Source organism: Streptomyces sp. AP-93 (assembly GCF_022808175.1).
In the GTDB taxonomy this organism is placed as follows: Bacteria; Actinomycetota; Actinomycetes; order Streptomycetales; family Streptomycetaceae; genus Streptomyces.
The window spans coordinates 57,672-247,921 of record NZ_JALGBX010000003.1; the positions used below are offsets into that span (position 1 = coordinate 57,672).

147 protein-coding genes and 3 pseudogenes (1 of these 150 only partly in view) are annotated in these 190,250 nt (G+C 71.8%); 45 read left to right on the forward strand and 105 right to left on the reverse strand.

Going from position 1 to position 190,250, the window contains the following annotated elements:
* Positions 1 to 541, reverse strand: partial view of a hypothetical protein gene (locus MTF69_RS06275; RefSeq protein ID WP_243331459.1) — the start only. Its footprint begins 581 nt before the window's first position; the window shows 541 of its 1,122 coding nt (coding positions 1-541); it begins with the start codon at positions 539 to 541; its stop codon lies off the left edge, out of view.
* Positions 542 to 788: 247 nt separating this feature from the next.
* On the opposite strand from MTF69_RS06275, the gene MTF69_RS06280 reads away from it, so the two are divergent.
* Positions 789 to 1,877 (forward strand): LCP family protein, encoded by a 1,089-nt coding sequence (locus MTF69_RS06280; RefSeq protein ID WP_243331462.1) that lies wholly within the window; start codon positions 789 to 791, stop codon positions 1,875 to 1,877.
* A gap of 179 nt (positions 1,878 to 2,056) precedes the next feature.
* Here the strand turns inward: MTF69_RS06280 and MTF69_RS06285 are convergent, their stop codons facing one another.
* The 6 genes from MTF69_RS06285 to MTF69_RS06310 form a co-directional block, all read right to left on the reverse strand.
* Positions 2,057 to 3,571: an amino acid permease gene (locus tag MTF69_RS06285; RefSeq protein WP_243331464.1), complete on the reverse strand. Its 1,515-nt coding sequence runs from the start codon at positions 3,569 to 3,571 to the stop codon at positions 2,057 to 2,059.
* A 142-nt stretch (positions 3,572 to 3,713) separates the two neighbouring features.
* A complete protein-coding gene (dxs, locus tag MTF69_RS06290; RefSeq protein WP_243331466.1) occupies positions 3,714 to 5,630 on the reverse strand; it encodes a 1-deoxy-D-xylulose-5-phosphate synthase in 1,917 nt (638 codons plus the stop codon).
* Between the two features lie 252 nt (positions 5,631 to 5,882).
* Positions 5,883 to 7,154 (reverse strand): sugar ABC transporter permease, encoded by a 1,272-nt coding sequence (locus tag MTF69_RS06295; protein ID WP_243331468.1) that lies wholly within the window; start codon positions 7,152 to 7,154, stop codon positions 5,883 to 5,885.
* Complete coding sequence (locus MTF69_RS06300; RefSeq protein ID WP_112447331.1) at positions 7,151 to 7,939, reverse strand: ATP-binding cassette domain-containing protein; 789 nt, start codon at positions 7,937 to 7,939, stop codon at positions 7,151 to 7,153. The genes MTF69_RS06295 and MTF69_RS06300 overlap by 4 nt, the downstream gene beginning before the upstream one ends.
* A gap of 191 nt (positions 7,940 to 8,130) precedes the next feature.
* Positions 8,131 to 9,246, reverse strand: a complete 1,116-nt coding sequence (locus MTF69_RS06305) for a substrate-binding domain-containing protein (RefSeq protein WP_243331470.1) — start codon at positions 9,244 to 9,246, stop codon at positions 8,131 to 8,133.
* Positions 9,247 to 9,364: 118 nt separating this feature from the next.
* Positions 9,365 to 10,579: an ROK family transcriptional regulator gene (locus MTF69_RS06310; protein WP_243331471.1), complete on the reverse strand. Its 1,215-nt coding sequence runs from the start codon at positions 10,577 to 10,579 to the stop codon at positions 9,365 to 9,367.
* Between the two features lie 603 nt (positions 10,580 to 11,182).
* Between MTF69_RS06310 and mgtA the strand changes: the two genes are divergently transcribed.
* Together mgtA and MTF69_RS06320 are read left to right on the forward strand one after the other, a co-directional pair.
* Positions 11,183 to 13,903 (forward strand): magnesium-translocating P-type ATPase, encoded by a 2,721-nt coding sequence (gene mgtA / locus MTF69_RS06315; protein WP_243331474.1) that lies wholly within the window; start codon positions 11,183 to 11,185, stop codon positions 13,901 to 13,903.
* Positions 13,904 to 13,934: 31 nt separating this feature from the next.
* Positions 13,935 to 14,753, forward strand: coding sequence for an MgtC/SapB family protein (locus tag MTF69_RS06320; protein ID WP_243331476.1), 819 nt, complete (start codon positions 13,935 to 13,937; stop codon positions 14,751 to 14,753).
* Here the strand turns inward: MTF69_RS06320 and MTF69_RS06325 are convergent.
* From MTF69_RS06325 to MTF69_RS06345, 5 genes are all read right to left on the reverse strand, one after another.
* On the reverse strand, positions 14,696 to 15,622 hold the full coding sequence (locus tag MTF69_RS06325) for a carbohydrate ABC transporter permease (RefSeq protein ID WP_243331478.1): 927 nt from the start codon (positions 15,620 to 15,622) through the stop codon (positions 14,696 to 14,698). The two genes, MTF69_RS06320 and MTF69_RS06325, sit on opposite strands and share 58 nt — an antisense overlap.
* A gap of 12 nt (positions 15,623 to 15,634) precedes the next feature.
* Positions 15,635 to 16,579 (reverse strand): carbohydrate ABC transporter permease, encoded by a 945-nt coding sequence (locus MTF69_RS06330; RefSeq protein ID WP_243331479.1) that lies wholly within the window; start codon positions 16,577 to 16,579, stop codon positions 15,635 to 15,637.
* Positions 16,580 to 16,622: 43 nt separating this feature from the next.
* Entirely contained in the window at positions 16,623 to 18,074 is a 1,452-nt protein-coding gene (gene ngcE / locus MTF69_RS06335) for an N-acetylglucosamine/diacetylchitobiose ABC transporter substrate-binding protein (RefSeq protein ID WP_243331480.1), read from the reverse strand.
* A gap of 305 nt (positions 18,075 to 18,379) precedes the next feature.
* Positions 18,380 to 21,094 (reverse strand): aconitate hydratase AcnA, encoded by a 2,715-nt coding sequence (gene acnA, locus MTF69_RS06340; protein WP_308401369.1) that lies wholly within the window; start codon positions 21,092 to 21,094, stop codon positions 18,380 to 18,382.
* Positions 21,095 to 21,248: 154 nt separating this feature from the next.
* The gene (locus MTF69_RS06345) at positions 21,249 to 22,355 is read right to left on the reverse strand and encodes a LacI family DNA-binding transcriptional regulator (protein ID WP_243331482.1); all 1,107 of its coding nucleotides are present in this window, start codon (positions 22,353 to 22,355) and stop codon (positions 21,249 to 21,251) included.
* A gap of 92 nt (positions 22,356 to 22,447) precedes the next feature.
* On the opposite strand from MTF69_RS06345, the gene MTF69_RS06350 reads away from it, so the two are divergent.
* Positions 22,448 to 24,412 carry an amidohydrolase gene (locus MTF69_RS06350; RefSeq protein WP_243331483.1) on the forward strand — a complete coding sequence of 655 codons (1,965 nt, stop codon included), beginning with the start codon at positions 22,448 to 22,450 and terminating at the stop codon, positions 24,410 to 24,412.
* Between the two features lie 45 nt (positions 24,413 to 24,457).
* Here the strand turns inward: MTF69_RS06350 and MTF69_RS06355 are convergent, their stop codons facing one another.
* Positions 24,458 to 25,327, reverse strand: a complete 870-nt coding sequence (locus tag MTF69_RS06355) for a haloalkane dehalogenase (protein WP_243331484.1) — start codon at positions 25,325 to 25,327, stop codon at positions 24,458 to 24,460.
* A gap of 109 nt (positions 25,328 to 25,436) precedes the next feature.
* Here MTF69_RS06355 and MTF69_RS06360 point away from each other — a divergent pair, with 109 nt between their 5' ends.
* From MTF69_RS06360 to MTF69_RS43670, 3 genes are all read left to right on the forward strand, one after another.
* Positions 25,437 to 25,928: a MarR family winged helix-turn-helix transcriptional regulator gene (locus tag MTF69_RS06360; RefSeq protein WP_243331485.1), complete on the forward strand. Its 492-nt coding sequence runs from the start codon at positions 25,437 to 25,439 to the stop codon at positions 25,926 to 25,928.
* 67 nt (positions 25,929 to 25,995) lie between these two features.
* Positions 25,996 to 27,525: a UDP-N-acetylglucosamine 1-carboxyvinyltransferase gene (locus tag MTF69_RS06365; protein ID WP_243331486.1), complete on the forward strand. Its 1,530-nt coding sequence runs from the start codon at positions 25,996 to 25,998 to the stop codon at positions 27,523 to 27,525.
* A 227-nt stretch (positions 27,526 to 27,752) separates the two neighbouring features.
* On the forward strand, positions 27,753 to 28,076 hold the full coding sequence (locus tag MTF69_RS43670) for a transposase (RefSeq protein ID WP_374322258.1): 324 nt from the start codon (positions 27,753 to 27,755) through the stop codon (positions 28,074 to 28,076).
* Here MTF69_RS43670 and MTF69_RS06375 read toward each other — a convergent pair.
* The 4 genes and pseudogenes from MTF69_RS06375 to MTF69_RS06390 all read right to left on the reverse strand — a co-directional run.
* Positions 27,991 to 28,570 (reverse strand): annotated as a pseudogene (locus tag MTF69_RS06375) (IS5 family transposase); the annotation flags it as partial. The gene MTF69_RS43670 and the pseudogene MTF69_RS06375 sit on opposite strands and share 86 nt — an antisense overlap.
* 99 nt (positions 28,571 to 28,669) lie before the next feature.
* Positions 28,670 to 29,890 (reverse strand): hypothetical protein, encoded by a 1,221-nt coding sequence (locus tag MTF69_RS06380; RefSeq protein WP_243331487.1) that lies wholly within the window; start codon positions 29,888 to 29,890, stop codon positions 28,670 to 28,672.
* 237 nt (positions 29,891 to 30,127) lie between these two features.
* Complete coding sequence (locus MTF69_RS06385) at positions 30,128 to 30,304, reverse strand: hypothetical protein (RefSeq protein WP_243331488.1); 177 nt, start codon at positions 30,302 to 30,304, stop codon at positions 30,128 to 30,130.
* Positions 30,305 to 30,493: 189 nt separating this feature from the next.
* Complete coding sequence (locus MTF69_RS06390; RefSeq protein WP_243331489.1) at positions 30,494 to 31,390, reverse strand: transposase family protein; 897 nt, start codon at positions 31,388 to 31,390, stop codon at positions 30,494 to 30,496.
* Between the two features lie 287 nt (positions 31,391 to 31,677).
* Between MTF69_RS06390 and MTF69_RS06395 the strand changes: the two genes are divergently transcribed.
* Positions 31,678 to 32,328, forward strand: coding sequence for a hypothetical protein (locus MTF69_RS06395; RefSeq protein WP_243331490.1), 651 nt, complete (start codon positions 31,678 to 31,680; stop codon positions 32,326 to 32,328).
* Positions 32,329 to 32,528: 200 nt separating this feature from the next.
* Here the strand turns inward: MTF69_RS06395 and MTF69_RS06400 are convergent, their stop codons facing one another.
* Positions 32,529 to 33,170 (reverse strand): ADP-ribosyltransferase, encoded by a 642-nt coding sequence (locus MTF69_RS06400; protein ID WP_243331491.1) that lies wholly within the window; start codon positions 33,168 to 33,170, stop codon positions 32,529 to 32,531.
* Between the two features lie 320 nt (positions 33,171 to 33,490).
* Between MTF69_RS06400 and MTF69_RS06405 the strand changes: the two genes are divergently transcribed.
* The gene (locus MTF69_RS06405) at positions 33,491 to 34,069 is read left to right on the forward strand and encodes an excalibur calcium-binding domain-containing protein (protein WP_243331492.1); all 579 of its coding nucleotides are present in this window, start codon (positions 33,491 to 33,493) and stop codon (positions 34,067 to 34,069) included.
* Between the two features lie 124 nt (positions 34,070 to 34,193).
* Positions 34,194 to 35,582, forward strand: coding sequence for a cytochrome P450 (locus tag MTF69_RS06410; protein WP_243331494.1), 1,389 nt, complete (start codon positions 34,194 to 34,196; stop codon positions 35,580 to 35,582).
* Between the two features lie 59 nt (positions 35,583 to 35,641).
* Here the strand turns inward: MTF69_RS06410 and MTF69_RS06415 are convergent, their stop codons facing one another.
* Positions 35,642 to 37,216, reverse strand: coding sequence for an MFS transporter (locus MTF69_RS06415; protein WP_243331496.1), 1,575 nt, complete (start codon positions 37,214 to 37,216; stop codon positions 35,642 to 35,644).
* A gap of 84 nt (positions 37,217 to 37,300) precedes the next feature.
* Between MTF69_RS06415 and MTF69_RS06420 the strand changes: the two genes are divergently transcribed.
* Positions 37,301 to 39,409: a prolyl oligopeptidase family serine peptidase gene (locus tag MTF69_RS06420; protein ID WP_243331498.1), complete on the forward strand. Its 2,109-nt coding sequence runs from the start codon at positions 37,301 to 37,303 to the stop codon at positions 39,407 to 39,409.
* 129 nt (positions 39,410 to 39,538) lie between these two features.
* On the opposite strand, the gene MTF69_RS06425 is transcribed toward MTF69_RS06420, so the two are convergent.
* From MTF69_RS06425 to MTF69_RS06490, 14 genes are all read right to left on the reverse strand, one after another.
* Positions 39,539 to 40,564, reverse strand: coding sequence for a dipeptide ABC transporter ATP-binding protein (locus tag MTF69_RS06425; protein ID WP_279345457.1), 1,026 nt, complete (start codon positions 40,562 to 40,564; stop codon positions 39,539 to 39,541).
* Positions 40,561 to 41,595: an ABC transporter ATP-binding protein gene (locus MTF69_RS06430; protein ID WP_243331500.1), complete on the reverse strand. Its 1,035-nt coding sequence runs from the start codon at positions 41,593 to 41,595 to the stop codon at positions 40,561 to 40,563. The genes MTF69_RS06425 and MTF69_RS06430 overlap by 4 nt, the downstream gene beginning before the upstream one ends.
* Positions 41,595 to 42,581: an ABC transporter permease gene (locus tag MTF69_RS06435; RefSeq protein WP_243331502.1), complete on the reverse strand. Its 987-nt coding sequence runs from the start codon at positions 42,579 to 42,581 to the stop codon at positions 41,595 to 41,597. The genes MTF69_RS06430 and MTF69_RS06435 overlap by 1 nt, the downstream gene beginning before the upstream one ends.
* Positions 42,578 to 43,549 (reverse strand): ABC transporter permease, encoded by a 972-nt coding sequence (locus MTF69_RS06440; protein WP_374322267.1) that lies wholly within the window; start codon positions 43,547 to 43,549, stop codon positions 42,578 to 42,580. Before MTF69_RS06440 ends, MTF69_RS06435 begins: the two co-directional genes overlap by 4 nt.
* Before the next feature lie 2 nt (positions 43,550 to 43,551).
* The gene (locus MTF69_RS06445) at positions 43,552 to 45,303 is read right to left on the reverse strand and encodes an ABC transporter substrate-binding protein (protein ID WP_243331504.1); all 1,752 of its coding nucleotides are present in this window, start codon (positions 45,301 to 45,303) and stop codon (positions 43,552 to 43,554) included.
* Between the two features lie 204 nt (positions 45,304 to 45,507).
* Positions 45,508 to 46,218 carry a GntR family transcriptional regulator gene (locus MTF69_RS06450; protein WP_243331505.1) on the reverse strand — a complete coding sequence of 237 codons (711 nt, stop codon included), beginning with the start codon at positions 46,216 to 46,218 and terminating at the stop codon, positions 45,508 to 45,510.
* 74 nt (positions 46,219 to 46,292) lie between these two features.
* The gene (locus MTF69_RS06455) at positions 46,293 to 47,225 is read right to left on the reverse strand and encodes an ornithine cyclodeaminase family protein (RefSeq protein ID WP_243331899.1); all 933 of its coding nucleotides are present in this window, start codon (positions 47,223 to 47,225) and stop codon (positions 46,293 to 46,295) included.
* Between the two features lie 23 nt (positions 47,226 to 47,248).
* Positions 47,249 to 48,280 carry a proline racemase family protein gene (locus tag MTF69_RS06460; protein WP_243331507.1) on the reverse strand — a complete coding sequence of 344 codons (1,032 nt, stop codon included), beginning with the start codon at positions 48,278 to 48,280 and terminating at the stop codon, positions 47,249 to 47,251.
* Positions 48,277 to 49,281, reverse strand: coding sequence for a proline racemase family protein (locus MTF69_RS06465; protein WP_243331508.1), 1,005 nt, complete (start codon positions 49,279 to 49,281; stop codon positions 48,277 to 48,279). Before MTF69_RS06465 ends, MTF69_RS06460 begins: the two co-directional genes overlap by 4 nt.
* Before the next feature lie 20 nt (positions 49,282 to 49,301).
* On the reverse strand, positions 49,302 to 50,231 hold the full coding sequence (locus MTF69_RS06470) for a dihydrodipicolinate synthase family protein (protein WP_243331510.1): 930 nt from the start codon (positions 50,229 to 50,231) through the stop codon (positions 49,302 to 49,304).
* 112 nt (positions 50,232 to 50,343) lie between these two features.
* Entirely contained in the window at positions 50,344 to 51,753 is a 1,410-nt protein-coding gene (locus MTF69_RS06475) for an NAD(P)/FAD-dependent oxidoreductase (protein ID WP_243331512.1), read from the reverse strand.
* The gene (locus MTF69_RS06480) at positions 51,734 to 52,069 is read right to left on the reverse strand and encodes a (2Fe-2S)-binding protein (protein ID WP_243331513.1); all 336 of its coding nucleotides are present in this window, start codon (positions 52,067 to 52,069) and stop codon (positions 51,734 to 51,736) included. Before MTF69_RS06480 ends, MTF69_RS06475 begins: the two co-directional genes overlap by 20 nt.
* A gap of 573 nt (positions 52,070 to 52,642) precedes the next feature.
* Positions 52,643 to 53,797 (reverse strand): FAD-binding oxidoreductase, encoded by a 1,155-nt coding sequence (locus MTF69_RS06485; protein WP_243331515.1) that lies wholly within the window; start codon positions 53,795 to 53,797, stop codon positions 52,643 to 52,645.
* A gap of 48 nt (positions 53,798 to 53,845) precedes the next feature.
* A complete protein-coding gene (locus MTF69_RS06490) occupies positions 53,846 to 56,311 on the reverse strand; it encodes a collagenase (RefSeq protein WP_243331517.1) in 2,466 nt (821 codons plus the stop codon).
* A gap of 169 nt (positions 56,312 to 56,480) precedes the next feature.
* Between MTF69_RS06490 and MTF69_RS06495 the strand changes: the two genes are divergently transcribed.
* Complete coding sequence (locus MTF69_RS06495; RefSeq protein ID WP_243331518.1) at positions 56,481 to 57,872, forward strand: aminopeptidase P family protein; 1,392 nt, start codon at positions 56,481 to 56,483, stop codon at positions 57,870 to 57,872.
* Positions 57,873 to 57,908: 36 nt separating this feature from the next.
* On the opposite strand, the gene MTF69_RS06500 is transcribed toward MTF69_RS06495, so the two are convergent.
* The 3 genes from MTF69_RS06500 to MTF69_RS06510 all read right to left on the reverse strand — a co-directional run bounded on the left by MTF69_RS06500 (position 57,909) and on the right by MTF69_RS06510 (position 60,076).
* The gene (locus MTF69_RS06500; protein ID WP_243331520.1) at positions 57,909 to 58,355 is read right to left on the reverse strand and encodes a hypothetical protein; all 447 of its coding nucleotides are present in this window, start codon (positions 58,353 to 58,355) and stop codon (positions 57,909 to 57,911) included.
* A 111-nt stretch (positions 58,356 to 58,466) separates the two neighbouring features.
* Positions 58,467 to 58,865, reverse strand: coding sequence for a RidA family protein (locus MTF69_RS06505; protein WP_243331522.1), 399 nt, complete (start codon positions 58,863 to 58,865; stop codon positions 58,467 to 58,469).
* A complete protein-coding gene (locus tag MTF69_RS06510; protein WP_243331525.1) occupies positions 58,862 to 60,076 on the reverse strand; it encodes an acyl-CoA dehydrogenase family protein in 1,215 nt (404 codons plus the stop codon). Before MTF69_RS06510 ends, MTF69_RS06505 begins: the two co-directional genes overlap by 4 nt.
* A 162-nt stretch (positions 60,077 to 60,238) precedes the next feature.
* Here MTF69_RS06510 and MTF69_RS06515 point away from each other — a divergent pair, with 162 nt between their 5' ends.
* The 4 genes from MTF69_RS06515 to MTF69_RS06530 are packed head-to-tail and all read left to right on the forward strand — an operon-like array spanning position 60,239 to position 64,048.
* Positions 60,239 to 61,891 (forward strand): AMP-binding protein, encoded by a 1,653-nt coding sequence (locus MTF69_RS06515; RefSeq protein WP_243331527.1) that lies wholly within the window; start codon positions 60,239 to 60,241, stop codon positions 61,889 to 61,891.
* 4 nt (positions 61,892 to 61,895) lie between these two features.
* Positions 61,896 to 62,705 carry a PaaX family transcriptional regulator C-terminal domain-containing protein gene (locus tag MTF69_RS06520; RefSeq protein WP_243331529.1) on the forward strand — a complete coding sequence of 270 codons (810 nt, stop codon included), beginning with the start codon at positions 61,896 to 61,898 and terminating at the stop codon, positions 62,703 to 62,705.
* A 57-nt stretch (positions 62,706 to 62,762) separates the two neighbouring features.
* Positions 62,763 to 63,602, forward strand: coding sequence for a GNAT family N-acetyltransferase (locus MTF69_RS06525; RefSeq protein ID WP_243331530.1), 840 nt, complete (start codon positions 62,763 to 62,765; stop codon positions 63,600 to 63,602).
* Positions 63,599 to 64,048 (forward strand): hypothetical protein, encoded by a 450-nt coding sequence (locus tag MTF69_RS06530; RefSeq protein WP_243331532.1) that lies wholly within the window; start codon positions 63,599 to 63,601, stop codon positions 64,046 to 64,048. Before MTF69_RS06525 ends, MTF69_RS06530 begins: the two co-directional genes overlap by 4 nt.
* A gap of 9 nt (positions 64,049 to 64,057) precedes the next feature.
* Here the strand turns inward: MTF69_RS06530 and MTF69_RS06535 are convergent, their stop codons facing one another.
* On the reverse strand, positions 64,058 to 66,388 hold the full coding sequence (locus MTF69_RS06535) for a bifunctional salicylyl-CoA 5-hydroxylase/oxidoreductase (RefSeq protein WP_243331534.1): 2,331 nt from the start codon (positions 66,386 to 66,388) through the stop codon (positions 64,058 to 64,060).
* A gap of 4 nt (positions 66,389 to 66,392) precedes the next feature.
* Positions 66,393 to 67,220, reverse strand: a complete 828-nt coding sequence (locus MTF69_RS06540) for an enoyl-CoA hydratase family protein (RefSeq protein ID WP_243331536.1) — start codon at positions 67,218 to 67,220, stop codon at positions 66,393 to 66,395.
* 262 nt (positions 67,221 to 67,482) lie between these two features.
* On the opposite strand from MTF69_RS06540, the gene MTF69_RS06545 reads away from it, so the two are divergent.
* A complete protein-coding gene (locus MTF69_RS06545) occupies positions 67,483 to 67,878 on the forward strand; it encodes an ATP-binding protein (protein WP_243331901.1) in 396 nt (131 codons plus the stop codon).
* Between the two features lie 36 nt (positions 67,879 to 67,914).
* Here the strand turns inward: MTF69_RS06545 and argF are convergent, their stop codons facing one another.
* Entirely contained in the window at positions 67,915 to 68,925 is a 1,011-nt protein-coding gene (gene argF / locus MTF69_RS06550; RefSeq protein ID WP_243331537.1) for an ornithine carbamoyltransferase, read from the reverse strand.
* A 450-nt stretch (positions 68,926 to 69,375) separates the two neighbouring features.
* Here argF and MTF69_RS06555 point away from each other — a divergent pair, with 450 nt between their 5' ends.
* Positions 69,376 to 71,391 (forward strand): transposase, encoded by a 2,016-nt coding sequence (locus MTF69_RS06555; RefSeq protein WP_243331538.1) that lies wholly within the window; start codon positions 69,376 to 69,378, stop codon positions 71,389 to 71,391.
* Positions 71,392 to 71,406: 15 nt separating this feature from the next.
* Here the strand turns inward: MTF69_RS06555 and MTF69_RS06560 are convergent, their stop codons facing one another.
* From MTF69_RS06560 to MTF69_RS06605, 10 genes are all read right to left on the reverse strand, one after another.
* Positions 71,407 to 72,636 (reverse strand): arginine deiminase, encoded by a 1,230-nt coding sequence (locus tag MTF69_RS06560; RefSeq protein ID WP_243331539.1) that lies wholly within the window; start codon positions 72,634 to 72,636, stop codon positions 71,407 to 71,409.
* Positions 72,637 to 72,742: 106 nt separating this feature from the next.
* Positions 72,743 to 73,201 carry a hypothetical protein gene (locus MTF69_RS06565; protein WP_243331540.1) on the reverse strand — a complete coding sequence of 153 codons (459 nt, stop codon included), beginning with the start codon at positions 73,199 to 73,201 and terminating at the stop codon, positions 72,743 to 72,745.
* 230 nt (positions 73,202 to 73,431) lie between these two features.
* Positions 73,432 to 76,041: a polynucleotide kinase-phosphatase gene (locus MTF69_RS06570; protein ID WP_243331541.1), complete on the reverse strand. Its 2,610-nt coding sequence runs from the start codon at positions 76,039 to 76,041 to the stop codon at positions 73,432 to 73,434.
* Positions 76,038 to 77,558, reverse strand: coding sequence for a 3' terminal RNA ribose 2'-O-methyltransferase Hen1 (locus MTF69_RS06575; RefSeq protein ID WP_243331542.1), 1,521 nt, complete (start codon positions 77,556 to 77,558; stop codon positions 76,038 to 76,040). The genes MTF69_RS06570 and MTF69_RS06575 overlap by 4 nt, the downstream gene beginning before the upstream one ends.
* 57 nt (positions 77,559 to 77,615) lie before the next feature.
* Positions 77,616 to 79,418 carry a hypothetical protein gene (locus MTF69_RS06580; protein WP_243331543.1) on the reverse strand — a complete coding sequence of 601 codons (1,803 nt, stop codon included), beginning with the start codon at positions 79,416 to 79,418 and terminating at the stop codon, positions 77,616 to 77,618.
* Positions 79,415 to 81,628 carry a zeta toxin family protein gene (locus MTF69_RS06585; protein WP_243331544.1) on the reverse strand — a complete coding sequence of 738 codons (2,214 nt, stop codon included), beginning with the start codon at positions 81,626 to 81,628 and terminating at the stop codon, positions 79,415 to 79,417. The genes MTF69_RS06580 and MTF69_RS06585 overlap by 4 nt, the downstream gene beginning before the upstream one ends.
* Positions 81,625 to 84,639: an ATP-binding protein gene (locus MTF69_RS06590; protein WP_243331545.1), complete on the reverse strand. Its 3,015-nt coding sequence runs from the start codon at positions 84,637 to 84,639 to the stop codon at positions 81,625 to 81,627. The genes MTF69_RS06585 and MTF69_RS06590 overlap by 4 nt, the downstream gene beginning before the upstream one ends.
* On the reverse strand, positions 84,636 to 86,591 hold the full coding sequence (locus MTF69_RS06595; protein ID WP_243331547.1) for a hypothetical protein: 1,956 nt from the start codon (positions 86,589 to 86,591) through the stop codon (positions 84,636 to 84,638). Before MTF69_RS06595 ends, MTF69_RS06590 begins: the two co-directional genes overlap by 4 nt.
* 124 nt (positions 86,592 to 86,715) lie before the next feature.
* The gene (mmuM, locus tag MTF69_RS06600; RefSeq protein ID WP_243331549.1) at positions 86,716 to 87,639 is read right to left on the reverse strand and encodes a homocysteine S-methyltransferase; all 924 of its coding nucleotides are present in this window, start codon (positions 87,637 to 87,639) and stop codon (positions 86,716 to 86,718) included.
* Between the two features lie 14 nt (positions 87,640 to 87,653).
* Positions 87,654 to 88,577 (reverse strand): LLM class F420-dependent oxidoreductase, encoded by a 924-nt coding sequence (locus MTF69_RS06605; RefSeq protein ID WP_243331551.1) that lies wholly within the window; start codon positions 88,575 to 88,577, stop codon positions 87,654 to 87,656.
* A gap of 202 nt (positions 88,578 to 88,779) precedes the next feature.
* Here MTF69_RS06605 and MTF69_RS06610 point away from each other — a divergent pair, with 202 nt between their 5' ends.
* A complete protein-coding gene (locus MTF69_RS06610) occupies positions 88,780 to 89,067 on the forward strand; it encodes a hypothetical protein (RefSeq protein WP_243331939.1) in 288 nt (95 codons plus the stop codon).
* Between the two features lie 101 nt (positions 89,068 to 89,168).
* Here the strand turns inward: MTF69_RS06610 and MTF69_RS06615 are convergent, their stop codons facing one another.
* The 4 genes from MTF69_RS06615 to MTF69_RS06630 form a co-directional block, all read right to left on the reverse strand.
* Complete coding sequence (locus MTF69_RS06615; protein WP_243331552.1) at positions 89,169 to 89,654, reverse strand: DUF6099 family protein; 486 nt, start codon at positions 89,652 to 89,654, stop codon at positions 89,169 to 89,171.
* Positions 89,655 to 89,778: 124 nt separating this feature from the next.
* A complete protein-coding gene (locus MTF69_RS06620; protein ID WP_374322392.1) occupies positions 89,779 to 90,120 on the reverse strand; it encodes a nucleotide pyrophosphohydrolase in 342 nt (113 codons plus the stop codon).
* 65 nt (positions 90,121 to 90,185) lie between these two features.
* Complete coding sequence (locus MTF69_RS06625) at positions 90,186 to 91,454, reverse strand: AAA family ATPase (protein ID WP_374322287.1); 1,269 nt, start codon at positions 91,452 to 91,454, stop codon at positions 90,186 to 90,188.
* A gap of 814 nt (positions 91,455 to 92,268) precedes the next feature.
* Positions 92,269 to 92,664, reverse strand: a complete 396-nt coding sequence (locus MTF69_RS06630; RefSeq protein ID WP_215026310.1) for a cell division protein SepF — start codon at positions 92,662 to 92,664, stop codon at positions 92,269 to 92,271.
* A 218-nt stretch (positions 92,665 to 92,882) separates the two neighbouring features.
* Between MTF69_RS06630 and MTF69_RS06635 the strand changes: the two genes are divergently transcribed.
* Entirely contained in the window at positions 92,883 to 93,602 is a 720-nt protein-coding gene (locus MTF69_RS06635) for a DUF2470 domain-containing protein (RefSeq protein WP_243331905.1), read from the forward strand.
* Between the two features lie 84 nt (positions 93,603 to 93,686).
* Positions 93,687 to 94,607: an NADP-dependent oxidoreductase gene (locus MTF69_RS06640; protein ID WP_243331555.1), complete on the forward strand. Its 921-nt coding sequence runs from the start codon at positions 93,687 to 93,689 to the stop codon at positions 94,605 to 94,607.
* A gap of 342 nt (positions 94,608 to 94,949) precedes the next feature.
* Here the strand turns inward: MTF69_RS06640 and MTF69_RS06645 are convergent, their stop codons facing one another.
* The 6 genes from MTF69_RS06645 to MTF69_RS06670 form a co-directional block, all read right to left on the reverse strand.
* Positions 94,950 to 96,302 (reverse strand): LLM class flavin-dependent oxidoreductase, encoded by a 1,353-nt coding sequence (locus tag MTF69_RS06645; protein ID WP_243331557.1) that lies wholly within the window; start codon positions 96,300 to 96,302, stop codon positions 94,950 to 94,952.
* A 444-nt stretch (positions 96,303 to 96,746) separates the two neighbouring features.
* Positions 96,747 to 97,682, reverse strand: coding sequence for an ABC transporter permease (locus tag MTF69_RS06650; RefSeq protein ID WP_374322396.1), 936 nt, complete (start codon positions 97,680 to 97,682; stop codon positions 96,747 to 96,749).
* A 5-nt stretch (positions 97,683 to 97,687) separates the two neighbouring features.
* Entirely contained in the window at positions 97,688 to 98,518 is an 831-nt protein-coding gene (locus MTF69_RS06655) for an ABC transporter ATP-binding protein (protein ID WP_243331560.1), read from the reverse strand.
* 9 nt (positions 98,519 to 98,527) lie between these two features.
* Positions 98,528 to 99,562, reverse strand: coding sequence for an ABC transporter substrate-binding protein (locus MTF69_RS06660; RefSeq protein ID WP_243331562.1), 1,035 nt, complete (start codon positions 99,560 to 99,562; stop codon positions 98,528 to 98,530).
* Between the two features lie 53 nt (positions 99,563 to 99,615).
* Positions 99,616 to 100,182 carry an NADPH-dependent FMN reductase gene (gene ssuE, locus MTF69_RS06665; RefSeq protein WP_243331563.1) on the reverse strand — a complete coding sequence of 189 codons (567 nt, stop codon included), beginning with the start codon at positions 100,180 to 100,182 and terminating at the stop codon, positions 99,616 to 99,618.
* Between the two features lie 67 nt (positions 100,183 to 100,249).
* Positions 100,250 to 101,188 carry a TauD/TfdA family dioxygenase gene (locus MTF69_RS06670; protein WP_243331565.1) on the reverse strand — a complete coding sequence of 313 codons (939 nt, stop codon included), beginning with the start codon at positions 101,186 to 101,188 and terminating at the stop codon, positions 100,250 to 100,252.
* 1,123 nt (positions 101,189 to 102,311) lie between these two features.
* On the opposite strand from MTF69_RS06670, the gene MTF69_RS06680 reads away from it, so the two are divergent.
* The 4 genes from MTF69_RS06680 (at position 102,312) to meaB (ending at position 107,713) form a co-directional block, all read left to right on the forward strand.
* Positions 102,312 to 102,578, forward strand: a complete 267-nt coding sequence (locus MTF69_RS06680; RefSeq protein WP_243331940.1) for a hypothetical protein — start codon at positions 102,312 to 102,314, stop codon at positions 102,576 to 102,578.
* A gap of 62 nt (positions 102,579 to 102,640) precedes the next feature.
* Positions 102,641 to 104,506 (forward strand): methylmalonyl-CoA mutase family protein, encoded by a 1,866-nt coding sequence (locus tag MTF69_RS06685; RefSeq protein WP_243331567.1) that lies wholly within the window; start codon positions 102,641 to 102,643, stop codon positions 104,504 to 104,506.
* A 20-nt stretch (positions 104,507 to 104,526) separates the two neighbouring features.
* Positions 104,527 to 106,716 (forward strand): methylmalonyl-CoA mutase, encoded by a 2,190-nt coding sequence (gene scpA / locus MTF69_RS06690; RefSeq protein WP_374322398.1) that lies wholly within the window; start codon positions 104,527 to 104,529, stop codon positions 106,714 to 106,716.
* Positions 106,717 to 106,726: 10 nt separating this feature from the next.
* Positions 106,727 to 107,713 (forward strand): methylmalonyl Co-A mutase-associated GTPase MeaB, encoded by a 987-nt coding sequence (meaB, locus tag MTF69_RS06695; RefSeq protein WP_243331571.1) that lies wholly within the window; start codon positions 106,727 to 106,729, stop codon positions 107,711 to 107,713.
* 198 nt (positions 107,714 to 107,911) lie between these two features.
* On the opposite strand, the gene MTF69_RS06700 is transcribed toward meaB, so the two are convergent.
* A complete protein-coding gene (locus MTF69_RS06700) occupies positions 107,912 to 108,922 on the reverse strand; it encodes an asparaginase (RefSeq protein ID WP_243331572.1) in 1,011 nt (336 codons plus the stop codon).
* A gap of 126 nt (positions 108,923 to 109,048) precedes the next feature.
* Here MTF69_RS06700 and MTF69_RS06705 point away from each other — a divergent pair, with 126 nt between their 5' ends.
* Positions 109,049 to 109,498 (forward strand): Lrp/AsnC family transcriptional regulator, encoded by a 450-nt coding sequence (locus MTF69_RS06705; protein ID WP_243331573.1) that lies wholly within the window; start codon positions 109,049 to 109,051, stop codon positions 109,496 to 109,498.
* Between the two features lie 31 nt (positions 109,499 to 109,529).
* Here the strand turns inward: MTF69_RS06705 and MTF69_RS06710 are convergent, their stop codons facing one another.
* Complete coding sequence (locus MTF69_RS06710; RefSeq protein ID WP_243331574.1) at positions 109,530 to 111,125, reverse strand: NnrS multi-domain protein; 1,596 nt, start codon at positions 111,123 to 111,125, stop codon at positions 109,530 to 109,532.
* 216 nt (positions 111,126 to 111,341) lie between these two features.
* On the opposite strand from MTF69_RS06710, the gene MTF69_RS06715 reads away from it, so the two are divergent.
* The 4 genes from MTF69_RS06715 to MTF69_RS06730 all read left to right on the forward strand — a co-directional run bounded on the left by MTF69_RS06715 (position 111,342) and on the right by MTF69_RS06730 (position 114,515).
* Positions 111,342 to 112,925, forward strand: a complete 1,584-nt coding sequence (locus tag MTF69_RS06715) for an amidohydrolase (protein WP_243331575.1) — start codon at positions 111,342 to 111,344, stop codon at positions 112,923 to 112,925.
* Positions 112,922 to 113,152 (forward strand): hypothetical protein, encoded by a 231-nt coding sequence (locus tag MTF69_RS06720; RefSeq protein WP_243331576.1) that lies wholly within the window; start codon positions 112,922 to 112,924, stop codon positions 113,150 to 113,152. The genes MTF69_RS06715 and MTF69_RS06720 overlap by 4 nt, the downstream gene beginning before the upstream one ends.
* Positions 113,149 to 113,871, forward strand: a complete 723-nt coding sequence (locus MTF69_RS06725) for a 4'-phosphopantetheinyl transferase superfamily protein (RefSeq protein WP_243331906.1) — start codon at positions 113,149 to 113,151, stop codon at positions 113,869 to 113,871. The genes MTF69_RS06720 and MTF69_RS06725 overlap by 4 nt, the downstream gene beginning before the upstream one ends.
* Positions 113,872 to 113,960: 89 nt before the next feature.
* Positions 113,961 to 114,515, forward strand: a complete 555-nt coding sequence (locus tag MTF69_RS06730; protein ID WP_279345459.1) for a GNAT family N-acetyltransferase — start codon at positions 113,961 to 113,963, stop codon at positions 114,513 to 114,515.
* A 52-nt stretch (positions 114,516 to 114,567) separates the two neighbouring features.
* On the opposite strand, the gene MTF69_RS06735 is transcribed toward MTF69_RS06730, so the two are convergent.
* The 6 genes from MTF69_RS06735 to MTF69_RS06760 all read right to left on the reverse strand — a co-directional run bounded on the left by MTF69_RS06735 (position 114,568) and on the right by MTF69_RS06760 (position 120,088).
* Positions 114,568 to 115,701 (reverse strand): acetylornithine transaminase, encoded by a 1,134-nt coding sequence (locus MTF69_RS06735; protein ID WP_374322401.1) that lies wholly within the window; start codon positions 115,699 to 115,701, stop codon positions 114,568 to 114,570.
* Positions 115,702 to 115,820: 119 nt separating this feature from the next.
* Positions 115,821 to 116,786 (reverse strand): acetylglutamate kinase, encoded by a 966-nt coding sequence (gene argB / locus MTF69_RS06740; RefSeq protein ID WP_279345460.1) that lies wholly within the window; start codon positions 116,784 to 116,786, stop codon positions 115,821 to 115,823.
* Positions 116,787 to 116,797: 11 nt separating this feature from the next.
* Positions 116,798 to 117,949 carry a bifunctional glutamate N-acetyltransferase/amino-acid acetyltransferase ArgJ gene (gene argJ, locus MTF69_RS06745; RefSeq protein WP_243331577.1) on the reverse strand — a complete coding sequence of 384 codons (1,152 nt, stop codon included), beginning with the start codon at positions 117,947 to 117,949 and terminating at the stop codon, positions 116,798 to 116,800.
* The gene (gene argC, locus MTF69_RS06750) at positions 117,946 to 118,992 is read right to left on the reverse strand and encodes an N-acetyl-gamma-glutamyl-phosphate reductase (protein ID WP_243331578.1); all 1,047 of its coding nucleotides are present in this window, start codon (positions 118,990 to 118,992) and stop codon (positions 117,946 to 117,948) included. The genes argJ and argC overlap by 4 nt, the downstream gene beginning before the upstream one ends.
* A 96-nt stretch (positions 118,993 to 119,088) precedes the next feature.
* Entirely contained in the window at positions 119,089 to 119,757 is a 669-nt protein-coding gene (locus MTF69_RS06755) for an isochorismatase family protein (protein WP_243331580.1), read from the reverse strand.
* A gap of 118 nt (positions 119,758 to 119,875) precedes the next feature.
* A complete protein-coding gene (locus MTF69_RS06760; protein WP_243331582.1) occupies positions 119,876 to 120,088 on the reverse strand; it encodes an MbtH family protein in 213 nt (70 codons plus the stop codon).
* A gap of 199 nt (positions 120,089 to 120,287) precedes the next feature.
* On the opposite strand from MTF69_RS06760, the gene MTF69_RS06765 reads away from it, so the two are divergent.
* The gene (locus MTF69_RS06765; protein ID WP_243331584.1) at positions 120,288 to 121,403 is read left to right on the forward strand and encodes an alpha/beta hydrolase-fold protein; all 1,116 of its coding nucleotides are present in this window, start codon (positions 120,288 to 120,290) and stop codon (positions 121,401 to 121,403) included.
* 97 nt (positions 121,404 to 121,500) lie between these two features.
* Here MTF69_RS06765 and MTF69_RS06770 read toward each other — a convergent pair whose 3' ends face one another.
* From MTF69_RS06770 to MTF69_RS06805, 8 genes are all read right to left on the reverse strand, one after another.
* Positions 121,501 to 123,207, reverse strand: coding sequence for an ABC transporter ATP-binding protein (locus MTF69_RS06770; protein ID WP_243331586.1), 1,707 nt, complete (start codon positions 123,205 to 123,207; stop codon positions 121,501 to 121,503).
* On the reverse strand, positions 123,194 to 134,149 hold the full coding sequence (locus MTF69_RS06775; protein WP_243331587.1) for a non-ribosomal peptide synthetase: 10,956 nt from the start codon (positions 134,147 to 134,149) through the stop codon (positions 123,194 to 123,196). The genes MTF69_RS06770 and MTF69_RS06775 overlap by 14 nt, the downstream gene beginning before the upstream one ends.
* A 58-nt stretch (positions 134,150 to 134,207) precedes the next feature.
* Positions 134,208 to 135,995, reverse strand: a complete 1,788-nt coding sequence (locus MTF69_RS06780; protein WP_243331590.1) for an ABC transporter ATP-binding protein — start codon at positions 135,993 to 135,995, stop codon at positions 134,208 to 134,210.
* A 2-nt stretch (positions 135,996 to 135,997) separates the two neighbouring features.
* Positions 135,998 to 137,059, reverse strand: a complete 1,062-nt coding sequence (locus MTF69_RS06785; protein ID WP_243331592.1) for an iron-siderophore ABC transporter substrate-binding protein — start codon at positions 137,057 to 137,059, stop codon at positions 135,998 to 136,000.
* Positions 137,060 to 137,163: 104 nt separating this feature from the next.
* Complete coding sequence (locus MTF69_RS06790; RefSeq protein ID WP_243331594.1) at positions 137,164 to 138,009, reverse strand: ABC transporter ATP-binding protein; 846 nt, start codon at positions 138,007 to 138,009, stop codon at positions 137,164 to 137,166.
* A gap of 40 nt (positions 138,010 to 138,049) precedes the next feature.
* Positions 138,050 to 139,123, reverse strand: a complete 1,074-nt coding sequence (locus MTF69_RS06795; protein ID WP_243331596.1) for an iron chelate uptake ABC transporter family permease subunit — start codon at positions 139,121 to 139,123, stop codon at positions 138,050 to 138,052.
* Complete coding sequence (locus MTF69_RS06800; protein ID WP_374322302.1) at positions 139,120 to 140,208, reverse strand: FecCD family ABC transporter permease; 1,089 nt, start codon at positions 140,206 to 140,208, stop codon at positions 139,120 to 139,122. Before MTF69_RS06800 ends, MTF69_RS06795 begins: the two co-directional genes overlap by 4 nt.
* 130 nt (positions 140,209 to 140,338) lie before the next feature.
* Positions 140,339 to 141,706, reverse strand: coding sequence for a lysine N(6)-hydroxylase/L-ornithine N(5)-oxygenase family protein (locus MTF69_RS06805; RefSeq protein WP_243331599.1), 1,368 nt, complete (start codon positions 141,704 to 141,706; stop codon positions 140,339 to 140,341).
* Between the two features lie 263 nt (positions 141,707 to 141,969).
* On the opposite strand from MTF69_RS06805, the gene MTF69_RS06810 reads away from it, so the two are divergent.
* Positions 141,970 to 142,917, forward strand: coding sequence for a methionyl-tRNA formyltransferase (locus tag MTF69_RS06810; RefSeq protein ID WP_243331601.1), 948 nt, complete (start codon positions 141,970 to 141,972; stop codon positions 142,915 to 142,917).
* Between the two features lie 139 nt (positions 142,918 to 143,056).
* Here the strand turns inward: MTF69_RS06810 and MTF69_RS06815 are convergent, their stop codons facing one another.
* Positions 143,057 to 144,391, reverse strand: a complete 1,335-nt coding sequence (locus tag MTF69_RS06815) for a class I SAM-dependent RNA methyltransferase (RefSeq protein WP_243331604.1) — start codon at positions 144,389 to 144,391, stop codon at positions 143,057 to 143,059.
* 128 nt (positions 144,392 to 144,519) lie between these two features.
* On the reverse strand, positions 144,520 to 146,574 hold the full coding sequence (locus MTF69_RS06820; protein ID WP_243331606.1) for an APC family permease: 2,055 nt from the start codon (positions 146,572 to 146,574) through the stop codon (positions 144,520 to 144,522).
* A gap of 219 nt (positions 146,575 to 146,793) precedes the next feature.
* Between MTF69_RS06820 and MTF69_RS06825 the strand changes: the two genes are divergently transcribed.
* Both MTF69_RS06825 and MTF69_RS06830 read left to right on the forward strand, forming a co-directional pair.
* Positions 146,794 to 147,462, forward strand: coding sequence for a TrkA family potassium uptake protein (locus tag MTF69_RS06825; protein ID WP_243331609.1), 669 nt, complete (start codon positions 146,794 to 146,796; stop codon positions 147,460 to 147,462).
* Positions 147,459 to 148,121, forward strand: a complete 663-nt coding sequence (locus tag MTF69_RS06830; RefSeq protein ID WP_214953432.1) for a TrkA family potassium uptake protein — start codon at positions 147,459 to 147,461, stop codon at positions 148,119 to 148,121. Before MTF69_RS06825 ends, MTF69_RS06830 begins: the two co-directional genes overlap by 4 nt.
* Positions 148,122 to 148,328: 207 nt before the next feature.
* Here MTF69_RS06830 and MTF69_RS06835 read toward each other — a convergent pair whose 3' ends face one another.
* The 7 genes from MTF69_RS06835 to MTF69_RS06865 all read right to left on the reverse strand — a co-directional run bounded on the left by MTF69_RS06835 (position 148,329) and on the right by MTF69_RS06865 (position 155,020).
* Entirely contained in the window at positions 148,329 to 149,066 is a 738-nt protein-coding gene (locus tag MTF69_RS06835) for a DUF3159 domain-containing protein (protein ID WP_243331611.1), read from the reverse strand.
* A gap of 2 nt (positions 149,067 to 149,068) precedes the next feature.
* Complete coding sequence (locus MTF69_RS06840) at positions 149,069 to 149,497, reverse strand: OB-fold nucleic acid binding domain-containing protein (protein WP_243331612.1); 429 nt, start codon at positions 149,495 to 149,497, stop codon at positions 149,069 to 149,071.
* 24 nt (positions 149,498 to 149,521) lie between these two features.
* On the reverse strand, positions 149,522 to 150,208 hold the full coding sequence (locus MTF69_RS06845; RefSeq protein WP_243331614.1) for a response regulator: 687 nt from the start codon (positions 150,206 to 150,208) through the stop codon (positions 149,522 to 149,524).
* Entirely contained in the window at positions 150,205 to 152,877 is a 2,673-nt protein-coding gene (locus MTF69_RS06850) for a sensor histidine kinase KdpD (protein ID WP_243331616.1), read from the reverse strand. The genes MTF69_RS06845 and MTF69_RS06850 overlap by 4 nt, the downstream gene beginning before the upstream one ends.
* Positions 152,878 to 153,109: 232 nt before the next feature.
* Positions 153,110 to 153,901 carry a DUF3710 domain-containing protein gene (locus tag MTF69_RS06855; protein WP_243331618.1) on the reverse strand — a complete coding sequence of 264 codons (792 nt, stop codon included), beginning with the start codon at positions 153,899 to 153,901 and terminating at the stop codon, positions 153,110 to 153,112.
* Position 153,902: 1 nt separating this feature from the next.
* On the reverse strand, positions 153,903 to 154,436 hold the full coding sequence (dut, locus tag MTF69_RS06860; RefSeq protein WP_243331620.1) for a dUTP diphosphatase: 534 nt from the start codon (positions 154,434 to 154,436) through the stop codon (positions 153,903 to 153,905).
* Complete coding sequence (locus MTF69_RS06865; protein WP_243331622.1) at positions 154,436 to 155,020, reverse strand: PaaI family thioesterase; 585 nt, start codon at positions 155,018 to 155,020, stop codon at positions 154,436 to 154,438. The genes dut and MTF69_RS06865 overlap by 1 nt, the downstream gene beginning before the upstream one ends.
* A 58-nt stretch (positions 155,021 to 155,078) precedes the next feature.
* Between MTF69_RS06865 and MTF69_RS06870 the strand changes: the two genes are divergently transcribed.
* Entirely contained in the window at positions 155,079 to 155,540 is a 462-nt protein-coding gene (locus tag MTF69_RS06870) for a DUF3093 domain-containing protein (RefSeq protein WP_243331623.1), read from the forward strand.
* Positions 155,541 to 155,552: 12 nt separating this feature from the next.
* Here the strand turns inward: MTF69_RS06870 and MTF69_RS06875 are convergent, their stop codons facing one another.
* The 4 genes from MTF69_RS06875 to MTF69_RS06890 form a co-directional block, all read right to left on the reverse strand.
* Positions 155,553 to 156,500 carry a hypothetical protein gene (locus tag MTF69_RS06875; protein ID WP_243331625.1) on the reverse strand — a complete coding sequence of 316 codons (948 nt, stop codon included), beginning with the start codon at positions 156,498 to 156,500 and terminating at the stop codon, positions 155,553 to 155,555.
* Positions 156,501 to 156,512: 12 nt separating this feature from the next.
* The gene (locus MTF69_RS06880) at positions 156,513 to 156,809 is read right to left on the reverse strand and encodes a DUF4193 domain-containing protein (RefSeq protein ID WP_112451146.1); all 297 of its coding nucleotides are present in this window, start codon (positions 156,807 to 156,809) and stop codon (positions 156,513 to 156,515) included.
* A 405-nt stretch (positions 156,810 to 157,214) separates the two neighbouring features.
* The gene (locus MTF69_RS06885) at positions 157,215 to 158,459 is read right to left on the reverse strand and encodes a HAMP domain-containing sensor histidine kinase (protein ID WP_243331627.1); all 1,245 of its coding nucleotides are present in this window, start codon (positions 158,457 to 158,459) and stop codon (positions 157,215 to 157,217) included.
* Between the two features lie 5 nt (positions 158,460 to 158,464).
* Complete coding sequence (locus MTF69_RS06890; protein ID WP_112451148.1) at positions 158,465 to 159,118, reverse strand: response regulator transcription factor; 654 nt, start codon at positions 159,116 to 159,118, stop codon at positions 158,465 to 158,467.
* 259 nt (positions 159,119 to 159,377) lie between these two features.
* Between MTF69_RS06890 and MTF69_RS06895 the strand changes: the two genes are divergently transcribed.
* Complete coding sequence (locus MTF69_RS06895) at positions 159,378 to 159,551, forward strand: hypothetical protein (RefSeq protein ID WP_204357838.1); 174 nt, start codon at positions 159,378 to 159,380, stop codon at positions 159,549 to 159,551.
* Positions 159,552 to 159,667: 116 nt separating this feature from the next.
* Here the strand turns inward: MTF69_RS06895 and MTF69_RS06900 are convergent, their stop codons facing one another.
* Both MTF69_RS06900 and MTF69_RS06905 read right to left on the reverse strand, forming a co-directional pair.
* Positions 159,668 to 160,483, reverse strand: a complete 816-nt coding sequence (locus MTF69_RS06900; protein WP_279345500.1) for an inositol monophosphatase family protein — start codon at positions 160,481 to 160,483, stop codon at positions 159,668 to 159,670.
* A 54-nt stretch (positions 160,484 to 160,537) separates the two neighbouring features.
* A complete protein-coding gene (locus tag MTF69_RS06905) occupies positions 160,538 to 161,713 on the reverse strand; it encodes a ferrochelatase (protein ID WP_243331629.1) in 1,176 nt (391 codons plus the stop codon).
* A gap of 169 nt (positions 161,714 to 161,882) precedes the next feature.
* Here MTF69_RS06905 and MTF69_RS06910 point away from each other — a divergent pair, with 169 nt between their 5' ends.
* Positions 161,883 to 163,145 (forward strand): MFS transporter, encoded by a 1,263-nt coding sequence (locus tag MTF69_RS06910; RefSeq protein WP_243331631.1) that lies wholly within the window; start codon positions 161,883 to 161,885, stop codon positions 163,143 to 163,145.
* Entirely contained in the window at positions 163,090 to 164,430 is a 1,341-nt protein-coding gene (locus MTF69_RS06915; RefSeq protein WP_243331633.1) for a D-arabinono-1,4-lactone oxidase, read from the forward strand. Before MTF69_RS06910 ends, MTF69_RS06915 begins: the two co-directional genes overlap by 56 nt.
* 30 nt (positions 164,431 to 164,460) lie before the next feature.
* Here the strand turns inward: MTF69_RS06915 and MTF69_RS06920 are convergent, their stop codons facing one another.
* On the reverse strand, positions 164,461 to 165,369 hold the full coding sequence (locus MTF69_RS06920) for a hypothetical protein (RefSeq protein WP_243331634.1): 909 nt from the start codon (positions 165,367 to 165,369) through the stop codon (positions 164,461 to 164,463).
* Between the two features lie 537 nt (positions 165,370 to 165,906).
* Between MTF69_RS06920 and sepH the strand changes: the two genes are divergently transcribed.
* Positions 165,907 to 166,923 carry a septation protein SepH gene (gene sepH / locus MTF69_RS06925; RefSeq protein WP_243331636.1) on the forward strand — a complete coding sequence of 339 codons (1,017 nt, stop codon included), beginning with the start codon at positions 165,907 to 165,909 and terminating at the stop codon, positions 166,921 to 166,923.
* An 85-nt stretch (positions 166,924 to 167,008) separates the two neighbouring features.
* On the opposite strand, the gene MTF69_RS06930 is transcribed toward sepH, so the two are convergent.
* The gene (locus MTF69_RS06930) at positions 167,009 to 167,869 is read right to left on the reverse strand and encodes a sulfurtransferase (protein WP_243331637.1); all 861 of its coding nucleotides are present in this window, start codon (positions 167,867 to 167,869) and stop codon (positions 167,009 to 167,011) included.
* A 194-nt stretch (positions 167,870 to 168,063) separates the two neighbouring features.
* Here MTF69_RS06930 and MTF69_RS06935 point away from each other — a divergent pair, with 194 nt between their 5' ends.
* Positions 168,064 to 168,858 (forward strand): VOC family protein, encoded by a 795-nt coding sequence (locus tag MTF69_RS06935; RefSeq protein WP_243331639.1) that lies wholly within the window; start codon positions 168,064 to 168,066, stop codon positions 168,856 to 168,858.
* A 16-nt stretch (positions 168,859 to 168,874) separates the two neighbouring features.
* On the opposite strand, the gene MTF69_RS06940 is transcribed toward MTF69_RS06935, so the two are convergent.
* Together MTF69_RS06940 and MTF69_RS06945 are read right to left on the reverse strand one after the other, a co-directional pair.
* Complete coding sequence (locus MTF69_RS06940) at positions 168,875 to 170,236, reverse strand: MFS transporter (protein ID WP_243331640.1); 1,362 nt, start codon at positions 170,234 to 170,236, stop codon at positions 168,875 to 168,877.
* Entirely contained in the window at positions 170,224 to 171,369 is a 1,146-nt protein-coding gene (locus MTF69_RS06945) for a serine/threonine-protein kinase (RefSeq protein WP_374322316.1), read from the reverse strand. The genes MTF69_RS06940 and MTF69_RS06945 overlap by 13 nt, the downstream gene beginning before the upstream one ends.
* A 147-nt stretch (positions 171,370 to 171,516) precedes the next feature.
* On the opposite strand from MTF69_RS06945, the gene MTF69_RS06950 reads away from it, so the two are divergent.
* Positions 171,517 to 172,536 (forward strand): DUF389 domain-containing protein, encoded by a 1,020-nt coding sequence (locus tag MTF69_RS06950; RefSeq protein WP_243331641.1) that lies wholly within the window; start codon positions 171,517 to 171,519, stop codon positions 172,534 to 172,536.
* 37 nt (positions 172,537 to 172,573) lie between these two features.
* Here MTF69_RS06950 and MTF69_RS06955 read toward each other — a convergent pair whose 3' ends face one another.
* On the reverse strand, positions 172,574 to 172,933 hold the full coding sequence (locus MTF69_RS06955; protein ID WP_243331642.1) for a metalloregulator ArsR/SmtB family transcription factor: 360 nt from the start codon (positions 172,931 to 172,933) through the stop codon (positions 172,574 to 172,576).
* Between the two features lie 133 nt (positions 172,934 to 173,066).
* Between MTF69_RS06955 and MTF69_RS06960 the strand changes: the two genes are divergently transcribed.
* From MTF69_RS06960 to MTF69_RS06975, 4 genes are all read left to right on the forward strand, one after another.
* A complete protein-coding gene (locus tag MTF69_RS06960) occupies positions 173,067 to 174,446 on the forward strand; it encodes an MFS transporter (RefSeq protein ID WP_243331643.1) in 1,380 nt (459 codons plus the stop codon).
* Between the two features lie 550 nt (positions 174,447 to 174,996).
* Positions 174,997 to 175,440 (forward strand): hypothetical protein, encoded by a 444-nt coding sequence (locus tag MTF69_RS06965; protein ID WP_243331644.1) that lies wholly within the window; start codon positions 174,997 to 174,999, stop codon positions 175,438 to 175,440.
* A gap of 33 nt (positions 175,441 to 175,473) precedes the next feature.
* Entirely contained in the window at positions 175,474 to 175,827 is a 354-nt protein-coding gene (locus MTF69_RS06970; protein ID WP_243331645.1) for a hypothetical protein, read from the forward strand.
* 133 nt (positions 175,828 to 175,960) lie between these two features.
* A complete protein-coding gene (locus MTF69_RS06975) occupies positions 175,961 to 177,916 on the forward strand; it encodes an NAD-binding lipoprotein (RefSeq protein WP_243331646.1) in 1,956 nt (651 codons plus the stop codon).
* A gap of 61 nt (positions 177,917 to 177,977) precedes the next feature.
* On the opposite strand, the gene MTF69_RS06980 is transcribed toward MTF69_RS06975, so the two are convergent.
* The 10 genes and pseudogenes from MTF69_RS06980 to MTF69_RS07025 form a co-directional block, all read right to left on the reverse strand.
* Complete coding sequence (locus MTF69_RS06980) at positions 177,978 to 179,963, reverse strand: NAD(P)/FAD-dependent oxidoreductase (protein ID WP_243331648.1); 1,986 nt, start codon at positions 179,961 to 179,963, stop codon at positions 177,978 to 177,980.
* Between the two features lie 237 nt (positions 179,964 to 180,200).
* A complete protein-coding gene (locus MTF69_RS06985; RefSeq protein WP_243331919.1) occupies positions 180,201 to 181,370 on the reverse strand; it encodes a sensor histidine kinase in 1,170 nt (389 codons plus the stop codon).
* Positions 181,371 to 181,910: 540 nt separating this feature from the next.
* A complete protein-coding gene (locus tag MTF69_RS06990) occupies positions 181,911 to 182,393 on the reverse strand; it encodes a hypothetical protein (protein WP_243331649.1) in 483 nt (160 codons plus the stop codon).
* Between the two features lie 311 nt (positions 182,394 to 182,704).
* Positions 182,705 to 182,925 (reverse strand): annotated as a pseudogene (locus MTF69_RS06995) (thymidine kinase); the annotation flags it as partial.
* Between the two features lie 126 nt (positions 182,926 to 183,051).
* Complete coding sequence (locus tag MTF69_RS07000) at positions 183,052 to 183,453, reverse strand: Imm50 family immunity protein (RefSeq protein WP_243331652.1); 402 nt, start codon at positions 183,451 to 183,453, stop codon at positions 183,052 to 183,054.
* 9 nt (positions 183,454 to 183,462) lie between these two features.
* Positions 183,463 to 183,957, reverse strand: coding sequence for a hypothetical protein (locus tag MTF69_RS07005; RefSeq protein ID WP_243331653.1), 495 nt, complete (start codon positions 183,955 to 183,957; stop codon positions 183,463 to 183,465).
* Positions 183,944 to 188,617: a putative T7SS-secreted protein gene (locus MTF69_RS07010; RefSeq protein WP_243331655.1), complete on the reverse strand. Its 4,674-nt coding sequence runs from the start codon at positions 188,615 to 188,617 to the stop codon at positions 183,944 to 183,946. Before MTF69_RS07010 ends, MTF69_RS07005 begins: the two co-directional genes overlap by 14 nt.
* A complete protein-coding gene (locus tag MTF69_RS07015) occupies positions 188,617 to 189,180 on the reverse strand; it encodes a hypothetical protein (RefSeq protein WP_243331657.1) in 564 nt (187 codons plus the stop codon). Before MTF69_RS07015 ends, MTF69_RS07010 begins: the two co-directional genes overlap by 1 nt.
* Positions 189,180 to 189,584, reverse strand: coding sequence for an SseB family protein (locus MTF69_RS07020; protein WP_243331659.1), 405 nt, complete (start codon positions 189,582 to 189,584; stop codon positions 189,180 to 189,182). The genes MTF69_RS07015 and MTF69_RS07020 overlap by 1 nt, the downstream gene beginning before the upstream one ends.
* A gap of 142 nt (positions 189,585 to 189,726) precedes the next feature.
* Positions 189,727 to 189,954: pseudogene (locus MTF69_RS07025) on the reverse strand (hypothetical protein); the annotation flags it as partial.
* Between the last annotated feature and the right edge of the window lie 296 nt (positions 189,955 to 190,250).

Here is a 190,250-nt window from a genome sequence, read left to right on the forward strand (position 1 = left end):
GCCAGGGAAGCCATTTGCCGGTCTCCGACTCGCGGCGCACCGCGAGGGCGCCGGAGGCGTTGGCGAGGAAGACGTACGTCGACCCGTTCGCGGCGACCGAGACGACCGGGTTGCCGATGTACGGGGCCCGGGCCGGATCGCGGTGCGGGTTGCCCAGGGAGGTCCACTCGCCGAGGGGCCGGCCGGTCTGGTACTGGATCGCGTGTGCCAGCTCGACGCTGTCGCCGCCCTTGCCGCGCACGGTGCGCCGGCCCACGAAGTGGACGAAGCCGTTGGGCCCCTGGGCCACCGACAGCGCGGCCATGCCGGGGGCGGCGAAGTAGTCCGGCCCCTTCCAGCGCGGCCCGCCGGGGATGGTCTCGGTCCAGCGCAGCAGCCCGTCCGGGGTGCGCGCGTACGCCGACAGCAGGCCCTCGGGGCCCCGCACCAGCCAGCGGCCGTCGAGCACGGAGCGGGGGCCGTCCGGTCCGGTTCCGGCGCCCCGTCGGGCAGTTGCCCCCGCGCCGTCCCGCTGCACGCCGGCTCCCGATCTCGACCGCATGACGTTGCCCCTCCAGCGTTTCGCGCGGCCCGGCAGCGGCCACATCGTGCGGATTCTAGTTCGAGAGACGGATCCGACGGTCCCGGACCCGGGGCGCACGCCAGTCGCAATATCTGTCTATAGTGCACGGTCAGCGTGGCATAAGCGGGCGTCGGCCGAGGTGCCCCGGATCCCGCCGCTCCAGCGCCCCGCTCCAGCACCCCGCTCCACCGCCCACGCCGGCCCGACGATTGAGGACTGAAGCAGGATGAGCCAGGACGTCCAGACACCGGACCGTCGCCCAGCCCCCGGCACGTCGACGGGAAGAGGACGCAAGCGCGTCCGCACCCGCGGGCAGCGCATCAGGCGGGGCGTCCTGCTGACGCTCCTGGTCCTGGTCCTCGCCGCGGGGGGCACGGGCTGGTGGGCGTACAGCCACCTGAACGGCAACATCGACAGCGTCGACCTCGACCAGGCGATCGGTGTCGACAACCGGCCGGCGAAGGTCCCGGACAGCGGGCAGAACATCCTGGTGCTCGGCTCGGACTCGCGCGCCGGCGCCAACGGTGAACTCGATCACGGCGATGTCAGCGGTACCCGCTCGGACACCAACATGCTGGTGCACATACCTGAGGGCCGTAAGAAGGCCACCGCGATCAGCATCCCCCGCGACACCCTGGTGACCCGGCCGGAGTGCAAGGACAAGAACGGCAAGACGGTTGCCGGCGCGAACCGCGTCATGATCAACAGTGTCATCGGCACTGGCGGCCCGGCCTGTGTCGTCAAGACCATCGAGCAGATGTCCGACATCCGCGTCGACCACCTCGTGAAGGTGGAGTTCGCCGGCTTCAAGGAGCTGGTGGACGCGCTCGGCGGCGTGACCGTCACCCTCGACAAGCCCATCAAGGGCGGTCTGAACCTCGACGCGGGCCCGCACCGCCTGAACGGCACGGACTCGCTGAAGTTCGTTCGCACCCGCCACGGTTACGGGGACGGCAGCGACCTCGGACGCATAGACCTGCAGCAGAAGTTCATGATCGCGATGCTGTCCGAGATCAAGAAGCAGGACGTCCTCAGCAGCCCGGCCCGCCTGTACAAGCTCGCCGACGCCGGCACCAAGGCGCTCACCACCGACGCCGAACTCGACTCCCTCAAGGGCCTGTCGGACTTCGCCCAGAGCATGAAGGGCGTGGATCCGGAGACCATGGAGACGATCATGCTGCCGGTCGCCTACGACAAGATCAACAGGAACCGCGTCGTCGCCTCGGAGCCGCAGGCCGGCCAGCTGTGGGAGGCCCTGCGCAACGACCGGACCATCCCGGCCGCGGCCAAGAAGTCCCCCGCCACCGGCGGCTGACCGACACCGCCTGCGACGCGTAGCCCCGGCCCCGATGCGGCGCCGGGGCTACGCGCCGTCCCCGCCCGGCACGACGCGCCAGTCGCCGCTCGCGTGCCACTGCCCCGGCGGGTACTCGAACTGAGCGCCCGGGCCGCGCGGGCCGCGAGCCCCCGGCCCTGGAACTCGGGGAGGCGTGCTCAGCGGCCCTCGCGCGCCGGGTTCGGGGTCATGCCCTCGCCCTTGCCCAGCCGGCTGTGCTGCTTGCCGTAGAGGAAGTAGACGGCGATGCCGATCGCCATCCAGATCCCGAAGCGCAGCCAGGTCTCGGCCGGCAGGTTCAGCATCAGCCAGACCGACGCGGCGATCGACAGGATGGGCACGAGCGGCACCCACGGGGTGCGGAAGGCCCGGTGCAGGTCGGGCCGGGTGCGGCGCAGGACCATCACGCCGAGCGCGACGACGACGAAGGCGAAGAGGGTGCCGATGTTCACCAGGGTCGCCAGCTCGTTGATGCTGGTGAATCCGGCGACGATCGCGATGACCACGCCGAGCAGGATCGTCGGCCGGTAGGGCGTACGGAACTTCGGGTGGGTCCGCGAGAAGAACCGCGGCAGCAGTCCGTCGCGGCTCATCGCGAAGAACACCCGGGTCTGGCCGAGCAGCAGGATCATGCAGACCGTGGTCAGGCCCACCGCCGCGCCGAAGCTGATGATGCCTCCGTAGATCGGATGGCCCGCGGACTTGAAGGCGTCGGCCAGCGGGGCGCTCACCGACAGCTCCGAGTAGTGCTGCATGCCGGTGACCACGAGCGAGACGGCCACGTACAGCACCGTGCAGATCAGCAGCGAGCCGAGGATGCCGCGCGGCATGTCCCTCTGGGGCAGCTTGGTCTCTTCGGCGGCGGTGGCGACGACGTCGAAGCCGATGAAGGCGAAGAAGACGACGGAGGCCGCGGTGAAGATGCCCATGATGCCGAAGTTGGTCGGCTCGTAGCCGAAGATCAGCTGGACCAGGGGGGCGTCCAGGCCCGCGCCGCCCTCCTGCTTGACCGCCTTCGGGATGAAGGGCTCGTAGTTGCTGCCCTTGATGAAGAAGAGGCCGGCGAAGATCACGATGAGCACCACCGTGACCTTGATCGCGACCACGATCGCGGTGATCCGCGCGGACAGCTTCACGCCGACGACGAGGATCGCGGTCAGCACCAGGACGAGTACGAAGGCCAGCAGGTCGAAGCTGCCGCCCGGCACGTCGGGTCCCTGGAGCGAGACCGGCAGATGGAGCCCGGCGTTGTCCATGAGCGAGCGGACGTACCCGGACCAGCCGACCGCCACGACGGCCGTGCCGAGGGCGAATTCCAGCACCAGGTCCCAGCCGATGATCCAGGCCGGCAGCTCGCCGATCGAGGCGTAGGAGAAGGTGTACGCGGAACCGGCGACCGGCACCGTCGAGGCGAACTCGGCGTAGCAGAGCGCGGCGAGCGCGCACACGACGCCGGCCGCGACGAACGCGAGCGCCGTGGCGGGGCCCGCTGTCTCCTTGGCGACCTTGCCGGTCAGGACGAAGATGCCGGTACCGATGATGACGCCGACGCCGAAGACCATCAGGTCCCAGGCGGAGAGCGACTTCTTGAGCTGGTGTTCCGGCTCCTGCGTGTCGAGGATGGACTGCTCCACCGACTTCGTGCGGAAGGGGCTGTTCAGATCCGAACTCACCGACGCACCTCCGAGCGGGGCGTACCTACGCGAGCGGGCCGGGAGGCCCACCCCTTCAAGGGTGATCTCCCGGCCCGTGGCGTGCAACCGCTCGGCGATCTAGGTCGCCCGTACGGGTCCGTACGTGTCCGTACGGGTCCGTCTAGTCGACGGCGGCGGCCGGCTCGTTGTCGTAGCGCCCGTCCAGCTTGGCCACCAGGCCGGTGACCTGCCGCGCGATGTCCGGGGCGGTCAGGCCGATCTCGGCCATGACCTCCTTGCGCGTGGCGTGGTCGAGGAAGCGCTGCGGAATGCCGAAGTCGCGCAGCGGTACGTCGACCCCCGCGTCCCGCAGTGCCTGCGCGACGGCGGAACCCACGCCGCCGCTCCGGCTGTTGTCCTCCACGGTCACGACCACGCGGTGGCCGTCGGCGAGCGGGGCCAGGGCCTCGTCCACCGGCTTGACCCAACGGGGGTCGACCACGGTCGTGGAGATCCCCTGCTTGTCCAGGAGGTCGGCGATCTCCAGGCACATCGGGGCGAGCGCGCCGACCGAGACGAGCAGTACGTCCGGCCGGGTGACCTCGTCGGCCGGACGGCGCAGCACGTCCATGCCGCCGATCCTCCCGATGGCCGGGACGGCCGGGCCGACGACGCCCTTGGAGAAGCGCACGACGGTCGGCGCGTCCTTCACCAGGACGGCCTCGTTCAGCTGGGCGCGCAGCTGCTCGGCGTCGCGCGGGGCGGCCAGGCGCAGGCCGGGGACCACCTGGAGGATGGACATGTCCCACATGCCGTTGTGGGAGGCGCCGTCGGTGCCGGTGACCCCGGCGCGGTCCAGGACGAAGGTGACCCCGCACTTGTGCAGGGCGACGTCCATCAGGACCTGGTCGAAGGCGCGGTTGAGGAAGGTCGCGTACACCGCGAAGACCGGGTGGGCGCCGCCGGAGGCCAGGCCGGCCGCCGAGGTGGCGCCGTGCTGTTCGGCGATGCCGACGTCGAAGATCCGGTCCGGGTAGGCGTCGGCGAACTTCTTCAGGCCGACCGGCTGGAGCATGGCCGCGGTGATCGCGACGATGTCCTTGCGCGCCTTGCCGAGCTTGACCATCTCGTCGGCGAAGACCGAGGTCCAGCTGGCGGCGTCGGTGGAGACCGGCAGGCCGGTGTCCGGGTGGATCACGCCGACCGCGTGGAAGCGGTCCGCCTCGTCCTGGACGGCCGGCTCGTAGCCCCGGCCCTTCTGGGTGAGGCAGTGCACGATGACCGGTCCGCTGAAGCGCTTGGCGCGCTGCAGGGCCGATTCCAGGGCCTCGATGTCGTGGCCGTCGATGGGCCCGATGTACTTCAGGCCCAGGTCCTCGAACATGCCCTGCGGGGCGATGAAGTCCTTGAGGCCCTTCTTGGCGCCGTGCAGGGTCTCGTAGAGGGGCTTCCCGACGACCGGGGTGCGCTCCAGGAGGTCCTTGCCGCGGGCCAGGAAGCGCTCGTAGCCGTCCGTGGTGCGCAGGGTGGCCAGGTGGTTCGCGAGGCCGCCGATGGTGGGGCCGTACGAGCGCTCGTTGTCGTTGACGACGATCACCAGGGGGCGGTCCTTGGCGGCGGCGATGTTGTTCAGCGCCTCCCAGGCCATGCCGCCGGTGAGGGCTCCGTCGCCGATGACCGCCGCGACGTGGTGGTCTTCCTTGCCGAGCACCTCATTGGCCTTGGCGAAGCCGTCGGCCCAGCCCAGCACGGTGGACGCGTGCGAGTTCTCGATCACGTCGTGCTCGGACTCGGCGCGCGAGGGGTAGCCCGACAGGCCGCCCTTCGTGCGCAGGCCGCCGAAGTCCTGGCGGCCGGTGAGCAGCTTGTGCACGTAGGCCTGGTGGCCGGTGTCGAAGAGGACCTTGTCCTTGGGCGAGTGGAAGACCCTGTGCAGAGCGATCGTCAACTCGACGACACCGAGGTTGGGGCCGAGGTGCCCGCCGGTCTTGGAGACGGCGTCGACGAGGAAGGTCCTGATCTCTGCGGCGAGCCGGTCGAGCTCCTCCTGGCTGAGCCGGTCCAGATCGCGCGGTCCCTTGATGCGGGTCAGCAGCACCCGTGCCTCCTTGCAGTCGCTTGCTGGTCTGCCGAGTCTAATGTTCGCCAGTTGGGGGTAAGTGAAGCGCGGTCCCGGTCAGGTCACACCTTTGTCATACCTGTACACATCAGTACGGAGTCACACCCCCCAAAAGGGGGTATTCCCGCACATCCGTACGTACACGCATACGCACAGGTGCCCGGTGCCACACCAAGTGGCACCGGGCACTGTGACGGTTCTTACCGCCGCATCACGCTCCGCGCACGCCGGTCAGGCGCGCCCGGCCGTCTTCTGCGTCTTGCGGGTGATCGAGTCGATCACCACGGTGGCGAGGAGGACCGCGCCGGTGATCATGTACTGGATCGGCGTCGCGATTCCCTCCAGGGCCAGACCGTACTGGATGGAGGTGATGACCATGACGCCGAGGAGGGCGTTCCAGGTCCGGCCGCGGCCGCCGAAGAGGCTGGTGCCGCCGATGACGGCCGCCGCGATCACGTTCATCAGCAGGTCGCCGGCGCCGGCGCTCTGGTTGGCCGCCGCGATCTTGGAGGCCCAGAAGAGCCCGCCGATGGCCGCGAAGGTGCCGGCGATCGCGAAGACCGTGATCCGGACCCGGTTGACGTTGATGCCGGCGCGCCGGGAGGCCTCGACGCTGCCGCCGAGGGCGAAGACCTGGCGGCCGAAGGTGGTGCGCCGCAGGAGGAAGTCCGTGGCGACCAGGGCCAGCAGGAAGAGCACGATCGCCAGCGGCAGGCCCTTGTACTGGTTGAACACCATGGCCGGGCCGAAGGTGAACACCGCGAGGAGCCCGGTGCGCAGCAGGATCTCGCCGAGGGGCCGGGAGGGGACCCCTGCGGCAGAGCGGCGCCGGTTGTCGGAGAACGTGGCGAGGAAGTAGGCCACCACGGCGAGGGCGGCGAGCCCGTAGCCGACGGCCACGTCCGAGAAGAAGTACGTGGTCAGCTGCCCGACCACGCCCTCGGAGTCGAGGTTGATCGTGCCGTTGCTGCCGAGGATCTGCAGCATGGCGCCGGACCAGAAGAGCAGGCCCGAAAGGGTGACGGCGAAGGCCGGCGCGCCGATCTTGGCGAAGAAGAAGCCGTGGAGGGAGCCGATCAGGGCGCCTCCGGCGATCGCCGCGAGGATGGCCAGCCATTCGTTGACGCCGTTGGTGACCGAGAGGACGGCCACGATCGCGCCCGAGACGCCGCTGACCGAGCCGACCGAGAGGTCGATCTCGCCGAGCAGCAGGACGAAGATGATGCCGACCGCCATCATGCCGGTGGCCGTCATCGTGATCGCGATGTTGGTGAGGTTCTCGGCGCCGAGGAAGTTCGAGTTCAGGCCCTGGAAGATGCTCCAGATGATGATCAGGCCGAGGACGACGGGCACCGAGCCCAGGTCGCCGGCCTTGAGCTTGCGGCCGAACTCGTTCACGTACCCGGCGAGGCCCTGCTCGCGGACGAGCAGGCGGGGGTCCACGGCCGGGATGGCGTCGTGCGCGGCGGCCGGGTTGACGGGGTCTATGTGCTGGGTGCTCACTTGCGGGCCTCCCCTGTGCGGGCCGCCCGGCGGGTCACGGCGTTGTCCGTGGCCCCGGTGATGGCGGAGATGATCTCTTCCTGCGACGTGTCCTTCACGGAGAAGACGCCGTTGTTGCGCCCCAGCCGCAGGACGGCCACCTTGTCGGCCACGGCCTTCACGTCGGCCATGTTGTGGCTGATGAGGATGACGGCGTGACCGCGCTCGCGCAGCCGCTCGACCAGGTCGAGCACCTGTGCGGTCTGCTCGACGCCGAGGGCGGCGGTGGGCTCGTCGAGGATCACGAGCTGGGGCTCGCCCAGCATGGAGCGGGCGATGGCCACGGTCTGGCGCTGCCCGCCGGAGAGCGAGGCGATGGGGATGCGGACGCTGGGGATGCGGATGGACAGGGTGGTCAGGAGCTCGCGTGCGCGCCGCTCCATCTCCACCTCGTCGAGGATGCCGCGCCGCTTGAGCTCGCGTCCCAGGAAGAGGTTGCCGACGACGTCGATGTTGTCGCACAGCGCGAGGTCCTGGTAGACCGTCGCGATGCCCAGGTTCTGGGCGTCGTGGGGCTTGGTGATCGAGACCGGGCGGCCCTCCCACTCGATGACGCCGTCATCGATGGGGTGCACGCCGGCGATCGTCTTGACCAGCGTGGACTTGCCGGCGCCGTTGTCGCCGACGAGGGCGACCACCTCGCCGGAGTGGATCTCGAGTTCTACGTCGGTGAGGGCCTGAACGGCGCCGAACCGCTTCGAGACCCCTCGCAACGCCAGTACGGGCGCAGCGGACACATGAACCATCTCCTTGCCGCCTGACCGGCGGGGATGTCGTGCAAAAGAGCAGGACCACGGGGGATTTGAGAGAAACGAATCTGCTGGAACGAATCCGCTTGAGAGAAACGTTTCTGTCCGGCGCCCCGCCAGTGGCGGGATGGAGGCGGGAACGCCGGACAGGCATGGGGGCCGCTCGGCGGACCGAGCGGCGGGGGGCCTTACTTCAGGCCGATGGCGGCGCAGGCGGCCGCGTACTTCTCGGTGCAGATCTCGTCGACCGTGTAGACGTTGTCGCGGATGACGGTGTCCTTGACGTTCGCCTTGGTCAGCGAGACGACCGGGATCAGCAGGGCCGGGACGCCCTTGGTGGTGGGGCTGTCGACCTTGTCAGTGGCGGTCGTCGCGATCGACTCGCCCTTGGCGAGGGCCACGGCCATCTTCGCGGCGGCCTCGGCCTCGGGGGCGTACGGCTTGTAGACGCTCATGAACTGCTCGCCCGCCACGATCCGCTGCACACCGGCGAGTTCGGCGTCCTGGCCCGTGACCGGGGGCAGGGGGGACACGCCGGCGGCCTTGAGGGCGGTGATGATGCCGCCGGCCATGCCGTCATTGGCGGAGTAGACGCCGATGACCTTGTCCTTGCCGAGCGCCGAGAGCGCGGCCGCCATGTTGGTGTTGGCGTTCTCCGGCTTCCACTCGACGGTGTCGTACTCCTTGCCGACGTTCACGTTGCCGTCGAGGACGGAGTGCGCGCCCTTCTTGAACAGCGCGGCGTTCGGGTCGGTGACGGAGCCGTTCATCATGACGATCTGGCCGTCCTTGGCCTTGGCGCCCAGGGCCTCCAGGAGCGCCTTGCCCTGGACCTTGCCGACCTCTTCGTTGTCGAAGGAGGTGTAGGCGTCGATCGGGCCCTCGGCCAGGCGGTCGTAGGCCACGACCGGGATGCCGGCCTCCTTGGCCTTCTTGACCGAGCCGGCGATGGCCTTGGAGTCCACCGCGTCGATGATCAGGACGTTCACCTTGTTGGTGATCATCGTGTCGACCTGGGAGTTCTGCGTGGTCGCGTCCTGCTTGGCGTTGGCGTAGACGACCTCGCCCTTGCCCGCGGTCAGGTCCTTGACCGCCTTCTCGATCAGCGGCTTGTCGAACTTCTCGTAACGCGCGGTCTGGTTCTCCGGCAGGAGCAGGCCGACCTTGATCGCGCCGCCCTTGACGGCTCCGGTGGCGTTGTCCTTCTTGTCCCCGGACTCCTTCGCGCTGCCGCAAGCGGCGAGCGAGACGGCCATGGTGCCGGCAGCAACGGCGACGGCGACTCTGCGCATACGCGTGTTCATTACTTGAACCTCCCTGACGAGGCCGCAGCACTGCGGCCGAGGTGGATGTGAGTCAACCCCGGCCGCGAGTTTGTCGTCAAGGAGTGAATGCTTAACGAGATGACAACGACGCCATTCGTTATCTAACTGAAGACAAGACGGCTGGTGCTCGCACTCCACTGCCATTTTCCGCCAAAAGCGTCGAATCGCCCATCTCACTCAGTACGAGGGCCAGCGCGCCCAGCACCTCGGCGCGCCCGCCCAACGAGCCCGTGAGCACCGACAACTGGCGGGCCGCGCTGGGGATCGCGTACCTCCCCACGGATTCACGGATGGGGGCCAGCACCAGTTCACCCGCGTCCGCGAGCGAGCCGCCCAGGACCACCCGGCTCGGGTTCAGGAGATTGCACAGACTGGCCACTCCGCTGCCGATGTGGCGGCCCACGTCCGTGATGACCCGACGGCAGCCGGGGTCCCCGTCCCGGGCCAGTTCCACCACCCGTTCCATCGTCAACTCCGGTCCGTGGCTGCTCTGCAGGAGCGGCAGCACGTACCGGGCGGCGGCGAAGGTCTCCAGGCAGCCGCGGTTGCCGCAGCGGCAGACCGGACCCGATTCGTCCAGCGTGATGTGCCCGATCTCGCCGGCGGTTCCGCCCGGTCCCCGGTAGATCTGCCCGTTGATCACGAGCCCCGCGCCGACGCCGCTGGCCACCTTGATGTAGGCCAGGTCCTTTACTCCCCGGCCGCTCCCCCAGACGAGTTCCCCCAGCGCCCCGAGGTTCGCGTCGTTGTCCACGTACACCGGTACGCCCAGCCGCTGCGAGAGCTCGCGCCGCGGGTTGATCCCGGCCCAGCCCGGCAGGATCGCGGTGGACCCGAGGGTGCCGGACTCCAGGTCGATGGGGCCCGGTACGCCCAGCCCGACGCCGATGACCTTGTCGCGGCCGATCCCGATGCCCTCGACGAGCCGTCCCACCAGGGCTTCCGCCCGGTCGAAGCCGTCGACCCAGGAGGCGTCCACGTCCAGCGGCTCGGACTCCTCGGCCAGCACCTGGTGGGCCAGGTTCCCCACGGCCACCCGCAGGTGGGTGTGGCCGAAGTCGACGCCGATCACGATGCCGGCGTCACCGCTGAGCGAGACGCTGCGCGCCCGCCTGCCCCCGGCGGAGGTGTCCGTGACCTCGACGGTCCCGGCCTCCTTGAGCTCCCGGACGATATTGGAGACCGTGGCCGCCGACAGTCCGGTGCTCCGGGCGATCTCCGCCTGGGTCAGCGAACCGGCGAGCCGTACCGCCCGTACGACGCGCTCCAGATTGGCGCGATGCAGCGAAGACTGCGATCCGGGAGTCTGCACGACTCATCCACTCCTGCCCATAAGCAACGGCAAGCCGTCGCCCCCCGGCCGGGGCCGTCAGCGGCTGCATGCTCCGGCTGACACGAGACCCCGGCGTCTCTCCAACTTGTGAAGCTTAAGTCGAGCCTTTGCGCCTCGCGACGTCAAGAGGCCGCCGCAGTACGAATCGGCCACTACCGGTCATAAGTATGAGAGAACCTCCATCCTGATCGTGCTACGGTCGCTGTGGCGCTTGTCCTTCACGGTCTTCACGGCCGGACAGGCTGCCCCCTGTAAGTGAAGCGCGACGCGAGGAGGTGTTCGGGATGAGTCCCGATCGAAGTCCTTGCAGCGCTCTCTTCGGCTGACCGTCGACTCCGACCTCTCCGAGCGGCCGGTCTCTCTTCGAGTGTGCACGCCCGCGGCCCGGCGCCGCCTCCGTGCGTTTCTGCATTCATCTTCGTAACCCCTTCCGCACGCCCTGACGCTTCCGTCAGGCGCGCGTCATCCATGCCCATCGGCGTGCCCCCGTGGCCGTACGTGCCACCGTGCGCCGACCCATGATCACTCCACGTGACCGCGCGGCTTCGCGCTGCCCGGACACCGTGGAGGGAGGTTTTTGCCATGACCATGCTCACCCCTCGTACCCCCACGAAGCTCGCACCCCCGGGCCGGGCCCGCCGCGAACGCAAGACCGCCGAGCTGGAGGCCCGTACCCGGGTCGTCGGCGAGCGGCTCGCCGGGATCAGCGCCCGCCCGGGCGTCCGGGTCCTCCAGGAGGTGGACGCTTCCCTGGGCGGGCTCACCCACGCCGAGGCCGCGCTGCGCCTGGAGCGCCACGGCTCCAACGTCATCGCCCAGGAACGCGCCCCGCGCTGGTACGTCCAGCTGGCGAAGGCGTACGCGAACCCCTTCATCGCCGTCCTGGTCTTCCTGGCCGCCGTCATGTACTGGCAGGAGCCCGGCGACCCGGGCGCCGTCATCCTCTCGGTGATGGTCGGGATCAGCGGCCTGCTGCGCTTCTGGCAGGAGTACCGCTCGGGCCGCGCGGCCGACGCCCTCAAGCAGCTCGTCACCACCACCTGCGCGGTGCAGCGCCGGGCCGGCAGCGGCGCGGCCCCCACCACCTTCGAGGTCCCGATGGACCGGGTGGTCCCCGGTGACGTGGTCAAGCTGGCCGCCGGCGACCTGATCCCGGCCGACCTGCGGCTGATCACCGCCAAGGACCTGATGGTCAGCCAGGCCGCCCTGTCCGGGGAGTCCCTGCCGGTCGCCAAGGCCGACACCCGCACGGACGACCTCGGCCAGAGCGGGACCACCGACCCCGTCGAGGCCGACAACCTCTGCCTGATGGGGACTTCGGTGACCTCCGGCACCGCCACCGGACTCGTCGTCGCCACGGGCTCCGACACCTACTTCGGCTCGATGGCCGGCTCCCTGGTCGGCGAACGCCCGGAGACCAACTTCGACACCGGGGTGCGCAAGGTCAGCTTCCTGCTGATCCGCTTCATGCTGGTGATGGTCCCCGTCGTCTTCATGATCAACGGCTTCACCAAGGGCGACTGGGAGGCCGCCTTCCTCCTCGGCATCGCCGTGGCGGTCGGCCTGACCCCCGAGATGCTGCCGATGGTCGTCTCCGCCAACCTGGCGCGCGGCGCGGTGGCCATGTCCAAGCGCAAGGTGGTCGTCAAGCGGCTCAACGCCATCCAGAACCTGGGTGCGATGGACGTGCTCTGCACGGACAAGACCGGCACCCTCACCGAGGACCGGATCGTCCTGGACCGCTACCTCGACGTGCACGGCGACGAGGACAACGAGGTCCTGGAGTACGGCTACCTCAACGCACACTTCCAGACGGGCCTGAAGAACCTGATGGACCAGGCGGTCATCGACCGCGTGGGCGAGGCCGAGGAGGTTGTCGTCGATGCCCGTTTCTCGATGGTCGACGAGATCCCCTTCGACTTCGCCCGGCGCCGGATGTCCGTGGTCCTGAACCGCAACAGCATCGTGGGCGGCTCCGGCCGGCCCGAGCACGTCATGATCACCAAGGGCGCCGTCGAGGAAGTCCTCGCCCTGTGCACCCACATGACGGACCGCGGGCAGCAGGTCGAACTGACCGAACAGCTCCGGTGGCACGTCACCCGCATCGCCGAGGACAACAACCGTCAGGGCCTGCGCGTCCTCGCCGTCGCGACCCGCACGATGGACGCGCCGCGCGACACCTATGCGGTGGCGGACGAGGAGCAGCTGACCCTGGTCGGCTTCCTCGCCTTCCTCGACCCGCCGAAGGCCGACGCCGCCCGCGCCCTGCAGGGCCTGGCCGACAAGGGCGTCGCGGTCAAGGTCGTGACCGGCGACAACGAGCTCGTCGCCGCCCGGGTCTGCGCCGATGTCGGCCTCACGGTCGGCCACGTGGTGGGCGGCACCGAGATCGACGCCCTCGACGACACCGGACTGCGCGAGCTGGCCGCCCGTACGACGGTCTTCGCCAAGGTCAACCCGGTCCAGAAGGCCCGGATCGTCCGGGCCCTGCAGGCCGACGGCCACACGGTCGGCTTCCTCGGGGACGGCATCAACGACGCGGCCGCGCTGCGCGACGCGGACGTCGGCATCTCGGTGGACACCGCCGTGGACATCGCCAAGGAGTCCGCCGACATCATCCTGCTGGAGAAGGACCTGACCGTCCTGGAGCAGGGCGTGATCCAGGGCCGGACCACCTTCGGCAACACGATCAAGTACATCAAGATGACGGCCAGTTCCAACTTCGGCAACGTCTTCTCGGTGCTGGTGGCGAGCGCCTTCATCCCCTTCCAGCCGATGCTGGCGATCATGCTGCTGGTCCAGAACCTGGTCTACGACATCGCCCAGCTGGCCACCCCGTGGGACCGGATGGACGAGGAGTACCTCCGCAAGCCCCGCAACTGGGACGCCAAGGGCATCGGCCGCTTCATGGTCTGCATCGGCCCGATCAGCTCGATCTTCGACATCGCGATGTTCGTCATCATGTGGAACGTGTTCGCCGCCAACAGCATCGAGCACCAGGCGCTCTTCCAGTCCGGCTGGTTCATCGAGGGCCTGCTCTCGCAGACCCTGGTCGTCCACATGATCCGTACCCGCAAGATCCCCTTCATCCAGTCGCGGGCGTCCTGGCCGGTGATGGTGATGACCGTCCTCGCGGTGCTGACCGGGCTCTTCCTGCCCTTCTCGCCGCTGGCCTCCTCGCTGGGCTTCGTACCCCTGCCGGCGAGCTACTTCCCCTGGCTGATCGGCGTCCTGCTGGCGTACTGCACGCTCACGCAGCTGCTGAAGACCGTGTACATCCGCAAGTTCGGCACCTGGCTCTGAGAGCCCCCGCACGAAGGAAAGGAGAGGGCCGATGATGCCCACCGAATGGGAGATGGCCGGGCACCTGGTCGCGGCGCTCGGATTCGGGGCGGCGATCGGCCTGGAACGGCAGTGGCGGGCCAGGATGGCGGGCCTGCGGACCAACGCCCTGGTGGCGGGCGGGGCCGCGCTGTTCGTACTGCTCTCGCAGTACGGGTTCATGAGCGAGGTCTCGGAGGTCCAGTACGACGGCTCGCGGGTCGCCGCCCAGATCGTCTCGGGGATCGGCTTCCTGGGCGCCGGCGTGATCATGCGCGACGGGCTGAGCGTCCGGGGCCTGAACACGGCCGCCACCCTGTGGTGTTCGGCGGCGGTGGGCTGCCTCGCGGGCACCGGGATGTTCGTCCTGGCGGCCTGCGGCACGGTGGGCGTGGTGGGGGCGAACCTGCTGCTGCGCCCGCTGGGCCGGCGGATGGACCGCGAGCCGGGGGGCGGGGCCGAGGTGGCCACCGACTTCCATTTCGAGGCCGTCTGCCTGGAGGCGGAGGAGGCCCACATCCGCCACCGGCTGGTCGACGCGCTGGGCCGGCCGGGCTACCAGCTGCGCTCGATCCGCAGCCAGGACGGCCCGGAGGCCGGCCTGGTGACGGTGTCCGCGCTGCTGACCGCCGAGGGGGAAGGGGGCCGGATGCTCGAGGAAGCCGTCAGCAACCTCTCTCTCGACCCACCCCCAGCCTTCGGCCGGGGGGACCCCCGGTCTCGGCGGTCAGCTGGTCGGTCGTGCCCGACCCGTCCGCTGCGTGAGCGGCCGCGCTACTTGAGCGTGGCGGAGGTCAGGCCCGCCTGGATCTGCCGCTGGAAGGACAGGTAGACCACCAGCATCGGGATCATCGCGATGGTCACGCCGGCGAACAGCACCGGCAGGTCCGTCTCGTAGCCCATCTGGTACTGCAGCTGGATCAGGCCCTGGGTGAGCATGTAGCGCTCGGGGTCCGATCCGGTCTGCGGCTGCATCAGGACGGAGGGCAGGATGTACTGGTTCCACTGCCCCAGGATGTTGAAAATCCCGACGCTGATCAGGCCGGGCTTGGCCATCGGGAGCATCACCTGGAAGAAGATCCGGGTGTGCGAGGCCCCGTCGATCACCGCCGCCTCGTGCACGGCCGTCGGCAGCGTCCGGAAGAACGAGTGCATGAAGAAGACGGTGAACGGCATCGAGTACGCCACGTACACCAGGATCAGACCCTGGTAGGAGTTGAGCATGTCCAGCCGCTTCACCATGAAGAACAGCGGGACGAGCGCCAGGAAGACCGGGAACATGGCCCCGCTGACGAAGAAGTAGTAGATCGGCCGGTTGCCCGTGAAGGGGTAGCGGGCCAGGACGTACGCGGCCATCGAGCCGAGCAGCATCGTCATCGGGACCGAGAACACCATCACGATCAGCGTGTTGGCGAAGTAGTCCCCGATGCCCTTGTTCCAGGCGCGCCCGAAGGCGTCGAACTCCCAGTGGGACGGCCAGCTCAGGGCCGAGCTGCCGATCTGCACGTCGGTCTTGAAGGAGCCGAGCACGAGCCAGATCAGTGGCAGGACGATCAGTATCCCCCACACGGCGAGGAAGCCGTGCGAGAAGACGTTGAGGACCATGCCGTCGGAACCGCTCTTGCTCCCGCGGGGCTGCCCGGTGGCGGCGGAGCGCTTCTCGGCAGCCGCCTCGCCCGGTGCTTTGATCACAGTGGTCATCGTGGTCTCCCGCTAGAACTCGACGTGCTCGCGGCGAGTGGCCCGCAGCGTGATGGCGGAGAGGATCAGGGTGAGGACGAGCATCACGACCCCCATGGCGCAGGCGTAGCCCGCATTGCCGAAGTAGAGGAAGTTACGCATCAGCACCGTCGCCATGACCTCGCTGTGGTGGTCCGGTCCGCCGCCGAACTGGCCCGAGGTCATGGTCGACACGAGGACGAACATGTCCATCGCGGCGATGCCCAGATAGACCGCGGAGGTCTGCACAGAATCCCACAGCAGGGGCAGCGTGACCTTGAAGAAGGTCTGGGCGCGCCCCGCGCCGTCGAGCAGTGCGGCTTCGTAGATGTCCTTGGGTACCGACTGCATGGCGGCCGAGAACAGGACGAGGTAGAAGCCGACCCCGTGCCAGACGACGACGAGCAGCAGGCACCACAGGACGAAGTTGGGCTCGTTCAGCCATTCGATGGGGTGGGACGGGTCGACCAGGCCCAGTTTGACGAGGAATCCATTCAGCAGGCCTCCCTGGTCACTGCGGTACACGGCTCCGAAGAGCACCGCGAGGATGGCGAGGGAGAGCACCTGCGGAAAGAAGTAGATCACTTTGTAGAGGGCGGAGCCCGCCACTCCCTGGACGCCGCCGGCTCCGCTGCGCCCGCCGGCGTTCAGCATGAAGGCGAAGAACAGGGCGATGAGGATGGTGATCGCCGGGACGAACACCAGGAGCAGCAGATTGTTCAGCAGCGCGCCGCCGAAGACCTCGTCCTTCAGCAAGGCCGAGTAGTTGTCCAGCCCGACGAAGTCGAAAGTCGGTGACTGACCCGTCCAGTTGGTGAAGGAGTAGCCGAACGTCTGAATGTACGGCCAGATGACAAAGGTCAGGTACAGCGCAAGGGGCAGGATGAGGAAGCCGGCGATGAAGCCGCCCCGCCCCTTGCTGTTCGCTACATGGCTCATGGTGTCCGTCCCTGGTGTTTCCGGGTGCCCGGTGGACGCGGTGTCAGCTGCGCTTGTTGTTCTTGGCGTTCGGGTCCTGGGTCGCCTTGTTTACCGCAGCCTGGGCCCGCTTGATCCATTCCTTGGGCTGGATCCGCTTGGCCATCAGCTCATTGGACGCGTTCTGGATCTCGGTGTCCATCGCGCTGTACCAGTCGGCGTAGCGGTAGTTGAACGTGTTGTCCCCGGCCGACTTGAGGGCGGCGACGGCCGACTGGGTACCCGGGCGGAGCTTGACCCCCGCGTCCACGCCGTCCTTGAGGACGGTGAGGGAGTTGGCCTGCTGGGCGAAGAGGGTCGACCACTCGCGGGACAGCATCGAGCGGAGGAACTCCAGGCCACCGGCCTTGTTGGCGGCCTTCTCCGGGACGATGAAGGGCTCGCCGGCGCCGGCGCGGATGGCCTCGAAGGGCAGCTTGGAGCCGGCCAGCACCGGCATCGGCAGGAACTGCATGTCGAAGTCTTCCGGGGTCTGCTTGAGCTGCTCGTTCTCCAGCCAGGAGCCGGAGGTGATGAAGGCGGCCTTGTACTGGTTCCACTGGGTCTGGGACTCGGTGTGGGTCAGGCCGTTGGTGCCCGGCATCAGCAGGTCCTTCTCGACCAGCTCGTAGACCGCCTCGACGGCCTCCAGCGCGACCGGGTTGTCCGCGAAGGCGTTCGGCTCCAGGTTGTCGATCGCCTTCATGGCATCAAGGCCGCCCTTCTTGGCGATCAGGTCCATGATGGCGACGTTGATGTAGTACGGGTGCTTGCCCTGGTGTGCCAGGCCGCCGATGCCGGCCGCCTTCGCCTTCTGGCAGATGTCCATGAACTCGGGCCAGGTCTTCGGCGCGGTCCAGCCCTTCTCCTTGAAGAGCTTGCCCGAGTACCACAGGCCCCAGACGGTGTAGACGTACTGCAGCGCGACGAACTTGCCGCCGACCATGCCGGCTTCGATGGCCGCGGGGATCAGGGTGTCCCGGACCTTCTTGCTCGGGTCGTCGAGCGACGGGGCGTCGAGCACCACGGTGAGGTCGGCGAGCTGGTTGCCCTTCACGAGCACGTCCAGCTTGATCTGCTGGGCGCCGGAGTCGTCGACGACGTCCGGCGGGTTGCCGCCGTTGAAGCGGGGCTGCAGCTTGGAGGTGATCTCCTGGGTGGCGAGGTGCGAGGAAGTGGTGCCCCACTTCTTGTCGAACGCCGCTTCCCAGGCCTTGGCGTAGTCGTCGCCGTAGCCGCCCTTGAAGACGACCACGTCGAGCTTGCCGCCCTTCGCGACGCCGAACGGGTTCTCCTTGGTGACGGCCACCTTGGACTCGTTGCCCTTGGCCGTCTCTTCGGAGCCGGAGGCGCACGCGGACAGGAAGCCCATCGTCGGTACGGCGATCAGTCCGAGTGCCGCGGAGCGCTTGATCAGGTCCCGGCGGCCGAAGCCCTCACCGTTGCTGTTCTCGCCGTGGGCGGAGGTGGATCCCATGCTCAAGTCCTCGCCTTCGTCAGGAGTGTGAAGGAGGAAGGAAAGTGCGACTGCTGCCGCCCAGCGGACATCACCGCAGGTCCCCGCCGTCCCCCCGTCCGAGGCCGCTCGTTTCGCGGTGACCCGGACGGGCACAGGTATAGTCCACTTCCGCTCCTGTGAGCAAGATCATGTACCGGTATGGGCCCCTACTTTTCCGAGTTGAGACCTCACCGTCACCTGAGCCGGACCGTCGGAGCCGCCCGCAGAAACGGAAGGGCCGTACCCCCTTAACGGAGGTACGGCCCTTTGGTGCCGGTATGTGCTTAGCCGCGGATGAGGTTGCGGAGCACGTACTGCATGATGCCGCCGTTGCGGTAGTAGTCGGCCTCACCCGGGGTGTCGATGCGGACGACCGCGTCGAACTCCACGCCCGTGTCGGTGGCGACCTTGACCGTGCGCGGGGTGGTGCCGTTGTTCAGCTCCTCCACACCGGTGAAGGAGAAGGTCTCCTCGCCGGTGAGGCCCAGGGAGGCCGCCGTGGCGCCCTCGGGGAACTGCAGGGGCAGGACGCCCATGCCGATCAGGTTGGAGCGGTGGATGCGCTCGTAGGACTCCGCGATGACGGCCTTGACGCCGAGCAGCGCGGTGCCCTTGGCGGCCCAGTCGCGCGACGAGCCCGAGCCGTACTCCTTGCCCGCCAGGATGACCAGCGGGATGCCGGCGGCCTGGTAGTTCTGCGAGGCGTCGTAGATGAAGGAGACCGGGGCGCCCTCGACGGTGAAGTCGCGGGTGAAGCCGCCCTCGGTGCCCGCTGCGATCTGGTTGCGGAGGCGAATGTTGGCGAACGTACCGCGGATCATGACCTCGTGGTTTCCGCGACGGGAACCGTACGAGTTGAAGTCGCGGCGCTCGACGCCGTGCTCCGTGAGGTACTTGCCGGCCGGGGTGTCGGCCTTGATGGCACCGGCCGGGGAGATGTGGTCGGTGGTGACCGAGTCGCCCAGCTTCGCCAGTACACGGGCGCCCGAGATGTCGGAGACCGGGGTGGTCTCCATCGTCATGCCCTCGAAGTAAGGGGGCTTGCGCACGTAGGTGGACTGCGGGTCCCACTCGAAGGTGTTGCCGGTCGGGATCGACAGCGCCTGCCACTGGGCGTCGCCCGCGAAGACGTCCTGGTAGGACTTTCTGAACATGTCTTCGCCGATCGCGTTCGCGACGACGTCGTTGACCTCGGCCTCGGAGGGCCAGATGTCCTTCAGGAAGACCGGGTTGCCCTCGGTGTCGATGCCGATGGCGTCCTTGGTGACGTCCACCTTCATGGAGCCCGCGATGGCGTACGCGACGACCAGCGGCGGGGAGGCCAGGTAGTTCATCTTGACGTCGGGGTTGATGCGGCCCTCGAAGTTGCGGTTGCCCGAGAGGACCGAGGTGACCGCGAGGTCGTGCTCGTTGATCGCCTTCGAGATCTCCTCGTCCAGCGGACCGGAGTTGCCGATGCAGGTGGTGCAGCCGTACCCGACGAGGTTGAAGCCCATCTTGTCGAGGTACGGGGTGAGGCCGGCCTTGTCGAAGTAGTCGGTGACGACCTTCGAGCCCGGGGCCAGGGTGGTCTTGACCCACGGCTTGCGGGCGAGGCCCTTCTCGACGGCCTTCTTCGCCACGAGCGCCGCGGCGACCATGACGTAGGGGTTCGAGGTGTTGGTGCAGGACGTGATCGCGGCGACGGTGACGGCGCCGTGGTCGATCTCGAAGGACGTGCCGTCGGCCAGGGTGACCAGCGTCGGGCGGGTCGGGACGCCGTCGACGGTGGCCGGGGAGTCGGAGGCCGGGAAGGACTCCTTGCCCGCCTCGTCGTCGTCCTCGACGTAGTTGCGCACGTCCAGGGCGAACTGCTGGGAGGCGTTCGCCAGGACGATGCGGTCCTGCGGGCGCTTCGGGCCGGCGATGGAGGGGACGACCGTGGAGAGGTCGAGCTCCAGCTTCTCGGAGAAGTCCGGCTCGGCGGCCGGGTCCAGCCAGAGGCCCTGCTCCTTGGCGTACGCCTCGACGAGCGCGACCTGCTGGGCGTCGCGGCCGGTCAGGCGCAGGTACTTCAGCGTCTCCTCGTCGATCGGGAAGATCGCGGCGGTGGAGCCGAACTCCGGCGACATGTTGCCGATGGTGGCGCGGTTCGCGAGGGAGGTGGCGGCGACGCCCTCACCGTAGAACTCGACGAACTTGCCGACGACGCCGTGCTTGCGCAGCATCTCGGTGATCGTGAGCACCAGGTCGGTGGCGGTGGTGCCGGTCGGCAGCTCGCCGGTCAGCTTGAAGCCCACGACGCGCGGGATCAGCATGGAGACCGGCTGGCCGAGCATCGCGGCCTCGGCCTCGATGCCGCCGACGCCCCAGCCGAGCACACCGAGGCCGTTGACCATGGTGGTGTGCGAGTCGGTGCCGACGAGGGTGTCGGGGTACGCCTGGCCGTTACGGACCATGACCGTGCGGGCCAGGTGCTCGATGTTGACCTGGTGGACGATGCCGGTGCCCGGGGGGACGACCTTGAAGTCGTCGAAGGCGGTCTGGCCCCAGCGCAGGAACTGGTAGCGCTCCTTGTTGCGGCCGTACTCCAGCTCGACGTTCTGCGCGAAGGCGTCCTTCGTGCCGAACTTGTCGGCGATGACCGAGTGGTCGATGACCATCTCGGCGGGCGAGAGCGGGTTGATCTTCGCCGGGTCGCCGCCGAGGGCCTTCACGGCCTCGCGCATGGTGGCGAGGTCCACGACGCAGGGGACGCCGGTGAAGTCCTGCATGATCACGCGGGCCGGCGTGAACTGGATCTCCTCGCTGGGCTGGGCCTGCGAGTCCCAGTTTCCGAGCGACCGGATGTGGTCGGCGGTGATGTTCGCGCCGTCCTCGGTACGGAGCAGGTTCTCCAGCAGGACCTTCAGGCTGTAGGGAAGGCGGGCGGAGCCCTCGACCTTGTCCAGCTTGAAGATCTCGTACGACTCGTCGCCCACCTGCAGCGTGCTGCGGGCGTCGAAGCTGTTCGCCGACACGACAGTCTCCTTCATGCATGAATTCGCGCGTATTGCCGCAATCCTGCCGCGAGGCACTCTGGCCTTTCCGCTAAGGTGAGGCTAAGTTAGGTAACCCTTACCAGCGGGGCGGCTGCGGCACGTCCGGGGCAGATATCTCGATGTCGAGATAACTCTAGTACATGCCAGGGGGGCGGGACGAGGCACGCACCCTCAGCCCCGCCGGTACCGTCAGCCGCCCAGTGGATTCCGCATGTCCGGATTCGATGAGCTTGACCAGGGACGAAACCGCCGTTTCGGCGATCCGCTCCGGATCGAAGGTGACGGTGGTCACGGCGGGTTCGTTCTCGGCGTACGCCGGGTCCTCGCTGGCGCAGACCAGCAGCAGGCCCTTCTCCCCCTTCTCCACCCGTCCTGTGCCCGCTGCGGCGCCGGGTATGCCGATGCCGTGGCGCGCGGCGGCGGCCAGCACCTGTCGGCCCCCCGGGTCGTACACGCAGTAGACGGCGTCGGGCCGGTCCCGCCGGTCCGCCCGGTCCGGCCCCGCGAAGGCGGAGTCGAAGGCGTGCCCGGCGTCGTCATTGGGGTCGAAGGGGATGACGAGCGGGGCCCGGCGCCGCTCGGCGCACCAGTGTTCATAGGCTGAGGTGACGGCCCCGGTGTAGAACTCCCGGCCGTAGCCCGCGTGCAGCGCGATCCGCCGGGCCCCGGAAGCCGCCAGGTGGTCCAGTACCTCGCGGGTGGTGGCGGTGTGGTCGTTGTCCACCCATACGTCGCCCGGCCTCGGATCGGCCGGAGGCCCGTCGAAGACCACCGGCACCCCCCGCGCCCGCAGGGCGCGCAGCACCGGGTCGTCGGCCGGACTGTCGAGCAGCAGCATCCCGTCCACCGCCAGCGTGTGCCACAGCGGCTCGGCGCCGCGGTCGGCCGGCAGCGTGGTCAGGGCGTAGCCGTGGGCGTGCGCCGCCGAGGTGGCGGCGATGAGCAGCCGGGCGTAGTAGGCGATCCGGGCGAAGTCCCAGGCGAAGCCCGCGTACGTGGTCACCGCGATGCCCAGGCTGCGGTTGTGCGGGCCGCGCCGGGCTCCGTAACCGAGGGCCCCGGCCACCTCGCGCACCCGGCGGCGGGTGGACTCGCCGAGGCGGCCGGTGCCGTTGAGCGCGTGCGAGACGGTCGCGGTGGAGACCTCGGCGGCGCGGGCGATGTCGGCGAGGGTCGGGCCGGGCACCGGCGCGGGCGGCGGCATCGGGACGGGGCCGGAGGCGTGAAGGGGGGCGGGCACGGCGCCATCGTACGGATTTCGTCGCCGGAGGCGGCTTCTGGTTAAGCCCTTAATCAAACAGCGTCCTGGTCACACCAACGTTTGGAGTGTGCATGCAGTCTTCTCCCTCCCCCCGGTCCCCGCTGTCCTCCACCTCCCCCCTGTCCCGCCGGGGGCTCCTCGCGGCCGCCGGAGCCGCGGGCGCGGCGGGTCTGCTGGGCGCGGGCGCGGGGTCCGCCGCGGCCGCCTCCGCCCCGACCGCCGGCGGGCAGCGGAAATCGGCCGCGCTGGTGGTCCGCAACGCCTCGGTGTTCACCGGGACCGGACGCCGGGGTCCCGTGCAGGCCGTCGCGGTCGGCCGCGACGGGAAGATCCTGGCCACCGGGACGGACGCTGCGCTGCGCCGGTACGTGGGCCGGGACACCGAGGTGGTCGACGCCCGCGGCAACACCGTGATGAGCGGGATCCACGACGGCCACGTCCACCCGCTCGGAGCCGGCGAACGCTCTCTGTCCCCCTCGCTGGAGAGCGCGGAGACCACCCCGGCCGAGCTCCTGGAGATCCTGGCCGGCTTCCTCGCCGACACCGGCGGCGCGGGCGCCGAGCCCGACGGCTGGCTGGTGGTGGAGGACTGGAACCCGGTCGGGCTGCTCCCCACGGGCACCGCTCCGCACCACTCGATGCTGGACGCGCTCCCGACCCGGCGGCCGATCGTCCTGATCGGCGGCGACGGGCACAACTGCTGGGCCAACCAGCGGGCCCTGGACATCGCCGGGATCACGGCGGCCACGCCCGACCCGGTCGGCGGCAAGGTGGTCAAGGGTGCGGACGGGAAGCCGACGGGCGTCCTCAAGGACGACGCCCAGGGGCTGGTGCGGCACCTGATACCCGAGCACACCCGCGCCGAGCTGGTCGCGGCGTGCGCCGAGGTGCTGGGGCTGGCGGCCGCGTCCGGGATCACCACGATGATGGACGCCCTGGTGGGACGGCACGAACTGGAGCTGTACCAGGCGCTCTCCGCGGCGGGCCGGCTGCCGCAGCGGATCGTCCCCGCGATCCGGCTGGACGCGGACCAGGCCAGGGACCCGGCGGGCTCGCTGGCGTACGCGCGGGGCCTGCGGCGGGAGTTCGGGGGCGTGCGGGGCCTCCGGTTCGGGATGATCAAGGTGTTCCTGGACGGGGTCATCGAGTACCCGGCGCAGACCGCCGCCCTGCTGGAGCCGTACCTCGACGGGAACGGCAAGCCGACCACGAACCGGGGCGAGCTCTACACCTCGGCGGCGGACTACGGCCGGCTCAGCGCCGCCTTCAACCGGGCGGGCTGGCAGATGCACGCCCACGGGCTCGGAGACCGGGCGGTACGTACCGCTCTGGACGGATACGAGTACGCCCGGCGGGTCACGGGACGGCGCGACGCCCGCAACGCGGTGGCGCACCTGCAGATCGTGAACCCCGCGGACCTGCGGCGTTTCGCGCGGCTCGGGGTCGCGGCGTGCATGCAGCTCCAGTGGGCCGCGCGGGACACCTGGACGGTGGAGGCGCTGCTCCCCTACATCGGGCCCGAGCGGCACCGGTGGCTGTACCCGGCGCGGAGCCTGGAGAAGGCGGGCGCACGGCTGGCGGGCGGCTCGGACTGGCCGGTGGACGCCCTCCAGGTATGGAACCAGCTCCGGACGGCGATCGACCGCCAGGGCGCGGAGGGGGCCGGTGAGCTGTACCGGAAGCAGGAGGCGCTGAGCCGGGACACCACCTTGCGGATGCACACCTCGGGGACGGCGTGGCAGCTCCGCCAGGAGGAGCTGACCGGCACGCTGGAGCCGGGCAAGGCGGCGGACCTGGTGGTCCTGGACCGGGACGTGACGCGCTGTCCGGTGGCCGACATCAGCGGGACGGGCGTACGGATGACCCTGGTCGGCGGCCGTGTGGTGCACGACGCGGATTCGGCGTCGGGCCGGGCGTCTTCGGCCCGGCTGGCCCGCGCCGCGGCGGCGGGCGCGCGCCCGGCTTCGTACGCGTCGGTCCACGGCGGTGGCGGTGGCGGTGGCGGCAAGGGCCGGCACCACGCCTGCGGGCACTGACGCTCCGGGGCGGGGGCCCTCAGGAGGAGCCCCCGCCCCGGCCGCTCAGCCCGCAAGTCCGTGGCGCGCGGCCCAGGCCGTGACGGCCGCGGCGATCTCCTCGGGCCGGTCCTCCGGGCAGAGGTGAGCGGCGGCGCCGCAGTACTCGCTCTCCAGGGCGGAGATGTTCTCCTCGCTCCACGCGACCAGCTCGGGGCCGACCATCAGGGCGGGCGAGCCGTCGAAGTGGAGCAGGAGCTTGGGCACCTGCGGGCTGGCGGCCAGCCAGGCGTCGTACGCCTCGACGCGGGCGACCACGTCCGCCGGTTCGCCGCCGATCGGCAGGGAGCGGGCCCACCGGAGCAGGGGGAGCCGGGTCTCGGGGGTCGGGTAGGGGGCGGCGTAGACGGCGTGGTCGGCCTCGCTCATCGGGCTCAGCACGGTCTTGCCGATGCTGTCCTCGATGAAGAGGTTCCGCTCCAGGATCATCTCCTCCCCCACCCCGGGGGTACGGATCGCCTCGAACCGGGCGCGGGCAGCGGGCGGGTACTCCTCCCAGGTCATCGGCCGCAGGATCGTCTCCATGAAGGCGAGTCCGCGGACCCGCTCCGGGTGGCGGGCGGCCCGGTCGAAGGCGAGCGCGCCGCCCCAGTCCTGGCCCACGAGGACGGCCTCCTCGATTCCCAGGGCGTCGAACCAGGCGTCGAGGTAGCGGGCGTGGTCGGCGAAGCGGTACTCGCCGCCGGGCTTCCCCGAGCGGCCCATCCCGATGAGGTCGGGGGCGAGGGTCCGGACCCGGCCCCCGATCCGGGGCAGTACGCCCCGCCACAGGTGGGAGGAGGTCGGGTTGCCGTGCAGGAAGACGAAGGGGACGCCGTCGGGGGAGCCGAGCTCCTCGTAGTACATGGCCGAGTCGAGTACGTCGATGACGGGCATGGGGAACCATCCGTTTCATTTCAGCTTCGGTTCGTTGGTGCCACTAACGTTTGTGACACCAACGAATCTAAATCGTTAGTGCTCCGAACGCAAGGGGTACGATCCCGGCATGACCACGGAAGAGGACCGGGGCGCCTCCGCCCTCCCGGCGCGACTGCGCGAACTGCCCAGCCGCCTGCTCTCGCAGGCCTCGGCGCACGCCACACGGCTCGTCACCGAGGGACTGAGCGGGGCAGATGCGCACAAATGGCATTACGCCGCCCTGGTGGCCCTGGACGAGTTCGGGCCCGCGAGCCAGGCGGCCCTGAGCGGCCGCACCGACATCCACCGCAGCGACCTGGTCGCCGTCATCAACGAACTCGCCGCGCGCGAGCTGGTCGAGCGGGCACCCGACCCCGCCGACCGGCGGCGCAACGTCATCACCCTCACGGCCGCCGGCCGGCGCCGCCTGCGCAAGCTGGAGCAACTGCTCGCCACGGCCCAGGAGGAGCTTCTGTCCCCTTTGTCCGCACCGGAGCGCGAGCAGCTCGCCGGACTGCTCTCCCGCCTCGTCGAGCACCACGCCCACTCCGGCCCCACGATGGGAACTGACGACCGGTAACACCCGGCGCCACTCGTCTGCCACACCCATCGCGGGCAACATCTCATATCTGAGATACGGTGCATCCATGGCAGACGACTACCTCGTACGCATCGGCAAGCTCATCCGTGACGCCCGGCAGCACCGGGGCTGGACACAGAGTCAGCTCGCGGACGCTCTCGGCACCAGCCAGAGCGCCGTGAACCGGATCGAGCGCGGCAACCAGAACATCAGCCTTGAGATGATCGCCCGCATCGGGGAAGCCCTCGACAGCGAAATCGTCTCCCTGGGCTACGCCGGTCCGATGCACCTGCGCGTGGTCGGCGGCCGCCGTCTGTCCGGCGCCATCGACGTCAAGACGAGCAAGAACGCGTGCGTGGCCCTGCTGTGCGCCTCGCTGCTCAACAAGGGCCGTACGGTCCTTCGCCGGGTCGCCCGCATCGAGGAGGTCTACCGCCTCCTGGAGGTCCTGAACTCCATCGGCGTCCGCACCCGCTGGATCAACGACGGCGTCGACCTGGAACTCGTACCGCCGGCCCGCCTCGACATGGACGCCATGGACGCGGACGCGGCCCGCCGCACCCGCAGCATCATCATGTTCCTCGGTCCCCTCCTCCACCGGATGGACCACTTCAAGCTGCCCTACGCGGGCGGCTGCGACCTCGGCACCCGCACCATCGAGCCGCACATGATCGCCCTGCGCCGCTTCGGCCTGGACATCACCGCGACCGAGGGCATCTACCACGCCCAGGTCGAGGCCGGTATCTCCCCGGACCGCCCGATCGTGCTGACCGAGCGCGGGGACACCGTCACCGAGAACGCGCTGCTGGCCGCCGCCCGGCACGACGGCACCACCGTCATCCGCAACGCCTCGTCCAACTACATGGTCCAGGACCTGTGCTTCTTCCTGGAGGCGCTCGGCGTCCGGGTCGACGGCGTCGGCACCACGACCCTGACGGTCCACGGCGTCCCGAACATCGACGTGGACGTGGACTACTCCCCCTCCGAGGACCCGGTCGAGGCGATGAGCCTGCTGGCCGCGGCAGTCGTCACGGAATCCGAACTCACCATCCGCCGGGTCCCGATCGAGTTCATGGAGATCGAGCTCGCGGTCCTGGAGGAGATGGGCCTCGACCACGACCGCTCCCCCGAGTACACCGCGGACAACGGCCGCACCCGCCTGGTGGACCTCACCGTCCGCCCGTCGAAGCTCGAAGCGCCGATCGACAAGATCCACCCGATGCCCTTCCCCGGGCTCAACATCGACAACGTCCCCTTCTTCGCCGCCATCGCGGCCGTGGCCCAGGGCCAGACCCTGATCCACGACTGGGTGTACGACAACCGCGCCATCTACCTCACGGACCTCAACCGCCTCGGCGGCCGCCTCCAACTCCTGGACCCCCACCGCGTCCTGGTCGAGGGCCCCACCCGCTGGCGCGCGGCGGAGATGATGTGCCCGCCGGCCCTGCGCCCGGCGGTGGTCGTCCTCCTGGCGATGATGGCGGCGGAGGGCACCTCGGTCCTGCGCAACGTCTACGTCATCAACCGCGGCTACGAGGAACTGGCGGAGCGCCTCAACTCGGTGGGCGCGCAGATCGAGATCTTCCGGGACATCTAAGTCCGCTGCAGGTCAGGACGCCTTCCCATCCACCTGGGCCGTCTCTGGGCCGTCGCCGGTGTCTCCGCCCTCGCGGAGACCCCGTCGACGGCCCTTCGCGCTCGCGCCTGACTGTTCGGCATGAGGTGCTCACAGGTCCGCAACGTGATCCCCGGATCGCCGTGCCCGAGGTACTCCGACAGGGCCTTGATGTTGTCCCCCGCGTCCAGCAGTACGGACGCACAGAAGTGGCTCAGGGCATCCTGCGCCTCCTCCGCAACGACATCGCCTGGCAACTCCTGCCCCCTGAGCTGGGTTTCTGCTCCGGACAGATCTGCTGGCGAAGGCTGAAGCGGTGGCAGCAGGCCGGAGTCTTCGACCAGCTGCACCGGATTCTGCTCGCCGAGCGGAACGCGGCCAGCCAGCTCGCCTGGTCCAGGGCATGGGCAAGCTCCGCTAGGGCGTGTCCACAATGGCATTTCGGAACGAGTAGCCCTGGTCGCCGACCACCCGGACGGATCGGGTCCGGGGCCGACCGGGCTCGCACCGGGCGATGCGGATGCGGGCCATGACCGGCTCGAACTGGGTGCACCCGCCGCTGATCGTGAACGCGAGCGGCCGGCCCCGTCCGTCGTATGCGAGGTGGATTTTGGTGCTCAGTCCGCCGCGGGGAGCGGCCGAGCGCCTCGCCAGTCCAGGGCCGCCCTTTTCGGGCCCCGGCGGCGTGCTGGTGGGCCCGCACGATCGTCGATTCGACGTACACGATCGACCAGTCGACCTCGCCGATCGCGTCTGCGTGCTCCTGGACATGGACCAGCAGCCGGTCCCAGGTTCCATCCGCTGACCAGCGGCGGAACCGTTCGCAGACCGTCTTCCACGGCCCATACCGCTCAGGCAGGTCCCGCCAGGCAGCCCCGGAGGACAACTTCCACAAGAACCCGCTCAGGACCTGTCGCCGGTCCCGCCCCGGACGACCCATCCTCGGCGGAGCCAGCAACGGCCCGATGACATCCCAGGCCTGATCAGTCAGTTCATGACGACGCACCACGAACGGGCCAACGACCAACCGACATTGCGGACACGCCTAGGACGTCGAGCAGCCCTTCCCCCTGCTCCACCAGTTCAAACGACTCGCCGTCCGCTGGGAACTGCGCCGCCGAGCGAGTCACGTGGCAGCGCTCGGTTCCAACCCCTGGCGCTGCAGCTCATCCACAGCCTCGAACAGCACGTGCAGCTCCTCGATGTCGCAGTTGCCCACAGCAGTCCGCAGGTATGAACGCGCTATGGTTGGCGGCACGGCGATGAGCCCACTGGGTGAGGCTGCTCTGAGCCTAGCCCCGAGCTGACTGTAGGGGCCGGGAGGGGACTCAAGCTTCAGCGCCATCGGATCCGCGCAGTCGTGCTGTGGCCCCGCCGCCTTCGCGTAGACAGTAACCCCTCGGCTGACAACCTTGGTGACACCGTTCTCCTCGCTGACCATTCTGGTCGGCGGTCCGGAATGGCCAGTTATCTTGCGGTCAACGTGAACAAACATAGCAATTGGAATGGCCCGAACGAGCCTGGCGGCCATGATTGCGGCGACCCGGAGTTCGAATTCCCGGTCAGCGGCCACCTCAGGGGGAAGATCAAAGAGAGCGTCGGAAATCTGCGAGACGTACAGCGCCTCGTCCATGGCGCTGGTAATGCCGAGGACAAGCGACTGCGTCTTGTCAACATTGGCCCTCATGTCCTTCGCGAAGAATGCATCGAGACCCATCACCTTTACGTCACCGTGCAGCGTCAGAAGAATCATGTTGTCGCTGCCATAGGGCCATCGGACGACCGCCCCGTACTGACGGAGATGGGCAAGCGTCCGTGTGATGTCGGAGTTCCCGATCTCCAGCGGAATACCGCGATCACCCTCGACGTGCGGGGTGAACTCGACGCCATCCATGGAAAAATGAGAGGTCCCTCGGTGCGTGTCCTTGAAGGTGAGCCGCTCACACATCCCGGCAGCCTTGATGCGGACCCAGCCGTCGCACGGCGCGCCGCTCTGCTGCTGATCGACGACGGCGGTAACCCCTCGCAGCTGTGCCTGGTCCAGGATTTCTTGGTTGCGCCGCCGTTCTTTGTCCCCGAGCGGCGTGGCCCCGACCGGGATATGAGCCATGACAAGGTTGCCGGTGATGTACAACCGAAGTAGATACCACAGCACTGCGTCGCTCTCCGTGTCCCACCGTCCGCTATGCGGTTTGCCCATGGCGGGTATCAGGTGCTTGTCGTGGCAGAGCACGCCGGTCTTTTTCCGCCACTTCATCGCGATATCGGTTCCACAGCTGTCGACGAGTCTGGCGATCGCCCGGCCCAAGGTGCTGTGCTCGGCGTCGGGCGACTCCGCGTTGACCACGTGCTGCTCCAGTCTGTCCGGTGTGGGTAGTCCGCTCCAGCGTAGATCCCGACACTGACAGCCATCGCCGAACTCGTTTCCACAGTTCAGATCCGTCTATGAGCCCATAACGATGACGCCGTCGGCTTGTTGAGTCTTCGCCAGCAGATGAGGGCGCACGCGAGCGAGATGAGTGAGTCTTCGAGGCGGCGTTCCGCAGGTGGCGAGGCGTTTGAACTGGTGGAGCAGGGCAGAGGTTTACTCGATGACGTAGCAGCGCTTGCCCAGGCCGAGGATGTCGGGCTCGCCACGCCGGGAGATGGCGGGGATGATCCGACGGCCGATCAGTTCGGTGCGTACGTGACGGCTGCCGTAACCCTTGTCTCCCAGCAGGGACTTGGACCGTCTGCCTGGTCGGCCCGGTGTGAGACCCACGGGGTCTCCGGAGCCGTGTGTCCGCCCTGGGCCAGCGACGACTACTCCCGCGCTGGTCAGGATCGGCGCTTGGAGTATCTCCTCAAGTCGCGGCGCCGTGCTGTAAGTTCCGCAAGTTCCGCAACATCTCTTGCAAGCTCGTGCATGGTTGGCGATGACGCGTCGAAGGTGCAGGTCTCGGCCCGGTGGTCACTGTGGCTGACGGGCCCCGCGGGTGGCGGTCTGCTGGTGTGAGAGCAGTCCGGCGATGGCTTGGATCGTGTCGCTCATGTGCTCGCGGCGGCCGTGGTGGCGGGCCAGGGCTCGCCAGTTCTTGAGGTGTGCGATGCCGTGCTCGACCCGGATCCGGCGTGAGGAGTGCGCCTTGCGCTGACGCTCGTAGATCTCCTCGTACCACTCCGGCGGGTTCTTCTTGAACTTGCGGTGCGGTGGTGTCACCACGCGGCCGCCGGTCTGGGCGCCCAGGCCCTGGTAGCCGGCGTCGGCGAGGATCTCCACGGCCACTGGGCTGCCCGTCAGGTGCTTGACCAGGCCTAACTGCCGCGCGTGGGTGATGTCGGCACAGCTTGCCGGCTGGGCTGGGCTAAAGAACAGGAGCCTGCCGTCGGCGTCGGTGAGGACCATGGCCTTGACGGCGTTCTGCTTATTCTTGCCGGAGATGAACTTCTCCCGGTCCTTGCGGCCGACGGCGGGCCTGCGGACCCGGATCTCGGTGCCGTCGATGATCCCGGTCTGCCCGCCGGCACCGAGGTGGTCGATGACCTCGGCGAGGGTGCGGAGTCTGATGCCGGCCGCGATGGTGCAGCCCCGGGCTGCGAGCAGGGGCCGCACCTCGCCGATCGCCCGGCTGATCGTGGAGCGGTCCACACCGAACCAGCAGGCCGGCACGTCGTGAGTGGCACCGTGGCGAAGGTGAACGAGCGTGGCCAGGAGCCGGTCGATGAAGACCAGCCGGTGTTTTGCACCAGCACCGACGGCCCGCTTCCGCGGCCTGGACTCCAGTCCTGTCTGATGCCGTTCGTGCCATAACGGGCCTACCTCGGCGACGAGTTCGGCGATCACATCGGCCGAGAGCCCTGTGATCATCCGGTCGCTGATGATCGCTGCACGAGACCCGTTCCCCACCACACGAACGTGATCAGGGATCACGATCCAGCGTCGCACCGCCACCATGCACGAGCTCGTTGGGATGCATGTCTTGGGATGCTCCAGCGGCCTCATCGGCCGGGCGCTACGCTCCGCCGGAATCCGGCAAAGCGTCAGAGGAGCTTCGTGCCCAACCTGCCCCCCCCTACGGCCACTCCATACCGAACCAGCCCCCGCCGCCGGGCCGGTTCGGTTCCCCGCAGAGAACCGTCCTGGGGTGCGGCGGGATGGCGACGGTCTTCCTCCTGCTGCTCCTGATCGTCGCGGCGTGCTCCGAAACTACGCCGACGAAGCCCGTACCGGGGCCCACCGTGACCGTCACGGTCACGGCCTCCCCCAGCCCCACGCCTTCGGCCCGGCTCATGCCCCAGATCGTGGGGTCCACGCACGCCGACGCGGCGAGGCAGATCGAAGCCCTCGGTGGAGGCGCTCTCCAGGGCAGGACCGTCTATGCGGACGTCACCCTCCCGGCCGATCCCGGTGCCTGGCTGGTGTGCATCCAAGGGCCGGCCGCGGGAGAGCTGATCACGATCGGCGGGCAGCGCGTGGCCCTGGCCGCGCCGAATGCGAAATGCCCGGACAGGGAAGGGACTCGGCTCCACCCGGAGCCCCGGCGGACGCCCACTCCACCCCCGGCGCCCACGCCGCCGAAGGACGACGGCAAGGGGTCGGTCTCCGGGGGCAGTAGCAGCGGCGGCTCCTCCTCCGGAGGCGGCAGCACGAGTGGGGGCGGCACGAGCGGCGGCGGAGGAACGACCAGCGTCCAGTTCGGCCGGTTCTGCTCCCCCGTCGGAGCCATCGCGACGACGGCGGACGGACGCCCGGCGAAGTGCTTCATGGGCAAGGACGGCCGTGCGCGCTGGGGTTACCGGAGTTAGCCGGGTGCGGCCCGCGGAGCGAGATGGGCCGGTTCTCGGCGTGACCGAGATCGGGTCCCAGGGCGTCCCCGTCTTCCAGGACTACGCCGCATGCAACATGGCCCCGATCAGCCAGGAAGGCTGACCCGGCCGCCTTCGCAGTCGTCGTGCAGTGCAGAGCCTCCGCTTGGAACGTGGCGGAGGCTCTGCGGTGATGCCGGTCAGGACCAATTGGTGCGCCAGGGCTCGTAGTGCGGGTTGTCCTCGCAGCGGTCCATGATCTCGATCTTCTTCACCGTGTCCACCGGGCAGACGGCCACGATGAACGAGCGTGCGATGCCGCCCGGGAAGGCCACCTCCACCTGGGAGGCGTACTTGTGGGTGTCGCCGATGGTCTGGTTGACGTCCACCCCGCCCGGGGCGTCGATGTAGTAGTTCCAGCCACTCTTCCAGGACTTGTACAGGTCGTGGTTGTACGTGGTGGAGACGTACGGGGAGGGCTGGTTGACCAGGACGTAACTCTCGATGTCGTACTGGCCGTTCAGGGTGTCCCTGGGCAGGAAGCCCTCCTCGAAGACCACCGACGGCGGGCGGCCGTCCGAGCGGTAGAGCTGCTTGCAGTTGATCCGCCAGGACGGGGAGGGGGTGATGCGCTCCACCTCCACGCGTTCGTCGGCGGCTGCGAAGAGGTGGTTCTGGACTCGGGGGCAGGAGTTCGCGGGAGCGGCCGCGGCCGCGGCCGCGTGGAGCGATCCGGGGGCGGAGGCGGGGGTCGACGCGGAGGCGGAGGCCGGGGGGAGCAGGGCTGCGGCGAGGACGGTCGCGAGCACGGCGGCGCGACGGCGTAGGGCAGAGATGATCACGCGCCTAGCCTCGCGCCCGCGCAGCGCCCGCACGGGCATCCTCACTCGATGGTGAGCGTGTCGGAGATCGCGCCGACTGCCTTGATAGTGGGGAGAGTTGAGGCGTAACGATCCTTCGGCGGCGCCCGTCCCGCGCACCCTCGATCCACTGCGGGGCCTGCCCGGGACCGGAACCCCGGGAACCGGTTCCCTGTTCGGCATACGCACGCGGGGATGATCACCGTATTCTGCGGCGGTTCGCCTCAACAACGACCATGGGGGGGCCCATGGGGGGACATGTGTTCCAGCGAAGCACGCACCACAGACGCAGGGGTGTCGCCATGACAGCGATGACGGGCGCGGTCGTCCTGTCCCTCGCCGGCTGCGGGGGCACGGCCACGACGAGTTCCGACAAGCCCGGCTCGACGCCCGTGATGCCCGCGCTCGTCGGCAAACCGGCCTTCGAGGCCGAGAACCTCGTCAACAAGCTGTTGACCAAGCCGGTCGAGGTCCGCAGCGCCTACTCCGACGTCGAGCTGCCCACCGTCCACTTGGTGTGGCGGGTCTGCTTCCAGACCCCGGCGGCCGGGGCCCCGCTGCCGTCCGGCAGCGCCGCCGAGATCTCGCTCACCGACACGGTCACCCCGTGCCCGGAGAAGGCCGGAGCCGCCCTGAAGCGGCCCGCCAGCACCCCGGCGCCGCCCCAGACCCCGGGCTCCGGCAAGACGCCGGCCCCCGCCGCGACGGGCAAGGCGAAGCCGCCGGCGTCCTCCCCGACCCCGGCCCCCGCGCCCAAGGACACCTACTACAAGAACTGCGCCGAGGCCAAGGCCGCCGGCGCCGCCCCTATCCGGCGCGGCCAGCCCGGCTACGGCAAGCACCTCGACAGGGACAACGACGGCATCGCCTGCGACAAGTAGGAGGAGGGGGGAGGGGCCGCCCCGCGCTGCGGCGATTTTCGGCCTTGCGCCCCGGCCGGCCCTCGCCTCCGGTGGGCGGCCGCCCTCAGAATCGGCCTGACGGCACAGTTCTGAGGGCGGAGCCATGGCAACAGCGCAAGCACCACGGGCAGGCAGCAGCGACCGTACGGGGATACCCCGGCTGGAGGGTGCCCCGCTGCTCGGGTCGCTCGCCGACCTGACGTCGGATGCCCTCGGTACGTACCGGCGGGCGCAGCACCTGCACGGTGACATCGTGCGGATCACGGCCGGCCCGCCGGGCCTGCGCACCGAGCTGCACTGTGTGTTCTCGGCGGAGGGAGCGCAGCAGGTCCTGGCCTCGCAGGCGGCCAACTTCCGCAAGGACAACGCCCTGTACCAAGAGATCCGCGACGCCCTCGGCAACGGTCTGCTCACCAGCCAGGACGAGGATTACCTGCGCCAGCGACGGCTGGTGCAGCCGCTGTTCACCAAGCGCCGGGTGGACGGGTACGCGGACGCCGTCGCGACCGAGACCGCTTCCACCCTCGCCTCCTGGGAGGCGGCGCCGGACGGGGTCGTCGACGTCTCCGACGAGATGATGGCCCTGGCGCTGCGCGCCGTCGCCCGGATCCTCTTCGGCACCGACGTGGACGCCACCGCCGATGTCGTGGACCGGTGCTTTCCGGTCATCACCGCCTATGTGATGCGCCGCGGCTACTCCCCCGTCAACGTGCCCCGCGACTGGCCCACTCCGGGCAACAAGCGGGCGGCGGCCGCGATGGACGAGCTGTACGCGGTGTGCGACGGGATCATCGCCGAGCGCCGTCGGAGCACAGGCGCAGGCGAGGATCTGCTGTCGCTGCTCGCCGCCGCGAGCAGCGCGGACGACGGGGAGTTCGACGCCACCGAACTGCGCGAACAGGTCCTGGTCTTCCTGCTCGCCGGGCACGAGACGACCGCCACCTCGCTCGCGTTCTCGCTCCACCTGCTGGCCCGCCATCCCGGCTTCCAGGACCGGGCCCGCGCCGAGATCGCCGCGGTCCTGGGCGACCGTACGCCCGGGGCCGCCGATCTCGACCGGCTCCCGTACCTCACCCAGGTGCTCAAGGAGGCCATGCGGCTCTACCCGGCGGCCCCCGTCCTCGGCCGCCGCTCGGTCGCCGCGGCCGAGGTCGACGGGTACACCATCCCGGCCGGCGCCGATGTGATCGTGGCGCCCTGGGTGACCCACCGACACCCCGCCTACTGGCCGGACCCGGAGCGCTTCGATCCCGACCGGTTCACCCCGGAGGCGGAGGCGGGACGGCCGCGTTACGCCTGGCTGCCCTTCGGCGGCGGTCCGCGCGCCTGTATCGGACAGCACTTCTCCATGCTGGAGTCGGTGATCGCGCTGGCGATGCTGCTGCGGACCTACGAGTTCGAGGCCGTGGACACCGAGATTTCCGTGGCCGCCGGGATCACCCTGCGCACCACCGGTCCCGCGCGCTGCCGGATCCGTCGCTTGGGGGCGTAGGCCGCCGCCCGCGGGGGCGGGGGCGCGACCCGAGCCTCACCGGCGGACGCGCAGTGGCCTCACGGCTCCTTCACCCCCGCCGCCCCTGCCGCCTCCGTCGGTTTGTGGTTGCCCTGGAGGCGGGCGATGTCCGAGGGCCGTACCTGGATGACGACCAGCGCGATCAGCGCTCCGACCAGGGTGAACACGGCCGCCACCACGAAAGCCGCGCTGATGCCCGAGGTGAGCACCTGGTCGCTCCACGGCTTGGGGAACTGCCGGGTGCGCGCGAAGAACGCCTTCTCTTCGGGGGTAGCCGTACGCATGAAGCCCGCCACCTGGTCCTTGGCCTCGTTGCGGCTGGCCGTGCCGAAGACGGTCACCAGGATGGAGAGGCCGAGCGAACCACCCACCTGCTGCATGGAGTTGAGCAGCCCGGAGGCCGCGCCCGACTCCCGGTCCGGGACGTTGGACAGGGCCATCAGAGTCAGCGAGACGAACTGCAGGCCCATGCCGAGACCGAAGAGCAGGAGCGGGCCGAGGATGCTGCCCAGGTACGTCGAGTGGATGTCGGTCTGCGTCAGCCAGGCGAGGCCCGCCGCCGAGCAGAGCGCTCCGGCGACCATGAAGGGTTTGGGCCCGAACTTCGGCAGGAGTTGTGAGGTGATTCCGGCGCCCACCGCGACCACGGCACTCACCGGGAGGAAGGCGAGGCCGGCGCGCAACGGGCTGAAGCCCAGCACGATCTGCACGAAGAGCGTGAGGAAGAAGAACATGCCGAAGATCGCGCAGGCCAGCATGAGCATGATCCCGTAGGTCCCGGCCCGGTTGCGGTCGGCGAACATGTGCAGCGGGGTGATCGGCTGCGGCGAGCGCCTCTCGTTGAGGGTGAACAGGGTCAGCAGGACCACGGCGGCGCCGAAGGAACCGAGCGTCCAGCCGTCGCGCCAGCCGTCCTGCGAGGCACGGATGAAGCCGTAGACGAGCGCGACCATGCCGGTGGTGGACAGCAGTGCGCCGGCGAGGTCGAAGTGTCCGGGGTGGCGTTCGGACTCGCGGATCACCTTCCGGGCGAGCACGGCGATGACCACCGCGATCGGGACGTTGACGAAGAGCACCCAGCGCCAGTTGAGCCATTCGACGAGCATGCCGCCCGCGAGCAGGCCGATCGCGCCGCCGCCGGCCGAGACTCCGGCGAACACGCCGAAGGCGCGGTTGCGGGCGGGCCCTTCGCGGAAGGTGGTGGTGATCAGGGCGAGGGAGGTCGGGGAAGCGATGGCTCCGCCGACGCCCTGGAGGGCGCGGGCTGCCATCAACTGGCCCGCGTTCTGCGCGAATCCGCCCAGGAGGGAGGCCAGCCCGAAGAGCAGGACGCCGAAGATGAAGACACGTTTGCGGCCGAGGATGTCGCCGGCGCGGCCGCCGAGGAGCAGCAGGCCACCGAAGGCCAGGGTGTAGGCGTTGACGACCCAGGAGAGGCTCTCGGTGGAGAAGTCGAGGGCGGTCTGGATGTGCGGCAGCGCGATGTTCACGATGGTGATGTCGAGAACGACCATGAGCTGGCACGAGGCGATGACGAAGAGTGCGAGCCCGTTCCCGCTTCCGCGGACCTTGCCGTCGGTCCCGTTTCTGGTCGGCGATGCGTTCCCGTCCACCCTCACGACGCTAAGCCCGCGTCCACGAGGTCACCACTCGAACGGGCTAGGCTATGTGACATTTTACATGTCAAACTACGGCTCATGGATGACTTCCTCAGGCTCTCCGCGAGCACGGCCCGATTCACCTACGGCGCCCCGCGCGCCTTCGCATTCGGGGACGATGGCCGGCTGCTCTGGTTCCTCCGCTCGACCGGCCCCACCGATCCCTTCGACAGCCTCTGGGCCCTCGACACCGCCACCGCCACCGAGACCCGGCTTGCCGACCCGCGCGAGCTGTGCACCGAGCCCGGCGACCTCCCCGTCGTCGAACGCCGGCTGCGCGAACGCTCGCGGCTCGTCGCCGCCGGGATCGGCTCCTACGCGCTCTCCGCCGACGGACTCACCGCCGTCTTCGCGCTCCACGGGCGCCTGTACGAGGTCACCCGCCCGGCGGAATCCGGAGCGCCCGCGCAGCCCAAGGAGCTCCCCACCGCAGGGCCCGTCTTCGACCCGCGCCCGAACCCCGACGCCTCGCGCATCGCCTACGTCACCGACGACGCCCTGCACACCATCCCCGGCGGCCGCGTCAGCCCCGACGACGGAGCCCGCTGGGGCGTCGCGGAGTTCGCCGCCGCCGAGGAACTCGACCGGCACCGGGGGCACTGGTGGTCCCCCGACGGGGAGCGCCTGCTCGCCGCCCGCGTCGACGAATCCGCCCTCCAGCGGCGCTGGTTCGCCGACCCCGCGCATCCGGAGCTCCCGGCTGAGGACTTCGCGTACCCCGAGGCGGGCGGCCCCAACGCCGACGTGCAGCTCTGGGTGCTCGGACCGGGCCGGGGCGCCGCCGTGCGGCTCGACTGGGACACCGAGACCTACCCGTACGTCTCCGACGCGCAGTGGCCCCCGGGTGACACCGCGCCCGCCGAGATCCTGCTCACCGTGCAGGACCGGCTCCAGCAGAACGTGCTGCTGCTCTGCGCCGACCCGGACACCGGGCGCACCCGGGAGCTGTCGCGCACCACGCATCCCCAGTGGGTCGACCCCATGCTCCCCGGCACCCCGGCGCGCCTGGCCGACGGCAGGATGCTCACCTCGGCCGACACCCCCGGCGGGGCGGCCCGCGCGCTCGCTCTGGACGGGGTGCTCCTCACCGGGGACGGGCTCCAGGTCCGCAAGGTGGCCGCCGCCCACGGGACCCGGCTGCTGATCGAGGCCGGGCAGCGCGACCCCGCCGAGCAGCAGGTGCTCCTGCTGGACCCGGACACGGGCGACCTGACCCCGCTCGCGGACGGGCCCGGGGTGCACTCCGTCCTGGCTGCCTCCGCCGGGGCGCTGCTGCTGAGCTCCGCCGACGCCGACGGGATCCGGCGCGTCCTGCGGACCGCCGACGGGCGGGCCACCGACCCGAAGTCCAGCGTTCCCGGCGACCTGTCGCAGCCGCTGCCGTACCGGGTGGTCCCGGTACTGGAGCGGGTCACCGAGCACGGGGTGCCCACCGCTCTGGTGCTGCCGCGCGGGCACGTCCCCGGCACCCGGCTGCCCGTCCTGATGGACAGCTACGGCGGCCCCGGCATGCAGGACGTCAGCGCCGAGCCGCGCCGCTGGCAGCACCGGCAGTGGTGGGCCGACCAGGGCTTCGCCGTGGTCACCGTCGACAACCGCGGCACCGCGTACGTCTCGCCGCAGCACACACACGCCATGTACCGGGGCTTCTCCGAGGTCACCCTCGAGGACCAGGTCGCCGCCCTGCAGGCGCTCGGGGCGCGCCACGGCGATCTCGACCTGACCCGGGTGGCCGTCCGCGGCTGGTCGTACGGCGGGTACCTCTCCGCGCTCGCGGTGCTGCGCCGCCCGGACGTCTTCCACGCGGCGGCGGCCGGGGCCGCGCCGACCGACTTCCGGCAGTACGACACGGCGTACACCGAGCGGTACCTGGGCCTGCCCCAGGAGCACCCGGAGGTCTACGAGCGGGACAGCCTGCTCTCCGACGCGGCGGGGCTGCGCCGGCCGCTGCTGCTCGTCACGGGGCTGGCCGACGACAACGTCCACCCCTCGCACACCCTGCGGCTCTCCCAGGCCCTGACCGACGCGGGCCGCCCGCACCAGCTCATCGCGCTGCCGGGCGTCACCCACATGACCCCGGGCGGGGCGCGGGAGAAGATCATGGCGCTGGAGCTGGAATTCTTCCGCAAGGAGCTGGGCCTGGCCTGAGGCGTGGCGGTGGCCCGGCCCCCAAGCCGGGCCACCGCCACCGGAACGACGGGAGGGCCCCGGAGCGAGATCATCGCTCGGGGCCCTCCCTGTGCCCGGGTTCCCCGCCGGTCCCCCGGGCGTCCGCGGCTACGCCATGTGGCAGGCCACCTCACGGGAGGCGACCGTCCGCAGCAGCGGCCGTTCGGTGCGGCAGATCTCCTGCGCCACGGGGCACCTGGGGTGGAAGGTGCAGCCGGGGGGCGGGGCGGCCGGACTCGGCGGATCGCCGAGCAGCACGATCCGCTCGCGCCGCCGCTCCGCCGCCGGGTCGGGCAGCGGTACGGCGGACAACAGCGCCCTGGTGTACGGGTGCTGGGGGTTCTCGTAGAGCGACTTCTTGTCGCCCATCTCCACGATCCGGCCGAGGTACATGACGGCGACCCGGTCGCTGACCCGTTTGACGACGGAGAGGTCGTGCGCGATGAACACGTAGGCCAGGCCCAGTTCCGCGCGCAGCCGCTCCATCAGGTTGACGATCTGGGCCTGAACGGAGACGTCGAGCGCCGAGACCGGTTCGTCGGCGATGATCAGCCGGGGGCTGGTGGCGAGCGACCGGGCGATGCCGATGCGCTGCGCCTGGCCGCCGGAGAACTCGTGCGGATAGCGGTCGATGTGCTCCGGGATCAGTCCGACGAGCTCCATCAGCTCGGCGGCCCGGCGGCGGGCGTCCGCCGCACTCGAGCCCTGTACCAGCAGCGGGTCGGAGATGATCCGGGCCACCGTCTGGCGGGGGTTGAGGGAGGAGTGCGGGTCCTGGAAGACCATCTGGAGGTTCCGGCGCAGGGGGCGCAGGGCGCCCTGGGAGAGCCGGCTGATGTCCTTGCCGTCGAACTCGACGCTTCCCGAGGTCGGTTCGAGCAGCCGGACCAGCATTCGCCCGGTGGTGGACTTGCCGCAGCCCGATTCCCCTACGAGGCCGAGGGTCCGGCCGGCCTCCAGGTCGAAGGAGACTCCGTCGACGGCACGCACGGGCGCCCCCCGGCGCCCGGTCGCGGTCCGCTTGCCGGGGAAGGACATCGTGAGGTCGCGGACCCGCAGCAGCGGGGGCGGACCCTCGCCGCGGGCCGCCGGGACCCGGTCGGTGGGGGTTCCCGTCCCGTTCGTGGTGGTCATCGGGTCACCTCCCGGACGGCGCCGGCGAAGTGGCAGGCGGACTCGCGGCCGGCGTCGCCGTACGGACGCAGTTCCGGCCGCACCGTGGCGCAGCGCTCGCGTTCGGCTTCGCCGGCCGCGGCGGCCACGGGGCAGCGCGGTGCGAAGGCGCACCCCGGGGCCGGGGCGAGCAGGGAGGGCGGGGAGCCGGGGATGGCCCGCAGCGGCTGGTCGTCGGCGTCGTCCAGCCGGGGCAGGGAGTCCAGGAGCCCCCGGGTGTAGGGGTGCGCCGGTTCGGCGAACAGGTCATCGACCGGGGCCTGTTCGGCGGCCCGGCCGCCGTACATGACGAGTACCTCGTGGGCAACCCGGGCGACCACGCCCAGATCGTGGGTGATCATGACGACGCCGAGTCCGCGCTCCTGCTGGAGCCCGGCGATCAGCTCCAGGATCTGCGCCTGCACGGTGACGTCGAGGGCGGTGGTGGGCTCGTCGGCGATGAGCAGGTCGGGCTCGCAGGCCAGCGCCATGGCGATCATCGCGCGCTGGCGCATGCCGCCGGAGAACTGGTGCGGGTACTCCCCCGCCCGGCGGGCGGGTTCGGGGATGCCGACCTCGCCGAGCATGTCGACGGCGCGCCGTTTCGCGGCGGCCCGGCCGGCCCTGAAGTGGACCCGGAAGTGCTCGGCGATCTGCTCGCCGACGGTGTAGTAGGGGTGCAGGCTGGACAGCGGGTCCTGGAAGATCATGGCCATCTTGCGGCCGCGCAGCTTGGAGAGCTCCTTCTCGGTCTTGGTGGTCAGCTCCTGTCCGTCGAGGGCGATGGAGCCGCCGATCTCGGCGCCCCGGTGCAGGCCCATGACGGCGAGGGAGGTGACGGACTTGCCCGAGCCGGACTCCCCGACGATGCCGAGCGTGCGGCCGGCCTCGACGGTGAAGCCGAGGGAGTCGACGGCGCGTACGGTGCCGCGCGGGGTGGTGAACGTGACGTGCAGGTCCCGGACTTGGAGCAGGGGGGGCGCGGGGGCCGCGACGTCGGAAGGCGGAGCCATCAGTACCTCACCCTCGGGTCGATGACGGCGTACAGGAGGTCGACGGCGAGGTTCGCGACGACGATGAAGAAGGCGGCCAGCAGGGTGACCCCGAGCACGACGGGCTGGTCCGAGCTGACCAGGGCCCCGTAGAACAGCCGCCCGATGCCCGGGAGTCCGAAGATGGACTCGGTGATGACGGCTCCGGCGAGCAGGCCGCCGAGGTCCATGCCGAAGATGGTGAGGATCGGGGTCATCCCGGAGCGCAGTCCGTGTTTGACCACGACGGTGCGCTCGGGCATTCCCTTGGCGCGGGCGGTGCGGATGTACGGCTCGGCCATCGCCTCGATCATGGAGCCGCGGCTCTGGCGGGCGTACATGGCGGCGTAGAGCAGGGCGAGGGCGGTCCAGGGCAGGAGCAGGTTGCTCGCCCAGCCCAGGGGGTTGTCGGTGAAGGCCTGGTAGGTGGGGTAGGGCAGGAGCCCTGCGATCCGGATGACTCCGTAGATGAGCATCACGGAGGTGAAGTACACGGGCAGGGAGGCGGCGGCGACCGCGCCGACCATGAGGGCCTTGTCCGTGGCCGTGTCCTTGCGCAGGGCGGCGGTGACTCCCGCGCCGAGCCCGAGGACGAGCCAGAGGGCGGCGGCGCCGACGGCGAGGGAGGCGGAGACCGGGAGCCGGTCCATCAGCAGGTCCCATACGGGCAGGGAGTTCTCGTATGAGTAGCCCAGGCAGGGGAAGTCGCACTGGACGGCGTACTGGCCGGTGCCGAGGGTGCGGCCGGTGAAGATCCCGGTGAGGAAGTCGCCGAACTGCCGCCACAGCGGCTGGTCGAGGCCGAGGTACGCGCGTACGTCGGCCAGCCGCTCGGCGCTGCAGGTCTTGCCGCAGGCGGCCGCGGCCGGGTCGGAGGGGAGCACGTAGAAGATGAGGAAGGTGACGGCGGCGATGGCCAGGAGGACGCCGGCGAGGGCGAGCAGCCGGCGCGCGAGGTAGAGGATCACGTGCGGCCACCCCTCGGGTCGAGGATGTCGCGCAGGGCGTCGCCGAGCAGGGTGAAGGCGAGGACCGCGAGGAAGAGGAAGAGGCTGGGGATGACGAAGTACATGGGGTCGGTCTCGTAGAAGGCCACGGACTCGGCGATCATCTGGCCCCAGGAGGGGGTGGGCGGGCGCACGCCCACGCCGAGGTAGCTGAGCGCGGCCTCGGTGCTGATCATGCCGGGGATGAGCAGGGTGGTGTAGGCGATGACCGGGCCGGAGACGCCCGGGAGGATGTCGCGGGTCAGGATCCGCCAGGAGCTGGACCCGCCGACGCGGGCGGCGTCCACGTACTCGCGGTGTTTGAGCGAGAGGGCCTGGCCGCGGACGACGCGGGCGACGCCGGGCCAGCCGAAGACGCCGATGACGACGGTCATGAGGACGATGCGGTTGACGTCCTTGGCCACCGACAGCATCGCGATCATGAAGATGAGGGACGGGAAGGACATCGTCAGGTCCATCAGGCGGGACAGGACAGTGTCGGTGCGCCCGCCGAAGTAGCCGGCGGCGATTCCGGCGGCGGTGCCCGTCACGACCACGATGGCGGTGGCGGCGAAGGCGATGAGGAGCGAGACCTGGGCGCCGTGGACGACGCGGGCGAACAGGTCGCGGCCGGTGACGGGTTCCACTCCGAGCCAGTGCTCGGAGCTGATCCCGCCGAAGGAACCGAGCGGCTGGCCGCCGAGGTAGGGGTCGATGGCGGACTTGTCGAACTCGTCCGGGGACCAGCCGCCCAGCGCGCCCAGCCAGGGGGCGGTGGCGGCCATCAGGACGAAGAGGAGGACGACGCAGAGGCTGACGCGGACGGCGGGGCGGCGGCGGAGTTCCCGCCGGGCGAGCTGCCAAGGGCTGCTGCCCGGAGGGATCTCCTTGGCCGCCGCCGCGTCCGCCGGCTCCGGGGAGCCGGGGTCGGCGGCGAGGGCGGCGGTCATGATCAGCCCTGGCCCTGGCTCTTGGCCGGGTCCTTGAGGCCGATGGTGGCGTAGTCGAGCTGGCCGACCCAGACGGGGTGGCCGAAGGCGCCGGCGATGTTGGTGCCGACGAGCAGCGGCTTGCGCTCCAGCAGGACGGGGACGGCCGGGGACTTCTTCATGATCTCGGCGTCGAGGTCGATCCAGGCCTGGTTGGCCTGCTTGGCGTCGGCCATGGCGTTGATCTCGTCGATCCGCTTGATCGTCGCCTCGTCCTTGAACTGCGAGTAGTTGCCCGAGTTGCCCTTGGCCTTGATGGTGCGGCCGTCGAAGACGAAGGGCAGGAAGGTGGACCCGGAGGGGTAGTCGGGGCACCAGCCGGACAGGACGAGGTCGGGGGCGGTGGTGGTGTCGCCGATGACGTCGTAGTAGGCGCCCGGGTCGACGGTGTCGATGACCACCTCGACGCCCGCACGGGCCAGGCCCTGCTGGATGGCCTCCGCCTTGCCCTTGTCCCCGGTGGAGACGGCCAGGGAGACCTTCAGGGTCTCCTTGCCGGCGGCCTTGAGGAGCTCCTTGGCCTTGGCCGGGTCGCCGGCCGGCGCGATCTTCAGGGTGTCGGCCTGCTTGCCGCCGGAGAGGGCCGGCGGCAGGTAGGCGGTGGCGACCTCGTTGAGGGCCGGCCCGCCGCCCGCGGTGACCACGGCCTCCTTGTCGACGGCGTACTGCAGGGCCTCGCGGACCTTCGGGTCGTCGAAGGGGGCGCGAGAGTTGTTCATCTGGAGCATCTCGGTACAGCCCTGGGACTCGGCCAGCAGCCGCGACTTGATCTCCGGCTTGGGCAGCACCTTGGGGGCGCTCTCGGGCCGCATCTCGGACCACTGGACGGAGGAGGCGTCGGCGCCCTCCCCGGCGATGATCCGGTCGTCGATCTGGCCGCCCTTGAGGCCCATGACGACCACGAACTTGTCGGGGTAGGCCTTGCGGACGGTGTCGGTCTTGGCGTCCCAGTGCTCGTTGCGGACCAGGACCAGCTTCTTGTCGCGGTCGTACGACTCGATCTTGTACGGGCCGGAGGAGAACGGGCGGGCGTCGTACTGCGTGCCCTTCTCCTGCGACGCGGGGACCGGGGCGAAGGTGGGCAGGGTCGCGGTCGCGGAGAACTCGGCGACGGGCCGCTTCAGTTCGAAGACGATCGTGCGGTCGTCGGGGGTCTTCACGGAGTCGAGGTGCTTGCCCTGGAGCGGGCCCTTGTAGCCCTCGGCGCCGGCGAGGTACTGGGCCGCGTAGTCGGGGCCGCCGGTGAGGTCGGGGGCCATGGAGCGCTCGACGTTGTACTTGATGTCCTGCGCCTTGATGGGCGAGCCGTCCTCGTACTTCACGCCCTCCTTCAGGGTGAAGGTCCAGGTCTTGCCTCCGTTGGAGGAGGTGCCGAGGTCGGTGGCGAGGTCGGGGACGAGCTCGCTGCCGGCCTTGCCCGGTTCGGCCTTGAAGGTGACCAGGGTGCGGTAGAGGAGGCGGGTGCCGAAGTCCATGGTCGGCATGACCCAGTTGCGGGCGGGGTCGAGGTGGGCGAAGTCCTGGTTGGACAGGACGGTGAGGGTGCCGCCCTTGACGGGCTCGCCGCCGAGGATCTTCCCGTCGTTGGCGGAGGCGGGGTTGGAGGCCCCGGGACCCGTGGCGGAGCCCTTCTTGGGGTCGGAGCAGCCCGAGGCGCCGAGTGCGAGTGCGGCCACCAGGGCGGTGGCGAGGGCGAGTTGGGTGCGCTTGGTCATGGGTCACTCCAGTGAAGGGCCGCGCTCTATGATGTGACCGGTAACATAGTAATGTGAAATTGTACTGACAAGGGGTTGGACCCAAGTGGGACCCACCGTTATCCAGCCGTGTCCAAATCACCACGGACGGCGGGGCGTTGGGCATGCCGAACGCCGGGCGCGCTGCTGCGCCGCCCGGCGTCGTGGGAGGGGTGGGGCCCCGGGCTAGAGGCCCGAGCCCAGGCGGCCCTTGGTGCGGCCCACCGGTTCGTCGCGGCCCTGGGCCCAGAGGGAGCGGACGTGGCCCAGGTGACGGGTCATGCAGGCTTCGGCCGCCTCCGCGTCGCCGGTGAGCATCAGGTCGAGGAGCTCCAAGTGCTCCTCGGCGGAGGAGACCAGCTTGCCGGCCTCGTCCAGGCCCGTCAGGCCGTACAGCCGGGAGCGCTTGCGCAGGTCGCCGACGGTTTCCACCAGGCGGTCGTTGCCCGAGAGGCCGAGGAGGGTCAGGTGGAAGCGGCGGTCGGCCTCCAGGTACCCGATGAGGTTGTGCTCGCGCGCGCTGGTGACGATCTCCTGCGCGATGGGACGCAGGGCCTCCAGCGCCTCGGGGGCGGCGATCTTCGTGATCCGGCCGATGGTCGGGACCTCGATCATCGTGCGCAGCTCGGTGTACTGGTCCAGATCGCGCTCGCTGACCTCCGTGATCCGGAAGCCCTTGTTGCGGACCGGTTCCACCAGGCCCTCGCGGGCCAGGTCGAGCATGGCCTCGCGCACCGGGGTGGCCGAGACGCCGAGCTCGGCCGCGAGGCCGGGGGCGGAGTAGACGCTCCCGGGGCGCAGTTCACCCGCTATCAGGGCTGCCCGCAGGGCGTGGCCGACCTGGTCGCGGAGCCGTTCCTGAGCCTTGATGAGACTGTGCTGCTTCAGGTCACCCATTGCATTTCCTCCGAGACCGCTCACACCACCGGCGTGCGGAGGAACAGCGTACAATGTCACGTTGCGCTTGCTCCTCAGCGGATGCCGCCCCCGGCGGCCTCAAACAGGGCCACCGCCACAGCGAGATCTTCCCAGGCCATGCCCACACTCTTGAAGAGCTGTGGACAACTCGCCGCCCCCGCACCCGGCATCCGGCCCGCGACCAGGTCGGCCAGGGTGCCGCTGATATGACCGGCCCCGATAGCCCCTTCCGCCTCCGGCACCAGCAGGTCCCCCGCCTCCCGCAGGGCCGCCGCACGCGACTCCACGTACACGGCCGCCCGCCGCACCAGCGCCGTGTCCACCTCGCGGGCGTCCGGCTCGTGCGAGCCGACCGCGACCACGGTGGCGCCCGGCGCGATCAGCCGCCCGTCGAAGAGGGGCTCGCGGGAGGTGGTGCAGCAGATCACCAGGTCGGCATCGGCCACTTCCTGCGCCGCACCCGACCGGGCGGGGACGCCCAGCCCCCGCGCGTGCGCCGCCAGCTTCTCCGCGCCGGCGGCGCTGCCCGGTGACCCCGCACGGGCCACGACCACCACCTCCGCCAGCTGCCGCATCGCGTGCACCGCTTCGAGGTGCCCGTAAGCCTGCGGTCCCGATCCGAAGAGCAGCAGCCGCAGCGGCCGCCCGGCCGGGGCCAGGTGGCGCAGCGCGAGCGCCGAGACCGCCGGGGTGCGCAGGGTGGTCAGCGCCGCCCCGTCGAGCAGGGCGAGGGGGCTCAGGGTGGGCCCGTCCAGGAGGAGGTAGGACCCGGTGATCCGGGGCAGCCCGCGCGCCGGGTTCCCCGGGGCCACCCCGGCGATCTTCACTCCGGCGTAGGCCCCGGTTGCGGCCGGCATCAGCAGCAGCTCCCCGCCGCCCGGCACGGGCAGGGCGCTGCGCGGCGGGCAGGTCTCCGGGTCCAGCCCGGCCAGCAGGACGCCCGCCAGCGCGTCCGCGGCGGCGGCCGGGGTCAGCAGGCCGGCCATCTCGGGGCCCGACAGCTGGGGGATCAAAGGAGGAACCCCGTGCCGAGCGCGTCCTGCGGGTCGACGCTGAAGAGGTGTTCGCCCGTGCGGTACGCCGTACCGGTGACCTCCGTGACCACGCCGTCGGCCGCCCGCGCGGCGACGCGGCCCGTGAACACCGTGCCGACGACCGACTCGTGCAGCAGGTCCTCCCCCTCCCCCAGCCGCCCGTCCTCGGCCAGCAGCGCGAGCCGCGCCGAGGTGCCGGAGCCGCAGGGCGAGCGGTCGATCTGCCCGTCGGCGAAGACGGTGACGTTGCGCTGGTGCGGCCCGAAGGGGGTGTCGGGGAGGTCCTCGTACAGGGTCACCCCGTACACCCCGGACAGCAGGGGGCCGTCCGGGTGCCAGGTCCCGGGGTGGGTGGCGAGGGCGGCCCGGATCTCCTTCCCGGCGCGCACGAGCCCGGGCAGCGACGCCAGGGTCACGTCGAGGCCGAGGTCCCGGGCGGGCAGGGAGGCGTAGCAGGCCCCGGCGTGCGCGATGTCCACCTCGGCCATGCCGAGGGTGGTGGCGACGGGCACCTTGCGGGCGCTGGTGCGGGCCGGGACGTTGCGGAAGGTGACCCCGGTGGTGCGGCCCCCGGAGCGGTGCACGGTCGCGCCGACCCGCCCCGAGGGCACGTCGATCCGTACCTGGACGTCCCCGTCGTCCGGGGCGGCGACCCGGCCGGTGTCCACGGCCCAGGCGCCCAGCGCCATGGTGCCGTGACCGCAGGCGGTCGAGTAGCCGTCCTTGTGCCAGAACAGCACCCCGAAGTGGGCCCCGTCGTCGTCGGGCGGGACCACGAAGCCCCCGTACATCCCGGCGTGCCCGCGCGGCTCCTGCACGAGGAGCCGCCGTACGTCGTCCAGGGCTCCGCGCCGGGGGGCCGTGCCCGATCCCCCCGGTCCGATGGCGGTGGCGCAGCGCTCGGCGACGGTGTCCCCGGGCACGGGCGGGGCGCCCCCGGTGGTGAGATCGACGATGCGGAAGGGCTCGCCCGCGGTGTGGTAATCCACGGTTCGTACGACGGTCACAAGAGGAACCCTCCGGGGAACGGGTCGGTCGGGTCGAGGAAGTACTGGGCCGTGCCGGTGATCCAGGCCCGGCCGGTGACGGTGGGCACGAGGGCCGGGAGGCCTCCGACCGTGGTCTCCCCTACGAGACGGCCGGTGAACTCGGTGCCGATGAAAGACTCGTTGACGAAGTCCGTGTCCAGCGCCAGCAGCCCGCGGGCGTGCAGCTGCGCCATGCGCGCGCTGGTTCCCGTACCGCAGGGCGAGCGGTCGAACCAGCCCGGGTGGATGGCCATCGCGTGCCGGGAGCGGTGGGCGTCGGAGCCGGGAGCGGCGAGGTAGACGTGCTTGACCCCGGCGATGGAGGGGTTCTCGGGGTGCACGGGCCGGTCCGCGGAGGCGTTGACCGCCTCCATGACGGCCAGGCCGGCCGCGAGCAGGTCGCCCTTGCGCTCGCGGTCGAAGGGGAGCCCGAGGGAGTCGAGTTCGACGAAGGCGTAGAAGTTGCCGCCGTAGGCGAGGTCGTAGGTGACCGTGCCGTATCCGGGGACCTCGGCCTTGAGGTCGAGGCCGACGCAGAAGGCGGGGACGTTGGTGAAGGTGGCGGCGGTGGCCGCCCCGTCCTCGACGCGGACGTCGACGCTGACCAGCCCGGCCGGGGTGTCGAGCCGGACGGTGGTGACCGGCTCGACGACGGGCACCATGCCGGTCTCCACCAGGACGGTGGCGACCCCGATGGTGCCGTGCCCGCACATGGGGAGCAGGCCCGACACCTCGATGTAGAGCACGCCGAAGTCGGCGTCGGGGCGGGTCGGGGGCTGCAGGATGGCGCCGCTCATCGCGGAGTGGCCGCGCGGCTCGTACATGAGCAGGGTCCGGAGGTGGTCCAGGTGCTCGATGAAGTGGAGCCGCTTGTCGGCCATGGTGGCGCCGGGGATCACCCCGACTCCCCCGGTGATCACCCGGGTGGGCATGCCCTCGGTGTGCGAGTCCACCGCGTGGTAGACGTTTCGGGTGCGCATCAAGTCCCCCTAGTGTTCGATTAGTTGAGGCCTTCGGCGAGCGCCTTCTCGGTGGCGGCGCGGACACCGGCCTCGATCTCGCCGGTGAGCGGGAAGCGGGGCGGGCGGGTCGGGCCGCCGGGGCGGCCGGCCAGGTCCATGGAGAGCTTGATGGCCTGGACGAACTCGGTCCTGGAGTCCCAGCGCAGCAGGGAGTGCAGGGACTTGTAGAGCGGCAGGGCGGTGTCGAGGTCTCCCGCGACGGCGGCGCGGTAGAGGGTGGCGCAGGCCTGCGGGAGCGCGTTGGGGTAGCCGGCGATCCAGCCGACCGCGCCGGCCAGGGCCAGTTCGAGCAGCACGTCGTCGGCGCCGATCAACAAATCCAGCCCCGGGGCGAGTTCGGCGATCTCGTAGGCCCGGCGCACGTCACCACTGAACTCCTTGACGGCGACGATGGAGCCGTCGGCGTGCAGTCGGGCCAGCAGGCCCGGGACGAGGTCCACCTTGGTGTCGATGGGGTTGTTGTACGCGACCACGGGCACGCCGACGCGGGCGACCTCGGCGTAGTGGGCGCGTACGGTGTCCGCGTCGGCCCGGAAGGCGTTCGGCGGCAGCAGGAGTACGGATCCGGCGCCGGCCTCGGCGGCCTGCTCGGCCCAGCGGCGGGATTCGGCGCTGCCGTAGGCGGCGACTCCGGGCATCACGCGAGCGCCGTCACCGGCGGCCTCGACGGCGGTGCGCACGACGCGGGCGCGCTCCTCGTCGGTGAGGGTCTGGTACTCGCCGAGGGAGCCGTTGGGGACGACGCCGTCGCAGCCGTTGGCGATCAGCCAGGCCACGTGTTCGGCGTAGGCGTCGTGGTCGACGCTCAGGTCCTCCCGCAGGGGCAGGGTGGTGGCGACCATGATGCCGTGCCAGGGGCGGGTGCGGGTGTCCGTACCGGCGGGCGCGGGGGTGTGCGCGTGGGTCATGAGAGTGCTCCCTAGGGTGATGTGTGACATTTTACTAGTGGGTATGACGTGGCCACAAGAGGTGCGGCCGCCCTGTCGGCGGTGCCGTCAGGGAAGTTCGGCGGGAAGCGCCTCAGTGAGGCGGTTCGGCGGGAAGCGCGGCGAGGTGGCGCAGCGGGACCGGACAGGACAGCGGCCTGCGGTCGGGGGCGGGCTCGGTCCCGGCGAGGGCGGCCACGGCCGGCCCGCACATCCGGCCCTGACACCAGCCCATCCCCGCCCGTGTGAGGAGTTTGACCGTACGGGCGTCCCGTGCGCCCAGGTCTTCGACGGCCTCCCGGATCCGGCCCGCCGGGACCTCCTCGCAGCGGCACACGTCGGTGTCCTCGCGCAGCCAGCCGGTCCAGCCGGGGCCCGGCCGATGCGCGCCCGCCATCGCGGCGGCGAAGGCGCGCAGCCTCGTACGGGTACGGACCAGGCGCGCCGGAACCGGCCGGCCCGCGACCGAATGGGCGGCGACCTCCCCTTCGACCAGGGCCAGCTGGGCTCCGCCGATGCCGCCGGTCTCCCCGGCGGACCAGACCCCGGGGACGGAGGTGCGCTGCTCGGCGTCCAGTTCCAGCGCGACGGTGGCGTCCGGGCTCGGGCGCGTCGCGCAGCCGAGACCAGTGGCCAGCTCCAGCTGGGGCACGAGCCCGTGGCCGACGGCCACGGCGTCGCAGGGGATGCGGCGGGCGGTGCCGGGCACCGGACGCCAGTCCCGGTCGAGGCGGGCCACGGTGACGGCCTCCACCCGGTCGCCGCCGTGGGCCTCGGTGACGGCGTGCCGAGTGAGCAGGCGCACCCCGTGGCGGAGCAGCGCCCCGCCGTACGTGGCGCCTTCGGCGAGCTTGCCGGGGTTGCGGAGCAGCGCGGGGGTGTGGTGCACGTAGCCCGTGTACGCGGCGGCCTCCACGACGGCGGGCACCCGGGCTCCGGCTGCTGCGAGCGAGCCCGCCACGGCGAGCAGCAGGGGCCCGCTCCCGGCGACGACGACCCGGCTGCCCGGAAGCACGAGCCCGCCCTTGAGCATGGCCTGCGCCCCGCCGGCCCCGACGACCCCGGGCAGGGTCCACCCGGGGAAGGGGAGCTGGCGCTCGTAGGCGCCGGTGGCGAGCAGGACCCTGCGGGCCCGGACCGTGGCGGCGGCCTCGTCGGGCCCGGCGACGGCGTGCAGGGTCCAGGCGGGGCTTTCCCCGGCGTCCGGGGTGACAGTCCAGACGTGGTGGTAGGGCAGGTACGCGATCCGGCCGGCCGATACATGGGCGCGCAGGGCGGCTTCACGCGAGGCGAAGGCGGGCCATCCGTGGTGCAGGGCCTCGGGGCGGGCCGCGCCGAGTCCGGGCGCGGGGTGACGGTAGTACTGCCCGCCGGGGCGCTCCCCCGCGTCGAGCAGGGTGACGCGCAGGCCCAGGCCGGCGGCCGCGACCGCGGCGGCGAGGCCGGCGGGGCCGGCGCCGACGACGGCGAGGTCGGACGGGGAGTCAGACGGCGAGGTCGTCATGGCCGGTCCCTTCCTGGGTGGTGACGTGGTCGCCCGGGCGGGCGGGGACGAGGCACGCGCGCTGGTTCGGGCGGCCGTTGACGGTGACGAGGCAGTCGTAGCAGCTTCCGATCCCGCAGAACGCTCCGCGGGGGGCGGCGGTTTCGCGGGTGGTGCGCCAGGCGAGGATGCCGGCGGACCAGAGGACGGCGGCGATGCTCTGTCCGGCTTGGGCCGGAAGTTCGCGGTCGTCGAAGCGGAGGCTCCAGGTTTCGGCGGGGGTCCCGCCCACCAGGTCGCGGGGCGACCTCCGCCGGCCCCTCGTAGCTTCGCTCATCGCTTCCGTCCTCCTCGGTTCCTCTGACTCGGCACGTTCCGCACCACGGCTGCTGCCCCTACGGGGCGAAGTCCCCGCCCCGCCCCTTGCCGCTGCGCGGGGCAAAGTCCCCGCAGCGCCCCTTGCCGCTGCGCGGGGCAAAGTCCCCTACCCGCCCTTCCACCGTTCCCCGGGCCAGCCCGGACCCGCGCCTCAAACGCCGGCGAGGCTGGGGGACGCCCACCGGGCTGAAAGCGAGGCCCCGGGCTGCGCCCGGACCCCTGGGGCTCCGCCCCAGACCCCGGTCCTCAAACGCCGGACGGCTGAATTGGCTGCGCCGGGCCGGGGACGGGGGCGGGGTGGGGTGTCGGCCTGGACGTAAAGCGTGATTTGTGGCGCTGGCACACCCCGCGCCCTGTCGGAGTAGGGAGAGGGCGCCTAAATCATGCAGTCCAGGCCGACACCCCACCCCGCCCCCGGCACCGGCCCACCCGCAGCCACGGCCACGCCGACACCACCCCAGCCCCGCCGGCGTTTGAGGCGCAGGGGCCCGGGGACCGGTCCCCGGCAACGGCGCCGCACCCAGGCGACCGGTCATCCCAGGGACTCCGCAAAGCGGGACGGGGCAAAGGGTGCCGGATCCAGGACAGGCGCCGCGCCCGTCAGGAACGCCGCGATCAGCGCCCCCGTCGCCGGCGCCAGCCCAATGCCCGCACCCTCGTGGCCGCAGGCATGGAACAGCCCCGGGACCCGGGCGTCCGGCCCGATCGCCGGAAGGTGGTCCGGCAGGTACGGACGGAAGCCGTGGTACGTCCGCAGGACGCGCACGTCCGCCAGCACCGGAAACAGCGCGGCCGCCTGCCCCGCCAGCCGCCGCAGCGCCTCCGTGGACAGCGAACGGTCGAAGCCGACCCGTTCCCGCGTGGCGCCGATCAGGACCGGCCCCGCCGGGGTGCCCTCGACCACCCCGGAGGACTGCAGCGCCGCCGACCCGCTCGCGACGTCCGCGATGTAGTCCGCCGCGTAGACCTTGTGCCGCACCACCCTCGGCAGCGGCTCCGTCACCAGCACGAACCCCCGCCGGGGCAGCACCGGAAGGGTGGCTCCGGCCAGCGCCGCCACCGCCCCGCCCCAGGTGCCGGCGGCGTTGAGCACCGCCGGGGCGAGGAGGTCGCGGCGGGCCGTACGGACCCCGCGGAGCTCGCCCGCAGGGCCGCCGCGGAGCAGCTCCGTGACCTCCTCCCCGAGGTGGAGCTCCACACCCGGCGCCGCGGCCAGCAGCCGCGCCGCCGCCTGGGCCGGCTGGACCTGGGCGTCCTGCGGGTAGAGGAAGCCGCCCGCCAGGTCCGGGGCGAGGTGGGGCTCCAGTTCGCGCAGCTCCCCCGCTCCCACCTCCACCGCGTCGACCCCGGCCGCGCGCTGTCCGTCCGCGAAGCCCCGTAGGGCCTTCACGGTGGCCTCGGACGCGGCGACGACCAGGCCGCCCTTGGACTCGTACTCGATCTCCCTCGGGAGTTCGAGCGCGAGCTCGCGCCAGAGCCGCTCCGACAGCAGCGCGAGGTCCAGCTCGGGGCCGGCCTCCTTGTCGGAGACGAGCAGGTTGCCTTCGCCGGCGCCGGTGGTGCCGCCGGCGACCGGGCCGCGGTCGACGACGGCCACGCGCAGTCCGGCGCGCGCCGCGTAGTACGCGCACGCGGCTCCGACGACGCCGGCGCCGATGATCACGAGGTCCGGGGAGTGTCTGGGCACGGCAGTAATATGTCACATTTCTTTAAGAGGGGACAGGGCCTGTCGAGGTCAGCCGCGCAGCGGGCCCTCGCAGCTGTAACTCGACGTACCCGCCACCCGGTTGGTCCAGATGTCCAGCGCGCCGAAGGAGCAGTTCATGTCGGCCAGGTTGTTCGAGGCCGCGCCCGCCCGGTCCAGGATGAAGTAGTCGACCGTCTCGGACATGTCCTTGAAGTTCTGGTCGTCGCTGCGCCAGTCCTTCAGGTTCGCGGTGATCCTGCCGGTACAGGTGAACCGGCGCTTGCCCGGCTCGCCGTTCTCCACGCAGTCCGGGGTGTTGTACGTGGCCGTCGCGAAGGTGGACTTCACGTCCGCGAGCACCGCGTCGCGCAGTTGCGCGTTCGGGGTGAAGGAGGTGTTCGGCACGAACAGCTGGTCGACCTTGGCGATCTGCGCGTCCAGGAACCGGTCGTAGCCGGTCTGGACGGCCGCGTCCCGGCCCATCCGGCCGCGCCAGGCGTCGAAGCCCGCCGGGTCGTCGGCGCGCAGGTACCCGTACATCTCCCGCAGCTTCGAGGGCTGCTCGGTCCACAGGAACTCGAAGAAGGCGCCCGAGTACCCGTAGAAGCGGAAGCCGTCGTTGGCGTAGGTGGCGTGCAGGAGCTGGTTCACCGACATGCGCGGGCCGCCGCCGGCCGTGTCGTTGATGATGCTCTTGATCAGGGACTTGCGTACGGCGATGCCGTTGTCGCGGGTCGCGCCGTCGAAGAACTCGGCGGTGCCCTCGTCCATGGCGGTCGTGCGGTCGTTCTGGTACCAGGCGCCCTGGCCGAAGGTGCCGGGCACGGCGAAGCGGCCGTTGAGGTAGTGCGCGTACTCGTGGCGGAAGAGCTCTTCCAGGGTGAGCTGGGAGTCCTGCGGGACGCGGCGCTGGTAGGTGTAGAAGGTGGCGCCGTTCTCGATGTAGATGCCACCGTTGTTGGTGCCGTAGCCGGTGAGGACCGGGTGGTAGTTCACGTAGTCGGCGCGGGAGGCGTAGAGCACGATGTTCAGGGTGGCGTTGGCGTCCCCGGCGATCGGCTGGTCGGTGCCCAGGACCCGGTGGTACTGGGTCTTGACCTGCTTGCTCGCGTAGTAGAGCTGGTCGACGGTGGCCCGGTCGAGGGCGGTGCGGACCTTGATGGCGCCGTAGTCGTACGTGTAGGTGTTCGGGAAGAGCTCCCGCTCGATGTCCTCCTTGCACACCCCGTACGGCTTGCACGCCTGGTAGAAGTTGAGCCAGGAGACGGCCTTCGCCCACGGCTCGCTGCCGTCGCCGAAGGCGGCCCGGGCCGGGGCGAGGAGCGCGCCGAGGTCGGCGGTGGTCCCGTCCTTCAGGCCCGCGATCTGGCCGAAGCGGCCGAACTCGGCGATGGCGTCGCGCGCCACCCAGGCGTTCGCGGTGCCCTTGAGGTGGGCGTACGTCGCGAAGTTCCTGAAGGTCGCGCGGTACGGGGCGTCGGCGGCCGCGGCCGCGTGGAACGCGGTGTCGTTGTTGTACACGCCGAGGTAGTTGACGGAGAGGGCGGCGAGCGCCGCGCCCGCCCAGGCGGTGTCCAGGTGCGTCGCGGTGTGCGACGGGTCCATGGTGGCCAGGACGTTCCCGATCAGGCCGAGCTGGTGGTGGCGCAGGCCGGGGGCGGAGCCGGCGTAGAGGGCCTCGCGCAGGGTGCGGGCGTTGGAGGCGGTGGCGTCGAAGGTGCGGGCGGCGCCCGCGAAGGCGGCGATGGCCTGGCGCATGGCGTCGACGGTCGGGGCGTCGGTGACGTCGATCTCGGTGCGGGAGTGGTCGTGGTAGGCCACGGCGTGCAGGTAGGTGAACATCTCCTCCAGGTGGGAGGAGTTCAGGCCGTCGTGGGAGGCGGCCAGGCCGGATATCCGGCGGGAGACGGCCTGCACGTGGGCGTCCGACATGACGGGTGCCAGGCGGGCGTCCCAGGTCCAGAGGAGGCCCGAGAGGCAGCCGCCCTTGGCCGCCGTGACGGCCGGGTCGGCGAGGAAGTCGGCGAACTGCTCCGGGGAGAGCCCTGTGATCCCGTCGAGGGTGCAGGGGACGCCCGTGGCGGTGCCCCGGGCGGAGGCGGCGAGCCTGCCGCTCTTGGTGGCGGGCGCGGCGGGCGCGGCGGGCGCGGCGGGCGTGGCGGCCGCGGTGATGGTGGCCGGCTCGGTGACGGCGCCGGGCACCTTGCCGTCGGCGACGGCCTGGCCGCCCGAGGCCTGGCCGCCGGGGGCCGGGGCGGGCGCGGGGGTGGCCTGCTGCTCGTCGGCGAGGCGCTCGACCTCGTCGAAGGGGTTCACCCCGGCCTCGGCGCCCGGGGCTCCGCCGTGGGGAGCCGCGGCCGGGCCGGCGAAGGTGCCGGGTGCGGTGACACCCGTGGCGTCGGCGCGGGCGCCGGTCCCGGCGGCCTGGGTCACGGCCTGGCCCGCCGTGGCGAGGAGGGTGACCGCGACGGCGGCGGAGAGGAGGGACGTGCGCACGACTCTGTGCTGGGACACCAAGGACTCCTGGCTGGGAGGGGCGGTGGGGGAAGTGCGGAACTGCCCTGCTTCACGCGGCGTTTGACGGGGATTAACGGGGCGCGGTGTGAGCTGTAACATAGTAATGTGAAATTGCACTGACAAGACCTGTGCGCCCACCAGTTCGCATCTTCTTGAGGGAGCCCCTGTGACCGACACCCCCTCCCGCCCCACCACCGGGCTCAACATCGGCAGTCACGACCTGCCGGTATCGGCCGAGTTGTCCCGCTTCATGGCGTCGGACTGGGCGGCCTCGCCGCTGCCGGACGCCAACGGGCAGGTCCACGTACCCGCGTACGCCGTCACCCCGGCCCGCCGCGCACGCCTCTCCGCGCGCTTCCCCGGGGAACGCCTGATCATCCCCGCGGGCGAGCTGAAGGTCCGCAGCCACGACTGCGACTACCGCTTCCGCCCGCACAGCGCGTACGCCTGGCTGGCCGGGCTCACCGGCGAGGACCAGGTCGGCCACGTCCTGGTCCTGGAACCGGCCGGCCCGCACGGGCACGAGGCCGTCCTCTACCTGCGCCCGCGCTCACCGCGCACCGGCGGCAACGAGGAGTTCTACCGCGACCGCCGCTACGGGGAGTTCTGGGTCGGCCGCCGCCCCGACCTCGCGGAGGCGGAGCGGCTCTCCGGCATCCGCTGCGCCCACCTGGACGCGCTGGGCTCCCCCTCGGGGCGCAACGCCGCCGCGGACAAGGAGCTCGCCGCCGCCCTCTCCGAACTGCGCCTGGTCAAGGACGCGTGGGAGGTGGCCGAGCTGCAGCTCGCCGTCGACCACACCACCGCCGGGTTCGAGGACGTCGTACGGGACCTCCCGCGCGCCCTGGCCCACCCGCGCGGCGAGCGGTGGATCGAGGGGGTCTTCAACCGCCGCGCCCGGGCCGAGGGCAACGGCACCGGGTACGAGACGATCGCCGCGTCGGGCGCGCACGCCTGCGTGCTGCACTGGATCCGCAACGACGGCCGGCTGAACGCGGGCGACCTGCTCCTGATGGACGCCGGCGTCGAGACCGACGGCCTCTACACGGCCGACGTCACCCGCACCCTCCCGCTGTCGGGCCGGTTCTCCCCCGTCCAGCGTCAGGTGTACGAACTGGTCCTGGCCGCACAGGACGCGGGCATGGCCGCACTGCGGCCGGGCGCCAGCTTCCGCGACTTCCACCGGGCCGGGATGCGGGTGATCGCCGAGGGGCTCGCGGAGTGGGGGGTGCTCAAGAACGCCGAGGGCGATCTGCACCGGCGCTACACCCTGTGCAGCAGCGGGCACATGCTCGGGCTGGACGTGCACGACTGCGCCCAGGCGCGCGCGGACGCGTACCTGGACGGGGTCCTGGAAGAGGGCCAGGTCCTCACCGTGGAGCCGGGGCTCTACCTCCAGCCCGACGACGAGACCCTCCCGCCGGAGCTGCGCGGCATCGGCGTCCGCATCGAGGACGACCTCGTGATCACGGCCGAGGGCGCCCGGCTGATGTCGGGCGCCCTGCCGCGCACGGTGGCGGGCATCGAGGAATGGATGGGGAACCTGCTGGAGGGCTAGGACCGGTCGGCGGCGGCTACCGCGACCGGGGTGGAGTCAGTTGTTCCAGTTGCTCCAGTCGTGGCGGCCGTCGTTCCACCCGCCGTCATTCCACCCGCCGTCATGCCGGTTGTCGTGGTTCCAGTTGTCGTGGCCCCAGTCACCGTTACCGCCACGCCCACTGTCGTTCCAGTCGTCGTGGCCCCAGTCACCGTTACCACCGCGCCAACTGTCGTTCCAGTCATCGTGGTTCCAGTTGCTGTGCGAGCTGTCGTGGTACCAGCCCCTGACATCGTCCCAGCACCAGCTGGGGCGGTCGTTCCCACGCGAGGAATCGCAGCAGTCACGCCACCAGTCGCCCCCACGCCAGTCGTTCCCACGCCAGTCGGAACACCGGTCGTACGTCTGTGGCAGACCCGAGGCAAAGGCACTGCTGACCGGCATCAGGCCGATCGTGATACCGGCGGCTCCTGCCACGGCCGCCGCAACGAACCCACGGCGCATAGTCATACACCTCCGAGGATGAAGGGTGAAATACCGCTAATTCGGGGCATTTCCACCCTCCCCCCTCCCCCGCCCACTGTCAAAGGCACCCGCTCCCACCTGCGAAAAGGCCTACGGGAGCACCGCCAGCCCGTCCAGCTCTACCAGCGCCGCCTCGTCCCACAGCCGGACCACGCCCACGACCGCCATCGCCGGATACTCCCGACCCGCCAACCGGCGCCAGATCCGGCCCAGTTCGGGGGCGCAGGCCCGGTAGTCGGCCACGTCCACGGCATAGACGGTGACCCGCGCCAGACCGGACGGCGAGCCGCCCGCCTCCGCCAGCGCGGCCAGCAGGTTCGCCAGCGCCCGCTCGAACTGCTGCGGCAGCGTCTCTCCCACCACCTTCCCCGCGCCGTCGAGCGCCGTCTGACCGGCCAGGAAGACCAGCCGGCCCCCGCTCGCGACGACGGCGTGCGAAAAGCCCGTCGCCGGGGACAGCTCTTCCGGGTTGATCCGCTCCAGGCTCATGCTTCCCCCACCTCCTGCATCTCCTGCATCTCCTGCATGTCCCGCAGCTCCCGTGCCTCCCGCGCTTCCCGCTCCTCCCGGTAGAGCTCCTTGGCGATGATCGTGCGCTGCACTTCGCTCGCCCCCTCGTAGATCCTCGGCGCCCGCACCTCCCGGTACAGGTGTTCCAGCAGGTGGCCCCGGCGCAGGGCGGCCGCCCCGTGCAGCTGTACCGCGTGGTCGACGACGTACTGGGCCGTCTCGGTGGCCAGCAGCTTCGCCATGGCCACCCGCCTCGGCACCTGCGGGGAGCGCGCGTCCGCGTCGTAGGCCTCCGCCGCCGCGTACACGAGGAGCCGGGCCGCCTCGGTCCGGGTGGCCATCTCGGCCACCCGGTGCGCCACGGCCTGCAGGTCGCCCAGTACCCCGCCGAAGGCGGTACGGGCCGCCGTGTGCGCCACCGTCGCGTCCAGGGCGGCCCCGGCCATCCCGACGGCGAAGGCGCCCACGCTGGGGCGGAAGAGGTTCAGGGTGTCCATGGCCACCCTGAAGCCCCGGCCCGGCTCCCCCAGCAGGTCGGCCGGACCCACCGGGACCCCGTCGAAGGCGAGCGCGCCGATCGGGTGCGGGGAGAGCATGTCCAGGGCCTCCCCCGAGAGCCCCGGCCGGTCCGCCGGGACCAGGAAGGCGCTGATCCCCTTGGCCCCCGGACCCTCGCCGGTGCGGGCGAAGACCGTGTAGAAATCGGCCTCGGGCGCGTTGGAGATCCAGCACTTCTCCCCGCTGAGCCGCCAGCCCCCGCCATCGCCCGCACCTTCGGGCACCGCTTCGAGCGCCAGCGCCCCCGCGTCCGACCCGGCCCCCGGCTCGCTCAGCGCGAAGGCCGCCACCGTGCGCCCGGCCCGCACCCCGGGCAGCCAGCGCTCGCGCTGATCGTCGCTGCCCGAGCGCAGGACCGGGTAGGCGCCCAGTCCCTGGAGGGCGAGGGCCGTCTCCGCCTCCGTGCAGCCGTAGGCGAGGGACTCGCGCAGCAGGCACAACTCCAGCGCGCCCGAGGTGAACACCCGCCCCAGCAGCCCTTCTTCGCCGAGTGCGGCGAGCAGCGGCCGGTTGACCCGGCCCGGCTCCCCCTTCTCCGCCAGCGGCCGCAGCCGCTCCGCCGCCAGTGCGCGCAGCCGCGCGCACCACTCCTCCTGGTCCGCCCCGAGCGCGAATCCCGTGAATCGGGTCATCCGTATGCCCCAGCCTCTATCGCGTCCTGTTGACTCCCGTCACCATGACGATACGCTCGTGCTGCGTTCGCACGGCCCGGCTCTTCCACTTCGGTCCACAGTCCATACGCAGGGTCCGGCCCCCACCCGGGGCGCGGGCCGTCGCAAGGGGGCGAACCCGCCTTGGAGCTCAAGCCTTCCGCTCACCGAGACACCTTCGCGCGCGACCACCTGCCGCCCGCGCACGCCTGGCCGCGACTCCTCTTCGAACTCCCCGCTCTGGCCTACCCCGACCGCCTCAACTGCGGCGTGGAGCTGCTCGACGCCACCATCGCCCGGCTGGGCCCCGACCGGCCCGCCTTCCGCGGCGCGGACGGCACGGTGTGGACGTACGGGGAGCTGCACGCCCGCGTGGACCGGCTCGCGCACGTCCTCACCTCCGACCTCGGCGTGGTCCCCGGCAACCGGGTGCTCCTGCGCGGCCCGACCGGCCCCTGGCTCGCCGCGTGCTGGCTGGCGGTGATGAAGGCGGGCGCAGTGGCCGTCACCGTGCTGGCCCAGCAGCGTGCGCAGGAACTGGCCACGGTGTGCTCGATGGCCCGGGTGAGCCACGCCCTGTGCCAGGCGGAGGTGGTGGACGACCTGGTGAAGGCGGGGGTGCCGGGCCTGCGGATCACCGCGTACGGCGGCGCGGACCCGGGCGACCTGCTGCGGCTGGCCGAAGCGGAACGCCACGCGGAGCCCTTCCCGGCGGTGGAGACCTCCGCCGACGACGTGGCGCTGATCGCCTTCACCTCGGGCACCACCGGGCGCCCCAAGGGCTGCATGCACTTCCACCGCGATCTGCTCGCGGTGGCCGACACCTTCTCCCGGGAGGTGCTGCGCCCCCGCCCCGAGGACGTCTTCGCGGGCAGTCCGCCGCTCGGCTTCACCTTCGGCCTCGGCGGTCTGGTGGTCTTCCCGCTGCGGGCCGGCGCCTCGGCGCTGCTGCTGGCCGACGGCTCCCCGCGCCGGCTGCTGCCCGCGCTGGCCGAGCACCGGGTGTCGGTGCTGTTCACCGCGCCCACCGCGTACCGGTCGATGCTGGACACGCTGGGCCCGTACGACACGGGCGCCTACGACCTCTCCGCGCTGCGCCGCTGCGTCTCGGCGGGCGAGAACCTGCCGGCCGCCACCTGGCAGGCCTGGTACGAGCGCACGGGCCTGCGGATCATCAACGGGATCGGCGCCACCGAGCTGCTGCACATCTTCATCTCGGCGGCCGACGAGGACATCCGGCCCGGTACGACGGGCCGCGTGGTGCCGGGCTGGGAGGCCCGGGTGGTGGACGGGGCGGGGCTGCCGGTCGCGGACGAGGTGCCGGGGCTGCTGGCCGTACGGGGGCCGGTGGGCTGCCGTTACCTGGCGGACCCGCGGCAGGGCGAGTACGTACGGGACGGCTGGAACCTCACGGGCGACACCTACGTCCGTGACGCGGAGGGCTATTTCCGCTACGTGGCCCGGGCCGACGACATGATCATCTCGGCGGGGTACAACATCGCGGGCCCGGAGGTCGAGGAGGCCCTGCTGCGCCACCCCGACGTGCTGGAAGCGGCCGTGGTCGGCCGCCCTGACGAGCGGCGCGGGCAGATCGTGGTCGCGTACGCGGTCCCCCGGGAGGGCGCGGTCCTCACCGAGGACGCCCTGCGCACCTTCATGCGGACCGAGCTCGCCCCGCACAAATGCCCGCGCACCTTCGTCTTCCTGCCCGCGCTGCCCCGCACGGCGACGGGCAAGCTGCAGCGCTTCCGGCTGCGCGACCAGGAGGGCCCCGGTGAGGGACACGAATTAGAGTGAACCCGTGGTCGAGCAGCACACCCCGCGATCTCTGATCGTCACGTTCTACGGCGCCTACGGGCGGGCCTTCCCGGGCCCCGTCCCGGTCTCCGCGCTGGTCCGCCTGCTGGGCGCGGCCGGCGTCGACGCTCCGTCCGTCCGCTCGTCGGTGTCCCGGCTGAAGCGGCGCGGCTTCCTGCTGCCCGCGCGGACCGGGGACCGCGCGGCGGGCTACGAGCTCTCCGAGGAGGCCCGCCGGCTGCTGGAGGACGGCGACCGGCGGATCTACGGGGCCGCCCGCCCGGCGGAGTCCCAGGAGTGGCTGCTGGCCGTCTTCTCCGTCCCGGAGCAGGAGCGGGCGAAGCGGCACCTGCTGCGCTCCCGGCTCGCCGGGCTCGGCTTCGGCGCGGTGGCGCCGGGCGTGTGGATCGCCCCGGCCCACCTGGACGGGGAGACCCGCCGCACCCTGGAGCGGCTGCACCTGACGGCGTACGTGGAGCTCTTCCGGGGCGCCCACCTGGGCTTCGCCCCGACGGCGGAGTCGGTGGCCCGCTGGTGGGACCTGGCGGCGCTGGCCAAGCAGCACGAGGAGTTCCTCGACCTCCACGAGCCCTCGCTGCGCGCCCTGCAGACGGGCGCGGCCGTCCCCGCCCCGGAGGCCGCCTACCGCGGCTACCTCCTCGCCCTGGACACCTGGCGCCGGCTCCCGTACGCCGACCCGGGCCTGCCGCGCGGGCTGCTCCCCTCCGACTGGCCGGGAGACCGCTCGGCGGCGGTCTTCGCGGAGCTGCACGACCGGCTGCGGGACCTCGGAGCGGGCTTCGTGGAGCCCTGACCCCGGCGGGCGGGAAAAGGGCTGTACCGCGCGTCGGACCCGGGGTGATCATGTGCCATGACGTGGACCTTCACCCCTGATCTGGCGGCCTGGCTGGCCGCCGTGCGCCCCTCCGTGGCGGCGCAGCCCGTGCCCAACACCCAGCTGGTCACGGTCATCGACGCGCTGGAGCGGCAGGGCCCGGACGCCTTCGGGTCCGAGCCGCCCTTCTTCGGTTCGTGGACCGGGGCCGACGGGCTGGTCGCGGGCGCCGTCGTCCAGTGCCCGCCGCACCCGCTGCTGATCGGCGCGCTGCCCGCCGAGGCGGTCCGGGAGCTGGGGGCCGCGCTCGGCGCCGAGCCGCTGCTCGCCGGGGTCGACGCGCTCAATGCCCGCCGCGAGGACGCGAGGGAACTGGCCGTCTCCTGGGGGAAGCCGACCGAGGTCGTGGAGGAGAACCGCCTCTACCGGCTCGCCGGGCTCATCGCCCCCGATCCCGCCCCGGCCGGGCGGGCCCGCCTCGCCGGGGAGGCGGACCTCCCGCTGCTCCTGGACTGGATCACCGCCTTCAAGCAGGAGTCCGGCGAGGGCGGGGCCGCCTCGGGGGCAGCCCTGCGCGACCGGCTCTCGTACGGGGGCATGCTGCTCTGGGAGGACGCCGGGACACCGGTTTCGCTGGCCGGGTTCTTCCGCCCGATCGACTCGGTGACCCGGATCGGGCCGGTCTACACCCCGCCGGAGCTGCGCGGCCGCGGGTACGCGGCCGGGGTGACGTACGCCGCGACCGAGGCGGCGCACGCGGCCGGAGCCGCGGAGGTGCTGCTCTTCACCGACCTGGCGAACCCCACCAGCAACCGTGTCTACCAGCGCCTGGGCTACACCCCGGTCGAGGACCGGGTGGAGGTGGCGCTGGCATGACCGGCCCCGGCGAGCCGGTCGGGCCCGTCGGACCCCTCTGGATGCTGGCCGCGAACGTGGTCCTGTGGCGCCGCTACGGCGAGGGCGGTCAGGGTCAGCGCCCGGGCACGAAGATGTTCAAGGGCGGCTCCAAGGTGTACGTCCACGACCGGGTGAGCGGCTGGGAGGACTGCCAGGTCGCAGGCCGGCCCCGGCACGGCCGCGGGTACCGCTCGGCGTACGTGGCCACCCGCCACCTGCACGGCTTCCGTTCCGTGCTCGTACGGTCTCCCGCCGTGCTGCGGATCGCCGAGTACTCGGCCTTCGCGGACGAGGCGGCCGCGCGGGAGGCCGCGGTGGTCGCGGAGCGCATCGCCTGGGAGCTCCGCTCCTGCGCCTGGCCCTACTGGCCGCATCCAGAGCCCTGTCACTGCCACGAGTGCCTGACCCTGCGGCCACACCGGTAGCCGGGGGCGCTACCCCCTCCCCGTCGGCGGCTTGCGGCTGCCCGCGAGGTAGGGGGTGGGCCAGGGCGCGGCCGGGCCGGTGTAGGACTGGTCGGCGGCCGCGTGCAGGGTCCAGTGCGGGTCGTAGAGGTGGGGGCGGCCGAGCGCGCAGAGGTCCGCCCGGCCGGCCAGCAGCAGGGAGTTGACGTCGTCCCAGGAGGAGATCGCGCCGACCGCGATCACGGGGATGTTGAGGGCGCCCCGGATCCGGTCGGCGTACGGGGTCTGGTACGCGCGCCCGTACTCGGGGGTCTCCTCCGCCACCACCTGGCCCGTCGAGACGTCGATGGCGTCCGCGCCGTGGGCCGCGAAGGCTCCGGCGATGGCCACCGCCTCCTCGGGCGAGGTGCCTCCGGGCGCCCAGTCGGTGGCGGAGAGGCGGACCGTCATCGGCCGGTCCGCGGGCCAGACGGCGCGGACCGCGTCGAAGACCTCCAGCGGGAAGCGGAGCCTGTTCTCCAGCGGGCCGCCGTAGGCGTCGGTGCGGTGGTTGGTCAGCGGGGAGAGGAAGCCTGAGAGCAGGTAGCCGTGCGCGCAGTGCAGTTCGAGCAGGTCGAAGCCGCTCGCGGCGGCCCGGACGGCGGCGGCGGCGAAGTCGGAGCGGACGGCGGCGAGGTCGGCGGCGCCCATGGCCCGGGGCACGGCCGAGACCCCGGGGCGGTAGGGCAGCGCGGAGGCGGCCACGAGCGGCCAGTTCCCCTCGGGCAGCGGGTCGTCCATGCCCTCCCACATCACCCGGGTCGAGCCCTTGCGGCCCGAGTGGCCGAGCTGGACGCCGAGCGCGGTGCCGGGCGCCGAGGTGTGCACGAAGTCGGCGATCCGCGCCCAGGCGGCCGCCTGCTCGGCGGTGTAGAGGCCCGTGCAGCCCGGGGTGATCCGGCCCTCGGCGCTGACGCAGACCATCTCGGTCATGACCAGGGCGGCTCCGCCCAGGGCCCGCGCGCCGAGGTGCACCAGGTGGAAGTCGCCGGGCACGCCCTCGGCGTCGCCGCCCCCGGCTGAAGCCCCTCCCGCCGCCGAGTACATGTCCATCGGGGACACCACGACCCGGTTGCGCAGGGTCAGCCCCCGCAGGGTGAACGGCGTGAACATCGGCGGGGTTCCCGCCTCGTCCGGCCCGCCGTCCGCGGCCTCGGGGCAGCCGAAGTCGCGCTCCACCGCGCCGGTGAAGCGCGGATCGCGCAGCCGCAGGTTGCCGTGGGTGACCCGCAGGCTGCGGGTGAGCAGGTTGAAGGCGAACTGCCGGGCGGGCTGCTCCACGTACCCGGCGAGCTCCTCGAACCACCGCATGCTGGCGGCCGCCGCCCGCTGGGTGGAGGCCACCGCCGGCCGCCGTGCGGCCTCGTACGCGGCCAGCGCGGCCGGGACGTCCGGCTCTGCTTCCACCGCCCGCGCCAGCGCGAGCGCGTCCTCCACCGCCAGTTTGGTACCGGAGCCGATCGAGAAGTGCGCGGTGTGCGCGGCGTCGCCGATGAGCACCGTGTTGCCGTGCGACCAGCACGCGTTGACCACCGTACGGAACTGCGTCCACGCGGAGCCGTTCCCGCGCAGCGGCCTTCCCCGCAGTGCCTCGCCGAAGATCTTCGCGCAGCGCGCCGCCGATTCCGCCTCGTCGCAGAGGTCGAAGCCGGCGCGGTGCCAGACCTCCTCGCGCATCTCGACGATCACGGTGGAGGAGTCGGCGGAGTACGGGTACGCGTGCAGCTGCATCACCCCGTGCTCGGTCTCCGCGATCTCGAAGCGGAAGGCCTCGAGGGGGAAGTCGGCGGCCAGCCAGATGTAGCGGCACCGCCCGCCCGTGAGCGTGGGCCCGTAGTGCTCCGCCGCGGCCTCCCGGGTCGGGCTGTGCACCCCGTCGGCCGCGACCACCAGGTCGTACGAGGCCGCGAGCGCCCCGGGCTCGGGGGCCGGGGTGCGGAAGCGGAGCCGGACCCCGAGGCCCGCGCAGCGCTTGTGCAGGATCTCCAGGAGCCGGCGCCGGCCGAGCGCGGCGAAGCCGTGGCCGCCGGAGGTCAGCAGCCGGCCCCGGTGCACGATGTCGATGTCGTCCCAGCGGACGAACTCGGCGCTCAGGGCGGCGTAGACCACGGCGTCGGCCGCTTCGATGCCGCCGAGGGTCTCGTCGGAGAGGACCACCCCGAAGCCGAAGGTGTCGTCGGGGGCGTTCTTCTCCCACACGTCCACCGCGTGCCCCTGCCGGGCCAGCAGTGCGGCGGCGTACAGACCGCCCGGGCCCCCGCCGACCACGGCGACGCGCAGGGCGGCGGGTGTCCGGCCGGTGCTCATCGCGCCGGTGCTCATCGAACTACCTGCCCTTCCACTGGGGCGGCCGCTTCCCGGTGAAGGCCGCGTGGAACTCCCGGTAGTCCTCGCCGTTCATCAGCAGCGCCTGGGTGTTCGCGTCGAGTTCCACCGAGGCGGCGAGCGGCATGTCCAGCTCGGCGGTCAGCAGTGCCTTGGTCTGCGCGTACGCGAGGGCCGGGCCGGCGGCGAGGTGCGCGGCGAGCTCCGCCGCCCGTACGGAGGCCTTGCCCTCCTCGGTGACCTCGCTGAGCAGCCCGATCCGCTCGGCCTCCGGCGCTCTGACCTGCTCCCCCAGCATCAGCAGCCGGGTGGCGTGCCCGAGCCCGACGACGCGGGGCAGCAGGTACGCGGCGCCCATGTCCCCGCCGGAGAGGCCGACCCGGGTGAAGAGGAAGGCGAAGCGGGCGGTGGGGTCGGCGATGCGGAAGTCGGCGGCGAGCGCGATGACGGCCCCGGCGCCGGCGGCGACCCCGTGGACGGCGGCGATGACCGGGAAGGGGCATTCGCGCAGGGCGCGCACGACCTGGCCGGTCATCCGGTTGAAGTCGAGGAGCTGGGCGGTGTCCATCGCGAGCGTGGCGCCGATGATCTCGTCGACGTCGCCTCCGGAGCAGAAGCCGCGCCCTTCGCCGCCGAGCACGAGGGCGCGTACGGACCGCTCCCGGGACAGTTCGGCGAGCAGGTCGCGCAGGTCGGCGTAGGCGCCGAAGGTGAGCGCGTTGAGCTTCTCGGGGCGGTCGAGGGTGACGGTGGCGACGCCGTCCCGCCGGTCCACCCGGAGGTGGTTCCAGCGTTCGGTCGCGGGTGTGGAACCGAGGAAGGGACTCACCCTCCCGAAGGTATCACCGGTCCATGACTGTCGTCAGGGAAGCGCGATAACTGGGGGTCCGCGTGCGGGCCGGGGCGCCACACGCACCGAAGGTCCCGAGCCGCTGTGCCCGACGTCCCTTGCGATCGCGTCGGGGTGCCCTACAGCAGGACATTTCCACTTCGTATCGTTGAAAGCAGGATTTCCCCCGCCGCACCCCGTACACCCCCACCTACCCCACGGAACGGACGGTCCTGCCTTGCCCGACGCCTCCGCCTGGCGGATGGCCCTGCCGCACACGACAGCGGCCGTACCCATCGCCCGCGCCCTCGTCCGTACGGCCCTCGCCGACATCGACGCACCCGCCGACAGCGACACCGCCGAACTCCTCACCGCCGAACTGGTCGCCAACGCCGTGGAGCACACCCCCGGCGACGCCCCCATCGAGCTCGTCGTGGAACTGCTGGCCAACGGCTGCCAGGTCGAGGTCCACGACGGGGATCCGCAGCCCCCCGCCGACCTGACCGCCCCCGGCCGGGACGACGCCCACCCCGACCCCTGGCAGGAGCACGGCCGCGGCCTGCTGCTGATCCGGACCCTGAGCTCGGCCTGCGGCCACCGCGCCACCCCGCACGGCAAGGCCGTGTGGTTCACGCTGCCGTCCCGGCCGGCGCTCTAGCCCCCCTGCCCCCGGCCCACCGGTCCCGGCGCATGACTATGCGGCCGGGTCCCCCATGGCCGCGACGAGCACGGCCTTGATGGTGTGCAGCCGGTTCTCGGCCTCGTCGAAGACGACCGAGTGCGCCGACTCGAACACCTCGTCCGTCACCTCCAGCGAGTCCAGCCCGTGCCGCTCGTGGATCTCCCGGGACACCTGGGTGCCGAGATCGTGGAACGCCGGCAGGCAGTGCATGAACTTCACGTCCGGGTTCCCGGTGGCGCGCAGCACGTCCATGGTGACGGCGTACGGGCTCAGCGCCTCGATCCGCTCGTCCCAGACCTCCTTGGGCTCGCCCATCGACACCCAGATGTCGGTGACCACGAAATCGGCCTGCCCGACGCCCTCCGCGAGGTCCTCGGTGAGCGTGATCCGGGCGCCGCTGGCGGCCGCCAGCTCGCGCGCCGCGGCCACCACGGGCTCGGCCGGCCAGTAGTGCCGCGGCGCGACGATCCGTACGTCCATGCCCAGCAGCGCGCCGGTCACCAGGTAGGAGTTGCCCATGTTGAAGCGGGCGTCGCCGAGGTAGGCGAAGGCGATCCGCTCCAGCGGCTTGGCGCAGTGCTCGGTCATCGTGAGCACGTCGGCCAGCATCTGGGTGGGGTGCCAGTCGTCGGTGAGGCCGTTGAAGACGGGCACGCCGGCGTGGGCGGCGAGCTGCTCGACGGTGTCCTGCGCGTCACCCCGGTACTGGATGCCGTCGAACATCCGGCCCAGCACCCGCGCGGTGTCCTTGACCGATTCCTTGTGGCCCATCTGGGAGCCGGAGGGATCGAGGTACGTGGTGTGGGCGCCCTGGTCGGCGGCGGCGACCTCGAAGGCGCAGCGGGTGCGCGTGGAGGTCTTCTCGAAGATCAGGGCGATGCTCTTGCCCTGGAGGCGGCGCCGCTCGGCCCCGGCCTTCTTGGCCGCCTTGAGTTCGGCGGCGAGCTCGACGAGGCCGCGGAACTCGGCGGCGGTGAAGTCGAGCTCCTTGAGGAAACTGCGGCCGACAAGATCGGTGGCCATGGGGGCGCTCCAGAGTCACGGTGACAGGGGATGCTGGAAGTCTATACGACCACATGCATTGATATACAGAGCCTGACGCCGAAGGGTCGGCGAACTGACGGTAGGTCAGGTTGATGCGCCACGCGATGGCCGCGAGGAGTACGCGGTTGCCCAGGAGGAGAGCCCAGGGGCGGCCGCGTCCCCGCGTGGGGAGAACGGCGGCGACGCGGGCGACGAGCACGATGAACGCTTTGACGGTCAGTCCCGTCCAGGGGGCCGGGAGTGGGGCCGCAGGCTGGTGAGGTTGATCTTCGTGCTGGACGGTGACCTTGAGTCGTGCCGCTGCCTGCTGGCGCATTCGAGTCCAGGGATCGCGAAGGCCCTAGATCCCACCTTCTTTCTTGCTGGAAAGGCTTAATCACCCACATGTCGTATCGTAGGGTAGTCGCGACGTGACGGGGGGTGATGGTTATGCGGGCTGCGCAGGCGCAGCGGAAGTTCCGGGGCAAGAACAAGGCTCCGAAGTGGAAGAAGCCCGACGACGGGCAGGTGTCGGTGATGGTGCTGCCGCTGGCCGTCGCCGACCCCGCCGCCCTGGCTCGCGTGGAGAAGCTGTTCCGGGCGATGGGCTCGATCAAGCGGGCCGTCCAGCGTGATGCCCGCGCCAAGGTCGATGCCTACTGGTCCGCGTTCCACGAGCGCAACGAGGACGGGGCGAAGGCCGTACGGCAGCGTCTGGGCCTGTCCCGTGAAGCGGTGGAGCGGTGCGCGTACAAGCACCTGGAATCGTCGGGGCATTTGAAGCACCACGCCTCGAAGGCCCTGGCGATGCACATGGCCGACGAGGTGTGGAACGGCGTACAGCGCCACCTGTTCGCGGACGCCACGGGCAAGCGGCACGGCCGTCCGAAGACCGGGCGTTGGTACGACTTCACCCGCATTCCCGGCCGTGCCCGCTCCCACACCGCCGAACGCAAGTGGGAGACCTTCCGTCTCGTCGGCTCGCTGCCCGGCCACGTCATGGCCCACACCGACGGCGGCCAGCTCACCCTGATGCAGCCTCGCCGGATGGGAGTGCCGGCGGCGCCGTCCGGTGCTGTTCCCACCGGCAATACCACGGCGTCGGGGAAGCCGGGCACCCGCAAGGCAACGTGGTGGGACCACACCGGCCCGCTCGCCGTGGTGTTCGCGGGCGGCCCCGACTCCAGCCGGGGTGACCTCGTACTCCCGGTGCGCATGCCGCAGCGGCCCGGCCAGTGGGCGCGTGTCGAACACTTCCTGTCGAATCCCGGCCGCTGGCACAAGGTCGATCTCGTACGGCGTAGGAAGACGTCCGCGCCGGGCGGCTGGGTGTACGAGGCGCACCTGATGATCCTCGGCCCCGGATACACCGCCCCCTCCGTACGGGACATGCGCCAGCAGGCCGCCGAGATGGACAGGATCGGCGGCGTCGACGGCAACGTCTCCAACATCTCGATCCTCTCCCTGCCCGCCACCCTGGACCCCGCCGACGGCACTCCGGCCTCCACCGAGATCACCCTCAGCCCCGAGGAACGCGCCCTGCTGGAACGGGAGGCGAAGAAGCGGCGCGACCGTGCGCGGGCCTTGGAGCGCTCCCGGCGGGCGACGAACACCGGACAGTACGGCCTGTCGAAGAAGCAGACCAAGCGCGCCGAGCACCGCGCCGCCAAAGGTCTGACGCCCAAGCAGGTCACCGTTCCGGGTGGTGCGCGTGCTGCCCGCGTCGACGGGGTGCCGAAGCAGGCGTTCCGCCGCGACCGGATCTCAGGCGGCTACCGCGAATTGCGCGCCCGCCAGGCCGAAGCCGCCGCCTCGGCGGCCGAGCACCGACGCCATCGCGCCCGTATCCTCGCCCGGCAGATCATCGCCGCCCACGGCCCCACGCTGGTGGTCGAGGACTGCGACATCCGCACCTGGTACCGACTGTGGGGGAAGCGGCTTTCCCAGACCACCCCCGGCCTGCTCATCTCCGCACTCGACCGCGAATGCCAGGCTGCGGGCGGCCGTCTCGTACGGGCCTCCACCTGGTCCACAGCCCTGTCGCAGCACTGCCTGTGCGGCGAACGCGTCAAGAAGACCCTGCGCGACCGCGAGCACAAATGCATCGCCTGCGGCCTCGCCGGGAAACGCGACCTCGTATCCGCCGCCCTTGCCTCCTTCGTCCGTTTCGCTGACGTGGACGACCCCAAGACCGCGTACCTGGACACCACCGCGTCCCGGCACGCACAGATCGTTTTCGCACAAGGGCTGGAAGAAGCCCTGCGGGAGTCAACCGCACCGAGCCAGACCACCACGTCTCGTGGTGCCGGCCATGCGGCAGTCCCACGGCAACGCCGTGCGACCTCTGCTCCCCGAACCGCCGGACAGCGGTCCCGAGCAACCCCGGATGAGACACGCCCTGTGCGTGACCACGCCGGAAAGCCCGGACACCGCCCCGGCCGCAATCCACAGCTCACCCTCTGGTGAATAGCGGATCAAGTCTTAGGCCACCGCGTCCCGCTCCACCGGGCAGCTCATGCAGCGCGGCCCGCCCCGCCCCCGCCCCAGCTCGCTGCCCGGGATCTCGATCACCTCGATGCCCTGCTTGCGCAGGTGGGTGTTGGTCGTGACGTTCCGCTCGTACGCGACGACCACGCCCGGCTCCACGGCGAGCACGTTGCAGCCGTCGTCCCACTGCTCGCGCTCGGCGGCGTGCACGTCCTGGGTCGCGGTGAGCACCCGGATCGCGTCCAGCCCGAGGGCGGCGGCGATGGCCCGGTGCATGTGCTCCGGCGGGTGGTCGGTCACCTTCAGCTCGCTCGGCCCGCCGCCGGGCTCGATGGTGTAGGAACGCAGCATGCCCAGGCCCGCGTACTGGGTGAACGTATCCGCGTCGACCATCGTCATCACCGTGTCCAGGTGCATGAACGCCCGCCGCTTGGGCATGTCGAGCGCCACGATCGTCGTCGCCGACCCGGCGGCGAACAGCCCGCGCGCCAGCATCTCCACGGCCTGCGGGGTGGTCCGCTCGCTCATCCCGATCAGGACGGCGCCGTTGCCGATGACCAGGACGTCGCCGCCCTCGATGGTGGACGGGTAGTCGGCCTGCCCCTGCGACCAGGTGTGGAAGGGTCCGGAGCCGGTGAAGAGCGGGTGGTGCTTGTAGATGGCCTCGAAGTGCACGGTCTCGCGCTGCCGGGCCGGCCAGCGCATCGCGTTGATGGACACCCCGTCGTAGATCCAGGCGGAGGTGTCCCGGGTGAAGAGGTGGTTGGGCAGCGGCCCCAGCAGGAAGCCGTCCAGGTCCAGGGCGTGGAAGCGGACCGACACCGGCTCCGCGTGCCGCTCCAGGAACTCCCGCTTGGTCATCCCCCCGATCAGCGCCTCGGCCAGGTCCGCCGAGGACAGGCCGTCGAAGACCGCCCGCAGGTGGTCGGTGGCGAGCGGACCGTACTCCTTCTCGTCGAAAACCCGGTCCAGGACCAGGTGTCTCGCCTCCGGGATGTCCAGGGCCTCGATCAGCAGGTCACCGAAGAGGTGGACCTCCACGCCCCGGTCGCGCAGGACGTCGGCGAAGCCGTCGTGCTCCTGGCGGGCCCTGCGCACCCACAGCACGTCGTCGAAGAGCAACGCGTCCTTGTTGCTCGGTGTGAGCCGCTTCAGCTCCAGGTCGGGCCGGTGGAGAATGACGCGGCGAAGCCGCCCGGTCTCGGAATCGACATGGAATCCCATGCCGTACACGTTCGCAGACCGGGCGGCTTTTTGACGTGGCGTCGACCCAGGGCGTCTCCAGCGGGTCCGCCCCGCCGGATCCGACGGCGGGCCGGGGCCCGCCGGTTCAGCGCACGCCGAGCAGGGCCTCCGGGGTACCGGTGAGGGCCGGGGCGATGACGCCCAGCGCGGGGACGGTCACGTTCGGCAGCCCGTAGTTGGACGCGTCGGGCATGGTCAGCGGGGAGCCGACGAGCAGTCCCGGGGTACGGGTGCGCATGGTGGTCGCGGGTGCGGCCAGCGAGCCCTCGCCGTCCGTCTCGGGCCTTCCGGCCAGGTTCGGCACCGGGGAGGTGAGCAGGGTGTTCCCGAGCTCGGTGCCGATCGGCACCGCCGGCAGCAGCGGGGTCGGCAGCATGTCGCCCTTGTGGAAGCGGGGCGCCTCGGGCGCTCCGGCCACGGGCACCGGGACTCCGGTGGCCAGGTGCGGGACGTCCACGCCGAGCGTGGTCCGCACCGCGTCCAGGGGGACTCCCACCGGCACCGCGTCGGCCATGGCCGGGGTGGCCGCGCTTGCCGCGGCCATACAGGTCATGAGTGCCGCAATGCTTCCGCGCGCGGTCATCTTCATAGGTGACGTTCCGTCCTTCCAGGGTCGCGGACATTCCGCTGCCCTGGATGAACGATCCCGCCGGTGGGTTTCCCGGAGTTCTCCGCGAAAGTTCCCCCATACGACCTAATGAGCGGCCGTACGGGGGCCCTTCCTTGACGCCGGGTGTTCCGGCCCTTGACGCCGGTCGTTCCGGCCGGGAGCCGTCAGAGCCGCGGGTCCACCGGCTCCGACTCCAGCGCGAGGACGGCGAAGACCGCCTCGTGGACCCGCCACAGCGGCTCCCCGGCCGCCAGCCGGTCCACGGCCTCCAGGCCGAGCGCGTACTCACGCAGGGCGAGCGAGCGCTTGTGCCCGAGGTGGCGTCCGCGCAGCCGCTCCAGGTGGTCCGGACGCGTGTACTCGGGACCGTAGATGATCCGCAGGTACTCGCGTCCGCGCACCTTCACCCCCGGCTGCACGAGCCGGCCCTTGCCGTCCTTGGCGTACGCCTGGAGCGGTTTGACGACCATGCCCTCGCCGCCGGCGGCCGTCAGCTCCAGCCACCAGTCGGTGCCCGCCCGTACCGAGGCCGCGTCCGCCGTGTCCACCAGGATCCGGCCGGTGCGGCGCAGCAGTCCGGTCCCGGCGGCCTCGTCGGCGGCGACGAGCCGGTCCAGCCAGAAGAGCTGCTCGTCGTGGGGTACGGCCGCCAGCGAGCGGCCGGACGCCGCCAGCAGCTGGAACGGGGCGAACCGTACGCCGTCCAGCCCGTCGGTGCTCCAGCAGTAACGCCGGTACGCCTCGGTGAACTTCGCCGCGTCCGCGGCCCGCCCGCGCTGGCGATCCAGGAGCTCGCCGGTGTCGACGCCCCGGGCCGCGGCCGCCTCAAGGGCGGCGACGGCGTCCGGGAACACGGCGCCGGAGGCCGCGCCGACGGCGGCGTACTGGTTGCGCAGCAGGCCGGTGGACTTCAGCGACCAGGGCAGCAGTTCGCCGTCGAATAGCAGCCAGTCCCCCGCGCCGGAGGCGCTGTCGGACTCAGTCAGCTCCTCCCACAGGCCCGCGTCGGTGACCGCCGAGCGGAGCCGGGTGAGGACCTCCTCGGTGACCTCGGGGTCCTTGAAGAAGGGCCGTCCGGTACGGGTGTACACGGACCCGGTGGGTCCGTCGACCCCGAACCGCTCGCGGGCCGCGTCGGCGTCCTTGCAGAGCAGCACGGTGGCGCGGGAGCCCATGTGCTTCTCCTCGCAGACGACCTGCGCGATGCCGTCCTTGCGGTACTGCGCGAAGGCCTCGGCGGGGTGCTCCAGGTAGCCGTCCTCCGAGGAGGTGGCCGTCGGGGCCATGGTGGGCGGGAGGTACGGCACCAGGCGCGGGTCCACGGCGAAGCGGCTCATCACCTCCAGGGCGGCGGCGGCGTTCTCCTCGCGGACGTTGACGTTGCCCAGGTGCCGGGTCTCCACGATCCGGCGGCCGTGCACGTCGGCGAGGTCGAGCGGGCGGCCATCGTGACCGCCCGGCACCTCGGTGACGAGCGGCTTGACCGGCTCGTACCAGACCTTCTCGGCCGGTACGTCGACCAGTTCGCGCTCGGGCCAGCGCAGGGCGGTCATCCTCCCGCCGAAGACGGCTCCGGTGTCGAGGCAGATGGTGTTGTTGATCCAGGTGGTGTCCGGGACCGGCGTGTGGCCGTAGACCACGACGGCCTTGCCCCGGTAGTCCTCGGCCCACGGGTAGCGCACGGGCAGCCCGAACTCGTCGGTCTCGCCGGTGGTCTCCCCGTACAGGGCGTGCGAGCGCACCCGGCCGGAGGTGCGGCCGTGGTACTTCTCGGGCAGCCCGGCGTGAGCGACCACGAGCTTGCCGCCGTCCAGGACATAGTGGCTGACCAGGCCCTGGATGAAGGCGCGGACCTCCTGGACGAACTCCGCCGGCTCCCCTTCGAGCTGCGCGATGGTCTCGGCGAGGCCGTGGGTCTGCTGGACCTTGGATCCCTTGAGGTAACGGCCGAGCTTGTTCTCGTGGTTCCCGGGGACGCAGAGGGCGTTGCCGGAACCGACCATGCCCATCACCCGGCGCAGGACGCCCGGGCTGTCCGGGCCTCGGTCGACGAGGTCGCCGACGAACACGGCGGTACGGCCCTCGGGGTGGGCCCCGTCCTCGTAGCCGAGCTTTCCGAGCAGGGTCTCCAGCTCGGAGGCGCAGCCGTGGATGTCGCCGATGATGTCGAAGGGGCCGGTGAGGTGGGTGAGGTCGTTGAAGCGCTTCTCCAGGACCACCTCGGCCGACTCGACCTCCTCGGGCGTGCGCAGCACGTGCACCTTGCGGAAGCCCTCGCGCTCCAGGCCGCGCAGCGAGCGCCGCAGGTCGCGGCGGTGGCGCTGGATGACGGCGCGCGGCAGCTTGGCCCGCTCCGGGCGGGCCGCGTTGCGCTCCGCGCAGACCTCTTCGGGCAGGTCGAGGACGATCGCGATGGGCAGGACGTCGTACTCCCGGGCGAGCTGGACCAGCTGGCGGCGGGACTCGGCCTGGACGCTGGTGGCGTCGACCACGGTGAGGCGGCCGGCGGCGAGCCGCTTGCCGGCGATGTAGTGCAGGACCTCGAAGGCGTCCTTGCTCGCGCTCTGGTCGTTCTCGTCGTCGGCGACCAGGCCCCGGCAGTAGTCGGAGGAGATGACCTCGGTGGGCTTGAAGTGCGTGCTGGCGAAGGTGGACTTGCCCGAGCCGGTGGCCCCGATCAGGACGACGAGGGACAGGTCGGTGACGGGAAGTACGCGCTTGCGGTCGGTGGTGGTACCGCCGGCGACGGTGGTGTCGGTGGTGTCGGTGGTCATGCTGCCTCGCCCTCCTTCGGGGTGTCGGTGCCGGTGGTGTCAGCGGTGCCGGTGTTGCCAGTGGTGTCTGTGTTGCCGGTGTTCAGGGTGAAGACGGCCATCTGGGTCGGCGGCCCCACCTCGGGGTCGTCGTCCCCGACGGGGACGTACTCGACGCGGTAGCCGTGCCGGGAGGCGACGCCTGCGGCCCAGGCCCGGAACTCCTCGCGGGTCCACTCGAAGCGGTGGTCGCCGTGCCGGACGTGCCCGGCGGGCAGGGTCTCCCAGCGGACGTTGTACTCGACGTTCGGAGTGGTCACCAGGACCGTGCGGGGGCGGGCCGAGCCGAACACCGCGTACTCCAGGGCGGGCAGCCGCTCGAGGTCCAGGTGCTCGATGACCTCGCTGAGCACGGCCGCGTCGTAGCCCACGAGCCGCTTGTCGGTGTACGCGAGCGAGCCCTGCGTCAGGCGGACGCGGGAGCTCTGCCGCTCCCCCATCCGCTCCAGCCGCAGCCGCTTCGCGGCGATGTTCAGTGCCCGGACGGACACGTCCACGCCGACGATCTCGGTGTACGCCGGATCCTTGAGCAGCGCCTGCACCAACTGGCCCTGGCCGCAGCCCAGGTCGAGGACGCGGGCCGCACCGGCCGCTCCCAGCGCGGCGAGGATCGCCTCGCGTCGCAGCACCGCGAGCGGTACGGGCTTCTCCTCGGTATCGCTGCCCTCGTCGACCGCGTTGTCGAACTCCTCCACCTCGCTGCCGTCGGCCTCGGCGAGGCGGACCAGCTCCAGCCTCTCCAGGGCGTCCTGGGTGAGCCGCTTGTGGCGGGCCAGGTAGCGGGAGGTGATCAGCCCGCTCTCCGGGTGCTCGGCGAGCCAGCCGTCTCCGGCGCGCAGCAGCTTGTCCACCTCGTCGGGGGCGATCCAGTAGTGCTTGGAGTCGTCGAGGACGGGCAGCAGGACGTACAGGCCGCGCAGCGCGTCGGAAAGCCGCAGCTCGCCCTCCAGGACGAGGCGTACGTACCGGGAGTCGCCCCACTCCGGGAAGGTCTCGTCGAGCGCGACCGGGGTGGCCGTGACCGCCTCCCAGCCGAGCGGGCCGAACAGCCGGCGCACGAGCTCGGCGCCGCCCCGGGCGGGCAGCACCGGGATCTCGATCCGCAGCGGGCGCACCTCGTCCGGCAGCTCGGGGCGGGCCGCGCACTGTCCCTTCAGCGCACTGCGGAACACACCGCTCAGCGCGACGGCGAGCAGCGAGGAGGCGGCGTAGGGGCGGTCGTTGACGTACTGCGCGAGCGCGGCGTCCGGCGTGCCCCCCTGCCCCTTGCCCTGACCGCGCCGCACGAGCGCGACGGGATCCACCTCCAGCAGCAGGCCCGCCGTGCACCGTTCGTCCGTGGCCTCGGGGTAGAAGACGTGGGCGGTGCCGTGGGACGTGGAGAACGCCTGGGTCTTGCCGGGATGCTTGTGCAGCAGGAAGCCCAGGTCGGTGGCGGGTCGTTCAGCCGTGCCGGTCGTGGAGATCGTCAGGAACATGCGAGCGATTGTTGCTGGTCAGCGCCCCCGCCCGCCTCTGGTTTTCGGATGGCCGCGTCACCGGGGCAACGGCGACACCCGTGGCATGACGGATATCCCCGGGTTGCAGTCGCCGAAGACCACGCGCCGGCCGCCGGACGCGGTGTCCACCAGGACGAGGCCGGTCGGAGGCAGGGCTTGCAGCTGCGTCGGTTCGACCGTGAACTCGTAGAGGCGCGAGGTGGTCTCGCCGGTCGTGACCGACGTGGCGATCGAGCTGTTCACGCTCTCCTGCCAACTGCGGGAGAGCGAGGTCCCGTACGAGGTCGAGGAACTCATCCCCGGTCCGGAGCCCGAGGTGTGGGACTCGCCCAGCTGTTCGCCGTAGCTTCCTGCGCGGCCCGTCGTCAGGGTCTCGCCGACCTGCCTGGTCAGCTGGTTGACCACGAAGGTGTGCTCCCGGCCGATGAACTCCGCGGCCGCCTTCGCCTCCTCCCCGTTGCCCATGCGCATGAACACGGTCGCGCTGTCCGAGCCGCCGGCGAGCTGCAGCGTGCCCTCCCTCAGGTGCTCCAGGAGCAGCACGAGGCGGACGCCGGCCGTACGGGCATGGCGCGCCAGCGCCTCCAGCGCGTCGCGCCCCAGGTGATCCGCCCCCGCGACGACCAGAGTGCCCGTCCCGGACGCGAAGGCCCGGGTGCGCAGCGCATGGAGCACCCGGAAGAACACGATCCGGTCGGCCAGGTCCTTGCGCTGGGGGCCGAGGCCGTCGGTGGCGAGGACGGTGAGCTGCCCCGGGCGCCACCACTGGGCTGCCGGCCGGTCCGCGACGTCGCCCGGCGGGTCTTCGGCGAGGGCGGCGAGCTGCTCCTGCACGTAGTGCAGCTCGTTCTGGCGGCGTTCGCCCCGGCCGACCGAGTCGACGGCCTCGGTGAGCAGGGCCACCTCGTGGGGCGCCAGCGGACCGGATCCGTCGGGACCCGGTTCGTACAGGCGCAGCAGTACGGACAGACCTGCGGCGAGACGGCCGTAGGTGAGCGGGGCGTCGAGGTGGCGGGCGACGGTGCGGATCACCGCGGTGTCCACGCTCTGCAGGTCGGCATCGGTCCCGGGCGGCCGCATGGTGGCGAACGCCGCGGCGAGGGACTCGGCCAGGTCCCCGGGGCCGAACTCCTCGCCCAGATCGGTACGGAGCGCGGCGGCCGGGAACGGCACGTGCGCGACGGGAACCGCGCGCCGCGCGGCGAAGCCCGCGAGCTCCAGCGCGACGGCCTGCTCCGTCATGTCGACGACGAGGAGCGCCTGCCCGCCCGCGACCACCGCACCGCCGAAAGTGGCCAGCAGGCTGGCCCAGCCGTCACCCGTGCCGCCGACGACGTCGATGCGCGCGGGCTTCGAGGCGAGCGCGAGCGGGAACCAGGTGTCGGCGGCGGCCCACCGGCGCCGCTCGGCCAGCTCGTGCTCGCGCAGCATCAACTGCCAGGCGGCCAGCCTCCCCTGGTGCGTCTCCCACAGACGTCGCCGCTCCTCGAGGGCCTGCACACGCGCCTGGTCCCGGCGGCGGCTCGGATTCGTGGCCACCACGATGACGACGAACCCGACGGCCACCACCACGGAGAGGAAGCCGACCACGAACAGCCCGCCGACCGCGATGGCGAGCGCCACACCCACGATCCGCCCCGGTCCCATCCGCCCGGCAACCTCCTGCTCCAGCCGCGCCAGCTCCGGAAAGTACGGCTCGACCCATGTCGGCGGATTCCCCGCCTCAGCATGCGCAACCGGGGCGGGTGGCACGACGAACTCCCACCCCCACCGCTCCGGCCCCTGGAACACCCCGTCGGCCCAGTCGTCTCCCGACGACGGCGCCTCGTCGCGGATCACGAGTTCAGCACCCCTTTTTCGAATTCGAATTGAAGTCCGAGCTGGTAGGCGTATATGCGATTCCCATGCTCCATACGCTGGATCGCGTTGGGCTCGGAATGAGGCTGGATGGCATGCGCTTCCCACATGACCCTGTAGACGACGGGAGACGTCGCATCATTTATTTTATCTTTCGTGAACATCGAATCCATGGTCTTGTAGAAGGCAGCCACATGACCCTGCGCATCCTCTTGACTCAACTGCCCTTCACGCGACGAAGCGAGGGCCTCCATTACCTCTGAGCTCGGCGGGTCGTACACCCCCTCATCGACACGCACACTGTCGGCCAGGATCTCCCTCCTGTTGGATATGGAAATCCTCTGGAACTGTCCGGATTCAAATGCGGCGAGAAGTGTTTCCGGATTGTTCACGTAAGCCTGATCATGCACCTTCGGCGGGACCCACCGGCCGTTCTCGACGCTCGCGAACCGATCCACCGTGCCGAGCCTGCTCACCTCCTGCGGTACGGCGACAGCACGTACTTCCTTTTGCCATTCCTTACCGAACGACTCGGCAGTACCCAGCAGCACTGCCGGGTTGCGGAAAGTCCCTTCGATCGCCACGTTATACTTGCCGTCCCGGGATTCGGCGATGGCCATCTCGGTCCACTTGCCGATCGCATCGCTCGTCACGTCCGGCATGGCCTGCGGGTCTTCTGCCAAGACTTCGTCGTACTGCGGATGGAACGCCCGGAGGGTGTCGGCATCGATTGCCACGATGTTCTCGCCGAATTCCTCGCGGATTCCTTCCATGACAAATGACTTCCCGGAACCGGGCGGCCCTCCGACAAAGATGACCGTGGGCGCCTTTTCGCCACCGGCGTAGTCCCCGAAGATGTGTGCATGCACCTCGGACTTGTAAATCTCCTCCAGCCGATCGGGCGGCAGGTTGCTATCCCAACGCCCTGGAACGCCGGCGTCCGGAGGACCGGTCGGAGGCTGATCCCCCCCTTGTGCACCCGAAGCCGGGTCATCCGTGGTGCCCTCGGCCGGGGACTCCGGCGGCGGATCGTCGCCCGAGTCCGGGGCCGCGTCCTGCGCATCGGGCCGCACAGCCGCACGCACGTCGGTAGAGCGGTCGCCGTTCACGCTCCGCTGCATGGCGTCGGCGCGGGCGTCGAAGGCCGCGCCGGCGGCGGCCTCGTCCGCTGCGTCGACCGCGGCCCCGATCAGGGCCACGGAGGCCTCGGCCACGGCCACTCCGGCCTTGACCGTACTTTCGGCCACGACGCCCACGGTCTCGGTGAGCTCGGCTGCGGGTTCCGGCTCGTCTCCGGTCTCCGCGGCCTGCTGCTCAGGCGTGCTGTCGGTGCCCGTCGGATCGTCCCGCTCGGCACGGTCCGCTTCGGGTGACGTCGCGGAGTCAGGCGGCGTCTCCTGCGCGGCCGTGTCCCGATCCGCATCCGGCTCGGCGCGGTCGTACTCGGCCCCGGAAGGCGCTTCGGATCGCGGCTCCCCTTCGGGGTCGGGTCGGAGCTCCCGCTCGCGTTCGAGTTCCCGCTCAGGTTCAGGGTCTTGTTCCGCAACGGGCTCCGGCTCGACTTCGGATTCCCGTCCGGCGTCCGCGTCATGCTCCCGCTCGGGCTCAGGCACCGGCTTCGATTCCGGATCCAGTTCGGGCTCGGGCTCGGGCTCGGGCTCGGGCTCGGGCTCGGGCTCGGGCTCCGACTCAGGTTCCGGCTCGGGCTCACGCTCGGGCTCAGCCTCGGGCTCACGCTCGGGCTCAGCCTCGGGCTCACGCTCGGGCTCAGCCTCGGGCTCACGCTCGGCCTCGGCCTCGGCCTCGGGCTCGGGTTCCGGTTCGGGTTCCGGTTCGGGCTCCTGGGTGGTTTCCGGTGTTTCGGGCTCGGGCTGGTCTATCTGGTCCGGGTCTTCGGAGTACTGCTCCGGTGCTTCAGAGTCGAGGGTGTCGCCCTCCTCCACCTTGGCGGCGGGGGGTGCGGGAGCGTCCGTCGTGTCGGCAGTGAGCGGCTCGGGGGCTGCGTCAGCCGTACCGTCGTCGTCCTGCGGCTGCTCCACCTCGGTCCCGTCAGCCGTCGGCGCCGCGGCCTCGGTGGTGGTGTCGGGCAGCTCGTCTTCCCCGGGCGCCGCAAGCTCGGCCGGGGGCGGAGGGGGAGGTGGCGGCGGGGGCGGGGCGTCTACGGCGCCGACGCCGGCTCCGGTGTCGCTCATGCGCGGGTCCCCTTCCCCCGGGCGCATTCCTGTGCCACTCGTGGCAGCGTCGCTTCCACTACCGCGCTCAGCAGTGGTCCCACCGCACAGGCCAGCAGGAAGGCCCGCTTGATGTGCTCCTCCGTCGTGCCGCCCGTCACCGCCGCCACCGCGTCGCGCAGGCCGCTGCGTTCCACGTCGCCGATCCGGCCGTGTGCCTTCTCCACCCCGTAACCCGGCCTGGCCCGGACCTGGAGTCGGTGTTCCTCTCCCGAGGTGCCGGTGAGGGCCAGGCCTCGGGATGCCCACTGGGCTGTTCGCTCCGGGTAGCTGTGCGGGCCCTCCGGGTTGGCCTTCCGAGCGTAATGGATCACGTCCAGGACGTCCTTGAAGCGGTAGTTGGCGTATGTGTAGCGGCGCCGGTCACCCGTGGGGGGCGGCGTGCCGCGCAGGGCCGCCGAGAGCGTGGCGTAGAGGCGCTCCGCGAAGTCCCCCGGGTCGATCTCGTCGCGCATCAGGGACTCGCGCGCGGAGACGGCCCGTTCCACCGCGTACACGAGGGTGCATTGCAGGTCGCGTTCGGGCAGTGCCCGCAGCGAGGCGCGGACCGCGTCCGCCGGGCCCGGGGGGCCCTTCCCCATCGCCTGGGCCGCTGCCACGACATCCACCCAGATCAGGTGCAGCGGCTCCACCGAACGGTGGTGGGAGTCGTTCATGGTGCGCAGGGTGCACGGCTCACTGAGGCAGGAGGCTCCGCAGAGCGGGCTGCGGCTGCCCAGCAGCGGCGGCTCGGTCGACGCCTGCTTCGCGCTCTCGTCGTGCTCGCCGTGCGGGATCGCCGTCAGGACGGGCCGGTCCATCCCGTCGGAGGCCACGGCGGCGCGGCCCGGAGGCAGGGCGACGACGTTCTCGCTCTGCTCCTGCTGGAGGTTCATCGTGGCGCCGACCGCCCGGCGGTCGCCCTCCGCCGGGAGCCTGTGCATGATCTTCAGCGCACTGTTCTTGATCACGTCGGGCAGGATCTTGCTGGGGATCTGCTCGACGATGACGACGCCTTCGCCGTACGCCCGGATCTCGGCGAGGAGTGAGGCGAACAGTTCGACGGCGGCCGCCGCAGGGCCGTCGGCCACGTTCTTCAGCAGCCGGTGTGCCTCCTCCACGACGAGGACGTGGCGCAGCGGCACCCCTCCCGCACCGTGGTGGACCCGCAGGTGCTCGACGATGCGGATGAGCACGGCGCCGATGAGGAAGGCCTTGTCCTGGTCGTTCGTGATCGATTCCAGTTCGAGGACCACGTTTCCCGCCAGCAGACGAGCGATGTCCAGGGGATGGCCGCCTTCGAAGAACCGGCCCGGTGTTCCCTCCCGCAGGGAGCCCATGCGGACGTCGACGAAGCCCCGTACGTCCGCGGTGATCTCCTTGCCGTATCCGATCATCTCGACGACCTGCCGGGCGGTCTCCTGGAGGTCGCCGAGGTTCGGGTAGACCGCCGTGCGGGGCTCGTCCGGTTCGCTCAGCAGGTATTTCGGCTTGTGGACCGGGCGCGGTTCGCCCGTGACGAGGTCCCATCCGGCGGCCGTGTAGCACTGGGACGGTGCCCGGGCCAGCACCTGGGGGAAGGGCTCGTGCCCCTCGAACGCCGCGAGGAAGAGGGCCCGTACGAGGTCCACGTGGCTCTGCAGCGGGAAGCCCGGCTCCGGTTCCAGCGGGTTGAGCGAGGCGGGTGCGACGTCCACGTCTCCCGGCCGGATCACGGTGACCCCGCGTGCGCTCTGCGGTCCGTTGCCGGAGCCGAGGCGTCCGGCCATGCGCGCGTACTCGGCCTTGGCCGGCTCGACCGCGAGCCAGGGTATGGGCCGTTCGTGCGTGGACAGGGCGGTGAGCAGGCTGCGTACCGTCTGGGATTTGCCCGAACCGGTGGCCCCGCAGACGAAGGCGTGCCGGTTGAGGGTGGAACGCGAGACGTGGAGCTGGTCGGCGGCCGAGAGCGACTCGTCGAGGATGTCGCCGATCAGGAAGCCGTCGGCGGCCGCGGCATCCCCCGTCTCCTCGGATGTGACGTCGAAACGGTTCGGCGCCACCGTACGGATGCCGGGCAGCTCCCGCTGCGGCGGCCGGGCCAGCGCCGCGACCAGTTCCGCGGGGGCCACGAAGGGCACGGTGCCCGGTGGTCCGGACCCGGTGGCCGGCTGCGGGGTGACGGCGGTCAGCGCCTCGGCGAGGGGGACGGGGGTGCGGGACGGTACGAGGACGTACGGCAGGTCGTCGAGGTCGCCCGCGCCGCACAGCAGTGCCGCCGAGGCGAGCGCCGACTCGGGCCGGGCTGCGCCGACGAGCACGCGGACGTTCCACACTCCGGTGGCGAGCGCCCGCGTCAGCTCGCGGTAGCGGGCCTCGGCCCGCTCCGCCGCCACCCGGTCGGCTGCGGAGTTCTCGCGCTGGCGCAGCCGGGGCAACTGGACCGAGAGCGCGGAGCGCTCCTGCTCCAGCCGCTCGTACGGGACGGGCTCGGCCAGCACCAGCCAGGCGAAGGCGTCCGGCAGGTGGGCCACGGCGTCGTCGAACGAACCGCGTCGTTCCGTCGGCAGGGCGCGCTCGTCGTCGCCCATGCGCAGCGCGTCGTGGGAGCCGCGGCAGGGCAGCCAGAACGGCATCCGCGCCAGCAGGCCGGCCACTTCGCCCGGCGGGAGGCCGCGGGCCGTGGCCCCGGGCGGGTAGCGCACGGGACGTCCGCCGTCGTCCACGGCGGCCTCTTCGCCCGCGGGCGGGAAGTAGGGCGCGCCGCCCACGAGGAAGTGCAGCGGACGGTGCGGGCCCGGGCGGATCCACGCCGCGGCGAGCCCCGTCGGGCCGCCTTCCCCGCGGTGCGAGAGGACGGCGTGGGCGGCCGTCACGGCGGCGATGAGCTGTGCGGCCGTACGGTCCTCCGCGCGGGGTTCCTCGGGCCTGCGCGGCACGGTGAGCAGCCGGTGGAACTGGTACTCGGCGAGTGCGGTGGGTAGGGCCGAGGAGAGCCCGCCCCCCGTGCTCACGTCAGGCTCGCGCGAGGTCGTGTCGAGAGCCGGGGCAGGAAGTTGATCCCGGGACTGCAGTCTCCGAACACCACGCGGCGGCCGCCGGGTCCGGCTTCGACGAGCACCAGTCCGGTCACCGGAAGGGCCTGCAGCTGGGTGGGTTCCACCGCGAACTCGTAGACGCGGGTGAGGTTTTCGCCGGTCGTGGTCGAACGGGCGGTGGAGGTGTTGGTCGAGTCCTGCCAGCTGCGGGAGAGCGAGGTCGAGACGGAGCTGGAACTCCCCCAGTTCGCGCCCCCTGGGCCACCGCCCCGGTTGAAGCTGTCCGAATCCGAGAAGCCCCGCTGGAAGCTGTAGCTGCTGCCGCGGCCCTCGGTGAGGGTTTCCCCGACCTGCCGGGTCAGCTGGTTCACGAGGAACTTGTGATCCTGCCCGATGAACTGGGCGGCGGCCTTGGCCTCTTCGCCGTTGCCCATCCGCATGAACACGGTGGCGCTGTCCGACCCGCCGGCGACTTCGACGGCGGCCTCCCGCAGGTGTTCCAGGAGGAAGACGAGCCGGACTCCGGCGCTCCGCGCCTCGCGCGCCATGGATTCCAGTGCCTCCCGGCCCAGGTGGTCCGCGCCGGCGACGACGAGCGTGCCGGTTCCGGGGGCGACGGCGCGCTTGCGCAGGACGTGGAGGAGCCGGAAGAACACGAAGCGGTCCGTCAGGTCCTTGCGGCGGCGGACGGGGTCTTCGGTCGTGACGACGGTCAGGCCGCCGGGCCGCCACCAGTCGGCGGTGCGGGCGTCGGCGACGGCGGCCGGCGCCGCTTTGGCGAGCAGTTCCGTCTGGGCCCGTACGTAGCGCAGCTCGTTCTGGACGCGTTCGCCCTGGCCCACCAGGTCGATGGCCCGGGTGATCGACTCGACCTCGGAGGGACTGAGCGCCCCGGCCGCCTCCGGGTCGGTGTCGTAGACCCGGAGCAGGACGCGCAGACCGGAGGCCAGGCGGGCGAAGGTGACCGGCCCTTCGAGCAGGTCGGCGACGGTCTGCACGACGTCCACGTCGATGGTGTGGAGATCGACGTCCGCACCGGGCGGGCGCATGGTGCCCAGCGCTTCCGCAAGCGCCTCGGCCAGTTCCTCGGGAGTGAACTCCTCGCTCAGGTCGACGTCGAGCAGGGCTCCGGGCATGGGCACGTGGGTGATGGCGACGTCACGCCGGGCGGCGAGTCCGGCCAGCTCCAGTGCCACCGCCTGCTGGGTGAGGTCGAGGACGACGAACGACTGGCCTGCGCCCAGGAGCGGGCCGCCGACCGTCGCGAGCAGGCTCGCCCAGCCGTTGCCCGTGCCGCCGAAGACGTCGATCCGGCTGGGCCCGGAGGCGAGGGAGAGCGGGAACCAGGTGTCCAGCTTCTCGTTCTGGCGCAGGTGGTCCGCACGGTGTGCGGCGATCCGGTTCTGCCAGGCCTGCCGGCGCTCCTCGTAGTCGCGCCGGGCACGGTCGCGGTCGGACTCCAGGCGCCGCCGGGCGGCGCGCAGCCTGGCGCTCGGTGAAGTGAGGATCAGCAGGGTGACGACGAGGACGACGACGAGCACCGCTGCGGCCACCCCTCCGGCCGCGAGGGCGACGCCGCCCAGCAGAATGGTGATGCAGCCGGAGCCCTTGGACTTCCCGCCGATCAGGACCCGCTCCTCCGCGGCGCGGACCTCGTCGCCGGAGGGCTCCTTGTACACGGGCGGGTTCTTGGCGTCCCGGTGCGCGGGGGGTTCGGGCGGCTGTACGAACTCCCAGCCCCAGCGCTCCTTGCCGGTGAAGACGCGCAACGCCAGCTCCGCTCCGGCATCCGCCTGGCCCTGCTCCGGGCCCTGCTCCTGCTCCTGCCCCTGGCCCGGCCCCTGGCCCTGCTCCTGTCCCTGGCCCGGCCCCTGGCCCTGTTTCTGGCTCAGGACTTCGCCCCCGGACCCGCTCTCGACAGCACTCATCAAGCCCCCCGTTCGATGTTGGAGCATCGTGGCCCCTACGGGTGACTCCTGTCAGCTGCCATGACACACAGGGAGGCTCATTTCGACTAGAAGTCGCCTACAAATGACCGGAGTTGACGCCTCGTCACGCGTTCCCACCGTGACGCTCGGCCGCCAGTCGCGCGATGCGGCCGGGGCCGATGCGGCAGCACCCGCCGATGAGGCGGGCTCCGGTGCGGCGCCAGGCGGCCGTGGGCCAGGGGGCGGGGGTGGCCGGGGCCTGCCAGGTCTGGGTCGCGGCGTCCCAGACCGAGCCGTCGTTGGGGTACGCCAGCAGCGGCTTGGCGGTGACGCCGGCGGCCGCTTCCAGGGCGGGCAGGACCTCCGCCGGGTCGCAGCAGTTCACGCCGACGGCGATGATCTGCGGGGACCCGGCGGCGAGGGCGAAGGCCTCGGGCAGCGGCTGCCCGGCCCGGGTGCGGCCGCCCTCCACCGTGTAGCTCAGCCACGCCCGGGCGCCGGTCTCCGCGAGGACGGTGAGCAGGGCTTCGGCCTCGATGGCGTCCGGGACGGTCTCCAGGGCCAGGACGTCGGGGCCCTCGGCCAGCAGCGCCGCGATCCGGGGCCGGTGGAAGGCGGCCAGCTCGCGCACGCTCAGGCCGTACCGGCCCCGGTACTCGGAGCCGTCCGCCAGCACCGCCCCGTACGGACCCACGGACGCGGCGACCCACACCCCGCGCTCCGCCGCCCGGGCCGCCCCGTCGGCCAGCCGCACGCTGCGCCGCAGCAGGGCGGTCGTGCGCTCCGGGCCGTAGCCGCGCCGGGCGAAGGCGGCGTACCCCACCTGGTAGCTCGCGGTGATCAGCACCTCGGCGCCGGCTCGCGCGTAGGCGGTGTGGGCGGCCGTCACCTGCTCCGGCCGCTCCGCGAGGACCCGGCCCGTCCAGAGGCCGCCGGACAGGTCGCAGCCCTGGTCGGCGAGCTGGTTGCTCAGCCCGCCGTCCAGGAGCACGGTCCGCCCGCCGGGGCCGGCCAGGACCTCGGCGAGCGGGCGGGACGCGCGGGGCACGGTCGCCGCTCCCGTCAGCCGAGCTGGGACTGGACCCGCGAGGAGATCAGCTCCAGGTGGTCCAGATCGCCGAGGTCGAGCAGCTGGAGGTACAGACGGGAGGAGCCGACCGCCTCGTAGGCTCCGATCCGGTCGACGACCTCGGCCGGGGAGCCTGCCAGGCCGTTGGCCTTGAGCTCGGCGACGTCCCGGCCGATGGCGGCGGCCCGCCGGGCCACCTCGGCGTCGTCCTTGCCCACGCACACGACGAGGGCATTGGAATAGACGAGGTCGCCGGGCTTGCGGCCGGCCTGCTCGACGGCCGCGCGGACCCGGCCGAACTGCCGCTCGCTGTCCGCGATCGAGGCGAAGGGCATGTTGAACTCGTCCGCGTACCGGGCGGCCAGGCGCGGGGTGCGCTTCGCGCCGTGGCCGCCGATCAGGACCGGGATCTTGTCCTGGGCCGGCTTGGGCAGCGCCGGGGAGTTCTCCACCTGGTAGTGGACGCCCGCGTAGTCGAAGGTGGCGCCGGGCTCGGTGGCCCACAGGCCGGTGACGATCGCCAGCTGCTCCTCCAGCCTCGCGAGGCGCTCGGCCGGGAAGGGAATGCCGTACGCCTTGTGCTCCTCCTCGAACCAGCCTGCGCCCAGCCCGAGTTCGATGCGGCCGCCCGACATCTGGTCGACCTGCGCGACCTGGATGGCGAGCACGCCGGGGAGCCGGAAGGTCCCGGCCGTCATCAGCGTGCCCAGCCGGATCCGCTTGGTCTCGCGGGCCAGGCCCGCCAGGGTGATCCAGGCGTCGGTGGGACCGGGCAGACCGTCGGCCGCACCCATGCGCAGGTAGTGGTCCGAGCGGAAGAAGGCATCGAAGCCCAGGTCCTCGGTGGCCTTGGCGACGCTCAGGAGGGTGTCGTAGCTCGCGCCCTGCTGGGGCTCGGTGAAGATACGGAGATCCATGTCTCCATCCTGCCCTTTCGGCCCCGGCCGGGTGAATCTGAGTCAACCGGGCGCTCCCCGCCGCCCGCGCCAGTGACCAGCCCGGATGGGGATCGTTGGCTCGGACGGAGCCGGACCGCCCGGCCCGCGCGCCGGCGGCCTTCGCCGGTGCGTCCACCGCCCCCTTCCACCTCCCGGAAGGGCCAGGGCCGAGGAGGCCGCCATGTCCCAGGAGTCCGCGCCGGAGACCCACCGGCAATCCCGTCAGGACTGTCAGACCGGGCAGGCAGCGCACGACCACGCACGCCAGGAGTCCGCGGTACCCGCCCAGGGCGGCGCACCGAAGGGCCTGCTGCAGCAGATGGAAGAGCTGATGGCAGCGCTGAACGCCGACCTCTCGCAGCTCGACGCCGACCTCCAGTCCTCCACCGACCGCAGCCCCGGCACTGCGCTGCCCCAGGGCGGCCGCACCCCGGAGAGCGAAGACCGCCCGTCCTACCGGCCCTACTGACCGCCCGGGTCCCGTCGCGCGCGGCGGGACCCCACCGAAACACCCGGGATACCGAAGCACCCCCGGGTACCGAAGCACGCCGGATACCGAAGCACCTCGGATCAGGCCACGCCAGAGGCGGATCCCCGCTCGCGCACCGCCATCCGCCGCAGGATCGCCCGGACCCGGTCGCTCGACTCGTCGGCCGCGTCTATCGACTCTATGCACTGCCAGTAGAGACCCTCGTCGTCCGTCCCGCAGGCCACCCCGACCAGCGCTATGCCCACTTCGCCGAGCAGCGCCTGGAGCCCGAGCAACGCCTGCCGGGCGTCCGTCACCTCGGTCAACTGCGCCGCCCGGGGCGGGAGATCGGGCGCATAGCCCTCTCCGCGCAGAGCCGCCCGGTCGAGCACCCCGCAGCCCCTGCCCCCCGCTTCACCCAGCCCCCGTGCCTCCGATCTCAGCTCCGGCGGCCCGGTGACCGCCAGCCAGCTCCCTATCCCCTGCGCGAGGGCCTGCGCCTGCCAGGCCTCGCCCACGATGTCCCATGCAGCCCCGCTCTGCGCCAGCGCGTGCCGGCCGGCTGCGATGAGCCGTACCGCGTCCATATGCCGTCCCCCGTCCGCACGACATCTTGCCGTTCTCTCCACTACCCAGAGTGAGGGCAACGGGCCGGTAAAGCCAGGGGTATTCGGAAATTGTGGACACCGAAGATGGTTGTGGATATCGCCATCACTCCGAAGAGTGACGATCTGCCCCCGGAGCGCCCGGTACGGGGAACCGCAGCTCGTTCCGCTCGATCTTCGCGGCGAGCGCATCCAGCACATCGACCCCGAGGACCTCACAGAACTGCAGCAGGTAGGCGAGTACGTCCGCCACCTCATCGGCCACCCTGTGTGCGGTGTCGGGCTTCTCCATGACCTTGGCGGACTGTTCCGGCGTCAGCCACTGGAAGATCTCGACCAGTTCGGCCGCCTCGACGCTCAGCGCCACCGCCAGGTTCTTGGGCGTGTGGAAGGGGTCCCACCCGCGCGCCGCCGCGAACTCGGCGAGCCGCCGCTGGAGCCGGTCGATCCGCTCGCCGGCCCCCTCCTCTCCCTTCTCACCCTTCTCACCCTCGGTCACTCCATGCTCTTCGCTCATGCACCCAGGTCTACCACCGAGACTCCCGCGATCCCCCGGGCGGCCGTCGCGCAGGCCTCACCCGCCGAGGCCGCCAGCCTGACCTGCCCGCGCCCGCACGCCAGTACGGCCAGCCGCAGCAGTTCGGCGGTCTGCCGGCCGTCCAGGTCCCGGTCGAAGCCGTCCGCGAGCACCGTCAGCGCCTGCCGCGCGGAGGGCAGTTCGGCCGCCGGATCCACGTCCAGGACCCCCGGCCCGGTCAGCAGCACCAGCGCGAGGGCGAGGAAGCGCAGCTCGCCCGCGCCCAGCCGGGCCAGCTCGGTGGCGGGCCTGTCCGGGCCGCGGTCCAGCAGGCCGGTGACCGGGCCGCCCTCGGGAGCCCGTACGTCCAGCCCGGCCACCCACCCCGCGCAGCCGGTACGGGCGGCCCCGGTCAGCAGCCCGTACCGGGTGCCGCACTCCAGGCGGGTCCGGCGCAGCACGTCGGCCAGGTTGGCGCAGTCGCCCAGCAGCCGCCCCTCCCCCGGCAGGGCCGGCTCCCGCATCCGCTCCGGGCGGGGGTCGCAGGGGAACACCGAGCGCAGCGCGACCACCACTTGCTCGGCGGCGGACAGCACCTGCCGCTGCCCCTCGGTGGCCCCGGCAACGCGCAGCGGGAGCAGCGCGGTCCCGAGCCGGTCGTCGGGCAGCGGGGCCCGGGTCACCCCAGTGGCTCCGCCGGTCAGCCAGGCCGCCTGGACGGACCGTCGCCCGGGGTCGCGCAGTGCGGTGGCGAGGAGGACCTGTCCGCCCACCGAGAGCCGTTCCCCGACGATCCGCAGCGCGGGCTCCGCCTGGACCGCGAGGTCGAGCCGGACCGGCCCGGCGGGGCCGTCGACCGTACAGCCGATCCGGAACCCCCGGCGCCGCTCTGCGTCGGGCGCCGCCCGGTCGGGGATCCGGGCCCGCGGGTCGGGGAACACCTCGTCCAGGGTGGCCCCGGAGCCCAGGGCGGCCAGCGCTCCGTAGGCCTCCAGCGCCTGGGACTTGCCGCTGCCGCTCGGCCCGGCGAAGAGGGTGACGGGCCCGAGGGCGAACCGTGCCCCGCGGTGCGCCCCGTAGGCGGAGAGCCGCAACTCGGTGACGGCCGGCCGCAGATGCGTGGCGCCTGCGGCGGGCGAAGCCGGGGCCGGGGCCTGGGCCTGGGCCGGAACCTGAGGCGGGGCCTCGGCCTGGGTCTGGGCCTGGGTCTGGGCCGGAACCTGAGGCGAGGCCGAGGCCGGAACAGGGGCCGGAACAGGGGCCAAGGCCGAAGCCGGAACCGGGGCCGGGGCCTGGGGCGGGGCCTGGGGCTGGGCCTGGGCCTGGGCCGGAACCTGAGGCGAGGCCGAGGCCGGAACAGGGGCCGGAACAGGGGCCAAGGCCGAAGCCGGAACCGGGGCCGGGGCCTGGACCGGAACCTGAGCCGGGTCCAAGGCCTGGGACGGAACCTGAGCCGGGGTCAGGGCCAGTGCCAGGGCCGGAATTGGGGCCGACGCAGGCGTCGGAGCCGCGGGAGGAGCCAGGACCCGGCCCACGGCTAACCCCGAACCGGCGAACACGGCGGAAGCCGCAGGGGCGCCGGGGGCGGCGAGCACGGCGGTAGCCGCCGAAGCGGCCAACACGACGACGGGCTCGGCGGAAGCAGCGGAGGCAGCGGGCACGGTCAGTACGGCAGCGGGCACAGCGGAAGCCGCAGGGGCGGCAGGGGCGACGGGCACAGCGGTAGCCGCGCAAGCGGCCAACACGGCGACGGGCTCGGCGGAAGCAGCGGAGGCGGCAGGCACGGTCAGCACGGCGGCGGGCACAGCGGAAGCCGCAGGGGTGGCAGGGGCGGCGGGCACGGCGGTAGCCGCAGAGCCGGCCAACACGGCGACGGGCTCGGCGGAGGCAGCGGCGGGCACAGCGGAAGCCGCAGGGGCGGCAGGGGCGGCAGGGGCCGCGGAGGCGGTGGGCACGGTCGGTACGGCGGGGGCCGTGGGGGCTGCCGCCGGAGCGGCGGGGCGCGAGGTCATGCGCGGGACGGTACGGCCCGCCGGACCACCCGTGGGTCCGGCGAACCGTTCCGCCCGCGGGACCTTCCTACGATCGGGGGACGACCGCGGCCGCGATCCCCTCCACCTCGGTCCCTACCGGCGCCAGCAGGAAGACGTTCCGGTCGACCCGGTGCATCCCGCTGCCCAGCCCGAAGACCACGCCACTGCTGAAGTCCAGGATGCGCTTGGCCACTTCGCCGTCCGCGCCCGTGAGGTCCAGCAGCACCGGGATCTGCGCGATCAGGTACTCCGCCACCTCCCGCGCGTCCGCGAAGACCTGGACCCGGATCACCACGAAGCGCCGCTGCTCCGCCGCGGACGCCCCCGGAACCGTGGGGATCGTGCGGTGATCCACCCGGGAGGGCCACTCGTTGCGACTCCGCAGGGGGACCACCTGCGCGAGCCCCTCCCACTGTTCGTCGGTGACGTCGTACCTGCTCACCAGGCCGCCTCGGCCTTGCGCTTCATGTGCATCCCCCCATCCTCTCGCGTTTCACCCGTTCAGCCCAACACCGACACGAGGCGGCTGAGACACCCCGTCGACCACCCCCGTCGACCGCCCCGGCCGGTCGCCCCGCCTACCGCACACCCGCCGAGTAGGTTAGGTTAGGCATGCCTAAGTACGTGCTCATCTCGCCACTCGGGACGACGGAGATCCACATGCACCTGCCCCTGCTGCTGCCCACCGACGCCGAGCGGGTCCGGTCCGTCCTGACCGCCGCCCACTCCATGACCGTCGTCACCGACGGGCAGCGCACGGAGATCCGCCACCTCGACGGCACCGATCCCCTCGGCCGGCTCCACCTGCACCCCGCCGAGCCGGGCGGCGGCGCCGAGCACCGCCCCGCGATCCGGCTGGAGTTCACGGACATCGCCCCCACTCCCGTACGGGACCGCGTGCGCGCCCGGGTCACCCTCGTCGGGCGCCTGCTCACCCCTTACACCGACGGGGGCGCCGAGGGCTCCGACTCCACCTGCATGGAGTTCGGCCGGGCCGTCCTGGAAACCGCCGACGGCGCCCGCTCGCACGTCGGCCTCGACGAGCTGGACGCGGCCCGCCCCGACCCGCTCGCCCCTTACGAGGCGGGGATGCTCACCCACCTCCTCGACGACCACGCCGAACTCGTCACCCTCCTCCTGCGCCTGGTCCGGCCGCAGCCGCCGGCGGACCCGGGGGCCGACTCCGCCGTCCTGCGCGCGCTGCCCCTCGCCATGGACCGGTACGGGATCACCCTGCGCCTGGAGGAACGCCGCGGCCACCGCGACGTACGGATCCCCTTCCCCTCCCCGCTCGACGACGTGGAGCAGTCCGGGGCGCAGATCCAGGCCTTGTTCAGCGCGGCCCGGCGCAGCTCGCACCGCAATACGCTGCCCGCCTGAACGGCCCTCCACGGAACGGGTGATTCCGGAAAAAGGCCCCTCGGGCTCGGAATACGGACGCCGGGCCCCCCGTTGGGGGTGATCATGAAGGCAATCACATACACCGCATACGGAACGCCTGACATCCTCACCCTCACCGAGGTTCCGGAGCCCAAGGTCGCTCCGGGCGAGGTCCTCGTCCGCGTCAAGGCGGCCGGCGTGAACCCGGTGGACTGGAAGCTCGCCTCCGGGTACCTCGACTCGATCCTCGAAGTCCGCTACCCGGTCATACCCGGCTGGGACGTCGCCGGCGTGGTCGAGGCGGTCGGCGAGGACACCTTCGACTACGCCGTCGGCGACGAGGTCTACGGCTACGTCCGCAAGGAGTGGGTGGAGCTGGGCACTTACGCCGAGCTGGTGTCCGCCCCCGTCCGCACCCTCGCCCGCAAGCCGCGCGAGCTGACCTTCGAGCAGGCCGCCGGCATCCCGCTGGCCGGGCTCACCGCCCTCCAGTCGCTCACCCGCGTGGGCCTGAAGGCGGGCGAGACCGTACTCATCCACTCCGCCGCCGGCGGCACCGGCTCCTTCGGCGTGCAGATCGCCGTCGCGCTCGGCCTGCGCGTCATCGGCACGGCCGGCGCGCACAACCACGACTACCTGCGCTCGCTCGGTGCCGAGCCGGTCCTGTACGGCGAGGGCTTCGCCGACCGGGTCCGCGAGCTGGCGCCCGAAGGGGTGGACGCCGCCCTGGACTTCTTCGGCGACGACGTCATCCCGGCGCTCCAGTCCCTGGTCAAGGAGCGGCACCGGGTGGTGTCCATCGCCGATTACAACGCGGCCGCCCAGGGCGCGCACCAGCTGTGGGTCCGCCCGGACACCGCCGGCCTGACCTTCCTGGCCGAGCTCGCGGATGCGGGCAAGCTCACGGTCAACGTGGAGCACGCGCTGCCGCTCGCCGAGGCGGCGAAGGCCTGGGAGCTGAACGCCACGGGCCGCACCCGCGGCAAGATCGTCCTCACGGTCTGACGGTCCGCCGCGGGCGGCGGTCGGCGGTCGGCGAGCCCGGCCTCGTCCCGTACGGCCGGGTCCTCAGGGACCGGACGGGTCAGCGGGGACACGAACAGCGCGTCCACCGGGCAGTTGGCCTCGCACAGGAAGCAGGTCTGGCAGTCCTCCTGCCGGGCGAGCAGGTCGTACGTCTCGTCGAGGACCCGGGACATCCACCGCCGGTCGGCGAGGTACCCGCCGAGCCCCTCGCGGCTCGCCATCGCGGCTTCGCGGGCCGCCGGTTCCGGCGGGACGTACCAGAGGCCGGTGCCGCCGTCGACGGGGCCCCGCCGACGACCAGCACGTCGGCGACGTGCTCGCTCACGCTCCGGACCCGGGAGCTGCTACGGCTGACGTGTAGCGGTTGGCGGGGCGCGCCAGCCCGTAGTTCTCGCGCAGGGTCCGGCCCGTGTACTCGGTGCGGAAGAGCCCGCGGCGCTGGAGGATCGGCACTACCTGGTCGACGAAGTCGGTCAGCCCGGTGGGGAGTACGGGAGCCATGATGTTGAAGCCGTCGGCGGCCCCCTGGGTGAACCATTCCTCCAGCTGGTCGGCGATCTGCTCGGGCGTCCCCGCGAAGACGCGGTGGCCGCGGCCCGCGCCCAGGCGGGCGATCAGCTCGCGCAGGGTGAGGCCCTCGCGGCGGGCGAGCTCGGCGACGAGCGTGAAGCGGCTCTTGTTGCCGTTGATGTCCCGCTCCTCGGGCAGCTCGGGCAGCCCGCCGTCGAGCGGCAGCCCGCTGAGGTCCACGCCCAGCATGTTGGAGAGCTGCGCGCGGCCGTACTCGGGGATCTGGAGCTCGGTGAGTTCCTGCTCCAGGGCCCTGGCCTCGGCCTCGGTGGAACCGATGACGGGGGCGATGCCGGGCAGCACGAGCAGGTCGTCCTCGGAGCGGCCGTACTTGGCGAGGCGGGACTTGAGGTCCTTGTAGAAGGTCTGCCCGTCGGCGAGGGTCTGCTGGGCGGTGAAGACGGCCTCGGCGTACCGGGCGGCGAACTCCTTGCCGTCCTCGGAGGACCCGGCCTGCACGAGCAGCGGGTGGCCTTGCGGGGAGCGGGGCACGTTGAGCGGTCCGGCGACCCCGAAGTACTCGCCGCGGTGCGCGGCGGGGTGGAGCTTGTCGGTGTCGGCGTAGATGCCGCGCTCCTTGTCGAGGACGATCGCGTCGTCCTCCCAGCTGTCCCAGAGCTTGGTGGCCACGTCGAGGAACTCCCGGGCCCGGTCGTAGCGGAGGTTGTGCTCCAGGTGCTCGTCGCGGTTGAAGTTGCGGGCCTCGTCGACACTGCCGGAGGTGACGATGTTCCAGCCGGCGCGGCCGCCGCTGATGTGGTCGAGGGAGGCGAACTTCCTCGCGGTGTTGAAGGGTTCGTTGAAGGTGGTGGAGACGGTGGCGATGAGCCCGATGTGCTCGGTGACGGCGGCGATCGCGGAGAGCAGGGTGAGCGGCTCGAAGCCGCCGACGGCGTTGTAACGGGCCTTGCCCCAGAGGGCGACCCCGTCGGCGAAGAAGATCGAGTCGAGCCGTCCGCGCTCGGCGGTGCGGGCCAGTTCCTGGAAGTAGCGCAGATCGGTGATCCGCTCGGGGCTGCTGGCGGGGTGGCGCCAGGCGGCGTCGTGGTGCCCGGCGTTCATGAGGAAGGCGTTGAGGTGGAGGGTCCGGGATGTGGTGGTCATGTCGTGTCCTCGGTGGGATGCGGGGGCCTCGGGGGCCGGAGGCCAGGAGCCCTGGGGCCAGGGCTCCTGGGTCGATGCCAGTGGTCGGGGCCAGGCCCGGACCCAGAGCCGGGCCCGGAGCCGGGGGCCGGGCCCGGAGCCGGGGGCCGGGCCCGGAGCCGGGGGCCGGGCCCGGAGCCGGGGGCCGGGCCCGGACCTGAGCCAGAGCCTGGGCTAGGCCCGGAGCCAGGCCGAGCCGGGGCCTGGTCCAGGGTTAGGCCCGGGGTCGGGAACCCGGGGTCGGGAACCCGGGGTGGGGAATCCGGGGTGGGGAATCCGGGTGGGGAACCCGGGTCCGGGACCCGGGTAGGGAACCCGGGTGGGGAACCCGGGTCCGGGACCCGGGTAGGGAACCCGGGTCCGGGACCCGGTCATGGAGATCAGGGGGGAGGCGGGGCCGGGGCCTCAGGACGGGATCCGCCACGTGCTCAGACGGCGTTCGATCGCGACGAGGACCTGGTTGAAGGTGAGGCCGATCGCGGAGATCGTGACGATGCCCGCGTACATCTGCGGGATCGCGAAGTTGAACTGCGAGGCGTTGATCAGGTAGCCGAGACCGGCCTTCGCGCCGATCATCTCGGCCGCGACCAGAACCAGGATGGAGACGGCCCCCGCCAGCCGGATGCCCGTGAAGATGACCGGCACCGATGCCGGAAGGATCACCTTCTGGAACAGCTTCGGCGTGGACAGGTCCATCGAGCGGGCCAGTTTCACCAGCGTCGGATCGGCGTTGCCCACGGCGCTGATGGTGTTCAGCAGGATCGGCCAGACGCAGGCGTACACGACGATCGAGACCTTCGAGGTCTCCCCGATGCCCAGCAGCAGGACGAACACCGGCAGCAGCGCGAGCGCCGCCGTATTGCGGAACACCTCCAGCAGCGGCCCGAGCAGCGCCGCCACCGGCCGGTACCAGCCGATCAGCAGCCCGAGCGGGACCGCGACGGCCACCGCGATGCCGAATCCGCCGAAGGAGCGGGCCAGGCTGGCCTTGCCGTGCTCGGCGAGCTGCCCGTTGCCCAGCAGCTCCCACCAGGCCTTGGCCACCTCGCTCACCGGCGGCAGGAACGTCGCGTCGACCAGCCCCAGTCGCGGCGCCGCCTCCCACAGGGCCAGCAGCGCGAGGATCGCCGCCGAGCGCAGCGCCACCGCCCGGAACCCCCGCAGGACGCGCAACGCCAGGGCCGGGGCCGTGGCCGTGGCCGGTGGCCGTACGGGGGGCCGCGCGGGGGGCCGTACCTCCTGGGGCGCGAGGTCCCGTACGGCTGTCGCCGTCACGTCCGCCTCGGCGTCCGCCTCCACCTCTGCCGCTGCCGCTGCCGCTGCTTCCACCGTGGTGCTCATGGTGCTCATACGGCGACCTCCTCCTTCTCCAGTTGCTGGGCGCGGGCCACCTCGTCGTGGAGCAGGGTCCAGATCTCGTGGCGATATCGGGCGAACTCCGGGCTGGAGTGCAGGTCTTCACCGGCGGCCCCGGTGGCCCGGTCGCCGAACGACACCGGGACGACCTGCTTGACCCGGCCGGGGCGGGAGGTGATGACGGCCACCCGCTGCCCGAGGTACACGGCCTCCTCGATGCCGTGCGTGATGAAGACGATCGTCTTGCCGGTGCTCTGCCAGATGCGCCGCAGTTCGTCCTGAAGGGACTCGCGGGTCTGGGCGTCGAGCGCGGCGAACGGCTCGTCCATCAGCAGCACGTCCGGGTCGTACGCGAGCGAGCGCGCGATGGCGACCCGCTGGCGCATGCCGCCGGACAGTTCGTGCGGGTGCCGGTCCTCGAACCCGGTGAGACCGACGAGGTCCAGGAACTCCCGGGCTCTCGCCGCGCGTTGACGGCGCGGGACGCCGGTGGCCTCCAGGCCGAATTCGATGTTGCCCAGCGCGGTGCGCCAGGGCAGCAGTGCGTACTGCTGGAAGACGATGCCCCGGTCGAGCCCCGGCCCGGTGACCGGCTTGCCGTCGAGCAGGATCCGGCCGGAGGTGGGCGGGGTCAGGCCGCCGAGCAGGTCCAGGAGGGTGGACTTGCCGCAGCCGCTGGGGCCCACGACGACCACGAACTCCCCCGACCCGATCTCCAGGTCGATCCCGTCGAGGGCGGTGAACTCCTCCTTGCTCCTCCTGTTCTTCTTGTCCTTCGTCGGGAAGGTCTTCGTCACGGAGTCGAACACGATCTTCGCCATGGCAGCCGGTCAGCCCTTCCCGTGTCCGTTGAACTCGTTGGTGTAGAGGTCGGCCGCCTTGAGCCGGCCCTTCTTGATCTCGCCCCGGTCGCCGAGCCAGTCGAGCCAGAGCTGGAACTCCTTGTCCTCGATCCGGCCGCCCTTCTCGGCGACTCCGTAGGAGCGCCAGAACTGCAGGGTCGCGGTGTCCTCGTTGCGGCCGCGCTTCTTGACGATCTCCGTCATCCGGGCGATGACCTCCTCGCGCGCGGTGGTGCGGGACCACTCGATGGCCTTGGCCACCCCGGTCACGAACGTCCGTACGGTGTCGGGGTTCTGCTTGATGAAGCGCTCGGTCATGATGTAAGTCCCGGCGCTGAACGGGCCGAGCAGTTGCACGTCCGTGAACAGCGGGCGGATGCCGCCGGTCGCGAGGGCCTTGTCGCGCAGTACTCCGGTCAGGACCCCGACCTCGATCTGCTTCTGCCGCAGCGACTGTTCGGTGTTGACGGGCGGAACCACGAGGGGCTCGACCTTGGCCGCGTCCTCCTTGGAGAGGCCGCCCCGGCTCAGGTAGATGTCGAGCAGCGCCTGGTAGTGGGCGCCCAGGGTGTTCATGCCGACCTTCTTGCCGATCAGGTCGCGGGCGGAGCGGAGCGGGCTGTCCTCCAGTACGTAGTAGCCGCCGTAGGAGTACTGGTCGGAGCCGTAGGAGGAGATGACGGCCTTGATCGGGGCCTTGGTGGAGGCGAGCTTGATGACCGCGCCGTTGAAGGCGCTGCCGAAGTGGGTCTGGCCGGTGGCGGCGGACTGGATGTCCTGCGGGCCGCTGATGGTGTTGCCGACCCAGTCCAGGGTCACGTCCCCGAGGTAGCCGAGGTCGGCGGCGAGCTCGGGGAGCGTGACCGCGCCGACCGCTCCCTGGTACTTCAGTGAGGTGATCTGCCCGCCGCCGGCGCCGCCACTGGCGGTCGCGGTTCCGCAGCTCACCGCGGCCGCCGAGATGCCGAGCAGGGTGAGGAACTGGCGTCGGGAGGTACGGGTGGTGGTGAAAGCAGCGGACATGGCGATTCCTTGTCGATCCGGGTGGGACGGGTGGGGCGATTTCCGTACGGAGATCAGTGCGCGGTGGCGAGCGTGGCGAGCGCGGCGGCCTGAGCCGCGCGCAGGGCCTCGGCGAACTCGTCGACGGCCTGGTACAGGTCCAGCTCCGCCTCCGGGCGCAGCCGGTCCGGGCCGGCCCCGCGCTCGACGGAGGAGTCCAGGACGAAGCGGCCTGCGGTGACGTGCCGGGCGCCGAGCGCGGCGAGGACCGGACGCAGGGCGTAGTCGATGGTCAGGACGTGGGCGAGGCTGCCGCCGGTGGCCAGCGGGAAGACGGTCTTCCCGGCCAGCCCGTCCTGCGGGAGCAGATCGAGGAAGGCCTTGAGAAGACCGGTGTACGAGGCCTTGTAGACAGGGGTCGCGATGACGATCCCGTCGGCTTCGGCGACGGCTTCGAGGGCCCGGCGGATCTCCGGCTCGCCGCGCCGTGCGGCGAGCAGATCGGCGGCGGGGAGATCCCGTACGGCGAGCTGCGCGGTCTCGAACCCGGCGTGGTTCAGGCGGCGCAGCACGTGATCGGCGACCACGTCGGTACGGGAGTGCAGGGACGGACTGCCGGTGAGGGCGAGCAGCTTGGGCACGGAGCGCTCCTTGGCTGACGGAAAGGGGGAGACGGGCGGTTCGGGGCCGTTCGGGGTTCTGTTCGACTCAGGCTTCGGAGGCGGAGGCTCCGGAGGCGATGCCGAAGGCCGGGTCCGGCACGATCTCCGGGCTGATCAGCCGGGACGGGACCCCGTCGGGCCCGACGGGGACGTCGCCGTCGACCGTCACGCGGCGCAGGGTGCGCTCGTAGTCGTCGGAGTCGTCGACGCCGTAGTGCTGGGTGGCGCGGTTGTCCCAGATCGCGACGTCACCGGCCTGCCACTGCCAGCGGACGGTGTTCTCGGGGAGCTCGATGTGGGCCTGGAAGAGGTCCTGGAGGAGGCGCGAGTCGCGGCCGGTGAGCCCGTTGATCCGCTGGACGAAGTTGCCGAGCAGCAGGGTGCGTTCGCCGGTCTCGGGGTGGACCCGGACCACCGGGTGCTCGGTGAGGAACTTGGTCGAGGTGAACACCTCGCGGTACTGGGCGAGCGCCTCGGGAAGGGCTTCGGGCTTCAGGGCCGCGTAGTCGTACTCGTTGGAGTGCACGGCGCGCAGGCTGTCGGCGAGGACGCGCAGCGGCTCGGGCAGGCCGGCGTAAGCGGTGGCCGTGTTGGCCCACAGGGTGTTGCCCCCGTACGGCGGGATGGTGACGGCGCGCAGGATGGAGAAGGCGGGGTAGGCGGGGACGAAGGTGACGTCCGTGTGCCACTGGTTGGCGCGGGCTCCGTGGTGGGAGTCGATGCCGAGCGCGTAACGCCCGTCGGCGGAGGGCACGGTGGGGTGGGCGACGGGCGCGCCGAGCAGTTCGGCGAAGGCCTCGTGCCCGTCCTCGTCGAGGTGGTCCTGACCGCGGAAGAAGACGACCTTGTGGGCGAGCAGCGCGGCCCGGATCCCGGCGACGGCCTCGCTTTCGAGCTCGCCGCCGAGCCGGACCCCGCCGATCTCGGCGCCTATGCGGCCGCCGATCTTGGTGACGGTGAGATCGGTGCGGGTGGCAGTGGACATGACGGGCTCCTTGTTTATTTCCGCAGGGGAAGAAATGAGGGAAGGCGAGGACGCCGGGCTCCGGCCGGGTCGGCCGGGGAAGACGGACGGACGGGTGGGTGGGTGGATGGACGGGAGCGGCTACCGGCGGGCGGCCGGAATCGGCGGACTACGCCGTCCGACGGACGGACGGACGGACCGGCGGACGGGGCGTCCCCTACGTCCGGCGGGCGGGCGGCGGGCTTCGACGGGCAAAGGTCGCCCGCCGCCCGCCGTCCGGCGGACGGGGCGGACCGGTGGACGGGACGGTCTTCCCGACGTCCGGCGGGCGGGCGGCGGGCTTCGACGGGCAGAGGTCGCCGGGCTGCGAGGTTCGACGGTCGGGAGCCGGCGGGCAACGAGGTTGGCGGTGGGAGCGGGCGGGCAACGAGGCTCGACCGGTAAGAACCGGAGGGCAACGAGGTTCGACGGACGGAACCGGCCGGCAGCGATGTCCGGCGGGCGAGAGCCGGAGGACAACGAGGCTCGATGGGCGGGAGCCGACCGGCAATGAGGTCTGCCGGGCAGCCGCCCGGCCGGCGACGGGCGTGAGCGGGCGGCGCTCGGAGACGATCGGCCTGAACCGCGGAGCCCCACCACCATCCACCGGGGTGAGTCGGCGCGAGCCCTACGCGCACCCCGGACGACGGGGCACGAACGCCCAGCCACTCGGGGGCCGAAGGCTCAAGGACTCAAAGACTCAGGAGCTTCGAGCTTCGAGCTTCGAGCCTCAGGGGCTCAGGGGCTTCGAGGCTCAGAGACTCAGAGACTCAGAGACTCAGGAGCACCGACGCTCAGGAACAGCGCGGGGCCGTACAACGACGGCCCAGACACTCGCCCGGCGCGGTACAGAGGCCGGGGGTGTGGAGCCGCGGGGCGAGGAACTCGGTCGCGGACATGTCCAGGAGACTGCCAGCGCCCCCACACCCGGTCAACCCTGACGAGCACCCTCCACCCTCACCCCCAGCCCCCGGCCCACACCCCCCGCGACCTGCCCTTTCACCGTTTTCCGCCACTCCCGGAACGGCCGAAACCCATGGCCTGATTTCACGCCCCCGCAACGCACCCGCCACGCAGCCCCGCCCGCCACCAGCCCCGCCGACCCGTGAGGCCCAGCGCCCGGCACAGAGCCCCCGGCAACGGCCGGCACGACACCACACCACCCGCAGCCAATCCGGCGCTCATGGTGGTCTCCGAACTGGCCGGCGTCCTCGACGACGGCTACCTCGACGAGATCCGCGACGCGGCCGGCGACCCGGACCGCTACGGGCGGCGGATCGTCGCCCCGCACGCGGGTCCGGCCGTACTCCCGGTAGCCTCCGCGACCGTCCTGCTCGCCCCGCTCTTTCGTGACCCCTCCCGACTCACATGAGAGGGGGAGATCACATCCGGTGGTTATAGGTCGTTCACAGGTACCCCCCTAACATTCGAGCCATGACGGTCCTGCCTGATGACGGGCTCTCCTTGGCCGCCGAATTCCCTGACGCGACGCATGAGCAGTGGCAGCGCCTGGTAGAGGGCGTGCTGCGCAAGTCGGGCAAGGAAGTTTCCGGCGAGGCAGCGGAAGACGCGTTGTCCACGAAGCTTGAAGACGGGCTCACCACCCGCCCGCTGTACACCGCGCCCGAAACCGCGCCGGATACCGGTTTCTCTGGGTTCCCAGGGTTTCCGCCGTTCGTACGGGGCGGCCGCGCCGAGGGCAGCGCCGCCTCGGGCTGGGACGTGCGCCAGCGGATCGCGGGCACCGACCCCGTACGGGTGAACGACGCGGCCCTGGCCGACCTGGAGAACGGCACCACCTCGTTGTGGCTGGCCGTCGGCGACGCCGGCCTCCCCGCCGAGGGGCTCGCCCGCGCGCTGGAGGGGGTCTACCTCGACCTCGCGCCCGTCTCCCTCGACCCCGGAGCCCAGTTCACCGAGGCCGCCCGGGCCCTGCTCGCGCTGTACGCCGAGCGCGCGGTGGCCCCCGAGGCCGCGCACGCCTCCCTGGGCGCCGACCCGCTGGGCCACGAGGCCCGGACGGGCGAGGCCCTGGACCTGGCGGAGGCCGCCGCGCTCGCCGCGGACACGGCCGCCTGGCCCCACGTACGCGCCCTGACCGTCGACGCCCTGCCCTACCACGAGGCGGGCGGCAGCGCCGCCGAGGAGCTGGGGCTCTCCCTGGCCACCGGGGTCGCGTACCTGCGCGCCCTCACCGAAGCGGGTCTGAGCACCGAAGCGGCCTTCGGCGAGCTGGAGTTCCGCTACGCCGCCACCGCCGACCAGTTCCTCACCATCGCCAAGCTGCGCGCCGCCCGGCGCCTGTGGGCGCGGATCGCCGAGGCCTGCGGGGCCCCGGCCGCCGGTGCCCAGCGCCAGCACGCCGTCACCTCGCCGGTGATGATGACCCGCCGCGACCCGTGGGTGAACATGCTGCGCACCACCGTCGCCTGCATGGCGGCGGGCGTGGGCGGCGCCGACGCCGTCACCGTGCTCCCGTTCGACCAGGAGCTCGGCCTGCCCGACGCGTTCGCCCGCCGCATCTCCCGCAACACCTCCACGATCCTGCTGGAGGAATCCCACCTGGCCCGGGTGATCGACCCGGCGGGCGGCTCGTACTACGTCGAGCAGCTCACGGACGAACTCGCCCACGCCGCCTGGGAGTTCTTCCAGGCCGTCGAGAAGGCGGGCGGCCAGGCGGCCGCCCTGCGCTCGGGCCTGGTCGCCGACCGCCTCGCGGCCACCTGGGCCGCGCGCTCCAAGAAGCTGGCCACCCGGCGCGAACCCGTCACCGGAGTCAGCGAGTTCCCGCACCTGTCCGAGAAGCCGGTCGTACGGGAACCCGCGCCGGCCCCGCTCACCGGCGGATTGCCACGCGTGCGGCGCGATGAGGCGTACGAGGCCCTGCGCGCCCGCAGCGACGTACACCTGGAGACGACGGGGGCCCGGCCGACCGTCTTCCTGGCAGCCCTGGGCCCGGCGGCCGCGCACACCGCCCGCGCCACCTTCGCCTCCAACCTGTTCCAGGCGGGCGGCATCACCCCGGTCCACGACCCGGTGTCGGTGACCCCGGAGACCGCCGCGGCGGCCTACGCGGCGAGCGGGGCCGACGGCATGGCCGTGCTGTGCTCCAGTGACGCGCTGTACGAGGAGCAGGCCGGGGCGGTGGCCGCGGCCCTGCGCTCGGCGGGCGCGACGACCGTGTTCCTCGCGGGCAGGCCCGGCACCGCCGCGGCGGCCGTGGACGAGTACGTCTTCGCCGGCTGCGACGCGATCGCCGTGCTGTCCTCCGTACTCGACCGGATGGGAGTCGCGTCTTGAGCACCGACCGCACCCCCCGCATCCCCGATTTCTCCGAACTCGCGCTGGACGGCGCGGCCCCGGCCGCCGGGTCCGAGGACCAGTGGCGCACCGCGCTGAAGGAGTCCACCGGCTCGGGAGCCGCCGAGCTGCTGTGGGAGACCCCCGAGGGGATCGGCGTACAGCCCCTGTACACGGGCCGCGACCTGGAGGGACTGGACTTCCTCCAGACCTACCCGGGTGTGGCCCCGTACCTGCGCGGCCCGTACCCGACGATGTACGTCAACCAGCCCTGGACGATCCGGCAGTACGCGGGCTTCTCCACGGCCGAGGAGTCCAACGCCTTCTACCGGCGCAACCTCGCGTCCGGCCAGAAGGGCCTGTCGATCGCCTTCGACCTGCCCACGCACCGCGGCTACGACAGCGACCACCCGCGGGTGACGGGCGACGTCGGCATGGCGGGCGTGGCGATCGACTCGATCTACGACATGCGCCAGCTCTTCGACGGCATCCCGCTGGACAAGATGACGGTGTCGATGACGATGAACGGCGCCGTGCTGCCGGTCCTCGCCCTCTACATCGTGGCGGCGGAGGAGCAGGGCGTCTCGCCCGACAAGCTCGCCGGGACCATCCAGAACGACATCCTCAAAGAGTTCATGGTCCGCAACACCTACATCTATCCGCCGAAGCCCTCGATGCGGATCATCTCCGACATCTTCGCCTTCACCTCGCAGAAGATGCCCCGCTACAACTCCATCTCGATCTCCGGCTACCACATCCAGGAAGCCGGGGCCACGGCCGACCTGGAGCTGGCGTACACCCTCGCGGACGGCGTGGAGTACCTGCGGGCCGGCCAGGCGGTCGGCCTGGACGTGGACGCCTTCGCGCCGCGCCTGTCCTTCTTCTGGGCGATCGGCATGAACTTCTTCATGGAGGTGGCGAAGCTGCGTGCGGCGCGCCTCCTCTGGGCGCGGCTGGTCAAGCAGTTCGACCCGAAGAACGCCAAGTCCCTGTCCTTGCGCACCCATTCGCAGACCTCGGGCTGGTCCCTCACGGCGCAGGACGTCTTCAACAACGTCACCCGCACGTGCATCGAGGCGATGGCGGCGACCCAGGGCCACACCCAGTCGCTGCACACGAACGCGCTGGACGAGGCCCTCGCCCTCCCCACCGACTTCTCCGCGCGCATCGCCCGCAACACCCAGCTCCTGCTCCAGCAGGAGTCGGGCACCTGCCGCTCGATCGACCCGTGGGGCGGCAGCGCGTACGTCGAGAAGCTGACGTACGACCTGGCGCGCCGGGCCTGGCAGCACATCCAGGAGGTCGAGGCGGCCGGCGGCATGGCGCAGGCCATCGACGCGGGCATCCCCAAGCTCCGCGTGGAGGAGGCCGCGGCCCGCACGCAGGCCCGTATCGACTCGGGCCGTCAGCCGGTGATCGGCGTCAACAAGTACCGGGTGGCGACGGACGAGCAGATCGACGTCCTCAAGGTCGACAACTCCTCCGTCCGCTCCCAGCAGATCGCCAAGCTCCGGCGGCTGCGCGAGGAGCGCGACGAGGCGGTCACCCAGGACACCCTGCGGGCGCTGACGAACGCGGCCGAGCGCGGGGACGGCAACCTCCTCGCCCTGGCGGTCGACGCGGCGCGCGCGAAGGCCACGGTGGGCGAGATCTCCGACGCCCTCGAAAAGGTCTACGGGCGGCACGCGAGCCAGATCCGTACGATCTCGGGTGTGTACCGAACCGAGGCAGGCGAGTCCCCGTCCCTGGAGCGCACCCGTGCGCTCGTCGACCGGTTCGAGGAGGCGGAGGGCCGCCGTCCGCGCATCCTGGTCTGCAAGATGGGCCAGGACGGGCACGACCGCGGCCAGAAGGTGATCGCGACCGCCTTCGCCGACCTCGGCTTCGACGTCGACGTCGGCCCCCTCTTCCAGACCCCGGAGGAAGTGGCCCGCCAGGCCGTCGAGGCCGACGTGCACGTGGTCGGCGTCTCCTCGCTCGCCGCGGGCCACCTGACCCTCGTACCGGCACTGCGCGAGGCCCTCGCCTCGGAGGGCCGCGAGGACATCATGATCGTGGTCGGTGGGGTCATCCCGCCGGCGGACGTGCCCACGCTCCTCGAAATGGGTGCGACGGCGGTGTTCCCGCCCGGCACGGTCATCCCGGACGCGGCGCACGACCTGGTGACGCGGCTCGCCGCGGACCTGGGCCACGAGCTGCACGAGCTGTAGGCGCGCCGCCGTGCCGCCGCGGATCGACATCCCCGCCTACACGAAGGGCGTACTCGACGGGAAGCGCGCGTTCATCGCGCGCGCGATCACTCTCGTCGAGTCCACCCTGCCCGCGCACCGGGTGCTGGCGCAGAGCCTGTTGACGGAACTCCTCCCCCACTCGGGGCGGGCGCGCCGGATCGGCATCAGCGGTGTGCCGGGCGTCGGCAAATCGACCTTCATCGACGCCTTCGGCACGATGCTGACGGTCCTGGGCCACCGGGTGGCGGTCCTCGCCGTCGACCCGTCCTCCACCCGTACGGGCGGCTCCATCCTGGGCGACAAGACCCGCATGGAACGCCTCTCCGTGGACCCCGCGGCCTTCGTCCGCCCCTCCCCCTCGGCGGGGACGCTGGGCGGGGTGGCGAAAGCCACTCGCGAGTCGATCATCGTGATGGAGGCGGCGGGCTACGACGTGGTCCTCGTGGAAACGGTGGGCGTAGGCCAATCGGAGACGACAGTCGCCGGCATGGTCGACTCCTTCCTCCTCCTCTCCCTCGCCCGCACGGGCGACGGGCTCCAGGGCATCAAGAAGGGCGTCCTGGAACTGGCCGACGTCCTCGCCGTCAACAAGGCGGACGGCCCGCACGAGCGCGACGCGAAGGCGGCGGCACGCGAACTGTCCAGCGCGCTGCGCCTGATGCACCCGGCCGACGCCGCGTGGACCCCGCCGGTCCTGACGTGCAGCGCCCGGGAATCCACGGGCCTGGCGGAGGTCTGGAACCGCCTGGAACAACACCGCGTGCTCCTGGAAGCGGGCGGCCGCCTGGCGTCGAAGCGCGCGGCCCAGCAGGTGGAGTGGACCTGGTCGATGGTCCGCGACGAACTCCTGGAACGCCTCCGCTCGAACCCGGCGGTACGAGACCTGGCCCCCACCCTGGAATCAGCAGTCCGAGCGGGCACCCTGACCCCCACCCTGGCGGCGGACCACCTCCTGACAGCCTTCACCGACTCCTGACGGGCCGCTTTCAGCCCCGCCGGCGTTTGAGGCGCGGGGTCCGGGGCGGAGCCCCGGGAAACGGAGAAAGGGCGGGGCGGGGAGAAAGCCCCGCGCAGCGGCACCCCGGCCCCGCCCCGGAATCAGGCACCGGGCACCGGGCACCGGGCACCCGGCACCAGGCACAGGCACAGGCACCACCCGGCGACCCCGCAAAGCTCAGGCGGCGACCAGCACGGGCCCACCCGTGGCCAGCATGCGCCGCAGCACCCGTACCCGCTCCCGCGGCTCCTCCTCGGCGAGCAGCGCCGCCAGCACGGCAACCCGCGCCTGCGGCGCCCGCAACGTCCCCGTGGGCACGGCCCCGGCCGCAACCAGATCCACCGCACCCCCATGGGTGTAGATCTCCGTCACCGGCCCGGCCGCAACCCGCGTGGTCAACGCCACCAGCACCCCGTCCGCGACAGCCGCCTTCACCGCGTCCACAACCTCCGGCGTAGCGTTGCCCGCACCCGTCCCGACCAGCACGATCCCCCGTGCCCCCGCCGCCACCGCGGCGTTCAGCAGCACCGCGTCACCGCTCACGTGGTGCATCACGACATCCACCCGCGGCGGCCCATCCGGTGCCTCGGGCATCGCGGGCAACGCCAAGGGCTCCGGCCGCACGGGCGTCCGCAGCACGGTGACCTTCCCGAAGCCGACCTTCCCCAGCAACTCCTTCGACGGGTCGGCAAACGCATCAAGCGCCACCGCCTGCGCCTTCACGGTCCCGCGCGCCGCGTGCACGCGCCCCGCGAACGTGATCAGGACGCCGAGCCCGCGCGTGGTGGACGCGGTCAGCAGGGCATCGTAAAGATTGCCGGGGCCGTCCCCGTCCGCCGCGCCCATGGGCCGCTGCGAGCCGGTGAACACCACGGACCGCTCATCGTGATGATGCAGGTCCACCAGGAACGCCGACTCCTCCAGCGTGTCCGTACCGTGCGTGACGACGACCCCGTCCACACCCGGATCGGCGAGCACCTCGTGCACGGTCCGCAGCAAAGTCAACTGGTGGGCGGTGGTCAGCCGAGGACTATTCACACTGAACAAATCAACAACCTCGACGCTCACCCCCTCCGGCAGCGGCGCGGTCGCCATCACCTCGGCCCCGTCGGCATCGGCCGCGAAACCGGAACCCTGCCAACGGCTGGCTATCGTCCCGCCCGTACTGATCACGACGATGCGTCGCATGACCACGACCCTTCCCTCACACGGCCCGCACAGATTTTCTACAAACGGCAATGGTAGGCCGATCTACGCGCAATGCGATTGCATTCTCACTCGCCCCCGCCACAAAACATGCGTGATAATTGCGCAATGGACGCGATCGACAAAGAAATCTTGCGCGAGCTCCAGGCAGACGGCCGGCTCAGCAACCAGGAGCTCGCCCAGCGCGTGGGCCTCACCCCCTCCCCCTGCATGCGCCGGGTCCGCCAGCTGGAAGAGGAAGGGATCATCCAGGGCTACCGCGCGGTGATCTCCCCCGAAGCGGTCGGCCGCGGCTTCGAGGTCCTGGTCTCGGTAGAGGTCCGCCGCGACCGCGCGGCGGTCGAGGCCTTCGAAGCCGCCCTCCAGGACATCCCCGACGTCATCGAGGCCTACCGCCTCTTCGGCAGCCCCGGCTGCCTCCTGCGCATCGCCGTAGCCGACCTCCGCGCGTACGAACGCCTCTGGATCGAGAAGCTCACAGCCCTCTCGGGCGTCACGGAGGTCAACTCCCAGATCATCATGAAACGCATCAAGGAGCCGAAGGGCCTCCCGGTCTGACCTCGCGGCGGACGCCCGGAGATGGCCGGGATCAGTCGCCCTTCGGCAGGCTCTCGTACGAGAAGGTGCACCGGACCGTCCCGTCGGCTACCGGCACGAGGCGTACCTGCTCGGCCGGCATCTGCACCGACTTGCCCGCGGTCTCGTCCCACAGCGAGACCGTCCCGTCGGCCTCCCCGAAGGAGACGTACGGGCGCTCCGCGCGGAGGACGCCGCCCCGGGTGCTGAGCTTCGCCGCGAGGACCGTGGGCTCGACGCACGTCCACTCCGGCTCCACCCCGAAGTACGAAGGAAGCTCCGTTTTCCGGGCCGCCGCCGCACGGAGGTCCTTCACCGCATCGTCCGCGGACTCCAGCGCACCCGCCAGGCACATCACCACCACCGCCACCTGGGTGACGGCATACAGCGCGACACCGAGCCGCTCGACGGGGCTGACGAACGGTGCGTGCACGTGCTTCGCGATGCCCCACAGGGCCGGCACGAAGAGAGCGAAGCTCAGCAGGCCCAGGAGCTTGACCGCCGATGTGGCCTGCCAGATCGCGGCTACGTCGAGGTCCTCGGGCGTCAGGTCGATACTGTCCGCGTACATCGCGTGCAGCACCGACCCGGAGGACACCACGAAGGACGCGACGGCCGCGAAGACCAGAGGCGCCGCGCAGGTGATCCATTCGGACCAGGTCCACCGTCGGACCAGGAGCCAGATGCCTCCAGCCGTCGCCAGAACGGCGAAGACCGACAGCATCTGCACCGGGGTCCAGCCCCTGCTGTCACCCATGTCCGCGCCAAAGGCGCCGGCCAGGATGAAGGCTGCCACCAGAGCACACAGGACGAGGCTCGCCCCGCGCCCTCCGGACGCGTACATGCCCTGCGCCAGCTTTGCCGCCACGAGAAGGCACAGAACCGCCGCGCCGGTCCACACCCACGTCCGTACGCCGCTCTGCTGCCGGGCGACCACCGCACAGAAGGCCATGGCGAACAGCCAGGCCGCGAGGCGGTTGGCCCTCCGGTGGAAGTCCTCCTCGCGGCGAGGCACGATGTGGCTGCGCTCCCGGCCGGAGTTCGCCCGTACGTCGGTGGCGAACCCGGAGAAGGAGTCCCCGGCCAAATCCATACGGGAGACCCGGCGGGCCTCCGACGCCGTGCCCGTCACCACCGTGCCGGTGTCGTGGCAGCCGCGCCGCTCCGTGAAGCGTGCACGTGCCACCGCCGTCGCGCGCCGCAGCTTCGCCATCGGCGTCAACGGCCGCGGAGCGGCTACACGGGGCGGCCGGTGGGCAATGTCATGCGCCCACCAGATGGTCAGTTGCTCCCTGTCCCGGTCCCACGGCTCGCAGCGCCGGGCGTACATCTCCAGCCGCTTCACCCGCGCCAGCCGCTCCACCTGCCAGCCGGCGGCCCGCCCCGTACGCCGGTTGCGGGCTCCGAAGAACCGTACTTCGACGGAGTACATCCTGGCCGAGGGATCGGCCCTCAGGACGCCCTGGGACAATTCCTCACCCCGTGCGAACGAGGCGAGGACCGGCCAGTCCCGTTCACCGAAGGCCCGTTCCGCCTCGTCCCAGTCGCGCTGCCCGCCTCGTACCTCGACCAGCACCAGTACCCGCTGGTCATATCGCTTTCCCTGCACCGGCCACCCTCTCATCGAACTCCGAAGGCTCGTACTACCCCTCAAGGACCCGCCCACTCCGCTTGGGTCGGTCCGGAGCGGGGAGGGCTCCCGTCGCACATTGACCGACTGCCGAATCTACAGTTAGGGTCACCTAAGTCGGATGTGGTGCGGCCCTTGGCCCCCTGTCCTGATTCGTTTACATGCGCGTTGCCGCCAGGGGGAGTTGTACTACCCATGCTGTGTTCGAGGCTGATCAACGCGAACATCATCACCATGGACCCGGACCGTCCCTTCGCCCGTGAGCTGGGGATCTGGCGGGGGCGGATCGTGGGGCTTGACGAGGATGTCGCCTCGTTGCCGGCCCGGGAGGTCGTCGATCTGCAGGGTGCCACCGTGCTGCCCGGGTTCATCGACAGCCATGTGCATCTGGCCTGGACCGGCTTGAAGCAGAGCACCCCGAGCGTTGCCCCGTGCGAGCGGGTCGAGGACGTGCTGGCGGTGGTGGCGGAGGCGGTCTCCCGTGCGGCGGGCGGGGACGGGGCCTGGGTTGACGTGATGGGTTATGACCAGCGGGCTCTGGGGCGGCACCTGACCGCCGCCGAGCTGGATACGGTCAGCCGTGGGCGCAAGGTGTTCCTGATGCACGACTCGGGGCACGCGTGCGTCGTGAACAGTGCGGTGCTGCGCCTGCTTCCCGCCGGTGTTCCGCACCAGGACGGGTTTCTGGCCGAGGGGGCCATGACCGCCGCGCGGCAGCTCCGGCTGCCCTACGGGCAGGACGAGATCGCCGATGCCGTCGAGCGCGCGGCCCGGACCTGCCTCGCCGAGGGCGTGACCGCCGTCGCCGAGGCGGGCATCGGGGGCGGGCTGCTCGGCCACAGCCCGGTGGAGCTCGGCGCGTACCAGCTGCTGCGGGACCGGGGGAGGCTGCCCCTGCGGGTGCAGCTCATGCCCGCGGGCGATACGTTGCGGCCGCGTGCGGCGCACCGGGAGGACGGGATTCCCCGCGCCCTGGACCTGGGCATGCGCACCGGGTTCGGCGACGACTGGCTGTCGCTGGGGGCGCTCAAGATCTACACCGACGGCGGGATGATGGCCCGTACCGCCGCGCTCACGGCCCCGTACGCGGGCACCGACCACACCGGGCAGCTCCAGGACGACCCCGACCGCCTCACCCGGATGATCATCGACGGCCACCTCGGCGGCTGGCAGCTCGCCGTACACGCCATCGGGGACCGCGCCGCCGACCTCGCGCTCGACGCGCTGGAGGAGGCGCAGCGGCTACGGCCCCGGCCGGACGCGCGGCATCGGATCGAGCACGCCGGGCTGATCCGCCCCGACCAGCTCCCGCGCTTCGCGCGCCTGGGCGTCAGCGCGGTCGTCCAGCCGGCCTTCCTTTACTCCTTCGGGGACGACTACGCGGACGTGATGGGAGAGGAGCGGGCGCCCTGGATGTACCGGGGGCGCGGGTTCCTGGACCACGGGGTGACCCTCGTGGGCAGCTCGGACCGGCCCGTCACGGACGGGGCTCCGCTCCGGGCGATCCAGTTCATGGTCGAGCGTGCTTCCGCCTCCGGGCGGCCGATCGGGCCGGACGAGGCGATCACCGTCGAGGAGGCGCTGCGCGCGTACACGGTCGCCGGTGCGTACGCCTGCCGGTGGGAGGACACGGCCGGCAGCCTCATCCCGGGCAAGCGCGCCGACCTGGTCGTCCTGGGTGACGACCCGCGGTACGTCGCCCCCTCCCGGATCAGTGCCATCGAGGTGGTGGCGACATTTGTCGACGGAAACGAAGCGACGGACGAAGGAAAGCTGTGATCAGTCAGATGAACGTCCTGGAACGGTTCTCACCGCTGTGGGAGTTGCCCGCCATGCCGCCGCGCTGGGTGATCTGGCACGCGGGTGCGGGCGATTCCTTCGTCTTCGACCGGGAGTTCAACATGCCCGTCGACGTGGACGACGCGCTCCTCGGGGAGGTCCTGTACCGGATGCGCGAGGCCGGGGCCCCGGAGGGCGACGCCTACCCCGGCCGCCCGTGCGGATGACGGCCGCGGCGGGTCCGGCCCCCGGCACCGACGCCTCGGCGCAGAACTGGGTCACCTCTCCCGGACCCGGGCTGTGGGCGGTGCGCGTGAGCCTGTACGCGGATCGGGCGCGGGAGTTGGAGGGGATGCTCGACGGCGCCGAGCGGGCCCGACTCCAGGGGATCAGGCGCGCCGGCGACCGTGACCAGTACCGGGTTGCCCACGTGGTGCTGCGGCAGTTGCTGGGCGACCGCCTCGGCCAGGACCCGGCGCAGGTCCGCTTCTTCCGCGAGCCGTGCCCCGGCTGCGGCGCGCCGCACGGTCGGCCGGCCGTGCCCGGCCTGCCGCTGCACTTCTCGCTGTCCCACGCGGGGGACGCGGTGCTGGTGGCCTTCGCGGACCGTCCGGTCGGAGTCGACGTCGAGCAGCAGCCGGCTCCGGCGCTGGCCTCCCAGGTGGCCTCCGAACTGGCGGAGGTCCTCCATCCGGCCGAGCGCGCCGAGCTGTCGGCGCTGCCGGCCGACGAGCTCCCGGCCGCGGTGGCCCGCTGCTGGTCCCGGAAGGAGGCCTACCTCAAGGGGGTCGGCATCGGCCTCGGCGGGAATCCTGCCCTGACGTACGTGGGCACCGGCGCCGCCCCCTCGGCTCCGCCGGGATGGACCGTCGACGACGTGCCCGCCTTTCCCGGCTACAGGGCGGCACGCGCCGTCCGTACGGACCGACTTGGCTCTGCCAGCTAGGTAAGGCTAACCTTACCTCGACCGTTCCGCCGGGAGGCCTCCGCCTCCGCACCCGCCCCCGCACACGGCGGAACCGAGGAAGGAACACCTTGACCACGGCCACGCTGCCCCCTGCCGCCGCGCACGCCACCCTGTCGCCCCGCGCGACCCCCGCCCCCGCCCCCGCCCCACGGTGGCGCGAGCTCCCCGAGTTCACGGTGCGCCCGGCGCGCCGGGACGACGGCCCGGCGCTCGCCGCCCTCTCCCGGCCGTTCGTCCACGCGGGGGCGCTCCGCGAACGCCCGCTCTCCCTCTACCTCTCCAGGGCGTCGGACTTCCTCGTCGCGCAAGCACCCGACGGAACCCTCGAAGGCTGCCTCGGCCTGCGCGAACACCCCGCCGCAGGCGTGCTGTACAACTTCTGCGTCGCAGCCCACCGGCAGGGCTCGGGCATGGGCGCCCGTCTGCTGCAGGCGGCGTTCGCCAGGGCCCGCAACCGCTCCCTGGCCACGCTGTTCACGGCGACGACCGGCAGCGGCCGCCTCTTCCTCCTCCACGGCTTCCTCCCCGCCTCCCCCACCCTGGCGCCGGCCGACTGGGCCCGGTCCCTGGACCCCGCCCGGGGCGCCCGCGTCCTGTCCCGCACCCTCTCCCGCACCCTCTAGACGGCGAAGGGGCGGGCCCCTGAGGGACCCGCCCCGGCCGTACGCCCAGGCCCTACGAGGCGTCGAGGATCCCGGGCAGCGCCGCCACCAGCGCATCGGCCCGCTCCTGCGGCAGCGTCAGGGCGGGAGCCAGCCGTACGACGCCCGCGCCCGCCGCGTTCACGAGGAACCCGGCGTCCTGCGCGGCCCGCTGGACCCGCGCGGCGACCGGCTCGGCCAGGGCGATGCCCAGGAGCAGACCGGCGCCCCGGACTTCGCGGACCAGGGGGTGTTCCAGTGTCTCGATGCCGAGCCTCAGCCGCTCCCCCACCCGCTCGGCGTGGGCGAGCAGCCCTTCCTTCTCGATGGTGTCCAGGACGGCGAGCCCGGCCGCGCACGCCACCGGGTTGCCGCCGAAGGTGGAGCCGTGCTGACCGGGGGTCAGCAGCTCGGCGGCGGCGCCGAAGGCGACCGTGGCGCCGATCGGCAGGCCGCCGCCCAGCCCCTTGGCCAGGGTGATCACGTCCGGCTCCGCGCCCGGCTCCGCCTGATGCGCGAACCAGTGGCCGGTACGGCCGATCCCGGTCTGCACCTCGTCCAGTACGAGCAGGGTGCCCGTGGCGCGGGTGATCTCGCGGGCCGCCCGCAGGTAGCCCTCGGGCGCCGGGACGACTCCGGCCTCGCCCTGGAGGGGTTCGAGTACGACCGCGGCCGTGTGCTCGGTGACGGCCGCGCGGAGCGCCTCCGTGTCCCCGTAGGGAACGTGCGTGACCTCCCCCGGCAGGGGCAGGAAGGGGGCGCGCTTGGGCGGCTGGCCGGTGAGGGCCAGCGCCCCCATGGTGCGCCCGTGGAATCCGCCCTCCGTGGCGACCAGGTGCGGGCGCCCGGTGCGGCGGGCGATCTTGAAGGCGGCCTCGACCGCCTCCGCGCCCGAGTTCGCGAAGAACACCCGGCCCGGCCTGTCCAGCAGGGCCAGCAGCCGTTCCGCCAGCGCGACGGCCGGCTCCGAGACGAACAGGTTCGACACGTGGCCGAGCCGGGCGACCTGCTCCTGGACGGCCGAGACCAGGGCCGGGTGGGCGTGCCCGAGGGCGTTGACGGCGATCCCGCCCGTGAAGTCCGTGTACGCGCGGCCGCCTTCGTCCCAGACCGTGCTGCCTTCGCCCCTGACCAGGGCCAGCGCGGGAGTGCCGTAGGTGTCCATCATCACCGCGCGCCAGCGGTCGGCGAGCGGCGTCGTCGTGCTGTCGGAGAGCGGCGTCGTCATGCTCTCGGAGAGCGGCGTCGTCGCGCTCTCGGCGAGCGGTGTCGTCGTGCTGTCGGCGGTCACGCGCCGTCTCCCTTGCCGCCGGACCCCTCGGGCCCGGGCTCCTCGTCCGGCACCACCGTGGTGCCGGGACCGTCCTCGGTGAAGACCCCGCGCAGCAGCGCGTGCGGCACCCGGCCGTCGATGACCTGCGCCTTGGCGACGCCTGCCCGTACGGCGCGCAGGCAGCCCTCCATCTTGGGGAGCATGCCGCTCGCGAGCTCCGGCAGCAGGGCGTCCAGCTCGTCGGCCGTGAGGCGGTCGATCACCTCGGTGCTGTGCGGCCAGTCTGCGTACAGCCCTTCGACGTCGGTCATCACCACCAGCCGGTCGGCCCCGAGGGCCACGGCCAGGGCCGAGGCCGCCAGGTCGGCGTTGACGTTGTAGACCTGGCCGTCCTCGCCGCGCGCGACGGGCGAGACCACGGGGATGCGGCCCTGCTCCAGCAGCCCGGCGATCGTCCCCGCGTCCACGTCGACGATGTCGCCGACCAGGCCGATGTCCACCGGCAGGCCGTCGACCCAGGCCGGGCGGCGTACGGCGGTCATCGTGTGGGCGTCCTCGCCCGACAGGCCCACGGCGAACGGCCCGTGGGCGTTGATGGCCCCGACGAGTTCGCGCTGGACCTTGCCGGTGAGCACCATGCGCACCACGTCCATCGTCTCCGGCGTGGTCACCCGCATTCCGGCCTCGAAGCGCGTCTCCAGGCCGAGCCGGTCGAGCAGTGCGCTGATCTGGGGACCGCCGCCGTGGACGACGACGGGCCGCAGGCCGGCGTGCCAGAGCTCCACGACGTCCTGGGCGAACGTCCGGTGCGTGGAGGGGTCCACCATGGCGTTGCCGCCGAACTTGACGACGACCGTCCGGCCTTGGAGCTGCTCCAGCCAGGGCAGGTCCCGGGGGGCCGGCACGGTGGCCGGCGTCGTTGTCTCCCTCTGCGCCTCTACCGGCGCCTGCGCCTGCGCCTGCGTCGTCTCCGCCGTCATCCCGACCCCGTTCAAGAGCTGTAGGCGCTGTTCTCGTGCACGTACTCGGCCGTCAGGTCGTTGGTCCAGATGACGGCCGAGGAGTCACCGGACCGCAGGTCCACGGTGATGGTGATCCGGCGGCCCGACAGGTCGACCTTGTCCCGCGGCTCTCCCTCGGCGCCGTCCCGGCACACCCAGACGCCATTGATCGCCACGTCCAGCCGGTCCGCGTCGAAGGCGGCCGAGGTGGTGCCGATCGCCGACAGTACCCGGCCCCAGTTCGGATCCTCGCCGTGCAGCGCGCACTTGAGGAGGTTGTTGCGGGCCACCGAACGGCCCACCTCCACGGCGTCCGCCTCCGAGGCCGCGCCGACGACGGCCACCTCGATCTCCTTGGACGCGCCCTCGGCGTCCGCCACCAACTGGAGCGCCAGGTCCCGGCACACGGCGTGCACGGCGACGGTGAGCTCCGCGGGGGCGGGCGTGATGCCCGAGCTGCCCGAGGCGAGCAGCAGCACGGTGTCGTTGGTGGACATGCAACCGTCCGAGTCCACCCGGTCGAAGGTGGTGCGCACCGCCTCGCGCAGCGCCGCGTCGAGTGCGCCGGCGCTCGCGTCGGCGTCCGTGGTCAGGACGACCAGCATGGTGGCGAGTCCCGGGGCGAGCATCCCGGCGCCCTTCGCCATGCCCCCCACCGTCCAGCCGGGGCGGGCGGCCACCGCCGTCTTGTGCACGGAGTCCGTCGTCTTGATCGCGACGGCCGCCTCCTCGCCGCCCTCGGGCGACAGCCGGTCCGCGGCGGCGGTGATGCCGGCCGTCACCCGGTCCATCGGCAGCCGGACGCCGATCAGGCCGGTGGAGCAGACCGCGACCTCGTCGGCGGCGGCCTCCACGGCCCCCGCGGTGCGCTCCGCCATCGCCTGCGCGTCTTCGGCGCCGCCGGGACCCGTACAGGCGTTCGCGCCACCGGAGTTGAGGACGACGGCGGAGATCCGCCCGTCGGCGAGCACACGGCGGGACCAGCGTACGGGCGCGGCCTGCACGCGGTTCGAGGTGAAGACACCGGCGGCGGCGCGCGACGGCCCCCGGTTCACCACCAGGGCCAGGTCCGGGTCACCGGACTCCTTGATGCCGGCGCGCACGGCGCCTGCGAGGAATCCCCGGGCTGCGGTCACACTCACGGAGCCACTCCATTCATGGGCAGGCCCAGCCGTTCCGGCAGGCCGAGGGCTATGTTCATGCTCTGCACCGCGCCACCGGCGGTGCCCTTCGTCAGGTTGTCGATGGCGCTCACGCAGATCAGTCTGCGGGCATCCGGGTCCACGGCGATCTGCACCTGGGCGGTGTTCGAGCCGAGGACCGCGGCCGTGGTGGGCCACTGGCCGGGCGGCAGCAGGCGTACGAACGGCCGGTCGGAGTACGCCGCTTCGAACACGGCGCGCACCTCGTCCTCCGCGGGGAGCGCGGAGGTGCCCGCGGCGGGGCGCAGCCGGGCCGAGCAGGTGGCGAGGATGCCCCGGGGCATGGGAGCCAGGGTGGGTGTGAAGGAGACCGTCACGTGCTCACCGGCCGCGCGGGACAGGTTCTGGGCGATCTCCGGGGTGTGCCGGTGCCCGCCGCCGACTCCGTACGGGCTCATGGAGCCCATCGCTTCGGAGGCGAGGAGGTGCGCCTTGAGCGCGCGTCCGGCGCCGGAGGTTCCGGTGGCGGCGACGATGACGGCCTCCGGCTCGACCAGGTGCGCCGCATAGGCGGGGAACAGGGCGAGGGTGACCGCCGTGGGGTAGCAGCCCGGTACGGCGATCCGGGTGGTTCCCTTCAACTCCGCGCGGGCTCCCGGCAGTTCCGGCAGCCCGTAGGGCCAGGTGCCGGCGTGGGGGCTGCCGTAGAAGCGCTCCCAGGCGGCCGCGTCCCGCAGCCGGAAGTCGGCGCCGCAGTCCACCACCAGCGTGCCGGGGTCCAACTGCTCCGCCAGTGCGGCGGATTGGCCGTGGGGCAGGGCGAGGAACACCACGTCGTGGCCGCGCAGGGAGGCTGCGGAGGTGTCCAGGAGGATCCGGTCGGCGAACTCCGGAAGCTGTGGCTGTACGGACCCCAGCGGACGCCCCGCACTGCTGTGCGCGGTGAGCGCGCCGATCTCGACGGCGGGGTGCGAGCTCAGCAGGCGGAGCAGCTCCCCGCCCGCATAGCCGCTGGCACCGGCCACCGCGACCCGTACGGTCATGTTCTTCCGCTCTCTCTCGGTTCGTGTGCGCACCGTCGGCGCAGGGCGGCGCCGCGCTGCGGGCGTCGGCGGGATGTGTGCGTCGGCGGGCGGCGCTCAGGCATCCTTGCGCACGTTTCGGGACCCTCCGCCGAGCAGCAGCTCGCGGAGCAGGGTCTCGGTCGTGCACACCACCGCGCTGCGGGCGGCCCAGCGCAGAGCCATCGCGTGCTCCTCGGCCGAGAAGTCGGCGACGGCGTCGGCGACCACGAAGGGCTGGATGTCGTTCATGAAGGCGTCCGCGGCCGTCAGCAGGACGCCGAGGTGGGCGTGGACCCCGCAGACGATCAGCTGGTCACGCCCCTCCGAACGCAGCAGCCTCCCCAAGTGGCTGCGGAGGAAGGCGTTGTGGCGCACGTTGGCCAGCACGCGCTCGCCCGGCTGCGGGGTGAGCGGCGGGATGATCGCGGCGGCGTCGGTCCCGTCACCGATGCCCGGCCCCCAGACGTCGGCGGCGAGGCCGCGCTGGCCCGGCGGCTGGGCGGCCGGCTCGGCGGTGAAGACGACCGGAATTCCCAGTGCCGTGGCGAGGGCCCGAAGAGCCGCGATGTTCTCGACGAGTTCCACGACCGGGGACCTGTCCGTGGGGAGCTCCCCCACGAAGTGGTTCTGCATGTCGTGGACCAACAGCGCGGCGCGGCCGGGGTCGATGGCCCAGGACGCGCAGGAGCGGGGCAGGGCGGCGCGATCGGGCATGGGGTAGGAGCCGATGGCCGGCAGGCCCATGACGATCCCCTCCCCCTGATGCCGTGCGTACGGTCCCACACGCAGGCTGCGTAGTTAGCTTAGCCTAACCTAATTTACCCGACCCGCTCCGGCGGCCCGTCGACAACCGGCCCCCCGGTCAGGCCTCGACGGCCGCCGCGAGGGAGCGGGGGCGCAGGTCGGTCCAGCTCGACTCGATGAACTCCAGGCACGCGTCACGGGTGGTCTCGGCGAGGGCGACCGTCCATCCGCCGGGAGCGTCGGCGAAAGAGGGCCAGAGGGAGTGCTGACCCTCGTCGTTGACCAGGACCAGGAAGCGGCCGTCGGCATCGTCGAACGGGTTGGTGCTCATACTGGGGTTCCTCCAGGAGCCCGATGGGACCGGCGGGTGGCGTCGGCGTGCGGCGCGCGGTGTGCGGCGCGCACAGTCCGACAGCGGGCGCCGTGCCCGTGGGGAAGGTCGATCGGAATGAAGAGAGCCAACCACTTAGGTTAGGCTCGCCTAATTATAGAGCCTAACGTTTCCCCTTCCCCCTCACAAGGAGGCACCGATGCCTGCACTCGAACGGACCCTGGCCGAGGACGGCTCGGAGAGCCCGTTCGCCGCGTTCGGCCTGCCCGCCGCGCCCGGCACCGATGAGTTCTGGGCGGCCGCGGCTCCCGCGTCCGCGCCTTCCGGCGACGGCGGTTGGGTCACCCTGTTCCTGTGGCGCGGCAGCCCGACGGTCATCGACTTCGAGAGCTGGTCGGATCCGGTCGTGCTGCTCCGGTGGCGCGACACGGACTGCTGGTACGCCGAGGTGCGCATGCCCGCGCGGCTCCGGGTGACCTACCGGTTCCTCGCGGATGACGGATCGTCGTACCCCGATCCGCTCAACCCCCTCCGGGCCGGAGGCGACCGGTCCATCGTCGCCACCCCGGACGCTCCGCCCCAGCCGTACTGGCCCGCCGTGGGCGCCGACGACGTCCTGCCGCTGCCGCGCACCCGGATCCGCTGGGCGAGCGAACGGCTCGGCGGGAAGCGCACCGTACGGGTCCACCCCGTGGGCGGCGGCGGACCAGTGGTCCTGCTGCTGGACGGGGACGACTGGCTGTACCTGCACCCGGCCATGACCGCCTTCGACGCGGCCTTCGAGGCCGGTGACATGCCCCCGGCCACGCTGGTGTTCCTGCCCACCAAGGACCGGCAGGCGGAGTTCGGTTGCCGGCCCGAGCTGTGGGAGGCGGTACGGGACGAACTGCTGCCGCTGGTCGCCGACAGCGGGGTGCCCGCGGACCTCGGCCGGCTGGTGGTCGCCGGGCAAAGCCTCGGCGGTCTGAGCGCGCTGTACGCGGCGACGGAGTTCCCGGAGCTGGTGTCCCGGGTCGCCTGCCAGTCGGGGTCGTTCTGGTGGACGCCGGAGGCCTCGGACCTGCCGGACCCCCTGGGCGGTCCGCGCGGCGGCGCGATCGCCGCGCGCCTGCGCGAGCGCCCTGCCCCGTCCGGGCTGCGGATCGCCTTCGACGTGGGCGAGCACGAGACGCGCATGCTCCCCCACTGCGAACTGGTCGAAGCCCTGACCGAACAGGCCGGTGCGACCGTACGGGTCTCCAGGTCGCCGTCGGGCCACGACCGGGCGGGCTGGCGGCAGGCCCTGCTCCGGGACGTCGCCTGGGCACTGGCCTGACCACGTGACACGGCAAGGGGGCCTGGTTGCCCGGCGGATCGCCGGGCAGCCAGGCCCCCTCTGTTCACCGGCTCACGAAGTCACACGGCTCACGAAGTCACCGTGTGACCGCCGCGCAGTACGCCGGGTCACTGGCCAGCAAGTGCCGGTGCGTGCCCTCGGCCGTGACCACCCCGTCGTCCAGGACCAGGACCCGGTCGGCGGCGTCCAGCAGGGCCGGGCTGCTGGTGATGACCACGGTGGTACGGCCCCGGCGCAGCTCCGCGATCTTGCGTGCGACGAGTTGCTCGGTGACCGCGTCCACGGCCGTGGTCGGGTCGCGCAGCACGAGTACGTCGGAGTCCGCGGCCAGCGCCCGGGCCAGTGAGAGCCGCTGGCGCTGCCCGCCGGAGAGGTTCGAACCGCGGTCGCGGACCTCGTAGTCGAGTCCCTGCCGGTGCAGGGCGACGACGTCGGTCAGCATGGACGCCTCGACGGCCTCGGGCACCGTCCGGCTGGTGCCCGACGGGTCGATGTTCGTACGGAGGGTCCCCGCGAAGATTTCGCCGTCGTACGGGTTCACCAGCATCAGCTCGCGGACCGCCTCGACCGACAGCTCCGCCAGGTCCTGCCCGCCGAGCCGCACCGCTCCGCCGTACGCGGCCGGAGGCACGTTCACGGCCAGGATCGAGGCGAGTTCGGCCGCCGCGCGCGGCTGGTAGACCGCGATCGCCGTGAACTGGCCCGCCGGGACCCGGAACTTCAGGCCCTGGAGGGACTCGTAGCGGACGCAGTCGATCTCCAGGTCGCCGCCCGGTGCCGGGCGGGCCGTCCCCGGGGCCGCCACCGGCGGTGCGGACAGCACCAGGGCCATCCGCTCCGCCGAAGCGCGCGCCATCATCACGTACTTGGGCATGTCCGAGAACAGCCGGAGCGGTTCCATGATGAACTGCGCCAGGCCCACGGCCATGACGAGCTCACCGATGCTGATCTGCCCGTCGAAGGCCAGCCAGCCGGCGGTCAGGGTCACCGAGGCGGCCAGCGTCGCGTTCAGGCCCAGCGCGGTGCCCGTGTAGACGCCGTTCACCCGGGCGACGGTGATCGCCTGTTCCTTCGCCTCGGTGCTGACCTTCTGGTAGGACCGGAACGCCGCGTGGTTGCCGCCGAAGCCGTGCAGCGGGCGCAGGCCCGTGATCAGGTCGGCGACCTTCGCACCCGCCCGCGCCACCCGGGCCTGCTGCTCCTGGGTGCTGCTGCCGATCCGCTTCGACATCACGCTGAGCGTCGAGAGGATGGCGATCGTCCCCACCATGACCAGCAGCCCGAGCCGCAGGTCCGCCAGGCTCAGCGCGACCGCCGCGACCAGCACCGCGACCGAGGAGCTGATCAGCATCGGCACGACCTCGACGATGTCGGCGGTCTGGTCGGCGTCCTCGGTGGCGATGGTGAGCACTTCGCCGGACTTCAGGTCCACGTCCCGGGCCACCGGCTGGAGGCCGCAGGACGCCACCCGCACCCTCCAGTGGTGGGCCTCGGTCGTGTTGGCCTTCTGCAGGATGCGCATCCCGAACCGCCACGACAGCGACACGGTCGTGATGATCACGGCCAGCGCGGCGATCGAGAGGGCGAGCGCCCCCGGGCTCCGGCCGCCGCCCATCGTGTGGTCGACGATCAGGCCGAGCGCGATGGGGAAGGCCGTCTCGCCCGCCTGGTACAGGCCCATGAGGACGGTGCCCCAGACCATGGCGCCGACGTTGCGCCGTATGGCGGTCCGGAGGATGTCGGATCCCGCGCGGCGGGATCTGTGGACGTCAGGAGTTGTCATCAAGGTGCCGGGCAATCGCTTCGGGGGTTCGCAGGGTGAGCAGGTCACGGATGGTGATGGCGGGGCCGAATTCACGGCGCAGGAGTCCGACCAGGCGTACGGCCAGCATGGAGTGTCCTCCGAGGGACACGAAGTCGCTCACGGCGCTCACCTCGTCGTCGTCCAGGTCCAGGGCTTCGGCGAAGAACTCGCAGACCAGGACCTCGGTCTCGGTCTCCGGGCCGCGCTCGCCCGAAGTGGTCAGCGCTCCCAGCGGCTTGGGCTCGGGCAGGGCCTTGGTGTCGGCCTTCCCGTTCACCGTGAGCGGGATGGCGTCGACCTGGGCGTAGTGCGTCGGGCGCATGTAGTCGGGCAGTCCGGTACCCGCCTCGGCGGCGACCGCCGCCAGGTCGGATCCGGCCGCCAGTACGAGGTACGCGGCCAGCCGGTGGGCGCCGTCGACCTGCGGGTCGGGCTGGGCGACCGCGGCGGTGAACCGCACCGCCGGGTGTGCGGCGAACGCGGCCTCCACCTCTCCCAGCTCCACGCGGTGGCCTCGGATCTTGACCTGCTGGTCGGTGCGGCCGAGGTACATCAGGTTCCCGTCCGGCCGGCGGATCACCAGGTCGCCGGTACGGTACATGCGCTCGCCGGGCGCCCCGAACGGGGAGGCGACGAACCGGTGCGCGGTCTGGGCCGCCTGGCCGAGGTACCCGCGGGCGATGCCGATTCCGGAGACGTAGAGCTCACCGGGAACCCCGTCCGGCAGCGGCCGCAGCCACGGGTCCAGGACGAACACCTCGGTGTTGTCGATGGCCACGCCCACCACCGGGTCCTGGCACTCGAAGGTGCCGACGCCCAGGGTGTTGATGGTGTATTCGGTGGGTCCGTACAGGTTGTAGCCGACGGTCCCCTCGGTCTCGGCGAGCCGCTGCCACAGGGTCGGGGTGACCGCCTCGCCGCCCAGGAGCACCAGCGCGGGGCGCCGGTCCGGGTTGTCGAGCAGGCCTTCGGCCGCCAGCTGCTGCGCGTAGGTCGGGGTCACGTTGATGACGTCGATCCCGTGCTCACGGCAGTAGTCGACCAGTGCGGGTGCGTCGCGGCGCAGTTCCTCGTCGCAGATGTGCACCTCGTGGCCGTCGGCGAGCCAGAGCAGCTCCTCCCACGACATGTCGAAGGCGAAGGACACGGTGTGCGCGATGCGGAAGATCCGGTTGCCGTGCTCGGCCAGCACCGGTTCGAAGATGCGGCGCTGGTGGTTGATCAGCATGTTGGTGAGTCCGGCGTACTCGGTCACGACGCCCTTGGGCTTGCCCGTCGAACCGGAGGTGTAGATCGTGTACGCGGGGTGGCGCAGCCGGTTCGGGTCGTCCGGCGCGAAGGTGACCTGCGGCTCGGCCTGCGGAAGGGGCCGGTCCAGCTCGATCAGGTCGCCGGGCCCGGTCAGGCCGCCGGTCAGCCGCGGCGAGACGGCGCTGACGGTGAGGATCACCTCGGGCCGGGCGTCGGCGACGATCGTGGCGATCCGCTCGTCCGGGTGGTCCAGCTCCAGCGGTACGTACGCGGCTCCGGTGCGCAGTACGGCGAACAGCGCGACGATCCAGTCCGGCGTGCGCGGGATCGCCAGGCCCACCGTCTTCTCCGGGCCGATGCCGCGTCCGGCGAGCACGCCCGCCAGCAGGCGGCTGCGGTCCTGGAGTTCGGCGAAGGTCATGCTCCGGCCGTGTGCGACGAGCGCGACCCGCTCGGGTGCGCTGTCCGCCGCCCGGTCGAAGCGGTCGACCACCGTGTCGGTGCCGATGTCCGTCCGGTCGGCCGGCGCGGGCACCGGCCCGAGGCCGGGCAGCGCGCCCACTGGTCCGGTGGACGTGGCCAGCTCCTGGAGCAGGCCGACGTAGTCGTCGAGGAGGCGACGGGCGCTGCCGGAGTCGCCGTGGCGGTGCTCCAGCTTGACCGTGAGCCGGTCGCCGGGCGTGACGACCCAGGTGAACGGGTAGTGGGTGGAGTCGTCCGACTTCACTTCGGTGATGCCGTGGCGGGCGTTCATCTCGGCGAGCCCGTCCAGGTCCAGGAAGTTCTGGAGCACGAACAGGTTGTCGAAGAGGGTGTCGTGGCCGCTGGCCCGCTGGATCTCGCCGAGCCCCAGGTGCTCGTGCTCCATCGCGTCGACCCGGGCCGCCTGCACGGAGGCCAGGTACTCCCCGACCGTGTCCTGCGCCCTGGCCCGCGTCCACATGGGCACGGTGTTGAGCAGCACGCCGACGATGTCGGCCAGGCCCTCGCCGTCGCGGCCGGAGACGGTCACGCCGAAGACGGCGTCGCTGCGGCCGGTGTGGGCGCCGAGCAGCAGGCCGAAGGCTCCGGTGAGGACCGAGTTCAGGGTGACTCCGTGCGCCTTGGCCGTGTCCCGCAGCAGCTGCGACTGTTCGGCGGAGAGCGTGTGGAGCAGCGCGGGCGGCAGGTCGTCCGAGAGGGTCGGCGCGGGTCCGGCGAGCAGCGTCGGGCCGGAGAGGCCGGTCAGGTGCTCGGCCCAGAACCGCTCCGAGAGCGCCGGGTCCTTGGCGGCGAGCGCGCGGGCGTGGTCCTCGAAGCCCGGCACGGCCGGGGCCGCGGACGGCTGCTCACCGGCGAGTACGGCCCGGTAGGCCTCGAACAGGTCGCGGAGCACGATCGCGCGGGACCAGCCGTCCCACAGCAGCAGGTGGTAGCTGAGGAGCAGGCCGTCGCGGCCGTCGGGCAGCCGGATCACGGTCAGCCGGACCAGCGGCGGCTCGGCCGGGTCGAAGCCGGTGTTGCGGTCCCGGACGCGCAGGGCTTCGACTTCCTCGTCGGTCGACAGCTCGACCGTGTGGACGCCGGCCCGGCGGCCCGCCTTGAGGATCTGGACCGGGTTGCCTTCGTCGTCGGTGGTGAAGCCGGCGCCGACGACCGGGTGGCGCGCCATGACGACGGCCATGGCCTCGGCCAGTGCGTCGGTGTCGAGGCGGTGGTCGAGGGCGAAGTAGCTCTGCGCGACGTAGTGTCCGGCCGTGCCGGCCAGCTGGGCCTGGAAGAACAGGCCGCGCTGGAGCGCGGTGACGGGCGCCGTGCGCTCGGCCGTCACGGAGGCTTCCGCGAGGGTTTCCAGGGCGTGCAGCCAGTGCGCGGTGATCTCGTCGGGGATCTCCTCGGCGAGGGTGAAGGCCGCGTGCAGGCTGCCCGTGGCCGCGTCGGTCCAGGCGTTGACCTCCACGGCGTACGGGCTGCCCTGGTCTCCGCCGGTGATGTGCAGCGCCTGGGACTCGCTGCCCCGGCCGAGGTAGTTGAAGAGCACCTGCGGGCGTGCGGTCAGCAGCGGGGCCGTCTGCGGGTTGAGGTAGCGCAGCCGGCCGTAGGCGAGGTGCCCGGACTCGTCGGGCTGGCGCTCAGCGAGCTCGCGGGCCGCCGCGACCGGGTCGGTGTGCGCGGTGAGCCGGACGGGCGCGATGGCCGTGAACCAGCCGACCGTACGGGTGTAGTCGTGGTGCTCCAGTACGGAGACCCGGCCGTGCCGCTCCAACTCGATCGCGAGATCGGTGGGCTCCGGCTGGATCCGGGTCAGGGCGGTGCGCAGGGCGCCGCACAGCAGCTCGGTGAGGGCGACGCCGAGCGCGGCGGGGGCGGTGCGCGTCACCCGGTCGCTGGCCTCGGGACCGAGGACCACGGTGGTGTCGCGCAGCGCGCCGGAAGCGGGCAGCAGCGGGGGCGCCTGGAGGATGTCGACCCAGTGCCCGAGGTCGTCGGCGCCGGCGGCGGACCGCAGGGTCAACGCGTCGGCGTACTCGGCGTAGGAGGTGGTCGCCGGTGCGAGGGTCTCCCCGCGCAGGGCGGCGGCCAGGTCGTCCAGCAGGATCAGCCAGGACACCGAGTCGACCGCGATGTGGTGCACGGTGACCACCAGGGTGCCGGTCGCCGCGAGCCAGGTGAAGGCGGTGACCTCCCCGGTCTCGGGGTCGAGCCGGCCAGCGGCCTCGTTCGCGGCGGCCGTGGCGTCGGCCGTGTCCGCGCGGACGACGGTGGCCTCGCGGGCCGGTTCGGTGCGCAGGGTCCACACGCCGTGCCCGGTGTTCAGGCGCATCCGCAGGGCCGGGTGGGCGGCCAGTACGGCGTTCGCGGCGCGCTCGATGTCGGCGAACGCGGTGCCTTCGGCCACCTCCACGCTCCGGGCCTGGGCGAACCGGGCGAGGGAGCCGCCCAGTTCGCGCTGGCGCAGGATGATCGGCGTGGGCGCCAGCGGGCCGTCCTCGCGGCGTGCGGGCGCCGGAGCCGGGGCCTGGGTCTGCGGCGCACGCGTGCCCAGGAGCTCCGCGAGCGCGCGCGGCGTCTTCAGGAGGAACACGTCGCGGGGTGCGATCGGCAGGCCGAGCGCCCGGGCGCGGTTGACGACGGTGATGGCGATGATGCTGTCGCCGCCGGCTCCGAAGAAGTCGGTGTCGGCGTCGGCGTCCGGGTGGGACAGGGTGTCGGCGAAGATGCCGACCAGTGAGGCGAGCTGCGAACTCCTCCCCGCACTGCCGTCCACCGGGGTGTCGTCCTGCGCGGCCCGCGCGATCAGGGCCTTGCGGTCCAGCTTGCCGTTGACGGTCAGCGGCAGTGAGTCCACGGGCAGGACCCGGCCCGGCACCATGTGCACGGGCAGCTTCTCCGCGAGGAGGGCGGAGAGGTCTCCGGGTACCCGCCCCACGACGTGCGCGACCAGGTGGTCGCCGCTGTCGGCCACGGTGACGGCCACGTCGATCACGCCGTCGAGGTCCCGCAGCGCGGACTCGACCTCGCCGAGCTCGATGCGGAAGCCCTTGAGCTGGACCTGGTCGTCGGCGCGGCCGGTGAACTCCAGCTCCCCGTCGAGGGTGCGGATGGCGAGGTCGCCCGTGTGGTACATCCGGGAGCCGTCGCTCGCGAACGGGTTCGCCACGAACCGGCCCGCGGTCAGGCCCGGCCGCCCGAGGTAGCCGAGGGACACCTGGTCGCCGGCCACGTAGATGGCGCCCACCTGACCCGGCGGCACCGGCCGGAGCCGGTCGTCGAGCAGGTAGGTGGTCAGGCCCGGGATGGGGCCGCCGATGGGGCTCACGTCGTCGCCGAAGGCGAAGTCCTCGTCGGTCAGCACCCGGTGGGTCACGTGGACCGTGGTCTCGGTGATCCCGTACATGTTGACGAGCTCGGGCGAGGCGGCGCCGTGCCGCTCGATCCAGCCGCGCAGCCGTCCGAGGTCCAGTGCCTCGCCGCCGAAGATGACGCGGCGCAGCGCGGGGAGCTGCTCACCGGCGTGCCGGTCGGCCTCGACGAACTGGTAGAAGGCCGAGGGCGTCTGGTTCAGCACGGTCACGCCGCGCTCGCGGACCAGCCGGTGGAAGTCGACCGGGGAGCGGGTCAGCCCGTAGTCGGGCACGAGCAGCTCGCCGCCGTGCGCCAGGGCGCCCCACAGCTCCCAGACGGCGAAGTCGAAGGAGTAGGAGTGGAACTGGACCCAGACGTCGTCGGGGCCGAAGCCCATGTCGGGCTGGGTGTTGGCGAGCAGCGCCACCACGCTGGAGTGCGGGACGACGACGCCCTTGGGCTTGCCGGTCGAACCGGAGGTGTAGATCACGTACGCGGGATCGTGCCGGCTGACCCCGTCCGCCGGAGCCACTTCCTCAGCGGCATCCTCCTGCGCAAGCTCGTCGCCCTGTACGAGGACGCGTGCGGCGACTCCCGCCCGCTCCAGTAGGGCCGTGAAGCGGTCGCGCTGACCGGGATCCACGAGGACGGCCTGCGGGGCGGCGTCGCCGAGGACGTACTCCAGGCGCTCGTCGGGGTAGGCCATGTCGAGCGGTACGTACGCGCCGCCCGCGCTGACGATCGCGACCAGGGCGACGACCTGCTCGATGGTGCGCGGGACGGCCACGGCCACGCGCCGGCCCGGCCGGACCCCGGCCGCGCGCAGGGCGGCGGCCAGTTCGTTCTTCGCGTCGGCGAGTTCGCCGTAGGTCAGCGAGCGGGTGGTGCCGTCGAGCGCGCACTGGGTGACGGCGGTGGCCGCCGGGTCCCGGTCCGCCGCGGCGTCGAAGAGTTCGCCGAGGGTGGTCGGGGTGATCCGTGCGGGGCTCCTGCTTCCCTCGGGCGCCAGGTCGCCGACCGGGGCGTCCGGCCGGGTGAGCAGGCCGGTCAGGGTGTGCGTGAACCGGTTCAGGATGTCCCGGGCGCTGCTCTCGCGGAGCAGTTCGCCGTCGTAGATCAGGTTGAAGCGCGGGCGCCCGTCGAGGGCACGCTCCACGACCAGGGTCAGCGGGTAGTGCGGGGCTCCCTCGTTGACGAGGCCGGTGACGGCGAGGGTGTCGCCGGTACGGCGCAGCGCGGCCACGTCGGTGGCCACGTCGAACACCACGAGGGTGTCGAAGAGGGAGCCGACGCCGGCCAGCCGGCCGATCCGGGCCAGCGAGACGTGCTGGTGCGGCAGGACCGCGCCCTGGTGCTCGCGTACGGAGGTGAGCAGTTCGTGCGCCGTGGTGCCGGCGGCCCACCGGGCGCGCAGCGGGACGGTGTTGATGAACAGGCCGACCATGTCCTCGATGCCGGGGACGTCCGCGTCGCGGCCGGAGACCGTGGAGCCGAAGACCACGTCGGCGGAGTGCAGGATCCCGCCCAGGGTCACCGCCCAGGCGCTGTGCACGGCCACGCTCAGCGGTACGCCGGCCGACCGGGCGGCGGCGTCGATGTCGAGCCCCGGTTCGACGGAGGTGTCGGCGAACCGGTCGGACGGGGTGTGGTCCCTGGCCACCAGCGAGGGGCCGGGCAGCTCGGCGAGTTCGGCGCCCCACACGCGGTCGCTCTCGTCGGCGTCGCGCTCCGCGAGCAGGCCGACGTAGTCGGGGAAGCCGCTCAGCGGGTAGGTGCTCCCCGGCGCGTGGTACTCGGCGAGCAGCGCGCGCAGCATCGGGGGCACCGACCAGCCGTCGGCGATGATGTGGTGGACGGTCTGGACCAGGACGTCGCGGCCGGATTCGGTGTCGCGGACCAGGGTGAACCGCATCAGCGGGCCGGTGGCCAGGTCGAATCCGGCGCGGCGGTCGCGCTCCGCGTGCGCGTGGAGTTCCGCGTCGGTGATGCCGGGCCGGTCGAGGGTGGTGAAGGGCGCCTCGGCGCCGGTTTCCAGTACGGAGACGACGCGGCCGTCGGCGAGGGCCGTGAACCGCGCGGCCAGGTTCGGGTACAGGGTGAGCAGGCGGGTGGCCGCGGCCGCGAGGCGGGCGGGGTCGAGGTCGCCCTCCAGCGTGAGCAGCTGCTGTTCGACGTAGCTGCCCGCGGAGTCGTCGTCGAAGACCGAGTGGAAGTACAGGCCTTCCTGCAGCGGGGTCAGCGGGAGGACGGTGCGCAGCGCGGGTCCGTCCAGGGCGTCGACGTCGGCCTGGGTCAGCCGCACCAGCGGGAAGTCGCTGGGCGAGTGCCCGCCCTCGTCGAGCGCGGCCAGGGCGGTCAGGGCCGCCTGGAAGTGCCCGCCGATCGCCTCGATGTCCTCGTCGGTGAACATCCCGTCGGGCCAGGAGACGGTGGTGACGAGTTCGTAGTCGCCGGTGGCGGAGGGTTCGGCGATCGCGTTGAACTCCAGGGCGCGCGGCAGGCGCATCCTCGGGTCGCGCTTCTCGCCGAGCTGCCCGGTGGTTCCGGAGATCTGCCAGTCCCCCGACGCGCCCGCGTCGAAGCGGCCCAGGTAGTTGAAGAGGACCTGGGGTGCCGGGGCCGTGAAGGCGGCGTCGGCCAGGTAGCGCAGGGCGCCGTAGGAGACGCCGTTGCTCGGTACGCGGGCGAGGTCTTCCTTGACGGCCGTGAGCGCGGCGGCGAGGTAGCGGGGGTCGGTGAAGTCGCCGGTCGTGCCGGGGTCCACGGTCACCGGGAACAGTGTCGTGAACCAGCCGACGGTGCGCGACAGCTCCGCCTCCGTGCCGGCGGCGCCCGCGACGTGGCGTCCTTCGCGGCCGTGGCCCTCCAGCTCGATGTGCGCGAAGGTCTGCTCCTGGCCGCGGCCGCGGCGCCACCGGGCGAGGGTGACGGCGAGCGCGGTCAGCAGGACGTCGTTGACGCCCGCGTGGAACTTCGCGGGGATCTCGCCCAGCAGTGCGGCCGTGGCCTCGGAGCCGACGGTGAAGACCCGGGTCCGCTCCCGCTCGACCGTGTCGGCTTCGGACGGGGCACGCCTGCCGAGCGGCGCGTCGGGGCCCGGCAGGGGGCGCTCGAAGTAGGTGCGGTCCGCGTCGAACCCGGCGCTTGCCAGGAGCTGGGTCCAGCGCCGGAACGAGGTGCCCACCGCGGGGAGTTCGATCGCCTCACCGGCGGTGAACTGGCTCCATGCCGTGGCCAGGTCCTCCATCAGGACCCGCCAGGACACGCCGTCGACCACCACGTGGTGGGCGACCAGGACCAGCTGGCGGGCCTCGCGGCGCCAGACGGCCCGCAGCATCACGCCGTTGTCCGGGTCCAGTCCTTCGGTTGCGAGGGCGACGCACGCGTCGAGCGGCCCGTCGCTCTCCTGCCAGTCGGCGGTGGCTCCGGCGGCCTCCGGGATGTCGAAGCTCCAGCGGTCCCCGCGGACGAGCCGGGCGCGCAGCATGTCGTGCCGGGCGACGACGGAGTCGAGGATCGGCCCGAGTGCGTCGGCGGTGAGGTCCGCCGGGGTGTTCAGTACGACCGCCTGGACGAAGCCGTCGATGGCGTCCGTGGTCCGGCCGAGCCACTGCACGATGGGCGATCCCGGTACGGGACCGGTCGCCACGTCGGCGTGGTCCACCCGGGACGCGTCCTCGCGGCCGGCCACCGCCGCCAGGGCGCCCAGGACGCTGTTGGCGAAGATCTGTCCCGCGGTGACGTAGAGGCCCGCCGCGCGCAGTGCGCTGAGCAGCGAGATGGCGAGGATGCTGTCTCCGCCGAGCTGGAAGAAGTCCTGGTCGACGCCGGCTTCCTCCAGGCGCAGCACGGAGGCGACGGCCCCGCAGACCGCGCGCTCGTTGTCGGTGGAGGGCCGGATGGACGTCCCGGTGACGATTTCGGGTTCGGGCAGGGCGCGCCGGTCGAGCTTGCCGTTCGCGGTGAGCGGGAACTCGGTCATCACGACGATGTGGGCGGGCACCATGTACTCGACCATGTGCTCGGTGGCCCAGGCCTTGACCTGGTCGGCCCGCAGCTCCGCGGCTCCCGCGGCCGGGATCACGTAGCCCACGAGGTAGGTGCCGCCCGCGCTGTTCTTCTTCGCGATGACGCAGGTGTGCCGTACCTCGGGGTGCTCGGCGAGGCCGGCCTCCACGTCCTCCAGCTCGAGGCGCATGCCGCGGACCTTGACCTGGTTGTCGGCCCGGCCGAGGAAGTCCAGCGAGCCGTCGGGGGCGAACCGGGCGAGGTCACCGGTGCGGTAGAGGCGGGAGCCGTCGCCCGCGAAGGGGTTCGCCACGAACCGGGACGCGGTCAGTCCGGGTGCGTTGACGTATCCGCGGCCCAGGAGGAAGCCGCCGACGTAGAGCTCGCCGCCGACGCCGACCGGGACGGGGCGCAGCTCGTCGTCGAGGACGTACAGCTGGGTGTTGGGGTTGGCCTTGCCGATCGAGGTCGACAGGCGTTCCGCCTCGCCCCGGTAGATGACGTGGGAGACGCCGATGGTCGTCTCGGCCGGGCCGTAGCCGTGGTACATGGGGATGTCGAGCCGGGTGCGGTAGCGCTCGTACAGCTCGGGGGTGAGCACCTCGCCGCCGCACCACACGTGGCGCATGCTGTCGAGGCGGCCGGAGTCGCCGGCGATCTCCAGCAGGACGTCCAGCATGGAGGAGACGAGGTAGGTGAAGGTGACGCGGTGCTCGGCGATCACGCCGAGCAGGTGGTGCGGGTCGCGTTCGCCGCCGGGCCGCAGGACGACGAGGCGGCCGCCGCACACCAGCGGGAGGAAGATCTCGTTGATGGATATGTCGAAGGACAGCGGTGCCTTGAACAGCGAGGCGTCGTCGTGGCCGAATCCCAGGATCTGGTTGACCTGCCACAGCAGGCGCTCGCTGATCGCCTCGTGCCGGATCATCGCGCCCTTGGGGCGGCCGGTCGAACCGGACGTGAAGATCACGTAGGCGAGGGAGTTGCCGTGCGCGGTGATTCCGGTGCCCGCAGTGTCCTCGGTGGGATGGCCGGCGTACCGCCAGTCGTCGAGGTCGACGGCGACGGCGGCCGGTTCCGCGGGGTCGTGCTCGCCGGATCCGTTGAGCTGCAGCACGACCCGCGCGTCGTCGATGACGACGGCGCGGCGCGCGGCGGGCCACTGCGGGTCGAGCGGGACGAACGCGCAGCCTGCCTGGAGCACGCCGAGCAGGCCGATGACCATGTCGGCGGAGCGGCCCAGCGAGATGCCCACGACCTGCTCGGAGCCGAGTCCGCGGCCGGTCAGGTGGTGGGCCAGCTGCGCGGCCAGCTCCGCCGCCTGGCGGTAGGTCAGCGAGCGGTGTTCGTCGATGATGGCGACGGCGTCCGGCCGCAGGCGTGCCTGCTCGCGGAACATCTCCACGATGGTCGGCCGGACCCTCTCCGCCCCGTTGTCGTTCCACTCGGCCAGGGTCTTCAGCCGCTCCGCCACGCTCGACGGGCTGATGGTGCCGATGGGCCGGTCGGGGAAGTCCGCCAGGTCGTCCAGCGCGAGCTGGGCTTCGGACGCCAGGACGCCTTCGGGGACGGCGATGGCGAAGCCGTCCGGGGCGGCCTTGCCGCTCTCCCAACCGCTGGGCGCGCTGCCGCCGTTGTCGACCCATCCGAGCACGTCCGCGAAGAGCGTGCCGGGGTCCAGGTCGATTCCGTCGGGGCTCTCGCCCGTCGCCCAGTACGACAGTCCGATGGCGCAGGCCTCGGCGATGGTCCGGTCGGAGTATCCGCCGGTCCGCCGGCGCACGTCTGCCAGGCGCGTGGGAGAGATCAGCACGAGACGAGCGCTCGGTTCCATCATTTGAAGACTCAACACCCTTCCAAGGTACGAAGGCTAGCCTAACCTAAATTAGGGTGACCTAACTAGCGTCTCTCCAGGCCCGCCAGAGTCGCGCGTAGCGGCCGCCCAGAGCCACCAACTCCTCGTGCGTGCCCTGCTCCACGACGCGGCCCGCATCCAGCACGGCGATCCGGTCGGCCGCCACCGCCTGGGTCAGCCGGTGTGCCACGAACAGCGTGGTCCGGCCGGCGCAGGCGGCCAGTACGGCCCGTTCCAGCTCGGCGGCGCCCTCGCTGCCCGCCTCCGCGGTCGACTCGTCGAGCACGACCACGGGTGCCCGGCCCAGCACCAGCCGGGCCAGGGCGACTTGGGCGACCTTGGTGCCGTCCAGCCGCGCACCGCCCTCGCCGACCGCGGTGTCCAGCCCCTCGGGCAGCGCCTCGACCCACTCGGCAGCGCCTACGGTGCCCAGCGCGGCCAGCAGTTCGGCGTCGGTCGCCTCCGGCGCGGCCAGTCGCAGGTCGTCGGCGAGCGGCCCGGAGAACACGTGCGTCTCCTGGGTCAGGATGCTCACCAGCGCCCTCGCCGCCGCCTCGTCCAGATCGGCGAGGTCGGTCGAACCGATCCGCACCGAACCGGCCTCCGGGGTCCCGATGCCGGCGATGAGCGCGGCCAGGGTCGTCTTGCCGGCGCCCGTCGCGCCCACCAGGGCCAGTGAGCCGCCCGCCGGAATCGTCAGGCTGACGTCGCTCAGGACCGGTTCCTCGGCTCCGGGGTAACGGAACGTCAGCCCCTTCACCGTGACCGGGTACGGCTCCTCGTCCGCCGGCGCGGCGGACGAGTCGCCCACCAGCCGGTCCTGCGTGGGCTCCGCCAGCACCCCGACGAGCCTGGTCAGGCTCGCGCCCGACTTCTGGGCCTCGTCGAAGGTGAACATGATCGCGCCCAGCGGGGTGAACAGGCGGTGGAACACCAGCGGCGCCGCCGCCACTTCGCCGAGACTGGCGGAGCCGGTCTCCAGCAGGACGTAGCCCACGATCAGGATCAGCGACAGACCGATGAACTCCGCACGGTTCTCCCGGCCGACGAACCGGCCGAAGAAGTGGAACACCTCGATGCCGAGGTCCCGCACCCGCCGCGAATCCTCGGAGACCTTCTCTCGGAAGGCCTCCTCCAGGCGGTGTGCCCGTACCGTCTCGATGCCGTTGAGCCCGCTGATCAGTGCCTGAGCGCGCTCGGCCTGGGCCACCGCGCGCTTGCGGTAGAGCGGGGCCGACCGGGGCAGGTACCAGCGCAGGGCCAGCCCGTAGGCCGGCAGCGCACAGGCGCCGGCCAGGCCGAGCCGCCAGTCGAGGCCGAACATGCCGATGGTGGCGATGGCCACCAGGACCCCCGCGGAGAAGACCGTGGGGATGGCCGACCGGATGCCCTTGGACAGGACGGCGACGTCGTCGCCGACCCGGGAGAGCACGTCTCCGCGGCCCACCTGCTCGACCCGGGCACTGGGCATGCCCAGTACGGCCCGTACGGCGCCTTCGCGCAGGTGCGCGAGCAGGTCGGCGCCGAGCCGCCCGATCAGGTAGGCGGACAGGGCGGTGGCCGCCGCGCCGAGCAGCGCGGCGGCCACCATCCAGGCCCCGATCGTGACCAGGACCGAACGCGGTTCGCCCCCGGTCACTCCGTCGACCACCCGGCCGAGCAACAGGACGGGGAGCATCTGGAGAGCCGCCCCGGCGACCGTGCTGAGTACGGCGCCGGACGTCAGCCAGGGCATCGTGCGGCAGTTGGCCGCCACCCATCGGGCCGCTTCACGTCCGGTCGTCGTACGCAGGGTTGCCGGGGCGACCCGAGTGTCCGTGGTGCTCACACCTAGCCGACCGACTTGACGAGCTCGTCGATGGCGAAGGGCAGGGCGGGCAGGGTGGCCTGCGACATGGCCGCGCCGGCCGCGGGGCCCTCGCTGTCCAGCAGGTAGGACACCTTGTTGGCCTTGGTGACCTTCAGGTTGGCGAAGAGGTCGAACTTCTTCAGCGCGTCCGTGTCGGCCTTGTCGTTGACGACGAAGACGCGGTCGACGTCGATGAGGTCCATGCGCTCCGGGGAGAGCGCGAAGGAGAACTTGCCGCCCGAGATCTTGTCGAGCTCGGTCTGGCCCTTGAAGCCCATGCCGGTCAGGAGCTGGCCGCGCACGTCGGTGGTGGTGAAGGGGTTGACCGCGTCCTTGTACCAGGACACCGCGACGGCCGTCTGGGTGGCGAACTCGGGGTGCGCCTTCTTGACCGTGGCGAGCTTGTCCTGGATGCCCTGGACCATCGCCTTGCCCTCGGTCTCCTTGCCGACCGCCTTCGCGATCTGGAGGGCGTTGTCCTGCCACTTAGCGCTGAAGGGCTCCTTCTCGGCCTTGGTGCGGCCGACCGTCGGGGCGATCTTCGAGAGCTTGTCGTAGGCGGCCTGGTCGACCTCGGAGTAGACCGCGATGATCAGGTCGGGGCGCAGGGCCGCGATCTTCTCGAAGTTGGGGCCGGTGTCACCGTTGTTCATGATGACCTCGGGCTTGGTCTCGCCCCACTTGTCCTTCACCCAGGGCCACTGGGTGTTGATGTCGGGGCTCTGACCGGCCGGGTTCGGGTACTGGTCGGTCATGCCGACCGGCTTGATGCCGAACGCGAGGACGTTCTGGTCGTCGGTGTAGCCGACGGTGACGACCCGCTGGGGGGCCTTCTTGACCTCGGTGGAGCCGAAGAAGTGCTCGACGGTGACCGGGAAGGCACCGGTGGCGGCCGGGGCGTTGGCGCTGTCGTCCTTCTTCTTGTCCTTGTCGGCCGAGTCGGAACCGCAGCCGGCGAGGACGCCTACACCGAGGGCCGCGGCGGACACGGTTGCCGCCAGCTGCCGCCAGGGCTTCATACGTGTCGTTCGGTCGAGGAGCATGCGGGATCCCTTGCTTTCGTGCTGTCCACTGCGGCCCCACTTAGGGCAGGCAAACCGTACCCCGGGGAAGTGAGGTAAGCCTAGCCTAAGTTAGGACTCTCGTTTCAGCTGCCCGCACTCTGGACATGAGTCCGCCCGATCGGCACGACGAGCGGCCGGTCGCCCACCGGATCGTCGATCACCATGGCGCGCAGGCCGAACGCCTCGTGCAGCAGCTCGGCGGTCAGCACCTCGCGGGGATGGCCCTGCGCCAGGACCGAACCGGCCTTCATCACGATCAGGTTGTCGCTGTAGCGCGCGGCCAGGTTGAGGTCGTGCAGCACCATGACCACGGTGCGTCCCGACTCGTGCAGGTCGTCCACCAGGTCGAGCACGTCGATGGCGTGCGCGAGGTCCAGATAGGTGGTGGGCTCGTCCAGCAGCAGCAGATCGGTGCCCTGAGCGAGGGTCATGGATATCCACACGCGTTGACGCTGGCCCCCGGAGAGCGCGTCGACGGGACGGTCGGCCAGGTCGGCCACCCCCGTCATGGCCAGCGCGCGCTCCACGACGGAGGCGTCGTCCGAGGACCACTGGCGCAGCCAGCTCTGGTGCGGGTGCCGGCCCCTGGCGACCAGGTCGGCCACGGTCAGGCCCTCCGGCGCGACCGGCGCCTGGGGCAGCAGGCCGAGCTTCTTCGCCACGTCCCTGGTCCGCAGCCGCGCGATGTCCTCGCCGTCCAGGACGACGGATCCGCTGGTCGGCTTGAGCAGCCGCGACAGGGTCCGCAACAGGGTGGACTTGCCGCACCCGTTGGGGCCGATGATCGTGGTCACCACACCCTGCGGGATCGACACGTCGAGCGCGTCGATGACGGTCCGGTCGCCGTACCCGACCGTGACGGCCCTGGCCGCCAACCGCGGAACGCCCTCGGCCCCGGACTGGACCTCGGTGATGGACTGAGCGACCACGGCTCCCCCTCTATTTAGGCTTGCCTAACCTTTGTATCACCTAGCGGCGGTTCGCCCGCACCAGGAGGTAGATGAGGAAGGGACCGCCGATCGCGGCGGTGACCACGCCGACCGGCAGGCTGATCGGCAGCGCCGTACGGGCGACCAGGTCCGAGCCGAGCAGCAGCAGCGCCCCCAGCACGGCGGACGCCACCAACGGCGGAGTCGGGGACTTCGTCAGACGGATCGCCACCTGCGGCGCCACCATGGCGACGAACGGGACCGGCCCGGCCGCACTCACGGCGAAGCCGGCCAGGAGCACCGCGCACAGCAGCAGGACAGCCCGGACCAGCGAGTACCGGACGCCGAGGCCGGCGGCCACGTCGTCGCCGAAGTGCAGCGGCTTGAACTGGAAGGCCACGCACGCCACGACCGCCGCGAGCGCGAGCGTGCCCCAGAGGGCCACCCACACCTCGTCCCACGACCGGTTGTCCAGGGAGCCGACCAGCCACGCCTGGGCCCGTGCCACGTCCCTGATGTCGGCGGTGACCAGCAGCCAGGTCGTGATCGCCTCCATCACGGCGCTCACGGAGAGGCCGATCAGGATGAGCCGGAAGCCGTCGACCCCGCGCCGCCACGCCAGGAAGTACACCAGCAGCCCCGTGCCGAGGCCTCCCGCGAGCGCCGCCCCCGACAGCCCCACGGAGCTGACGACCGCGGCCGTGGCCCCGCCCGACACCGTCACCAGGCACACCGCGACCGCGCTGGCACCGCCGGTGATCCCGAGGATGTCCGGACTGGCCAGCGGATTGCGGGCGATGGACTGGGTGATCGCCCCGGACATCCCCAGCGCGACGCCCACGACCAGCCCGGCCAGGGCCCGCGGCATGCGCAGGTCCATGATCACGAACTGGTCGACCTGCTCGCCCCCGCCGAAGAGGGTGGCGACCACCTGCGGCAGGCCGATGGGGAAGTCCCCCACGGCGATGGACAGGCAGAACACCAGGAAGGCCGCCGCCGTCAGCAGCAGCGTGACCAGCACGATCCTGGGCCGCCAGACGAACGACATGCCGCCGAGCCGCACGCCCGGCGCCACCGAGGGCTTCTCGGCGGGCTTCACCACTGTCACGTTCATGCGCTCTTGAACTTTCCCCGCCACACCAGGACCGCGAAGAACGGGGCGCCCAGGAGAGCGACGAGGATGCCCGCGTCCAGCTCTCCCGGCCGCACCACGACGCGTCCCACGATGTCGCAGACCAGAAGGACGACCGCGCCGAGCAGACCCGCGTACGGCACCAGCCAGCGGTAATCGGGCCCGGCCAGGTGCCGCGCGAGGTGCGCCACCATGAGGCCGAGGAAGGCGATGGGGCCGCACGCCGCCGTGGCCGCGCCCGCCATCAGCGTGATGGCGATGATGCCGACGGTCCGGATCAGCGCGATGTTCACGCCCAGTCCCCGCGCCACGTCGTCGCCCAGGTTCAGCAGGTTGACGGAGGGCAGGGTGACCAGCGCCAGCACGAGCCCGACCGCGATGAAGGCGGTCACCGGCCAGATGACGTCGAACCCGACGCCGGCCACCGATCCGGCGTTCCAGAACCGCAGGGCGTTCAGCGCCGCCTTGTCCGACAGCGCGACCGCCGTCGTCATCGCCATCAGGAACACCGTGACCCCCTGCCCGGCCAGAGCCAGCGTCAGCGGATTGCCCGCGCCCCGGCCGATGCTCGACAGCCCGAACACGACGACGCCGGCGAGCCCGGCGCCCGCGAAGGCGAACCAGACGTACTCGAACGGGTCGGTGAGCCCGAGCAGGGCGATCGCCGACACCACGGCGAACGAGGCGCCGGTGTTCACCCCGAGCAGGCCGGTGTCCGCGATGGGGTTGCGCGTATATCCCTGGATCAGTGCCCCGCCGACGCCCAGGGCGATGCCCGCCACGACCGCGAGGACCGTACGGGGCACCCGTACGGTCCGCATGATGAGCCTGGCTTCGGAGAGCTTCTGGTCGGGGTCCGGATCGGCGAAGAGCCCGTGCCACGCCTCGGCGGGGCTGAGGGCCCGCGCACCGACGGCGAGGGACACCAGCGCCGCGGCCACGAGGACCGCGAGGATGACGGCCAGACCCACGATCCGCCGCCGCCGGACCTGCGCGACGACCCGGGAAGGTGCCGGGCCTTCGACCGCGGGCGGGCCGCCGGCGGGGCGGCGAGTACCAGTGGGCACGGACGTTCCTTCGGTATGGGGCAACTGCTGTATGGGGCAACTACTGCATGAGGCAACTGGTTGCACACTACTGCCGTGCCTCAGGCGCGAGAACGCCCGGGAGGCACGGCAGTGGGTGGGTGGGAACCGGTCAGACGGCCGGCTGGCGGGCTCCGCCGCCCGCTCCCCCGGCGACCGGACGGGCCTGGTCGGGCAGGGCCTTGAGGTTCCGGTCGAGGATCGAGTCGAGTATCTCGCCGACGCGCACCGCGGTGTTGGACAGCAGGGAGGAGGTGATGCCGTGCGTGTGCTCGGTCCCGCCCTGGAGGTAGATGCCGCAGCTCAGTTCGAGGTCGGTCGCCACCCGGTAGTCGCGCTCGACGCGGACCCGGCCCTGGTCGTCGCGGTGGCAGCGGTCCGCGACCTCGCCGAGCAGGCCCAGGCCGTCGGCCTGCTGGTAGCCGGTGGCGCACACCACGACGTCGGCGTCGAGCACGCTCTCCTCGCCGGTGACGAGGGACTTGATGCCGGCGCGGACCCCGTCGGCGGTCTCCTCCACGCCCGTCAGGCGCGAGACGTTCAGGAAGCGGAGCCGCTCGGTGCCGAGCACCTTCTCCTGGTACGACTGCCGGTAGAGGTCGTCGATGAGGTCGATGTCCACCACGGAGTAGTTGGTGTTGCCGTGGTAGCCCATCAGCCGCTGCTTGACGTCCTCCGGGGCGGTGAAGTACTCGTCCACCGCCTGGGGGTCGAAGATGCGGTTGGCGAAGCTGCTGTCGTCCGCCGGGCTGTAGCCGTAGCGGGAGAAGACCGCGCAGACCTCGGCCTGCGGGAAACGGCGGTGCAGGTAGGCCACGTTCTCGGCGGCGCTCTGGCCGGCGCCGACCACGATGAAGCGGGTGGGCTCGCTGCCCTCCAGGCCGTCGATCTTCTTCAGCAGGTCGGTGTTGTGCCAGACGTGGTCGGTGCGCTCGACGCCCTCCGGCATGACCGGGCGCAGTCCGGTGGAGATGACCAGGTTGCGGGCACGGTGGACGACGACCTCGTCGCCGGAGCGCGCCGTCACGTCGAGGTACTCCACGATCCCGTCCCGCACCACGGGCTCGACGGAGACGACCTGGTGACCGTAGGAGACCATGTCGTCGACCTTGGCCGCGGCCCACTCGAGGTAGTCGTGGAACTCGACCCGCAGCGGGAACAGGTTCTTGTGGTTGACGAAGTCGATCAGCCGGCCCTTCTCCTGCAGGTAGCAGAGGAAGCTGTATTCGCTGGTTGGGTTCCGGAGCGTCACCAGGTCCTTCATGAAGGACACTTGCATCGTCGCGTCGTCGATGAGCATGCCGCGGTGCCACCCGAACCGGGGCTGCTGCTCGAAGAAGTGAGCGGTGACCGCCTCTTGCCTTCCGACGCGCACGTTGTGCTCGCTGAGCGCGATCGCCATGGCGACGTTCGACGGCCCGAAGCCGATACCGATCAGGTCGTGGATCAGTGGTGCGTCGCCAGGAAGAGCCTGTGACATGTCACTCCCATGTGGTGCGGGACAGCCGCCTGCCAGGCGTCGTGTCAGGGGTGGGGGAAAGGGGGCGTCCAGGCGCACCGGTGACCGGCAGCCGAGTGGAACTTAGGTAAAGCTAACCTGATCCAGGCGGACTGTCGACCAGGCAAACCGGACAACACCCCCACACTCAGGTCAATCAAGCCCAGAATCGGGGTTGTTGCGTCGTTAGGTAAGCCTTGCTTTACTTACTCCTGGTCATTTTGCTCTTCTGAGGAGGAACCCCGATGCGGGTCGTCATGTTCGGCTATCAGACCTGGGGCCATCGCACCCTGAAGGCACTCCTGGACTCCGAGCACGACGTCGTCATGGTCGTGACCCACCCCAAGAGCGAGCACGCCTACGAGAAGATCTGGAGCGACTCGGTCGCCGGCCTCGCCGAGGAGCACGGCGTCCCGGTCGTCATCCGCAACCGCCCCGACGACGAGGAGCTGTTCCAACAGCTGAAGGAAGCCGACGCGGACATCCTCGTCGCGAACAACTGGCGCACCTGGATCCCCCCGCGCATCTACACCCTGCCGCGCCACGGCACCCTCAACGTGCACGACTCCCTGCTCCCGAAGTACGCGGGCTTCTCCCCCCTCATCTGGGCCCTCATCAACGGCGAGCCCGAAGTCGGCGTCACGGCGCACATGATGGACGAGGTGCTCGACGCCGGCGACATCGTCATGCAGCGCTCGGTCCCGGTCGGCCCGACGGACACGACCACGGACCTGTTCCACAAGACGGTCGACCTGATCGCCCCGGTCACCATCGGCGCCCTCGACCTCATCGCCTCCGGCCGGACCGAGTTCACGAAGCAGGACCGCTCCCAGGCCACCTTCTTCCACAAGCGGGCCGAAGAGGACATCCGCATCGACTGGTCCTGGCCCGCCGAAACCCTGGAACGCCTGGTCCGCGCCCAGTCGGCCCCCTACCCCGCCGCCTTCACCTTCCACAAGGGCAAGCGCCTGGAGATCCTGACGGCCGTCGTCTCCGAGGGCCGCTACGGCGGCACCCCGGGCCGCATCTTCTACCGCGAGGGCGAAGGCGTGGTCATCGTCGCCGGCGCGGACGCCCGCACGGGCCGCAACCACGGCCTGGCCATCACCGCCGTCCGCACGGACGACGGCCGCGAACTCCCGGCCGCCGACTACTTCACGTCCATGGGCGGCTACCTCACCCCCCGCCCGTAACCGGCCGGGCGGCCCCCACCGCCCCCCCGAACCCCGGCCCGCCCCGGACGGTCCCCGGGCGGGCCGGCCGTCACCGCCGCGCGGACCCCTGGTCCGCGCGGCGGTGACTCACTGCCCACGGCATCCGCGGGCCCAAAGCTCAGTTGCCCTTCGCCACCGGCTCCAGGATCGCGACGCACTCCACGTGGTGCGTCATCGGGAAGAGGTCGAAGGCGCGCAGGGTGCGGACCTTGTAGCCCGCCTCCTGGAAGTAGCCCAGGTCGCGGGCGAGGGCCGCCGGGTCGCAGGCCACGTAGGCGATGCGGCGCGGGGTGAGGCCGGCGACCTGGCGGACCGTCTGCTTGCCGGCTCCCGCGCGGGGCGGGTCCAGGACGACCAGGTCGCACTCGGTGATGCCGGTCTTCGGGAGGATCTGCTCGACCTTGCCCTGCTCGATGCGCACGCGGGGGAAGTCGGTCAGGTTGTGCCGGGCGTCCTCGACCGCGCGCTTCGTGGACTCGATGCCCAGGACCGCGCCGGTCTCGCCGAGGCGTTCCGCGAGGGCGCCCGCGAAGATGCCGACGCCGCAGTAGAGGTCGAGGGCCATCTCGCCCTTGCGCGGCATCAGGCCCTGCATGACGGCCTTGATCAGGGTGTCGGCGGCCTGGGGGTGGACCTGCCAGAAGCCGCCCATGCCCACGCGGTACGTACGGCCGTCCGCGCGCTCGCGCACGAAGGGGCGGCCGTGGACGCGGTGGACGCCGCCGTCCTTCTCCTCGACGCGCAGGACCGAGACGGGCTTGTCCAGCTCCACGAGCGGGAGGCGGCCGCCGGGACGCGGGGTCAGGACGACCTGGCGGTCGCCGGAGCCGGTCGCGGCGATGGCCTCGACGGTGGCCATCTGGGGCCAGTCCTGCTGCTCGATGCCGAGCTCGGTGACGCCCGGCGCCGCGATCATGCAGTGGTCGACCGGCTGGATGTCGTGCGAGCGGTGCTTGCGCAGGCCCACGACGCCGTCCTCGTCGATCGCGTACTGCACGCGGGTGCGCCACTGCGGGACCTGCCCGGCGGGCACCTTGTCGCCCTCGGCCGGCATGACCGTACCGTCCCAGCCGGCCTGCTCCGGGGTGAGCCCGGCGAGCCGCAGCAGCTGCTCGGCGATGACCTCGCCCTTGAGCCGGCGCTGGGCGCCCGGCTTGGCGTGCTGCCAGTCGCAGCCGCCGCACTTGTTCGGGCCGGCGTACGGACAGGGGGCCTCGACCCGGTCCTTGGAGGGGTCCAGGACGGTGATGGCGTCGGCGCGCAGGAAGCGGGAGTCCTCCTCGCCCTCCGTCACGCGGGCGATGACCTTCTCGCCGGGCAGCGTGTGCCGGACGAACAGGACGCGGCCCTCGGCGGTCCGGGCGATGCAGTGCCCGCCGTGCGCGACGGGGCCGACCTCGACCTCGTACTCCTCCCCGACCAGTGACTGCTTCTCGTTCTGCTCGCTCGTCATGGTGGGGAGACTCCAAGGATGTGGATCAGAAGATCAAAAAGGAACGGCCGGACGACCGACCCACCAGTTTACGTGGATCTCGTCCGGCCGTTCGCCACCCCGGTTCCGGGGCGGCCGGTGCTCTGCGGCTACTTGCCCGCGGGGTCCTTCGGACGCGGACGCGGGGTGTCGACCGGCCCGCGGCGCACCGCGCCCGGGGCGTTCCACTCCGCGCGCTTCTTCGCCCGCTTCTTCGCCAGCTCCGAGGACTCCAGCTGGTAGGGCACCGAGGTGACCATCACGCCGGGGGTGAAGAGCAGCCGGCCCTTGAGGCGCAGCGCGCTCTGGTTGTGCAGCAGGTGCTCGTACCAGCGTCCGACCACGTACTCGGGGATGTACACGCTGACGGCGTCGCGCGGGTTCTCGCTGCGCAGGCCCTTCACGTACTCGACGACCGGGCGGGTGATCTCGCGGTACGGGGAGTCGAGGATCTTGAGCGGGACGTTGATGCCGCGCCGCTCCCACTCCTCGCGCAGGGCCTTGGTCTCGACCGGGTCGACGCTGATGCTGAGCGCCTCCAGGCGGTCCGAGCGGGTCAGCTTGGCGAAGGCCAGGGCGCGCAGGGTGGGCTTGTGGACCTTGGAGACCAGGACGATGGAGTGGACCCGCGAGGGGCGCACGCTGTCGTCGCTCGGGCCTTCGGCGGCGGCGATCTCCTCGGAGACCCGGTCGTAGTGCTTGCGGATCGCGGACATCGTTCCGTAGAAGATGACCATGCCGAGCAGGGCGACCCAGGCGCCGTGGGTGAACTTGGTGGCCAGGACGACCACCAGCACCATGCCGGTGAAGAAGGCGCCGAAGGTGTTGATCGCCCGGGACCGGTGCATCCGGCGGCGCGCCGCCGGGTCGCGCTCGGTGCGCAGGTGGCGGTTCCAGTGCCGGACCATGCCGATCTGGCTCAGCGTGAAGGAGACGAAGACGCCGACGATGTAGAGCTGGATCAGCTTCGTCGAGTCGGCGTCGTAGACCCACACGAGCAGCATCGCGGCGCCCGCGAGCAGCACGATGCCGTTGGAGAAGGCGAGGCGGTCGCCGCGGGTGTGCAGCTGGCGCGGCAGGTAGCGGTCCTGGGCAAGGATCGAGCCGAGCAGCGGGAAGCCGTTGTACGCGGTGTTCGCGGCGAGGAAGAGGACCAGCGCGGTGGCCGCGGCGAGCACGATGAAGAGGAAGCTGCCGTTGCCGAAGACGGCCTCGGCGACCTGGGAGATGACCGGGTGCTGGACGTAGCCGTCGCCGACCGGGACGCCGTTCCGCAACAGGTCGACGGCGGGATTCTCGGCCATCCGGACGTTCGTGGCCATGGCCAGGCCGATGATCCCGCAGAACATGGTGACGGCCAGGCCGCCCATGAGGAGGAGGGTGGTGGCCGCGTTCTTGCTCTTGGGCTTGCGGAAGGCGGGTACGCCGTTGCTGATGGCTTCGACGCCCGTGAGCGCCGCGCAGCCGGAGGAGAAGGCGCGCAGCAAGAGGAAGACCAGCGCGAAACCGGCGAGCCCCTGGTGTTCGGGTTTGATCTCCAGGCCGGCCGTCGGAGCCTCCATGGTGTCGCCCGTGACCAGGCCGCGCCAGGCACCCCACGCGATCATCACGAAGACGGCGCCGACGAACACGTAGGTCGGGATGGCGAAGAGGTTCCCGGATTCCTTCACACCGCGCAGGTTCATCAGCGTGAGCAGCAGAATCACGATGATCGCCGAGAGCACCTTGTGCTCGATGACGAAATCGACGGCCGAGCCGAGGTTTTCGACGCCCGAGGAGACCGACACCGCGACCGTGAGGACGTAGTCGACGAGCAGGGCGCTCGCGACGGTGAGGCCGGCCCTGGGCCCGAGGTTGGTGTTGGCGACCTCGTAGTCACCGCCGCCGCTGGGGTAGGCGTGGACGTTCTGCCGGTAGGAGGCGACCACCGTGAACATCAGCACGACGACCGCGACGGCGATCCAGGGGCTGAATTGGTACGCCGACACGCCTGCGATCGACAGGACCAGCAGGACCTCGCCGGGGGCATATGCCACCGAGGAGAGCGGGTCGGACGCGAACACGGGGAGCGCGATCCGCTTGGGAAGGAGGGTTTCCCCGAGGCGGTCGCTGCGTAGCGCCCGGCCGATCAGGATCCGTTTGGGCACGTCGGTCAGTTTGGACACGCAGAGGATCGTAAGCGTTCGAAATCAGCCTGACGAACCCCCCACCCCTATCCGGCGGGAAGTCGCACCGCATCCAGGGCAAAGGAGCCCCGCCTCCCGCCCAAATGGTCACACTGGTGACCGCCCGTGTGTAGCTTGGGCCATGGTCTGAGACCCTGTTAAGCCCGAGCAGCAATGAGGCTGGAACCCAGCGAGCCGCTGACAGCCGGAAGGACGGCCGTGCACATCGTCATTATGGGCTGCGGAAGAGTGGGCTCCGCCCTCGCGCAGACCCTGGAACAGCAGGGGCATACGGTCGCGGTCATCGACCAGGACCCCACCGCATTCCGCCGGCTGGGAGCCGGATTCGGCGGCCGTCGCGTCACCGGAGTCGGCTTCGACCAGGACACGCTGCGTGAAGCCGGCATCGAGGAGGCGGGCGCCTTCGCCGCGGTGAGCAGTGGTGACAATTCCAACATCATCGCCGCCCGGGTGGCCCGTGAGATGTTCGGCGTCGAGAACGTCGCCGCCCGCATCTACGACCCCAAGCGCGCCGAGGTCTACCAGCGCCTGGGCATCCCCACCGTCGCCACCGTGCGCTGGACGGCCGACCAGATGCTCCGCCGGCTCCTGCCGTCGGGCGCCGAGCCGCTGTGGCGCGACCCGAGCGGCGGTGTCCAGCTCGCGGAGGTGCACACCTCCACCGCCTGGATCGGCCAGAAGGTCAGCCGGCTGCAGGAGGAGACCGGCGTCCGCGTCGCCTTCCTCACCCGGCTGGGCGAGGCCATGCTGCCGACATCGGCGACCGTCCTCCAGGAGGGCGACCTCGTCCACGTGATGATGCGCACGGACGAGATCGACAAGGTGGAGGCCGCCTTCGCCCAGGGGCCTGAGGAGGCACACGCATGAGGGTCGCGATCGCCGGAGCCGGCGCGGTGGGCCGTTCCATCGCAGGTGAGCTCCTGGAGAACGGCCACGAGGTGCTCCTCGTGGACAAGGCCCCGACCGCCATCTCGGTGGAGCGGGTGCCGCAGGCCGAGTGGCTGCTGGCCGACGCCTGCGAGATCACCTCGCTCGACGAGGCGGCGCTCCAGCGCTGCAACGTGGTCATCGCCGCGACCGGTGACGACAAGGTCAACCTGGTCGTCTCCCTCCTCGCCAAGACCGAGTACGGGGTCCCCCGGGTCGTGGCGCGGGTGAACAACCCGAAGAACGAGTGGCTCTTCAACGAGTCCTGGGGCGTCGACGTCGCCGTCTCCACCCCGCGCCTGATGTCGGCGCTGGTCGAGGAAGCCGTCAGCGTCGGCGACCTGGTCCGGCTGCTGCGCTTCAGCCACGGCGACGCCAACCTCGTCGAGCTGACCCTGCCCGCCGACTCCCAGGTCGCGGGCAAGCAGATCAGCGAGATCACCTGGCCGGAGGACACTTCGCTGGTCACGATCATCCGCGGCAACCGGGTCCTGACCCCGCACGGCGAGGAGACCCTGGAGCCGGGCGACGAGCTCCTCTTCGTGGCCGCCCAGGCACGCGAGGAGCAGTTGGAGGACCTCCTCCAGGCCGCGGACTGACCTGCGGTCCCGCTGAACCGCCGAAGGGGCGGCTGACCACTACGGTCAGCCGCCCCTCCGCACATCCCGACCCCTACGGCGCCAGGCGCCGGCAAAATCCAGCCCCGCCGGCGCTTGAGGCGCGGGGTCTGGGGCGGAGCCCCAGGGGCCCGGGCGCAGCCCGCTCCCACCGTGCGCAGCAAGCACGCGCACGCAGCGGCGTACGGTTCAGGCTCCCTGGCCCCCCGCGGCCTTCGCGGCCTCCTCCGCCTCCCACTCCGCGATCACGTTGATCGGCGGCGGCGCCTGCGCCAGGAAGAGCCAGGTGAAGTACACCGCCAGCACCATCGGCGGCAGCTTCAGCGCGATCAGCACCCAGCCGAGCTGCGTCGCGTCGCCCCACCAGTACAGCGGGAAGAGGATCGCGTACTTCGCGAGGAAGATCAGGCCCCAGGCCAGGCTGGCCTTGACGTACGCCTTCTTGCGCCCCGGGTTGCGCGTGCGCCAGGACAGGTTCTCCTTGAAGACCGGCCCCAGGATCACGCCCAGCAGCGGGAAGCCCGCCAGCGCGGAGAGCGTGAAGGCCACGCCCAGGCCGGCGCCGTAGATCATGCCGGGCAGGTAGAAGCCCTTCGCGCTGCCCGTGAAGAGGGCGAAGGCCACGCCCACGCCCACGCCGAAGACCCCGCTGAAGGCGTGCTTGACCGTGTCCTTGCGCAGCAGCCGCACGATCACCAGCAGGACCGCGACCGCGCCCGCCGCGATGGCGGACAGTTTCACGTCCTTGTTGATCGTGTAGATCATGACGAAGAGCAGGCCGGGGAGCATCGTCTCCACGGTGCCCCGGATGCCGCCGAAGGCGTCGAAGAGAGCCGCCTGCGTCACGGCCTTCTGGTCCGCGGAGGGCTCGGCGGCGGGGTCCACCGGTTGCGTGCCGGGCGTGGTCGGTTTGTCGAGTGACGTCACCGTCAGTGCTCCTGTCCGAGCGGTCGGAGTTCGTACTTCGGGTTGAAGAGCACCCGACGGCCGTGGCTCATCGAGATCCGCCCGGAGGCGATCATGCGACGGCCGGGTTCGATTCCCACGATCGAGCGACGTCCGAGCCAGACGACGTCCAGCGCGGCCGAGCCGTCGAACAGCTCGGCCTCCAGGGCGGGGACGCCCGCGCGCGGCCGCAGGGTGACGGTCCGCAGGGTCCCGGTCACCTTGACTATCTGACGGTCGTGGCAGTCGCAGATCCGGGTACATCCCGCGGCTTCTGCGTCCTCCTGCAGCTCCGCCGAATGCAGCTCCTCCTGCGAGGTGGACAGCCGCTCTATCATCCGGCGAAACCGGCCCGCCGGCCTGGCGGACTTCGCCGGCTTGGCGGGCTTCTCGGAACGCGGTTCAGCACTCATACAGGAAGCGTACCGGCGCCCCCACTACCTCTCGAAGCGGTATCCCATGCCCGGTTCGGTGATGAAGTGCCTCGGGTGCGAGGGGTCGGCCTCCAGCTTGCGCCGCAGCTGGGCCATGTAGACCCGCAGGTAGTTGGTCTCGGTCCCGTACGAGGGGCCCCAGACCTCCTGGAGGAGCTGCTTCTGGCTGACCAGTTTGCCGCCGTTGCGCACCAGCACCTCCAGCAGGTGCCACTCGGTGGGCGTGAGGCGTACGTCGCGGCCGTCGCGCACCGCCTTCTTCGCCGCGAGGTCCACCGTGAAGGTCTCGGTCTCGACGATCACCTCGTCCTCGCCGGCCCCGGCGCCCGGTTCCGCCCGCCGGACGGCCGCGCGCAGCCTGGCGAGCAGCTCGTCCATGCCGAAGGGCTTGGTGACGTAGTCGTCGGCGCCCGCGTCCAGGGCCTCGACCTTCTCGTCGGAGGTGTGGCGGGCGGAGAGGACGAGGATGGGGATCCTGGTCCAGCCGCGCAGCCCCTTGATCACCTCGATCCCGTCCATGTCGGGCAGGCCGAGGTCGAGGACGACCACGTCGGGGTGGCGGGCGGCCGCCAGTTCCAGGGCGCTCGCCCCGTCGGCGGCCGCGTCGACCTCGTACTTGCGTGCCTTCAAGTTGATCACGAGGGCTCGGACGATCTGGGGTTCGTCGTCCACCACGAGCACCCGGGTCATTGAGGTCCTGCCTTCTGTCGTATCGAATCGAGATCAAAATCCACCGGGTGCCCCTCGGCCCCGCCCGGCTCCGGCCCCGGCTCCGGCCCCGGACCCGGCTCCCCGGACCCGCCCGGCGCGCTGCGCCCCTCGCCGTCCACGCTCACGTGGATCTGCGGCCGCCCGCCGGTCACCGCCCGCAGCGTGAGCACCATCGTGAGCCCGCCCCCGGGGGTGTCCTCGGCCTCCAGGGTGCCGTCCATGGCCTCGGCGAAGCCGCGGGCGACGGCCAGCCCGAGCCCGACCCCGGCTCCGCGCGGCGCGTCACCGTGCCGCTGGAACGGGGCGAAGATCCGGTCCTTGGCCTCGTCGGGCACGCCCGGCCCGCGGTCCACGACCCGCACCTCGACCCGGTCTCCGAGGAAGCTCGCCGCCACCAGTACCTGTTCCCCGGGCGGGCTGTACTTCACCGCGTTCTCCACGACGTTGGCCACGGTCCGCTCCAGCAGCCCCGGATCCACCGCCACCATGGGCAGGGTCTCCGGGACGTCCAGCAGCACGCTGCCCTCGGGTACGCCGCCCAGCGCCATCGGGACCACCTCGTCGAGGTCGATCTCGCGGATCAGCGGGGTCACGGTGCCGGTCTGGAGCCTCGACATGTCGAGCAGGTTGCCCACGAGGTGGTCGAGCCGGTCGGCGCCGTCCTCGATGCCCTCCAGGAGCTCGGCGCGGTCCTCCTCGGACCATTCCACGTCGTCGGAGCGCAGGGAGCTCACCGAGGCCTTGATGGAGGCCAGCGGCGTACGGAGGTCGTGGCTGACGGCGGCCAGCAGCGCGGTCCGGATCCGGTTGCCCTCCGCCATCCGGCGGGCCTCCTCCGCCTCTCCGACCAGCCGCTGCCGGTCGAGTACGACGGCGGCCTGGGCGGCGAAGGCGCCGAGCACGCGGCGGTCCTCGGCGGGCAGCACCCGCCCGGACAGGGCCAGCGCCATGTGGTCGCCGATCGGCATGTCCACGTCCGCGTCCTCGGGGCGGGCGACCGGGTTCGGGCCGACGCTGCCGGCCGGCCGCCAGGGCTCGACGTCGCTCTCGCGCTCCAGCAGCGCCACCGACTCCATGGCGAAGGTCTCCCGCACCCGTTCCAGCAGCGCGTCCAGGGTGGTCTCGCCGCGCAGCACGCTGCCGGCGAGGAAGGAGAGGATCTCGGACTCGGCGCGCAGCCGGGCGGCCTGGTGGGTGCGGCGGGCGGCGGCGTCGACGACGGAGGCCACGGAGCCCGCGACGCCGAAGAAGACCGCGATGGCGACGATGTTCTTGGGGTCCGCGATGGTGAAGCGGTGGATGGGCGGGGCGAAGTAGTAGTTCAGCAGCAGGGAGCCGACGGCGGCGGAGGCCAGCGCCGGCCAGAGCCCGCCGAGCAGGGCCGCGGCCACGGTCAGGGCCAGGAACAGCAGCATCTCGTTGGCGAGGCCGGGGTCGGTGTCGATGTGCGTCAGCAGCGCCGCGAGGACCAGCGGCAGGGCCACCCCGACCACCCAGCCGGCCACCATCCGGGTCCGGCCGAGCCGGGCCGCCGTGCGGACCACGGGCAGGAGGCCGCGCCCCTTGGCGACCTCCTCGTGCGTGACGATGTGGACGTCCAGGTCGGGCCCGGAGTCACGGGCGACGGTGGCGCCGACGCCGGGGCCGAAGACGTACCGCCAGGAGCGGTGGCGGCTGGAGCCGAGCACGATCTGAGTGGCGTTGACCCCGCGGGCGAATTCGAGCAGCGCCTCGGGCACGTTGTCGCCGATCACGTGGTGAAACGTTCCGCCGAGGTCTTCGACCAGCGTCCGCTGGACCGCGAGCTCCTTGGGCGAGGCCGCGGTCAGCCCGTCGCTGCGGGCGATGTAGACGGCCAGGATCTCGCTGCCGGACCCCTTGGCCGCCACCCTGGAGGCCCGCCGGATGAGGGTGCGCCCCTCGGGCCCCCCGGTGAGGCCCACGACGATCCGCTCGCGCGCCTGCCAGGTGGAGCGGATGTTGTGCTCGCCCCGGTACTGCTGGAGGTACTCGTCGGCCCGGTCGGCGACCCAGAGCAGCGCCAGCTCGCGCAGCGCGGTCAGGTTCCCGGGGCGGAAGTAGTTGGACAGGGCCGCGTCGACCTTGTCGGACTTGTAGATGTTGCCGTGCGCCATGCGGCGGCGCAGGGCCTGCGGGGACATGTCGACCAGCTCGATCTGGTCGGCGCGGCGCACCACCTCGTCGGGTACGGTCTCCCGCTGCCGCACGCCGGTGATCGACTCCACCACGTCGCCCAGGGACTCCAGGTGCTGGATGTTGACGGTGGAGATCACGTCGATCCCGGCCCGCAGCAGCTCCTCCACGTCCTGCCAGCGCTTGGCGTTGCGCGAGCCCGGCACGTTGGTGTGCGCCAGTTCGTCCACCAGGGCTATGGCGGGCTTGCGGGCGAGCAGCGAGTCCACGTCCATCTCGGTGAAGGCGGCGCCCCGGTACACGAGCTCCTTGCGCTCCACCTGTTCCAGGCCGTGCAGCATCACCTCGGTGCGCGGCCGCCCGTGGTGCTCGACGAAGCCCACGACGCAGTCGGTGCCGCGCTCGACCCGGCGGTGGCCCTCCGAGAGCATGGCGTACGTCTTGCCCACTCCGGGGGCCGAGCCGAGATAGATCCTGAGCTTGCCGCGTCCCATGCGCCCATTCTCCGGGACGTCCGCCCTGTTCACGCGCCGATGACCCGCTGTGGGCGGATCTCTGACGGTTCCCTGACGCCCCGGTTCCGGGCAAGGCCGTACGGCCGCGGATACGGCAACAGGTACGGCAATGGGGTACAGCCGGCCATGGGGTACGGCCTGCCATGCGGTACGGCAATGGGCCGCACCCCCGGAGGAGTGCGGCCCACGGCCGTAACGGATCGAGCCGGGGTCAGCGGACCTCGGTGATCTCCGGGCCGCGCTCCAGCTGGCCCATGCCACCGCCGAAGCGGGAGCCCTCCTGGTCACCGGCGTCGTCGGTCTGCACGCCGTCCGGCACCATCTGCGCGTCGTTCGGCAGCTTCAGGACGATCGGGTCGCGCGGGGCCATCGGGCCCTCGCCGCGCACCACGACGGTGTCCAGGAAGATCCGCTCCAGCACCCCGGCCGACTCGGGACGCACCGCGCCCTGGCCGGAGATGACACCGCGCAGGAACCAGCGCGGACCGTCCACACCGACGAAGCGGACCAGCTGGGCGCCGGTCTGCCCGTCCGGGAGCGGTACGGGGACCTGCGCGCGCAGCTCCCAGCCGAGCGGACCCTCGACCTCGTCGATGATGCCGCCCTGCTTGGTGATGCCCTCGGCGATCTCCTCGCGGACCTCGCCCCAGATGCCTTCCTTGCGGGGCGCGGCGAAGGCCTGCAGCTGCACGGCGCTGTCGCCGAGCACCACGGTCGCGGCGACGATCGCGTCCCCGGCGACCTCGACCCGCAGCTCCATGCCCTCGACACCCGGTACGAGGATGCCGCCGAGGTCGACCCGGCCGTCCTCGGGGTTGCCGGGGACCTCCGAGATGTCCCACGGGCCGTCGGGACGCGGGGCCGGCGGCAGGTTCACCCTGCGCGGCTGGACCGCGTCGTTCTCCTCCGTGCCGTCCTGCTCATCGGCACCGACGCCGTCGACGACCTGCTCGGCCGCGCCGCCGTCCTTGACGGAGTCGTTCTTCTTGCGACGTCCGAACACGTCACTGTCCTTCCCGGTCGGATACGACCGAAGCGTAGCCATTCCCACCCTGCTGACCAGCGCCGGATCCGGCCACGGCCGCATGACCACCGGTGGAGCCGAAACCCCCCTCGGCCCGCGCCGAGCCGGGAAGCTGCGCCACCTCGCGGAAGCGCACCTGCTCGACTCGCTGGACAACCAGCTGGGCAATGCGGTCGAAACGCTCGAACCTGACGCTCTCGCGAGGGTCGAGATTGACCACGATCACCTTGATCTCCCCACGGTACCCGGCATCCACCGTCCCGGGGGCATTCACGAGTGCGAGCCCGCAGCGGGCGGCCAGGCCCGAGCGGGGGTGCACGAACGCCGCGTACCCCTCGGGCAGGGCGATGGAGATCCCGGTCGGCAGGACCGCCCGCTCCCCCGGCTCCAGCTCCGCGGCCACGGTGGTGACCAGATCGCAGCCGGCGTCGCCGGGGTGCCCGTAGGCCGGAATCGGCACCTCCGGGTCGACGCGCCGGATGGCCACGTCCACGCCGGTGTTGTTCTCAGACATCAGGGGTTCACCTCGAAGGCGCGTGCGCGCCTGACCTGGTCCGGGTCGGCCATCGCCGCCCGGATCTCCTCGGGCCGTCCGTTGTCGATGAAGTGGTCGACCTTCACCTCGATGAAGAGGGCGTCGGCGCGCAGCGCGACCAGCCCCTGCGGTCCGCCTATTCGGCCGACCGCGCTGGAGTAGATCTTCCGGCCGGCGACGGCGGTGACCTCGGCCTCCAGGTACAGCACGGTGTCCACGGGCACGGGCCGGACGAAGTCCGTCTCCAGCCGGCCGGTGACGGCGATGACGCGCAGCAGCCAGTTCAGGGAGCCCAGGGTCTCGTCGAGCGCGGTGGCGAGGACGCCGCCGTGCGCGAGGCCGGGCGCACCCTGGTGGGCGGCCTTGACGGTGAACTCGGCGGTGACGCGCACGCCCTCGCCCGCGCGGGCCTCCAGGTGGAGTCCGTGCGGCTGGCCGCCGCCGCAGCCGAAGCAGTGCTCGTAGTGCGCGCCGAGCAGTTCGCCCGGGGCCGGGGCATCGGGGTGCCGCACCGGCGCCGTGGCATCGGCGGGGGGCGTCAACGCTGTGTTTCGTCCACTCACAGCCGCAGACCTTACCCGCGCGGCTACCCGCCGGTCGCCTCGTGGCAGGCTTGGCCGCATGCAGCTCTCCCCCGCGCACCACGACGAACGTCTGACAGCCCCCCGTTCCTGGTGGGCCATCGCCGCCCTGACCGGCCTGGCCTGCGCGCTGATGCTGCTCCCGCTGGGCACGCTGCCGCTGCTGGCCGGGCTGATCGGGGGCACCGCGCTGGCGGGGCTGGTGGTGAGTTCGTACGGTTCCCAGCGCGTGCGCGTGGTGGGCGGCGCGCTGGCCGCCGGGGAGGCCCGGATCCCGGTGGCGGCGCTCGGCGACCCCGAGGTGCTGGACGCGGAGGAGGCCCGCGCCTGGCGCACGTACAAGGCCGACACCCGCGCCTTCATGCTGATGCGCAGCTACGTGCCGACGGCGGTGCGCGTCGAGATCACCGATCCGGCCGACCCGACCCCGTACGTCTACGTCTCCACCCGCGAGCCGCAGGCCCTGGTGGCGGCCATCCGCGCGGCGCAGGGCCGGGACTGACCCCGGCCGGGCTCAGCCCCGGGGATCGACGATGCTCGGGTCGATGGCCCGCGGGTCGAACATCCGGCCCTCGACGGCGGCCCTGGCCGCCTCGGGAAGGGCCTCGGCGGGCCGCTCCAGGGGCGGGAGCTTCGGCAGTGCGTTCCAGGCCACGGCACGGGCCCGCAGGTCCGTACGTACCTTCTCGGCGAGTTTGCGGGTGTCCCGGCGGTTCATGACCGCTCCGACCGCGGCGCCGACCATGAACGGCATCAGGTTGGGCAGGTTGCGGAACATCCGCTTCATGATCTGCTGGCGCAGTTCGCGCTTCATCTGCCCGCCGAGCGCCGCGTTCAGCGTGGTCGGCTTGGTGAGGTCGACCCCGCGCTCCTCCGTCCACGACGTGAGGTAGGCGACGCTGCGCTCCTTGAGGTTGCCGGGCGGTCGCAGGCCGTAGACCTCGTGGAGTTCGGCGATGAGCTTCAGCTCGATCGCGGCGACCCCGGTGATCTCGGCGGCCAGCTCGGCCGGCATGGCGGGGGGCACCGGCAGCATGGCGGCGGCGCCGATCCCGGCGCCGACCGTGGAAGTGGCGTTGGCGGCGCCCGAGATCAGCTTGTCGGCCAGCTGATCGGGCCCGAGGCCCGGGAACTGCGCGCGCAGGGTCGCGAGGTCCCGAACCGGAACGCGCGGTGCGTTCTCGATGACTCGGTCGGTGAGGTAGAGGGCGGCGGCCCTGGCACTTTCGCCGCCCTTGCGCACACCGTTCTTGACGGCTTGCAGCCGACGGACCCCGGAGTGCTTCCGGGGCCCCTCGCCGGCCTCGGAGGCCGACGGCACCGCCTCGGCGGTGTCGGGGAGCACGGCGGGTACGCCGGGGGCTCCAGGGCCTGTTTCCAGGCCCCCGGTTCCCTCGCGCGTCTCCGCCGGATCACCAGCTTTTCGAAAGCGCCGCTTCCGAAATGGTGTCGAGCCAGTCACGGCCGACGCCTCTCAGTCGCATTCGCGGCAGATCGGCTGACCGTTCTTCTCGCGTGCCAGCTGGCTGCGGTGGTGCACCAGGAAGCAGCTCGTGCAGGTGAACTCGTCGGCCTGCTTCGGCAGGACCCGTACGGCCAGTTCCTCGTTGGAGAGGTCTGCGCCGGGCAGGTCGAGGCCCTCCGCGTTGTCGATTTCGTCCAGGTCGACGTTCGAGGACGACTTCTCGTTGCGACGAGCCTTCAGCTCTTCGATGCTGTCGTTGTCTACGTCGTCGTCGGTCTTGCGCGGGGTGTCGTAGTCCGTTGCCATAGTTCGCTCTCCCCCTCTGGGATTTAGCGGGTGTCTCAGCGCACGTAACGCGCGAGAGGCCGGACTTGTGCCCGACCTGAGGCGGAGATTTTGCCTCACATCAAGGTCTGTTACTCAATCGACACCCAGCCGCACATTCGGAAGAGCGATTGGCTGGGATGACGACCGGGACCGTACACGGTCCGGGGGCCGTCTTGCACAAACGCCACCCCATGTATTTCCCGCCGCCAGGGGGGCCGGAAACCCGGACTTCCCGGGCTTTCCGGCCCTCCCGAGGTCACTGAACGCATATGGCCGGACACTCGGCACTGTGATCGATCGCACAGAAGTCACTGCCTTCACGACCCAAGCATTCAGCCAACAGCGAACACGGGGTGGCCGCGCTCACAGGGCATCACAAGGGCATCACAAGGGCAGAGTGACACGCATCACGAGGCCACCGCCCTCGCGCGGGACCGCCTGGATCCTCCCGCCGTGTGCGCGCGCCACGGAGCGCGCGATGGAGAGGCCGAGCCCGACACCCTTGTCGCTGCCCGTGCGCTCCGTACGCAGCCGTCTGAAGGGCTCGAAGAGGTTGTCCACCTCGTACGCGGGAACCACGGGACCCGTGTTCGATACCAGCAGGACCGCCTGCCCGTGGACGGCCTCGGTGGTGACCTCCACCCAGCCGCCCTCGGGCACGTTGTAGCGGACGGCGTTCTGCACCAGGTTGAGCGCAATCCGCTCCAGCAGCACGCCGTTGCCCTGGACCACGGCCAGCGCGCGCTCTCCGCGGATCTCCACGCCCTTGGCCTGCGCCTCCCCGCGCGCCTGGTCGAGGGCGCGCGAGGCCACCTCCGCCAGGTCCACGGGCTTGCGCTCGATGATCTGGTTGTCGCTGCGGGCCAGCAGCAGCAGACCCTCCACCAGCTGTTCGCTGCGCTCGTTGGTGGCGAGCAGGGTCTTGCCGAGCTGCTGGAGCTCCACCGGAGCCCCGGGATCGGAGAGGTGCACCTCCAGCAGCGTCCGGTTGATGGCCAGCGGGGTCCGCAGCTCGTGCGAGGCGTTGGCCACGAACCGCTGCTGGGCCGTGAAGGCCCGCTCCAGCCGGTCGAGCATCTCGTCGAAGGTGTCGGCGAGCTCCTTGAGCTCGTCGTCCGGCCCGTCCAGCTCGATCCGCCGGGTGAGGTCGGAGCCGACCACCCGGCGGGCGGTCCGGGTGATCTTGCCCAGCGGCGAGAGCACCCGGCCGGCCATCGCGTAGCCGAAGGCGAAGGCGATGATGCTCAGCCCCATCAACGCCATCAGCGAACGGCTCAGCAGATCGTCCAGCGCGTGCCGGCGCTGTTCGAGGATGCAGGTGTTGATCGCGGCGTTGAACTGGTCGGGCATCTGGCCCGTACCGCTCACGCCGGGGCAGCTGCTGGTGACCTGGATCGGGCCGCCGCCCACGATCGTGAACGGCAGCGCGTTGCCCTGCCGCAGCGCCTGGGCCGCCAGCAGGTAGATGATCGACAGCAGCAGGATGCCGGCGATCAGGAACATCCCGCCGTACAGCAGCGTGAGACGTATCCGGATGGTCGGCCGCAGCCAAGGGAAAGGACCCTCGGGCTGGCCGGGGTCCCAGGTCGGTTTCGGTGGCGCCGCCGGTGGCGCCGGGGTCGCGGCCACCCGCGTCAGATCCGGTAGCCGGAACCGGGGACGGTCACGATGACCGGCGGCTCCCCCAGCTTTCGGCGCAGCGTCATCACCGTCACGCGCACCACGTTGGTGAAGGGATCCGTGTTCTCGTCCCACGCCTTCTCCAGGAGCTGCTCGGCGGACACGACCGTGCCCTCGCTGCGCATGAGGACCTCCAGCACCGCGAACTCCTTCGGCGCCAGCTGCACCTCCTTGCCCTCGCGGAACACCTCGCGCCGGTTCGGGTCCAGCTTGATGCCGGCGCGCTCCAGCACGGGGGGCAGGGCGACCGTGGTGCGGCGGCCGAGGGCCCTTACCCGGGCCGTCAGCTCGGTGAACGCGAAGGGCTTGGGCAGGTAGTCGTCCGCCCCGATCTCCAGGCCCTCGACCCGGTCGCTCACATCGCCGGAGGCCGTGAGCATGAGCACGCGGGTGGGCATGCCGAGCTCGACGATCTTCCGGCACACGTCGTCACCGTGCACGAGCGGGAGGTCCCGGTCGAGCACGACCACGTCGTAGTCGTTCACTCCGACGCGCTCCAGGGCCGCGGCGCCGTCGTACACGACGTCCACGGCCATGGCCTCCCGGCGCAGTCCGGTGGCCACCGCATCGGCGAGCAGCTGCTCGTCCTCGACGACGAGTACGCGCACGTCGTTTCCTTCCTCAGAGCCCGTCAGGGCAGGGGTGTCATGTGGCCTCCATCCTGCCCCTTTCGCCGGTAAACCGGCTGTAAGACGCCGCTCGCGGGCGCTCAGGGGGTGACTCGAGGAACGGAAGTGAGGATTCCCTGGCCTTACGAGGTTTCTGGGGCCAGGGCGGCGGGGAGGACGACTTCACACCCCGAACACCTCCCTGACGGCGCACTGCCACGTGCCGCCGCCGACCCACGAAGAGGGGGCGAACCCACCCATGGACGCATTCACCGCGGGTCTCCTGCAGCGCATCAGGAGCACGCAGTCGGACCTCAGGCAGGCTCGCGAAACAGGCGACGACTTCCTCGTGGAAGTGGAACAGGCGGAGCTGGAAGATCTCCAGCGCATCGCAGCCGATCACGGCGTTCCGGTCACCGTCTCCGCCTGCTGATTCCAGCCGCCGTACCCACACCCCGGACCCCGGAGGCCGCCACCCGGCCGCCGGGGTTCCTTCATGCCCCGGAAGGCGTACCGGGAGCACGCCACGGCGCCCCGGGCCGCGCCCGCTCAGTCGTGCCAGGCCCCGGCTTCCTCCAGCAGCGGCCGCAGCGAGGCGAACACCGCGGGGGTCGCGGCCAGCGCGAGCTCGCCCGAGGCGGGCTCTCCGGGCCTGCCGCCCGTCACCGCGCCGGCCTCCCGCGCGATCAGCTCGCCCGCCGCCAGGTCCCAGGGGTTCAGCCCGCGCTCCCAGTACCCGTCCAGCCGGCCGGCGGCCACGTCGCACAGGTCGATCGCCGCCGAACCGCCCCGCCGGACGTCCCGGACCAGCGGGATGATCCGCTGTGCGACGTCGGCCTGGTGGGCCCGCCGGCTCTGGACGTACGCGAACCCGGTGCCGATCAGCGCCTGGTCCAGCGGAGCCGCCGGCCGGCAGGCGAGGCGGACCCCGCCCAGCCAGGCCCCGCGGCCAAGGACCGCATGGTACGTCTCCCCGCGCATCGGCGCCGCCACGACCCCGGCCACCGTCTCGCCGCGGTACTCGGCCGCGATGGACACACCCCAGGTCGGCAGCCCGTAGAGGTAGTTCACCGTGCCGTCGAGCGGGTCGATGACCCACCGCACGCCACTGGTGCCGGCCGATTCGGAGCCCTCCTCGCCCAGCAGCCCGTCCTCGGGCCGCCGCTCCGCGAGGATGCCGGTGATCAGCTTCTCGGCCGCGATGTCCATCTCGGTCACCACGTCGATCGGGCTCGTCTTGGTCGAGGCGACCGCCAGATCGGCGGGCCGCCCGTCCCTCAGCAGCGCGCCCGCCCGGCCGGCCGCCTCCAGGGCCACGTCAAGCAGTTCGGTCTTCAGTTCTTCGGAGATCACGCCCGGCTCCAGTTCCTCGGCTCGTACGGACTTCACCGCGCACGCTTCGCTGCGCACACCGGCCGGCTACACGTACGGGCTGTCCACGCCCGCGGCCGCCGGCCGGGGCCCGCGCGCCGGGCAGCAGCCCACCGCGCACAGGTCGTGGCTCGCTCCGAGCAGCCCGAGCGCGCAACGCTCCACGGCCTCCCCGCGCTCCGCCGCGGCCCGCTCCAGCACGAGGTCCCGTACCGCCGCCGCGAACCGGGGGTCGGCGCCGACCGTGGCCGAGCGGGCGATGGGCAGCCCCAGCTCGGCGGCCTTCGCCGTCGCCTCCGTGTCGAGGTCGTAGAGGACCTCCATGTGGTCCGAGACGAAGCCGATCGGCACCATGACCACCGCCGGGGCGCCCGCCGCGTGCAGGGCCTCCAGGTGGTCGCAGATGTCCGGCTCCAGCCACGGGATGTGCGGGGCGCCGCTGCGCGACTGGTAGACGAGCTCCCAGGGCAGCTCGGCGCCGGTCTCGGCGCGGACCGCGTCGGCGATCAGCTTCGCGACGTCCAGGTGCTGCTTGACGTAGGCCCCGCCCTCGCCGTTCGCGGTGTGGTCCTCCACCGGGCCTGAGGTGTCCGCGGCCGCGTTCGGGATGGAGTGCGTGGTGAAGGCCAGGTGCGCCCCGGCGCGGACCTCCCCCGGCAGCGCGGCCAGCGAGTTCAGCACCCCGTCGATCATGGGCTGCACGAAGCCGGGGTGGTTGAAGTAGTGCCGCAGTTTGTCGACCTTCGGCAGGTCCGCCTCGGCCACGCCCTCCTCGACCAGCAGGGCCAGCGCGTCCGCGAGGTTCTCGCGGTACTGCCGGCAGCCCGAGTACGAGGCGTACGCGCTGGTCGCCAGCACCGCGATGCGGCGGCGCCCGTCGGCGGCCATCTCGCGCATCACGTCGTTCAGGTACGGCGCCCAGTTGCGGTTGCCCCAGTAGACCGGCAGGTCCAGCCCGTGCCCGGCAAAGTCCTTGCGCAGGGCGTCCAGCAGCTCGCGGTTCTGCCCGTTGATCGGGCTGACCCCGCCGAAGCCGAAGTAGTGCTGCCCGACCTCCTTGAGCCGCTCGCGCGGGATGCCGCGCCCGCGCGTGACGTTCTCCAGGAACGGCACGACGTCGTCGGGCCCCTCGGGGCCGCCGAAGGACAGCAGCAGGAGGGCGTCGTAGGGGGCGGCGGGGCCTTCGGCCGAGCCGGGGGCGCAGGCGCGGAGCTGGTCAGACATGCTTCGAATCCTGCCACCCGCCGCCGCCGCGCGGAAAACAGGCCCGGCCTCCGGGACCGCTCGGCCCGGGGTACGGGCCCTCGGGCCGCTGTCCGGTTCCTCCCCGCGCGGGCGCCTCGTGTGCGGCCGTAACCTGTATGGGCCAATGACGTCCCTTACGGAGGGCACCTTGCCCAGTCCCTACCGCGCGATCTTCGCCGCCCCCGGGAGCCGGGGCTTCAGCGCGGCCGGCCTCATAGGCCGGCTGCCGCTCTCCATGGTCGGCATCGGCATCCTGACGATGATCTCCGAGCTCACCGGCCGCTACTCGCTGGCCGGCGCCCTCACCGCCACCCTTGCGCTCTCCGCCGCGGTGATCGGCCCGCAGGTCTCCCGCCTGGTCGACCAGTACGGCCAGCGCCGCGTCCTGCGGCCGGCGACCCTGCTCGCGCTCCTGGCCATCTCCGGGCTGCTGCTGTGCGCGGCCAACAACACGCCCGACTGGACCCTGTTCGTCTTCGCCGCGCTCGCCGGCTGCGTCCCCAGCGTGGGCTCGATGATCCGCGCCCGGTGGACGGCCATCTACCGGGACTCGCCGCGCGAACTGCACACGGCGTACTCCCTGGAGTCCGTCCTGGACGAGGTCTGCTTCATCTTCGGGCCGATCCTGGCCATCGGGCTCTCCACCACCTGGTTCCCCGAGGCCGGCCCGCTGGTCGCCGGGGTCTGCCTGCTGGTGGGCGTGTGGTGGCTGACCGCGCAGCGCGCCACGGAGCCGGCCCCGCACCCGCGCGGCGAGGACGCCGACCGGACCTCGGCGCTGCGCTCCCCCGGACTCCAGGTGCTGATGGCCACCTTCGTGGCCACCGGCGCCATCTTCGGCTCCATCGACGTGGTGACGCTGGCCTTCGCCGACGAGCAGGGCCACAAGTCCGCCGCCAGCTTCATCCTCGCCGTCTGGGCGGTCGGCTCCTGCCTCGCCGGCATCGTCTTCGGCCTGCTGCACCTCAAGGGCAAGCCGGAACGCAGGTGGGTGCTGGGCATATGTGCGATGGCCGTGAGTATGATCCCCCTCCTACTGGCCGGGAACCTTCCGTTTCTGGCCGTGGCGCTCTTCGTCTCGGGCCTCGCCATCGCTCCCACGATGATCACCACGATGGCCCTGATCGAGGCGCACGTACCACGCGCGAAGCTGACCGAGGGCATGACCTGGATCAGCACCGGCCTCGCGGTCGGGGTCGCGCTCGGCTCCTCCGTGGCCGGCTGGGTCATCGACGCCGCCGGCGCGAAGAGCGGGTACGTCGTCTCCATCTCGGCGGGGGCCGCCGCGGCGGCGGTTGCGTTCGCGGGTTACCGCCGGCTGACGAGGTCGGCGCAAGGGGAGGAGCCTTCCAACGATGGCGACGACGGGGACAGCAGGCAGCAGCGGGACACGGACCGCCGCGTGGCATAACTGGGCGGGCAACGTCAGCGCCACGCCGGCGCGCGTGGTCACCCCGGCATCGGTCGGGGAGCTCCGGGAGGCGGTCCGCCGGGCCGCCGGGGACGGGCTGAAGGTGAAGGCGGTCGGCACCGGCCACTCCTTCACGGCGGCCGCCGCGACCGACGGCGTACTGATCCGCCCGCAGGCGCTGGCCGGGATCCAGTCGATCGACAGGACCGCCGGCGCCGCCACCGTCACCGTGGCGGCGGGCACGGTCCTCAAAGACCTCAACCTGGCCCTCGCCAAGGAGGGCCTGTCGCTCACCAACATGGGCGACATCATGGAGCAGACGGTCTCGGGCGCCACCAGCACCGGCACCCACGGAACCGGCCGCGACTCGGCCTCCATCGCCGCCCAGATCCGCGGTCTGGAGCTGGTCACGGCGGACGGCGAGCTGCTGACGTGCTCCGAGAAGGAGAATCCCGAGGTCTTCGCGGCGGCCCGGCTGGGCATCGGGGCGCTCGGCGTGGTCACCGCGCTCACCCTCGCCGTGGAGCCGCTCTTCTTCCTGACCGCCCGTGAGGAGCCGATGACCTTCGACCGGGTGACGGAGGAGTTCGCCCAGCACCACGCGGAGAACGAGCACTTCGAGTTCTACTGGTTCCCGCACACCGGCAACTGCAACACCAAGCGCAACAACCGCAGCCAGGGCCCGGCCGCCCCGCCCGGAGCGGTCTCCGCCTGGGTCGAGGACGAGCTGCTGTCCAACGGCCTCTTCCAGGCCGTCAACTCCTTCGGCCGCGCCGTCCCGGCGGCCATCCCCTCCATCGCCCGGATCGCGAGCCGCGCCCTGTCGGCGCGCACCTACACGGACATCCCGTACAAGGTGTTCACCAGCCCGCGCCGGGTGCGGTTCGTGGAGATGGAGTACGCCCTTCCGCGCGAGCGCGTCGTCGGGGCGCTGCGGGAGCTGAAGGCCATGGTGGACCGCTCCGGCCTGCGGATCAGCTTCCCGGTGGAGGTGCGGACGGCTCCGGCGGACGACATCACCCTGTCGACGGCCTCCGGACGCGAGAGCGCGTACATCGCGGTGCACATGTACAAGGGCACCCCGTACCAGGCCTACTTCACGGCCGCCGAGCGGATCTTCACCGAGCACGGCGGGCGGCCGCACTGGGGCAAGGTGCACACGCGGGACGCGGAGTACTTCGCCCAGGTGTACCCGCGCTTCGGGGAGTTCACGGCGCTGCGGGACCGGCTGGACCCGGACCGGGTCTTCGGCAACGACTACCTGCGGCGCGTCCTGGGCGACTGAGCCCGGGGGACTGATCCCTCGGCCGGGCCCTCAGGGGGTCTGCGACTCCTGGCCGGTGCCGGTGCCGCTGTCCGTGCCCGCGCCCGGCGTCTGCCGGCCGTTGTCCGGCGTGGGAGTCGGGGTCGGCGTGGGGGTCGGAGTCGGGGTCGGGGTCGGCTTGGGTGTGGGGGTCGGAGTCGGAGTCGGGGTCGGCGTGGGGTCCGGGGACCCCGAGGGGTCCGGGTCGGGCTTCGGGCTCTCGTTGCCGTCCGGGTGCGAGGGGCTCGGGGAGTTCCCGGCGTCCGGGGTCTTTCCGCCCTTCTCGCCGGTGCCGGTGCCCGACGGGTCCTTGGACGGGTCCGGCTTGTAGTCGCGGGCCTTGCCGACTCCGCCGGTGAGGATCGTGCCTCCGCCGGCGCTGACCGAGGTGCCGGCCACCGCCTCGTAGGTCCCGAGGACGCCGAGCGCTATGACGAAGGCGGCTCCGGAGGCCACGGCCGTCCGCTTCCAGCCGCGCATCCGGGTGCCGTGGACCGTGCCCGCGCCGAACTCCTCGTCGGCCGGCGGCCCGCCGGCGGGGACGGTGCCCAGCAGCATCGTGCCGTCCGGAGCCCGACCCGCGGGGACGGTGCCCAGCAGCATCGTGCCGTCCGGAGCCCGACCCGCGGGGGCGGACCCGGGCCCGTCCACCGGGACCTGACGCGCCTTCGGCCGGGCCGTCTCGCGCAGCTGGTCGCCGGTGCGGCGGAAGAAGTGCTGGATGACGGGCCCGCCCGCGGTGGCCACCACGCTCACCACGCCCGCGCCGAGGATGGTCCCGTAGACGCCCATCTGCGAGGCGAGCAGGGCCGCCGCGACCGTGGCGAGCGAGGAACCCGCGACCTGAGCCGCGCTCAGATCGAGTTTCTTCTTCTCCTGCTCCTGCTCCGGTTCGACGTCCAGCACCGTCTTCTGACCCATCGCCATCCCCTGCGTGTCCTGCCCTTCGCGCTCCCACGCCTTCTCCAGTACTGACACATCAGCGAAACGGATAGTTCCGTTTCCGGAGATTCTGTGAAGCAGGACACCCGAAAACGGGCGCACGTCCAGGTCCGGCCGGATGTGGACCCGCTCCAGGGCAGCCCAACTCCCGCCGTCCGGGACAAGTTCGGCGGCGCGGCGGTCCACCCAGGTGGCCCGAATGGAGTACTGTGGCGAGCCCTGGGGCCGTCCTTCCTTTCGGATGTCCGGACTCGGGAGAGGGGGCCGGCTGATGGAAAAACGGCACTCGAGACCGGCGATGCCGCGGTTTTGCACGGGATCCTGCTGCGCACAGTAATCGTTCGGTCACTGTGCGTGCCCAACAGGTAACCGTGCCATAACAGCGATCAAGGGCGCATGCCCGACACGCCGGTTTAACTCGGCAAGGTAGTGGCAGGCTGCACCCGGGCAGGCCACACTCGACTAGCGGAAGCAGCGACGCACGTGACGTCGGCAGGCACCACCCGGGAGGTCCCCATGCCCGAACTGCGTGTCGTGGCCGTCTCAAATGACGGCACACGACTGGTGCTCAAGGCTGCGGACAGCACGGAGTACACGCTTCCGATCGACGAGCGTCTCCGCGCTGCCGTGCGCAACGACCGTGCGCGCCTGAACCAGATCGAGATCGAGGTGGAGAGCCACCTCCGCCCCCGCGACATCCAGGCCCGCATACGGGCCGGCGCCTCCGCGGAGGAGGTCGCTCAGCTCGCCGGCATCCCCGTCGACCGCGTACGCCGCTTCGAGGGCCCCGTGCTCGCCGAGCGCGCGTTCATGGCGGAGCGGGCCCGCAAGACCCCCGTGCGCCGGCCCGGCGAGAACACCGGACCCCAGCTCGGCGAGGCCGTGCAGGAAAGGCTCTCGCTGCGCGGGGCCGAGAAGGAATCCGTCCAGTGGGACTCCTGGCGCCGCGACGACGGCACCTGGGAGGTCCTGCTGGTCTACCGGGTCGCGGGCGAACCGCACTCGGCGAGCTGGACGTACGACCCGCCGCGCCGGCTGGTCGTCGCCGTGGACGACGAGGCCCGCTCGCTGATCGGCGAGTCGGACGACCTGCCGGCGACCCCGGAGCCGAGCTTCCCCTTCGTGCCGAGGATCGCGCGGCTGCCGCGCGACAGGCCGCTGGACCGGGCGCTCGACCGTCAGATGGAGAGGCCGACCGCGCCCCCTCCCCCGCCGGAGCCGGAGCCCGAGGAGGAACGGGACACGCTGACGGCCCTGCTGGAGGCGGTACCGAGCTTCCGCGGCGACCTGGTGGTTCCGGAGCCGGTGAGCGAACCGGAGGCGGAGGAGCCGCCCGCCGCTTCGGCGTCGGCCGGTGCGGGTTCGGCGTACGCGGACGTCCTGATGCCGCGCACCGTGGCGGGACACCGGGACCGGCTGACGGGCACGACCGACCGGCAGGCGGAGGCCGACGGGGTGCGTCCCGGGCGCCGCGCGGCGGTGCCGAGCTGGGACGAGATCGTCTTCGGCACCCGCCGCAAGAAGCAGGAGTAGTACGGACCCGGGCCGCCCCGGGCCCCGGCGGCGGAGACCGCCATCGGGGCCCGGGGCGGAGCACCCGGGCCCCGAGTGAGACGGCCTAGCCCGGCAGCTCGCCGACCGCCACCTCGCGCGCCGGGTCCGCGGACCATTCCGACCAGCTGCCCGCGTACAGCGCCGCCGGGATGCCCGCCGCCGCCAGCGCCAGGACCTCGTGGGCTCCCGAGACGCCCGAGCCGCAGTAGACCCCGACCGGGGTGGCGGTGTCGGCGTGCACGCCCAGCCCTTCGAAGCGGGCCCGCAGGGCGGCGCGGTCCAGGAACAGGCCGTCGGGTCCCGCGTTCTCCGTGGTCGGCGCCGACAGCGCCCCCGGGATGTGGCCCCCGACCGGATCGATCGGTTCGACCTCGCCCCGGTACCGTTCGCCCGCCCGTGCGTCCAGCAGCACACCTGTCCGGGCCAGGGCCGCCGCCCCGTCCGCGTCCAGCAGTCCGATGGCACCCGGATTTGGCTTGAAATCGCCCTCGCTCACAGGAGTGACCTCGGCGGACAGCGGACCGTCACCGGCCTTCCACGCGGCCAGTCCCCCGTCCAGGACCCGCACGCGGGGGTGACCCGTCCAGCGCAACAGCCACCACGCGCGCGCCGCCGCCCAGCCCTGACCACCGTCGTACACGACCACCGGCACGTCCGCCGAGACCCCGGCCCGCCGCATCACCGCCCCGAACTCCTCGGGGTCCGGCAGCGGGTGCCGGCCGCCGGAGCCCGCCGGACCTGCCAGTTCCGCGTCGAGGTCGACGTAGACCGCGTTCGGGAGGTGTCCGGTCTCGTACTCGGGCCTCAGGTTCGGGCCTCCGAGCTGCCAGCGGACGTCCAGGAGCACCGGCGGCAGCGGGCCGGCCAGCTCCTCCTTCAGGTCGGCGGCGGAGACGAGCGGGGAGCGGGGCGGGTTCGCAGTCATGCGGGCCATTTTGCTCCCCGCCGCACACCCCGCGTAACAAGCAGTCCATCGACGGGCCGGGCCGGGCCGCACCGATCCGGACATCTCTCCCGGCTCCCGAGAAACCCGGCCGGTCGGGGCGCGCCGGGCCCCCTGGAGTGGAAGCATCAGCTCCGGGAAGGGTCACTAGCGTGACGACGGAGGAGACGGCTGACATGACCGAGGCATCGGAAGCAACGCGGCGCACGCCCGGCACGCCGTGCTGGGCGAGCCTGATGGTGCACGGCCTCGGGACCACCGAGGAGTTCTACGCCGACCTGTTCGGCTGGGAGTACGAGCCCGGCCCCGAGCAGCTCGGCCCGTACGTCCGGGCCATGCTCGGCGGGCAGGAGGTGGCCGGCATCGGCGAGATGCCGCCGGACCGGCAGCTCCCGGTCGCCTGGACCACGTACCTGGCCACGGACGACGCCGACGCCACGGCCGAATCGATCCGCTCCTGCGGCGGCACGGTCGCGGTGGGCCCGCTGGACGCCGGGATCGCGGGACGGGTGGCGATCTGCTCGGACCCGCTGGGCGCGATCTTCGGGCTCTGGCAGGCGGCGTCCCACCTCGGCACCCAGCTGGCCGGGGGTCCCGGCACCCCGGTGTGGCACGAGCTGGTCACGCAGGACACCTCGACGGTCGGGAAGTTCTACGAGCACGTCTTCGGCCACGAGGCCCGTGCGCACGCCGGCGCGGGCGATGCCGCCGACGAGTTCGACTACCTCACCCTGTCCCTGCAGGGCCGGCCGGTGGCCGCGGTGCACGGGGTCGGCCGCTCCCTGCCCCACGACCGGGGGCCTCACTGGATGACGTACTTCGAGGTGGAGGACACCGACGCGGCCGCCGCCCGGGTCCTGCGGCTCGGCGGCCGGGTCGTCCAGCCCCCGCGCGAGGGCCTGAGCGGCCGGCTGGCCGTGGTCACGGACCCGGAGGGCGCGGTGTTCACGCTCGTCCGCGGCCGGTCCTGAGCGGGCCGCCGTCCGCCTACCGGATCGGCCCGGCGGCCCTGGGCTCCCTTGCGGTGACCAGCAGGCCGCCTGCGAGGGCCGCCAGCAGCAGGGCGCCGAACCCGCACCAGAGGAAGGTGCCGTAGCCCTCCACCAGCGTCGGGAACTGCGCGTCCGGCGCCGCGGACCGGGCGGAGGCGACCACGACGAGGGCGAGCAGCACTCCGCCGATCGCATCGCCCAGCTGCTGGGCCGTGGCGACGGCGGCCGAGGCCGCCCCGGCGTGCCGGGGTGCTGCACCGGCAGTCACCGTGGCGAAGAGCGGCACGAGGGCCGTGCCGAGGCCGAGGCCGGTGAGGAGCATGCTGGGCAGGGACAGGCCCGTGGGCAGGTAGCCGTCCTCGCCGGTGGCCAGGACGAGCACCCCGGCGGCCGCGAGCACCAGCCCCGCCGCGATCAGGACGTGGGGCGCCACGCGGTGCAGCAGGCGGGCGGACACCTGGGTGGAGCCGATCACGGCCCCGATGAGCAGGGGCAGGAGGTACGTCCAGGCCTCGCCCGATGCGTAGCCGTAGATCTGCTGGAGGTAGAAGGCAAGCGAGGAGAACAGGGCCAGGGAGCCCACGCCCGCCAGGAACAGGACGAGCAGGGCACCGACCCGGTCGCGGTCCTTGAAGAGGTACGGGGCGGTGCTGCTCTGCCGCCACAGGAAACCCGCGAGCAGGGCGGCGCCGACGGCGAGCAGGATCACCGTCAGGACGTCGATCGTCCCGTCGGACTCGATCCCGGCTAGGCCGTAGGTCAGGGCGGCGAGCCCGCCGGTGCCGAGCAGCACGCCGGGCACGTCCGGGCGGGCGCCGGAGGCACCGGGGTCGTCCCGCGGCAGGGTGAGCGCGCCCAGCAGCAGGAGCACGGCGAGCGCGGCGGGGGCGTACAGGCACCAGCGCCAGCTCAGGCTTTCGAGGAGCGGTCCGCCCAGGAGCAGCCCGACCGCCGAACCGCCGCAGGTGAACGCGGCGAAGACCCCGAACGCCCGGGCCCGTTGCCCGGTGTCGGTGGAGCCGGTGGCGACCAGCGAGAGCCCGGCCGGTGTCAGCAGGGCAGCGAAGGCGCCCTGCAGGACACGGGCCCAGAACAGCATGCCGGAATTGGCTGCCACACCGCCGAGTGCGCAGGCCACCGCGAACCCGAGCAGGCCGATGAGCAGCGACCGCCGACGGCCCATCAGGTCCACGAGGTGCCCGCCGAGCAGCAACAGCGCGGCGAAGGTGACCGCGTAGGCGCTGAACATCGGGCTCAAACCGGCGGATTCGACGCCGAGGTCCGCCTGGACGATCGGCAGCGCCATGGCGAAGACCGTCGCCGCGAGCACCACCGTCAGCTGTGTCAGGGAAGCCACCAGCAGGCCGCGCCGGCGCCCGGCACCGCGCGGGGCGGCCGCCGGGTCCCGGCCCGGGGGCGTGGACGGCGTCGCGGACGGGGTCTCGGACCAGGAGCCGGGGGCGGGCCGAATCCCCCCGCGGGGGTGGGGTCGGCCGGGGCCGTCGGAGCGTACGGGGGCGGAAGGGGGTGGGAGCGGGCGGCAGGGACGCGGGGGTCCGGCTGCGGGGTGGACTCGGGGGTGGCCCGCACCTCGGGGGCGAAGTCCAGCAACTGGGCTGCGTGGCGACCGAGTTGGGCCAGGACCGGGCCCGGGAGCCATTCTCCGGGCTGGTTCACGGCCGTGCGCTCGGCCACCTGCGCGGGAGTGGGCCGCCGGGTCGGGTCCTTGTGCAGGCAGGCGGCCACCAGCTCGACGAGCTCCTCCGGTACGCCGGTCAGGTCCGCCTCCTCCTCGGCGACCCGGAAGAGGTGTGCGTTCAGGCCGGTGTCCGCGGCGCCGAAGAGGAGCCGTCCGGTGGCGGCGTAGACGAGGACGGCCCCGAGGCAGAAGACATCGCTGGCGGGGTTGAGTTCGAGGCCGCGGACCTGCTCCGGCGACATGAACCCGGCCGAGCCGATCAGCATGCCGGTGTGGGTGAGCAGGCTGTCCCCGGCGAGGCTGTCCATCGCCCGGGCGATGCCGAAGTCGATGACGCGCGGGCCGTCGACGGTGACGAGGACATTGGAGGGCTTGAGGTCGCGGTGGATCAGGCCCGCCTCGTGGACGGCCTGCAGGGCGAGGGCGAGCCGGTTGGCGAGGGTGCGTACGGAGTGCTCGGGCAGCGGTCCGAAGTCCTTGGCGACCACGGCGTGCAGATCGGGCCCCGGGATGTACTGGGTGGCCACCCAGGGCACGGCGGCCTCGGGGTCCGCGTCGAGCACGGCGGCGGTCCAACTCCCGCCCACCCGCCGCGCGGCGGCCACTTCCCGGGCGAAGCGCCTGCGGAACTCCGGGTTCCCGGCGTACTCGGCCTGCACCACCTTCACGGCGACGGTGCGCCCGCCCTCGGAGCGGCCCAGGTAGACCAGGCCCATGCCGCCGGCGCCCAGCCGGGCGATCAGACGGTACGGGCCGATACGGGTCGGGTCTTCGACGATCAGCTGATCCACGCGCTGAGGATAGTGCAGCTATCCAATACGTGCAGGCGCATGGGCGGAATCGGCGGAACTCGCGGGCGGCCTCAGCACCGCCTTCACCTCGCACGCGACAGAACGGACCATATGATGACATTTCATCAACCATGAGGGCAGGCCGTCATGTCACGAGTCGACGCCACCGCCGCGGACCGGATGGTCACGGCCCTGTTCATCGAGCGCGCCTGGCGCAGCCCCAGCTCCACCCGCTTCTGGGTCCTGCTCGTACTCGCGGCGGTCATCGCGTCCGCGGGCGTCGTCGGGGACTCGACGGCGACCGTGATCGGAGCGATGATCGTCGCTCCGCTGATGACCCCGATCCTGGGCAGCGCGCTCGCACTGGTCCTCGCCGACCGGCATCAAGTGGTGCGCTGCGCGCTCCTGGTGCTCGGCGGGGCCCTGACGGTGGTGGCCATCGGCATGCTGATGGGGTGGCTCGTTTCGCCGCCCGACGCCTTCGCCTCGAACAGTCAGGTCTCCTCGCGGATCAGCCCCCGGCTGATCGACCTGGTCGCCGCCCTGGCCACCGGAACGGTCGGAGCCTTCGCCCTGGTGCGCTCCGATGTCTCCGACACCCTGCCGGGCGTGGCCATCGCCATCTCGCTGGTGCCGCCCCTGGCCGTCACCGGGCTCCTGATCACCACGCACCGCTTCCACGACGCGAGCCAGTCCGCGCTCCTGTTCGCCACCAACGTGGCGGCCATCGTCGCCACCGGGACGGTGGTCTTCCTCTTCTACGGGGTCCGGGCCGGCGCCGGTGAGGCGGGCATCGCGGTGGGCGCGTTCCGCGGCCGGACCCTGGCCGCGGTCTCGGCCATCGTGGTACTGGTCGCCGTACCGCTCACCGCCGGCACCCTCTCCGTCGCCCGCGACCGCGCGCTGGCGGCGGACGCGCGGCCGGTGGCCGAGCGGTGGGCCGCCACGGGCAACTGGCAGATCGCCTCGGTCGAGGCCCGCAACGGAGTCGTCGTGGTGGGCGTCCTGGGACTCCCGCCCCAGCCCGCCCCGACCGCACTGCGCGCAGCGCTGGACCTGGGCGGCATGCGGGACGCCGCGCTCGAACTCCACCTGGTCGGCGGCCGCACCCACTGGTGCCCGGCGGACAGCGCCACGTGCACGGTCCGCGACTCCTCCCGCAGCTGAACCGCTGCCGGGGGGAGGGGAGGACAGTTGGGCGGAGTCAGTTGTGCGGGGCCGTTCCGCTGACCCGGTGGTCGGCGTGGCTGAGGGCTTCCAGGACGAGTCGGCGCAGATGCCCGTCGCGCAGGCTGTAGTGGATGCGCCGGCCCTCGCGGCGGGTGTCGACGAGGCCAGCCAGCCGCAGCTTCGCCAGGTGCTGGCTCACCGCGGTCCTCGACGCCGCGCAGCGCTCGGCGAGCGAGCCGACGTCCGACTCCCCCTGGGCGAGCAGCCACAGGAGGTGCAGCCTGGTCACGTCCGAGAGCATCGCGAAGACCTCCGTCGCCTCGGCGAGACGCGCCTTGTCGGGATCCCGTAGGTGCGCATGGGGTGCAGGTGGCTGGGGTTCGCGAGCAGGCATACCCCACAGGGTAGGCCGCTCCGGGGAGGCCCAGGCGGAGGGCGGAGCCGCAATCCGCCAGACATGTGCGCAGGTGCGCATGTATGGATACATTGGAGGCCTCGTCCCACCAGTCAGCCCGGAGGAGGACCGCATGCCGAGCGTGCTGCGCGACCGGACCTACCGCCGCCTGTTCGGCGCCCAGGTCATCGCCCTGACCGGCACCGGCCTGGCCACCGTGGCCCTCGGCCTGCTCGCGTACGACCTCGCGGGCGCCGACGCGGGTTCGGTCCTCGGGACGGCGCTCGCGATCAAGATGGCGGCGTACGTCGTCATCGCCCCGGCGATCGCCGCGGTGGCCGGCCGGCTGCCGCGCCGGGCCCTCCTGGCCGGCTCCGACCTGGTCCGGGCGGGGGTCGCGCTCTGCCTGCCGTTCGTGAGCCAGGTGTGGCAGGTCTACGTCCTGATCTTCCTGCTGCAAACGGCCTCGGCCGCCTTCACTCCGGCCTTCCAGGCCCTGATCCCCGACGTCCTGCCCGAGGAGCGCGCCTACACGCGGGCCCTGTCCCTGTCCCGGCTCGCCTACGACCTGGAGAGCCTCTTCAGCCCCGCGCTCGCGGCCGCGCTGCTGTCGGTGACCGGCTACGACCGGCTGTTCCTCGGCACGGCGGCCGGCTTCCTCGCCTCGTCCGCGCTCGTGGCGTCCGCCGTCCTGCCCCGGCGGGCGCGGACCTCCATCGCGTCCGGGCCGGGCGCGTACGCCAAGGCCACCGCCGGGACGCGCCTGTTCCTCAGTACCCCGCAGCTGCGGTCCCTGCTGGCGATGAACCTCGCGGTCGCGGCCGCCGGAGCCGTGGTCACGGTCAACTCCGTCGTGTACGTACGGGACTTCCTGGGGCTGTCCGCCGAGTCGGTCGCCCTCGCACTGGGCGCGTACGGAGCCGGGTCCATGGCCGTGGCGCTGGCGCTGCCCCGGATCCTGGAGAACCGCCCGGACCGGCGGGTGATGCTGGCCGGCGCCCTGCTGCTCCCCGCGGCGTTCTGCGCCCTCGGCTTCATCACCTCGGCGCACGGCGGTGGTTGGCGCTGGCCCGCGCTGCTGGGCACGTGGGCGGGGTTCGGGGCGGCCTGCTCGATGGTGCTCACGCCCGCGGGCCGGGTGCTCCGGCGGGCCGCGCCGGAAGGGGACCGCACCGCGGTGTTCGCCGCCCAGTTCTCCCTGTCGCACGCCGCCTGGCTGCTGACCTATCCGCTCGCGGGCTGGGTCGGCGCGAAGGCCGGGCTCGGGTGGGCCACCGCCGCCCTCGGCACGCTCGCGCTCGCCGCGGCGGCCCTCGCCGCCCGCCTGTGGCCGGCCGGGGCCGGGCAGCCCGGCGCCGCGGCGGTGGAGGCGGGCCGGGGCCACGTACACGAGCACGAGCACACCGGGCTGGCCGCGGGGCACCCGCACCTCCACGGGGCACGCCGGGCCGGGGCGGGGTGGCGGCACAGCCACCACCACTTCACCGACGAACTGCACGCCGCCCACGGCTGACCGGGCCCGACCACGCCGGGAACGTACGACCGACGGACTGAACCGGCGCCGGCGCACGGTGGCCGCGTCCTCCGCGGTGGCGGCATGCTGCTTCCTCTCCGCGGCGCCGTCCGCGGCATCGCCCCCGGCGGACCCCGGCACCACCGCGTCCGAGTCCCCGGAACCCTCCGCGTCCGCCGTACGCGCGGCGCCTGCTGCCGGTACGGGGCAGCCGTCCCCGGGAACGGCACCCTGCGGCCGACGGCGACCGCCGGCCAGGACGACGAGGAGAGCCGGGCCAACCGCGAGAACGCGGCCGCGGCGGGCAGGGAGACGTTCGACTACGTCGTGACGGTGACCAACCGGGGACCGTCCACCGCCCGGCAGGGGCGCTTCCGGCGTACGCCTCCGTGTTACGCCCTCCGCGGCCGTCTCCGAAGCCGGCCTGCGGAGCAGGGGCCCCCACAGAATTCACCCGAATGGCGGCGCTCGAATGTCCCCGTACGCCCCCGCCACGGACGCTGGGCGCAACGCAGGACCCTCGGCGTCCCGCCCGACGAAGGAGCCTCTCGTGGCACAGGCAACGCCCCCCAGCAGGGCCCCCAACAGCAGGTACACCGCCGACGAGAACCCGTGGGCGGCGAGCGGCACCGTGTTCGCCGGTGTGCTGATGCTCGTGGAAGGCGTCCTCGGCATCCTGAAGGGAATCGTCGGCATCGCGGACGACGACGTCTACGCGAGCGTGGGCGACTACACCTTCAAGTTCGACGTCACGGCCTGGGGCTGGATCCACCTCGTCCTGGGCATCGTGCTCGCGGTCGTGGGTGCCGGCATCCTCAAGGGCGCGCCCTGGGCCAAGGTCACGGGCGTGGTGATCGTCGCGCTGGACATCATCCTCAACTTCCTGTGGCTGCCCTACACGCCGCTCTGGGCCCTCATCTCGATCGCCATCGGTGTGTTCATCATCTGGGCCCTGTGCACGGACACGGCCAAGAACCGCTCCGCCGCCGCCTGAACGACGCACCGGGCGGCCTCCTTCCCGATCCGCGTGCCCGCCGGCGAACCGGCGAACCGGCGTACCGGACGGGAAGGAGGCCGCCCGGCAGCCTACGGCGGCCTCAACACCGCCGTCTGGTTCCTGATGGACCACCTGCTCGTGGCCGAGCGGAGTGCCGGGGCCTGGCAGGAGGAACAGTCCCGCCTCACCGAGGCCGGCGCGTGGTACCCGGACGGAGTCAAGGGCGTCTTCCGCAAGCTGCTGCCCGGGGACCCGGCCCGCGACACCCACGCCGCGTCCGTCTACGCCGAGTTCGCCCACCACCGGGGCCGGCTCACCGCCGACCGCCTCTTGTCGGGCTCCGAGTACACACCGCTCGGCGGATCCCTCGACGGGGAAAGCTAGAACCGCGGTGCGTTCACACCTCTGAGTGAGGTCGGTGGGGTTCAGTGGGACGGGAGCGAACCTCTGCCTACGGTGGCTCCTGGCGGCGTGCAGCCGCTCCGATCGGTACGTCGACCCATGTACAGGAGCTTGTGTGGCGCAGCACACGACGTCACTGCGGCTCCGTCTCCGGTACCGCTTCGACCATCTGCTCTCGGGCGGAACGACCACGCTCATCGGCTGGCTCGCCCTGGCCTGCCTCGCCGTCGTCGTTCCGGCCAGCGCGGTCCTGGTCTGGTCCGACCGGGCCGCCCCGGCCACGCTCTCCGGCCGGCTCACCGCCATGTGGGTCAGCGTCGGCCAGACCCTGAAGATCGGGGGTGCGGTCGGCTCCCCGCTGTACGTGCTGGCCTCCGTGTCGCTCGCGCTCGTGGCGCTGCTCTTCGTGTCGACCCTGGTCAGTCTGATCACCACGGGCATCAACCGGCGCATCATGTCGCTGCGCCGGGGTCACTCCACCGTGGTGGAGACCCGGCACACCGTCGTACTGGGGTGGTCGGACCAGGTGTTCCCCGTGATCGGGGAACTCGTGGCCGCCAACGCGAACCAGCGCCGCTCCGCGATCGCCGTGCTCGCCCCGCAGGACAAGGTGTGGATGGAGGAGGAGATCTCCACCCGCGTCGGCGACACCGGCAGGACGCGGATCATCTGTCGCAACGGGAGCACCACCGACCCGGCCGAGCTGTGCCGGGTCAGTCCGCGCACGGCGAGGGCGGTGCTGGTGCTGCCTCCCACCGGGGACACCGGTGACGCCCACGTGGTGAAGGCACTGCTCGCCCTCGACGCGGCCGTTCACGGCTCCGGGGAGGCGGAGGCCGAGCCGCAGACAGAGGCGGTGGTGGTCGCCGCCGTTCGTGACTCCCGCAACCACCTGACGGCCAGGCTGGCCGCCGGGCCCGCGGGACACGTCCTGTGCGTGGACGACATCGTCGCCCGGCTCCTCGTCTCGACGGCCCGGCAGCCCGGTCTCTCGCTGGTCTACTCGGAGTTGCTGGACTTCGACGGCGACGAGTTCTACCCGGTGACCCCCGGGGACCTCGTGGGGCGTACGTTCGGCGAGGCGCTGCTGTCGTTCGACACGTCCTCGGCGGTCGGCCTGCTGCACGACGGCGGGAGGGTCACCCTCAATCCGGACCCGGGGGCGACGATCGGCCCGGCCGACCGGATCATCGTCATCTCGCGGGACGACGACACGGCCGTACGGGCGGACGCGGCCGCCCATGTCGAGGACGACGCGATCGTGACGGCCGCACCCCTGACCGCCCGGGCCGAACGCCTCCTCCTGCTCGGCTGGAACCGCCGCGCACCGCTCGTCATCGAGCAGCTCGACCAGTACGTGGGCCCGGGAACCACCCTGGACGTCGTGGCGCTCGGCGTGCAGGCGGCCACGGGCGGCGCCCGGGGCGTCACGGCCGCGCGGTCCCGCCTCGAAGTCTCCTTCCACGACGGCGACATCACCGACCCGCTCACGCTGGCCAAGCTGGACGTGCCCTCGTACGACGGCGTGATCGTGATCGGCGAGACGGAGCCCGAGGCCCCGGACGCACCACTGGCCTCCCTCGCCCCGGTGACGGATCCGCAGGCGCGGGCGGACGACAGGACTCTGGTCACCCTGCTGCACCTGCGGGCCATCGGGGACACCGCGCGGCGGAACATCGCGCTCACCACCGAGATGTCCGACGACGGCAACCGGCTCCTCGCACCGGCGCAGGACGGCGCCGACTTCATCGTGAGCGGCAGGCTGATCAGCCTGCTGATGACCCAGATCTCCGAAAGCCCGTACCTCGCCGCGGTCTTCGAGGAGCTGTTCGACGCGGAGGGCCACGAGTTCCACCTCAAGCCGGCCACGGACTACGTACGGGCCGGTCATGAGGTCTCCTTCGCCACCGCCGTCGAGGCGGCGCGGAGGCGCGGGGAATGCGCGGTGGGCTACCGGCTGCGGGCGCGGAGCACCACGGGCCCCGACTACGGGGTGCGGATCAACCCCGACAAGCGCCGGCGCGTCCGTTTCGGCGAGGAGGACTGGCTGATCGTGCTCGCCGAGAGCTGACGGCCGGCAGCCGACGGCTGCCGGCTGCCGGCTGCCGGCCGAGCCGCCGTCGGGGCCGCCGCTACGCCGTGTGGACTTCCAGGGCGGTCCGCACCGCCGATTCCAGAGCGCCCTCGATCCACGCGGGCTTGATGGAGGTGTGGCATCCGGCGAAGTGCAGGTTGCCCTCGGCCTTGCGGACATGGGGGAAGAGCTCGGTGTGCTGGCCGGGGAGCAGTACGGACGCCTCACCGTACGCGTACGGGTCGCGCATCCAGGACTGGGTGCGGCCGACGCCGGTGTAGAACACCTCGACGCGCTGCCCGAAGACCTCCTGCACTCCGGCGAGGGCGCGCGGGTAGCGCTCCTCGTCGTCCAGGGAGTCCCATTTCAGGGCGTCGTCCGCCCAGCTGTAGGAGGCGAGGATGACACCGCCGGCGCTGCCCTCGACGGGGTAGGAGGGCTGGAACATGAAGCGGTTGGGGTTGTCGGTCACCGAGCCGCCGCCGATGACGTGGGCGGCCTCGGGCTGATCGCGGGTGACCACACGGCTGGCCGCGTAGTGGGAGCGCTGGCCCGCGGAGATGTGGCCCTCGGGTACGGAGGAGTGGGCGCCCAGCAGGGTTCCGTTCGCCGGGCTCTGCCCGGTCTGGTACTTGCGGTACAAGCCGGGCTGTACGGCCTCCAGCTCGCGCTTCCAGTCGGCCTCGTCGAACTCCCACCAGCGGCGGCTGAATTCGAGCAGCACCTTGGTGGCGGCGTCGTAGTGCAGCTCGGTGACCGCGCGCCGCTTGCCGTACGAGAGCGCCGGGGTGACGGGGATGTGGCGCAGCCCCGAGAAGGGGACGGTGATGATGGCGGTGTCGGCGGTGAAGGTCTCGCGCCGCACGGGGCTGCCGCCGCGGCCCTCGGACACCGTCTCGACCGTGACCTTGCCGTCGCCTGCGCCGTTGCCGCCGCTGTGGCTGATGCGGGTCGCCCGGCGGTCGAGGCGTACGAGGTCCTTGACGCGCGCGTACATCGCGTCGGCCAGGGTGGCGCTGCCGTCGGGCAGTTCGTAGAAGGCGGTGTCGGGGCTGATCAGCGAGGCGCCGATGAAGCTGTGCACGAAGGCGAGGTGCAGGCGGGAGGTGAGGTTCTCGACGGTTCCGATCAGGTCGATGGTCCGCTCGTCGAGCTTGGCCTCCTCCGTCAGGAAGCGGTACATGGACATGTGGCCGTAGCGCTGGATGACGCGTGCCCAGCCCTCGACGAGGTCCTTGTCCTTCTTGCCCTCGATCTCCCCCCGCACGGGGGCGAAGGCGTCGCGGACGATCTGCGAGGCGGGCACGGACTCGTACGCCTGCGGCACTCCGAAGGAACGATTGAGCGCCTGCGGGGCGCGCGCGTAGTCGGCGCGGCGGACGCGGATGCCGTTGACGTGGATCCACGTCCGGTAGGCGGGGCGGCCGGCCGCGTCGACGTCGACCAGGTGGAAGCGCCTGCGCTTGAGGCCGAGGCCGTCCATCAGTCCGGTGACCAGCGGGTGGCTGTCGGGGATGCGCATCGCGCCGGCCTCGGCGTACTGCTTCGGGTCGGCGAAGGGCTGGGCCGCCTTCTCGTGGCCGCCGGTGCGGAAGGTCTTGATCCGGCCGCCCACCCGGTTGGCGTTGGCCTCGATGACGGTGACCTGGTGGCCGGCCTCGCGCAGGAGGTGCGCGGCGGTGAGGCCGGCCGGCCCGGCGCCGATGATCAGCACCTTCTTGCCGGGGCGGCGCGAGCGGGGCAGGCCGCTCTTCAGCAGGATGTCGGCGTAGCGCGGTACGAGCGGCTGGTCCTGGTCGTCCCGTACGAGGATGGCCCGGGCGATCGTCAGGCAGGTGCCCCAGTCGGCGACCGCGGCGCCGGGGACGGCCTGCGAGGTCTCGGCGGAGGTGACGGCCACCGTCAGCCCGCCGGCCGCCGCGACGGCGGCCGCGCCGGCGATGACGGTGCGGCGGGAGGGCCGGCGCGGGCTCGCCGGCGCGGGCTCGCCGGAGGCTCCGGAAGCTTCGGGGGTTTCGGAGTTGGCATCGGGATCCATGATCATGGCCCAACTCTTGCCGCCCGCCCGGGCCCGGGCGGCCAGAATGCGCCCGCGCGGTCAAGGACCACCCGGACGTGCGTCGCGCGCCGTCCCGTGCTGACGAACTGGGTTTCGTACGGGCGGCCTTGCACCGGCAGGCGTGGCCGACCGCGAGGACGTGCGGGGATGGCCGGTCCCGGCGCGGGGCGGCCGGCCGCGCCCGGTGCTGTCAGGGCGCGGAGCTGTCAGGGCGCGGGGCTGTCAGGGCGCGGAGACGGGTACGGCGGCGGTCAGCACGGAGCCCTCTCCGGGCGCCGACTCGATGGTCAGGGTCCCGCCGAGCTGTCGTATCCGGGCCCGCATCGCCGGAACGCCGTGTCCGCGCAGGCCGGACGGGGCTTCGGGGAGGGAAGCGGGGTCGAATCCCCGTCCGTTGTCCGCGACATCGAGGACGACTTGGTCGTCGAGCCGGGTGAGGGTGAGCGCGGCGGCGGTGGCGCCGGAGTGTTCCCGCACGTTGGCCAGCGCGCCCTGGGCGATGCGCAGCAGTGCGGACTGCACGCGCTCGGGCAGCGGGGCGATCCGGCCGCCCGCATCGATGTGGACACGCACCGCGAGTCCGGCGCCGGACTCCCGTGCCGCGAGGGCGTGCAGTGCGGCGTCGAGATCGCCGCCGTGGGCGAGGTCGGCGGGTGCGAGGTCGTGCACGAAACGGCGGGCCTCCGCGAGGTTGAGCTCGGCGATGGACGCGGCGGCGCGGACATGGCTGCGGGCCTTGGCGGGGTCGCTGTCCCACGTCCGGTCAGCGGCCTGGAGCAGCATCTGCTGGCTGGACAGGCCCTGGGCGAGCGTGTCGTGGATCTCCATGGACAGCCGCTGGCGTTCGGCGAGGGTGCCTTCGCGGCGCTCGGTGGCGGCGAGCTCGCGGCGGGTGCGGACGAGGTCGTCGATGAGGGCGTGCTGGCGGGCCGCTTGACGCTGCATGTGGAGGAAGACGGCAGTGGTGAGCGCGGCGACGGCGGCCGGTCCGATCACCAGGTCGAGGTTGAAGCGGGGGGCCAGCGTCAGCTGCGCGAAGATCACGAGGAGCGTGAGGAAGGTGACGAGGACGTACGCGGCGACCGGCGGCAGGGTGCGCAGCACGGAGTAGAAGAGTGGAACGGCGACCCACGCGAAGCTGGGCGCGAGAAGGACGAGGACGGCCCACACGGTGACGACCATGCCCAGCCAGGCCAGCCGGGGGGCCGGAGGCCACGGCGCGCGGCCTTGAGGCGGGTGCGTCGCCTTGACCGGCATGGAGGGGCCGAGCAGGTAGAGGACGGCGAGCACGACGGCGAGGGCGATCACCCAAGGGGCGCGGGCTTCCTCGGTGTGCCGCTGGACGAAGCGGACCATCGACGTGCCGATGAGCACGAAGAAGGTGACGCGCATGACCAGGGCCAGCCGACGGTCGTCCGGACCACTGCCGGACACGGCCGTTTCGTCCGCCCCCACGGCGGGACTCGGCGGGCCGGAGGGGCCGCTGGGGTCGGGCCGCACGTACGCCTCCTGACAAAGAGGTCCCACCAAAAGGGACAAACAGTCACATTGTCACCGAGTGGGACGGACGCCGGGGTAAACCGATCGGATGACCGCGTGTCCGGTCACCTCCGTTCCCGCACCGCCAGGGCTTCCCCGGCCCGCAGCGCCCCCGCGGAGCCTGTACGGCTCCGCGCGCATCGGGACGCTCTACCGGCTGCCCTGGAGCTCGACTCGGATGTGCGTGACCCGGGAGGGGGCGGCGGAGAAGACCTCCCGCCTGCCGCCGGCCACCGCCACGTCACGGCAGTCCGACGCGCCCCTGCCGATCCGGACGCGACGCTCTGCCTCCGCAACGATGCCGGGCGCCGCACCTGCACCGCCGGCCGGTGTTCCGGCAGCGCACGCAGTGCGATGTCCGCCACGGCATAGCTCCACCGTCGGCACGGCCCTTCACCCTAGGCTGACGCTCCAGAGGTCCCCGTGGCCCGGCCAGTCGTCCCGCTCATCCTCACCGTCGACGACGAGTACGGACACTTTGGTGTCCGGGTTTCGGCATTCCAGGTAGTCACCCTGTGTCGTGCACTCCAAGGCCACCGCGGCCAGACCGGCGGCGGCGAGGGCACCCTCCACCTCCGACCATGCCGTGTACGGCGCGACATCCACACCCGTCGCCGAGCTCCACTCGGCCGCGAGGGCCGGATCGCCGGGCAGCCGGTGCAGCTCCAGCGAGCCGCCCGTCAGAACCGGGTCGGGCTCGCCCGAGAAGTACAGCTCGACCAGCCCGTAGTCCCGCCGGAGCGAGCCGCCTGCGCCCTCCTCCTCGATGAAGTCCACCGGTAGCGCGAGATCGGCGTCCGCCACGGCCGATCCGGGCCGCAACCCACGCAGACTGCCGGCGGCCAGGAATGCTGCGATGAACTCGGGTCCGGTCACGGCCAGTTCTCCGGTTTGTCGATGAGGGCTTGCATTTCCTCCTTCCGGTTCTGCGTGTTGCCCCAGTTGTGGTCCTCCATGTGCTGCTGGGCGGACTTCGCCTTGGCCTGCAGGTCGGCCCGCAGTTTGGGGTCGTTCTCCACTGCCTCGACCGCCGTCCTGACGCTCTTGTCCGAGGCCCAGCCCGTCGACTTCAACCGGATCGGCTCGCCCACCAGCTCACCCTCCTTGTTGATGCTGATCCTCACCTCGTCCAGGCCCTGACCTTGCAGGGTTTGAGACCGAGCGGATCGGCCCACACGCCCGTGGTGGACCGGGAGGACGTCCGGGGAGAGGGCGCCCGCGTGGGCCGCGGCGGAGGTCATGCGCTTGCGGTGGTGGCGGCGGCACAGGACCTCGTAGCCGATCTCCTCCGCCGGGCGGTTCACGTCGCCGACCACGACCTGCTCGCCCTCGATCACCATCTCCCCACCCACCTACGGGCGTTGTGCGTGGCGCGGGCCCCGCACCAGCACAGGGCCTCCACCTGGAGCTGCACGGGTGAAGATCACGCCCTGCAGGCCCCGCGCGTCGCGGTTGTGGGCGATCTGGAGCGCCAGTGTCCTTTTGCCTGGCCAACCAACATTTTTCGGCAGGACGTTCGTCTAAGGGGTCCGGGTCATGGCGATCCCTGCAAGTAGACGCGGATCCGGTCGAGCCGGGAGGCCTCGGCGGTGAAGGAGATCGAGCGGGTCGCGCTGGTCACCGACACCCGCTGGCGACCCGTCACCGTCTCGGTGAGGCGCACCGTGCGGTCGTGGAGATCCGGGTGCTCCGCGGCGATGCCCGTCATCCGCAGTTCGTCCACGCCGCTGAACACGACGAAGAAGCGCAGGGTGTTGTACGTCCCCTCCTGCCAGTCCGGCTCGGGGTGATCGGGCAGCCGCGAGCTCTCGAAGCCGAGGGTGACCGACGTGTCGCGCTCGTCCACGTGCACGTAGTACAGCGGGCAGGAGGAGAGATCCGGTGGCGCGTCGTACAGCACCGAGAGTTGCGGCCACGGGGGAAGGCTCAGGCTCATCTCTGACTCTCAGACCCGCTCGTAGAAGGTGTTGTCGTGGGTGGGCGGCAGCGCCGGGTAGAGCCTGCGCTCGATCAGGCGCGTGAAATGGCGCGGCCCGCCGTCACCGCCCTCCGCGCCTCGGGTGAAGACTCCCAGCCGCCCGGCGACCACGGAGGCGTTCGCCGTGAACGCCACCTCGACTCCGGCCGCCGCCACCCGCACCGCGATCCGGTGCTCCGGCGGCCCGACGAGCGCGGCCAGCTCCACGTCCGCCGTGACCGGCGGCCGCCACCCGTCCATCACGAAGTCCTCGACGTGTGAGAACTGGAGCTGACACTGCATCGTATCGCCGGGCCCCGCCTCCCACCGGTCCGGGAAACGGGGTAGGTCGAGCCTGAGCGTCACGGCCGACGCCCAGCCGTCCAGGTGGACGGACCGGATCCTGACGGCCGTCAGCGGGGGCAGCTCGTCGTAGTACGGGGCGAAGACCTCCGCGTTCACGACGAAATCATTCCAGGTCATAGTAGTAATGCTCCTCCGTGCCCGGGATCTGGCCGTTCCGGGTGTCCTCTCCGGGCCGTACGTGGACGTGCGGCGGCTGGTAGCCGGGCTCACCCGGCTTCTGGTGGCCGAACCAATGGTCCTGGAAGACGACGATGTCCCCATTGGGCAGCTCGTACCACTCCTCGGTGTACCAGATCGGTTTGCCGTCCGGCCCCATCAGCTGCTTGCCCCCCTGCCATTCGGGGGTGGTCGCCTTCGTCCACGGGTAGACGTCCGAGGGCTCCAGCCCCTCGGGCACGCCCGCCTTCCGCAGCGCCAGCTCCTTCGTCTCCGCCAAGGTCCGGCCGACCTTGGGGCATTCGGGCGCGAGACCCAGCGCGTCCGTCCAGGTCAGCGGGTTCGCCACATAGGTACGGGGGTTGGGCGCCGGGCCCAGGCCCAGGGGGTCGCCGGAGAGGTAACGGGCGGTCTCGGGGTCGTAGTGCCGGAAGCAGTTGTAGTGCAGCCCTGATTCCGGGTCGAAGTACTGCCCGGGGAAGCGCAACGGCGTGTAGCCGCGCGCGTCGGTGTTCCACGTGGTCGCCCCCCACACCGTCGCACGGGTGCGCCAGGCGATCCCGCCGCTCTCGTCGACGAGTTCCAGAGGGGTGCCGATCAGGTCGGTGACGATCGCGAAGAACCGCCTGGCGACCTCGCCGTCGCCGGCCGCCAGCCGTTCCGTCTGCGCGAGCGGCTGGAGTCCGTGGTGGTCCCAGGTCAGGGTGACCGACGGCGGCGGCGCGTCGACACCGGGCATAGGGGCCCTGGTGGAGGTCTCTTCGCACAGCGTCATGCCGTCCCAGACGAAGGTGACCTCCTCCGCCACCGTGACCCCGTCCGGCGCCATGCGCTGTTTGGCGCTGCGCCGGCCCATGGGGTCGTAGCGGTACCGCCACAGCGTGCCGTCCGGGGTGGTCACGGCCGTGAGCCGGTCCTCGGCGTCCCATGCGTACTGCCAGGTGTCCGGTCTGCGCGAAAGCCGGGTGCGGCTGCGCCGGACGGCCCGGCCCATGGCGTCGTACGTGTAGGAGGTGCGGCCCGCCCCGACGAGGTGGGTGCCCTCGTACGCACGGGGTCCGGTGGCCTCGGATCCGCCCGGGTGCGTGGCGGGCCAGGAGGCCTCGGTCTGGTTGCCCGCCGCGTCGTAGGCGTACCGCTCGCTCCAGCCGGAGGCCGTGACGGCGGTGACCCGTCCCGCCGGGTCCAGTTCGTAGCTCCGGTCGCCCCCGATCTCGTCGGTGACCGCGAGCAGGCTGCCGTCCGCGCGGTAGGAGTAGTTCCGGCGTCGTGGCGGCCGGCCCTCGCCGCCGGTGACGCGCTGCTCCACCAGGCGTCCCAACGCGTCGCGCACGAGGTCCAGCGCGAGCGCGTCGCCGACGCGGCGGCCCGTCTCCCGGCCGAGGGCGTCCCGCTCGAAGACGAGCCGGTGACCGGAGGTGGTCAGTGCGGTGCGGTGGCCCGCGGCGTCGTAGGTCCACTCGGCGGTCGCACCGGACGGGGTGGTGCGGGATACGACGCGGCTGAGTTCGTCGTACGAGCGCGTCAAGGTCCGGTCGTCGAAGGTCTCCCGGCAGATGCGGCCGGCGCGGTCGCGCAGGTACGTCAGGGTGCCGCCCGGTCCGGTCACCGATGCCAGCCGGTCCGAGAAATCGTACGTGTAGTGAGTGGTCTCCCCCTCCGCCACCTTCAGCACCCGGTTGTCGAGGACGTCGTACTCCAGGCGGACGGCCTGGCCCACGGCGTTGATCCGAGTGACCAGGCGGCCGCCCGCGTCGTGGACGTAACGGACGGTGCGGCCGTCGAAGTCGGTCTCCGACTCCGGCATGCCCGCGGCGTCGTAGGTGTAGCGCCAGGTCAGTCCCCGGGGGTCCAGCACCTCGGTGAGCCGCAGTCCGGCGTCGTGGGTGAAGGTGTGGCGGGCACCGTCGGGGCCGGTGCGGGCCGTCACCAGGTCGAAGTCGCCGTATTCGTAGCGGACAGTGGCACCGGCCGCGTCCGTGTGGGTGAGGCAGTTTCCCTCGCCGTCGTACGTCCACTCCTGGGCGGAGCCGTCCGCTTCGACCCGCCGGGCCAGCCGTCCTTCCGGTGTCCAGTGCAGCTCGGTGGTGTGTCCCAGGGCGTCGACGATGCGAATGGCCCGGCCGAAGGCGTCCCGTTCGTACCGGGTAACCGCACCGACCGGGTCGGTGATCTCGACGGGGAGGCCCGCCCGGTCGCAGCGGAGCCGGGTGGTGCCGCCGAGGGCGTCGGTGGACGAGGTCAGGGCGCCCGTGTCGTCGTAGGCGTAGCGGGTGGTGCCACCCACGGGGCCGGTGCGGGCGACCGGATTCCCACGCTCGTCGTAGGCGAACCGCCAGGTGGTCCGGTCTGCCCGTATCTGGAGCACCGGTCGTCCAGCGGCGTCGTACTCAGTGCTCAGTTCCTTGCCGTCCGGCCGGGCCACGTGGACCAGACGGCCCTGGGCATCGCGGCCGAAGACGGTCGTGCGGCCGAGCGCGTCCGTGAGCGAGGCCAGGCGGCCGCGGGCATCGTACGAGGAGCGGGTCACGGCGCCGAGCGCGCCGACCGACTCCACCACCCGGTAGGCGGCGTCCACCAGATAGCGGCGCACCTCACCGGTGGGCGTGGAGGTCGTAGTGGTGCGCATGCCCGTCGACGGGTCCGGCCGGCCGTAGGCGATGCTGAGCGTGAGGTGGCCCGCGGCCCCGCCCTGCGCGACACAGCGGTCCTCGTCGTCGTACGTGTACGAGTAGCGGCGGTCGTTGGTGTCCGTCCACGAGGTGATGCGGCCGCGCTCGTCGTAGGCGAGGCGCAGCGGCAGGCCCGAGGAGTTGACGACCTCGGTGAGGTTCCCGTCGGTGTAGCCGTACGCGAGGACGCGCGGGCCGCCGGTCAGGTGGAGGCCGGTGACGCGGCCCCCGGAGGTCTCGAAGCGCAGGTGGTAGCCGCCGCTGTGGGCGATGCCCAGCGGGGTGCCGTCGGCGTCGTACTCGAAGGTGATCGTGTTGCCGTTGCGGTCCTCGACGCCGTCGATGACGGCGTGTCCGTACCCGTACCCGTTACCGTCACCGTCACCGCCAGCCTCCGCGCCGACGGGGGCGGTGAAGTGCCGGGTGAGACCCGCGGCCGGGTCGGTGACGCTGTACCCGCCCTCCGGGGTGCGGTCCAGCGACCACCGGGGGCCACTGGTGGCGAACACCGGAACACCGGGAGCGGGGTGCGGGTACGCGACGACCAGGCCGTCCGCGGTGACCAGGACGACGCCCTCGGGGTCGATCTCCAGGTGCTCGTCAGTGGTGGAGGACCAGGACGGGCCGAACCAGCGGCCCGCCGTATAACCGGACTCCGCACGTCGGGTGAAGACCAGGGGCAGGGTGCCGGGCAGGACGATGTCCGTCTGCGGCAGGAACATCCGGCCGGTGGCGAGGTCGACCGGGTCGGTCCCGTCGCACCGCTTGTCGCAGTCCGGCTTGTCCCGCTGGTTCGGTCCGTCCTTGTCCAGGCCGGTGCGGCCGGGGCCCTTGAGGTCGTCGAGGTGCGAGGCGGCCGAGCCCACCTTCTTCAACGACCCCAGCCCCTTGGAGCCGACGAGTTCCGGGATCAGCTTGCCGATGCCCTCGGACGGGTCCTTCATGAACTCGTCGAGCATCTTCTTGCCCGCACCCAGCGGATCATTGGCCAGCGTGACCAGACCCGCCGCCGTCGAGTTCAGGTTCGTCACGTACTCGGCCGGATGCGTCAGGTTGTACGGATCCATCGGGTTCAGCGCACGCGCGAAGTTCACGATCCCGGCCGTGCCCTTGATGACACCGCCCGTCAGGTGCGTCTTCGCCAGATCCAGGTAATCCATCCCGTCGCCGAGCTGCTTCGCGTACGAAGGCTTCGGCGGAGCCGCGTCCCGCGCCGCCCGCACCGCCGTACGCACCGTCTCGGCAACGTCGTTGCGCTGCTTGCGGGCGCTGTCGAGCTTGTCCTGCGCGGCCGTGGCGATCGCCGTCCCCGGGTCGGTGAAGTTCTCCGAGGGGCGGGGCGGCAGCGGGTCCTGCTTCGCCTTCAGCGCGTTGTTGTAGGTGTCGACCAGCTTGTTGTGCGCGCCGCGTGCCTCGGTGGAGACCTTCTTCGCCCGGTTGTACTCCTCCAACGCCTCCTTGGCCTGCCCCTGCGCCCACTCCACGGTCTCCGCGAACCGGCCCATCGCGTCCGCGGCCTTCCCGAACGCCTCGGCCGCCTTGAACCAGCGCGGCGGCTCCTTCGACACGGCCTCCCGGAACGAATCCGCCGTCTTGCCCTTCAGGCCGTCCGGCTCGCCCATCCCCTTCAGGCCGTTGCCGACCTTGTCGAACGACGCCTTGAAGTCGTTCAGGTGCGACACCTGCGCGCGGATCTTCGACACACTGCCGTAGACCAGCTTGTTCGGGTCCTCGGTCTGACCGAGCTCCAGCTCCGCGACATCCGCGCCCAGCCGGTTGGCGGCCGAGCGGCTCTTGTCACGGATCCAGTCCCCCGCGCCGTCCAGCCCGACGTCCTCCGCCAGACCGGCCGTCTTGTCACCCGCCCACTCGACCGCGTCACCGACGTCCTCGACCCGGTCCTCGGCCCAGTCCTCGACCCCGTCCGGAACGAAATCCCGCCACCCCATCAGTGACCGTCCCCATCACGCTTGGCCTGCTCCAGCAGATCCTTCAGCGAACCGATCCGCCCGGTCGAGGTGACCGTGTCCCCCGTGTCGGACCAGGTCTGCCGCATCTGCTCCTGGCTCTTCTCGAAGGACTCCCGGCTGTAATCGGGCTTGTAGACGTCCGCGGAGAAGATCTCACCCCACGGCTTCTTCTCGATCTCGTCCTCACTGGCGTGCGGATTGCCGTACGCGGCGTTCGCGACCACCCGGAACGTGCCGTGGAGGTACTGCTCCTCCTCCCACACCGTCCCCGCCGCGATCCCCAACGACTGGGCGAGGGTGCTCGCGTCCTGCACCAGACTCCGAACACCCCACTCCCAGCGCTCGCAGAAGTCCTCGAAGTCGGTGGCGAGCCCGGCGTGCCCGGCCTCCATCCCCGTCATCGCCAGGTTCTCGAACCCCGCACCCATCGAAGCGCCGGCCGCGTCCCCGGACTCCCGCAGCTCCCCGATCGCGGCCCGCAGACCGTCCTGAATGTTCTTGACCGCCGCCGGCGAAACCTCGAGATCCCCGTTCCCCGCCATCAGGCCGCTTCCCCACGGTCACCGACGTCCACGGCGCTGCCCTCGGGAACGATCCCCGCCACCGGCGGGAAGAACATCGACCCGTCCCCGTCGGCGACGTTCACGGCCACACCGGCGGGACCGTCCGCCATCGGAATCACCGCATCAACCAGCCGCGCGCCCAGCACCGAGAGGTACTCCCACTCCCGGCCGGACTCCCCGCGCGCCTCGGCGAACCGGGCCAGCGCCTCCTCGTCCGTGAACGCGTAGATCCACCGGATACCACCCGACACCGCCGACATCAGACCACCATCAGGACCATCGGCCAGCGGAACCAGCAGGGCAGCCCGCCGGAACTCCCCGAGCAGGCGTGCCGGATCTCCCAGCCCGTCCCGTATCGCCGCGATTTCTCCGGTCAGTTCCATGGCCGTTTCCCCTCCAGCGCCGGTCAGCGCCCTAGAACAACACGCTACCGGGCCCCCCACCGGTTCCCTCAGGCCCCCTGCGAGGGCCCTGTCAGCCGTGGTTGACCGGGAGGACGTCCGGGGAGAGGGCCCCCGACCGGGAGTCCGCCCTGCCGCCCGCCGAGAGCTGAGCCACCAGGTACGCGTACGGGTCCATGCCCTCCGGCGCCTCCACCGCCTCCGTCACCAGGCCCAGGCGGGACGAGAGCTTGCCCTCGCCCGCGCGGTCGTCACGGGTGAAGATCACGCCCTGCAGGCCCCGCGCATCGCGGTTGTGGGCGATCTGGAGCGCCAGTGTCTTCTTTCTTGACCATCCGCCAACTCGCGCCAAGGCAGCGTGGCCGCCTGGCGCCGCGCCCCGGTCTGTTGGGCCGGCCGCGGGATACACAGCGCACCTGATCAGGCCCGCCACAGCGAAGCCGGATCCTGGCGTTGCGCCGCCGGTACGATCAACGGTATGCCGCCAGAGGCCCTTGATGATTTCGCCCCGTCCGCCAGGAGCAACGTTCGCCTTAGTGGCTTTTCAGCTAGAATTGATGATTTGCGGGCAGCGGGCAGCGGGCAGCGGGCAGCGGGCAGCGGGCAGCGGGCAGCGGGCAGCGGGCAGCGGGCAGCGGGCAGCGGGCA

Coding starts and splice junctions, on each gene's coding strand:
- MTF69_RS06670 (WP_243331565.1), bottom strand. CDS start 101,188: ATGTCCACTGCCACCCGCACCGATCTCACCGTCACCAAGATCGGCGGC.
- MTF69_RS07020 (WP_243331659.1), bottom strand. CDS start 189,584: ATGGAACTGACCGGAGAAATCGCGGCGATACGGGACGGGCTGGGAGAT.
- MTF69_RS06535 (WP_243331534.1), bottom strand. CDS start 66,388: ATGAGCACCGGCGCGATGAGCACCGGCCGGACACCCGCCGCCCTGCGC.
- MTF69_RS06785 (WP_243331592.1), bottom strand. CDS start 137,059: ATGCTCCTCGACCGAACGACACGTATGAAGCCCTGGCGGCAGCTGGCG.
- MTF69_RS06320 (WP_243331476.1), top strand. CDS start 13,935: ATGATGCCCACCGAATGGGAGATGGCCGGGCACCTGGTCGCGGCGCTC.
- MTF69_RS06815 (WP_243331604.1), bottom strand. CDS start 144,391: ATGACGAGCGAGCAGAACGAGAAGCAGTCACTGGTCGGGGAGGAGTAC.
- MTF69_RS06725 (WP_243331906.1), top strand. CDS start 113,149: ATGACGGCCGCGGCGGGTCCGGCCCCCGGCACCGACGCCTCGGCGCAG.
- MTF69_RS06560 (WP_243331539.1), bottom strand. CDS start 72,636: ATGGGATTCCATGTCGATTCCGAGACCGGGCGGCTTCGCCGCGTCATT.
- MTF69_RS07000 (WP_243331652.1), bottom strand. CDS start 183,453: ATGAGCCTGAGCCTTCCCCCGTGGCCGCAACTCTCGGTGCTGTACGAC.
- MTF69_RS06930 (WP_243331637.1), bottom strand. CDS start 167,869: ATGACTGCGAACCCGCCCCGCTCCCCGCTCGTCTCCGCCGCCGACCTG.
- MTF69_RS06915 (WP_243331633.1), top strand. CDS start 163,090: ATGGCGACGACGGGGACAGCAGGCAGCAGCGGGACACGGACCGCCGCG.
- MTF69_RS06430 (WP_243331500.1), bottom strand. CDS start 41,595: ATGGCTCCGCCTTCCGACGTCGCGGCCCCCGCGCCCCCCCTGCTCCAA.
- MTF69_RS06350 (WP_243331483.1), top strand. CDS start 22,448: ATGCAGTCTTCTCCCTCCCCCCGGTCCCCGCTGTCCTCCACCTCCCCC.
- MTF69_RS06655 (WP_243331560.1), bottom strand. CDS start 98,518: ATGGCGAAGATCGTGTTCGACTCCGTGACGAAGACCTTCCCGACGAAG.
- MTF69_RS06585 (WP_243331544.1), bottom strand. CDS start 81,628: ATGAGCGACACCGGAGCCGGCGTCGGCGCCGTAGACGCCCCGCCCCCG.
- MTF69_RS06660 (WP_243331562.1), bottom strand. CDS start 99,562: ATGTCCGCTGCTTTCACCACCACCCGTACCTCCCGACGCCAGTTCCTC.
- MTF69_RS06770 (WP_243331586.1), bottom strand. CDS start 123,207: ATGACAACTCCTGACGTCCACAGATCCCGCCGCGCGGGATCCGACATC.
- MTF69_RS06950 (WP_243331641.1), top strand. CDS start 171,517: ATGTCACGAGTCGACGCCACCGCCGCGGACCGGATGGTCACGGCCCTG.
- MTF69_RS06470 (WP_243331510.1), bottom strand. CDS start 50,231: ATGACCCACGCGCACACCCCCGCGCCCGCCGGTACGGACACCCGCACC.
- MTF69_RS06985 (WP_243331919.1), bottom strand. CDS start 181,370: ATGCGCGTCACCTTCTTCGTGCTCATCGGCACGTCGATGGTCCGCTTC.
- MTF69_RS06330 (WP_243331479.1), bottom strand. CDS start 16,579: ATGAGCCATGTAGCGAACAGCAAGGGGCGGGGCGGCTTCATCGCCGGC.
- MTF69_RS06635 (WP_243331905.1), top strand. CDS start 92,883: ATGCACCTGCCCCTGCTGCTGCCCACCGACGCCGAGCGGGTCCGGTCC.
- argF (WP_243331537.1), bottom strand. CDS start 68,925: ATGGCCACCGATCTTGTCGGCCGCAGTTTCCTCAAGGAGCTCGACTTC.
- mgtA (WP_243331474.1), top strand. CDS start 11,183: ATGACCATGCTCACCCCTCGTACCCCCACGAAGCTCGCACCCCCGGGC.
- MTF69_RS06300 (WP_112447331.1), bottom strand. CDS start 7,939: ATGGTTCATGTGTCCGCTGCGCCCGTACTGGCGTTGCGAGGGGTCTCG.
- MTF69_RS06765 (WP_243331584.1), top strand. CDS start 120,288: ATGCCTGCACTCGAACGGACCCTGGCCGAGGACGGCTCGGAGAGCCCG.
- MTF69_RS06480 (WP_243331513.1), bottom strand. CDS start 52,069: ATGAGCGAAGCTACGAGGGGCCGGCGGAGGTCGCCCCGCGACCTGGTG.
- MTF69_RS06775 (WP_243331587.1), bottom strand. CDS start 134,149: ATGATGGAACCGAGCGCTCGTCTCGTGCTGATCTCTCCCACGCGCCTG.
- MTF69_RS06325 (WP_243331478.1), bottom strand. CDS start 15,622: ATGACCACTGTGATCAAAGCACCGGGCGAGGCGGCTGCCGAGAAGCGC.
- dut (WP_243331620.1), bottom strand. CDS start 154,436: ATGTCTGAGAACAACACCGGCGTGGACGTGGCCATCCGGCGCGTCGAC.
- MTF69_RS06365 (WP_243331486.1), top strand. CDS start 25,996: ATGGCAGACGACTACCTCGTACGCATCGGCAAGCTCATCCGTGACGCC.
- MTF69_RS06425 (WP_279345457.1), bottom strand. CDS start 40,564: ATGACCACCACGAACGGGACGGGAACCCCCACCGACCGGGTCCCGGCG.
- MTF69_RS06510 (WP_243331525.1), bottom strand. CDS start 60,076: ATGACCCGATTCACGGGATTCGCGCTCGGGGCGGACCAGGAGGAGTGG.
- MTF69_RS06475 (WP_243331512.1), bottom strand. CDS start 51,753: ATGACGACCTCGCCGTCTGACTCCCCGTCCGACCTCGCCGTCGTCGGC.
- MTF69_RS06895 (WP_204357838.1), top strand. CDS start 159,378: ATGGACGCATTCACCGCGGGTCTCCTGCAGCGCATCAGGAGCACGCAG.
- MTF69_RS06405 (WP_243331492.1), top strand. CDS start 33,491: ATGACAGCGATGACGGGCGCGGTCGTCCTGTCCCTCGCCGGCTGCGGG.
- argB (WP_279345460.1), bottom strand. CDS start 116,786: ATGACGGCGGAGACGACGCAGGCGCAGGCGCAGGCGCCGGTAGAGGCG.
- MTF69_RS06445 (WP_243331504.1), bottom strand. CDS start 45,303: ATGACCAAGCGCACCCAACTCGCCCTCGCCACCGCCCTGGTGGCCGCA.
- MTF69_RS06905 (WP_243331629.1), bottom strand. CDS start 161,713: ATGTCTGACCAGCTCCGCGCCTGCGCCCCCGGCTCGGCCGAAGGCCCC.
- MTF69_RS06960 (WP_243331643.1), top strand. CDS start 173,067: ATGCCGAGCGTGCTGCGCGACCGGACCTACCGCCGCCTGTTCGGCGCC.
- MTF69_RS06870 (WP_243331623.1), top strand. CDS start 155,079: ATGCAGCTCTCCCCCGCGCACCACGACGAACGTCTGACAGCCCCCCGT.
- MTF69_RS06755 (WP_243331580.1), bottom strand. CDS start 119,757: ATGGGCCTGCCGGCCATCGGCTCCTACCCCATGCCCGATCGCGCCGCC.
- MTF69_RS06505 (WP_243331522.1), bottom strand. CDS start 58,865: ATGAGCCTGGAGCGGATCAACCCGGAAGAGCTGTCCCCGGCGACGGGC.
- argC (WP_243331578.1), bottom strand. CDS start 118,992: ATGACCGTACGGGTCGCGGTGGCCGGTGCCAGCGGCTATGCGGGCGGG.
- MTF69_RS06850 (WP_243331616.1), bottom strand. CDS start 152,877: ATGGGACGCGGCAAGCTCAGGATCTATCTCGGCTCGGCCCCCGGAGTG.
- MTF69_RS07015 (WP_243331657.1), bottom strand. CDS start 189,180: ATGGCGGGGAACGGGGATCTCGAGGTTTCGCCGGCGGCGGTCAAGAAC.
- MTF69_RS06280 (WP_243331462.1), top strand. CDS start 789: ATGAGCCAGGACGTCCAGACACCGGACCGTCGCCCAGCCCCCGGCACG.
- MTF69_RS06955 (WP_243331642.1), bottom strand. CDS start 172,933: ATGCCTGCTCGCGAACCCCAGCCACCTGCACCCCATGCGCACCTACGG.
- MTF69_RS06545 (WP_243331901.1), top strand. CDS start 67,483: ATGGCCCTGCCGCACACGACAGCGGCCGTACCCATCGCCCGCGCCCTC.
- MTF69_RS06450 (WP_243331505.1), bottom strand. CDS start 46,218: ATGGGTGACCTGAAGCAGCACAGTCTCATCAAGGCTCAGGAACGGCTC.
- MTF69_RS06565 (WP_243331540.1), bottom strand. CDS start 73,201: ATGGCCGCGGCAAGCGCGGCCACCCCGGCCATGGCCGACGCGGTGCCG.
- MTF69_RS06810 (WP_243331601.1), top strand. CDS start 141,970: ATGCGGGTCGTCATGTTCGGCTATCAGACCTGGGGCCATCGCACCCTG.
- MTF69_RS06980 (WP_243331648.1), bottom strand. CDS start 179,963: ATGATCATGGATCCCGATGCCAACTCCGAAACCCCCGAAGCTTCCGGA.
- MTF69_RS06360 (WP_243331485.1), top strand. CDS start 25,437: ATGACCACGGAAGAGGACCGGGGCGCCTCCGCCCTCCCGGCGCGACTG.
- MTF69_RS06570 (WP_243331541.1), bottom strand. CDS start 76,041: ATGACCACCGACACCACCGACACCACCGTCGCCGGCGGTACCACCACC.
- MTF69_RS06610 (WP_243331939.1), top strand. CDS start 88,780: ATGTCCCAGGAGTCCGCGCCGGAGACCCACCGGCAATCCCGTCAGGAC.
- MTF69_RS06555 (WP_243331538.1), top strand. CDS start 69,376: ATGCGGGCTGCGCAGGCGCAGCGGAAGTTCCGGGGCAAGAACAAGGCT.
- ngcE (WP_243331480.1), bottom strand. CDS start 18,074: ATGGGATCCACCTCCGCCCACGGCGAGAACAGCAACGGTGAGGGCTTC.
- MTF69_RS06390 (WP_243331489.1), bottom strand. CDS start 31,390: ATGATCACAGGGCTCTCGGCCGATGTGATCGCCGAACTCGTCGCCGAG.
- MTF69_RS06525 (WP_243331530.1), top strand. CDS start 62,763: ATGACGTGGACCTTCACCCCTGATCTGGCGGCCTGGCTGGCCGCCGTG.
- MTF69_RS06575 (WP_243331542.1), bottom strand. CDS start 77,558: ATGTTCCTGACGATCTCCACGACCGGCACGGCTGAACGACCCGCCACC.
- MTF69_RS06700 (WP_243331572.1), bottom strand. CDS start 108,922: ATGCGACGCATCGTCGTGATCAGTACGGGCGGGACGATAGCCAGCCGT.
- MTF69_RS06595 (WP_243331547.1), bottom strand. CDS start 86,591: ATGAGTGCTGTCGAGAGCGGGTCCGGGGGCGAAGTCCTGAGCCAGAAA.
- MTF69_RS06410 (WP_243331494.1), top strand. CDS start 34,194: ATGGCAACAGCGCAAGCACCACGGGCAGGCAGCAGCGACCGTACGGGG.
- MTF69_RS06395 (WP_243331490.1), top strand. CDS start 31,678: ATGGCGACGGTCTTCCTCCTGCTGCTCCTGATCGTCGCGGCGTGCTCC.
- MTF69_RS06440 (WP_374322267.1), bottom strand. CDS start 43,549: ATGACCGCCGCCCTCGCCGCCGACCCCGGCTCCCCGGAGCCGGCGGAC.
- MTF69_RS07010 (WP_243331655.1), bottom strand. CDS start 188,617: ATGGGGTGGCGGGATTTCGTTCCGGACGGGGTCGAGGACTGGGCCGAG.
- MTF69_RS07005 (WP_243331653.1), bottom strand. CDS start 183,957: ATGACCTGGAATGATTTCGTCGTGAACGCGGAGGTCTTCGCCCCGTAC.
- sepH (WP_243331636.1), top strand. CDS start 165,907: ATGCCCGAACTGCGTGTCGTGGCCGTCTCAAATGACGGCACACGACTG.
- MTF69_RS06840 (WP_243331612.1), bottom strand. CDS start 149,497: ATGAGTGCTGAACCGCGTTCCGAGAAGCCCGCCAAGCCGGCGAAGTCC.
- MTF69_RS06355 (WP_243331484.1), bottom strand. CDS start 25,327: ATGCCCGTCATCGACGTACTCGACTCGGCCATGTACTACGAGGAGCTC.
- MTF69_RS06685 (WP_243331567.1), top strand. CDS start 102,641: ATGACGGTCCTGCCTGATGACGGGCTCTCCTTGGCCGCCGAATTCCCT.
- MTF69_RS06465 (WP_243331508.1), bottom strand. CDS start 49,281: ATGCGCACCCGAAACGTCTACCACGCGGTGGACTCGCACACCGAGGGC.
- MTF69_RS06935 (WP_243331639.1), top strand. CDS start 168,064: ATGACCGAGGCATCGGAAGCAACGCGGCGCACGCCCGGCACGCCGTGC.
- MTF69_RS06640 (WP_243331555.1), top strand. CDS start 93,687: ATGAAGGCAATCACATACACCGCATACGGAACGCCTGACATCCTCACC.
- MTF69_RS06420 (WP_243331498.1), top strand. CDS start 37,301: ATGGATGACTTCCTCAGGCTCTCCGCGAGCACGGCCCGATTCACCTAC.
- MTF69_RS06500 (WP_243331520.1), bottom strand. CDS start 58,355: ATGCGCCGTGGGTTCGTTGCGGCGGCCGTGGCAGGAGCCGCCGGTATC.
- MTF69_RS06845 (WP_243331614.1), bottom strand. CDS start 150,208: ATGACCCGGGTGCTCGTGGTGGACGACGAACCCCAGATCGTCCGAGCC.
- MTF69_RS06795 (WP_243331596.1), bottom strand. CDS start 139,123: ATGAACGTGACAGTGGTGAAGCCCGCCGAGAAGCCCTCGGTGGCGCCG.
- MTF69_RS06645 (WP_243331557.1), bottom strand. CDS start 96,302: ATGACCACCACATCCCGGACCCTCCACCTCAACGCCTTCCTCATGAAC.
- MTF69_RS06830 (WP_214953432.1), top strand. CDS start 147,459: ATGAGGGTCGCGATCGCCGGAGCCGGCGCGGTGGGCCGTTCCATCGCA.
- MTF69_RS06880 (WP_112451146.1), bottom strand. CDS start 156,809: ATGGCAACGGACTACGACACCCCGCGCAAGACCGACGACGACGTAGAC.
- MTF69_RS06705 (WP_243331573.1), top strand. CDS start 109,049: ATGGACGCGATCGACAAAGAAATCTTGCGCGAGCTCCAGGCAGACGGC.
- MTF69_RS06615 (WP_243331552.1), bottom strand. CDS start 89,654: ATGGACGCGGTACGGCTCATCGCAGCCGGCCGGCACGCGCTGGCGCAG.
- MTF69_RS06715 (WP_243331575.1), top strand. CDS start 111,342: ATGCTGTGTTCGAGGCTGATCAACGCGAACATCATCACCATGGACCCG.
- MTF69_RS06805 (WP_243331599.1), bottom strand. CDS start 141,706: ATGTCACAGGCTCTTCCTGGCGACGCACCACTGATCCACGACCTGATC.
- MTF69_RS06650 (WP_374322396.1), bottom strand. CDS start 97,682: ATGAGCACCACGGTGGAAGCAGCGGCAGCGGCAGCGGCAGAGGTGGAG.
- MTF69_RS06455 (WP_243331899.1), bottom strand. CDS start 47,225: ATGGCCGGCCTGCTGACCCCGGCCGCCGCCGCGGACGCGCTGGCGGGC.
- MTF69_RS06735 (WP_374322401.1), bottom strand. CDS start 115,701: ATGATGGACACCTACGGCACTCCCGCGCTGGCCCTGGTCAGGGGCGAA.
- MTF69_RS06530 (WP_243331532.1), top strand. CDS start 63,599: ATGACCGGCCCCGGCGAGCCGGTCGGGCCCGTCGGACCCCTCTGGATG.
- MTF69_RS06920 (WP_243331634.1), bottom strand. CDS start 165,369: ATGGGTCAGAAGACGGTGCTGGACGTCGAACCGGAGCAGGAGCAGGAG.
- MTF69_RS06305 (WP_243331470.1), bottom strand. CDS start 9,246: ATGAACACGCGTATGCGCAGAGTCGCCGTCGCCGTTGCTGCCGGCACC.
- MTF69_RS06605 (WP_243331551.1), bottom strand. CDS start 88,577: ATGGATCTCCGTATCTTCACCGAGCCCCAGCAGGGCGCGAGCTACGAC.
- MTF69_RS06760 (WP_243331582.1), bottom strand. CDS start 120,088: ATGAGCACCAACCCGTTCGACGATGCCGACGGCCGCTTCCTGGTCCTG.